Origin of the sequence: Hymenobacter metallicola, from assembly GCF_004745645.1 — a bacterium.
In the GTDB taxonomy this organism is placed as follows: Bacteria; Bacteroidota; Bacteroidia; order Cytophagales; family Hymenobacteraceae; genus Hymenobacter; species Hymenobacter metallicola.
Window position 1 is genome coordinate 1 of record NZ_SRMB01000007.1, and the last position, 177,331, is coordinate 177,331.

Sequence of the window (177,331 nt, forward strand, 5' to 3'; positions counted from 1 at the left end):
CCTGAACTGCTGCCCATGCACGTCTACTGGCCTAGTAAAGTAGTCCTACAGACCAGATTGAGTTCAAGAAACTCGTTCACCTTTCAACGTTCATTTAACTCAGGATGGTGATGAGTTTCCTGAACTCCTTGCTTTTCGGAAGTTTGGGTAAGGTCTCGTTCGTACGAGTGGAGCTTGGTCGTTTTAAAACAAAACCTAAGGGACGCAGGTACGCTACTTGCACCTTTCCTGGTTGAGCATGTCGACTTCCCGCCGCATTTTTCTCTGGACCCTTAGCGTGCTGGCCCTACTGGCCGCTGGTGGCTTTATCATTGGCTGCTCGATTTCGGCCCCGCGCTATGCAGGGCCCCGATCTGACCATTTCGATGGCAAGCAGTTTCAGAACGCGGGTGGGGTACATGCCCAGGAAGGTCTCAGGCCCATGCTGCGCTGGATGCTGCACCGCGAAAAAGGGCCGTTTCCGGAGCAGCCCGCCGCACCCTACGGTCCCAAGCCCCCGGCGCGCGTCAGCGGCGGGCAGCTGCGCGTGACCTTCGTCAACCACGGCACCTTTCTGCTACAAGTCGATGGCCTCAACATTCTGACCGACCCCATTTGGAGTGAGCGGACCAGCCCCTACCAGTGGATAGGCCCCAAACGGCTGCGCCCCCCGGGCCTTCGCTTCGAGGATTTGCCCAAAATCGACGTCGTTCTCATCAGCCACAACCACTACGACCACCTCGACGTGGGCACTCTGCGCCGCCTGGTGGCCCGCGACCAGCCCCGCATCTTTGCCGGGCTCGGCGTTGCGCAGTTTCTGACCGAGGAAAAGATACCCAATGCCACGGACCTGGAGTGGTGGCAGCAGGTGCCGCTCAGTGCCCAGGTCAAGCTCAACTGCGTTCCGGCCCAGCACTTCAGCGGCCGGGGCCTGCGCGACCGGGACGCGACGCTCTGGGCCGGCTACGTATTGCAAACCTCGGCCGGCAACCTGTATTATGCCGGCGACACTGGGTATGGGCAGTTTTTTGCCGAAATCGGGCGGCGCTTTGCTCCTATGCGCTTGGCCATCCTGCCCATTGGGGCTTACCGCCCGCAGTGGTTTATGGCTCCCATCCACATTTCGCCGGCCGAGGCCGTGCAGGCCCACCTGGATGTGCAAGCCCGGCAAAGCGTGGCCACGCACTTCGGCACTTTTCAACTTGCCGATGACGGCCTGACGGAGCCTGTCACCGATTTGCGCCGGGCTCTACAGGAAAAATCAGTGCCCGATTCAACTTTTTTGGTGCTGAAAGAAGGCGTGGGCTGGACAGCTCAACCGTAGGTCCGGCCCTTGTTCAAACAGCTTCCGGCCCCGGCTGCGGCTGGGCTCTAATTGGATAAAGCGACTAAGTAGCGAGCTATTAACACGCATGTATTAGAAGTACAATATACTTACAATCAAAATTTTACATCTTAGAAAGCACCCTCATTCCGAGCGGCAAGCTGGCCGTAAACTCCTCATTTATACGACAAAAGCTAGTCAGCCCTCCATCTAGCTCAACTGTAGCTGCGCCGGTAGTTGAGGTTGCCGTTCAGCTTTGGATAGGATACAACTTAGAACAGATAGTAGCCCAAAGAACAACCTTATCCGGCAGCCTCAGGTATATAGCGACACCACCATAGAGAGCATCTGCGCTTTCCTAACCACTGTTCTATATATGAGACTACACCTTACCTCCCCAAAAGCCTTGGTGCTGGGGTTGTCGTTGCTGGCTCTGGCGCCGCGCGACGGACACAGTCAGAACGCCGAGAAAAAAACCGGCCTCAGCCTGTACGGCTCTACCCTGCAATACCACGGTGACCATGGCTCCGAGTGGTTCAAGAACGACAAAATTGAGTTCGGCGCGGGCCTGAAACTAGGCCGCTACATCACGCCCGGCCTCGACCTGGGTCTGGACCTGAGCTACGGCGAAATGGCCTTTTCGGCCGACCCACCCAAGAACACGATTCAGCCTTTCAGCGGCTTCCGCGCCAACGTCGTGAACATCGGCATCCCGGTGACGCTGAAGCTAAACAACGGCTGGGCCTTCAAGGAAGACGCCTTCTTTGCCCCCTACCTAAGCCTGGCTCCTGGTATCTTCTTCGCCAGCACCGACCGGTTCCGCGCGACCAGCAACACCAACCCCGACAACCGCGACCTGTACGCGTTTGACATTCACGGCGCGGCTGGTATCCGCCTGAATTTCTCGTCGAGCGTATCGGCCTTCATCCAGACCGGCCAGCACTACATCCTGACCGACCAGATTGACGGCATTACGCTCAAAGGCAACATCAATGACCGCTACCTGCAGCACACGGCGGGCCTGACCTTCAACTTCGGCAAAACCATTGATACCGATGGGGACGGCGTAGGCGACAAGAAGGATAAGTGCCCCGGCACGCCCACCGGCGTAGCCGTAGACGCCAACGGCTGCCCCCTCGACGGCGACGGCGACGGTGTACCGGATTACCAAGATAAGTGCCCCACCGAAAAAGGTGTAGCTAACTTGGAAGGCTGCCCCGACCGTGACGGCGACGGTGTGCGCGACGGCGACGACGCCTGCCCCGACACCCCCGGCAAGGCCGAGCTGCGCGGCTGCCCCGATGCCGACAACGACGGTGTAATCGACTCGGCCGATAAGTGCCCCGATACTCCTGCCGGCGTGAAAGTTGACGCTACGGGTTGCCCCATTGATACCGACGGTGACGGTGTTCCGGACTACCTCGACCGCTGCCCACAACGTCCCGGCCCAGCTTCGAACAAAGGCTGCCCCGAAATGAAGGTGGAGGAGAAGAAAAAGCTCCAGGAAGCCACTAAGTACATCCAGTTCGAATTCGATAAGGCCACGCTGAAGCCGATTTCGTTCCCGACCCTGAATGGCCTGGTTGAAATCCTGAATGCTTACCCCGACTACTCGCTGGGCATCTCGGCCCACGCCGATAACAAGGGTGACGATGCCTACAACCTGCGTTTGTCGGATGCCCGCGCCGCCTCGGCCCGCACCTACATGCTCAGCAAAGGCATCCCCGCCGACCGCATCGTGTCGCATGGCTACGGCGAAACCAAGCCGATTGCCGATAACGCTACCGAAGCCGGCCGCGCCATCAACCGCCGCGTAGAGTTCGACGTGTACCTGCCCGGCGACCCGAACCCAGCGGAAACCAAGTACGGTCCGGCTCCCGAAATCCCGGCTGCGCCCGTAAAGGCAGCACCCGTGAAAAAGGCTCCGGTGAAAAAAGCCCCGGTTAAGAAAGCGGCCCCGCGCCGTAAGTAAGCTCCGGCATCTGCCTCGAGCAGATTGAGTACCTTCCTAAAAGTGGCCAGCTACGGTAGCTGGCCACTTTTTTTGTGCCTATTCGGTTTGTATCAATCAGTCGGAACGAAAAAAACGGAATTGCACTTTTCAGCCTGCTCAGCTTTTGGCTACTAATTCACCAATTGGTAAAATCCAGTTCTAAATAATGTGTAATTTTGTAGCATCGGTAAAAACTGGCCTGGTTAGCAGCTTGTCTTATCGTATCTTACCTAGCTTTTTTCAATTGCCCCCTGGAACCTCCTTCTAGTTCTCTATGAAAATATTGTACTTTTTTAGTGCCATCATGTTTTGTAGTCTGACTAGCTCGGCGCAAGACCAGATGTACCAGACGCCGCCCAAATCCATTGCGGCCCTCGCCGACGCCCCGAGCACGCCCCGCGTGAGCGTGTCGTCGAATGGGCAGTGGATGCTGCTGCTCGACAATCAGGACATGCCCAGCATTGCCGACCTCTCGCAGCCCGAACTGCGCATAGGCGGTTTGCGCATCAACCCTAAAACCAACGGCCCGAGCCGGGTGAGCTACATTTCCAAGCTCCGGCTCAAACACTTGCCCGACGGCAAGGAGCTGCTGGTGCAGGGTTTGCCGGCCAAAGCCCGCATCAGCGAAGTGACCTGGTCGCCCGATAACACCAAGGTTGCCTTCACGCACACCTCCGACCGGCACGTGGAGCTCTGGATTCTGGACGTGGCCTCGGCTTCGGCCCGCCTGATGCCCAACCTGTTTCTGAACAGCGTGTTCGGCAAGTCCTTCGAGTGGGTATCCGACAGCCAGACGCTACTGGCCCGCGCTATTGTGGGCGGCCGGGGCGAAACTCCCATTATTAGCCCCGTGCCGATGGGCCCCACGGTGCAGGAAAACAGCGGCAAGAAAGCCCCGGCCCGCACCTACCAGGATTTGCTGAAAAACCCGACCGACGAAAAGCTGTTCGAGTTTTACGCTACTTCTCAGGTGGTAAAAGTGACCGTAACGGGCCGCATGCAGCCGCTGGGCCAGCCCGGCATTGTGCAGCAGGCCTCGCCCTCGCCCAACGGCCGCTACGCCCTGATTAAAACCCGGCACCGCCCCTATTCCTATACATTGCCCTACAGCGACTTCCCGCTGCAGGTTGACATTATGAGCATGGAAGGCCTGCTGGTGAAAACCATGGCCGACCTGCCCCTGGCCGACAATGTACCCAGCAGCTTCGACGCGGTAGCCACGGGCCAGCGCAACCACGGCTGGCGCGCCGACGTGCCCTCGACCCTGTACTGGGTAGAAGCTCAGGATGGCGGCGACCCGAAGGCTACGGCTACGGTGCGTGAGAAAATCTTTACCCTGGCCGCGCCCTTCGAAACCGAACCCCAGGAACTGGCCTCTCTCCCCCTGCGCTTCCGCGACATTATTTGGGGCAATGCCAACCTGGCCCTGATTGAGGGCTACCGTTGGGCCGACCGCAAGGAAATGACCTGGACCCTGAACCCGACCACCAAAACGCAGCCCGTGGTGCTCTTCGACCGGTCGTCCCAGGATACGTACACGGCGCCCGGCACGCCCTATACCCAGCACAACCTCACGGGCAATGAGGTGTTGGCAACCGATGCCAAGGGCGAAACCCTGTATTTCATCGGCGCCGGAGCCTCACCCGAAGGCGACCGGCCTTTCGTGGATGAGCTGGACGTAGCCACCAAGAAAAGCACCCGCTGGTGGCGTTCCGAGGCCCCCTTCTACGAGGTGCCCGTCACGATTCTGGATCTGAACAAACGCCAGCTTATCACGCGGCGCGAGTCGCAGCAGGAAGCGCCCAATTATTACCTGCGGGAAGTAAAAAGCGCCAAGCTGACGCCCCTGACCAAGTTTGCCAACCCTTACGCGGCCGTGGGTAACCTGACCAAGCAAGTACTGAAGTATAAGCGGGCCGATGGCGTCGACTTGACAGCTAACCTGTACCTGCCCTACGGCTACAAGAAGGAAGACGGCCCCCTGCCTACGCTGATGGAGGCCTACCCCGTGGAGTTCAAGAACAAAGCCAATGCCGGCCAGGTAAAAGGCTCGCCGTATGCCTTTACCCGCCTAAGCTGGGGCTCGCCTATCTACTGGGTCACCCAGGGCTACGCCGTGCTGCAAGGCACCAGCATTCCGATTGTGGGCGAAGGCGCCAAAGAACCCAACGATACCTACGTAGACCAGCTGGTGGCCAGTGCCAAGGCGGCCATCGACGAAGGGGCCCGGCTGGGGGTAGTCGACCGGAAGCGGGTGGCGGTAATGGGCCACTCGTACGGGGCCTTCATGACGGCCAACCTGCTGGCCCACACCGACCTGTTTAAGGCCGGTATTGCCCGCAGCGGCGCTTACAACCGTACCCTGACGCCCTTTGGCTTCCAGGCCGAGGAGCGGACGTACTGGGAAGCGCCGGAGGTCTACACGAAAATGTCGCCCTTCACCTACGCCGATAAAATTAAGACGCCGCTGCTGCTCATTCACGGGGAAGCCGACAACAACTCGGGCACTTTCCCACTGCAGAGTGAGCGGTTTTACAACGCGCTGAAAGGCCACGGGGCCACGGTGCGCTACGTGGTGCTGCCTTTTGAGGCCCACGGCTACTCGGCCCGCGAATCGGTGATGCACACGCTGTGGGAAATGAACAGCTGGCTCGATAAGTACGTGAAGCAGCCCGCCGCCGCGGCCCCGGCCACTCCCGACCAGAGTGCGGTGGGAACCAAGACAGAAGGCAACTAACACACTTTTCCTGACCCATAAAAAAAGCCCCGATCTGCATAGGTCGGGGCTTTTTTTGTGAGGTAGAATTTATTGGCTCGGGGTAGCCCGGCAATAGTCGCGCAGTTGCAGTCCATTGCGGATAGCGGAGGTGTCAATGTCGTTGTTGAAATAAATATAGGCCTGCTTTATCACGGGTTCCTGCCGTATTCTTTCGGCCAGCTGAATCAACTCCTGCTCCGAATAGGGCGACTTATAGAGCTCCGGAATGCCGTGCAGCCGGTAGTATAGCGTGGGGGTGTTGGCAATGACAGCAGTAGGCAGGGCCGGATGGCTTTGCCCGCAGAAGCTGATGTTGCGGCGGGCCAGCTCCTGAAACACGTGCCCGTCCCACCAGCTCGGGTGCCGAAACTCGAGTACGTTGGCAAAGGCCGGATTCAGGCTTTCGACGATTTTGTGCAGGCGCTCCTCCGAATAGGCCGTGCGGGGCGGCAGCTGAAACAGCACTGGCCCCAGCTTTTCGCGCAGACCTTCGTGCATAGTCCCGTAGAAATCGGCCAGCAGCTGGGCACAGTCGTTGAACTGCTTGTAGTGGGTAATCAGCCGAGGGGCTTTGGTGGCAAAGACAAATTCCGGCGGGCTGATGTTGTACCAGTTTTCCACGAAAGAGAGCTGCGGAAACCGATAAAACGTCACGTTCAGCTCCAGCGTGTTGAAGTGCTGGCTGTAGAATTCGAACCAGCGGCGCTGGGGCAGTTTCTCGGGATAAAACGAGCCGCGCCAGTGCCGGTAGTGAAATCCCGAACAGCCAATAAACCAGGAATCCATAGGCAGGATATCGTAAGACAGATCAAGCGTTTATACGCTGAATATCTGGCGGCAGTCAACGGGTAACCTTGCACGGAGGAGCCACGTTTAAGCCCATAGTTCTATTACATCACCTTTAAATTCAAACGTCATGAAAACGTTCAAGATATATATGGTCATGTTGCTCGCCTTTTTTATGCTGAGCACTACGGTCAACACTGCCCAGGCGCAGGACGCTCCCAAGAAAGGTTGGAGCAAAAAGGCTAAAGGTGCCGCCATCGGTGGCGGGGCTGGCGTAGTAGGTGGTGCCGTGGTAGGTGGTACCAAGGGCGCCATCATTGGCGGGGTAGCCGGCGCTGCTGCCGGGGGCCTGATTGGTCGTAAGAAAGACAGAAAGAAAGACCCGGTTCGTCATGCCGAGTACACTAAAAAAGACTAAGTCCGAAGCTGCTTAACGCAAGTTTAGTGACAAGCAAGAGCCCGTAGCACCACGCTACGGGCTCTTTTTTTGTCCTTTTTTGATCCTTGTTGCAGAATTGGCCTGGGCCACGCGGCCTCTTATTCTCCCTAGGACCCCGCTTTATTTATAAAGATTTAAATATAGACTATAAAAATATCTCACGCGCGTTATATAAAAAATATTTTTCTTTTTACAAAACCTATTTTTTCAACCCGCCGTTAAAACCACCATAATTCAAATCAAACTTTGAACAATACAATAAATAGCCATGAAAAACGTTTCTTCGTTTCTGCCTTTTTTTGCCCTCTGCGCTACTGTTTCTTTCTCGAGCTGCTCGAAAGAAGCCGACGAAATCACCCCGGAGAACCTGACGGCCGAAACCGCCAGCAACTCGACTAAAGCCCGCCCCCTACCCTGCGACGACTTCGACTACCACATGGATACCAGCGGCAATGGTAATCGTTGTTGGCGGCAGGACATTGTCCGGAACGAGTACATGACCCGGACCCTGCTCAACCTCAATTACGAAGTGTACATGACGCAAACTAAATACACGATTACCCCTTCCGGCATCGAAACCTCGGTCTGGGAAGGTACAATTCCCAACAGCAACGACGTTCCCAAATCCAAAACCGTATTCAAAACCAACATTTGGAACGAGTGCGGCAAGTACTACGACTCGGAATGTGAGAAATTCGCCAACGGCAAAATGGTTCTTACCCTGGTGCACAAAGCCAGCGACAAAGGCAAGTAAACCGGTTGCCGCCTCGACTAAAAAAGCCGCTCTGTGCCTTACAGAGCGGCTTTTTCGGTTTTACTTGCGGTAGGCGAATCACCTGTTGAGGCGGAGCACTTATTGCTTTACAATGTGCTGGTACTGCACTTTGCCCTTCTGCTCTACCCCTACCAGATACAGGCCCGGCAGCCAAGCGTGAGTAGCTAGCCGCAAGCTGCCATCGGCGGCCACAGTGGTCGATACGGGCAGTAGGCGCCCCATATTGTCTCGGACACTGACCTGGGCCGCCGTTGCGGGCTGGGCCGCGCGAATAGTCAGCACATTTTCTACCGGATTAGGATAAAGCTGCAGCCGCTGACCAGAAGCCGCAGCGGCGGCGGCCAGTGGAGTACTGAGCTGGCTCAGGCGGTAGCGCCGCAGAAAGCGCCACACTTCCCGGCTGGCGTTGATGTCGCGGTTGGTGACGCCAATTGTGACGGCCGCCCCCGGCCAGGTGTGGCCCCCGTCGATGATTTTGTAGTGCTCAACCACGCTGCCGTTGCGGCCGCCGCTGTACACGTACCGCTCGGCCGTGCTGCCGTCGGTGGTGCTGGTATTGGGCACGTTGGTGACAGTAGGCGTGGGCGAGCAGCCATTAAAGCGCACCCAGTAATCGACAACGGTTGGAATGGGGGCAAACAGGATGTTGCCGTTGTAGGGGACGGTATTGTCGGCCGTGCCGTGAATTTCCATTACCGGCACCGGATGCTGGGGCGTGCAGGCGCTCAGGCGACTTTGCACAATGCTGCCCGTAACCGAGCCAATGGCGGCCACTCGGTTGCTGAGCTTGCAGGCCAGCTCATAGCTCATAAAGCCCCCGTTGCTCATGCCGGTGCTGTACACCCGGTCGGGGTCGATGGTGTAGCGGCTTTGCAGGGCAGTCAGCAGCTCGGACAGAAAGGCCACATCATCGACGCCGCCGGCGCCGGGGGCCACGAAGGTGTTCCAGAAGCGGCTGCCGGAGGCGTCAAGGGTGCCGTTGGGGTGCACGATGAGGAAATTGGCCGTATCGGCAATGGGCCGGAAGTCGCCGTAAAACTCCTGCTCCAGGTTGTTGGAACCATAGCCGTGCAGGTTAAAGAGCAGGGGCACGGCTTTGCCCGGGGAGTAGCCGGCCGGCACGTAGAGCCGATAGTCGCGCGTGATACCGCCGCTGACGATGGTGCCCGTCACGGTGCTTTGGGCCTGGCTGAAGCCGGGCAGTAGTAAGGCCAGCCCAAGGGCCGCCGGGAGTAGAGTTTTCATAGAGCAATAGTGGTAACGGGTTAAAACCAGTGCCTTAAAATGCAGCCCTGCGAAGGTACTACGCGGGAGTTGCCCACAAGGCCGATTTGGCGCTTACACAGCCTTCGTCAACTCCTGCATCTTTTTGGCGTCGCCCACGCCCACGCCGCCGATGCCGTTGTTGAAAAACAAGTAGACCTGCTCGAGCCGGGGAATGGCCGCAATTTGCTCGACAATATTCCGCAAAAACTCCCGGCTGTATTCCGACTTATACAACTCCGGCACACCGTGGAAGCGGTAATACACCATGCTGGTGGTAGCCACGGCCTCATCGGGCAGGGGCAGCGGGTGGCTTTGGCTCACGAAGGAAATCTTGTGCCGGCTCAGCTGCTGAAACACCTCCCCCTCCCACCAGCTCGGGTGCCGAAACTCCACCACGTTCTCAAACGCGGGGTCCAGCTGATCGACCAGGCGCTGAAACAACGCTTCGGTGTAGGCAGCCTTGGGCGGCAGCTGAAACAGTACCGGCCCGAGCTTGTCCTGCAGCCCCTCGCGAATAGTGGCGTAAAACTCGGCCAGAATCGGCTCGGCTTCGGCGTTGAATTTCTTGTAGTGCGTCACCTGCCGCGGCGCCTTCACGGCAAACCGGAACCCGGGCGGGCTTTGCTGGTAGAGCTTCTCGAAAAAGCTCAGCTCGGGCATGCGGTAGAAGGTCACGTTCAGCTCCAGGGTGTTGAAGTGGGTGCAGTAGTATTCAAACCACTTGCGCGGAGGCACCTCGGGCGGGTAAAACACGCCTTTCCAGTCACGGAACGAAAAGCCGGAACAGCCGATGTAGGTAGCGGGCATACGCAGAAAGCTGAGGTGAAACTGCCTTCTACGCAAGCCCGGGCCGTAGTGCTACCCAGACAGTTGTAAGGCGCTTTCTGATTGATGGTAATACATCACAGGCTCTCCGCTGACGTGGAGTAGCATTCTGTCAGCGCCCCGCCGACCGTTAGCAACCAAGTCGCCCCGTTCGGGTACCCGACAACCGAAGGGTTATTTCACCTACTATTGCCTATATTAGATATACTCCCTCGGGGGCAGGCTCCGGCTTCGTGGGAGTTGTGCCCGGTACCCGGCCCGCGCTTGGCCCCTGCGCCGAGCCGGGCAGTTTCTGACGCGGCCTGCTCAACCGCACGGCAGCCTTGTACTGCCGCTTCCGGCCCGCTATTTCCGCAACTGCTATGCCTATGAAACTTCTGCCCGCCGCGGCCTTGTGGGTGGTGTTGGGCGGCCTGCTCAGCCCAGCCTGCCGCCAAGCCACTTCCCAGGCCCCCTCCCAAGCCGAAATAAATGCCATTGGGCTAAAGCAGGGCAGCATTACCATGTGCGGGCCAGCTTCCGGCCAACAGCTGGGCACGGCCACCTTTGGCACGTCGTGCTCAGCAGCCGTGCAGCCCGATTTTAACTTGGCCCTGACGCTGCTCCACTCCTTTGAGTACGACGAGGCCGAGAAGGTTTTTGCCCGCGTTATTGCCCGGGAGCCAAGCTGCGCCATGGCCTACTGGGGGGTGGCCATGTGCAGCTACCACCCACTCTGGACCCCGCCCAGCCCGGCCGAGCTGACTAAGGGTGCCAAAGCTATTGAGCTGGCGCAGCGTCTACCGGGCAAAACGCCCCGGGAAACGGCCTACATTCAGGTCTTGCAGGCCTTCTACCAGGATTGGGAACACGTGGAGCACAAAGTCCGGGCGTTGCGGTTGGAGCAGGCCATGGCCCGCGTCCATGCCCAGTATCCCCAGGACCCGGAGGCTACCATCTTTTACGCCCTGGCCCTGGATGCCGCCGCGGACCCGACCGACAAAACCTTCGTTAAGCAGAAAAAGGCGGGGGCCCTGCTGCAAGCCCTCTACCCCGGGGAGCCCAACCACCCCGGCATTCTGCACTACCTCATCCACACCTACGACTACCCGGAACTGGCCCGCTTGGCCTTGCCGGCCACCCGCAAATATGCGTCGGTGGCACCTTCTTCGGCTCATGCCTTGCACATGCCCTCCCACATTTTCACCCGCCTGGGGCTCTGGGACGAATGCATAACCTCTAACCTAGCCGCTACGGAGTCGGCGCGGTGCTACGCGGCCAGCACGGGCCTACCCGGCCACTGGGACGAGGAGCTGCACGGCCTCGATTATCTGATGTATGCCTACCTGCAACAAGGCAAAACCGAGCTGGCCCGGGCCCAGTGGCAGTACCTGGCCACGATTCGGGAGGTGACGCCGGTGAACTTTAAGGTGGCCTACGCCTACGCCGCCATTCCGGCGCGCTACGTGCTCGAAAACCGACTTTGGCAGGAAGCGGCCCGCCTGCCCCTGCGGCCTGGCTCACTCGATTGGCAGCAATATCCCTGGCAGGCCGGTATCATTCACTTCACCCGGGCTCTGGGCCAGGCTCACCTTGGCCACCCCGATTCGGCCCGCCGGGAAGTAGAAGCACTGCGCGGGCTGCACCACGCGCTACTTGGGCAAAAAGATGCTTACAAGGCCACCCAAGTCCAGATTCAGCTGCTGGGGGCCGAAGCCTGGACTCTGCTGGCCGCAGGAGAAGCTGCCGCCGCCGAGCAGCGCATGCGCCAAGCCGCCGACCTGGAAGACCGCACTGAAAAGCACCCCGTAACGCCCAGCGAAGTGCTGCCGGCCCGGGAGCTGCTAGCCGACATGCTCCTGCAGCTCCAGCGCCCCCAGGAGGCGCTGGCCGCGTACGAGGCCAACTTACGAACGCACCCCAACCGTCGCAACGGGCTGCGGGGCGCGGCTACGGCAGCAGCGCAAAGTGGAGCCCCGGAAAAAGCCGCACGTTATGGGCAGCAGTTGCGGAAAGTGACTCTCCCCCTTACAACGGGTCGGGCCGATAAGGGGGCATGGCTTGCTTTGCCGTGAGTTCGTTTGAACCGGACTACCTGCTTGGTTGCTACTACCAACAACGCCCCGAAACCACTCAGGCTCCGGGGCGTTGTTTTAGCTACGCAAGCTACTACCTAGAGCAGCAGCTTATCAATGGAAACCGGCAGGTTGCGGATGCGCTTGCCGGTGGCGTGGAAGGCGGCGTTGGCCACGGCGGCCGCCACGCCCAGCAGGCCTACTTCGCCCAGGCCTTTGATGCCCAGCGGGTTTACCTTGTCGTCTTCCTCCTCCACGAAAATCACGTCGATGTCGTGGATGTCGGCGCTGACGGGAATGTGGTACTCGCTGTAGTTATGGTTCATGTAGCGGCCGAAGCCGTGGTCCATCACGCTTTCCTCCATCAAGGCCATGCTGATGCCCCACACCACCGAGCCCAGGACCTGGCTGCGGGCCGTTTTGGGATTCAGAATACGGCCGGCTGCCACGGCATTCACCACCCGCGTCACGTGCAGGGTGCCCAGCTCGGGGTCTACTTTCACCTCCACAAACACCGCGTTATGGGCGTGCAGGGAGTTTTTGAGCTGGTTGATGGGGTTGGGCAGCATCGTGTTTTCGGCCTCCAGCTTGTCCTTGCCGCTGGCGGGCAGAATGTCGCGGATGACGACGGCCTGGTTGATGTCGGCATTCAGGCGGATCTGGCCGTTGACAAACTCCACATCCTCGTATGCAGCGCCTTTCAGTGGGGAGCCTTCCATCTTCTGGGCCAGCTTGAGCAGCTGCTCGCCCAGCTTGTCGCACACCTGCTTCACGGCGTTGCCCACGGAAGCGGCCGTCCAGGAACCGCCCTGCAGCGGCGCCTCAGGCTGATTGGTGTCGCCGAGCTTGAAGGTCACGGCTTCCAGGGGCAAACCCAGCGTTTGGGCGGCAATCTGGGTCATGATGGTGTAGGTGCCGGTGCCGATGTCGTTGGTACCGCTGAGCACCGTCAGATGGCCGTCGGCGGTGAAGGTGGCACTGGCGGCGCACTTCTGGATGCTGGCATCCCAGACGCCGGTAGCCATGCCCCAGCCCACCAGCAGGTCGCCGTCGCGCATGGAGCGGGGCTCGGGGTTGCGCTTTTCCCAGCCAAATTTAGCCGCGCCTTCGTGGTAGCACTCGCGCAGCTTCTTGCTCGAAAACTCCCGCTTCAGGTTCTGGTCGCGCTCGGCGTAGTTGCGCAGGCGGAATTCCAGCGGGTCAATACCGGCTGCGTAGGCCATTTCGTCCATGGCGCATTCCAGGGCAAACGAGCCGGTGGCCGCGCCGGGGGCCCGCATGTCCTGGGGCGTGTACACGTCGATTTTAGCCAGCTGGTAAGTCAGCTTCACGTTGTCGCACTGGTAGAGCATGCCCGACCAGTTGACCACGTTTTCGGTGTAGTCCTCAAACTGCGAGGTTTCGTGCAGGGCGTGGTGGTGCAGGGCAGCCAGGGAGCCGTCGGGGTTGGTACCCAGCTCCACGTATTGCAGCGTGTGGGGCCGGTGGCCCATGCTGAACATCTGCTGCCGCGTCATCGACACGCGCACCGAGCGTTTGAGCTCCAGAGCGGCCAGTACGGCCATAAACAGCTGGTACTGGGGCCGCAGCCCCGAGCCGAAGCCGCCGCCGGTGTATTGCGACACGACGTGCGCCTCGTCCTTGCTGAGCCCGAACACCTTCATGACGTACTGCTGGGAGTTGAAGGCACCCTGGGTCTTGTCGTAAATATTGAGCTTTTTGTCGCCCAGAAACTCCACCGTGGAGGCAAACATCTCCATCGGGTTGTGGTGCTGGGCCAGGTGGATATACTCGCCCTCGACGCGGTGAGTGGCATTTTTCAGTTCCTTGTCGGGGTTGCCGCGGGGCTTGGGCGGGGGCACCCAGCCGGTTTTGCCTCGGCCGGGCTCGAAGCCGTCGTCGCGCTTGGTTTCCAGGTCGGTGTCGTGCTTGGTCACCTCGTACTCGATGCGCAGCAGGGCGGCGGCGTAGCGGGCTAGCTCGAAGGTTTCGGCCACCACCAGGGCCACGGGCTGCATGCTGTACTTTACTTCATTGCCCTGCAACGGCCGGAACGGCGAGCCCCCGGGGGCCACATCGTCCTTGTAGCTTCTATCAAACCAGGCCAGGGAAGGCACATTTTCGTGGGAGAAAACCTGCAGCACGCCCGGAATAGCCAGGATTTCGTCGGCGTAGATTTTCGTGATTTTACCCTTGGCAATAGAGCTGCTCACAATGTGACCGTAGGCCAGATGGGGCACGTTGAACTCGGCGGCGTACTTGGCCGCGCCCGTTACTTTGGCCGGCCCATCGACGCGGTTGACGGGCTTACCGATATAGGAGGTCGTGCTCATGGATTCGAGTTAGTAAAGATGTCGGACGCGTGCTGGGTGCCTTCGGCGGCCTGCTTGAGGGCCCGCACAATGGCGCGCTTGGCCAGCTCGATTTTAAAGGTGTTGTGTCCGTAGCCCCGGGCACTTGAAACCACGGCCGCCGCTGCCTTGCGAAACGTGTCCTCCGTAGCGGGCTGACCTTTGAGCAACTCTTCGGCCTGCTGGTCGCGCCAGGGTTTGTGGGCCACACCGCCCAGCGCCAGCCGGGCTTCCTTGATGGTGTTGCCGTCGAGCTGCAAGGCCGCCGCCACCGATACCAGAGCAAAAGCGTAGGATTGCCGGTCGCGCAGCTTGAGGTAGCTGAAGTGCTGACTGAAATCCTCGTTAGGCAGGTCGATGGCCGTCACAAGTTCGTCGGGGGCCAGGGTGTGGTCAAACTCGGGCGCGTCGCCGGGCAGGCGGTGGAAGTTCTCGAATTTCACGGTCCGCTCGCCGTTTTGGCCGCTCACGCGCACGGTGGCTTTCAGGGCGGCCAGGGCCACGCACATATCCGAGGGGTGGGTGGCAATGCACTGCTCACTGGTACCCAGAATGGCATGAATCCGGTTGTAGCCGCCGATGGCCGAGCAGCCCGAGCCCGGCTCCCGCTTGTTGCAGGGCGTGGCCGTATCGTAGAAATAGTAGCAGCGGGTGCGCTGAAACAGGTTGCCGCCGTTGGTGGCCATGTTGCGCAGCTGGGGCGAGGCCCCGGCCAGAATAGCCTGGTTTAGCAGCGGGTAGCGCTTCTGCACCTCGGGGTGCCAGGCGGTGTCGGCGTTGGTAGCCAGCGCGCCCAGGCGCAGGCCGCCGTCGGGCGCCGCTTCGATGGCTTTGAGGGGCAGATGGTTGAGGTCGAGTAGCCGGGAGGGCCGCTCAACGTTTTCCTTCATCAAATCCAGGATGTTGGTGCCCCCGGCAATGAATTTGACGGCATTGTCGGCCGCCTTTTCGCGGACGGCCGCCTCCACGCCACTGGCGCGGGTGTAGGTGAAACTGTTCATGTTGTAGAGCTCAGAGCTGAGATATTGGAACTTAGAATATGGTTAGTAGCAGAGGCTATTCGTCCCTGAGCTCTACCTTCTGAGTTCTGAATTCTTACTGTGCAATACCTCTTCAATAGCCGATACGATGTTGGTATAGGCCCCGCAGCGGCAGAGGTTGCCGCTCATCATTTCCCGGATTTCGGCGGTAGTTTTGGCTTTGCCCTCGGTGAGCAGGCCCACGGCCGAGCAGATCTGGCCGGGCGTACAGTAGCCGCACTGAAAGGCGTCGTGGTCGACGAAGGCTTGCTGCAGCGGGTGCAGGTTATCCTCGGTGCCCAGGCCTTCAACGGTCGTAATGTCGGCGCCTTCCTGCATGACGGCCAGCGTAAGGCAGGAGTTGATGCGCTTGCCGTCGACCAGCACGGTACAGGCCCCGCACTGCCCATGGTCGCAGCCTTTCTTGGTGCCGGTCAGGTCGAGGTATTCGCGCAGGGCGTCGAGCAAAGAGGTCCAGGGCGCAAGCTGCAGGTGCCGCTCTACCCCGTTGATTTTCAGCGTAACCGTACTTGTGGGCGGCGGCGGGGCAATAGCGGCCTGGCCCAAGGCGGCTTGGGTTGTGGGTGTATTCATAAACTGGCACGGATAAGTAGGTGAAAGAATAGAGCTGGGAAGGGGCGTTTGCCTGGCGGTCGAAAACGGTTGCTTTCGGCGGTTTGCAGCAGAGCCTCCCTACCCTGCTTACGCCCGGAGCTGAACCAGTGTTGGGGCCACCCGGCTTCTTTTTACAGGTTTCGTCTTATTCATACTGATTATAAGCAAGGCGGCCAGCACCAAGTCCTTCTGCCGCATCCTACTGGGCAGCAGCCCACACGCCCCCGCTTCCCGCCCCGGCAACGTTCCCGGCAACGTGTGCAGGAATATATATTCTACTATTCTTTACCAGAGCCCGGGCAAGCCCGACCTTACCCGCCGCTGTCCCACACCAATTCGCTGTTCGTCAGCTACCCTTCTATCCTGCCCTACCACTTCCCACAGTCTGATGAAGAAAACGTTACTAACCGCCCTGCTGGCCCTGGGCAGTGCCACGACGACCTGCTCTTTCGCCCAAACAGCCCCGTTCGGCGTGTTTGGCTTTGCTACTCAAACCACCGGCACGACCGGCGGCGCGGGCGGCACTTCCGTAACCGTCAGCACCGGCACTGCCCTGATGGCGGCCATTGTAGCCAATAAGAGCAATGCCCCGCTCACCATTTACATCAACGGGGTGATTACGCCGGCCAACACGCCCAGCACCTACGACAAGATTGAAATCAAGGACCGTAACAACATCTCCCTTATCGGGGTGGGTACGGGTGGCGAGTTCAACGGCATCGGGCTCTACGTGCGGCGGGCCGCCAATATCATCATTCAGAACATCAAGGTGCACCACGTACTGCTCGGGCCCAAGGATTGTATCGGCATCGAAGGGCCGGCCAACCACATCTGGGTAGACCACTGTGAGCTGTACAACCAGTACCAGGGCGTAGGCGTTGATGAGTACGACGGGCTGCTCGACATCAAGGACGACGCCGAGTACGTGACCTTCTCGTGGAATTACCTGCACGACGCCTGGAAAGCCAGCCTGAGCGGCTACACCGAAACCGACACGTACAACCGTAAAATCACCTACCACCACAACCGCTTCGAGAACATCAACTCCCGCCTGCCCCTGTTTCGGGGCGGCACGGGCCACGTGTTCAACAACTACTACCAGGACATTGCCGCCACGGCCATCAACTCGCGCGTGGGCGCCTGCGTCCGGATTGAGAACAACTACTTCCTCAACACCAAGAACCCCTACGTTTCGGCCTACAGCAGCGTAGTGGGCTACGGCGACATCACCGGCAACCTACTCGTCAACAGCCCTTTTCAGTATTCCAACGACACCTACCAACTCGGTGCCTGCACGCTGGCCGTTCCCTACTCCTACGCGGCGGTGCTCCATACCGCGGCCGACGTGCCGGCCGTGGTGGTAGCCGGGGCCGGCGTGGGCAAGCTGGGCAGCGTAACGGCCAACCGCCAGCCGGCGGCCGGCCAGTTCGACGTGTTTCCCAACCCCTTTAACGGCTCGGCCACGTTTGTGCTGAACCTGACCAGTCCCAGCCGGGTGGGCATTGCGCTCTACACCGCGGAAGGCCGTAAAGTGGCCGACGTAGCGACGCCCACGCAGGTGCTGAGTACCGGGCAACACCGCATTGCTTACCAGAATGCCGCCCTCACCCCGGGTCTGTATTTCTACGTGGCAACCACCGACCAGGGGAGCTTCTCCCAGAAGCTGGTGGTGCAGTAGGCCCGCTTGGCTAAACCCCACTACAACGCTGGGGCAGATACCAACTCAGTACCCGCCCCGGCGTCGGGTTCAGTGAAGCTTCTTGCGGCGCCTACGCAAAGCAATGATAAGAAGCGGCACGACGGCGCAGGCGTACAGAAGCCACACCGGACTGTGCTTTACCTGGCCGGCGGCCTGGTCAGCCGTAACCAGCACGCTCGATCTGCCCCGCCAGTGGCCGACCAGGCCGCTGACAACCAGAAACAGGCTGAGGGCCAGCAACAGCTTGTCGCCGTGTTGGCCGAGCCACTCCCGGGATTGTTGCATAGCGTAAATCTAGCAGCCGCAGGAAGCCGCTGCCTCGTTGCTACCGGCTGAGGTGCTGGCCGGGGCCGGACCGCAGGGAAACAAGCCAAAATGCCGCTCCTTGGTGCCATCCACGCGGAAGTACGCGCCGTAGCGGGTTTGGCTGACCATGTCGGCCGTGTTGCCGCAGACCAGCATGGGCCGGCCGGTTTCGAAGAAGTGGTGGTCGTCGAGGGTGAAGCCGTGGGGCTCGTCGGGGGCGGTGCCGAGGTACGTGGCCACCTGCCCGTAGTCTTCGCACTGGTCTTCCAGATCGAGCTTGAAGGCCCGCACCGTGAGCGAATAGAACTTGATGTTGCCCACCTTCCGCTCGATTTCGGCGTTGTTGATGGTCAGGCGGCGCTGGGCGGTCAGGCGGTAGTCCCGAATGCCTAAGTCGCGCAACAGGCGGCGGAAGTCCTCGGTGTACATGGCCCCGCCGAGGCACTCACCGTAGAGCACGGGGTCCTGGCGCAGGCTTTCGGGCAGGCGGCGGTCAGCAAATACGTCGGCAATGAACAGTTCGCCGCCGGGCTTGAGCACCCGGAAAATCTCGCGGTAAGTAGCGGCCTTGTCGGTGCTCAGGTTCAGCACGCAGTTGCTTACCACCAGGTCCACGCTATTGTCGGCAATGCCGGCCGACTGCAAGTCTTCGATAAAACCGTGGCGAAACTCCACGTTGGGCTGCCGGTAGCCAAACCGCTCGGTGTGGGCCGCCACGTGGCGCCGGGCCACGGCCAGCTGCTCCTCGGTCATGTCGACGCCGATGACGCGGCCCTCCTCTCCTACCAACTTAGAAAGCAGGTAGGCGTCGCGGCCCGAGCCCGAGCCCAGGTCCAGCACGGTGAGGCCTTCCACGGCGGACGGAATGCAGACGCCGCAGCCGTAATACTTCTCCAGCACCTCGGGCTCCAGCTGGGCCAGAATCCGCTTGTGGGCCGCCGGAATATCGTCGGTGCAGCAGGCGTTGGTTTTTAGATCGAGGTTGGTTTGCAGCTCGGTGCCATAGTATTCCTGCACCTGCTCCCGGATGTCGTTTGCCATGTTTTAAAGATAAGGGATGCGGCGCAGAACCGTGGCCGCAGGCAGAAAACCCGGCTGCCGCAGTTTGGTTATCCCGGACGAGCTTTGGCACCAGGGCACCTCGGAGCAGCGTCTATTTAGAAGATTTCCAAAAAAGCTCGACACTATTTGTATTGATTCCAAATAGCCCTTACCTTTGTCGCATTCTCTCCCATCAAACACTTCTGCTCTATGGCCTTTAAGTACGCTTCGCTTGCCCTTGCTGCTTTAGCTTTTGGTTTTACCTCCTGCGACAACACCGACAACGAAGACGCCATGGCCCCGGCCCTGCGCACCAAGATGGATGCCAGCACGCTGACTGCCTCGTCGAAGTACACCGAATCGTTTAAGGACGGCAACGGCCAGTCGACGGTCGACCTGACGACCTCGAACCAGCGCCTGGATATGTTTTCGGAGCTGAACACCTACATGGCAAAAGTGGCCGCCACCACGGCTCCTTCGAAAGTGGAAGCCAGCGTTTTGCGCAACTACTACACCAACACGGCGGCTCCCTTCTCGGCCGCCGCCCTGAATACGTCGGGGCTGCAGCTGCGCAACGCCACGGCCGCTTCGTTCTCGACGACCAATGCCGACGTGGTTCGGACGTATATTGATAACAACTTCGCCAAACTGGCCACGGCCAGCGAATCGGTTGATAAAACGGCTTCGGAAGGCAAAGCGGGTCGCCTGGGCCGCTACCTGGTCGACGAGAAAGGCTACGAAGTAAACCAGGTGATTCAGAAGGCTCTGATTGGGGCCCTGCTGCTCGACCAGATCGACAACGTGCTGCTGAGCGAGCAGGGGCTGAAGGCCAACAACAGCAAGGTAGTCGACGGCAAAGTGTACTCCGAGCTGGAGCACAACTGGGACCTGGCCTACGGTTACCTGACCAACAACGCCATCATGACCACGGACATCAACGCCACCCCACGGGAGCGTTTTCTGGCCAGCTACCTGAATGAGAAAAACGGTCCGGCTTCACCCGCCGTCTACATGGCCTTCCTGAAGGGTCGCGCGGCCATCGTCAACAACGACGCCGCCGGGGTGCAGGCCCAGGCCGATATCATTCGCACCGAGCTGGAGGAAACTATTGCTCTGGCGGCCGTATCCTACCTCACGAACTGGAAAGCGGCTTCGGCCCTGGACGTGAAGGCCCACGCGCTGGGCGAAGGGTTGGGCTTTATTTACTCCCTGCGCTTCTGCACCAAGTACGGGGCCGACGCCGCCTTCTCGGACAACGTGCTCAATGGCCTGATGGCCGGCAGCCAGGGTGCCTGGAGCCTGACCAACGCCCAAGCCGACGTAGCCATCAACGCCATCAAGACGAAGTTTAAGCTCCAGTAAATCATAGTCCACTTTTCGGTGGATTCCCCTGCAACGCACTGCCCCGGAAACCGGGCGGTGCGTTGGCCATTGCAACCTATGAGAAACTCGATGAAAAGAAGCGTTGTAACCGCCCTTGCTCTGCTGCTTTCGGCCTGGGTAATGCTGAGCTGCCAGAAAGATTCCAGCAGTGACTCGGCCAACCCCAGCACCGAGCCCGACCGCAAAGCGCTGCTCACCCAGTGGGCCGACAGCGTGGTGAAGCCCGGCTACAAGAATTTTAACGACAAGTTCAGCGTGCTGAAGGCCAAGACGACGGCTTTCACGGCTGCCCCTACCACGGCTACGCTGGTGGAAGCCCGCCAAGCCTGGCAGCAGGCCTACGTGGAATGGCAGAAGGTGGAAATGTTTGAGTTTGGCCCGGCCGAAACCGTGAGCCTGCGCAACCACTTCAACATCTACCCCACCGATGTGGCCGGCATTAACCGCAACATCGCCTCGGGCACCTATAACTTCGAGCTGGCCACGGCCATTCCCCAGCAGGGCTTCCCGGCCCTGGACTACCTGCTCAACGGCGTGGCTACCGACGACGCGGCCATTGCGCAGCAGTTTGCCTCTTCCGAGAAGCACCGCCGCTACCTGACCGACGTAGTGAATAAAATGAACGAGACCTTCGGCACGGTGTACTCGCAGTGGAACGGCTCGTACCGCGACACGTTTATCAACAACACCGGCACCGATGCCAGCAGCTCGTTGTCGCGGGTCATCAATGCGTATTCCCTGTACTTCGAGCGGTTTCTGCGGGCCGGCAAAATCGGCATTCCGGCCGGTACCATGACGGGCAACCCGCTGCCGGAAAAAATTGAGGCTTTCTACCACAAAGGTACTTTACCCCTGCAGCTGGCCACGACGGCCCACACGGCCGTGCAGCAGTTCTTTAATGGCCGCACCGGCCGGCCTTCCTTGCGGGCCTACCTCGACGCGGTGGGTGCCAAAGACAGCCGCACCAACCAGAACCTGAGCACGCTGATCAGTGACCAGCTCAAGGCTTCGTACCAGCAGCTCAGCACCCTGGGCCCCGACCTCTACACGACCATGCGCAGCCGCAACGCCGACGCCGTAGCTTCTTACAACGAGATGCAAAAGGCCGTGCGCATGATTAAGGTCGATATGACCTCGGCCCTGAGCATCACCGTGACCTACGTCGACAACGACGGCGACTAATGCAGGGCAGTCCGCTGCAACGCTATTTCCAGACGTTTACCCCAGCCGCCCCGCTGGCTACGTTCCGGTTGGCCTTTGGCCTGCTGGTCCTGGCCAGCGTGGTGCGTTTTTGGGCCAAGGGCTGGATTGCGGAACTGTATCTGCAGCCCAAGTTTTTCTTTTCCTACTACGGCTTCGAGTGGGTAAAGCCCCTGGGACCTTATACCTACGGGTTGTTCGTGGTGTGCGGGCTGTGCGCCTTGCTCGTGGCCCTGGGCTGGTGGTACCGTACGGCGGCTGTAGGGCTGTTTGTGAGCTTCACTTACATCGAGCTCATGGACAAAAGTACCTACCTGAACCACTATTACTTCGTAAGCCTGGTGGCGCTGCTGCTTATGGTATTACCAGCCGGCCGCTACTTTTCCCTCGATGCCCGCTTAAGTCCCGGCCGCTGGCGCAGCCAGGTGCCGCGCTGGACCGTGGACGCCCTGCGCCTGCTCATGGGCATTGTGTATTTCTACGCCGGCCTGGCCAAGCTCAACTCCGACTGGCTGCTGCAGGCCATGCCCCTGCGCATCTGGCTGCCGGCCAAAAACGACCTGCCAGTTATCGGCTTCCTGTTCAGCTACCCCTGGGTGGCCTACGCCTTCAGCTGGTTCGGCGCCTTTTACGACCTGACCGTCCCGTTTTTCCTGCTCAACGGCCGCACCCGGCCCTGGGCCTACGCCACCGTCGTGGTGTTTCACGTGCTGACGGCGGTGCTGTTTCCCATCGGCATGTTTCCGTACGTAATGATGGTGGCGGCCCTGATTTTCTTTCCGGCTGAGGCCCACGAGCGGTTTTTGCAGTGGCTGCGCCGCGGTTTCCGCTTGAGCTCCGGCGTGCCGCGCCCGGCTGAGGCCCTGGTGTACGGGCCGCGCACCCGCAAGCTGCTCCTGCTAGGCCTGGGCGCCTTTTTTCTGGTGCAGCTGCTGTTGCCGTTCCGCTACTTGCTCTACCCCCGGGAGCTGTTCTGGACCGAGGAAGGCTACCGGTTTTCGTGGCGCGTCATGCTGATGGAAAAGATGGGGCAGGTGCAGTTTAAGGTAGTGGACGGCGCCACCGGCCGGGCCCGGCTGGTGAATAACTACGAGCACCTGAGCGTGCTGCAGGAAAAGATGATGGCCACCCAGCCCGACATGATGGTGCAGTATGCCCACTACCTGCGCGACTACTACGCCCGGCGCGGCGTAACTTCGCCCCGCGTGTACGCCGACGCCTACGTCAGCCTAAATGGCCGCCTGGGCAAGGAGTTCATTGACCCCACCGTGGATTTGGCGCGCGAGTCGGATGACTTGCGCCCCAAGCCCTGGATTTTGCCCTTCGATGATGAAATTATTGGTTTATAGTGTGGTGCTGCTAGCGGGCCTGCTTTGCGGCTTTCCAGCTTTGGCCCAGCAGCTCGTGCTCCAGGGCCGGGTCCTGGAAGCCACTACGGCCCGGCCCGTGGCGGGCTGCGAGGTGTACGTGCGCGGCTCCCGCCAGATTGCCCGCACCGACAGCGCCGGCCAGTTTAGCCTGCCGCGCCTCCCGGCGGGCCGCCAGCAGCTGCAGTTTTCCTCCATCGGCCACGAGCCGCTTAAAGCCGAAATTGACCTCACGGCCGCCACCGCCGTGCTGGACTTTACCCTCACGCCCCGGCAGCGGACCCTGCGCGAGGTAGTGGTGGCCGGCCCCCAGGCCCGCTTTGGCCAAACCCGCCTGCGCGAGGTGGAGGGCACGGCCATTTTCGCGGCCAAGAAGTCGGACGTTATTGTGCCCGACAACCTGGTGGCCAACCTGGCCACCAACAATGCCCGCCAGGTGTACGCCCGGGTGGCGGGCCTCAACATCTGGGAAAACGACCAGGGCGGCCTGCAGCTCAGCATCGGCGGCCGGGGCCTGGACCCCAACCGCACGGCCAACTTCAACGTGCGCCAGAACGGCTACGACATTTCGGCCGATGCCCTGGGCTACCCCGAAAGCTACTACACCCCGCCCATTGAGGCCATCAAGCGGATTCAGTTGGTGCGCGGGGCGGCTTCGTTGCAGTACGGCACCCAGTTTGGCGGCCTGCTCAACTTCGAAATGCGCACCCCCGAGCCCGATAAAACCGTGTCGGTAACGTCGCGGCAAACGGTGGGCTCGTTCGGGTTCTTCAATTCCTTCAACAGCGTGAGCGGTACAGTCAAAAAGCTCAGCTACTACGCCTTTGCCCAGTACAAGCGCGGCGACGGGTGGCGGCCCAACTCCCACTTCGACAGCAAAACCGCCTACGCCGACGTGCGCTACCAGTTCACCGACAACTTTCGGGTGGGCGCCCAGGTGACCCATATGGACTACCTGGCCCAGCAGCCCGGCGGTTTGAGCGACGCGCAGTTTGCCCAGAACCCGCGCCAGTCGAACCGGGAGCGGAACTGGTTTGAGGTCGACTGGAATTTGTTCAACGTGTCGGCCGACTGGAAGCTCAACGCCCGCTCCAACGTGAACCTGACCACCTTCGGGCTCCTGGCTTCGCGCAAGTCCCTGGGCTTCCGGCCCAACAACGTGGGCCTGCCCGACGACGAATCCTACCTGCGGGACCTGATTACGGGCGACTTCCGCAACGTAGGTCTGGAAGCCCGCTACCTGAACCGCTACGAGCTGGCTGGCAAAAACGGCGTGCTGCTGCTGGGCACCCGCTACTACAACGGCTTCAACCACACCATTCAGGGGTACGGCCCCACCGGCAAGGGCGCCGACTTCCGCTTCGTGGGCCCCGAAGGCGTCACGTTCTCCAACGGTTTCTCCGACTTCCGCTTTCCCAACCACAACGTGGCCGTGTTTGCGGAAAATATCTTCTACCTCAGCGACAAGGTCTCCGTCACGCCCGGGGTGCGCTACGAGTACATCCGCACCCGTTCCGAAGGCTCCTACAGCAGCGTCGTGCGCGACAATGCCGGCAACATCGACGCTATTCTGACCAAGAATGAGGAACGCCTGAGCCCGCGGGGCTTCGTGCTGGGCGGCATCGGGGTGAGCTACAAGCCGGTGGAAAACCGGGAGCTGTACGGCAACATCTCCCAGAACTACCGCTCCATCACCTTTTCCGACATGCGCATTGCCAACCCCTCAGCCGTCATCGACCCGAATCTGCAGGACGAGCGGGGCTTTTCGGCCGACCTGGGGCTGCGCGGCGACCAAAACAACTGGCTAACCTACGACGTGAGCCTATTTGCTTTGCTCTACAACAACCGTATCGGGGAAGTCCTGGTGGAAGGACCCAACAACACCAGCCTGCGCCGCCGCGGCAACATCGGCCGGGCCCTGATTCTGGGCGTGGAATCGTACGCCGAAGCCGACGTACTGCGCGTGTTGCAGCCCACGGCCGAGCCGGGCCGCTGGAGCTGGTCGACATTTGGCAACGTGGCCCTGATCAACAGCCGCTACACCTACAGCGAAGTAAGTGCTGTGCAGGGCAAGGAAGTGGAATTTGTCCCGGCCCTGAACCTGAAAACCGGCACCCGGGCCGGCTTTGGTCCGGTCAAGGCCTCGTTACAGCTCACGTATCTTTCCCGGCAGTTTACGGACGCTACCAACGCCAAAAACAGCCCTGATGACACCCCGCCGGACCCCAACTCGGCCGTCATTGGCATTATTCCGGCCTACCAGATTCTGGACGCTTCCGTGTCGTGGGAGCGGCGCTGGCTGAAGCTGGAAGGCAGCGTGAACAACCTGGGCAATACGCGCTACTTTACTCGCCGCGCCACCGGCTACCCCGGCCCCGGCATTCTGCCCTCCGACGGCCGCAGCTTCTTTCTGACGGTAGCCGTGAAGTGGTAAGCGCAAGGCCAACCAGACCCGCCGCCAGCTAATCGGCAGCTCCCAGCTAGGGTAGCCCGGATGCAACCAAGCCGGCGGCTGGCAGTACACGGAAAGCAGGCCGGCCCATTCGAGGCGGGCCCCTCCACGCAACCCGGCCTTCCGATGTCTACCATTGTTACGCTTACCCTGAACCCTACCGTCGACAAGAGCACGACGGCCGACCAAATTATTCCCGACCAGAAACTGCGCTGTGCCCCGCCCAAATTTGAGCCCGGTGGTGGGGGCATCAACGTATCGAGGGCCCTGCGGCGCCTAGGGACCGACTCGGTGGCCGTGTTTCCGGTGGGTGGCCCCAGCGGCACCCTGCTGCGGGAGCTGCTGGCCCAGGAGCACATTCAGCAGCAGCCCGTCGAGACGGTGAGCCGTACCCGGGAAAACTTTATTGTGGTAGATGCCTCCACTGGCCAGCAGTACCGCTTTGGGATGCCCGGCACGCCTTTGTCGGCCGAGGAGCAGCAGCAGATTCTGACCACGCTGAAAAGCTTGCCCCAGGTGCCCGAGTTTCTGGTTATCAGCGGCAGCCTGCCACCCGGCGTCGAGCCCGAGTTTGTGGTGCGCATTGTGCGGGCTGCCAAGGGTCTGGGCATTAAGGTTGTCGTCGACACCTCGGGCCCGGCCTTGCACCAGGTGCTGGAGGAAGGCGTGTACTTGGCCAAGCCCAATGTGGGGGAACTCAGCAAGATGGCCGGGGTAGATGAACTCGACAACGAAGCCGTGGCGCAGGCGGCCCACAAGCTGGTACACGACGGCAAGTGCGACATCGTGGTAGTGTCGTTAGGTGCCCAGGGCGCCTGCGTCGTCACCCGCGACTTGGTGGACCATATCCCAGCCCCGGCCATGAAAAAGCGCAGCACGGTGGGCGCCGGCGACAGTATGGTAGCGGGCCTGGTGCATGGCTTGTCCCAGGGGCTCTCGGTGCGCGAAACGGTGCGGCTCGGCGTGGCCTGCGGCTCGGCTGCGACCATGAACCCGGGCACCGAGCTGTTTAAGCCCGCAGACGCCGACAAGCTGTACCGCTGGCTGCTGCAAAGCATGCCCGCGGCGGCCGCCTAGCCGGTGGGTAGCTCTGGGTAATTACCGGATTATCTCAAACCAGCCTTTGTAGCTGGTGCCATCCTGCAGCTGGCACAGATAATAGTACACTCCACTGCTGCTGCCGTCCCCGCTGTAAGCGTTCTGATAATCTTCAGTTTGGTACACGCGCCGGCCCCAGCGGTTAAAAATAGTCAGCTTGGTATTGGGGTGGCGGGCCAGATTATCAATCTGAAACACGTCGTTCTGTCCGTCCCCGTTGGGCGTAATGACGTTGTAGAACGCCAGGCACCGGTCGTCGGGCCCGATGCTGAGCGTGGTGCGGCAGGTGGGAGACGCGGCGCGGGCAACTTGCAAAGTTGCCGTGAGGCCTTTGGTAATGTCTACCTGCACCGAGTTGGTCCCCTGCCCGCTGGTAATACTGCCCCCGCTGATGCTCCACTGATACGCACCGGCCGGCCCCGCAACGGAGTAGCTCAGGCCGGTATTAGCCGCCAGACAGTAGGCGGCGGGCCCCGAAATGGCGGGCTCAGCCTGTACTTCCACGGGGTGGGCCACGGTGTCGGTCAGGCAGCTGGCCTCCAACACACCCCGCACCGCTACCGAGCCTTTGCCGGCAGCCGGCGGCCATAGCACCTGCACCGAGCGGCCCGTGGCGTCGCCCTGCACCTGCCCGCCGCGCACCGTCCAGCTGTAAGCCCCGAAGGTGGGGCCGTTGGCCGTGTACGTAACTGCCGTGCCCACGCAGAGCACGGAGTCGCCGCGGATGCGCAGGCCGGAGGCGGGCCGCACGATGCGCAGGCGAAACACGCCCACCACCATTTTGCTTTCACAGGCCGAGTCGGCTACGGTCACGATGATATCGTAGGGAGCCGGGCGGGCCATGCCGCAGCTGGGCGTGATTTGAAAAGTACCGGTTACGCTGCCCTGGCCCCGCACCCGTACGCCCATCAGGGGGCCAATGGGGCTACCCGGCCTACCGTTTACCGTGGCCTGAATCGGACCGGGCCCGTCGAGCAGCACACTGGTTACTTCCATTGTCAGGCGCCGGGCCTCGGGGTCGGTGGCCGTCAGCTCGAACGTAGCGGTTTGCCCCTCGGCCGCCAGCACTTCCCGGCGCGCCAGGGTGGCCGGCGCAAAGACGGGCGCCAGGTTGTTATCGGCGCATTCCCGCACGACGATCTGAATATCGCGCCGGAGCCGGCCGAGCAAGATTTCCCGGCCGTTCACCATGCGGTACTCGCGCACATCGATGGCCAGCAGAAAGGTGCCGAGCTCGGCGCTCCAGTACTTGGCCAGCCCGCTGCGGGCGTCAATGGCGGCATAGCCCCGGTTGCCGAAGGGCTGAGTGGGGTTGTAGCCGGGGGCATACGACACCGACGTGCCTCCCTGGGAATACGGCGTGCCGAAGCTGTAGCTGAGCCGGTCGCCGTCCGCATCGTAGGCATTATTGAGCACCAGGCCCGTATCGGCCCGGCAGATAACGACCAGGGCGTCGCTGGAAAAGGCCGGGGAGGAATTCGGCAGCATCGGCGGCGCCATTTCCACCGACAGCCCCATACGCTCATTCAGCGGGTCGCGCAGGTTGGTAATGCCCGCGTTGCGGTTGCCGAGGCTAAACTCGGCCAGGTAGCCCAGCGGCACGCCGGGCAGGCTAACGGTTGTCTGATACACGGCCAGCGTAACGCCCGGCGCATTGGTGGGGGCGCAGCTTGGGAGGCGAATGGGAGTAATTTCAGCGTAGCTGTTGCGCTGAATTACGGTCCGCACCAAGACGGCCTGGCCGGCCTCCAGGGTGCGCACATTGATGGTCAGGGTCGGATTGCCGGTCGGGCTGGTCGCGGTGTTGTAATAAATTCGGGTGGTTATCTCGTAGCGGAAAGGCGTTGACACGGGCCCGTTGCTGTCCAGATACTTATAGGTCATTTCGCCCCCCACCAAGTGGTTGGCCACCGCGGGCAGAAGCTTCAGGCCCAGCAAGCAGACCAAGACCCAAATACGTAAAGCTGTGCGCATAGAGAAGGAAAAACGGGCTGGATGTATCAAGATACATATTCGACAGAAAAGCCGGGGACGGTTGCCCGGCACAACTCGGAGTTCATCTTTTTTCCTGGCCCCTTTCACACCCTGCACAGGCTGCTAATTATCCCTTAGTGAGGAGCTTACTACTGTTGAGCCACCAAATTGTATACGGTCCAGATGTCCTTCCTTGCCGTACGCACAGGTGGCTAGATGCGGCCGGACTCACCGAACCGCCTACAGCCGGCCTGTTCATTAGGGCAGGTGCGCATTCATTCACCACTTTATTCTTACTCGTATGATTCTTCGCCTCGATGAATTGGCAATAGACCTGCCAAAGCCCAAAAACCCTTCGGCCAACGACGCCGCCGCTATTCAGGAGCTGCTCGGGGGTAAATTCGGCGAGATGAGCACGCTGATGAACTACACGTTCCAGTCGTTCAACTTCCGGGGGCGCAACCGGCTCCGGCCCTTTTACGCACTGACTTCCGCTATTGCCGCCGAAGAGTTTTCCCATATCGAGGCTGTAAGTTACGCCATCAACCTGCTGCTAACCGGAGTGAGTGAGCGGGGCACCGACCCCGTACCCGGCCCGCTGGCCGGGGCAGCCGATGCCCGCAACACCTACCACTTCCTTGCCAGCGGCCAGGCCGCCCTGCCCTTCGACTCGATGGGCAACCCCTGGACCGGCCAGTACGTGAATAGCTCGGGCAACCTGCGCCTGGATTTGTTGCACAACTTCTTCCTGGAGTGCGGGGCCCGGGCCAATAAGATTCGGGCCTACGAAATGGTAACCGACCCCTGCGCCCGGACCATGGTGGGCTATCTGCTGGTGCGCGGGGGCCTGCACGTGTATGCCTACGCCAAGGCCCTGGAGGTTATTACGGGCGTCGATGTGAAGAAAATTATGCCCGTGCCCCCGCTCTCGAATGCCAAGTTTCCCGAAGCCCGCAAGTTTATGGAGCACGGCCTGCACCGCCAGCTCTACACTTTCTCGCCCAATGCCTACCAGGAGGCCGGCCTGATCTGGAATGGCAAGCACCCCGAGGATGGCTCCCCGCTGGAAGTAGTGGAAGGCGCCATTAAAGGCGTACCCTACCCTGTGCTGGAGGAAGAACCCCAGCTCAACTCGCCCGGCGAAGACGATTTTGATCCGCAGATGTTCAAGGATATTGCCAAGAAGCTGGGCCTGTCGAACGAGTGGAAGCAGCGCCACGGCTAGTAGCTGCGGAGTCTTTTCCGACCGAGGCATGTTCTGTACAGCCGGGTTCCACTACCGTGGAGCCCGGCTTTTTCCTTTCTTCCGGTTAGCTAGGGCTTAGGCAGCCCACTTGATTTGCTGACTTACCCTTTCTATTTATAACTATTTACTTATTAGATAGATACTATCTAAGTCCAAGCATAAACCGAAGACATTATCTGCCGCTAATTCATTAGCCGTCAAGGAATTTACATTAGGTTTGCAGGATATATCAATTCGGAATTACTTCCAACCCTGCTCCCCACTGCCGTTTCTTGATGAAAACATCTTCTATCCTTACTACAGGCCTATTGCTGACGGCCCTGCTCAATGCACAAGTGCCCCAGGCGCGCACCCTGCCGGCCGGAACGAGTGCGGTCCGCCCCAGCATTGCCGCTCGCCGGGCCCAGCCGGCCGACGTAACCACCACCTTGTCTGGGCCCGCCACGCTGGGAGCCGGGGTGTCGTCGGGCACGTTCACGGTCGTATTTTCCAACAGTGGCCCCGCCGATGCTTTCGACGTAACGCAGGTGGTTACGCTGCCCGCCGGCTCGACCATGACGACAGCACAGCTGGCGGCTCTGCCCGGCACGGCTACGTACACCAACGCCACGCAGACCATTAACTTCGGCACCACGGTGCTGGCCCGCAACACCAACAAAACGTACACTTTCAGCTTCACGGCCCCTACTACCCAGGGCAGCTACTCGCTGAGAAGCCAGACCAGCACCAGCACCGACCAGCCCAATAACCAGGACCCGGATCAGGCAACGCTGAACGTGACGGTAACCGCCGCCAACTTCTTTGTCACCAACGACGACAGCAACGAAGTACCGGCCGGGGCTACCAAAACGGGCAACGTTATCCTCAACGACCCCAACCCTTCTAACCTAGCCAACAGCGCCTTCAGTGCGCAGCTAGTAACGGGTCCGGCGCACGGCTCGCTCACCCTAAATCCTGACGGCAGCTACAGCTACACCCCCGCGGCGGGCTACCTGGGCCCCGACAGCTTCACCTACCGCATCAACGTATCCAGTGCTACGCCCCCAAACTCCAACGTTTCGACCGTAGCCCTGAATGTGTACGATGCCAGCCTGGTGTGCCTGAGCGGCACGGGCACCAACCTGCTCGTCAACCCCAGCTTCACGGACGGCAACACGGGCTTTACGTCGGCCTACGGCTATGCCGGCACGGGCAGCACCAGCCTGGTGCCCGAAGGCAAATACATGGTGGGGGCTAATGCCGGCAACTACCACAACAACTTTGCGGGAACTGGCCGCACCGGCACCAACGACAATTTCCTGATTGTCAATGGCTCGGCTGACCTAAGCGCCGTGTACTCGCAAACGGTGACTGTGCAGCCCAACCGCTACTACACCTTTTCGGCTTATGCCTCGAGCGTGAATACGGGCAACCCGGCTCAGCTCGGGTTTGTCATCAATGGCAAGTCAACCTCGACGGTAACGACCCTTTCTACTGAGCTCAACACATATGTGCGCATTTCGGACCTCTGGTTTTCGGGCAGCAACACCTCGGCCGTAATTGAAATCCGGGACGTCAACAAGGTAGCCAGCGGCAACGACTTTGGCGTGGATGATGTGTACATGGGCACCTGCGCCGTGTCGTTGACGGCCAACAACGTGCGCAACGCCCGGATGAACAACAAGCTGGCAACTCAGGGCGTGTCGGCCCTGAGTGCGACGGTAACCAACGGCCCCGGCGTGGGCAGCTTCACCATCCAGACCCTACCTGATCCAGCCAGTGGTGTACTTTACCTGAATGGCGCGGCCGTGCTGCCGGGCCAGGTCATTCCGCTAAACCAGGCCAATCAGCTCAGCTTCGACCCCGCCGAGGGCTACGTGGGCGACGCCTTTTTCACGTACTCGGCCACCGATACCAGCGGCTCGGGCAGCAACAACACCGCCACGTTCACCATTCCGCTGGAAAGCGCGCCCCTGCCCGTGGAGCTGGCCGCTTTCGAGGTACGGGCCGTGGGCAACGTGGATGCCCAGCTAAGCTGGCGCACGATTCAGGAAGTGAACAACGACCATTTCGACGTGGAGCGTAGCTTCGACGGGGAGGTCTTCGCGCGCCTGACCACCCTGATGGGCCGCGGCACCACGAATAGCGCCGCTCAATACTCGTATACCGACGCGGGCGTGGGCCGTAGCCACAGCGGCTCGGTGTACTACCGTCTGCGTCAGGTCGACCACGACGGTACGACTACCTTCTCGCCCACCCGGGCCGTAACGTTTGCCGGCACCAGCAGCTTGTTTTTGCCTAACCCCACTACCGGGGCCGGCCTTCTGGACCTAAGTACCGTACCCGCCGGCTCGTACCAAGTTACCTTTATCGACGCGGCGGGCCGCCAGGTGCTCAGTACGGCCCTGGCCGGCGGCCAGAAGCACCCGCTGCAACTCAACCGCCTGGCCCGGGGCACCTACCAAGTAGTTGTGCGCGGCCAGGGCGTCAAGCTCAGCCAGCGCCTGATTCGCGACTGAGCCGGACTTGGCTTACGCCTTCAGCGCCCTTTCCACTGCGGGAAGGGCGCTTTTTTTATGTCCCCATCCGTGCGGCCTTTTTCAGAATAATTTGTCTGTTAATCAGTATCTTAGAAAGATAACCCCCACTCTTAACCCACGACAGCTATGAACAATCAAACTGCCCTGATTACCGGCGCCTCCAGCGGCATTGGCTTCGAGCTGGCCCGCTGCTTTGCCCGCGACGAATACCGCGTAGTACTGGTGGCCCGCCACCTCGATGAGCTACGGGAAGCGGCCCGCTTGCTGCAGCAGGAGTTCTGGGGCGTGGAGGTAGTGCTGCTGCCCTGCGACCTGAGTCACCCCGAAGCCGCCGAGCAGCTCTACGCCGAAACTACCCGCCGCGGCCTAGTAGTTGAGGCGCTGGTAAACGACGCGGGCTTTGGCGAAACGGGGTTCTTTACCGACACCGACATGCAGACGGAGCTGAACATAATTCAGGTGAATGCCGCGTCGTTGGTGCACCTGACCAAGCTCTACCTGCGCGACATGGTGGCCCGCAACGAGGGCCGGATTCTACAGGTGGGCTCGGTGGCATCTTTTGCGCCCAGCCCCTGCCAGGCCGTGTACGCGGCCACCAAGGCCTTCGTGCTCAGTTTCACCGAGGCCGTGCAGCACGAGTTGCGCCAGCAAAAGTCGGCCGTGACGATGACCATTCTCTGCCCCCCGCCCACCGATACTAACTTCTTCCATGTAGCCCACGCCGAGCATACCCGCGCGGCCAGCCACGCGGCCTCGGCCCGCGCCGTGGCCGAGGAAGGCTACGACGCCCTCATGGAAGGAGCGGCCCGCTCCCTGCCCACGCTGGGCGCCAAAGTCAACTTCTTCTCCAGCCTGCTGCTGCCCGACTCGGTATTGGCCACGCTGATGAACACGCAGGTGCACGCGGTAGCAAAGTAAGCCGGCTTCCCTCTGAGCCCCACGCCTGCCCGCCATCCGTGGTGAGCAGGCGTCTTTTTTTAAGCTAGGCGCTACCGTTGTGCGCGGCGGGCCGGGCCGGATATTTCTTACTAATCTTACGGCCATATATATAACCTGGCAGGAGCCGCAAGACCACCACGACCCGGTTATTGCCAGGGCGCTGGCCGTAATCCGCTAGAAACAGCGTAGTCTGATGGTTACTGAGTTTTTTAGGACCTTCCATTTTGCCTAAGCCGCTTTCAAGAGAACTGCGGCCGGAATTTGCGCGTTAGTGCCTAACTTACCCCTGCCCAAGCTTTTTTAGTTGAATCGAATGCCCGCTTTGTCCACTTCCGAAATCCAGATGCTGAGCCGCAAGGAAATAGAGGCCCGGGCCCAGGCTGTGCTTCAGCAGGCCAACGCGGGCATGCTGCCCATCGACCCGGTGAGCCTGGCCGCGGCCCAGGGCATTACGGTGCACAACGCCGAGTTTGCTCAGGACAACCTCTCGGGCATGATTACCAAGCAGGGCAATGGCACTATTATCCTGGTAAAAGGCTCGGACCCGGCCAGCCGCAAGCGGTTCACCATTGCCCACGAGCTGGCCCACCACTTTCTGCACCTGCAGGATGCCACGGGCTCGTTTGTCGACAACACCATCAACCTGTTTCGGGAACAGTTTCCCGATGCCACGCCCGACGCCGACCGGGCCCGCGAAACCGAGGCCAACCGCTTTGCGGCCGCCCTGCTGATGCCCGAGCCGCTGATGCGCCGCGAATTTGCCCACAACCCCGACATCGACTACCTGGCTTGGCGCTTTGGGGTGTCGGAGCAGGCCATGGGCTACCGCATTGCCGAACTAGGATTGCGCTAAGCATGCCGCAGGACCTTCTCAACGCCCTGCCTCCCGAGCTGCGCGACCAGGTAGCGGCCGTCGGTGAGCAAGTCAACCCCGGCGAGCTGGAGTCGTTTGAGCGCCTGACCCGGGCCCGCGACCAGAGCTACAAGCTGCAAACCCTGGTAACGGCCTGGAAGCTGCAGCATGAGGCCGAGCGTACCCTGCGCCAGAAAGTGGCCTGGTATATTCTCGGGGCCCTGGCCTTTCAGATTCTGCTGGTCAATACCTGCTTTTTCCTCATTGGCGTCAACGTGCTCCACGTCGATGCGGGCCTGTCGAAAATCTTCGTGCTGGCCGTCTTTACCGAAATCGTGTCGATGGTGCTCATCGTGCTGCGCTACCTGTTTCCGCAGGTCGGCAACGAGTTTTTGCAGCTCATCAAGGACTTGTAAAAGTACCGGGCGGGGTGGCCAAAGTTGGCCGCCGGCCGTTTCAGGAGTTGCTCCCTTTCTTCTGCCAGGCCATGATTGTTCGGGAAACGCCTACCAGCTTTATCTGCATCGACCAGCACGACCACGCCCAGATTTCCGGAACGCTGGCGGCGCACTGGCAGCCCAGGTACTTCGAAGGCACCACCTGGCGCCCCGCCGTAGAGCTGGCCGCTGCCCAGCACGACCGGGCCTGGATTCCCCTGGATGCGGCTCCTATCTGGAACGAGGCGGCCCAGGTGCCCCACTCCTTTCTCGACTACCCCCCGGCGCCCAAAGTGCAGCACTACCAGCAGGGCATCGACGAAGTGGCGCAGCTGGCTCCCTACGCGGCCCTGCTCTGCAGCCTGCACTACACGGCCTTCCCGGATTTGGCCAAGCATGCGGCGGGCCGGGCCTTTCTGGCGGCCGAAGCCCAGCGCCAGCAGCAGCTCAAGCGGGAGCTCCAGCTGACCACGCCCGCGCAGGAAGCCGACTTAGCCTTTCACCTGCAACTAGTCAAGTTCACGGATAATCTTTCGCTCTACGTTTGTTTGAACGAGCCCGGAGTCCGCAAAGAGCAGGAGTATCCCTGGTTTCGGCAGGGCATTCCTTCCTCCGACCAGTTTACTTTCGCCCGGCAGCAGCTTGTGCAAGCCGCCTGGCACGGGCCCGATACGGTGGAGCTGCGGCCGTCCCCGTTCCCTGAGGTTGTCCCCGTTCGGCTACGCTACCGCCAGGTGCTAAAGTCGCGCCTGGCGACGGTGGGCCTGCGGCACAGCTTGCAGGAAGCGCCGGTGCACGAGCAGGAATTCCAGTTTATCAGCGCCTGAGCCACACGACACCTTACTTCCGCTACCAGCTGAAGCCGGATAGGCAGCCCACCCGTTGGTACAACGCGCGAGCTGCCTATCCGGCTTCCTGCAAGCAGTTGAGCCTGTTGCTTACAGATTGTTTTTGGCGGCTATGGCCGTAGCGGTGTAATCCGTGAAGACGCCGTCGAGGCCCAGGGAATAGAAATTTTTGTACTCGGCCTGGGGGTCATTGTCGTAGTCCTTGAGCAGGTAGCGGCTTTCATCCCGAAACGTGTAGGCGTGCACGGCCAGCCCGCGCTGGTGGGCCCGCTCAATGAGGGTGGTAGCGGGCAGCTTCTTGTCGGTGGTGTAGGGCTGGATGTAGGGTTTCCAGGGCCCAATGCCCACGGCGTAGGTTTTGATAAAGTCCAGGCCCGCGTCGGTGGTCAAATCCAGGAAGGTGCGCGCGTCGCCGGCCACCACGAAGTCGTAGGGCTGGGCGTAGGGGGCTTTCATCACCAGGTTGCCGCTGGCGTCCACGTCGTCGGCGTCGAGGAGCTGAATCAGCTTCAGGGGCGACTTCAGGTGCAGGGCGCGCAGGTTGCCAACCTCAAACGACTGGACGTACACCGGGGCCTCCTTGCTGTTCCAGCCCGCCTGGGTCAGAATTTCCAGCAGCTTGTCAGTTATCGGCAGGCCCAGGGCTTCGTGAAACGTGGGGTGCTTGGTTTCGGGATACACCCCGATAACCCGTCCTTTGGCCGTGGTCTGGGCTTTGGCCAGGTCAATGACTTCCTGAAAGGTTGGTATCAGAAACTGCCCGTTGTACTGCTGGCTCCGGTCGGCCATGGCTTGCACGGCCCGCAGCGTCTTGATTTCGGCCAGGGTAAAGTCGCTCACAAACCAGTCGTTGTAGGCCACGCCATCCACCACTTTCGTGGTTTTGCGGCTGGCAAACTGGGGCAGCTGGGCCACGTTGGTGGTGCCCGAGAGCATGGGTTCGTGCCGGCACACCAGCACCTGGTCCTTGGTCAGCACCACATCCGACTCGATAAAGTCGGCGCCCTGGTCGATGGCCAGCTGGTAAGATTCCAGGGTGTGTTCGGGGCGCAGGCCGGAAGCGCCGCGGTGGGCAATAATCAGGGGCGCTTTGCCGTCGAGGGTGCGGTAGGTAGTAGGTGTCATAGGGTCGTCGTTATCCTGGCAGGCACTCAGGCCGGTCCAACCGATAACGGTCAGCAATAACAGCGCTTTTTTCATAGGGTGGCGTAAATGGTAGTACGCCGCAAAGCTGACGCCCCAATATCACCCCTGAATTACCGCGCGGTTATCAAATTGGCAGCCCCTTCCCAGCCCTAACCCAGATACTGATACAGCATGCCCGCGGCAGCCTGCAGCAAGGGCATGTCGGTGGTGCGCTCCTCGCAGCGCTGCATGTCGTAGTGGCACAGCGTCCCGAAGGCCTTGCCCTGGGTATCCCGAATCAGCACCCCGCAGTACGACACCACGGGCGTGGAAATAACGCCTTGTACGCGGGGGTCAACGGACGCATCGGTGATTTCCAGGGGCGCCTGCTGCTGGCCGACCAAGGAGCAGTATGTTTCGCCCATGGGCGCGTCGCCGCCTTTCTGCACGGTGGGCTGGAACCGGTCGAACAGGGCCACGTTGCGCAGCATGTCTGCGTCGAAGCGAAAAACCCCGGTATACTGGTGCGGCGTGCGGCCATTGAGGTAGCGCAGGGCGGCATGCACGCCCTGCTGCCGAAGCAAGGCGGCAAACTCCCCTATTTCACGCTGCATGAGGGCATCGGGGGCTTCGGAAGGACTGGTCATAATAACGTAGGTGTGGTAGCAGAGGCCCCGGCGGCTGGAGGGCGCGAGGGGTAGGTAATTCGAATGATACCCGCAAGATACGACACCGCGCGTTGTACATATCATCCGGGGGCTCTACTCCGGGCCTGCACTTTTCGCCGCCAGCCCCGGCCCTGACCAATCTCCGCGGCAGTACTGGCCCGCCGCCAATGCACTACCTTTACGTGGTGGGCCGGCTATGCTGGTTGCCCCGGGTATTGGTTCGGCTTCAACCTCTTCGTGCATGCGCATCTTGGCCCTTGTTCTCTGCCTGCTCACTTACGCCGGGTGTGCCCAGGCCCAGCAGGAAAGCACGGTTTACACCACCACGGAAGGCATTATCCAAACGGCGGCGGGGGCTTCGGTGGTCGTGAACGACTACAAGGGCACGGGCCTGAACTTTCGTCTCAACTTCGGCCAAGCCACTGCCGTAGCCACCGACCGGCCGCTGCTGTACCTGGTGAATGACCTGATGCTGCAAGCCATTGTAGTACCGGCCGAGCATTTCCAAGCCGCCACGCCCCAGCAAACCCTGCAGGGCTACATTGCCCACGAAGCCGAGTACCTGAACGAGGCCATTGGCCACCCCGTTGTGCCCAAGGTAGAAACGGTGCGGCTTTCCAAGACGCAAACCGCCGAGCTGTGGACCTACCCCATGCCCGCGGGCATGAACGAGGAAGTCACCCAGCAGATCTTTCTCAATTTCCTGCACGGGGAATTTATCATCGGCCTGGGCTCGGCTCAGTACAAAGGCCAGAGCCCGGCCGCCATTCGCACCCTGCTGCTGACGACGGCCCGCTCCATGGTGTTTTCACCCTCGCCCCTGCCCACCGATAAGTAAGCGGAGCGCGGGCTTCGACCGGCAGCTCGGTGCTGATGGCAATGCGGTAGCCTGCTGGTACACGGCATTCGACACCCCGCCCCAGCTGATGAGCGCCACTTCTTCGGCGAAGGCCAGCAGCGCCTTTTCCTCGGCCGTAAACAAGGCGGTGCTCGGTTTCGTCATCCTGGCTGGCTGTGCCTGTCGGATACAGTAGGCGCCGCTGGCTTTATTCTACGGCAGTTGCCGCACCCGGCCCGTATAAGCCCCGAATGCCCCGTTCGCGAAACCGCCATAACTTGCCGCCAAGTTGGGCCGAGCCAAAACGCGTAAGCCTTCAACAATCAACATCGAGTAACGAACAGAGACACTATGGCTTCAGGTTTTTTTGCCCTGTTAGATGACATTTCCGCTTTGGTGAAAGTAAGCGCGGCCAGCTTAGACGACGTGCCGGCCCAGGTTGCCAAAACCACCGGCAAGGTTTCGGGCATTGTTATCGACGACACGGCCGTTACGCCCAAGTACGTCGTCGGCCTCGACCCCTCCCGGGAGCTTTCCATCATCTACCGGATAGCCAAAAAGTCCCTGATCAACAAAATCCTGATTCTGAGCCCGGCAGCCCTGATACTGGGGTATTTTGCGCCCTGGGCCATCACGCCCATCCTCATGCTGGGCGGGGCCTATCTGTGCTTCGAGGGCTACGAAAAGGTCCACTCCATGTTTAGCCCCCACCACGACGTGGACGTGGAAAGTGAGCAGGTCAAAACCATTACGCCCGAGGAGCTGGAAGAAGAACGCGTGGCCAGTGCCGTGCGCACCGACATCATCCTGTCGGCCGAAATCATGGCCATTGCCTACAGCCAGGTCACCGGCCAGCCCATCATCAACCAGGTGGCCGTCATGCTGGCCGTGGCCGTATTTATCACCGTGGCCGTGTACGGCTTCGTGGGCCTGATTGTGAAAGCCGACGACATTGGCGTGCACCTGGCCCAGGAGAAATACGGCTCTACTACCCGAAAATTCGGCCGCGGCATGGTCAAGTTCATGCCCCACTTCCTGAGCATCCTCAGCTACGTGGGCACGGCCGCCATGCTCTGGGTCGGCGCCGAAATCATCCTCCACGGCATTCCCTACACCGCCCACCTGCTGCACGAGCTGGAACTGGCCCTGGCCAATATCCCCGCCCTGGGCTGGCTGGCCAAGGTGCTCATCTGCGCCGTAGCCGGCCTACTCATTGGCTTCGTGGTCGAAAAGCTGGTGCTGCTGGTCAAGAAGGTGCTCGGCAAGGATACGCAAGCGGCCCACTAGCCCTGGCCGGCCTCTGGGGCCCGACCTAACATCTACAGCCTGTAGAGACGCCTATTTGCGTCTCAATCGTTGCTGATGTTGTTTGCCCTGAATATGCAGGCGTTATCGTTCAACGCCGAGACGCAAGTATGCGTCTCTACATCGTTCCAGCCACGAACTCACGGACTAAGCCAGCCTCCCAAGCGGCCCCGTCCCAGCCCCACCAGTACCAGGCGCCGGTGGTGCTGCACGTGGCCCAGCGTGAAGTAGAGCATCTGCCGCAAGGTCAGCTTGCCCAGCGCCGGGTGGGGCATCAACAAGGTATCCAGCTGCTCTTCCGAATAGCCCGCCGCCCGCGTCGTCAGCCGCGCTACTTCCGCCCGCAGCTGCTGGGGCAGCTCCCGCTGCTGGGCGGCCCCTGCTTCCTCCGGCAAAAACGCCTCCGTGGCCTTAAATCCTCCCGCCAGCACCTGCTCGTAGCGCGCCACGAGCTCCTCGTAGGTCCCGGCCGGCTCGTTGGTCTTGCCAAATAGCTCGCCCTGGGCCATGCCCGGCAGCGCCAGCGCCCCGGCCACCCGACTCACGCTCCGGATGATATGGTCCAGGTGCTGGCCGGCATTCCATTTCCCCGGGGGCTTGCGCAAAAAGTCATCGGCTGCAAGGGCCTCTACGGTTTCGGCAAAATCCTCGTGAGCGGCGGTAAGCGCCTCTAGTAGCTGCGGGGTAGTCATGGTAGAGCGCGGAGAAGTAGTGGGCGCAATACTACGCCGTTTTCCGTAGTGCCAGCTTCCCGCGGGCAGGCGGCAAACCCCGACCTACGGTCTCCAAAACGCCGCGGTGTAGTTTTCAAAACGCCGACCGCCAGTCCAAACGATTCGCGGCCTGACTTCAAGCGTCCGGGGCGCGCCCCCCGTGCTTCGCGGTGTAGCTCCACTCGCCCCGGGCCTGGCTCCGGTCGTCCGCGGTATGATTTTCCGGCTCCGCGGCCTGGTTTCCGCGTTCCGCGGCGCGGTTTCAGTCGTGCGCGGCCCAGGCGCAGCGTTTCGCGGCACGGTCACACTTTTTCGCTTCTACGGTTGTGCTAATTCCTCGAAATTCCCCTATTCTTAACTACCTGTTATGCCCTGTTCTACCGCTACCTATTCCGACGCTCGGTATCCCTCTTTTTTATCCTTCTACCCCCGCTCAGTATGCTTACCACCAAACAAGACAACCGCCTCACCGCGGCCGAAAACGTAGCCGCAACCCTCCAGCAAGATCCCGCCTCCTACGCCGCCGACAAAGCCCTCCAGCAAATTACTCAGGAGCTGCACACCCTCCTCGCTGCCCTCCAGCCCCTGCGCCAAAAGGGCGTCCGTACCGCCAGCAAGGGCGCCGCCAAAACCAAGGGCCAGCGCCGCCAGCAGCTCGCCACCAGCGCCGCCGAAGTAGCCGGCGACCTGTACTCCTACGCCACCGACCAGCACAACCGCGCCCTGCAAACCAGCGCCGACTACAACTACTCCACCCTGCTGAAGATGCGCGCCACCGCCCTCACCGACCTCGTCCAGCACCTCTACACCGAAGCCGAAACCCACCAAACTGCCCTGCTCGACTACGGCCTCACCCCCGCCCGCCTCCAGGAGCTCAAAGACGCCCTGGCCGCCTTCACCACCACCAAAAACGACCCCCGCCAGCACATCACCGAAGGCAAAGCCGCCCGCCTCGCCATCAAGGAGCAGTTCAGCCAGCTCGCCACCCTGCTCGAAGACCGCCTCGACCGCAGCCTGCGCAAGTACGCCCGCTCCCACCCCGAGTTCTACCACCGCCTCACCGCCGCCCGCCAAGTAATAGACCGCCCCGGCAAACAGCAAGGCGGTGACAACGAAGAGCCCCCAACGAAACTACAGTAACCCTCCCCACCCTGTCATCCTGAGTGTAGCGAAGCGGAACGAAGGACCTCTTGCGCTTCGCTGCTTTTTTTCTTTGTTTTTCAATCTAATACATGATCTACTTATTACAAAAGTATTTATACAATGCATTTGCACATTACACTATTAAAAACAGAATAGAATATTTAAAATTGATACTAAGAATTCGAAAACCCACAAATATCAAAAAACAAACCGGCAATTACATAATATCCAATACATATATTATATCTTTACAAGACCACATAAATAGAAGAGAATCATTTCTAAAACATCTTATAGCAGAAAGAAAAAAATTTTCTTTTATCAAAGCCATAGAAGGCAAAACACCTTATTACAAAGATATTCCCATAAGCAGAAGATCTTACAACTATCTTAACAAAGGAAGTATAGGATACTGGCTAAGCCACTACAAAACATGGGCTATTGCGCTAAACCAACACAACAATTGCTCAATTATATTTGAAGATGACATTGTGTTAGTTGATAATTTTTATGAAAAACTTGACAAGGCAATAAAAATTATCCCTAATGATTTCGACATACTTTACCTCAATTCAGGGAATAAACAAATGAGAAATTATAGATACATAGTCAATAGCATATTCTTCATTCCATATCAGATAAGAAACGGAGCATATGCATATGTCATATCAAGGTCTGGTATTGACAAACTTATGCATTACGTTCCAGGAGTTAGAGTGACCCGCGGAGGGATAGACTCTGCAATAGGCGCATTAATCAGAAATAATATGATCAATGCATATCACCTCATTGATCCTTTGTGCTGGGTAAACTTTTCATATGTAAGTTCGACTAAATAGATGGAGCAACTTTTCACCACTGAATCATTAAGTTTTTTAACAGTAACTCTCTTAGCTTTAGGAGTAGCTAAATTTATCATTTACTATAAATCATTCAACATTGCCATTCTGAGATATATAGACCCTTCCGAGATAATAACATTGTTTGCAGACAACATACTAGCAGCAGCACCTATAATATTAGCAATAGCCTCCGCCTATATGTACAAAATATTACCGTTCATACAAAGCAGCGCAAGCGTTAATTGCTCAGCAAGCGAGAGAAAATCAATGTATATCGAAATGCTATCAACACATTTTATTACACTATCCATATTAGCATCCATTGCTATAGCATTCAGCTTTACAAGAAAAAAGGTTACTATATTCGAAAGTCTAACTTATATACCATTATCCATATTGCTTATATATGTATTACCGATAATGAGTCTCGAAACATCTCATAACTTCAAACAATTAAGCGCCATATTTTTAATAAATTCTTTTCTAATATTTAACTTCTTTTTTGTGATACTAATAGCAACAGTAAACGAGATAAGAAAAGTCAAGAAAAATTACTACTTCCAAAATACTTATGTAAGCTTTGATGGTTTTGACATCCAATCTAATAGAAACACTTATTACGTTGGGATGACGAAAAATTACATCTTTTTCTATACCGCAAGCGCAAAAGAATCAACAACTTATCCTGTCAGCAAGATTAAATGCATAAAACACAAGCCTGCATAGAGCCATTGTGTCACTCCAAGACGGCTCTGTTTTTACAAACCCCGCCAAAAAGTCAGTAAAACCACTTCTGCACCCCGTTTGCTAGTCCCCTCGTAGACCTTCCTAACCCGAAGCACCTACCAAGACTCTAGCAAGCCATGAACTTTAATAACTATACCATCAAGGCACAGGAGGCCGTGCAGAAGGCCACTGAAATTGCCGGGGGCAACCAGCAGCAGGCCATTGATACCGGCCACCTGCTCAAGGGCCTCTTCCAGAGCGACGAGAACGTCTTGTCGTTTCTGGCCAAAAAGCTGGGCGTCAACCTCAACATCCTCACGCCCCGCCTCGACGCCATTGTGGCCGCCTACCCCAAAGTAAGCGGGGGCGCGCCCTACCTCTCCAACGAAGCCGCCGCCGCTCTGCAGCGCGCCACCGGCTTCCTGAAGGAGTTCGACGACGAATACGTATCCGTCGAGCACCTGCTGCTGGGCTTGCTCGGCGGTAAAGACGCCACCGCTACCCTGCTCAAAGACACCGGCTTCAACGAGAAAGACCTCAAAGCCGCCATCAAGGAGCTGCGCGGGGGCCGCAAAGTCACCTCCCAGACCGCCGAAGACCAGTACCAGAGCCTCAACCGCTACGCCCGCAACCTCAACGAGCAGGTGCGCACCGGCAAGATGGACCCCGTCATCGGCCGCGACGAGGAAATCCGCCGCGTCCTGCAGATTCTGTCGCGCCGCACCAAGAACAACCCCGTGCTGCTGGGTGAGCCCGGCGTCGGTAAAACCGCCATTGTCGAGGGCCTGGCCCAGCGCATCGTGGCCGGCGACGTGCCCGAAAACCTCAAAGACAAAATCATCATGTCCCTCGACATGGGCCTGCTCATTGCCGGGGCCAAGTACAAGGGCGAGTTTGAGGAGCGCCTCAAGTCCGTCATCAAGGAAGTAACCGACTCCGAAGGCCAGATCATCCTGTTCATCGACGAGATGCACACCCTGATTGGGGCCGGCGGCGGCGGCGAAGGCGCCATGGACGCCGCCAACCTGCTCAAGCCCGCCCTGGCCCGCGGCGAGCTGCACTCCATCGGCGCTACCACCCTCAAGGAGTACCAGAAGTACATCGAGAAGGACAAGGCCCTGGAGCGCCGTTTCCAGGCCGTGATGGTCGATGAGCCGACTATCGAGGACGCCATCAGCATCATGCGCGGCATCAAGGAGAAGTACGAGCTGCACCACGGCGTCCGGATTACGGACGACGCCGTTATTGCCGCCGTCGAGCTCAGCAGCCGCTACATCACCGACCGGTTCCTACCTGACAAGGCCATCGACCTCATGGACGAAGCGGCAGCAAAACTGCGCATCGAGCTCAACTCCATGCCCGTGGAGCTCGACGAAGTGCAGCGCCGCATCATGCAGCTCGAAATTGAGCGCGAGGCCATCCGGCGGGAAGAAAACCACGACCGGGAAAACGTGCTCAACAAGGACCTGGCCGAGCTAACCGCCAAGCGCGACACACTCAAGGCTCAGTGGGAAAACGAGAAGTCGGTACTGACCAACATTCAGGAGCAGAAGGAAGCCATTGAGCGGTTCAAGGTAGAAGCCGAGCAGGCCGAGCGCCAGGGCGACTACGGCCGCGTAGCCGAGCTGCGCTACGGCAAAATTCAGGAGGCCGAAGCCAAGCTCAAAACCCTGCAGGACGAAGCCAACGCCAACAAGGACGGCGGCCACATGCTGCAGGAAGTGGTAACCTCGGAAGACATTGCCGAAGTAGTAGCCAAGTGGACCGGCATCCCCGTCAGCAAAATGCTGCAGTCGGACCGCGAGAAGCTCCTGAACCTGGAAGCCGAGCTGGGCAAGCGCGTAGCGGGCCAGACCGAGGCCATTGCCGCCATTTCGGATGCCGTGCGCCGCTCCCGCGCCGGCTTGCAGGACCCCAAGCGCCCCATCGGCTCGTTTATCTTCCTGGGCACCACCGGCGTGGGTAAAACCGAGCTGGCCAAGGCCCTGGCCGAGTACCTGTTCAACGACGAGAACAGCATGGTCCGCATCGACATGAGCGAGTACCAGGAGCGCCACGCCGTGTCCCGCCTCATCGGGGCGCCTCCCGGCTACGTGGGCTACGACGAGGGCGGGCAGCTGACCGAGGCCGTGCGCCGCAAGCCCTACTCGGTGATTCTGCTCGACGAAATCGAGAAGGCCCACCCCGACGTGTTCAACATCCTGCTGCAGGTGCTCGACGACGGCCGCCTCACCGACAACAAGGGTCGGGTGGCGAACTTCAAGAACACCATCATCATCATGACCTCGAACACGGGGGCCGACATCATTCAGAAGAACTTCAAGGAGCTCAATGAATACAACCACGACGAGGTGGTCGACCGCACCCGCGAGGAAGTCATTGAACGCCTGAAAGGCCACATGCGCCCCGAGTTCCTGAACCGCATCGACGAAATCGTGATGTTCCAGCCCCTCAAGCGCCGGGAGATTCGCAAGATTGTCGACATCCAGTTCAAGCAGATTCAGCAGCGCCTGGAAGAAGCCGGCATCCGCCTCGAAGCCACCGACGAGGTGCTCGACTACCTCGGCGAGCAGGGCTTCGACCCGCAGTTTGGGGCCCGCCCCCTGAAGCGCGTCTTGCAGCGTCTGGTGCTCAACGAGCTGTCGAAAGACATTCTCTCGGGCCGCGTATCGAAGGACGCCGTAGTGGAAGCCGTGCTGGAAGACGACCACATCCGCTTCGTCAACGTGGACGTGGAAATTCCCGGCGTGTAGGTGCCGCTTATCTAGACTAGTTAACCCCAAAAAGCCCCGCTGACCTAGTGCCGACGGGGCTTTTTTATTCCTGTTAGCCGTATGCAACGTCTCAAGCGCACCCTTCGCCTGCTGGGCCTGATAGCCATGCTGCTGCTGGCTGCGGCCGGTGTGGGCCTCACCGGCGCCGCCCCGATTCATCAGAAGCGGGAACGGTTCATCGATACCGATCCTAAAACCGAGCAGGTCGATAAGAAGGAAGAGCAGGAGGATAAGACACTAGGCCAGGAGTAAGTGCCAGAACCGCGCAGTAGTCAAAAAGCCCCACCGGACGATACAGGCGGGGCTTTTTTGCTTTCTGTCTGGCCTTCTGCTATTTGCCTGCTCGAAAGCCGCCAGCAATTTTACGAACCGACGCAACCATTACCTCTTTCGGCTGATCATGTACCGTACGGCCCGTTGGCTTCCTTCATCTACTTATTCCTGACGTTTTATGCGCCTTACCCTACCTTTCTATTGCGCAGCCTTGCTGCTGCAAGGCCTGTATCTACCGGCCGGCCTGGCCCAAACCAAGCTCCGGGATTATGCCTTCGGCGGCTCCGGTTCCGACTTCAGTACCGCGGCCTTACCAACGTCCAACGGCGGGCTGCTGCTGGCCGGCTCTACCTTCTCCCCGGCTGGTGGCGACGTAAGCCAGCCGCGCTTCTCCTCGGGCATAGAGGCCGACTTCTGGCTGGTGCAGACCGATGCCCAAGGCAATAAGCAGTGGGACAAACGCTTTGGCGGCACCGGTGATGACCGCCTGCTAACCATGCTCCCTACTGCCGATGGCGGCTACCTGCTCTGCGGCTCGTCTACTTCCGGCGCCAGCTACGACCATACTGCCCCCTCGCGCGGAGCCAATGATTACTGGGTGGTGAAAATTGACTCCCGGGGCACGAAGCTCTGGGATAAAAGCTACGGCACCAGCGGGGGTGATATGTTGACCACCGCCGTTGCCGCCCCCGACGGCGGCTTTCTGCTGGTTGGCTGGACTAGTTCGCCGGACGACCCGGCGCCTAACGGCGACCGGACGGAACCGCTGCTAGGTGACAGCGACGCGTGGCTGGTGAAGATAGATGCCGCCGGCACCAAACAGTGGGACAAGCGCCTCGGCGGCCTCGGCTACGACTACGTGTATGATGCCGTAAGCACTTCCGGCGGCTTTTTGATCGGGGCGCTACCATTCGTGCCCGGCGGGGATGTTTCGGGCGTGACCCACGGCGGCAACGATTTCTGGGTGGCCAAAGTAAGTGACCAGGGCGCCAAAGTGTGGGACCGGCTCTACGGTGGCTCCGGCAACGATGATCTGAGAACGATGCTAGCCACGCCCGATGGCGGGGTGCTGGTGGGCGGGTATTCTTCTTCCCCCGTCAGTGGCGATAAATCCGTGGCCGCACCGGCCAAAACCTCCTGGCTGCTCAAGCTCGACGCCCAGGGCACCAAGCAGTGGGACAACGTGTACAATACCGGCACCGCCTGGACCGAGGACGATTACTTGTCTACTCTGGCGCTCAACCCGCTCGGGGGATATTTGCTGGCGGGCATTACGGCGGCGGGGCCCACCTACGGCACGGCGGATACCGACATTTGGATGGCTGCCATCGGGATGGGGGGCGATTTGAGCTGGAGCCGGGTCTACAGTGGCCTGGACCACGATTCGCCGGCCAGCATCGTGCCGGCCCCTAACGGCAGCGTACGGCTGGCGTGCAGTACCCCCTCCGGAATTGGCCGCGATAAAACCGTCAGCAGCCGTGGCGGCAACGATTTCTGGGTGCTGGAAATTGGCAGCCCAGCTTTAGGAGTCCGCCCTACGCAGCAGGCATCGTTTTCGGCGGCATTGTTCCCAAATCCGGCCTCGGCTACCGATTACGTGACCCTGGAAGTAACGGGTTTGCCCGACTCTACACCCGTGCAGGTGACGGTCCTGAACAGCGTGGGCCAGGTGCTGCAAACGCTCACCCTGACGGAGCGGCCCACTGGCCGGCGGCCGCTCGATGTTTCCCGTCTGCCCGCTGGCGTGTATACCGTGCGCTTGCAAACCGCGCAGGGCACGGTAAACACGCAACTGCTGAAGCACTAGCACCGACCGTTGCGTAGCCGAAGCCAGAAAATGCTTTCGTCGGCCGCACTGCAATGCAACATGTCAGTAAGCAAGAGTCGCTAGACCCCGGGCGACTTCAGGAGCCCGGCCCGAGAAGCCAAGGCTACGTCGGCAACCTAGCGAGGCAGCTTTCAGCCGGGCCCGATGGGCACCCCGCAATTTCATTCCATCTCTTCTATATAAGGCACGTAAGAGCAGGTAACTGAACCGTTAACCTTTTATCTGCCTCGTATGCGCTACTCTTCACTTCTACCGTCGGCTGAGCGGTTTTATTTCTCCCGGTTTGTGCGGCTGGCCGCCCTGAGCGTGGCACTGGTAGGCCTGCTCCCCAGCTGCTCCGATGACGATGAAACCGAAGCCACCCCGGCCAGCCCGGCCAAGATAACCGTGCCCCAGGCCGCCCTGCACCCCGAAGGCATTCAGTACGACGAAGCCAACAAGCGTTTTCTGGTCAGTTCCCGCACCCGGGGGCAGATCGGCAGCGTGAAGGACGACAGCACCTACACCGTGTTTGCCGACGACCCGCGGCTGGTTTCGACCATCGGCCTGAACCTGGATGCTACCCGGCAGCGCCTGCTCGCGGCCGTGTCTGACAACGGGGCCAACACCAGCCGCTCGACCTCCGGCACCCTGCGGCAGCTGGCGGCCCTGGCTATTTTCAACGCCACCAACGGATCATTGACCAGCTTCGTGAACCTGGGTGCCCTGCGGCCCGGACAAAACCATTTTGCCAACGACATTGCCGTCGATGCCCAGGGCAACGCCTACATTACCGACAGCCTTTCGCCGCTGATTTACAAGGTCGATCCGCAGGGAGCCGCTTCGGTGTTTCTGGAAAACAATATGCTCAGCGGGGGCAGCGGTTTTGGCCTGAACGGCATTGTTTATCACCCCGACGGCTACCTGCTCGTAGCCAAGGCCAACGACGGCAGCCTGTTCAAAGTACCGCTCAGCAACCCCAGCAACTTCACCAAGGTAGCTACCAACCAAAACCTAAGTTTGACGGGGGCCGATGGGCTGGTGCTGACCGACCCGAAAACGCTGCTACTGGTATCGGGTAGTCAGAGCACGGTGTTCCGGCTGACGACCACGACGGATTGGGCATCGGCGACCGAAGCGGGCCGGTTTGCCACGGGTGCCGTTAGTCCTACCACCATCACCCGCCGCGCCGACGCGGCCTATGTCTTGTATCCTTACCAGGCCACGTCTCCGCGGTTTGCCATTGTTCGGGTCGGTTTCTAACCTGTACCTGGGCGCAGGCGCCCTGCTCCTGGCTCTACCTTTACAAAACCCCGTCGGGCACTGCCCGATGGGGTTTTTCGTGGCGGCGTATCCTGCGGTGCCGGCTTGGCAGGCAGCTTTCTACTTTAATAAAACCTGTTTTACGTAAGTCGGCTTCAGGCTTACAGTAACCCCTAACCAGTTCTGTCCGGCGGAGTTAGCGCACATTACTAAATTGACTTTAATAAGCAGGAAACACTATATTATATGTTTTGTCTCCTATCCGTACCCTCCTTCCAAGCTCCTCCTTCCCAACCGTAGAACTTAGGAACACAGCCGGAGAGGCAACTGCCCATTTTCGCACCCACTATAGCCCAACGCAGCATCTCAGGCAGCTTTTTGCCGATTGACCGGAATTCTTTGCCTTCCGTGTACCCTTTCCGCAGCGTTATCGTACTGGCATACGCTGGCAGACCCGGCGGGCTTACGGCCCCGATTCCTGAAAGAGGATTTTTTTTATACAATTCCCCACTAACTACTCTCCCATTCCCCACTCCTACTTCCGGTTCTCATGACTGCAACCTTACTTTCCCGCCGTCTGTCTGGCACAGGCGGCTCCACCCTTTCTGCGCGGCAGCCGCTGGGGCTGCTCAAGCTGGCCTGGGTGTTGTTCTTGCTGGTGACCTCCCTGCAAGCCAGCTTTGCCCAAACCACTACCAACGGCAACCTGCAGTGGCTGCCGCTGAAGGCCAACAACCAGGACAGTGCCGCCGTGCGGGCTCCGGGGGTGCTGCCCAGCACCATGACGCTGCGCAACTTCTACCTTTCCGACGTGACGCTGGGCACGGCTATTAAGCCCTACTCGTCGCAGTTTGGGGCCGCCTTTGGCTCCTCGCCCAGTGGCGACGGCTCGTTTGTACCCCTGCCGGGCAGCAACCTCAACCGGGTGTACTACGCCCAGTTTACTATTACGGCCGCTGCCAATGCCACGCTACGCGCCGACTCACTCGTGTTCTGGTCGGCCTTCAACAACACGGCCAGCAACCTGAAACTGGCTGTGGTGTACTCCAAAACCGGTTTCACGACCAACGACTCGACCGAAGTAGCCGGGGGCCGCGGGCCGATTGGGCCGCTGACGACCCGCACTGCCACCCCAGGTACCGGCACGGGCACCTTTGCCGACCCGATTTTTCTGCGCAACCAGAACACGGGTCCTAACCAGACCTACCGCCTAGCCCTCAACACCACGGGCGGCGTAACGCTGGCCGCCGGCCAGACCCTGACCGTGCGCCTCTACTACGCCAGCGGCAGCAGCAGCGCGGGCCGCTATGCCCTGCTGCGCGACTTCCGGGTGGTGGGCCAGGCCTCGACCACCTCGAACTGCAACGCCGCCTTTACCTACCCGGCCAACAGCTTCTGCACCAACGGCACTAACCCCACGCCGACTATTGCCGGCACCAGCGGGGGCACGTTCTCCTCGACCTCGGGCCTGAGCCTTAACGCCTCGACCGGCACTATCAACCTGGCGGCCTCCACGCCCGGCACCTACACCGTCACCTATAGCACCGGCAGCAACTGCTCGAGCACCGCTACCGTGACCGTAACGGCGGCTCCCACAGCCACCTTCAGCTACGCGAATCCGGCGTACTGCGCCGGCGACGGAGCTACGCCCACACCAACCCTGGCCGCCGGTGCGACTTCCGGTACGTTCAGCTCTACGTCGGGCCTGGTCATCAATGCCAACACCGGCGCTATCAATCTGGTAGCCAGCACGCCGGGCACCTACACGGTAACCAATACCGTAGCCGCTTCGGGCACCTGTGCTGCCGTCACGGCCACCACGACGGTGACCATTAGCCCTGCTACCACGGCGACGTTTGCTTACTCGGCTTCGGCTTTCTGCCAGAGCGCTGCGAATCCCACCCCGACCATCACTGGTACTGCGGGCGGTACGTTCAGCTCGACCTCGGGCCTGAGCCTCAACGCTTCGACTGGCGCCATCAACCTGGCGGCCTCTACGCCCGGCACTTACACCGTCACCTACCGCGTGGGCGGCAATTGCCCTTCGACCAGCACCCAGACGGTGACGATCAGCAGTGCTCCGCTGGCGACCTTCTCCTACGGCAATGCGGCCTACTGCGCCACGGGCACCAGCAACCCCGCGCCGGTATTTGCCTCGGGCGCCAGCGCTGGTACGTTCTCGTCGACGGCCGGCCTGAGTCTCAATGCCTCGACTGGGGTTATCAACTTGGCCGCCTCAACCCCGGGTACCTACACCGTCACGAATACCATTGCTGCTTCCGGCAGCTGCGCGGCTTCTTCGGCTACGACTCAGGTAACCATTCAGGCCACGCCGACGGCCACGCTGACGGCCGGTGGCCCAACGACGTTCTGCCAGGGCGGCTCGGTGGTGCTGACCGCTCCTAGCGGCGCGGGCAACACCTATCAGTTCCTGCTCAATGGTGCGGCCATCAGCGGGGCTACTTCGGCTACCTACACGGCTACCGCCAGCGGCAGCTACTCGGTGGTGGTAACCAGCTCGGCTGGGTGCACAGCTACTTCGGCCGCGGTTGCCGTTACCGTTACTCCAGCCACTTCGGCCACCTTTGCTTACTCGGCCTCAGCCTTCTGTCAGAGTGCTGCTAATCCGACCCCGACCATCACCGGCACCAGCGGGGGCACGTTCAGCTCGACCTCGGGCCTGAGCCTTAACGCCTCGACCGGCACTATCAACCTGACGGCCTCTACGCCCGGCACTTACACCGTGACCTATAGTGTAGGCGGCACCTGCCCCAGCAGCAGCACCCAGCAGGTGACGATTACCAACTCGTTGTCGGCGGCCTTTGCCTACGCTGCTGGTCCCTATTGCGCCGGCTCTACCGGCACCGTAGCACCTACGTTGGCCGCTGGCGCTTCTGCGGGCACGTTCAGCTCCACTGCGGGCCTGAGCCTCAATGCTTCAACCGGCGCCGTCAATCTGGCGGCTTCGACGCCGGGCACGTATACCGTAACCAACACCGTAGCCGCTTCGGGCAGCTGCGCCGGCACATCGGCTACCGCTACCATCACCATCTTGGCCACGCCGACAGCCACGCTGACGGCCGGTGGCCCAACGACGTTCTGCCAGGGCGGCTCGGTGGTGCTGACCGCTCCTAGCGGCGCGGGCAACACCTATCAGTTCCTGCTCAACGGCGCGGCCATCAGCGGGGCTACTTCGGCTACCTACACGGCTACGGCCAGCGGCAGCTACTCGGTGGTAGTAACCAACGCTGGCGGCTGCTCCACGACCTCGGCCGCTACTTCCGTAACGGTGAACCCGGCTACGACAGCGACGTTCAGCTACCCGGCTACTACGTTCTGCCAGAGCGGGGCCAACCCCGCGCCAACCATTACTGGTACTACGGGTGGCTCGTTCAGCTCCACTGCGGGCCTGAGCATCAATGCCAGCACCGGCGTTATCAACTTGGCTGCCTCCACGGCTGGTACCTACACCGTAACGTACAGCGTAGGCGGCACCTGCCCCTCGTCGGCGACAGCCACGGTCACGATTACTACTTCGCAATCGGCGGCCTTCTCCTACGCCAATGCCAGCTACTGCGCCGGTGCCACGGGTACGGTAACCCCAACCCTGGCCGCGGGTGCTACAGCCGGCACGTTCAGCTCGACTGCGGGTCTGGTTATCAACGCCAGCACGGGAGCCATCAATCTGGCCACCAGCACCCCGGGCACCTACACGGTGACCAACACCGTAGCCGCTTCGGGTAGCTGCGCCGCCGTTACGGCCACCACGACCGTAACCATCAATGCGCGTCCGGCCACGCCAACCCTGACGGTGCAGTACAACGGCACGACCACCACGCTCACGTCCAGCGCGGCCACTGGCAACCAGTTCTTCTTGAACGGGGTAGCCATTGCCGGCGCCACCGGTCAGACCTACGTTATCAACTCGGCCGCCCAATATGGTTCCTACACCGTGGTAACGACCAATGCCGCGGGCTGCGCTTCGGCTCCTTCGCCGGCCCTGGTGGTCAACTCGAGCGTGAAGCCGCTGGCGGGCTCGTCGCTGAGCGTATACCCCAACCCTACCCACGACGGCAAGCTGAGCGTGGAGCTGAATGGCTACCGCAAAGCCGTAGAGCTGACCATACTGAACGCCCTGGGCCAGACGGTCTTCACGACGACGGTGCTACCGGCAGCTAATACGACCACCCAGGCCGTAGACCTGAGCCAGCTGCCCGTCGGCGTGTACGTGTTGCGAGCTAAAACCGAAGGTGGACTTGACACCCGCCGCATTGTCAAAGAATAGCTGCATTAGTGTCTAGTTAAAAAGCCCTGCCAGCTTCTGGCGGGGCTTTTTTTGTGGCTTATCCACAGGTTGACGTACCTGCTCTGAGCAACAAGCTGCTTTCTGCTCCACGCGGCTGGCCCGGCCGCTGGCTTACATTCAGAACTTCGTAGCGTAACTTTGAGGTATGTCCGTGTTTCAGACCTACCTGCAGTTGGGTTTTTTCCACATTTTCAACCTGCAGGCCTACGACCATCTGGTGTTTCTGCTGGCCTTGTGCGCGCCCTATGTCGCGGCTGAGTGGCGCCGGGTGGTGGCCCTGGTAACCAGCTTCACCCTGGGCCACTCCATCACGCTGGCCCTGGCCACGCTGGGCTTTGTGCAGTACAATCCGCGGATAATTGAAATCCTGATTCCGATTACGATTCTGCTGACCTGCGGGCTCAACCTGCGCCGAGCCGGCCAGGACACGCGCCACCAGCCGCTGGTGTGGGCGGCTCCGAACCTGCTGGCGGCCGTGTTTGGCCTGGTGCACGGGCTGGGCTTTTCCAGCTACCTGCGCGAGCTGCTAGGCCAAAGCAGCCGCCCGGTACTGGAGCTGCTGGCCTTCAACGTGGGTGTGGAGCTGGGCCAGCTGCTGATTGTGACCCTGATTCTGCTGCTGGGCTTTGTGGTGCTGCGCGCGGCCCGGGCCGCCCGGCGCGACTGGGTGCTGGTCGTCAGTGGGGCGGCAGCCGGTATTGCGGCCGTGCTGCTGCTGCAAAATCTGACCAGCTAAGAAACTATGCCCGGCCGATGCAGCGTTTGACCTGCACCGGTGTCTTTGCTTTCTAAGTCGTGTGCGCGGTCGTGTACGGGGCTGATTTTCTTGATTTTTCGCCTCTCTATTTGCTGTTTCTATGTTCAGAAACTTACTGCTGGCCGCGGGCCTGGCGACGCTGACAGCCGGGCCGCTGCTGGCTCAGAATACCAATTCCGGCACCGATAAATTCAAGCAGCTCGACCAGGAGCTGCCCACGCCCAACAACTACCGCACGGCCTCCGGCGCCCCTGGCGTGGACTACTGGCAGCAGCGGGCTGATTACAACATCCGGGTGACCCTGGACGACAACAAGCAGTCCATTAAAGGCTCCGAGGACATTACCTACACCAACCTCTCGCCCGACGTGCTGACCTACCTCTGGGTGCAGCTCGACCAGAACATCCTCGACAAAAATTCCATTACCACGTCCACGCAGGTGGGCGAAGTGAAGGATAAGATGTCGTTTCAGGCCATGGAGTACCTGATGCGCTCCGACTTCGACGGCGGCTTCAAGATTGAGTCGGTGGCCATGAAGGGCGGCAAGGCGCTGAAGCATACCATCAACCACACCATGATGCGCGTGGACCTGCCTCAGCCCCTGCGGCCCAAGCAGGCCGTCACGTTTAGCATTGCCTGGCACTACAACATCAACGACCAGCTCAAAATCAGTGAGCGGAGCGGCTACGAGTTCTTCCCCGACGACAAGAACTACCTCTACGAAATTGCCCAGTTTTACCCCCGTATGGCCGTGTACAACGACGTGCGCGGCTGGCAGCACAAGCAGTTTCTGGGCAGCGGCGAATTTACCCTGCCCTTCGGCGACTACCGCGTAAGCATCACCGCCCCCGCCGACCACGTGGTGGGCGCTACCGGCGTACTCCAGAACCCCGACCAGGTGCTGACGGCCACCCAGCGCAAGCGCCTGGCCCAGGCCCGGGGTGCCAAAAAGCCGGTGCTGATTGTAACCCAGATGGAAGCCGAGCGGGCCGAGCAAAAGCGGGCCTCGGGCACCAAAACCTGGACCTACGCCGCCAAAAACGTGCGCGACTTTGCCTGGGCCTCGTCCCGCAAATTCATTTGGGACGCCATGGAAATTGAGCAGGCCGGCAACCCGGTGCTCTGCATGAGCTACTACCCCAAGGAAGGCAACCCGCTGTGGGGCAAGTATTCGACCGAAGTCGTGGCCCACACCATCAAGACCTACTCCAAGCATACCATCGACTACGAATACCCGGTGGCCATTTCGGTGCACGGCCCGGTGGGCGGCATGGAATATCCGATGATCTGCTTCAACGGCGGCCGGCCCGAGAAGGACGGCACGTACTCGGCCGACCGGAAATACGGGATGATTTCGGTGATTATCCACGAAGTGGGCCACAACTTCTTCCCCATGATTATCAACTCCGACGAGCGGCAGTGGTCGTGGATGGACGAGGGCCTGAACACCTTCGTGCAGTACCTCACCGAGCAGGAATGGGAACGGGGCTACCCCTCGCGCCGCGGCGAGCCCAAGAACATTGTGGAGTACATGCGCACCGATAAGAGCCTGCAGACCCCGATTATGACCAACTCGGAGTCGGTGCTGCAGTTCGGGCCCAACGCCTACGCCAAGCCCGCCACCGGCCTGAACATTCTGCGCGAGACGGTGATGGGCCGGGAGCTGTTCGACCACGCCTTCAAAACCTACGCCCAGCGCTGGGCCTACAAGCACCCCGAGCCAGCCGACTTCTTCCGCACCATGGAAGACGCCTCGGGCACCGACCTCGACTGGTTCTGGCGCGGCTGGTTCTACACCACCGACCACACCGACCTCAGCATCGAGGGCGTGAAGTGGTATACCGTAGATTCGAAAAACCCCGATATCGAGAATGCCAAGCGGCGCGAACTGCTCAACAGCTCGCCCCAGACCCTGAGCCAGCAACGCAACCTGCAGGACATCAAAAAGACGCTGGTCGACGAGAAGCCCGAGCTCAAGGATTTCTACAACAACTACGACCCCACGGCTACCACCGACGCCGATAAGGCCCGCTACCAGAAGTACGTCAACTCGCTAAGCCCTGAGCAGCAAAGCCGCCTCAACGCGGGCCTGCACTTCTACGAGGTCGATTTGCGCAACCTCGGCGGCCTGACCATGCCCATCATCGTGCAGATGACCTACGAGGATGGCAAGACGGAGCTGGTGAACATTCCGGCCGAAATCTGGCGCAAGAACAACGAGCACGTGACCAAGGTGTTTATCACGCCCAAGCCCGTGGTAAGCTTCAGCCTGGATCCTTACCTGGAAACGGCCGACACGGATTTGAGCAACAACAGCTTCCCGCGCAAGCTGGCCCCGTCGCGCTTCGAGCTGTATCAGCAGCAGCAGCAGGCGGCCCCCAACCCCATGCAGCTGCAGCAAACGTCGCAGCAAAACCCGCCCGCGGGCGGAGGTAGCAGCGGCGGCACCAACTAACGACGCGTAGCAACCACAAAAAAAGGGTCGGGCCAGTTTGCCCGACCCTTTTTTTGTGGCTTGCAACTATTCGCCCTGGCCAGGCCTCTTAGGTAAACACCCCTCATTCTTTATTCTTCCCTGCGTATGCGCCACCTTTTCCCTGCTTTTGTTCTTCTCAGCCTCATGGCCCTACCCGGCTGCACTGTGGAAGGCTGCACCGACGAAGAACCCGCCCCGGCCTGCTACTCCGGCAAAGTTGTAGGCGCCGCCTGCATGGATGGGCTATTGATTGAAGTCGACAGCCAGTATGCCATTGGCAAGCCCTACGCCGACCACAGCAACTTGGTAGCCGCCGTAAACCTGGCACAGCAGTCGACACCCGAGTATAAGATTGATGGTCAGGTGGTTCAGCCAGGCCAAACCATCTACTTCACTTATACACCCAGCAAGGGCGCCCGGGAGGCTATGTGTCCTCAGAACACGGTACCCTTGCCCGTTCCGCACCTAACGTTGAGCAACGTAAGCACAACCGGTTGCGGTGGCGCTACGAAAGCCCAGTAAGCCTGCCTTCGTTTTTTAGTGGTTACCTAGTTGTTTTTATAGCATTTCATATTCCTGCCTACAGGCCAGCCGCACGTGGGTGTGGCTGGCCTTTTTATTGACTCTTATCCGAAAAGCCGGCCGGCCTGGGCGCAGATAGCCCCACTTATACCAGTAAAATTCCGGTAGCTTTAGACGAACCATTATTTAGCCTTATAGCGCCAACTCTGCATGTCCGATTACCAGGAAATACGGGAGGAAAATGTTCTGTCCCAAATCTGGCTCAAGCCTACCCGCACCCTAGCCTACATTCTCCACAATCAGCCCGACAAATACGTACTACCGCTTTTGGTTCTAGGCGGTATCACCCGGGCCATCGACCGGGCTGGCCTGAAGGACATGGGTGACAAGATGCCCACGGCGACTATTTTGCTAATGGCCGTTATCGGGGGCGGGCTTTTCGGCTGGGTTAGCTACTTCATCTACGCCTGGCTGCTGAGTGCTACGGGCCGCTGGCTGCAGGGCAGTGCCTCGTCGGCCAACTTCCGAACGGTTATTGCCTGGGCCTTGGTCCCGTCGGTCGTTTCGCTGCTGCTCGTGATACCCGAAACTGTCATTTTCGGGGACGACTTATTTAAAAGTGAGCCGGTAAATGACTCCACGTTCAACAACGTCATGTGGCTTGTTTTCGGCTTGCTGCAAATGACCCTGGGTATCTGGACGCTTGTCATCCTAATCAAAGGCACGGCGCTGCTGCAGAATTTCACCATCGGGAAGTCCCTTCTGAATCTGCTCTTGCCTGCCCTAGTGATTTTTGTGCCCGTGTTAATAATTGCCTTGGTGGCCAAGGCCTTCAGCTAAGAATCTTACCCGCTATGCCCTTTCCTATTCCCTTCCAAGTCACCGATTGGTCGCTGATACCGGCTACCGAGCACCCCGGCGAAACCGGCGTGGCCTATTGGCGCACCCTGCAGCTGGGCAACCTGCGCCTGCGCTATGTGGAATATTCGGCCGGTTACAAAGCCGACCACTGGTGCCAAAAAGGCCATGTGCTGTTCGTGACGGAAGGGGAGCTGGTGACCGAACTGGTTGATGGACAGTCCTTCCGCATGACGACCGGCATGTCGTATGAAGTGTCGGATGAGTTGAGTTCCCACCGCTCTTCTACCGAGCACGGAGCCCGGCTCATTATTGTGGATGGCGATTTTTTAGCCAACAAGGCGTAGGTGCTGTTTAGCAACCCACCAACTCTTCGCATCTTCATTCCTCACCTAAAGATCTACTACGATGGGAATTCTTGACGGCCTGCTGGGCAATGCTTCCGAAAACGACGCGCAGGACCTGCAGCAGGAGCTTACGCAGCTACTGGCCTCCGGCGAGCGGGTGGAAAAAGCCTACGCCATCCTCCGCGACCAGATCATCTTTACTAATAAGCGCCTGATTCTGGTCGACAAGCAGGGCGTAACGGGCAAGAAGCGCGAAATCCTGAGCGTGCCCTACCGCAGCATCGAGCGGTTCTCGATGGAAACCGCCGGCCACTTCGACCTCGATGCCGAACTAAAAATCTGGATTCGCGGGCAGGCCGAGCCTATCAGCAAGAACTTCCGCGACGACAAGAGCATCCACGACATCAGCCGGGCCCTGGCCGAGTACGCCTTGTAATGGTGAAAGGGTGCGTTCTTCCTTGGCCAGGCGCACCTCACCATATCCTTGCGAGGCGCAGCCGTGGCAATCCGTCCTCCGCGGAGGTAGGCACGCCTTTTTACCAGAAAGCCCCTTACTCCACGCGGTAGTAAGGGGCTTTTCACGTTAGAGGGCTCTGCACAGTTCAGCGGACGGATGGCTTCGCTTTGCTCGCCATGAAGGGAAGAAACGTGCCGCTCGCGTCAGGCGAACGACAAACTCACTATCTCACCCTCCCACCCCTACGCAGCTGGTGTCTGAATAGCCGGGGGCGTGGGGTTGTACTGCGGGGTGCCGGTGGCGTGTTCGGCTTTCTTCTTGCCCTGGTCGTCTTTCACGTCGCGGCGGCTGAAGGGCCGGATAATCAGGCGCAGGGCCTGGTCGGAGCTGAAGTAGCTGAAGGCCCAGTCGACGAAGGCCACCACTTTGTTGCGGAAGCCCACGAGCGTCATCAGGTGCACAAACAGCCAGGTAAACCAGCCGAAGATGCCGCTGAAATGCACGTCTTTAGGCAGATCCACCACGGCTTTGTTACGGCTCACGATGGCCATTACGCCCTTGTTCTTGTAGACGAAGTTGACTGGCGCCTGACCTTTCATAATGCGCTGCAGGTTGTCGGCCAAGAGGTCGGCCTGCTGCTGGGCCACGGGCGCCAGCATGGGCAGGCCGCGGGGCATTTCCTCGGTTACCATGTTGGCCACGTCGCCGATGGCAAACACGTTGGACAGGCCCTGCACCTGGTTCCACTGGTTCACGTTGATGCGCTTGTTGCGGGCCACAATTTCGGCCGGAATACCCGGCACGGCGGCCCCGTTTACCCCGGCGGCCCAAATCAGGTTTTCGGTCGGAATAAACTCGGTATCGGAGTAGTAGGCCCGGCAGTTCTCGTAGCCTTTGATGTGGGTATTGAGCCGCACTTCCACGCCCAGCTCCTGCATGTAGCGCATCGCGTCCTGCTGCGACTTCACCGACATCGGGCCCAGCAGCTCGGCCCCGGCCTCGACGAGAATGATTTTCATCTTGCCCAAGTCCAGCTCGGGGTAGTCTTTGGGCAGCACGTGCTTGCGCATCTCGGCCAGGGAGCCGCTGATTTCCACGCCCGTCGGGCCGCCGCCGACCACCACAATGTTCATCAGGGCCTGCTTTTCCTCGGGATTTTCGGTGAGCAGAGCCTTTTCGAAGTTCTGGAAAATAAAGCTGCGCAGGTTCAGGGCATTTGGGATGCTCTTGATCTGCATGGCGTTTTTCTCCAGGCTCTCGATGCCGAAGAAGTTGGTGAGTGAGCCCGTAGCCAGCACCAGGTAGTCGTAGCGAATGTCGCCCACGCTGGTGTGCACCGTGTTGCTGGCCGTATCCACGCGCTGCACGTCGGCCATGCGGTAGAAGAAGTTTTTCTGGCCGGCGAAAATCTTGCGAATCGGGTAGGCAATGCTGTCGGCTTCCAGGGCGCCGGTGGCTACCTGATAGAGCAGGGGCTGGAAGTTATGGTAGTTGTTACGGTCGATAACAACTACCTGCACCGGCGCGTCGCGCAGGGATTTGGCCAAGCGTAGACCGCCAAAACCGCACCCCACAATCACCACGCGAGGCTGGGATGAAACCGGAAGATTCGTATCCATAGGAGTTTGCTGAAAGGAACGAGCCAAGGTAACCGCTTTTATATAGCGGCCAAGGCATCTTTGGCCTTTACCCCAAAAGCCCCGTTCTGGTTACCGTCCAGCTGCTGTATCTGCCCTGACTAACGGCCTAAAAACCAGAAAGCCCGCGTCTCGCGGGCTTTCTGGTTTTGCGGAGCGCGGTCGGTTAATAATCGACGCCTTCCTTTTTCTTGAATTCGCCCTGCTTGATCTGGTTGATGAGCTGCAGCCAGCTGAAGGGGTTCAGCAGCGGGTTGTTGGTTTGGGGGGTGGGCGCGGTGCCCATACGCCGGGCTTGGTCGTACTGCTGGTTGTCCATGGTCTGGCGGTAGTTGCCCATGCTGGTCACCGGCGCGTTGTTGAAGATGCGGCGCAACACCTGCTCGTTCAGGTTGTCGGCCATGGCCGAGCCCCGCTCCTTGGGCAGCTTCAGGGCCAGGAAAGCCCGCTTAAACTCCTTTTCGGTGGCGTAGGGAAAGATGCGCACCTCGGGCAGAATAGTAGCATCTTCCTTGAGCTGCACGATAACCGAGTAGCTCTGGCGCTGGTAGTCGGGCGGAATCACCACGGTCTGGTTGCGGTAGCCCAGGGAGCGAATCACGATACTGTCGCCGGTGAGTACGGGCAGCGAAAAGTACCCGTAGGCGTTGGTGGCCGTGCCGCGGCCGGCTTTGGGCACAAACACCGTGGCCCCGGGTACGCCCAGCAGACTATCACCCGTGGCAATAATGCCGGTGAACTGCACCACGCGGCGCTGCCCCTGAGCCTGAGCCCGCGACGGGCTCAACCCGACAAGGGCCATGATGACCAGCACCAGCACCAGCCACGAAAAACGAATTCGAACACTACCAGACATACAAGGCATTACAGACTACAATAATACGGCTCTTTGAGGGTGGAAGCCCGGGTTGGTGTAAATTTGTTCCCGGCCTGGCCCACTGGCCTGCTTCGCCTTTCAGACAAAAGATGCGCCTAAAACACTTCAGCGTTGCATTCGGTCAACAACTATTCAAAGCTTTTGGTGACGACTCGCGGGTGCGCATCCTGCATTTGCTGTGGCGCAACCAGGAAATGTGCATTTCTGACCTGGAACAGGTGCTCGACTTCACTCAAACCAAGACGTCCCGGCAATTATTGTATCTGAAAAATGCGGGTTTGGTGAATTTTCGGCGGCTCGACAACTGGGCCTTTTACTTTATCAAGGACGAAGTAATGGACTTAGTGGTGCAGATGCTGGCCTTTATGGAAAAGGACACCCAACTGGTGCACGATCAGCAGATTTACAAAACGCTATGGTCGAACCGGGAGCTGGCCGCGTACAAGCTCCAAAACCGCCGTTGGACGGGCATGTCCTAAACCCGGCGGGCCTGCGGCTTGTTACCTTAGCTACTCAGCTCCTCTATGACTCTGGCGTATCACCTGTTTGTGTGCAACAACCAAAAAGACGAAATCGGGAAGGACGTGGCCCGCGCCCTGAAGATTGAAATCAAGAAGCAGGGGCTCAAAAGCCTGCTGATTGGCGGCACCAAACGCAAAACCCGGGTGCAAACCTGCAACTGCCTGGACGTGTGCAAACACTGCAAAAAGGGCCCCGGCGCGGCCGTCATCATTTACCCCGAAGGCACGCTCTACGGCGACGTGAAGCCCAAAGATGCAGCCGACATCGTGCAGAATCATTTGCTCGACGGCCGGGTTGTAAAAAGACTATTGCTCGATTAATTCGTTGTGCCTGTGCCTACTCTTTCGTCCTCCAAGCAGTACCGCCACCTCTTCTTCGACCTCGACCACACCCTGTGGGACTTCGAGAAGAACGCCGACGAAACCCTGCGCACCCTGTTTGAGCTGCACGAGCTGGGCCGCTTCGGCACGTTCACCGTCGACGATTTTATTGACCGGTACCGCGACGTGAACCACGCCCTGTGGCGCATGTACCAGAACAACAAGATCAGCCAGCAGCAGCTGCGCAGCATCCGATTTGTGCGCACCTTGGCCAAGCTCGGCGTCGACGAGGTCGATGTGCCTTTTAATATTTCCCAGCAGTTTACTGATCTGCTGCCGCAAAAGTCGGCGGTATTTCCCTTCACCCACGAGGTGCTCGACTACCTGCGCCCCAAGTACACCTTGCACCTGATTACCAACGGCTTCAAGGACATTCAGCACATCAAGCTGACGTCTTCGAACCTGACCGACTACTTCCAGGAAGTTATTACCTCCGAGTGCAGCGGCTACTTGAAGCCCGACGCGCGCATGTTCCGGCACGCCCTGGAGCGTACCGGGGCTACGGCCGCCGAAAGTCTGATGATCGGCGACAATCTGGAGTGCGACGTGCTGGGCGCCTACAACGCCGGCATCGACCAGGTGTACTTCAACCCTGATAAGCGCCGGCACTTTGCCAGCACTACCTACGAAATCAGCTGCCTAAGCGAATTGCGCCAGATTCTATAAAACAGGCGCCCCCGGCAGAACCGTCTGTTCTACCGGGGTCACCCGCTGCCGGCGACTACTCGTTGGTCCTTGGCTTACAACACCAGCCGGTCCCAGCGCAGGTCCTGCTCACTGATGGCCGACAGCAGCACTAGCCCCACTCCTACCAGCCCGTGCAGCAGATTGCCTTCGTGCTGATGGTAGAAGTCGTTGGTGAGGTCGTGGGTCAGCCAGCTGCGGGTTTGGGTCAGCCAAAATGTGTAGCCTTTGCGGTACGCCTCGTGGCCGCTTAGTTGGTAAAGCGCCCGGTAGAGCTGAGCGACTCCGGCGGCCCCGGAGCTGAAACTAGAGTTAGTAATGCCCGTGGACCGCACATCAGTACGCAGCAAGGTATTGAGACCCACGAGTTCGGCTAAGCGCACCAGCTCGGCATCCTGCAACAATTGATGCCCTCTATAGAGGAGTAAGGCCTGGCCCATATCCCCATTACTCCAGCTCAGTTCGTTGCTGAAGATGGCCTCTTGCTGGCTGTGGGCCAGCAAGCTGGGGAAAATAGCGTACTTCTTTTCCGAAAAATCGACTTCCCGCTTTGCCGCGAGCAGGTACACAATGCCTTGCTGCACCCGCTGCTGAATTTGGGGTAGCTGCCCCCCGGCTTCCGTCAGGCGGATGAGCAGTAGTAGTTCCCCAGCCAGCCCGTCGGCTAGGCCCAGCCGGATAAGACCTTCCTCGTTGGTAACGACATCCTCGCCATGCGCGAAGGAAAACCAAAAACTCGGCGTTTGATCGGCCAGGGCTTTTTCCAGCAGTTCCAGTACCTGCCCCCAGTAGGCGGGGGCTAGTTGACCAGGGAGCCGCAGCTGAAAATAACGCACAATCCGCAAAAAGCCAGGCCGGCTCCCGGCTTGGCGCTGGCCTAGCAACACGCTGGCCTCGGTAAGCAACTGCCGGTCAAGCTCGGCTAGCGAGGCCGCCTTGTCGGGGCCGATAATGGCTTGCTCTACCAACTCAGCATGCAGCCAAGCCAGGGTCACGACTTCATCCAGCAGCCCCAGCGTCCAGGTGGAGGAAAGCTGCTGGGGCAGCAAGAGCAGCAGTTGCCCCAGCAGCTCTTGTGCCCGCAGGGCATCTTGCTCCTGGTGGAAGGCCCGGTAGAGAGCATAATAATAGATAGTATAACCGAGCAACTCGGCCACGGTGCTACTATTCCGGCTTGTGTTGGCTAGTATAAGGTGAATATCGCGCCAGCCGTTTACCAGACTGTCTTTATCCTTGTAAGTTGATAATAGATAAGGCTTTACCATTTTACTTTTCAGAAGAGGAGAGTAAAAGCCAAACCTTGCTATACTACTTATCTCCAGAGGTTAATTGCGTTCTATATGCATAAAGAGTGAGCCCTGCCAAAGGCTTACTGGCTCAGACTACCCGGAGAGTGAACTTCCGACCTAAGCCCTGGCAGGCTCAGGTCGGAAGCCTTGTGCTTCGCACGTGGAAGCGTAGCTTTACCCCAGTAAGGTTTCAATGATAGAAGACGTCCAAATCGAGGTCCACTGACAGTTTATAGAAGAAGCCGTCGGAAACGGGCTGTCTTCGTTTGGTCTTTCCCGTGATTCCGCCGACTTGTTGAACACAGTAACAGTCGTTTTCTTGAAGCTGAATTTGGGGTTCTCGTCAACGTTTTTCATAGTCTTCTTACTGGTAAAGCGTGTGGTTATGACCTAGGTTGTAACTGTTTGCTTGGGGTGAAACAAACGTAGAGTTTAGGTTTCAGAGCTGGTAGAAAATTACACCAACCTGGCGTTCGTCTACACCAAACCCGGAAATTTTGGGTACTATTTTGCCCCAGTCGAGTCTTTACCGGGTCGGCTACCCGGGTGCTCCCAGCCTGATATCAACTTTGCTCATGCCACTTCGCTCATTGCCTGCCAAGTCCATCCTAGTTCATTTCTGTATATGGGTATGCTATATCGCCTATGAAAACCTATTTCTAACTATTGTCAATGATGTACAAATTAACTATTGGGAAACGGGCCTGCACTTTTCACTTTTTGCCGCCCTGTTTTACACCAATAGCCTGGTGCTGCTGCCCAAGCTCTTTGCCCGCCGCCGTTACGTGCTCTATGGCCTGAGCCTGCTACTGGCTATGAGCGTGTTTGCCGTCGTGCGCTACATCATTACGGTCGATATTCTCCCCCTGCTCACAGATAACCTTTTGTATCCCTACTCCACCGTGCGCCTGTTCTGGGGAGTAGCAATTTATCGGGCGGTCTACTTTGTTCTGCTCAGCTTTGGCTACTGGTTTTCGCTCAATACGATTCACCTCGAGCAGCAGAAGCGCGTGCACGAACAGCAGCTCCGCGCCGCTGAGCGCAGCCTGATGGAAGCTGACTTAGCTTTTCTAAAAAGCCAAATCAACCCACACTTTCTTTTCAACGCCCTCAACTTTCTGTATGCGCAGGCCTACCCTCACTCCGAGGACACCGCCAAAGGCATCCTACTGCTGTCCGACATTATGCGCTACGCCCTGAAGGACGATGACGATAATGGCAAAGTAATGCTCGAAAAAGAAGTACAGCACCTGCGCAACTACATCGATATCAACCAGCTGCGCTTCAGCAACCGGCTTCAGATTCAGTTTGAGGTCATTGGTAGCCTGCAGTTCCTGATGATTCTGCCGCTGGTGCTCATCACCTTCGTGGAAAACTGCTTCAAGCACGGCGAATTGGCCGACCCCCAACATCCTCTGCTCATTCGGGTTAAGACCGAAAACAACCGGCTGCACTTTCTGACTTATAACAAGAAGCGCAATGGGCCCAAGGAGAAGACCACCGGAATCGGACTTGTAAATACTCAGAAAAGATTAGACCTTGTTTACCCGGACCGCTATACCCTGGTCGTAACCGACGAACCCGAGTACTATACTTGCCAACTCACCCTTGACCTGTAACTAGATGATTTCCTGCCTAATAGTGGATGACGAACAGGGTGCTATCGACATTCTGAAGACGTTTATTGAAAAAACCCCTTTTCTCACCCTGGCCGGCAGCACCACCAATCCTATCGAAGCGCTGAGCATGGTACAGGACCAGGTCATTGACCTGATTTTCCTGGACATTCACATGCCCCAAATTTCAGGATTAGACTTCATGCGCCTGCTCAAGGGCAAGAGCAAAGTCATTCTGACGACGGCCTACAGTGAGTTTGCCGTCGAAGGCTTCGAGCTGGAGGCCCTCGACTACCTGCTCAAGCCCATTGCCTTTGAGCGGTTTCTGAAAGCGGCCCAGAAAGCGCTGAACACCTCAATGGAAACCTCTCCCCGCTGGCAGGCCCCGGAAAAGGATGACGACTACATCTTCGTCAAGACCGAAAGCAAGGGCAAGATGACGCGGGTCAACTTCGACGAAATTGTGTTTGTTGAAGGCATGAAGAACTACGTCTCCATTAACACGGGCGAAGACCGTATTATCACGCTACTCAATATCAAGGACTTGGAAGACCGGCTGCCGCCCAAAAACTTTATGCGCGTCCACAAGTCGTATATTGTGTCTTTAAACAAAATCAAGGCCCTGGACGGCAACCAGATTCTGTTCAAAGACATGAAAGCCTACGTACCGCTGGGCGAAACGTACCGCACGGCCTTTTTCGAAGCCCTACAGGAAAAAGTAATGGGAGGCAAAAAGTAACGCCACCCCGTTGCCTATGGCTTATGCTTTCAGCATGGCCTGCTGCGACAGGTATTGGCGGTGCAGAAAGTCGTAGAGCACCATTTCGTGCAGGCGGGCATCTACCGGAATGAGGCGGTTGAGCAGCATATGGATGTAGCTACCCAGCAAGCTGATCCGGTCTACGTCTAGCTCCCCGCGTTGTTCAAGCCGGCTGATTTCAGTAGCAATACGCTGTACATCCGGGTTGAGGCTGCCCCCCGTCAGCTCCCGGGCGTGCAAGGCCCGTTGCAGGGCCGGCCGGAAGCTGCGGTATTTGGTATCGAGTTGCAGCTTTAGGCTTTTGTTCATGCCAAACTCCTGGGCAAAGCTGTCCTTCAGAGCTTGCAGCAAGGCCAGTTTTTCGGGCAGCGCAAGGCCAAAGGCATCCAGCAGTTCATCAATTTGGCATACCCCCCAAATCCAGGGTGTGGCACTATCGTCGCCAAGGGTTTCGGCCAGCGTGCCCAGCACAGTTCGACTGTTTTCGTAAAACCAGGATTCGGACAGCTCCATGCTGCGGGTGCCGTAGCGCTCCAGCTCCCGACGGTAGGTATCAATCTGGGTTTTCCAGATGTAGCCATTGCTCACGTACGGCTGCACGTACTCGTTGACCAGGTGCACAATGTCGCCGATGCGGTGCACGTCGGGCAGGTGCAGGCGCAGCCGAAGGTGGTTGTCGGGGTCGGCATAGCGGATGAAAAACCACCTATCAATCAGGCCCCGGCGTTGCAGCTCCTCCGTCAGGGGGCCAATAACCTCGACCAGCACCCGGTCAGCCACTTTCTGGCCGCAGTAGAGCTTATAATAGAGCCATTCAGACCCCATGGAAAACTCACGGGGCAGCGGAATGGAGCCCGAGGAAGAAGTTTTGTCCTGTGTCGTATAACAGGGCGAGTTGCGCACGAGCAAGGCCACCAGCTGGTGAGCATGGGGCCGGCCGGCCGCGTCGCGCACGGGGCTGGCCGGGCCGGCAAACAGGAATTCCTTGAGCCTGATAGAAGGCCGCGGGCGAATGGCCGCCAGCCAGACACTGACGCTGGTCAGGTTTTCGGCGTCGACCAAAAGCTCATTGTCGCCGTCGGCCAGGGTGAAAAAGCGGGGCAGCTGCCAGCGGTGGCGCAGCGCCAGCAGGGCCGCCGGCAGCTCGGCCGCCGACGCGGCCAGCACCTCGTGCAGGTCGGAGCGGTCGAGTTGCCAGGAAGCGGCCTGCAGGATGACCCTCTCAAAGGTAAGCCGGGGCATAAACTTGGCGTAGTGCGACACCGAGCCCCAGGAAAAGCCCAACTGGGGCTGCAAGCCCTGCACCTGCAAATCGCACAGAAACTCATAGACCGGCAGGGCCTGGTGCGTAAAATTGTGGGCTGAGCTAAGCCGGGGCACCACAATAGCATTGGTCAGGCGCGAGCGAAGCACCAGCTGCCGCCCCTGCAGCGCCAAGGTCAGGTCCTGGACTCGAATCTGGCCCTCGGCGGGCAGGCCCGACTGCGCCAGGTAGGGAATTTCAAAGTCGCGGAAAGACGGCCGCAGCAGGATGTTGCCGATCCGGCTAACGGGCAGGTGGCAGATTTCGGCAAACTTCACGGCTGGGTTCTGGGCCTGCTCCTGGCGCGTCACGTCCCGAATTACCTGCTCAATGCGGGCATCGGCGTGGGCAAAGCGCCCCAGGATATTCGCTGCGCTGGAGCCGCCCACGGTTTCGAGCAGCAAGTGGCCTTCCTCGAGCACCCGAAATAGCACCGGCACCGATGGGGGCAACGGATTGGCCGCCGGCGCGAACCCCTGCACTTCTTCCCGGGTAATGGCTACGCTGTACTGGCGGTTACGGTCAGCTTCGCGCAGCTTCTGGTACATGAAGTGCTGCACCTCGTTTTGCCGCAGGGCCCGGCCCTTGCCCGGTTGGCCCGCCACATTCAGGTCATGGACCAGGGGCGAATAGGTACTCTTGCCAAAGTTAGAGTAGCGCAGGCCGCTTTCATTGTCGAGCACCTCGAGCAAAGGCACTGCCTGGCCTTCGTAGCGCGCCTGAAACCGGTCCTTAAAATCTTCCAGCCGCTCGTTTTTGTGGGCCGGCGTCAGGTGAGTTAGCACCTCCAGGGCCCGCAGCAGCTGTTCCTGCATCTGTTGGTCGAGGGAGGCCCCGGCGACTAAGCCGCGGATAGAGTCGGTTTGAAACAGCTTGTTTTTCTGGATCGGGATGCCCAGCGGCAGCAGGTGCTCCACTATCTGCTCATACGCCTGGGCAGAATTCACCGCATTCTGGTCTAGCTGGCGCAGCAGGGTGCCTACTTGCTGCAGGGCCAGCTGCAAGGTGTGCAGGCCGGCATCGGGCACGGCCGCGTTCAGGCGGGCCAGCACCGTTTGCAGGTGCTCATAAAACTCGACTCCGGTGACGGTCGGCTCCAGCTCACTGACCAGTACCTGGGCCCCAATCAGCTCGTCGATATAAGCCAGGGCGGCGGGCACCTCTTCTTCATCTTCGGCCAGCAAATAGGCCAGGGCCGGCCGCGTCAGCCCTTTCTGGCTGGCTTCAATCACCTGGTGCAAATATTCCGACGCGGCGGCCGAGCTGATCTGGTGCACCCGCTCTTCCTGCACGAAGCGGTGCTCGATGTAGCGGATTTCCTCCCCAATCTGGTAGATACTGGTGTTGGGAAAGTAAAGGATGCGCTGCTTCACGGCCTCTACTTCCGAGAGCTGGTAAGCCAGCGCGCAGAGGTAGTGCATATCGAGGCGGGTATGGCGGGTGTTGGCGCCTTCGTCCAGCGTGATGCGGGTTTCCGGCCCCCAGCTTACCACCGAACAGCCGGCAAACAGGCCAAAGGGCGTGCAGCGGCTCATCATGCGGGCATAGTAGCGGGCCAGGGTACCCAGCAGCTTCTCTATTTTCTTGGCATCGGTCAGCTCCCCACGCTGCCACTTCTGACATTCCTGGCACAGATCAGGCGAAGCCAAGTACAGCGCTTCCAGAAAAGCAGGGTCTTGGAGGCAGCTTTCCAGCGTGGCCGTGTCGAAGGTACTGTCGAAGGGGCGGGCGGGCGTACGCAGAATCAGAGTGGGATGGAACTGGTAGTGCTGCTTCATGCTTTCGACTTGCTAAATGACAGGTAATAGGGGCAGAAATATCTTGGTAGCCAGGCCCTCCGGCAGCGGCCTGGTTTCGCGCAGCAACAAGTTGGGCAAATCGACGCACCCCGCCAAGTGTAAGCCGTGAAGTAAAGAAGACCCTATGGTTGGGAAAGCGCTTCTGCGGTGGAAGACAGCAGAAAAAGCGGGGCGGCATTGGAAGCCAGTAAAACCCGTCGGACCTTGCCGCTTTTTCCACTTTTGCCGGTGCCCCGCCGGCCTCCTCTTTATGGTTCAGCTCATTGGTCTTTCCGGCAAGCGCGGTAGTGGCAAAGACACCGTAGCCCGCCTCCTGCAGCAGCTTCAGCCCGAGCGCAACTGGCAGATTCTCTCTTTCGGCGACGCCATCAAGGCTGTGTGTGCTACCCTGGCCGGCGAAGAAACGGCTCCTTACTATGACCAGCGGGGCAAGGCGGAATTGCTGCCCGATTTTGGCCGGACCCGGGGCGAAATGCTGCAGCAGGTGGGTGGTGCCCTACGGGCCTGGGATTACGAAATCTGGGTAAAGGCCTTTTTTGCCCGCCTGCCGCCGGGCCAGTGCGTGCTCGTCCCCGATGTGCGCTTCCCCAACGAGGCCCAGCCCATTCTGGACCGGGGCGGCCTGATGCTGCGCGTGGAAGGCGACCCGCTCAAGCAGCAGGGCGACGGTACCCGCGACGACAACCACCCCAGCGAAACCGTGATGGACACCTACGCCCAGTTTACCGCCGTGCTGCACAACGTAGGCAGCCGCACCGACCTGCGCCACCAGGTAGAGCAACTGGTGTTGCCTTTGTTATAACCTCTCGTCTTTTGGTTTGCGACTGGCCGCGCCCAACACCAACAAGCCAGCCCACGGATGCAGGCTGGCTTGTATAGTAAGCGCTACCGGGGCTTAGCTCCGAACCTAGTGCAGCACCTGTACCCGCTTATGGTAGGTTTGCCCGTTCATCGAGCACGACAGGGAGTACACGCCGGCCGGCAACGCCTGCGTATCGATGTGCACCTTCGTATCGGGGCTGGTGCCGCGGGCAACGGTGCGGCCCAGGTTGTCGAGCAGGGTGTAGGAAAGGGGCGGCGTAGGCTTCGTGGCTGCTTTGCGCGGCACCGCGGCCGGGGCTACTAGCACGTCAAACCCGGTATTGCTGGGGTTGGGAAATACTTCCAGCGCATCGCCGCTGCTTACGGTCTTTAGCGAGTCGGCCCCGGCACTGAGCTTGCTGGGGCGCCAGCTTTGCCCGTCGCCACCGGTGTAGGGCGTTGTGCGGTAGCCGCGGTAAATGGTCGAGGAAAGTCCGCAGCTGTTGGTTATAGTGCAGGAAAGCTCAAACGGTACATCGTAGCCCAGGGGCGCGTTTACGTAGATAGAGGATGTGTTGCCCAGCACCCCGTTTGCGCCCGTCAGGGTCCATTGGTACGACACGTTGCCCTCCAGGTCGGGATGCATCACGCCAGCGGCCATTTCAAAGCCGTTGCCCTGCTGCACGTAATACTCGCCCGGCCCCCGCAGGAAAGTGGCATACGGCCCCCCGACCCACACCTGCCGGGTAAGGGTGACGGGAGAAGAAGTGCAGCCATACACGCTGTTGTACGTGGATTTCACGGTGATAAGACCATTATAGCCGGCCGTGGGGGTTACGCTATAACTCTCTCTCCGGCTGAAAAACCGGGTAGGCAGGACCGTACCGGTAGCAGCAAAGGCCGGCTCTATCTCCCAGGTGACGGGAGAGAAGATATCTGATTTGGTCACGCTGAAGGTCAGGCTGGAATTGTCACACAGCAGTTGGCCGTTGCTGGCAAGTTTCTCATTTTTCAGGGTTTCAATGATGCCCGCCTCAAACGCAAACCACTGAAACAGCGTAGCCACGGCCCGGATGGAGTAGTTGAAGGTTTCGTTGGCAATGGCTACGTGGTCAATGTCGCTGGGGGAACCGCCCAGGGCTGCAAACCGAGCCTGCAGAAAGGCATGGTTGGGTCCGTTGCCAAGGTTGGCGTCGCCCGGCTCCCGGTTCTGGCTGTTCAGCGCCGGCCCCGACGGGTCGTAGCGCTGCCAGGGGTTTACGCCGCTGGGAAAGAAGTCGGCCAGCTGGTTCAGGGTATAAAACAAGAACTTCATCCGGGCGCGGGCGTCCGGCTCGCAGTACATATCGGCGAGCAGGCCGCCTTGCTGCAGGGCAGTACCAGCGTTCCACTGCCGGGCGCGGTAGTCACCGCCGGGGTCGTTTTCGCAGTTGCCCGGCCCGCTGTTCGACCAGTACACGTTGCCCATGTTGTTTTCGTAGAAATCAGGCTTGCCCAGCGGGCAAGGGTGCGGGTGCGAGTGTGCATGGGCCGGCACGCTCATATCCCCGAGCAGGTGGGCCACCCGGCCCAGAATCTGCAGGGCCACGGGCTGCCCAAACGACTTATCGAAGCGGGGCGAGTGGTAGAAGTTGATACGGTTGCCGCCGTTCATGTCGGTTATGGCTTCCAGGTAGTAATTGCCCTTGTACAGCTCGGGTAAGGAGGTGTAGGTAATGACATACTTGCGCGTGGGCCCACCGTAGAGGGCGAAGGGAATGGTCAGGTCGTGGCTGCCGTTGCGGTCCTGGCAAAACAAGTACACGCGGGCCTTTTCCCAGGCGTTGGGCGCAAGCGAGGAGCCATTCACGTTCAGGTTCATCGACTCGTGGTCCTCATCCCAGTTGTCGGCGTCCCAGAAATGGGTGATGGAAGGCGTGCTGGTATTCACGCTCAACGTGTACCCGTACACCGGGTCTTCCAGATCTTCGCGCCAGGCTCCTACCCCAATGGGGCAGATGTTGTTGAAAGGCTGGGCGCTGTTGCCGGGCCCGTGGAAACTCAGGCCCACCGCGTCGCGCAGCACGTCGATGCGCCCAAGCTGCTGCTCCAAAAACAGGTAGGACTCCTTCACCATGTGCTGGTGCACCCATTCCTTGTGGGCAAAAGCCGGGAGCTGGCTAAGCCACAGGCAGAGTGTAACTCCGATAGATAGAGATTTTTTCATGGTAGAAATAGGTAGAATAAGGATGATCGATAAGCACACTAACGAAAGACCGGCAGCCTATGCCCGCTCAGCCACTTGCGGGGCAGCAATACGCTCGGGAAGCCCGGGAGCAGCCGTAGCTTTTCCTATGTAAGCGCTGCAAAGTGAGGAGCTTAAAACTCCGGGCAACTTTTATTACACCAACACCACGTTTGACAGGATAAAGACCGGCTGCCGCATTTACCCGCTTTTTCCCAGAACCGTAGTGTGCCTACCAGCTTGGCGGCTGGCTAATTTGCGGCCCCAAGCGCTGCCCTAGCTATGAATAGAATTCCCCTCAAGATCTGGAACCGCATCGATATGCTGCAGGCGCCCATTGCCGCCGAAGTGCCGGCTTCGGCCCCGGGCCGGCGTCGCTGGGTAGATATTCACTATGACCTGACCCGTAAGCACCTCACTTGTCCGCCGCACCGCTACTGCATTATCGACCGGGAATTCGATGCGGCGCTGCTGGCAGCGTACGCACCCGATGGCGACGAAGACCTGGCCATGCTCAGCATAAAGCAGTATTATGTGGCCGATGCGCCTCAGCTGTACGCGGTGCTGGCCGAGCTTGGGGCTGCTCCGGGTTTGTTTGAGGCTCCCTGGAACGTCGGGCATCCGCTGCTATAGCGCCCCGCATATCCTGCTTACCTTTGTCGCACCACCCCATCGAAAACATACCTCCAACTCCTCCCTCCGCTATGGCCAACGGCTTTTTCAACGTCCCGACCCCGATTAACGAACCCGTCAAAGGCTACGCGCCCGGCTCCAAGGAGCGGGCCGAGCTGCAACAGGCGCTCAAAGACCTCAAAAAGCAGCAGGTCGACATTCCGATGCACATCGGCGGTCAGGAAATCCGCACCGGCAACACCCAGCGCATCAGCCCGCCCCACGACCACCAGCACACGCTGGGTTACTTCCACGAGGGCGACGCCAGCCACGTACAGCAGGCCATTGATGCCGCTTTGGCTGCCCGTACCCAGTGGGCCGAGCTGCCCTGGGAGCACCGCGCTTCTATCTTCCTCAAGGCCGCTGAGCTGCTGGCTGGCCCCTACCGCGCCCGTATCAACGCGGCCACCATGCTGGGCCAGAGCAAGAATGCCTTCCAGGCGGAAATCGACGCGGCCTGCGAGCTGATCGACTTTTTCCGCTTCAACGTGTTCTTCATGCAGGAAATCTACAAGCAGCAGCCCGAGAGCCTGCCCGGCATGTGGAACCGCCTGGAGCAGCGCCCCCTCGAAGGCTTCGTGTTTGCCCTGACGCCCTTCAACTTCACTTCCATTGCCGGCAACCTGCCGACCTCGGTAGCCATGATGGGCAACGTGGTGGTGTGGAAGCCCGCCTACACCCAGATCTACTCGGCCCAGGTGCTAATGGAGCTGTTTAAAGAAGCCGGCGTGCCCGACGGGGTCATCAACCTGGTGTACGTGGACGGCCCCACCACCGGCGACGTTATCTTCAACCACCCCGACTTTGCCGGCATTCACTTCACCGGCTCCACGGGCGTGTTCCAGAACATCTGGAAGACCATCGGCCAGAACATTCACAAGTACAAGAGCTACCCCCGCATCGTGGGCGAAACCGGCGGTAAGGACTTTATCCTGGCCCACCACTCGGCTCACCCCCGGCAGGTCGCCACGGCCATTACCCGCGGCGCTTTCGAGTTTCAGGGGCAGAAATGCTCGGCCGCCTCGCGTGCCTACATCCCCAGCAACATTTGGGACGAGGTGAAAGGCTACGTGCAGGAAGACCTGAAGTCCATCAAAATGGGCGACGTGGAAGACTTCTCCAACTTCGTCAATGCCGTCATCACCGAGGCGTCCTTCGACAAGCTGGCCCGCTACATTGATGCCGCCAAAGCCGACGACTCGGTGGAAATTATTGCCGGCGGCGGCCACGACAAGAGCAAGGGTTACTTCATCGAGCCCACGGTGATTGTGACGAAGAACCCGCAGTACGTGACCATGTGCGAGGAGCTCTTCGGCCCCGTCCTGACCCTGCACGTCTACGATTCGCAGGACTTCGAAAAGACCCTGGACTTGGTGGATGGCACCTCGCCCTACGCCCTGACCGGCGCCATCTTCGCCCAGGACCGCTATGCCATCGACCTGGCCTCGAAGAAGCTGGTGCACGCGGCCGGCAACTTCTACATCAACGACAAGCCCACCGGCGCCGTGGTCGGTCAGCAGCCCTTCGGCGGCGCCCGCGCCTCCGGCACCAACGACAAGGCCGGCTCCATGCTGAACCTGCTGCGCTGGGTGTCGCCGCGCGCCATCAAGGAAACCTTCGTGACGCCCGTCGACTACCGCTACCCCTTCCTGGGCGTGGATACCGGCGAAAACCTGAACGTCACGGGGCAGGGCGGCTTCTAAGGCTGTTCTTGATTTGACACAAAAAGGCCGCTCCGGAATTTCGGAGCGGCCTTTTTTAATTATCCGGTGAAAGCCCTACTGCCTTCTTGCGCAGCCTGGGGATGAATACCCATCACGCCGTCGTGGTGCTCGGTGCAGTAAAAGCCCAGCTCCCGTCCGCTGCACGGGTCCCCATTCTCATGCACGTTCACGCAGGCTGGTAGCTGCGGTTGTAGCCGGGCCACTTCCAGTACGACCGGGAAGTACACCCACTCCCGGCAGTTGGCGCTCCAGGGGCGGCCGCGGAAGGTTTCGGTATAGCCCCGGGCTTGGAGAGCTTCTTCCAGAGGACGTAGGTGCTCACAAATCATGATGGTTCGGTTGGTGGCTGGGCTTGCATCGGCGTGAGGCTTGTTTCATCCTTGTATCCGGTGCGTGTAACGCAATAGCCCGCCCCAACAATTCCACGGTATGGCAGCTTTACCAGCTCCAGGCCCGGTATCCTGGGTAGCACAGCGCCCGGGGAACGACTGTATCGGGGGGCATATTAATAAAACCTAATTTGTCCAAATATACGTCAATCCGAACCCCACCTCCCAGAACCTTTGTTCCCAAGCCTCTAAGCCCTACCTTTGCCCTCCAACGCCCATTTCGATGGGCCTTTAACTGCTGAATCGTATGCTTCTCGCTGTAACCACTAATTACCAGCCGGTTGATTTTCTGCCCATTGTGGTACAATTCGGCCTGGCCATTGCCTTCGTGGCCTTCGCCATGATTGTGTCCCACCTGGTGGGCCCCAACCGCAAAAGCAAAGTCAAAAACGAAGCTTTCGAGTGCGGTATCGAGTCGGTGGGCAATGCCCGCACCCCGATTTCCATCAAATACTTCCTCACCGCCATCTTGTTCGTACTCTTCGACGTGGAGGTAATCTTCATGTACCCGTGGGCCGTGAACTTCCGCACGCTCGGTTGGGACGGCTTCGTCCAGATGATTGTGTTCCTGGCGCTGCTGATGGCCGGCTTTGCCTACGTTATCAAGAAGGGCATTCTGAAGTGGACCGGCACCCACGCCTAAGTCCAATTCAATCAAACTTTTGCCGGCTCGCTGGTGTTCGGATAAAGGGCAATTAGCCCCTCCAAACTGACAAATCTCATGAGCGATATTCGTGTTCCTGAAATAAAGATGGTCGAGGCCCCTGAGGGCGTAGAAGGCGCTGGCTTCTTCGCAACCTCCCTGGAATCGGTGGTGGGCATGGCCCGCGCCAACTCCCTGTGGCCCCTGCCCTTCGCTACTTCCTGCTGCGGCATCGAGTTTATGGCCACCATGGGCTCGCACTACGACATCTCCCGCTTCGGCTCGGAGCGCCCGTCGTTTTCGCCCCGGCAGGCCGACCTGCTGATGGTAATGGGTACCATTGCTAAGAAAATGGCCCCCATCGTGAAGCAGGTGTACGAGCAGATGGCCGAGCCCCGCTGGGTGCTGGCCATGGGCGCCTGCGCCTGCTCGGGCGGCATCTTCGACTCCTACTCCGTGCTGCAGGGCATCGACCGGATTATTCCCGTTGATGTGTACGTGCCCGGCTGCCCGCCCCGCCCCGAGCAGGTGCTCGACGGCCTGATGCGCGTCCAGGACTTGGCCCGTACCGAATCGATTCGCCGCCGCAATGCGCCCGAGTACCAGGCGCTGCTGGCTTCTTACAACATCAAGTAGATTGAAAACTGGCGCTGTAAGCTTTTTGCAGCGCCAGTTTTCGCCTCTTAGCTTCTCTTACAGGAATGGCTGAAAATACCCAAGAATCCGCGGCAGCACCCCAGGAAGCGGCGGCCCCGCAGGACCCGCAAGCGGCGAAAAACGCCCAGCTGCTGGCGCTGTTGCAGCGCCTGTTTGGTGCCGACACGTTTACCGACGTGGAGGAGCCCTACGGCCTGCTGACGGTGACGACTACGCGGGAGCGGATTCACGAAATCATGGCCGGCCTGCAGCAGGACCAGGAGTTGCAAATGAACTTCCTGACCACGATGTGCGGCATTCACTACCCCGAAAACGAGGGCAAGGAACTGGGCATGATTTACCATGTGCACAGCCTGGTGAACAACCTGCGCCTGCGCATCAAGATTTTCTTCCCCATTGCCGACCCGGTCGTGCCCACGCTGACTGACCTCTACGCTACGGCCAACTGGATGGAGCGCGAGGCTTACGACTTCTACGGCATCATCTTCACGGGCCACCCTAACCTGATCCGCATCCTGAATGTGGAAGACATGGACTACCACCCCATGCGCAAGGAATACGCGCTGGAAGACGGTACCCGCGAAGACAAAACAGACCTTTTCTTCGGCCGCTAGGCCCCTGATTCATACATCATGGCAGTAAACGACACGCTGGAAGGTACCCACAAGATCATCCAGGAAGCCAAGGAACAGCAGCAGAACAGCGGCCTGGTTCCCACGCTCAACGACTTTTCGCAGGAGTTGACGACCCTGAACCTGGGTCCGACGCACCCGGCTACGCACGGCATTTTCCAGAACATCCTGCAAATGGATGGGGAGCGGATTATTTCCGGCGTGCCCACCATTGGCTATATCCACCGGGCCTTCGAGAAGATTGCCGAGCGCCGGCCCTTCTACCAGATTACACCCCTCACCGACCGGATGAACTACTGTTCGTCGCCCATTAATAACATGGGCTGGCACATGACGGTAGAGAAGCTGCTCGGCGTGACGGTGCCCAAGCGCGCCCAGTACATGCGCGTCATTGCCATGGAGCTGGCCCGCATCACCGACCACTTGATCTGTAACTCGATTCTGGGCGTGGATACGGGTGCTTTCACTGGCTTCCTCTATGTGTTCCAAGAGCGCGAAAAGGTCTACGAGATTTACGAGGAAATCTGCGGCGCCCGCCTCACCACCAACATGGGCCGCGTGGGCGGCATGGAGCGCGACTTCTCGGATGTCGCCATCCAGAAGCTACGCGACTGGCTCAAGACCTTCCCCGCCGTGATGAAGGAGTTCGAGTCCATGTTCAACCGCAACCGCATTTTCATGGACCGCGTAGTAAACGTGGGTCCGATTACGGCGGAGCGGGCTTTGAACTACGGCTTCACCGGTCCCAACCTGCGTGCCGCCGGCGTCGACTACGATGTGCGGGTGATGAACCCTTACTCCAGCTACGAGGACTTCGACTTCGAAATCCCCGTGGGCACCAAGGGCGACACCTACGACCGGTTTATGGTCCGCAACGAGGAAATCTGGCAGAGCCTGCGCATCATCAATCAGGCCCTGGAAAACCTGCCCGAAGGCCCCTTCCACGCCGATGCCCCGCACTACTACCTGCCCCCCAAGCAGGCCGTGTACAAGAACATGGAGGCCCTGATCTACCACTTCAAAATCATCATGGGTGAGATTGAAGCGCCGGTAGGCGAGGTATATCACTCCGTGGAAGGCGGCAACGGCGAGTTGGGCTTCTACCTGATTTCCGACGGGGGCCGCACGCCCTACCGCCTGCATTTCCGCCGCCCCTGCTTTATTTACTACCAGGCTTACCCCGAAATGGTGGTGGGCAGCAGCCTCTCCGACGCCATCGTGACCTTGTCGTCGATGAACGTAATTGCCGGCGAGCTGGACGCGTAGTTTTTTGCTGAATTTAACTGTATGGAATCGACAACCGCGCCCGTGAAACCCCAGTTTTCGGAAGCTGCCAAGGCTGAAATAGACCGTATCTGCAAGCAATACCCCGAGGAGCGGCGCAAGTCGGCCATGCTGCCGGTGCTGCACATTGCCCAGGCCGAATTCGGTGGCTGGGTAGCCCCCGAGGTACAAGATCTGGTAGCCGAGGTACTGGGCGTGAAACCCATCGAGGTGTACGAGGTTTCGACCTTCTACACCATGTTCAACCTTAAGCCGGTGGGCAAGCACGTGCTGGAAATCTGCCGCACGGGCCCCTGCCAGCTGCGCGGCTCCGACGAGCTGACGGCTGAGCTGGAGCGTATCACCGGCGCTAAAGTTGGCGGTCCGCCCTCGGCCGACGGCCTGTTTACCTTGAAAGAGGTGGAGTGCCTGGCCGCCTGCGGCTTTGCCCCCGTGGTGCAGGTGCGCGAGAAATACTACGAGCAGCTGGATACCGAAGCTTCGGTGAATGCTATGCTCACCGAGTTGCGCAACATGGTGCACCGCCCGGCGCTTCCCTGGGAAGAAAAAGGCCTGCCCAACGCCGTAGCCAACAATTAACCTCTTTCAGCTAACCGCTCAGACACTATGGGACGCAAACTGCTGACCGAACATATCAACGTTGAAGGCATCGACACCTTTGAGGTATACCGCAAGCATGGCGGCTACCGCTCGGTGGAGAAGGCCCTCAAAACCATGACCCCCGACGAGGTGGTGGAAGAGGTGAAGAAGTCGGGCCTGCGCGGCCGCGGCGGCGCCGGCTTCCCCACCGGTATGAAGTGGAGCTTTCTGGCCAAGCCCGAGGGCGTGCCGCGCTACCTCGTTTGCAACGCCGACGAATCGGAGCCGGGTACCTTCAAGGACCGGCAGCTGATGTCGAAGCTGCCCCACCTGCTGGTGGAAGGCATGATTACGAGCTCCTACGCCCTGGGCGCCAACACCTCCTACATCTATATTCGTGGGGAGTTGTTGTACGTGCTGCGCATCCTGGAAAAAGCCATTGCCGAAGCTTACGCCAACGGCTTCCTGGGTAAGAACATCCTGGGCTCGGGCTACGACCTGGACTTGTACGTGCACCCCGGTGGGGGCGCCTACATCTGCGGGGAGGAAACGGCCCTGCTGGAATCGTTGGAAGGCAAACGGGGCAACCCGCGCAACAAGCCCCCATTCCCCGCCGTGCAGGGCCTCTACGCCCGTCCGACGGTAGTGAACAACGTGGAGTCTATTGCGGCGGTGCCGGTTATCGTCAACGACGGTGGCGACGAGTATGCCAAGATTGGCGTGGGCCGGAGCACCGGTACCAAGCTGATTTCGGCCTGCGGCCACCTCAACAAGCCCGGTATCTACGAAATCGAGCTGGGCGTGCCGGTCGAGGAATTCATCTACTCCGATGAGTATTGCGGCGGCATCTGGAAGGGCCGCGACCTGAAGGCCGTGGTAGCCGGCGGTTCGTCGGTGCCGATTCTGCCCAAGGAACTGATCCTGAAAACCGCCGCGGGTGAGCCCCGCCTGATGACCTACGAGTCGTTGTCGGATGGCGGGTTCGTGACGGGTACGATGCTGGGTTCGGGGGGCTTTATTGCCATGGACGAAACTACCTGCATCGTGCGCAACACCTGGAACTTCTCCCGCTTCTACCACCACGAGTCGTGCGGGCAATGCTCGCCCTGCCGCGAGGGGACGGGCTGGCTGGAGAAAATCCTGCACCGCCTCGAGCACGGCCACGGCAATGAGCGCGACATCGACGTGCTGGCCAGCGTGGCCAAGCAAATCGAAGGCAACACCATCTGCCCACTGGGTGAAGCGGCGGCTTGGCCGGTTTCGGCCGCCATTCGTCACTTCCGCGACGAATTTGAGTGGCACGTACGCTACCCCCAGGAAGCTACCCGCCCCGGCGCGGTGTTCCCTGGCAAAGCAGTACTGGCTTAATTTGTACTAACTGACATTTCACTTCCGCCCTTAGGAAGCTCTGAATAATGGCTAAAATAACTTTTGACGGCATCGAGGTTGACGTTCCGGACGGAACGACCATCCTCAACGCGGCCCGCACCATCGGCGGCGGCATCGTGCCCCCGGCCATGTGCTACTACACGCCGCTGAAAGGCTCGGGCGGCAAGTGCCGCGCCTGCCTCGTGCGCGTGGCGGCCGGCTCGGCCAAAGACCCGCGCCCCATGCCCAAGCTGGTAGCCTCGTGCGTGACGCCCGTGCAGGATGGCATGGTGGTCGAGAATACGACTTCCGAGCAGGTCCTGAACGTGCGCAAGGGCATCGTGGAAATGCTGCTCATCAATCACCCCCTGGACTGCCCCGTGTGCGACCAGGCCGGCGAGTGTGATTTGCAGAACTTCGCCTTCGAGCACGGCGTGAGCACCACCCGCTACGAAGAGGAGCGCCGCACCTTCGAAAAAATCGACATCGGGCCGCTGATTCAGCTGCACATGACGCGCTGCATCCTGTGCTACCGCTGCGTGTACACCGCCGACCAGCTCACTGAGAAGCGCGTGCACGGCGTCCTGGGCCGGGGCGACGCGGCCGAAATCGGCACCTACATCGAGAACATCATCGACAACGAGTTCAGCGGCAACGTCATCGACGTGTGCCCCGTGGGCGCCCTGACCGACAAGACCTTCCGCTTCAAGCAGCGGGTGTGGTTTACGAAACCCGTAAACGCCCACCGCCAGTGCGAAAACCCCAAGTGCTGCGGCAAAGTGGTGCTCTGGTACAAAGGCAAGGACGTGCTGCGCGTGACGGCCCGCAAGGACCAGTACGGCGAGGTGAAGGAGTGGATCTGCAACACCTGCCGCTTTGACAAGAAGGAAACTGCCGACTGGACCCTGGAGGGCCCGGCCCACATCGACCGTTCGTCGGTCATTTCGGCCAACCACTACGAGCTGCCCGTACTCAACGCCCAGGTTATTGCCGACTTGCCCGAAAGCTCGCTGCGCGACCTGGAACAGAATCCTCCCATGCGCCTGGGGAATTAGTTTTTAGTTAGTGGTTTTTGGTTTTTGGCCTTGTTCTGACATGGCCCAAGCCAGAGGCCAAAAACCAAAAACCAAAAGCCAAAAACCAACCATGATAGAACTACCAACCTTAGGCTGGCAATCCATTGTTATCCTCGTCGTGTTCGGCGTTTCGCTGCTGATTGCCACGTACTGCACCTACGCGGAGCGGGTAATTGCTGCCTTCTTGCAGGACCGCGTCGGTCCGGACCGCGCGGGACCTTTCGGCCTGCTGCAGCCCCTGGCCGACGCTGTAAAACTGTTCACCAAAGAGGAATTCTTCCCCGCTGGCGCCAACCGCGCCCTGTTCGTGCTCGGGCCCTGCCTGGCCATGATTACGGCCTTGATGTCGTCGGCGGTAATTCCGTTCGGCAACGTCATTCAGTTTGGCACCAACGTATTCAATCTGCAGGGCATCGAGGTCAACATTGGCATGCTATGGGTGTTTGGCATCGTGTCGTTGGGCGTGTACGGGGTGATGATTGGCGGCTGGGCTTCCAACAACAAATTCTCCCTGCTAGGCGCCATCCGGGCCGGGTCACAGAACATTAGCTACGAACTAGCCATGGGCATGTCGCTCATCGCCGTGCTGATGATTTCGGGCACCTTGTCGCTGCGGGAAATCACCTTGCAGCAGTCGGTGGCCGGCGAGTGGCACTTCTGGAACATCGTCAAGCAGCCCCTGGGCTTTATCATCTTCCTGGTGTGCGCCTTCGCTGAAACCAACCGCACGCCTTTCGATTTGCCCGAGTGCGAAACCGAGCTGGTAGGTGGCTACCACACCGAGTACAGCTCCATGAAAATGGGTTTGTACCTATTTGCCGAGTACGTCAACGTCTTCGTGGCCTCGGCCGTGATGAGCGTGCTCTACTTCGGCGGCTTCAACTTCCCCTTCCAATATGAGCTGCGCGACTGGTTGGTGTCGGCTCAGGGCTGGGAGCTGGTGTCGGCCCAAAACCTGATTTCAATTCTGGGCCTGCTGCTGCTGTTCGGGAAGATTTTCGCCTTCATTTTCTTCTTCATGTGGGTCCGCTGGACCCTGCCCCGCTTCCGTTACGACCAACTGATGCGCCTGGGCTGGACCATCCTGATTCCGCTGGCCATTTTCAACATCCTGCTCACCGGCGGCCTGATTCTGGGCGGTATCATTAAGTAATCGAACCTATGCAGTCCTTAAGCAATAGAGCCAAAAAGCTGGAGGCCAAGCCAATGACGCTGGCTGAGCGGGCTTACCTGCCGGCTATTTTCCAGGGCCTGAGCATCACCATGCGGCACTTTTTCCGGGCGGCTACTAAGAAGCAGGTCACGGTGCGCTATCCCGAGGAGAAGCGTCCCTTCTCCCCCATCTTCCGCGGCCTGCACGTACTCAAGCGCGACGAGCAGGGCCGGGAGCGGTGCACCGCCTGTGGCCTGTGTGCCGTAGCCTGCCCTGCCGAAGCCATTACGATGGTAGCCGGCGAGCGGAAAAAAGGCGAGGAAAACCTCTACCGCGAGGAGAAATACGCCGTCAGCTACGAGGTAAACATGCTGCGCTGCATTTTCTGCGGCCTCTGCGAAGAAGCTTGCCCGAAAGCCGCCGTGTACCTGCAGCCCGACAAGATGGCGCCGCCCCGCTTCGAGCGCGACGAGTTCATCTACGGCAAAGACCGGCTGGTGGAGCCCGTCGACCCCAGTGCCCGCAGCATTCGCGGCATTCAGTTGACACCCGAGCAGGCCCAGACTTTGAGCCAGCGCTTGGCCCACTAGTACCTCTCTAGTCTGTCGTCTTGAGTCAGTTCAGGACGACAGACGACTTTATACTCATTTCATTCGCGCTACTTCCCGCCAATGGCCTCTTCTTCCCTGTTTTTCTTCCTGTCGTTTGTGGCGCTGTTTGCGGCCCTGGGCGTAGTTCTGGCCAAAAACCCGGTGCACAGCGTGCTATTCCTGATTCTGACGTTCTTCTCGCTGTCGGGGCACTACCTGATTCTGAACGCCCAGTTCCTGGCCGCGGTGAACATCATCGTGTACGCCGGTGCCATCATGGTGCTGTTTCTGTTCGTGATTATGTTCCTGAACCTGAACGCCGACACGGAACCCCATAAATCGGCTTTATCAAAGGTAGCGGCGGCTGTAGCTGGGGGCTTGCTGCTAGTCGTGATGATAGCCGCCCTGCGTGACGTACAGACCGGCACTACTTTCACGGCGGCTACTTTCAATTCTCAAATCGGGATGGTGAGCCAGCTGGGCATGGTGCTCTACACCAAGTACCTGCTACCCTTCGAACTGGCCTCGGTGCTGTTCTTGGCTGCTATGGTTGGGGCCGTGATGCTGGGCAAGCGGGAAGCCGGGGAGCGGAACTTTTAAGCGGAAGTAGTTAATAAAACGAAAGCGGCGCCTGATACCCCGGGCGCCGCTTTTTTATGCCTTTTACTTTTTATGAAGGCCACAATATTCCCGCCAACCGGTACTGCTTGAGGAAAGCTACGAGTGCGAAGCTACCAGGAAAAGTTCATCTTCGTGCCCAGAATGACTAACCGACGCACCTTACCGATGAAGCTATTTGCCTCTCTGGCCTGGACCACCCTATTTCTTACGGCTTCGGCCTGCTCCCGCGAAAAGGTGCCGGTGCAGGAAGTAGAGGTCGGTGGCTTCAGCCAAAGCCCAAAATCTACCTCGGCCCAGGACGCCGTTAAAATGGTTTTAGGGGCAGTCAACGACCAGCAGGCTAAGCAGGCAGCGGGTCAGGAAGAGGTTAGCGGACTGGGCCTGGAGCAGGAAGATGGCTCGGTAGAAGTGCCTCACTTGGACAACACCGATTATATGGTCGTTACCAACGACTCCACTTACCGACGGGTGCTGGCATCTAAAGGCCCGGGTGAGGCCCCGGGCAGCATCGACTTTACACGCGAGTTTGTGGTGCTACTCGTGCATCCGCCCGTTGCCTTCACCGGTGCTACCTTCCTGGACAACGTAACGGCCGAAATAGAGGAGGATACCGTTGTGCGACTCACGCTGTCATCGACACCGATGCCGGCCGTGGACATGACCGGCGGACTGGGATACGGACAGTACGACTACAAGGTCAAAATGTATAAGCTGCCCCGCAAAAGCTTCCGAAAGGTCCGGATTGTGTTTGAGGACCAGGACGATACGCCGGCGGTGTACGTGCCGCTGTAGGAATTCAATCCTTCGGACTCAGTGGCTCACGCAACCGTAGGTTATTCCGCCTTCTTTTGCTGCTCTACTTTCTGCTGGTACTGCTCAATCGTATCAAGGACCCGCTCGGGGTGTACATCTTGGGCCAACTCGGGAATCTCGGGATGTTGAGCCTCCTGAATGTCCATTTTCTGGGCTATTGCCCGCACCAAGACTACCAGCCGGGTTATTTCGTGTTCACTGAGCAAGCTCACCTGCAGGTTCAGGTCGGCGCGCTTGTCGGCCAGGGCGGCCATGCGGTTTTGGCTGATGAGCACGAACGTGGACAGGAAAATGGCCTCTACGGAAGCTTCCATGGCCAGAATCACCAGCGACGGGTCGAAGGGCTTGAGGCCGAGCCAGCCCACGTTCCACAAGATCCAGCCGGCAAAGAGCACCAGGTGAATACAGACGAAGGCCATGCTGCCCGTGAACTTGGTCACGGCGTCGGCGGTGCGGTCTTGCCAGGTGCGCTGCTTGTCTTCGGCGTGCTGCCGCTGCAGCAAGGCTTCAATATTGCGCTCCACGACCTGGGCCATGCCGCCCTTGGCCGCGGGCTGGGAGTTGGAGGAAGAATTGGGAACTACCATCGGACTACAGAAGATGCTGCCCTGGTATACGGCCCGCCTGAAAAGGGCAGCTGCGCTGTAGCCGACATCTTTTTGTAAGTTTCGACGGGTCAATTTCTTGTACTTCTTCTACGCTTGAGCTGCAGCAAAGAAGCGGCATCCGCACAGTTCAGGTACCCCTTTTCTGATATTCGCTTAATGGAAGTCAAGCTCTACAAGTCCCCGTGGCGGGCAATCCTGCTGATGCTGGGGTGTTCGGTATTCGTGGCAGCCGGAATTTGGATGCTAAACCAAGACACCGCGCCGTCCTGGGTAGCGTGGATGAGTATTCTCTTTTTCGGCTTAGGCTACCCTGTCGGGCTGTTCAACTTGCTGGACCGTAGACCACAAATAATTATTAATACGGTTGGGATATTTGATAGAATGAGCCACCATGAGTTCATCAACTGGGAAATTATAGAGGGGGCGTACCTAGTCGAAGTTCATCATCAGAAGTTTATCTGTCTACTAGTAGCACCAGACTTTGAGCCATCAAGAAAAAAAGGGGCCGTCCACAAATCCCTCATCGGAATATCGAAAGCAATGGGCTTTCAAGAGCTAAACATTTCCTTGGGCCTTATCCAGATTGATGAGTTCCGCTTCACTGAGTTTATCATGGCTATGTCTAAAGCTGATTCCGGAAATCGTCGGAAGCTGCTTGATCAGTTTTCTTGTTAACGAAAAGCGGCTCCCAAAGAATCAGGAGCCGCTTTTCGTTTTATTGCTCCGCCGGGGTGTTGAAGGCGGTTTCGGCCGCCTGCCGCCGCATCCAGGGCGGGCCGCAGCTGGCGCGCATTTTCTGGCGGAATTTCTCCTGCTCCTCGGGCGTCATGCCGGCCATGCGGCTTTCCAATTTTTGTTTCCAGTCGTTTTTGTGCTGCTGCCACTTGCGGCTGAAGCCCGGGCGGCCCGCCCCCCCTTTAAAGCCAGTGAGCAGGCGGGTAAGCAGCAGCAAGCCCAGAGTTTGCCAGAAGTTGACAACTGGGCCGTGGAAGAGTTCGGGCACCAGCCAGTTCCAGAGGCTCATCGTGACATAGCCCATAGCGGCCACGAACAGAACACCCAGGAGAACAAATTTAAGGACGCGAAGCGGCCAGGGTTTAGGATTCATGTTAGTAATGAGCTGATGTGGGAAAGTGCTAAAATGTTAATGCATCCGAAAGTGCTCCGCTGTTTTTCGCCCGTTGCGGGCTTCTAGCAATTAGCACACGAGCACATTAATCATTGGCACATTGATTTTTAGTCGGTGAACAAGTTGGTGTAGAGCACCTGCAGGCGCTGACGCAAGTGCTGCACGGCGTAATGTTTGCGCGAAATCAGTGTTTTGAGGGGTACGCCGGTGTCCTCGGCCAGGTCCTTGAAGCTGCGGCCTTCCAGCTCGTGCCACACAAACACGTCGCGCTGGTTCTTGGGTAGTTCGTCTAGGGCTTCGGCCAGGGCCTCCATTAGCGTCTCGCGCAGCAGGCGGTTCTCGGGGGCATCATCGTCGGCGGGCAGCACGTCGGCCAGCAGCAGGGAGCCTTCCTCGTTGTCGTTGTCGTAGCGCAGCATTTCTTCTTCCAGCGACGCCGTTTTCTTTTTACGGTAGAGGTCGGTGATGCGGTTGCGGGCCACGCGAAACAGCCAGGAGGCTACTTTCTCGACGGGCTTGAGCATCCGGTAGCTTTCGACCAGCTCCCCAAAGACATCCTGCAGAATATCTTCGGCATCTTCCGGATCGGGCACCCGGCGGCGGATGAAGGCCAGCAGCCGGCCGCGCTGTTCCTGCACGGCCTCCTGAATCTGCCGGTCCTGTCCTCTCATTGTGCCTACGGGTAAGGCGTTTAGTGCTAGTGCGTCCATTCTGACTAAACAGACGCGGAAGGCGGAAAAATACTTTATCGGGATGAGAATATTTTGTGGAATATATCATGAAAAGAACGTCAGGTCGACTAACGGGTGACATCTGGCGGGCTGATGACTGAGTGGTAATCCAGCGTCAACACCCCTGGTGTTTCCCGTTGGTTGACATGATGGACGAATTAAATGATTCTAATTCTCTCCCCGTAGCCCCTTGGCTCTTATTGCAAACGGCCGCAACTGTACTTTTCCCTGTGGATTTACCGATTTTCAGGATACCTTTGCCAGCTAATTCACCCCAGCTGCGCTTTGGCTGGGCCTCTTTGCCTTGTCCGCTGACCCCACTGCATGGAACAGACCATCCCGGAAGTCATTCGCACCGTCCCGCTTGAGTATTATATATACTTCGCCACGGCGCTATTTGCCATCGGCGTAACGGGCGTGCTAACCCGGCGCAATGCCATTATCATCTTTATGTGCGTGGAGCTGATGCTCAACGCGGTAAACGTGCTGCTGACGGCCTTCTCCGCCTACCGCTCCGACCCCAACGGGCAAATCTTCGTGTTTTTCATCATGGCCGTGGCCGCCGCCGAAGTGTCGGTGGGCTTGGGCATCATTGTGATGATTTACCGCAACTTCCAGAATACCGACGTCAATCTGCTTAACCGTCTTAAGTGGTAATGATAACTCGTCTGTCATCCTGAGTCGGCGAAGAACCTTATCCCGCCAGAACAAGCTGTTCTACTGCCATAAGGTCTTCCGCCGACTCAGGACGACAACTGGTTTTCTTATAGCATACCTCCTATGCAAGAAACTGTAATACCCGCAGCTGTTGCTCCTTACCCCACGCTGCTGTACGTGTTAATTCCACTACTGCCGTTTCTGGGTTTTCTCATCAACGGTCTGCTGAACAAAAAGCTCTCGGGCACGGTAGCCGGCGCTATCGGCAGCCTCACGGTGCTGGGCTCCTTCGGCATTTCGCTGATGCTGTTTCTGAACTTCCAGTACCAGTACACCGTGAAGCTCTTCGACTGGATTACGGTCGGCTCGATGCAGATTCCCTTCACCTACCAGATCGACCAGCTCAGCCTGATTATGCTGATGCTCGTCACGGGCGTGGGCTTCCTGATTCACGTCTACAGCATCGGCTACATGCACCACGACGAAAACGTGGGCAAGTTTTTCGCCTTCCTGAACCTGTTCGTCTTCAGCATGCTGGTGCTGGTGCTGGGCGCCAACTTCGTAATTCTGTTCATCGGCTGGGAAGGCGTGGGCTTGTGCTCCTACCTGCTCATCGGCTTCTGGAACAAGGAAACGCCCAACAACAACGCCGCTAAGAAAGCCTTTATCATCAACCGCGTCGGGGACCTGGGCTTTCTGCTGGGCATCTTCCTGATTTACCTCACCTTCGACTCGGTACAGTACGCCGAGGTGTTCCAGAAAGCCTCCACGATGCAGATCGGCACGGGCGTCGTGACGGCCATTACCCTGCTGCTCTTCGTGGGCGCCATGGGTAAGTCGGCCCAGCTGCCGCTCTACACCTGGCTGCCCGACGCTATGGCTGGCCCCACCCCGGTTTCGGCCCTGATTCACGCCGCCACCATGGTTACGGCCGGTATCTACATGGTGCTGCGCTCGAACGTACTCTTCACCCTGGCTCCCGACACGCTCCACGTCGTGGCCTGGATTGGCGGCCTCACCGCCCTGTTTGCCGCTACGATTGGTCTGGCCCAGAACGACATCAAGAAAGTGCTGGCCTACTCCACGGTTTCCCAGCTCGGCTACATGTTCCTGGCCCTGGGCGTGATGGGCTACAGCACCTCGCTGTTTCACGTCCTGACCCACGCCTTCTTCAAGGCCCTGATGTTCCTGGGCGCCGGCTCCGTGATTCACGCCATGAGCAACGAGCAGGATATTCGCCGCATGGGCGGCCTGCGTAAAGCCCTGCCCATTACCTTTTTGACGTTCCTGATCGGCTGCCTCGCCATTTCGGGCATTCCGCCTTTCTCGGGCTTCTTCTCGAAAGATGAAATCCTGGAGCACGTTTATCAGCACAACAAGATTCTGTGGGGCATCGGCATGGTCACGGCCTTCCTGACGGCTTTCTACATGTTCCGTTTGCTGTTCCTGACCTTCTTCGGCGAGTTCCGTGGCACCGAAGAGCAGAAGCACCACCTGCACGAGTCGCCGGCTAGCATGACGCTGCCGCTGATTATTCTGGCTGTTCTGGCCGCCGTGGGTGGCTTCATGGGCGCCCCGATGTTTGTGGGCAAGCACTACCTGGCTGACTACCTGGCCCCGCTGTTCACCTACTCGCAGCGCCTCAACCCCGAGGCTTTTGCCGGCGAGCTGGACCACGGCACCGAGCTCATGCTCATTGGCTTGTCGGTAGCCGCCGGGGTATTGGGCATTCTGGTAGCCTATATTCAGTACGTGAGCCGCCGGGTGCGCCCGGCCGAGGACGACGCCCACCGCTCGGCGCCCGAAAGCCTGGTCTACCACAAGTACTACATCGACGAGCTGTATAATACCATCTTCGTGAAGCCGGTTATGGCGTTGTCAAATGGCCTGTACCGCTTCGTGGAGCAAGGCATCATCGACCCCATCGTGAATGGCTTCGGCCGCGTCACCCTGGGCGGCGGGCAGCTGCTGCGCTACGTGCAAACCGGCTACGTGGGCCTCTACCTGATTCTGATGGTCGTCGGCATTGTGCTGATTCTGGCTTTGAACGTCTTCCAATTCTAACGCTTCCCTGGACGGCCGGCGTGGAAGATTTCCCCGGCTTCATCTGCATCTGAATAAAGTATGCTGACTGCCTTTTTACTTTTCTTTCCCGTAGCGGCGGCGCTTCTGCTGCACTTTGCCAAGGGCAATGCGGCGCGGGTGCTGGCTCTGGGGGCTGCCCTGGTGGAATTTGCCGTAGCCGTGTTTGCTGCCGTATCGGCGTCGATGAACATGGCCCCCGGCAATAGCGCGGCGGCCTACACGCCATTTTCAATTAACATCCCCTGGATAGAGTCGGCCGGCATCAACTTCCACATCGGCCTCGACGGGTTAAGCCTACTGATGGTGCTGCTGACCACCTTTCTGGTGCCGCTCATCATCCTGGCTTCCTTCCGCCACAACTACCCCAACGCCTCGGCTTTCTACGCCCTGATTCTGTTCATGCAGACCGGCCTGATTGGGGTATTTGTGTCGCTCGATGCTTTCCTGTTCTACTTCTTCTGGGAAGTGGCTCTGATTCCGATTTACTTCATTGCCGGTGTCTGGGGCTCGGAGCGCCGCATTGCCGTCACCTTCAAGTTCTTTTTGTACACCATCATCGGCTCGCTCTTTATGCTGGCCGCCTTCGTGTACCTCTACTTCCAGACCGACGTCAACAACGCCGGCCTGACCTCCGACATCAGCGCCTTCTACAACCTGACGCTAACGGCTTCGCAGCAGGCCTGGGTGTTCTGGCTCATCTTCATTGCCTTCGCCGTGAAGATGCCGATTTTTCCCTTCCACACCTGGCAGCCCGATACCTACACCGAAAGCCCCGTGCCCGCCACGATGCTGCTTTCGGGCATCATGCTCAAAATGGGTATCTACGGCACCTTGCGCTGGTTGCTGCCCATCGTGCCGCTCGGCACCAGCCAGTGGGGTAAGCTGGTCATGATACTCTCGGTTATCGGCATCATATACGGCGCTATCATCGCCATCCGCCAGCGCGACATGAAGCGCCTGATTGCCTACTCGTCTCTGTCGCACGTGGGCTTGATGGCCGCCGGGGTGTTCTCGCTCACCTTTATGGGTTTGCAGGGCGCCGTGATTCAGATGCTGGCCCACGGGGTGAACGTAGTCGGCATGTTCTTTATCGGCGACATTATCCAGCGCCGCACCGGCACCCGCCAGATTTCCGAGCTGGGCGGCCTGACCAAGCACACGCCCCTGCTGTCGGTGTGCTTCCTGGTGCTGCTGCTCGGTACGGTGGCACTACCCCTGACCAACGGTTTCGTGGGAGAATTCCTGCTGCTGGCCGGCGTGTACCAGTACAACCCTTGGCTGGGCGCCGTCGCCGGCGTGACCATCATTCTGGCCGCCGTGTACTTGCTGCGCATGTTCCAGCGCGTGATGCTGGGCCCCGAAACCTCCTTCACTTCTACTATTCAGGACTTGACCGGCAGCGAGCTGGCCGTGCTGGTACCCCTGATTGTGCTGGTATTCTGGATCGGTTTGTTCCCCAATACCTTCCTGCGTATCTCGGAGCCGGCCGTGCTGCAGATTCTCGCCCTGGTTAACCGCTAAGCCCTGATCCTGACGACATGACTTCCATCATTCTGCTCTCCGTTCTCGGCATCGTTAACCTGTTCTTCGGGTTCCTGAAGTCCAACAAAATCCTGCTGCCCGCGGCCATGGTCATTCTGGCCCTGGTCTTCGGGGTCAACCTGATTGATTGGAACGCCGACCCTCGGTCGTATTTCAATGAAATGCTCACCATCGACCGGTACTCGGTGGCTTTCACCGGTATCGTGGTCCTGACGACGCTGCTGCTGATTCCCTTCTCCCAGAAATACGTGCGCGAAGGCCAAGAGAACCTGGCCGAGTACTACTCCCTGCTACTCTTTTCGCTCGTCGGCGCCATCATGATGGTTAGCTACGACAATCTGTTGATGCTCTTCGTGGGTATTGAGATTCTGAGCGTGTCGATGTACGTGGTAGCTGGTTCCGACAAGCGCAACGTGCGCTCCAACGAAGCGGCCCTGAAGTATTTCCTGATGGGCTCGTTTGCCACCGGCATTCTGCTTTTCGGCATTGCCCTGGTGTACGGTGCGACGGGCACCTTCCAGCTCACCCAGATTAATGCGGGCATCATTAACCCAGCCAATGCCTCGCTGCAGCCCATGCTTTATATCGGCATGCTGCTCATGTTCATTGGCATCAGCTTTAAAGTATCGGCCGCGCCCTTCCACTACTGGACGCCCGACGTGTACGAAGGAACCCCGACCTTCTTCACGGCTTTCATGAGCACGGTGGTGAAAACGGCGGGCTTTGCGGGTTTCTTCAAGCTGCTGATGGCAGCCTTTTTTGCCGCGCAGGGCTTCTGGGTACCCACCATCATGGCTATTACCGTCCTCACCTTGCTTATCGGCAACGTTGGGGCCGTAGCCCAGACCAGCATCAAGCGCATGCTGGCCTACTCCAGCATTTCGCACGCCGGCTACCTGTTCATTGGTCTGGTGGCCGTAAACGGCAAGCTGTCGGCCAACGCTATTTTCTTTTACTCTCTGGCGTATTCGGTAGCTACCGTAGCCTCTTTCGCCGTGCTCAAGCTCGTGTCGGACCAGCGCCAGCGCGAAGACTACGCCGGTTTCAACGGCCTCGCGAAAACCAACCCTCTGCTGGCCTTCGTGATGACCGTAGCCATGCTTTCCCTGGCCGGCATTCCGCTCACGGGCGGCTTCTTCGGCAAGTTCTTTACCTTCGGAGCAGCCATCGACCGGGGTTACATTGGCCTGGTCGTATTTGCCGTCATCATGTCGATGGTAAGCATCTATTACTACCTGCGGCCCATCATTGCCATGTACATGCAGCCGGCCGAAAACGAAACGGCCGAGCCCATTGCAGTTGGCAGCTTCCAGTCGGCGGTGCTCGTGCTGCTGGCCCTGCTGACGGTATTGCTGGGCGTACTACCCGGCTTGTTCAGCGAAGTATTTAAATAGCAGTAACCTGACTACAACAAAAAGAGCGGCCCAAAGTAGGCCGCTCTTTTTGCTTCTAATCGAATAATACGAGCCAGCCGGCTTATTTCTGCGTCACCCGAATGCTGATGCGCCGGTTCAGGGCCCGGCCGACGGGCGTGGCGTTGCTGGCAATACCATGCTTACCGCCGTAGCCTTTGGCTTCTACCCGACTCAGCGGAATCCCCATCGTTACCAGCTCGGCCATGGCTGCGTTGGCCCTATCCTGGCTTAGTTTCAGGTTCGCCAGCACGTTGCCAGTACTGTCGGTGTAGCCCCCTATTTTGATATGGGCGGCCGGGAAGCTTTTCAGAATGCTGGCCACGTTGCGCAGCTGCTGCCGCGACTCATCGGTCAGAAAGGCCTTCTTCGCGTCAAAGGTTACCCGGTCGAAGTTGATCCAGCCCTTCGTCCGGTTGACGGGGTCCACCTGCATCTTGGGGTCGGCCAGGAAGGTGTAGAGCCGGTTCTCGGTTGAGTTCACCCCTACAGTTTGGCTGGTCCCGTCGACCATGGTCAGGGTGATGGGCCGGCCGGGGTCGTAGATATAGGTATCAAGAGCGGCATCGTAGCGGCCTTCAGGAGCAGTTGGCGGCGAAGCTGGTACGGTGGAGGTAGCCGTACCAGTGGCCGTTCCTGCCGCCGTCAGCCCCAGAACAGACGGGGTAGTTGGGGCGACAGGAGTTTGGTTGTGCATGAAGAAATACTCGGCCAAAGCGCCCACTACCACGAGGGCCAAAACCCAAGCCCAACGGGAAGCCGATGCCGCCGGTGCCGCCACTGGAGCGGGTGGCGAACTGTAGGTGTGGCCGCCCCCTACGGCTGCCCAGGGCGTTGGGCCGGCTTCCGCCCGAACCCCGCCCACCGGTGGGGCCTCCCCAAGGCTGGCTGGCGTCAGGCTCGGATTAGCTACCCCGGCGGCACTACCGGGCAGCATCGCCTCCAGGACCTGGGCCCGCTGGCTCTTCAAAAAGTCAAACAGCTCTTCGGGAGTCATGTTGTGCAGGGCTGCATAGCTGGCTAGCCGGTGCAGCACAGCCTGGGCCACTATAGCCAGCAGTGTTTCTACGGAAGAAGATTTAACGGCCGTAGCGTTGGCAATCCGGGCTGCAGTTGCTTCGTAGGCCTCCCCTAGCAAAGCCCGCATCAGGTCGGAGCGGCGCTGCAGGGTATCGGCCGTGAGCAGGTTGGGTAGCACGCCCGATTCGGCGGCTTCGTGGGTCAAGGTCCAGAGGACTTCCGGACCACCGGGCCGCTCGGCGCGGCCTATGAAACTACTCAGAACAAGCGGGGTAATTTTAATCAAAGCCTTGCGTACCCCTTCCTCGCTCTCGCCCACCACTACGCTGGTCTGGCTTACGGTATTACCCGTAAAGTACGTTTCGACTTCTTCCAGTAGGTTCTGTTGCATCACTGTAGAGTTTAGACGTGTATGATAATTAATAGTACTAATTTTTATTCAAATACTTCTAAAATTTACTTGTCATAATATGTACTCCCTAGAAAGCTATTTTGCCAGTATAGTAGCCGCATAAAAAGCCAGCCCCGTTTCTGACGCAGAAACGGGGCTGGCTTTACCGCTTGAAACCCTGAATTTTACACGCGCTTCATCACGGTGCTTAGGCCGTCGGCGTAGATGACGGCGTCGTCGGAAAACGGCTCTTCACCCCGAAATCTTTGCAGAAGTCGCGCCGTGGTGATGATATCCTTCTGGCAGTAGTGCACGATGCGGGGCAGATCATTGTCGGTGTAGTACACACGGGCCACGTCGGCCCCAGTGATGTCGTCCTTGGGGGTGGGAATGTTGAACATGGCGGCCAGCAACGACAGGGACGTGAACGATTTCCGGTCCCCGAACTTCCAGAGCTCCATCGTGTCGAGGTGAGCAATTTCCCAGGGCTTTTTGCCGGCCACATCGAGCTGGGGCGGCAACGGTAGCCCGTTGATAAGTAGTCGGCGGCCCAGATACGGAAAATCAAACTCCTTACCGTTGTGGGCGCAGAGCAGGTAATTGGGCTTGCGGGCCAGCAAGGCCGAAAACTCCCGCAGCATCGTCACCTCGTCGTGGTCGGCGAAGCTTTTCACGCGGAAGCGCCACTGTTCTTCCTGCTTGTCGAAGGTGAAGCAGCCCACCGAAATGCACACCACCCGGCCAAACTCGGCGTAGATGCCGGCCTGCTCAAATAAGGAAGCCGCCTCCAGGTGGGAAGGCATTTCCTCGATATCAGCCCGGGAAGAACTCCAGCCTTTTTCGCGGCGCAGGGCGTGGCACTTATGTTCCCACAGCAGCCGCAGCATGTCGTTGAGTTCCTCGTGACAGCCTACGCAGGGTACTGTTTCGATGTCTAGCACGAACAGTTGCTCCAGGGAAGTATTGCGTAAAATCTGCATAATCGAGCTCTCCAACCGGTATTTGAATATCGAAGATAGCCCTTTCGAAGCCATGACCGCATGGTAGCCCAAAAGAATCTACCTAAAAAGGCATCCGGCAGCTTTTTGTTGAGCAGCTTTGCTAAGTATTGCTTTACGCACTCAACAGGCTGGTCACAAACCCAGTAGCAAGGCAAAACAAAGCCGCCCGACTTCCGGCGGTGTGTAAACCGGAAATCGGGCGGCGAATGTCGGAAGCCTAGCGCGCGGAGGGTACGCCAGTTGGGAGGTCAGGCTAGGGCCGGGCGGCCCGTAAGCCAAAGACCTAGCAAAACAATCAGCACTTGGCGACGTGGTTTTGGCATGGCTACCGACAAGTTAGGAATCCAACCCAGTGATTTCGCTTGCCCTCTGCATGACGGATTCGGCGGAGTCATTGGTCGTATGGAAGTTGCAACTTTTTACCGGGCCCGTCAATCACATGATTATGTGAGGCCGTTCGGCGGCCGGCCTAGGTCAGGCCCTGGCGCAGGGCTTTCGACACGGCTTCGGTCATGGAGCGCACGTGCAGCTTTTCGTAGATTTTCTTGATGTGGGAGCGTACCGTATCGATGCTGATGCCCCGGTCGGCGGCAATCATCTTGTAGCTGTAGCCTTCGACCAGCAGGCCCAGAATTTCCTGCTCCCGGGCGCTGAGGTTGGCCGGCGACTCGTCGGCCGTGGCTACCGGGGGCTTGGAACGCGGAAACAGTCGCAGCACCTGGCGGGCAATGGCGGGCGTCATGGGGGCGCCGCCGAGCCGTACTTCCCCAATGGCGTCGAGCAGCTTTACCGGCGGGGTTTTCTTAAGCAGATACCCGTCGGCCCCGGCGCAAATGGCCTCAAACACCCGGTCGTTATCCTCAAACACGGTTAGCATCACTACGTTTACCTGGGGCGCCGCTTTCTTGATGCGCTTCAGGCCTTCGATGCCCGTAATGCCCGGCATGTCGATATCCATCAGAATAACATCGGGCGTGAGGCGGGCCACGTCGGCCGTGGCCTGGGTGCAGTTGCCCAAGGCTCCTACCAGTTCCAAACCCTGAGTACCGGCCAGCAGCTGACTCAGGCTAGCCCGCAGGTCAGAGTTGTCTTCGTAGATAAGAACGCGGGTGGGAGTTTCCATGACGCAGGGCTAAAGGTGTTTTCCGGTAGTAAAGATACAAGGCACGGCAGCAAAGGTGGCCCTACATGATAATGTGACGGCCGACTAACCTTCTTGTAATCAGCTTTATTTTATTAGTCACCATTAGCTTTTCAACGGCACGCTTAGCTGGAGCATGGTGCCCTGACCGGGCGCGGTATTGATGGTGAGCTTGGCTTGCATGGCGGCGGCCCGGCTGTGCATGTTGGTCAGGCCATTGCCCCCACCCTGGGCCGGGGCAGCGGGGTCGAAGCCCACCCCGTCGTCTTTCACCGTCAGCAGCAGCCGGTGGTGCTCGTAGGTAAGAGAAATGGCAGCCTGCTCGCACTGAGCATATTTAGCCAGATTGTTTACGGCTTCCTTGAAGAGCAGAAAGAACTCCCGGCGGGCGCGCATATTGAGCCGCAGCCCCGTAATAGACGGGTCAGCGCGAAACGTGAAGTCGATGCCGCGGGCTTCGAGCACGTCGGAGGCAAAGCTGCGCATCCGGGCCACCACGTCCTCCATCGAGTCGTGGGCCGGGTTGATGGTCCACACGATGTCGTCCATGGCATCGAGCATCCGGCGCGAACTGTCGCCAATCTGGTCGAGCAGGGCGGTGGCTTGGTCGGTGCGCTGGTTGTGCTGATGGGTGCGGGCAATCTGGCTCAGAATGGAAATGCTGCTCAGGGTAGAGCCCATATCGTCGTGCAGGTCGCGGGCAATGTTGTGGCGCACCCGCTCCAGGGCCAGCAGCTGCCGCACCCGCATGCGGTAGGCCAGAAACAGCAATCCGAAAAACACCCAGCTGATCAGAATGCGGAACCACCAGGTGCTGTACCAGTGCGGCTGCACCACAATGGTGAGCGAGGTGCCCCGGGGGTTCCAGATGCCGTCATTGTTGGTGGCCCGCACCCGGAACGTGTAGGTGCCCGGGTCGAGGTTGGTATAGGTTGCTTCGCGCTTATTACCGGCCTGCACCCAGTCGGGGTCGAAGTTTTCGAGCATGTAGGCGTAGCGGTTTTTCTCGGGCAAGCGAAAATTCAGGGCAGCAAATTCCACCGAGAAGAAATAGTCGCTCGGGGCCAGCTCGATGCGGCGGCGCACCGTGATGCTCGTATCCAACTCCACTAGCTGGTTGAACTTGCGAAACCCGGTCAGCACGACGGGCGGGGGCAGGGCGTTGGTGCGCACGGCGGCCGGGTTGAAGCGCACCAGCCCCAGCATCCCGCCGAAGTAGAGCTGCCCCCGCCGCCCCCGGTAGTAGCCGCCGGCGTTGAACTCATCGAAGGGCAGGCCGTCGCGGGTGTCGAAGGTGTAAAACTGGTTGTTGGAAGGCGTAAAGCGGGCCAGGCCTTTGTTCGTGGAAAGCCAGAGGTGGTGGGCATTGTCCTCCAGAATCCCGTACACAACATCGTTGGGCAGCCCCTGGGGCTCCCGAAAGGTGGTGAACCGGCCCTTGCTCAGGTCGTCGAGGCGGCAGAGCCCCCCGCCTTCAGTGCCGATCCACAACTGGCCCGAGTGGTCTTCCAGAATGGAACGCACGAAGTTGCTACTGAGGCTGCGCGGATTCTGGTCGTCGGTTTTAAAGGCCACAAACTGCTTGGTGACCGGGTTGTAGCGGCACAGTCCGCCCCCGCCGGTACCGACCCAAATCAGGCCGGCGCGGTCTTGGTGCACCACGCGCACGAAGTTGTTGCTGAGGCTATGCGGATTGCTGGGGTCATGGCGAAAGACGGTGAAACGCTTGGTGCTGGCCTCGTAGAGGTTTAGCCCGCCTTCGGTGCCCACCCAGAGCTGGCCCTTGGGGTCTTCGTACACGGTCCGCACAAAGTCTTCGCTCAGGCTCGTTTTCACGGCCGGGTTGTGGCGGTAGTGCTCGAAGCGGGTACTGCCGGGCTCCAGACAGTCGAGGCCCTGGCTCTGGGTGCCCACCCACAGCCGGCCCCGCTTGTCGATGCACAGAGCCCGAACGAAATCCTCACTCAGGCTGCCCGCATCGGTGGGGTCGTGGCGAAACTGGCGGCGCTGGCCGGTGCTGGCATCGTAGCAAATCAGGCCCTGACTTTCGGTGCCCACCCACACCCGTCCGGCGCCATCTTCGCACACCGCCCACACCGGTCCTTTAGGCTCGGGGTACCCAGTAAACGCGCTGGCGCGGGCCTCGAAACTACTGATACCGCCCTCGGTGCCCGTCCAGAGCAGGCCCGAGCGGTCCTGAAACACGGACATGACCACGTCGTCGGGCAGCGACAAAGCCTGGCCGTTCTGGTGCTGGTAAGTGGTGAAGGTGTTGGTAGCCGGTTGGTAACGGACCAGCCCCTTGTTGGTGCCTATCCACAAGTGTTGCTGCTGATCCAGAAACAAGGCCCGAATGGCTTCGCCCGGCCCGCCCGCCTGCCGGCCCACCGCCCGGGCCGGGCCAACGGCCGGCAGGTACCAGAGTCCATCGGTTTCGGTGCCCACCCACAGGCCCCCGGCCGCATCGGGCTGCAGGGTGGTAATGGCACTGCTGGCCTGCCAGCGCCCGTCGGGCTCGAGGTGGCCGGTGCGGGTGTTTAAGGAGCTGATGTGGCCTTCCCCGGTGCCCACCCACAGCGTGCCATTGGAAGTTTGGGTAATGGCCCGCACCGAGTTGCGGCGCAGATTTTCCAGGGTTGAGGCGGCGTGTACAAAGCGCTGAAAATGGTTTTTGCTGGGCACGAAGCGGTGCAACCCGCCCTCAGTACCGGCCCACACCTGGTTTTGCTGGTCGCAGAACACCACCCGCACGAAGTTGTCGGCCAGGCCGTTGATATCGTTTTGCTCGTACTCGAAAGTTCTGAACCGGCCCGTCACCGGGTTGTAGCGGCAGAGTCCTCCCCCACCGGTACCCACCCACAGCTGCCCCTGCTGATCTTCGGCCAACGACAGGATGAAATTGCTGCTCAGGCTGCCCGCGCGCTGGGGGTCGTTGCGAAACACCCGGAACTCTACGCCGTCGTAGCGACTCAGCCCATCCTGAGTGCCAAACCACAAGAACCCCTGCTTGTCCTGCACGATGCTGTACACGCTGTTTTCCGACAAGCCCTGGGCCGCGGTAAGCGTGTGAAACGTGAGGGCAGCCGAAGGCTGGGCGGGCGCTACCACCGGCACTACTACACAGAACAGCACCCCGAGCAGCCGCAGCCAGGTGGCGAAAAAACAGGTCATAAGCAAGCACCTTACAGGCAATCAGCTGGTGGCCGGGCCCCAACCGATTTGGGCTGCAACCTAGGTATTTCCGGTCGTCTGCCCAATTCCTGGCTGGGCTCTTCTCAACCACGCCGCCCGCTGGCCAGGGAGCAGCCCCAGAAAAGCATAGTGGCCCTAGCAGGTAGAAGCCAGATGGTCATTACCGGGCTCATCAAGCACCTCACAGCGCTAGGCGGTGCTTGCGCTGGCGGCATTTGCCTATCTTGTTCGGCCAAACTATTCTCACATCTCCAATCGGCTTGGTACACAATCCAAACACATGAGCGCGCAAGCAGTAGAGGTCAGTTCAGCGGAAATAGGGCAGCTAGGAGTCCAGCACGTCAAGCGCTTTTGGACCCGGCTGCAGGCCGGACGTACTGGCCGCCGCGTAGAACCCACCGAACAGGATTGGCGCTTCGACAACCTGCTACTGAACGGGTTGGGGTTGCCGCTGGAGCCTACCATGCTCTACTTACTGCAGGAGGCCCCCACTTTCGAAGAATTTGAGAAGTGGATTCTGGCCAAAAATAATGGTCAGCTACCCCCGCAGCAGGTTGAGCGCCTGAACAGCATTTTCACCGGCCAGCCCTACGGGGAAGCATTGCGGGCCCACCTGCGCGCCATTGACGAGCACCCCGCCGTGCTCAGCGCCGAGGACCTGCACTTCTGGCAGGAAAACGGCTACGTCGTCGTGCGGGAGGCTATTCCCCGGGCGCAGGCCCAGGCCACCGAGCAGGCCGTGTGGGAGGCCCTGGGCATGCGCCCCGACGACCCGGCCTCGTGGTACGACAAGCCTATCGGCAAGGGCATCATGATGGAGTTTTACCACCACCCGACGCTGGCGGCCAACCGGCAAGTGCTGCGCATTCAGAAGGCCTTTGCCCAGCTCTGGCAGACGCCCGACCTGTGGACTACCACCGACCGGACCAGCTTCAACCCGCCCGAAACGGCGAGTTTCCCTTTTCAGGGCCCCCGCCTGCACTGGGACGTAAGCCTGCAGCCTCCTTTCCACTTCGGCACCCAGGGCCTGCTCTACCTCTGCGACACGCCCGCCGAGCAGGGCGCCTTCTGCTGCGTGCCCGGCTTCCACCGTCACCTCGACACCTGGCTGGCCCAGTTGCCCGCCGGCACCGACCCGCGCCAGGTAGACCTCGACGCCCAGGCCGTGCCCATTGCCGCCCAGGCCGGCGACCTGGTTATCTGGCACCACTTGCTGCCCCACGGCAGCAGCCCCAACCGCGGCACCTACCCGCGCATCGTGCAGTACCTGAATATGTACCCGGTGGAGTTTCGGGAGAATATGGGCTGGCGGTAAGCAGCAACTACTACCAACAACGGCGGCTGGCGGCCCAACCAATGACGCTCTGGCATAATTTAGAACTTAATGAACACCAGCCCATTTGCGTACGCCGAAGTAATAAACGTCTTAATCGAAGGACTGCGAATGGCTTTATTCAGCAAAGAGCAAATAACGCAGTGGGCCGACGGCTTCATTTTGCACGATGCCCAGCCGGATATTTTCTTTATCGATTTAGCCTTGAGCCGCACCCGAGAGGAGGCACTCACTATTTTAAGCGAAACGGCTAGAACTATGGCTGCCGAAACCAGCCCGCGGCCCCTGCTTTGTGCTATTTATGAGCGTTTGGTGACCAATGACAAAACCGCTCTTGAGTCAGCAGCCAGTTTAGGCGCTTTTATATGGAACAACGAGTTGCTTACCGTATCTGAAAGGAATTTCATTCAGTATCTACACTACGATGCCGATATGCTGGATCTACTCCCTCCCTCCGCACGCGAAAAGCTAGAACAGGATATAGGTGCTTTCTTGGCGCTATATAAGGAGTACACCATAGAGAATTACGCCGGCTGGGATTCCCTTGACCAGGAAATTGTGTTGAAATTAGATACGACACCGTTGTTTCATAATGATACATCACTCCGAAATCCGCAAGTAATGCCCGCCCCAAAGCCAATACTCCCGGTCCGAAAACCTCGGTGGCAGTTCTGGAAGTGATTTAATGCAAAAAGCGGCACCTGATGCATCAGGTGCCGCTTTTTCTATTAAGTCGATCCTTAAAACCCTACTTCTTCTCCACCGCCGTGGCAATGCTCAACTCCTTGAGCTGGGCGCCGGAAATGGGCGAGGGCGAGTCTATCATCACGTCGCGGCCGGAGTTGTTTTTGGGGAAGGCAATGAAGTCCCGAATCGAGTCGGCGCCGCCGAAGAGGCTGCAGAGCCGGTCGAAGCCGAAGGCAATGCCGCCGTGGGGCGGGGCGCCGTATTCGAAGGCGTCGAGCAGGAAGCCGAACTGGGCCTTGGCCTCTTCGTCCGAGAAGCCCAGCAGGCTGAACATGCGGGCCTGCACGGCGCGGTCGTGGATGCGGATAGAGCCGCCGCCCACTTCCACGCCGTTAATCACCATGTCGTAGGCATTGGCCCGCACCTCGCCGATGGTGGCGGGGTTGTCGAGCAGGGCCACGTCCTCGGGCTTGGGCGAGGTGAAGGGGTGGTGCATGGCGAAGTAGCGGCCCTCCTCCTCGATGTACTCGAGCAGCGGGAAGTCCACGACCCACAGGGGCGAGAATACGTCCTTGTCGCGCAGGCCCATGCGCTGGCCCATTTCCAGGCGCAGCTCGCTCAGGGCCTTGCGGGTTTTGTGGGGCTCCCCGGCCAGAATCAGCAGCAGGTCGCCGGGCTGGGCGTTGAAGGCCGCTTTCCACTTCTGGAGCTCGTCCTGGGAATAAAACTTATCCACCGACGACTTCACGTTGCCGTCGGCTTCCACGCGGGCGTACACCAGACCGGTGGCGCCCACCTGGGGCCGCTTCACAAACTCGGTCAGCTCGTCGAGCTGCTTGCGGGTGTACATGGCTGAGTTGTGGGCGTTGATGCCGACCACCAGACCGGCCGCGTCGAACACGGGGAAGCCCTGACCTTTGACTACGTCGTTGAGCTCCACGAACTTCATTTCAAAGCGGGTGTCGGGCTTGTCGTTGCCGTAGTAGCGCATGGCGTCGGCGTAGGTCATGCGGGGCAGCGTCCCGATTTCCAGGCCCTTCACTTCCTTGAACAGGTACTGTACCAGGCCCTCGAAGGTGTTCAGAATGTCTTCCTGCTCCACAAACGACATTTCGCAGTCGATCTGGGTGAACTCCGGCTGGCGGTCGGCGCGCAGGTCTTCGTCGCGGAAGCACTTCACGATCTGAAAGTAGCGGTCGAAGCCCGACACCATCAAGAGCTGCTTGAAGGTCTGGGGCGACTGGGGCAGGGCGTAAAACTCGCCCGGGTTCATGCGCGAAGGCACCACAAAGTCGCGGGCCCCTTCGGGCGTGCTCTTGATCAGCACCGGCGTCTCGACTTCGATAAACTGCTGGCCGTCGAGGAAGCGGCGCGTAGCCTGGGCCACGCGGTGGCGCAGCATCAGGTTGTTGCGCACCGTGTTGCGGCGCAGGTCGAGGTAGCGGTACTTCATCCGCAGGTCGTCGCCGCCGTCGGTTTCGTCCTCAATCAGGAAGGGTGGCAGCTTGGCCGGGTTCAGCACGGTAAGCGTCTCGACCCGTATTTCGATGGCGCCGGTGGGCATTTTGTCATTTTTGGAGTGCCGCTCGGCCACGCGGCCCGTCACGCTGAGCACGAACTCGCGGCCCAGCTCCCGGGCCTGGGCCCGCACTTCTTCGGTTTCGACGCCTTCTTCCAGAGCCAGCTGGGTGAGGCCGTACCGGTCGCGCAGGTCAATCCAGAGAATGCCGCCCTTGTCGCGGGTGCGCTGCACCCAGCCGGTCAGGGTTACGGTTTGGCCAATATGGTCGGGGCGAAGTTCGCCGCAAGTGTGCGTACGGAGCATAGTCGAAGGGTATTCTGGATGAAAGAAGCGCGCGGGCCGGCGCAAAGATAGGATTCGTGCGCGGGCGGGCCACATGTGGGCAGCAATGCCACCGAATTTGCGGGCCGGGCGCGGTAGTCAGCGGAATATGGGGAAGCTGGCACGCCCATTCCCTCCTTATTGGCCAGCGGGAGACATCCCGCGTGCTGCCGCTGATCAGTAATTCAGGGAACCCACGCAGGAACCCTTACGGCACTCGACTTGACGCCTTTAAGGCCTGGTCCAATTATTTAAAGGTCAGCCAGCATACAGTTTTCACTATATTTATCTAGCTTCCCGAACAACTGCCTGGTTCGGGCATCCTCCGCTTTACTTGTGTCCTTCTTCTCTATCCTCAACCGATGGAACTGATTATTGACCGCCTTTCCAAAACGTATCCCAATGGGACCAAGGCCCTCAACGACGTGTCGTTGCGCATTGCACCCGGCATGTTTGGCCTGCTAGGCCCCAACGGCGCGGGCAAATCCAGTTTGATGCGCACAATTTCCACCCTGCAGGAAGCCGACGCGGGTACTATTCAGCTCGGCGACATCAACGTGCTGGAGCAGCCCGAGCGGGTGCGCCAGGTACTGGGCTACCTGCCCCAGGAGTTTGGCGTGTATCCGAAGGTGACGGCCAGTGAGCTGCTGGAGCATTTTGCCGTGCTCAAGGGCGTGAGCAACAAGCAGGAGCGGCGGCAGGTGGTCGATGCGCTGTTGCACCAAACCAACCTGTGGGAAGCGCGCAACAAGAACCTGGGCGGCTACTCCGGCGGCATGAAGCAGCGCTTCGGCATTGCCCAGGCCCTGCTCGGCGACCCCAAGCTAATTATCGTGGATGAGCCCACCGCCGGCCTCGACCCGACCGAACGTAACCGCTTCCACAACCTGCTGGCCGAAATCGGGGAAGACCGCATCGTGATTCTGAGCACGCATATTGTAAGTGACGTGTCGGATTTGTGCCGGCAGTTTGCCATCATCAACAAGGGCCGGGTGCTGTATACCGGTGACCCGCTGGTGGCTATTGAGGAAATGCGGGGGCAGATCTGGCGGCGCAGCATCAGCAAGACCGAAGTAGCGCAGTACCAGCAGCAGTTTGCGGTAATTTCTTCCCGCCTGTTTGCTGGTCAGACCATCATTCACGTGCACAGCCTGGCCCAGCCCGGCCACGGGTTTGAAGCCGTGGAACCCACGCTGGAAGACGTGTACTTTGCCCGCATCCACGCCGCCGAGCAGCTGGCCGCGCAGGTCACGCAAGGGTAGCTCGGCCCGCCCATTCCTGACCGCCAAGATCCAGCCCCATGTTCCTCGAAATATTCCTTTTTGAACTTCGCTACCGCCTTAAGCGGCCCGCGACGTATATCTACTTCCTGCTACTGACTGCCATTGCGTTTATGCTGATGCTGGCCGTCGGCGGCGTATTTGGGGCCAACGTGACGGTGGGCAGCGGGGGCGGCCGGGTGCTGGCCAACTCGCCCTACCAGCTCTCGGCCATCCTGATGGTGCTGAGCTTGTTTGGCTCTTTCATCACCTCGTCGATGATGGGCACGCCGGTGTACCGCGACTTTGAGCACCGCACCCACTCGCTCTACTACACCAACCCCATCAGCAAGGCCGGCTACCTCGGCGGGCGTTTTTTGGGCTCGTTTGTCGTCACGGTGGGCATTTTTCTGGGCGGGGCCCTGGGCTTGTGGCTGGCTACCTTCTGGCCCACCATGCTGCCCGGTAAGCTGGGCCCCAACCACCTGGCCTCGTACCTGCAGCCCTACCTGCTCATTGTTATTCCCAACCTGTTTCTGACTGGGGCCATTTTCTTTACCGGGGCCACCCTTTCCCGCTCAGCCTTGGCTATTTACCTGGGCGGGGTACTATTCCTGGTGCTCTATACTATCAGCGCCGGCATCAAGCAGAACCTGGACAACGACACGCTCAAAAACTTGCTCGACCCACTGGGTGCCAGCGCCATCGACCTGACCCAGCGCTACTGGACCGTAGCCGAGCGCAACAGCCAACTGCTACCCTGGAACACCTACCTGGTGCAGAACCGCCTGCTCTGGACTGGCGTGGGCGTACTGACGCTGGTGGCCTGCTACGTCTTTTTCCGCTTTTCCTTTGCCAATAAATCGGACTCCGGCTCCCGGCCTAAAGCGGCGGGCCTGGCCACTGCGGCCGACGTGGCTCGCACCCTGTCGCTGCCGCGGGTGGCGCCGCGCTTCACGCCAGCGTTGGCCGGGGCCCAGCTGGGGCGCCTGGTGCGGCTGGAGTTTTTCAGTACCATCCGCAGCGTATACTTTATCGGGATTCTGGGCGCCGGTCTGCTGTTTCTGCTGATTGCCGGCCTACAGGTCGGCAAGATTTACGGCACCAACACTTACCCCGTAACGCCGGTGGTGGTGCAGATGATGGTGGGCTCCTTTACCCTGTTTCAGCTCATCATCATCACCTTCTACTCCGGGGAACTGGTGTGGCGCGAGCGGGACTCCAACATCCACCAGATTTACGACGCCATGCCCATGCCCAGCTGGGTACCCTTCGTGGCCAAGCTCGGCGCCCTGATGCTGATTCAGGTGGTGCTGCTGGCCCTGGTGATGCTCTGCGGCATCCTGCTGCAAACCGGCATGGGCTATTTCCGCTACGAGCTGGGCCTTTACGTGCAGGAGCTCTTTGGCTTCCAGCTAATCAGCCTGCTGTTGCTCTGCGTACTGGCCATGCTGGTGCAGGTGCTGGTGAACAACAAGTTCATGGGCCACTTCATCATGATTCTGTACTACGTCTTCAATATTTTCAAGAGTCAGCTGGGCCTGGAGCACAACCTCTACAGTTATAATTCTGACCCGGGCGTGCAATACTCGGCCATGAACGGCTATGGGCATTTTGTGCTGCCTTATTTCACCTTCAAACTCTACTGGGCGGCCTTTGCCGTGGTGCTGGCCCTAGCCAGCAGCCTGCTGTGGCCCCGGGGCACCGAAACGCGTTTTTCCTGGCGCTGGCAGCAGGTCCGCACCAGCTTCTCGCCTACCTTGCGCGTGGTAGCCGGCCTGGCGCTGCTGGTAGTTGCGGGATTGGGAGCGTATATTTTCTACAACACCAACGTGTTGAATACCTACCGCTCGACGGCCCAGCAGCAGGCCTTGCAGGCCCGCTACGAGAAAACCTACAAGTCTTACGCCCGGCGGCCCCAGCCGCGGGTGGTGGCCGTGCAGGTGGCGGTGGATATGTATCCGGCCCAGCGCGACATCCGCTTCCGTGGCTCCTATTGGCTCCTCAACCGCAGCGCCCAGCCCATCGACTCGGTGCAGCTCGTCAGCATTAGTCAGGCCGAGGTGAAGCAGTTGGCGCTAGCTCGGCCCAGCCGGGAGGTACTTCACGACCAGATTGGCGACCTGGATTTCCGCATCGTGCGCCTGACCCGGCCCCTGCTGCCCGGCGACTCGGTGCAGCTCCACTTCGACCTGAGTTACCCCAACACGGGCTTCGAGAACAACGGCTCCAACACCAGCGTGGTCTACAACGGTACGTTTGTCAACAACTCGACGCTGCTGCCCCACATCGGCTACCAGGAGGCCTTTGAGCTGGGTGATGATGACGTGCGCAAAGAGCAGGGCCTCCAGCCCCGGCCCCGCATGGCCCCGGTCGGCGACTCGCTGGCCCGCCTGAAGCCCTACATCAGCAACGACGGCGACTGGATTCGCTTTGAGGCCACGCTCAGCACCTCGCCCGACCAGGTAGCCATTGCCCCGGGCTATTTGCAGAAGGAATGGACCAAGGATGGGCGCCGCTACTTCCACTACAAGATGGACGCGCCGATTCTGAATTTTTACTCCTTCCTCTCGGCCCGCTACGCCGTGTACAAGGACCACTGGAAAGGGGTGCCCATCGAGATTTACTACCAGCCGGGCCACGAGTACAACCTCAAGCGCATGGCCACCGGGGTGAAAAAAGGCCTGGATTACTACACCACCCACTTCGGGCCCTACCAGCACCGGCAGGTGCGCATTCTGGAATTTCCGGGCTATAATACCTACGCCCAGAGCTTTCCTAACACAATTCCCTTCTCGGAAAGCATCGGCTTTGTGGCCCACGTCGACTCCACCGACCCCGACGATATTGATTACCCGCTTTACATTACCGCCCACGAGGTGGCCCACCAGTGGTTTGGCCACCAGATTGTGAGCGGCAACGTGCAAGGCGGCACCTTAATGTCGGAAACGCTGAGCCAGTACGCCGCCCTGATGGTGATGAAGCAGCTCTACGGCGAACAGAAAATGAAGCGGTTTTTGCGCTTCGAGCTCAACTCCTACCTGAGCGGCCGCACCACCGAGCGCAAAAAGGAAGTGCCGTTGTACCTGGTCGAAAACCAGCCCTACATTCACTACCGCAAGGGTTCGTTGGTGATGTATGCCCTGCAGGACTACCTGGGCGAACCAGCCGTGAATGCGGCCATCAAGGAATACCGCGACAACGTGGCCTACCAACGGCCACCGTTTACCAACTCGGTTGAATTTTTGGCCGTGCTGCGGCGCCACACCCCCGATTCGCTCCAGGGCTTGGTCACGGACCTGTTTGAGCGCATCACGCTGTACGAAAACAAGGTGGACTCGGCGGAGTACCGCAAGCTGCCCAACGGTCAGTACCGGGTGCGGTTTACCGTGGATACCAAGAAGCTCTACGCCGACTCTTTGGGCAACGAAACGGCCGCGGGCCGCGGGGCTACCCTGCTCGACGTGGGCGTGCTAGGCCGCAAAAAAGTGAACGGCGCTTGGCAGGATGTACCCCTGAAAGTGGAGAAACAGCGCCTGCTTCCGGGGCATCACCGCCTCGAATTCACAGTACCCGACCGGCCGGAACGCATCGGTATCGACCCTTACAACAAGCTTATTGACCGGAACCCCGACGATAATGTAAAGACGCCGGAGGAAAAAAAAGCGTAGCTGCAAACCGGTGTGGTACCAAAAGCTCGGCCCCAAGGCCGAGCTTTTTCATTCCCGAACGTAAGAGCGGCCGGCTTGCTACCTTTGTACCCCCGGTACCAGCTACCAGGCGCCGTAATTTTGGCCCGGATTCTGCAATGCGCCTTCCCGACACTGCTACACTGCTTTCTTCCCTTCATCTGCATATGAAACGTACCGTTCTTCTCGCCGCTGCCGCCCTGCTGACCTTCTCCGCAGCCCAGGCCCAGACCTCGCCGACCAAGATCAAAACCAAGTCGAAAACGGAGTCCGGCACTACGGTTAAAACCAAAACGGAAGCCGATGCCGAGCCCGTTACCCTGAACGGCCCCATCAAGCGGGTGGAAACCCTCTCGGGCATCGACGTATTCCCGGCTTCGGGTGGGCAGACGATTATGCTCAGCTTCACCCAGCAGTTTACCAAGCCCGGTACGCTGGTAATGACTGACTACAAGAACAAGCCGATTTATACCACCGAGCTGGACCCGGCCAACAACACCGGCGCGCCCGTGGACCTGGGCCGCATTCCGGCCGGTACTTATCTGATAGAAGCCAAAACCGGCAACTACGTGTACTGGAAGAAAGTACGCATTAAGTATCCGGCCCCGGCTGTATCGAAAAAGCGCCGCTAATCGTCTGAGAAGACCATTTTTCGCCTCCGAAATCGTTCTGGTTTCGGGGGCGTTTTATTTCGGTCGGCTGCCCGGAACAGGTTTCCCTCTTTTGTGCGTTTTACCCTGAGCCCTCGGCTGGACTAAAGCTATTTCCCTTCGTCCGGCTACCTTGCTGCTGTCTTATGAAAACATTCCTTTTTTCGGGGCGCTTCGCATCCCTGCTGCTGGTCGTTGCGCTGCTCACCGCCTTCGCCGGTCCCAAGCTGACTAAAACTCCCGTTGGCAAGAATATCACCATTGGCGTGCCGGCGGGCTTTACCCCCCTGCCCGACGACGGCATTGCGGCCAAATACCCCGCGGCCCGCCGCCCCCTGGCCGTATTTACCAACCCCAGTGGCCGCGTGGATTTAAGCGTGGCCCAGAAGCCGACCACCTTCACCGACCGGGACTACGGCCTGCTGCTGAAGATTTACAAATCCAGCATCCAGAACATGTACTCCAAGGTCGAGTTTCTTTCCGAGGACATTCGCACCATCAACAAGCGCGACTTTATTGCCCTGGAGTTCGTTTCGTCGGTAGCCGACAACAAGCGCGGCAGCAACCTGGCGCCTATTCGTCGCTACCAGTTTGTACAGTACGCCATCCAGGGCGACCAGCTGGTGGTCTTCACCTTCAACTGCCCGGCCGAGGAGCAGCCCCAGTGGCGCCCCACCGCCCAGGCCCTGATGCAGACGATTACGATGAAGTAATTCGCGGGTGTGGCTATCCGTCCGCTGAAATGTGCGGAGCCTTCTAACCTGAAAAGCCCTTTCCTGCTCGTGCGGGAAAGGGCTTTCTGGTAAAAGATCGTGCCTACCTTCGCAGACGACGGATTGCTTCGCGTTGCTCACAAGGACACAGACGAGCATTAGCACATTACTTACCTTCCAACCTATTCGCACAGTAGAAAACATGACTCTTTCCCTGTATTCCGACGAGCAGTATATGCGGGAGGCGCTGAAGCAGGCGCGTTACGCCCTGCAGGAGGAGGAAATTCCGATTGGGGCCGTGGTGGTAATGGACAAGCAGATTATTGCCCGCGCCTACAACCAGACTGAAAAGCTGCGCGACGTGACGGCCCACGCCGAAATGCTGGCCTTCACGGCCGCGGCCAATTACGTGGGCAACAAGTACCTGGCCGACTGCACCCTCTACGTAACCGTAGAGCCCTGCGTAATGTGCGCCGGAGCTTCGTTCTGGGCCCAGGTGAAACGCGTCGTGTATGGGGCCGCCGAGGAAAAACGGGGCTTCCGACGCCACGGCAACCTTTTGCACCCCCGTACCGAGTTGGTGGCAGGCATCTTAGGTCAGGAGGCAGCCGAACTCATGCGGGAGTTTTTCGCACAACGGCGTAAATAATCTACTTTTGGCCGCTTTGGTGTCGCCGCCCACAACCATATTCGGGGCATCCGAGTTAATACCTAACCTCTGCCACCAGCATACATTCATCCAACTCAACACCCTACCTTATGGCTTTCGAACTGCCCCAACTGCCCTACGCCTACGACGCGCTGGAACCCTATATCGACGCGCAGACGATGGAAATCCACCACACTAAGCACCATCAGGCCTACGTTACCAACCTCAACAACGCCATTGCCGGCACCGAGCTGGAAGGCAAGAGCCTGGAAGAGCTGATGCATAACATTGCCGCCGCTCCGGCTGCCGTGCGCAACAACGGCGGTGGCCACTGGAACCACTCCCTGTTCTGGACCATCCTGGGCCCCAACGGGGGCGGTGAGCCCACCGGCGCCATCGGCCAGGCCATTACTACCGCCTTCGGTAGCTACGACAAGTTCAAGGAAGAATTCACCAAAGCCGCTACCACCCGCTTCGGCTCGGGCTGGGCGTGGCTCTGCAAGCAGCCCGACGGCTCGGTGCAGATCTGCTCGACGCCCAACCAGGACAACCCGCTGATGCCCGACACCGGCTGCAAAGGCACTCCCGTGCTGGGTCTCGACGTGTGGGAACACGCCTACTACCTGAAATACCAGAACAAGCGCCCCGACTACATTGCGGCCTTCTACAACGCCATCAACTGGGACGAAGTAAACCGTCGTTTCAGCGAAGCCGGCTAAACCGGACTTCGGTAGTACAAAAAAGCCTCGCCGGTATTCCGGCGAGGCTTTTTTGTGGCGTTAAGGCAACTTTAGATGGAGCCCGGGGGCTTGAGGTAGCGCTGCAGGGCCTGCACGTAGGCCTCGAAGGCCGCTACACCCTGGGGCGTGATGGCACAGCGCGTAAGCGGATAACTCCCGCTGAATTCCTTGGTCATGGTCAGGTAGCCCGCCTCTTTGAGCTTGCCGATCTGGACGCTCAGGTTGCCGGCCGTGGCCCCGGTTTTTTCTTTTAAGAACGTAAACTCAGCCTCGCGCACACTCAGTAGCAGCGACATGACCGCCAATCGGAGCTGGGAGTGCAGCAGCGGGTCGAGTTCCTCAAACGGCGCGGCCACGGCGGTACTGATTTTTGAGCAAATGCCCCGGAATGATATATGCCACCAAAACCGCTGCCGATACCAGTAGCAGCTGGGTTTCGAAGGCTACCCGAAACGCCAGGGTAGCCAGCAGCCAGCAGGCGGCCCCTCCCCAAATCAGGGGCCGAAACCGAAGCGCCCCGCCGGTGGCAAACGTGCCCAGACCATAGAGGCCGATAATAAGCGGGTACGCTGTTTTCCACCCGTAGCTACCCCCTACTCCCAGCAGCATGAGCATCAGGACGCCAAAGCCAGTCCATAAGTACACCATAAAGTCGCCCTGGGCGGTGCGCACCCGCTCCCGGCGGCCCCGGCGCAGGCCGTGCACAAAAGCTACGACCGAGCCCAGACCCATCAGTATTGGCCACCCCAGCCAGGGCCGGGCGTAATCAGCTTGCAGTAAGCCGTAGTGCAGCAGCGTGGCCAGCAGCACCAGCCAGCCCCACAGCAACAGGTCGAAAGAATTGTCGCTCAGCTCCTGCTTGGCCTCGCGAATCATCTGCTGGATGATTAGTAAGCTTTCCGGGCCGGATAGCGGCTTGTCGGTGTCGGTGGTTTCCATGGTAAAGAGAAAAATCAGTTGAAAGCAGCTTAAACAGAGGACGACGACAGCAGCTCGAAGAAGGGGTTGCAGCGGATTTCTTCAGCCTGTTCCCGCTCGGCAACTGGCTTGGGCTTGGCCGTTAAGGAGTCGGCAGCAGCCCGTATCGGCTGGTCAGCACGGTTTTCTTGCAGCAAGCCCAGCACCCCCAGGGCACACACCACCGCCATGCTCCAGGGCAGCAGCACCAGGCTGTTGGCCGAGAAGAGCAGACTCCCCCCGTAGGCCACCCCTACGGTAGCAATGGTCAAGAACCAGTAGGTACGGCTGCTGTACAGCCAGGCACAGACCAAGAACTGGGTGCCAGCCACTACTCCCACTAGCAGGAGCAGTTGGGGAGTGTGCTTGAAGTACAACCCGATAAAGAGCGGAGCAAACAACAGCTGCCCTCCGGCGACCAGGCCGCTTAACGTTCCCAAGGGGTTAGCCTTGCTAAAAAAGTGGATACCCAGCACATGGTTCACCAGCAGGCCCAGCGGAAAAATCAGGCCCATACCACCCAATAGCACCAGTTCCGTTACCCGGGCGGGCAGCCACAAGCCCAAGGTGCCTGCCAAAGCTAGCACCACAGCCGCGGTAGCAATGCCGGTGACGCCCCGCCGGGAGGCCTGAATAGTTTCCAATTGGAGCTCAGCAAGAGTACGGGCGGGCATCATGGCAGGAAAAGCGTAAGCAGAAAAGGAAGTGCGTTGTAGTGGCGCCCATAACAATAGGGCGGGGGCCGAAGCCCAGGGCTCTAGCGGCGCGAAGCGCTACGCAATAGGGCCCCGGGGAGTAGCAAGGCAGCCGCGGCGCTGGCCAGCAGCAGAATCATCTGGTCGGCGGGTGCTTGAAACCGCAACGCCAGGGAGCCCAATACCCAGGCGGCCGCTCCTCCGAAAATTAGTACTCGGTGCTGCAGAATTCCGCCGGCCACAAAGGTGCGGGTACCCAGCGCAAACAGCATCAATGGCAGCACCGTCGCCCAGCCCAGGCGGGGCACCAGGGCCGGTAACACGGCCAACAGCACCCAGGTAGCCAGACGCAGCAACCGCACTGCTTCTCCCTGCGCAGAACGCTCGTGCTGCCGCCACCCCCGGTAAAAGTGCCACCCAAACGCGGCCACCCCGGCCCCGGCTATAGCCACCCGAAACGACAGCCCCGCCAGATGAGGAGCTGCTGCCTGCACAACCGCTGCTGCGCTCAGGGCCGTGCCCCACAGCAGGTAGTCGGCGGCATTGGTAGTTAGTTCCTGGGTAGTGATGCCCTGGGGCTGGCCCGCGGCTGGTAGCTGGGCGGCGGCGAAGGTAGTAGTGGTCGACATGGCGGTAAGATGTTAGGGGATAGATGAATAAGAGTACGATGCAAACATAAACTAGTTTAAGATATAAACTATATTATATCACAAACTTTTTTTTCTAGTCCTTCTCTCACCCCGCGGGCATCAGTGGCTTTCTGGCCCGGCTTTTTGCGAATTCCTGAATCGACACCTCACCCTGCTACCCTAACGCAGCTGCTGCCCTAGCCTGGCGGCCTCTAATTTCCTCGCCACGGCTCACGCTGTTCGCAGCCCAGTTGCGGCGCTATCGACCAACTTGACCAAACCAAGCCCGGCAATTTCCCGGGGAGGAATCTTGTATATTTAGGAGCAAAAATTCCTTCCCTCCCTTTTTCAATTGAATTGCATGAGTACGAAGTTGCGTCTCACTATCCTGAGCTTCTTACAGTTTTTTATTTGGGGTTCGTGGCTGATAACTATTGGCGCGTACTGGTTTCAAACCAAGCAGTGGTCAGGGGCTCAGTTTGGCGCCATCTTCTCGACCATGGGCATTGCTTCCATCTTCATGCCCTCCATTATGGGCATCATTGCCGATAAGTGGGTGAATGCCGAAAAGCTCTACGGGGCACTCCACATTCTCGGCGGCATTGTCCTCTGCACCGTCCCGCTGGTTACCGACCCCGGCACCATGTTCTGGGTGATGCTGCTGAATATGATATTCTACATGCCCACGCTGGCCTTGTCCATTGCCGTGTCGTACTCGGTGCTCAAGCGCCAGGGCCTGGATGTCGTAAAAGACTACCCGCCCATTCGGGTATGGGGCACCATTGGCTTTATCGTGGCCATGTGGACGGTAAGCCTGCTGGGCTTTGAGAAATCGGCCAACCAATTCTATGTAGCGGCCGGAGCAGCCATTCTGCTGGGTATGTACTCGTTCACCCTGCCCGCCTGCCCACCTCCTTCCAAAGACACTCCGAGCCGCTCCCTGGTCGATGCCCTGGGCCTCAAGTCCTTTGCCCTGCTGCGCGACACGAAGATGCTCACCTTCTTCTTGTTTGCCCTATTGCTGGGTGCCGCCCTACAGCTCACCAATGCCTACGGCGACACCTTCCTGCACGATTTCGACAAGAACCCGGCCTACCAGGACACATTTGCGGTAAAGTATCCGGCCATTATCATGTCCATCTCCCAGGTTTCCGAAACCCTGTTCATCCTGGCCATTCCCTTCTTTTTGCGCCGCTTCGGCATCAAGCAGGTCATGCTCTTCAGCATGATAGCCTGGGTGCTGCGCTTTGGCCTGCTGGCCTACAGCACCCCCGACAACCCCGGCATCTGGCTGATTGTCCTCTCCTGCATCGTCTACGGCATGGCCTTCGACTTCTTCAATATTTCGGGCTCCCTGTTTGTTGAAACCCAGACTACTTCCTCTATCCGGGCCAGCGCCCAGGGGCTGTTCATGATGATGACCAACGGCTTCGGCGCAGTGCTGGGCAGCTTGGTAAGCGGGGTCGTTATTGAGCGCTACTTTACCTATGCCGATCAGAGCAAGAACTGGCATGGCATCTGGTTGTCGTTTGCCGCTTATGCTCTGGTTATCGCCGTGCTGTTCGTGATTCTGTTCAAGCACAAGCATACCCCTCAGGAAAGCCTCGACGCCGCCCACACCGAACCGGTACTATCGGTAGAACAGGCTTAACTTCCTCGAGCAAGTCAACTTTCAAAAAGCTCCCGAGCCTAGCGCTCAGGAGCTTTTTCCTTTTTGTCTATTGCCATATGACCTGCTCACTCATTCCCTGCTGGGCGGTGTAGCTGCTGTACAGTACTAGAGTGCTTACTGCTGCCATGCCGTCAGAATCGAGGCATGCGAAGTTATTCATTCTAATTCAATATCTTACACTTCATACATTCTGGCGCACTTCCAATTTGGTTTTAAAAAAGCACACCCGTAGTATAAAAAAAGCATATCCTCAGCACACGAAAAAACCCACTCTGCGTTAAGCAAAGCGGGTTTTTTCGTGCTAAAAAGCGTCTGTCAGCTTAGAACTGCTCCTCGGCGCTGAAATAGAAGTCGCCTTCGATCTGGGCATTCTCGTCGGAATCGGAGCCGTGTACGGCGTTGGCTTCGATGCTCTTGGCGTATTTCTTCCGGATGGTGCCTTCGGCGGCCTGGGCGGGGTTGGTGGCACCAATCAGGGTGCGGAAGTCGGCTACGGCGTTGTCCTTCTCCAGGATAGCAGCCACGATGGGGCCCGACGACATGTACTTCACCAGGTCGCCGTAGAAGGGGCGCTCTTTGTGCACGGCGTAGAATTCACCGGCGCGCTCGGCCGTCAGCTGTACTTTTTTCAGGGATACGATGCGGAAGCCACCCTCTTCGATCATCTGCAGGATGCCACCAATGTGGTTGTCCTGCACCGCGTCGGGCTTAATCATCGTGAACGTGCGGTTAGTTGCCATTCGGGAGAAGTTTATAAAGTTGAAAGTTGAAATCGAGTCTTATATCTGCGGAAGCAGAATGTGGCCGCAAAAGTAGCCGAATCTGCGCAGTTCGGTACAATACTCCGCAAATAACGACCCCGCCAGTTCGACCGGACTACTTTTCTTTCGTGCCAGTAAAGCGCCTAAGTAGCGGTTTGCGCGGCCTATTCCGCCTTTCCGAAGCGCTACAGCGGGGACGTCCTACGGATTAGCGGCGTGTAGGTTACCTTTGTGCGAACCCAAAGACCGGCAAGCTTTGTTAGGGCCTCGGCGATTATCTGCGGAATATTTCCGACTTTTGCCGCCTTGCTTCCGGCCTAAACCACCGAATTTCAGCCACCTATCAGTAGGCAATGTCCACTATCAGCGAACTGAAGGAGCTGCTTGCGCAGCCCCGGCAGATTTTCATCACCACGCACCACAAGCCCGACGCCGACGCTCTTGGCTCCTCCCTGGGTTTGGCGGGCTATCTTCGCAAAAAGGGCCACCACGTCACCGTCGTCACGCCCTCCGACTACCCGAGCTTCCTGTCGTGGATGCCCGGCAACGACGAGGTAATCGTGTACGAAGCCCGGCAAAACGACGCGCAGGTCCGCGAGATTATCGGCACGGCCGAAGTCATTTTCTGCCTCGACTTTAGCTGCCTGGGCCGCATCAACGAGATGGGCGAGTACATCCGGACGGCCCCGGGCACCAAGGTGCTCATCGACCACCACCTGGAGCCCGAGCAGTTTGCCGACCTCGACTTCTCGAACCCTAAGGCGGCGGCCACGGCCGAGCTGGTGTTTGAGGTCATCCGGGACCTGGGCGACCAGGAGTTGATTGACGTCGGAATCGGCGAGAGCCTCTACGCCGGCATCATGACCGATACGGGCTCGTTTCGCCACCCCAGCACCTCGCGCAACGTCCACCTTATTATTGCCGAGCTGCTCAACGCCGGCATCGACCTCTCGTCGGTGCACCGCCGCATCTACGACTCGCACTCCGAAATGCGCCTGCGCTTCTTGGGCTTTGTGCTGAAAGACAAGCTCACGGTACTGCGCGAGTACAACACGGCCTATATTGCCATTACCCAGGACGAGCTGCGCCAGTACCAGTCCAAAACGGGCGACACGGAAGGTTTGGTCAACTTCGCGCTCAGCATCGAGGGCGTGGTGTTTGCCGCCGTGCTTATCGACCGGGGCCAGGCCGTCAAGATTTCCTTCCGCTCGGTGGGCGACTTCTCAGTGAACGAGTTTGCCCGCAAAAACTTCAACGGCGGCGGCCATCATAATGCGGCCGGCGGCATCAGCCACGAGGCGCTGGAGCCCACGGTGCAGCGTTTTCTGGAGCTCCTGCCCCAGTATCAGACCCAGCTCGTGACGGCGCCCTTGGCGGTTGCACCTCCTTCGGTGTAACTTGCCCTAACTTTAATTTTTCCAACCCTTCCCTTTTCATGTCTTTTCAACGCAATTTTTTGAGCCTGGCCCTCGCTGCCGGCGTTCTGGGCCTGGCCTCCTGCAACAAGGGCGGCGGTGATTTCACCAAAACCAAATCGGGCATCGAGTACAAGATCTTCAAGAACGAAGGCGGCAAGTACAGCGACAAGTCGGTAGCAGCCGAAGGCGACGCAACGTACAAAGACCGGCTGGGCAAGATTCTGGCGCTGAACGTGGAATACCGCACGGCCAAGGACTCGGTTCTGTTTAACTCCCGCAAGCAGCAAGGCATTCCGATGCGCATCAAGCTGCAGGAGGTGACCACCAAGGGCGGCATTGAGGAAGCCCTGGCCCTGCTGCAACCCGGCGATTCGGCCGTGTTCAAGTTCAACGTGGACACCATCTTCGCCAAGTCGTTTAAGCAGCCGGTGCCGCCGTTCATGAAGAAGGCCGGCAACACGATGACCATGTTCGTGAAGGCCGACAAGCTGCAGACCGAAGCCGAGGCTATGGCCGACCAGAAGGTGCAGATGGAAGAGCAGCAGAAGAAAATGATGGCCTACGCCGAGCAGCAGCTCAAGAAGGACGACGTGATTCTGCAGGACTACATCAAGAAAAACAACCTGACCGCGCAGAAAGACCCTTCGGGCGTATACTACGTGGTAACCAAGCCTGGCACCGGCGCTAAGCCGAATCCTGGCCAGACCGTGTCGGTACTCTACAAAGGGTCCCTGCTCGACGGCAAAGTGTTTGACTCATCGGAGAAGATGGGCAACAAGCCAATCGAATTCCCCCTGGGCGTAGGCCAGGTAATTCCGGGCTGGGACAAGGGCATTGCCCTGCTCAACAAAGGCAGCAAAGCTACCCTGCTAATTCCTTCGTCGCTGGCCTACGGTCAGCGCGGCGCCGGTGCCGACATTCCGGCCGATGCGCCCCTGCGCTTCGACGTGGAACTGGTGGATGTTAAGTAAGTAACTCCCTTCTTACACGAGCCGCCGCGCTTGCGCCCTGGGGCCGGGCGCGGCGGTTTTATATCCGGGCATCATGCTACAGGCTTCTTTTCGTCGTTTGTTCTCCAACCCGCTGCTGATCGTGCTGCTAAGTGCGGTTGGCTTCCTGACAGCCTGCGGAGCTGACGACGTAGAATACAAAGACTACGGTCCCATCGACGAGGCTATCATCAAGCAGTACATAACGGATCAGAAGCTGGTGGGGGCGCAGCGCCAGAACTCCGGGCTGTACTTGGTTCCCATCACGACCACCACCGGCATGCAACCTACGGCGGGCCAACTGGTATCCGTATTGTACACGGGCACGCTGCTCGACGGCACAGTGTTCGATGCTTCTTCCCGCAACGGCAACAAGCCCTTTAGCTTTACGCTGGGCCGGGGAGAAGTTATTCGGGGCTGGGACGAGGGCATCGGGCTGCTTAAAAAAGGGGAAAAAGCAACCCTGCTGATTCCTTCCCAACTGGCCTACGGCGCCCGCGGCGCCGGCGCCGCGGTGCCAGCCAATGCCGTGCTACGGTTCGACGTGGAACTCGTGGATATCAAGTAAAAGATCTGGCAGACAAGACGCGCTGCCGAGACAAGTTTTTTAGTACATCAGACCAAGGAAATGAAAGATTTACTCACCCGCTCGGTATTTATCCGCCTGGCTGCCCTGCTGCTGGCCCTGGCCCCAGTGCTGTCTGCCTGTGACACCGAACCCGCCGCGGTAAAGCAGGCCCGGGAACATGAGGAAGAGTACAAGAAAATCGACGACAAGTTGATTCAGGATTACTTTACCCGGAAAGGCATTACCAGCAGCAATTACCAGCGCACCGAATCGGGCCTGTACGTGGTGACGGTAAAAGAAGGCAGCGGCCAACTCATCCAGAAAGGCAACCGGGTGCAGGTTCAGTACATCGGCCGCTTCCTGAAGCAGGAGCGCGAGGATGTAGTGTTCGACAAGTCGTACGGCAACCGGACCCTGTGCGAGTGCACCGAGGTAGTAGTTGGGGCAAACTCCGTAATCCGGGGCTGGGAAGAGGCGTTGCTGCTGATGAAGCCCGGCGACGAGAAGCGCATCTTTGTGCCCTCCTACCTGGCCTACGGCCAATACAGCAGCAGCCCGTCTATTCCCAACGACGAGCCCCTGCAGTTTGAGATGGTCATCTCCAAGGTTAACCTTCAGTAGCCCAGATGCGCACGAGCGGGCTGCTTTGCCTAAGCTTGCTAGGGCTGGCCACGGGGGGCCTGAGCCTGCCAACCCAGGCCCAAACCCCCACCCGCCCAAGCGTAGCCGACACGGCCCTTACCCAGCGCACGGCCAGTGGCGTACGCTATACCATCCGGCAGCAAGGCACGGGCCCTATTGCCCAATCCGGCGACCGGATGCAGGTGCACTACACCGGCTTTCTACCCGATGGGCACATCTTTGACTCGTCGGTGGCCCAGGGCCGCCCGCTGCGCCTGCGCGTAGGACGAGGAGAAGTAATTCCGGGCTGGGATGAAATGCTGCTCCTACTCCCCATGGGCAGCCGGGCCCGCATCTGGATTCCGGCGGCGCTGGCTTATGGCAGTACCGGGGTGCTCAATCCCGACGATGATACCAAGTTCATGGTGCCACCCAATACCGACTTAATCTTTGAGGTCGAAATTGTAAAAGTGCGCTAGCCCAACAACAAAAAATCCTGCCCAGACCGGCAGGATTTTTTGTTGGGACGACGTCTTAAGTAGCATGCCGGCTACTCGGCCAGCACCTCCGACAGTACATCCAGGGAACGAATGTCGCCCAGCTTCTCAATATGGAGCTGGTAGTAGCGAATCAGCACATCGAGCAGCTCCCGCCGAACCCGGCCGTTGGGAATGGTCGAACGTTCGGGCGTTTGCAGCAGCTCGTTGAAGTACTGGTCAAACTCGCGGAAGCGCAGGACGGCCGGGCTGCTACCGGCCGAAGTAGCCGGGGCGGCCGAGGCAAAGGCCACCTGCGAGGTTATTTCTTCCCCCGACTCGATACCAAAGCCCAGGTAGCTGGCCAGGTGCAGCAAAAAGATGAGCGCAAAGTTTTCGAAGCCCTCCCGCTGCTGGTCGAAATCCAGAATGGAGTCGTGCAGAAAGTTGAACAGGGGCTCATTCTCCTCTTCCTCCAGCAGGGTCCGGCTCACGACTTCCGAGAGAAACAGCACGACGCTGCTCTTACGCACGTCGTAGGGCAGCGTGCTGAAGGGCACCGCGCATCGGTATTCCGACAACCGGGTGATGCCGCCCTGCCGCGAGGTATAGGCCACCAGATCGAGCAGGGTGAAGGGTTGAAAAAGCGCAATCCGGCCCGGGGGCTTGGCCTTGCGCACGCCGTTGATGATGTAGGTCTGCAACCCCAGCCGCTCGGTGTACACGCGGGCAATAATGGAGGTTTCGCGGTATTTCAGGTAGTTCAGGACGATGCCCCGGGTCTTGATCAGCATGGACAGTGGGAAGCTGGTAATGAAGCCGGCGCAGCCGATAACTCCGCCGTAACTGAAACACGCACCCGCCCGGGTTTATTCCCGACGACTGCCCGAATCAGCGCCTTATTTCTCTACAACGGCAATTTTGCTGATGCAGCCGTTTTTACCATCCGCATCCGCCGACAGGACCAGGTACACGCCCGATTGCACCTTGCGGCCGTTGTAGTCAGCCAGGTTCCACACGACCGTTCCACCATTGGCCTTGGTTTGGTACACCATCTTGCCCGTCACATCCGTGATTTTGACGACACCGTTGTTGGCCAAACCACTGATGCCAACCTGCCCCGTAAAGTCGGTGCGCACCGGATTGGGCGACACCTTGGCGCAATCGGGCTTGCCTTCGGTGATAGTGGCCGAGCCCCGGTAGGTGATGAGGCCGGCGTCCGTGACCACGAATACTTCCCCGGTGCGGTCATTCACTTCCACGTCCACAATATTGTTGGAGGGCAGCGGACTGTTTTCGGTGGTAAAGTGAAACAAACTCTCGCTCACTTCCTCGTTGAACAGCCACAGGCCCCGGTCGGTACCGAACCATTTGCGGTTACCCCCATCGACAGCCACCGTTCGTACGACTTCGTTGAGCAGCGCCCGGTAGCCATCCGTAATGCCACCCCGGATAATGGGCTGCTGAAAGTTGCCGGCCCCGGCCAGGAACACCGAGCTAGGATCCGCAAAAAAAGCTATGCCCTTGCTCGTCGCTACCCAGATGTCGCCCTTTCGGTCTTTGGTGATATCGTAGATTTCGTCGGAGGGCAGCTCACTGTTGCCCGTGTTGAAGTAGCGCACATTCTGCTCGGCCGGGTCATAGGCCACAATTCCGAGTCCTTCCTTGCGCGATTGGGAAGCCCACACAAAGTCGTTGCCGTCAATCACCAGCCGGTCTAGGTTCTCGAAGCCGGCAAAGTAAGGCATCGTCCGCCAGGTGTTGGTCGTGGGGTTGTATTCGTGCAGGCCCGAGGTGCTGCGCAGCTCCGGATGCCGATTAACGACCCACACATTGCCCTGGGTATTGAGCGCCAGATCGGTGATACGAGTGTAGTTAGGGTTGCTGGGAATAGCGCTTTTCAGCGGGTTGCCGGGTACTCCCTGGGTGAAGTGACGAAAGTCCCAGGGGCCTTTCCACTGCAGCACGCCATTGCCATAGGTGGCAATATACAGGGTGCCGTCTTTGGTGCGGACGCCCCGGGTAATGTCTTTAAACTCGGGCAAAGTGGCGGTGGGCCGGAAATCGTTGTTGGTAAAATTGGTCCAGCGCCCATCCTTGTATTCGAAAAAGCCGCCCCGCCAGTCCTGCTGCACATACCGGTCGAAATAGCCGCCGCTAAACACGTTGACGGTATTAGTGCGGGCATCGGCTAGCACGCTAAAGGCCCGGGCGTAGGCAGGAGCATTGGTAACGAAGCTTTCAACCTGCTTGCCATCAGTCGTCTTGAGCAGCCCGTTTTGCGCATCGGCCACATAGAAGGTTCCGTCCTGGGCCTGCAGCGCCGAGCTTGGAAAGGGGCTTTGGGCCGGAGTCAGAAGCTGACTGACCGAGCCATCCGACTTGCGCAGCATCACCTTCTGGTCGCCAATAATTAGCAGACCGGCCGCGGTTGGAATAAGTGCCCGATACGTGCCGGCGTAGAGGCTATTGAGCGCCTGCCAGGGCGTAGAGCCACAGTTATAGCACAAAACCCCGCCCCCGTCCCGGCCCGCATACACGTTGCGGCCCAGGGTCGCCAGGGTCTGGTACGCGGTAAAGTTGGTTCCGGCGGGCAGCTCCGTCGTCCAGCGGCGGTAATCCAGCAGATTGTCGGTGAGCTGCCCGCGCAGCACCCCGGCCGAAGTAGCGGCGAAAAGGGTGTTGTCGAGCACTGTGGTGCTATAGGCCCGCACCGGGGCACCGGCCGGACCGATATTGCTATACGTGTCGCGAATTTCGCGCTTCACCATGTCGACGACGACGACCCCGAAATTGGCGCTCAGATAGGCCCGCCCCTTGCTGAAGCTGATGTGGGTGATGGTTTTACCCCCGGAAATGGGTTTCCGCTCGATGTCGCCAATGTTGATGATGGAGCCATCGGCGCCCAGCACGTCCAGGTTCGCGTTGCGGTAGGCCACCAGCACCTGCTTGGTGGTGGGGTCGTAGCCCAGGGCACTGACGCCGACATCATGCAGGCCTTCGCGGCTTGAAAGCAGCTGCGTCGTGTTCAGCTCTTTATCGTAGAAGAAAAAGGCATCTTCCGTAGCCACGTAAATGCGGTTGCCGGCTTCGGCCAGGGCCAGGGCACGGTTGATGGGCAGCTGCAGTTGCCAGTCGCCGTAGCCGGCAGTGCTCTGCGCCGCTGCCACCTGAATGCCGACAGCAAAAAATAGCAGCGAAAAAAGACCGGACCACCGGCAGGTGCGTAGCAAACGATTCATTGGCAGGGGTTAAAGACCTACAAGATAGGGTCAGCTGGCATAACGCTCCGGCGGCCGGATTAGTGCTTAGCCGCCGCCGCCGTGGGCTCCGTGGTTTTTTCCTTCATTCCCTCCTGAAAGCAGGCCCGGCAGCGCGCTTCATAGGAGTCGGTTTCGCCGAGCAGGATCTTGTCGTCGGAGGCGGCAATGCGGAAGGAATACGTGGCCAGCTCCCCGCAGCAGACGCACACGGCGTGTACTTTCGTCACGAACTCGGCTATGGCCATCAGCGTGGGCATGGGTCCGAAAGGCTTGCCCATGAAGTCCATATCGAGGCCGGCCACAATGACGCGGGTGCCGCGGTTGGCCAACTGGGTGCACACTTCCACCAGTGACTCATCGAAGAACTGGGCCTCATCGACGCCGACCACGTCGCAGGCGCCGGCCAGCAGCAGCATTTCCTGGGCAATGGGCACGGGCGTCGAGCGGATGCTGTTGGCATTGTGCGACACAACGTTGTGGTCGTGGTAGCGGGTATCGAGGGCGGGCTTAAAGATTTCGACCCGCTGGCGGGCAATTTTAGCCCGGTTCAACCGCCGGATCAGCTCCTCGGTTTTACCCGAAAACATGGAGCCGCACACTACTTCAATCCAGCCCCGGCGGGGCGTATCACGGCTCGTGCCGACGCGAGGTTCTATAAACACGGTAGTATCAATTGACGATGGGCGGGAGCGGGCAAACAAGCTCCGATTGGAACCTCTAAAGTACGGCTTTCGGCGGCTAGCCCCAAAGCCGGCCCAGGCAGTTTGCCTCCGGCAGCACAAGCTCAGCGGGTTGCGTTGGCGCCGGGCAGTGGCCGAATGCTGACTAACTCATCCGAGGCTGAATACACCACTTCCACCGCGTCGCCAACCTCTAGCTTGGCAAAGAGGGCCGGTTCAACGGCAATACGGTGGGTTTCAGTCGGAGTCAGCGTCAGCCAGGCCGAGCCCAGCACGTTGGTTTTGCTCAGCACCACAAACTGCCCCACCTGCTGGTAGCCAAGCCGCCGCTGGCGGCGGGGCGTAATCAGATAATAATATATCCCGTAGCCGAACAGCAGCGGAGCCAGCACCACACTGGCCAGCAGCTTGGGCGCATAGTCTTCCAGGGTGGAGGGCAGCGTAACAGAGTGGCGGCAGGAAGGAATAAATGGGATGAGCAGCGCTGCCCCCAGCGCCCCCAGCGTAATAAACAGCAAGCGGCGGAACTGTTGACTCAGGCTCAGGCGGGGTCCCGGCCGCAGTACTTTCCGGTAGAACTTGCGGTGCTGCGGCGGGAGTTGGGCCCCTAGTTTAGCGGCCATCCTCGTAGCGCAGGTGGGGCAACTTGGTGGCTTCGGGCGTGCGGCCCAGCACCTGGCCTTCGGGCAGGCGCGCCTGGCAGGTCAGCCGCTCGTGGGGCAGCAAGCGGCCCGCGGCACGGTAGCGCAACTCGGCCTCGGTGGGCGGCGTTAGGTGTTCGAGCCCCTCAACGACTTCGAGGCGACACGTGGTACAGCGGCCCTTGGCCCCGCAGGCGTGCATCCAGTCGTGGCCGGCGGCTTGCAGGGCGGCGAGTAAGGTGGCGCCGGTGGGCACCGAAACTACGGCGCCAGGCAGGTTTTGCACGGTCAGAGTGGGCATCTTTACGTAAATTGCCCGTTGAACCAGGCTTTCGATGAAGGACAAATATAGCTCAGCAAAACGCGAACAATACGGCCAGCGGCTGGCCACCCAGCTTTGTGACCAGCACTTTAGCTCCGCTCCCACCGCTACCCTCGACGGCCCGGCCGTACTGCGCTTCACCCCGATCCGGCAGGTAAACCTATTTGTGGTGCAGCAGCTGCTCACGCAATGGACTGGCGAAATGGCCCGGCTGCGCAGCCCCTACTTTGACTTCGAGGCTCCCGACGTGCGGCAGGCGCTTACCCAATTTATGAACGTGCTGTCGCGCCGCATCAAGCTCAGCCGGGCCGCTTTCGAGCCCCTGCTGGCCCGTGCCATCAGCGACACGCTCGGGGTGGCTACCGACCCGGTACTTACCTTCGAGCAGAAGCTGCTGGGCGCTGCCCCGACGGTTACGGCCGAGCAACTGCGCGATGCCCTGCGCTACCTTGACTTGGATAAAGCTTTGTTCCAGGGCTTTATCGACACCCTGACGCCAGCCACCGCCCTGGAGCGGGACTCGGTGCTCAGCCGCTTCCGCCTGTATCAGGAAGCTAACTACAAAAGCCACACCCCGCTCGAAAAAGTCGCCGAGGAGTTTAGCCAGCTGCTGCCCCTTGCGGTTACTGACTTGCAGGAAGCTGGGGCTACGGCCCCTGAAGCAGCTTCGGTAATCCCAACCCCAGCGCCGGTACCAGCACCGGTTGAAACAACCGCGGCGCCGGTAGTGGAAGTGGCCCCGGTGACTCCCCCACCAACTTTTGTGGCCCCAGCCGAGCCAGAGCCCGTACGCCGCCCCTTGGGAGAAGCGGTGGCTCCGGCCGGAGTCCCGCTGTACGAAAAGCTCAAGGCAGAGCAGCCGGCCACGGCCCCACTAAGTGAAACGCTGCGTGGGGAACGGCCTAGTACCACGCTGGCCGAAAAGTCGGCGCCCAAGGTGGAGTCTTTGCGCGAAGCTATTTCCATCAACCAGCGCTTCAGCTTTATCAACGAGCTGTTCAATGGGGAGAACATGGAATACCACACCGCCATTCAGCACCTCGATACCCTGCCCAATGCGGACATAGCCAAACGCTACGTGACCGAAGATCTGGCGCAGAAATACGGCTGGGTCCGCAAGGAAGAGCACGTGAACAAGCTGCTCAAACTACTGGACCGCAAGTTCGCTTAACCGGTTAGCGGCGTGCGTTCTTCGGCGGCCACGAGGCTGACTTCGGCAACGGTAACCGGCTGGCGGCAGCTGCTGCTGGTATACGTGCTGGCCCTGGGCGTGCTGGCCGGCAGTGCCTACACCATGTACGTGCACTACGATTTCTCCCATTCCCTGGACACGCGCAGCTACCTGAGCATGGCCCGGGGGGAGTTTCGCGGGGTCAGTATTACCCGCCGCTACCGGGTAGTGGTGCCGGCCGTAGCGGCGGCCGTGGCCTGGCCCGTGGAGCAGGTGTACGCCCGCATCTGGCCCCAGCGCGCCGCCACCGACTGGCCATTGCGCCTGGCCTTTTACCTGGTCAATACCCTGGTGCTGGCCGGGGCCGGGCTGCTGATGTTCCGCAGTTGCCTGCTCTCCGGGGCGGCACCCGGGGCAGCAGTGCTAGCCATGCTCGCCGTGCTCACCAGCCGCTGGGCCGTGTACACGGCGGGCTTGCCTTTGGTCGACAGCCTGTATCTGCTCGTCTTTGCCCTGGCATTTTATGCGGCCGGCAGCGGCTCGAGCTTGGCGCTGGCAGCCTGTATTTTACTAGGGCCGCAGGCTAAGGAGTCCTTTGTATTCTTGGCCCCCTGGCTGCTGTGGTTTGCCCGGCGGGCCATGCCCTGGCCGCAGCAGCTGGCTTTGCTGGTCGTATCGGGGGCTTTAGCGTATGGCGTGCGGCACTGGATTGATACACAGGTAGGAGCCCCGCCCCAGGAAAGTCTGAACAATGCCCTGGACCACCTGCACAATGTAACCTATTCGCTGCGACGGCTGCTGTCGGTGAAAGGGCTGGGCGAAATCTTCAGCATCTTCGGCTTCTTCTGGCTGGTGCTGCTGGCCGGGCTGCGCGGTGGGCTGGGCCGGTGGCTACGCCCTTTGGGGCGAAGCGGGGCCGCGCTGCTAACCGTGGTAGTGGTGCACATGCTGCTTTCCGGCGACCTGGGCCGCATGGGGTATTTGGCCGCGCCGGTGTTTGCAGTGCTATTTGCCCGGCTGCTCACCTTCCATCCCGTCTTTCACTGGCTGGGCACCAAAACCGAAGCGGCACAACATCCGGATTCCTAGCGTATTTCCGTCAGGTACAACGGGCCGAAGGCAGTAGGAAACGAATCAACCTTTTCCGTGCGGAAACCACGCAGCAGCTCCGCATTCTGATTGCCATACACCACCTGCGCCCGATCCAGCAGCTGCGGACCGCCCAGGCCCGTGGTGAATACGCGGTGCCCGGCCTGTAGCTGCGTGTGCAGCCAGCCCCGCAGCCGCGCGGGCGACTGGCCCGCGCGCTTTACCAGCAAGGTGGGGGCGGGTAGCACATTACCGGGCGGCTGGGCCTGACCGGTTTCGTAATACAACTGGTTCAGCACCAGGTTATGATTATCGAGCAAAAACCAGCTGTGGGGCTCCTGCTGAATCAGAGTCAGCAGGCGGGCGTTGTCGGCAAAGCGGAGGCGGTTGGCCGGCACCAAGCCAAATGCCAGGTTCCAGGCCAGCAAAGCCAGGCCTGCCGCCCCCACGCCGCGCGTAGGCAGCCACTGCTCTGCCACCCCCAGCACCAAAGCCAGCAAAACCGGCAGCATGGCCATAAACTCGGCGTTGCCCGCGGCCGAAACGGCAAACAGAAAGTGCAGCCCCAGAATCAGCAAGTGGGTACGGAGAAAAGCGGCCCTGACCGGGGATGGCTGCTGCCCGGAAGCTGCTGCTGTGCGGTTTTTCCAGGCTCGCCACAGCGCCGTAGCAGCATAGCCCAGCAGGCCAATAACCAGCGCCACTGCCAGCAGCAGGCCGGGATAAAGCCGCAGCAAGGCCAGCGTGGAGCCGTGGACCTGCACAAACGTTCGGCCCAGATTAACCACCGAGAGCAGTAAGCCGTGCCCGGATATGCCATTGGCGGCGGTGCCCGCGTAGTAGTCGTGGAATACGAAACGCCACAAGGACTCCAGGCTCAAGGGCAAGTGCCAATACCCCAGCGCCGCCGCGTAGGCCCCCGGTACCAGCAAAGCAGGCAGGGCAAATAGTACCAGGCTGCGCAGCTTGGCCGAAGCGTACCAGCCCGTGCCCAGGAGCAAACCCAGCCACCAGAAAAAGTGAATTTGGTGAAACAGGCAGGCCAGGGCGGCCCAAAAACCCGCGCCGAATACGTACCAAAGCCGTTGGGGCTGCCCCTGAAACAATGCCCAGCTAGAGCTAGCCAGCAAGGACAGAGCTACCGGCGGCAGGTAGGCTTCGTTCTCGGTGGCGAAGCGCAGCATTCCAAAACTAGCTCCGGCCACGAGCAGCCACGGCCAGACGGGCTTCTGAGGCAGCAACAGACGAAACAGCTGCCGTAGCAGCAGCAGGCAGGCCCCGGCGGCCAGGGTATTCAGGGCCTTCAGGGCGGTCAGCGTATCGGCCAGTATTCCTATTGCTTTTAGTGCTTCTACCCAAAGCCAGCCCGCGGCATTGTAGAGCAAATGATGCGGCAGCAGCAGCTCGTGCCCATACCGCACGCAGGCGGCGTAGTACCAGGCGTCCAACGTCGAGTTCTGCGTGGGCAGCAGCAGGCACAGCAACGTCAGGGCGGCAATGGTGGCGGTGGCCGCCCACCGGTCATTCCGGGCCATGCTGTTGGGGTCGAGCATCAGAAACGTTAGCGTACCAGATCCTGCTTCCGGTAGGCGTCGATGGCCAGCAAGATAAATAGCAAGGTGGTGAAGGACCAGAGCGAAGAGCCGCCGTAGCTAAAGAGCGGCAGCGGAATCCCGACCACCGGCGCCAGGCCGATGGTCATGCCGATGTTGATGGCAAAGTGAAAAAAGATGATGCTGGCCACGCAGTAGCCGTACGTGCGCCCAAACACGGATTTCTGACGCTCCGCCACAAAAAGCACCCGGGCCAGCAAGGCCATAAACAGGACCACGACCACCATAGTGCCTACCCAGCCCCACTCCTCACCCACGGTGCAGAAAATGAAGTCGGTGCTTTGCTCGGGCACAAAGTCGAATTTGGTTTGGGTGCCCTGCAGAAAGCCCTTGCCCACTAGTCCGCCCGAGCCAATGGCAATTTTAGACTGGGTGACGTTCCAGCCCACGCCCAGCGGGTCGGCCGAGGGATTAATCAATACCTCGATGCGCTTGCGCTGGTGGTCCTGCAGCACGTTGTTGAAAAAGAAATCCACCCCGAACACCATTCCAACGACTACTGCCCACACCGATAGTGACAGGGGTAGATGGTGGCGCAACACTTTGGGGTTGGCCGCAAAAACCAGGGCCAGAATAGTCGTAAACGCGCCCACCAACCACAGCTTAGGTACCAGCAGGGCTAAAATCAGGATGGCGCCGGCGGCGGCGAGAATAATCAGGATCAGTGGGGACATACCCTCGCGGAAGTACGCCAGCAGAAAGGCCCCGAACACCAGCGCCTGCCCGGTTTCGTTGGCGGCCACAATCAGCAGCGGCGGCAGGAGCGTCAGCCCAGCCAGCACCATCTGGTCCCGAAAGTTCTGCTGACGCAGGTTGATGCTGGCCATGTAGCGCGACACGGCCAGGGCGGTGATGAACTTAGCAAATTCCGCCGGCTGCAACCGCACGGGCCCCAGCTCCAGCCAGGAGCGCGACCCGGCAATGGGCCGGGCAATAAAGGGGGTAATAAGTAGCAGCGCTATCATAGTGCCGTAGAGCACAAAGGCAAACGTGTCGTAGGCCTTGTAGTCGATGACGACCAGAATCACGATGAGCACCACGGCCGTGGCTATCCACAGAATCTGCTTAAACCAGTTGAAGGCCATCAGCTCCTGAAAGCTCAGGCCACTGAACAGCCCGCCGGCCGGGGCCTCGGGCGAGTAGCTGGCGGCGTATACATTCAGCCAACCCAGGCCCACCATCAGGGCATAGATGCCGACGGTAACCCAATCAATACTGCGACTATAACGCGCGGGTAAAGCCATGACTAGCGGCGTTTTACAAATTTATCGGCGCTGCCCTGCAGCCAGTACTCCCACTTTTTGCGCACCACCTTGCCCCGCAGGTATTTCTCAATCATGAGCGAGGCCAGCGGAGCCGCAGAAGTGCCCCCAAAACCGGCATTTTCGATGAACACGGCAATGGCAATCTTGGGGTCTTCGGCCGGAGCAAAGGCGGCAAACGTGGCGTGGTCGTCGCCGTGGGGGTTTTGCACGGTGCCGGTTTTGCCCGCCACCGAAATGCCAAACTGGGCCAGGCTGGCAAAGTTGCCGGTGCCCCCGCGCCCGTCTACCACGGCCTGCATGCCCGGAATAACGGTTTCAAAATACTTGGGGTCGACGGTTGTGACGTGGCGCTGGGTGTATTCGGGCAAAGGTCCGCCCTGGCCGATGCCGCGCACGAAGTGGGGCGTGTAGTAGTACCCCCGGTTGGCAATAGTAGCCATGATGTTGGCCATTTGCAGGCCGGTAATACCAATTTCGCCCTGCCCGATGCTGAGCGAATACACCGTTTTGTAACCCCAGCGGTGGTAGCCGTAGGCCTTGTCGTAGAACTCGGGCGAGGGAATCATGCCCTTTTTCTCACTGGCCATATCCACGCCCAGCTTGCTGCCCAGTCCAAACGACATCACCTGCCGCCGCCACTCGGCCAGGCCCAGGCGGGCATCCTCGAAGCGGTTGGTGGAGCGCCCGCGCAGCACGCTGGCCCGCATGACCTGGTAGAAGTAGGGGTTGCAGCTGTTCTTGATGGCAATGGTCACGTTGCGGGGCGCTTCGTGGCGGTGGGTGCAGCGCACCAGCTTCCAATTACAGTCGAACGGCGTTTCGGGCGTTACCACTCCCATTTGCAGGGCCACCAGTTCGTTTACCATCTTGAATACGGAGCCCGGCGGATACGTGGCCATCAGCGGGCGGTTGAACAGGGGCCGTTCGGGGTTGTTGAGCAGTTCCATGTAGCGGTTGCCCATGCCCTTGCCCGTCAGAATCGAGGGCTCATACATCGGGGCCGACACCATGGCCAGAATCTCGCCGGTCTTGGGGTCGAGGGCCACGATGGAGCCCCGTTTGCCCTGCATCAGCATCTCGCCGTACTTCTGCAGCTCAATGTCGATGCTGGTGTGCAGGTCCTGGCCCGCTACGGAAAGCGTATCAAACTCGCCGTTGCGGAAGGCGCCCTTCTCAATGCCCCGCACGTTGACCATGCGGTACTGCACCCCGCGCCGGCCCATCAGCACCGATTCGTAGAACGACTCCAGGCCGGTGATACCCAGGTTGTCGCCGGGCAGGTACTTGGCGTACTTGGGCTTTTCCAGAAACGCCGGGGTAATGGCTCCGACGTAGCCCAGGGCGTGGGCCATGTTTTCGGTTTTGTAAGACCGCGCCATTCGGGCTTTGATGCTGAAGCCGGGAAAGTCAATCAGGTTGTCTTGAATGGCGGCCAGTTCGGGGGTGCTCAGGTTCTGAACCAGCGGGGAGGCTTTGACCCGGGAGTATTTGCGGGCCGCCTTCAGGTTTTCGCGCACCTCCTCCAGCGGCAATTGCAACAGCTGGCAGAAGCGGGCCGTGTCGAGCTGCTTCACCTCGCGAGGTACCACCATCAGGTCGTACACGGGAGTATTCTGCACCAACAACTGCCCGTTTCGGTCGTAGATCAGGCCGCGGTAGGGCACCTGCACGATGCGCTGCAGCGTGTTGCGGTCGGCGGCCAGCTTGTAGCTACCGTCGAGCACCTGGATGTAGAAGAGTCGGGCCCCAAATACCAGCGCCACGACCAGGAACAAGGCCTGAACGACGTATTTGCGGCCTTCGAGGTATTGCAAAGCAAAAGAAACTGAGGGTAAACATCTTCCAGCCCACCGGCCGGATTCACAAAGATACGACGGTGAAATGGGGATTCCGTGAAATGCCAAAATGAGCTTTAAGGTTCAGTTATAGTCTGCCGGTTCCTGTTTTCCGGCAGGCAGGCAGCGCGCGCACACGCAGCGTTGCAGCATATTTTTCAACTAGAGTTTAGCGCCCTTCACATAGCGGAAGAATACTTTCAACGAGCAATTATGCTATTTGATATTATTTAAGTTAAACCTTATGAACCTTTTCCGAGTTAGCCCCGCATAGTCTGCTACCGGCCTCAAGCATTCGCTACTGCTCCTGCATCAGCCTACACGCTGTAGTGGACCTCTAGCCAGCCCGGAAGCTGGTTGCGCTGCCTTTACCCATTTTCCTGCCCGAGCCTGTTTCGGGTGCCCCCGGCCCGCTGCAAAGCTGCCGGTCTGATAGTGCCCACCGATCTGTCCATTCCACCCTAGTACCAGTGCATATGCGAAATTTCTGCTCTCTACTCACCCTTGGTCTTTTCTGCAGCTTTCAGGCCCTTGCGCAATCCTCGGATTCTCAGCAACGCATAGCGTTGGTTGAAGATGAAGCCAGCCGGGCCGCCACGCCGGTGAATGCCGTGCGCCTGTCCTGCGCCCCCCTACAGGGCCAGGTACTCGATGCGGAAGGCCAGCCCCTGACCGGGGCCACGTTGCTCCTTAAGGGAACCCAAAAGGTATTCATTACGGATAATGAAGGCCGATTTCAGCTTACCGGCCCGCTTTATCAGAAACAGATTCTGTCGGTAGAAGCCGCCGGCCACACCACCCGCTTGCTCCCGCTCAATGATTGTCAGCTCCCCATCGTAAAGCTCGAGCGGGACCCCAACGCCAAAATCAAGCGCAGTGGCAAGCGGGCCGGACAGGTTACGCGGCATGGCAACGCCTATCTGCAATAAACGCCCGACAACGGCTGGTTTGGCTCCCAAGTGGCGGCGGATTCCGGACCGCCAGCAACCGTATTGCATTTTGTTACTGTTGAGCTTAGCTCCCGCCGGTATAATTATTCTGCTTTCTCTAGACGCATTATTATAAGAGTGCAATTTGCTCTAAAATTTTTCTACGATGATGATATGCCATAATTCTTTGAGCTTCCTACAGAGAGCTAAGCGACCTTGACCGAGTGATTTCGGAGTTTTAACGAATATCAATATTGTTAGCCCGAATTTCACTCTAACTTTTTGCCCTCAAAGAGATTATTCGTCCGGTTATACCACCGCAACGTCACTTCTCTTTTTTGGTACTTTCCTCTACCTAATGCACAATTTTCTACGCTACCTCCCGACTCGGGCTTTCGCCGGAGCCGTAGCATCCTTGCTGGCTTTTACCACGGCGTGCACTTACTCGCAAGGGCCCGAGCCCAGCCCTTGCAACGACCCTGGCCCGGCGACCTACGCTGCGGTTATCTCGCCCATTTTCGATGCCAACTGCCGGGCCTGTCACGGCGCCGGCGTCTACCAGACCCTGGGCGGCGGCAATGATTACAGCAATTACGAAGGCATCAAGCGGCAGTCGTCGCGCCTGATTCTGGGCTGTATTCAGCACGAGGCCGGTTATAACCCCATGCCGAAAGGCGGCGCCAAAATCTCGGCCTGCGACATAGCCCGCATCAAAGCCTGGATTGAAGCCGGGCAGCCCAACAACTAAGCGCCCGGCTTGCTCTGCGCCCCTCGCTTCGGCTGCGCCCCTCGCTTCGGCTGCGCCAAAGTACCGTCCTTCCTCCACCTCACGCACCCCTTTCATGAAGAGGCTGTTGTCCTTATTGCTTATTCCCTTGCTTTTGGCGGCTTCTCAGTCGGGCCAGGCGCAGGGAAAATTCATGACCAAAACGGGTCGCGTCACCTTCTTCTCCACCAGTATCATCGAAGACATTGAAGCCCGCAATACGGCGGCGGCGGCGGTCCTCGATCTAGCCACTGCCCAGTTGGCTTTCAGCGTGCCCATCAAGGAGTTCCTGTTCAAGCGCACCCTGATGCAGGAGCACTTCAATGAGAACTACATGGAATCCAACAAATTTCCCAAAGCCACCTTCACGGGGCACTTTGTGGGCCTGAACGCGGCCGAGCTTCAGGAGGCCGGTACGCACAATGTGAAGGTGGAAGGCGAGCTGACCGTACATGGCGTGACCCACCACGTGTCGGTGCCCGGCACGCTGGAGCTGAAAAACAACCAACTGCTGGCCTTTGCCTTGTTCAGCGTGGCCCCGGCCGATTATGGAATTGAAATTCCGCTTTTGGTCCGGGAAAACATTGCCAAAATCGTGAGTATCCGCGTGGGGCTGACCTGCGACCCAGTGGGCGGCGCTGCTTCGCCCACGCCCGTAACCCGCTCGGCCTCCCCCAACTAAGTTTCCAGAAGAGTTTCCTATATGCAAACACGTCGACACGCCATTCCCTTTCTTCTCAGCCTAGCCCTGGCCCTGCTCGCGCTAACGCCAGCGGCCCAAGCCCAGGATGACCTGCTGGGCCAGCTCGAAAAAGCCACCGATGACCCCGGTAAGCGGGAAGTTGTGCAGGCCACCTTCAAGGGCACCCACATTATCAACTCACAGTCGGTCGAGACGCCGGGCAAAGGCACCATGGCCTTTCTGATTCAGCACCGCTTCGGCACGCTGAACAGCGGCGCCTACAACCTGTTTGGGCTCGACCAGGCCGTACTGCGTCTGAGCTTCGAGTATGGCCTGACCAGCCGCCTGGCTATCGGGGTAGGCCGTAGCTCCCAGGAAAAGACGTACGACGGCTTTATAAAATACCGCGCCATCCGGCAAACCACCGGGGCCCGGCCCATGCCGATTTCCGTAACGCTGTTTGCCTCGTCGGCTATTACTACGCTTAAGTTCAACACGCCGGAGGTACGCACCACTGCCTCACGCATGACCTACGCCTACCAGGCCCTGATTGCCCGCAAGTTCAGCCCGGCCCTGTCGATTCAGCTCATGCCCACGCTGATTCACCGCAACTACGTGGCCACGCCCGAACAGGAAAACGACGTGTATGCCCTGGGTGGGGCCCTGCGCCAGAAAATCACTAAGCGCACGGTCCTCACGGCCGACTACTACTATATGTTCCCGGGTAATACGGCCAGCAACTTCCGCAATGCCCTGGGCCTGGGCGTCGACATCGAAACCGGCGGGCACGTGTTTCAGCTGCACGTAACCAACTCCCTGGGCATGACCGAGAAGTTCTTCGTGGCCGAGACTACCGGCAAGTTCTTCGAAGGCGACCTGTACTTCGGCTTCACGGTGGCCCGCAATTTCACCCTTAAGCCTCAAATTTAAGCTTTCCGCGTAGTGCGTACTCGAATATCTTTCCGCTTCCGCCCGTGGCAGGCGGTCCTGGGCCTGTTGCTGGTGGCGGTGTTGGTATGGAGCAGCTGGGAAGAACCCAGCCTGCATGACTATGCCCCGCCCACCGAATTTCTCACACTGGCAGCTCCTACGCTACAGCCGGGCCCGGCCGCTAAGCAGTTGCAGGCCCGGGCGGCAGCCCTGCCGGGGGTTACGGCCTGTGCGCTGCGCGCCGATAAGCAGTTGCTCACTCTGGCCTTCAATCCGGAGCAGCTGACGGCCGAAGAAGTCTGCCGGCGCCTGGCCCTAAAGCCCCTGCCCCTGGCCGCTCCCGCCCCTAATGCCAGGCAGTGCCCGGTACCGGCAGGGTATATAGTAGCCCTGGAGCGCCTGCGCTTCGCGCTGAATCTGCGGCGGCTGTTTGTCATTGTATAGCAGCCTGCCCTCTCTCGTTTTCACCTCACTTTACTTGCTACTCTATGAAAAACACCTTACTACTTGCGGCTCTGGTAGCCGGCAGTCTGTTTATTACCTCCTGCGGAAAAACCGAGGCCGAAGAAGCTCCGGCTCCTACCCTCTACGACCGGCTGGGCAAAACCGAAGGCATTGCGAAGATTGTGGATGGCCTGATTGCCAACGTGGGGGCCGAAACGGCTACTCCCAACTCCTTGATGCTACGCTCCCACAAGCCCATGCTCGACGCGGTAAACGGGGTGAATGGACAGCCACCCACGGACCCAACCCGGCTGCAGCGCCTGCGCAACCACTTTGTGGATCAGGTAGGGGAAGCCACCGGAGGCCCGCTTACTTACAAGGGCAAAAGCATGCTGGTAGCCCATACGGGCATGGCCATTACGCACCAGGAATTTAGCATCTGGCGCCAGCAGCTCGAAAAGTCGCTCAACGACAACAAGGTTGCGGAGGCCGACAAGGCCGCTCTCTACGCCATTATCGACAAGATGCACGACGACGTGGTAAACCACTAATCCCCCATTTTGGGCCGTCCGCCCCGTTCCGCCGGTAGCTGCATTGGTACCCTCTATACTAAGAGAGGCCAGGCAGCCACCGGCGGTTTTGTTTCCAGGCCCCGGCTTACCGGCTCCGGCGGCGCGTGGGGAAGAACACCAGCTGAGTAATGAGCAGCGTCAGGCTGGTGTAGAGGGTGCTGATCAGGATTTTGGCCAGCGTGAGGCCAAAGAAATGGAAGCTGCCCAACTCCAGCAGAAAAAAGGCCGCGTGGTGAATCAGCACCAGCAAGCCCAGGTACACGACAAACCACTGCCAGCCCATCTGGTGGATGCTGGCCGTATCGGCCGCGTCGTAGCCGTCGCGCGGGGTGAGCAGGCGCAGCACCCAGGGCCGCACGTAAGCCAGCAGCACGGCCGCCGCCGCGTGCAGGCCACCGGTATCGAAGAAGAGGTCGACGACAAAGCCGGTGATAAACCCTAGCACCAGTTGCACCACAATGGGCGTGCTGATGGGCAAAAACAACAGAAAGCCGATATAAAGAATGCACCAGCCCAAATCGAACAGCACAAAGTCGGTGCCGCTGATCAGGAACACGTAGAGCGCTACGTAGAGCACGAAGCGCAGCAGTTGAATGATGATGTCGCCTACTCCCCTCACGGCTTTTCCTCCTCTTCCGGTTTGATGCCCGCACGCACCTCCACCGTGTCGCGCTCGGCTTTGGGGCGGCTGCTTACCACGTACACGTAGGTGAGCTTGGAAAAATCGATGGCCAGGCGCACCCGCACCGTCCAGAAGTTTTTATCGGGCTCCTTCACAAACGACTCGACCCGCCCGATCATGACGCCTTCGGGGAAAATGGCATTGTAGCCCGAGGTAACGACCGTGTCGCCGCGCACCAGCTTGTTCTGGCGCGGAATGTAGTCGAGTAAGGCCGTCGTGGGGTCGTCGCCGAGCCACTTGATGCTGCCAAACGTGCCGTCGCGCTTGATTTTAGCCGAAATCGACGTTTTGGAGTGCAGCACCGACGTTACGGTGGCATAGTGCTCACTGGTTACTTTTACCCGGCCCACCACCCCGCTGGCGGCCAGCACGCCCATGCCTGGCTTTACCCCGTCGATGGTCCCGACATTCAAGGTTAAGTAGTTATCCACTTTTCGAAGCGAATTGTTGATAACTCGGGCCGGTATCAGTGGATAATCCGGGTCGCGGGCCGGAATTTGGCGTAACCCCAGCAGCAGCGAATCGGGACGGCCCAGGCGCTGCAGGCGCACCTGCGTCAGACTGTCCTTCGCTACGGGCAGCGTATCGGCCTCCCGGCCGGCCACGTCGGGGCGGTAGAGCTGCTGGCGCAACCGGGCATTTTCCGCGACCAGCCCCTGATTTACTTCCGCCAGTCGGAAGTAGTCGTACACCCGCGTGCGGGCCGCCAGCACCTGGCCCGTATACGCGTTGGCCGAGTTGAAGAAGGCGGCTTTCTGGTAGGAACTGTTGCGCACGTACAGGTACAGGCTCACGACTTCCAATAAACCGAATACCAGGATACCCCGGTAGCGGAACAGGAAGTTGAGCAGATTATTCATGCGTCAGTCAGAAAACAGAGAATGCAGAAGGAGGAATGAAGAGGCCGGACTGGGTCCCATCTTCATTCCTCCTTCTGTAGCCCGCCTTGAATTAGGTTAGCAGCACGCCCCGGAAGGCCTGGATGTCTTTAATGGCTTTGCCGGTGCCACGCACTACGGCGCGCAGCGGGTCTTCGGCAATGTGAATCGGCAGCTTGGTTTTCACGGCCAGGCGCTTGTCGAGGCCGCGCAGCAGAGCCCCGCCGCCGGTGAGGTGAATGCCGTTTTCGTAGATATCGGCCGAAAGTTCGGGCGGCGAAATCTCCAGGGCCTTGAGCACGGCTTCCTCAATTTTGGCTACCGACTTATCCAACGCAATGGCAATTTCGGACGAAGTCACCTTGATAACCTTCGGAATGCCGGTCATCAGGTCGCGGCCGCGCACCTCGAAATCGGGCGGGGTTACGTCGAGCTCGGTCAGGGCCGCTCCTACTTCGATTTTGATCCGCTCGGCACTCCGCTCGCCAATGAGCAGGTTGTGCTGCCGGCGCATGTAGTCCAGAATATCCTGGTTGAACACGTCCCCGGCCGTTTTGATGGACTGGTCGCAGACGATACCCGACAGGGCGATAACCGCAATTTCGGTGGTACCGCCCCCGATGTCGATAATCATCGAGCCGATGGGCTGCTCCACGTCGATACCGATACCGATGGCGGCGGCCATGGGCTCCTGAATCATCCACACTTCCTTGGCCCCGGCGTGCTCGGCGGAGTCGCGCACGGCGCGTTTCTCTACTTCAGTGATGCCCGAAGGGATGCAGATAACCATGCGGTGGGAGGGCTGGAACAGACGCCGACGGGTGTCGATCATCTTAATCATGCCCTTAATCATTTCCTCGGCGGCGTGGAAGTCGGCAATTACGCCGTCTTTCAGGGGCCGGATGGTTTTGATGTTGTCGTGGGTCTTTTCGTGCATTTGCTGCGCTTGCCGGCCCACGGCAATTACTTTATTGGTTGTACGGTCTTTGGCGATGATGCTCGGCTCGTCCACCACGATAATATCGTTGTGAATAATGAGCGTATTGGCCGTCCCCAGGTCAATGGCGATGTCGCTGGTAAGGAAGTTGAAGAAACCCATTGAGTAGCGGCAATTAGAAGAGAATGCACAGTTTAGCTTCGTGCAAAGTGGGCGCAAAAGTACACAAGTTTCAGCGAAGCACCACTGGTATAATCATGGCATCGGTCGAGGCTGCGAGGCCGGCACGAAGGCAGTGGCCCAGCTTACCGTTGAGCAACCGAATTGCTGAAACGCACCAAACGTTGGATTGGCTACAGCATTGCCCACCCGGCTTCATTTTCGAGAGAAAGTGGTGTCATGGCGAGCGAAGCGCGGCCATCCGTCCTCTGAAATGTACTGAGTACTCTTAATTGAAAAGCCCTAACGCCTGAGCAGACATTAGGGCTTTCTGGTAGGAGTTTGTCACCAATAGAGGACGGATGGCCGCCGCTTGAGGCGCGGAATGTCATGCTTCCTCGCAAGGACACGAGGAACACTGCACATCAGCACATTCTCCCACATTAACACAGTAAAAATCTAGTGCTTGAAGTGGCGCACGCCGGTCATGACCATGGCCATGCCGAGCTGGTCGCAGGCGGCGATGCTATCGGCGTCCTTGATGGAGCCACCGGGCTGCACCACGGCGCGGATACCGGTGGCCCCGGCAATTTCGACGCAGTCGGGGAAGGGGAAAAAGGCATCGGAGGCCATCACGGCGCCCTGTAGGTCAAAGCCGAAGGACTTGGCTTTCTCAATGGCCTGGCGCAGGGCATCCACGCGGGAGGTCTGGCCCACGCCCGAGGCCAGCAACTGCCCGGCACGAGCCAGCACAATGGTGTTGCTCTTGGTATGCTTGCACACCTTGGCGGCGAAGACCAGCGCCTCGGTTTCCTCCGCTGTCGGGGCCGACTGGGTTACCACTTTGAAGTCGGCAGCCGTTTCGGTCTGGCGGTCAAAGTCCTGCTCGATGACGCCGTTGAGCAGGGTTTTGATTTGCTTCTTGGGAAACTCCACCGGCTTCTGGCGCAGCAGGATGCGGTTTTTCTTGCTTTGCAGAATCGGCAGGGCTTCGGCCTCAAACTCCGGGGCAATCAGCACTTCGAAAAACAGCTTGTTGAGCTCTTCGGCCGTGGCCGCGTCCACGGGCTTGTTGACAATAATCACCCCGCCGAAGGCCGATACCGGGTCACAGGCCAGGGCATTGCCGTAAGCCGCGTGCAGGGTTTCGGCCTGGGCCACGCCGCAGGCGTTGGTGTGCTTGAGAATGGCGCAAGCGGGCCGCCCGTCCTGGAATTCCTGCATCAGCAGCACGGCCGCGTCCACATCAACCAAGTTATTATAGCTGAGTTGCTTGCCGTGGAGCTGGTCGAACAGGGCCGACAGGTCGCCGTAGAAGGTGCCGGCCTGGTGGGGGTTTTCGCCGTAGCGCAGGCTGGTGGCGGGCTTCTGGCTGACTTTCAGGGCGGTGCCGTCCACGGCCGTGCCCTGGCTGAGGTAGTTGAAAATGTGGGTATCGTAGTGGGAAGTGGCTTCAAAGGCGGCGGCGGCGTAGTGGCGACGATCCTCCAAATCGGTGGTTCCGTTCTTGGCGCGCAGCAGCTCGGTTACAGCCTCGTACTGGCTCCGGCTGCTGACGACCAGCACGTCGCGGTAATTTTTGGCCGCGGCCCGCAGCAGGGAAATACCCCCGATGTCAATTTTCTCGATGACGTCGGCTTCGTCGGCGCCCGAGGCTACGGTTTCCTCGAAGGGGTACAAGTCCACAATCACCAGGTCGATAGGCGGAATGTCGTGCTGCTCGGCTTGCGCCAGGTCACTGGCCTCGTGGCGGCGGTGCAGAATACCGCCGAATACTTTAGGATGCAGGGTTTTGACGCGGCCGCCGAATACTTCCGGAAAGCCCGTCAGGCTTTCCACGGCCGTCACGTCAGCGCCCAGTTCCTGGATGAATTTCAGGGTACCGCCCGTAGAGTACAGCTTCACCCCGTGCTCTTTCAAAAGCGCTACCAGCGGCTCCAGACGGTCTTTGTAATAGACGGAAACAAGGGCGGAGCGAATGGGCTGCGACATAGCAAGAAAGGTTTTTTGGTCTGAACGATTGACGGCACGAAGGTAACCTGCCCGCCCACGCCGAGCCAACCAGCTATGTTACCGAATTGTTATCCTGATCCATTTCCCTACTTGAGCCGTACGTACTACAGTTGAGCTACTGCCCTTTGGTGGCTGGTGGTCCAACAAAGTTCTTCCCGACGCTATCCGGTGCTTTATGTCTACTGCTGTCTTTATCCCTACTACCGAAACCGGCCTGGCCCAGGTTCTTACGGAGGCGCCCGAGGCCGCGGCGGCCCGTTTGGCGGGCCGCCTCGCCGAAGCGGCTGCCACCACCGACCAGGAAGGCAGCTTTCCGGCCGAGGAGTTTCAGTGGCTGCGAGCGGTGGGGCTGCTGGCGGCCCCCTTGGCCCGCCACCTGGGCGGAGCCGATTTGATGCAGCCAGCCCACACCTTGGATCTGCTGCGCACGCTCAAGCACATCGGACGGGGCAACCTGGCCGTGGGACGGGTGTACGAGGGGCATGCCAACGCTCTACTGCTGCTGCAGCAATTTGGAGAGAAAGAACAGCTTCAGCGGTGGGCCGCCGAGGCCCGGGCAGGTCACCTGTTCGGCGTCTGGAACACTGAGGGCCAGGACGGAGTGCAGCTCGAACCTCAGCCGAATGGACGCTACCGGCTGCACGGCAGCAAAACGTTCGGCTCGGGCGCGGGCCACCTCACCCGCCCGCTGATTACGGGGAAGCTCCCCAACGGGGGCTGGCAAATGTTTATTCTGCCCACCGACACCCAACCTACCACCCTGGACACCAGCTTTTGGCGGCCCTTGGGCATGCGGGCCACGGCCAGCTTTAAGGTTGACCTTACAGGTGCCGAAATCGGCTCCGAGGATTTGCTGGGCCAGCCCGGCGACTATTACCAGCAGCCCGGTTTCAGCGGCGGAGCCATTCGGTTTGCGGCCGTGCAGCTAGGCGCCGCCGAAGCCGTGTTCGACGAAACCCGCCGCTTCCTGCGCACCCTGGGGCGTACCGACGACCCGTATCAACGCATGCGCCTGGGCGAGCTGGCGGCTCTGATTGAAGGCGGCAACTTGTGGCTGCGCGGGGCGGCCGACCATGCGGCCCGCCCCGGGGCGGCTGCGGCGGCCGAGGCTACGGTAGCCTATGCCAACCTCACGCGCACGGCCATCGAAGACATCTGCCTGAAAGTACTCCAACTGGCGGAGCGCTGCGTAGGAGCCCGGGGCCTGCTCCGCCCCGAGCCCTTCGAACGCCTGCACCGCGACCTAACCCACTACCTGCGCCAGCCCGCCCCGGATGCGGCCGTAGCCGACGCCGGCCGATTTGTGCTAGGGCAGACTACGCCGGCCTTCTCTTTGTGGCAGCATGACTGAACCCGGCTTTGCTTTTGCTGAGCTGCCGCTACGTCCAGCCAGCTACGCCGCGGGCCTGGGCTCCACGCTGGTGGTCATTCCGCACCCGGACGATGAGTCGCTAGGATGCGGCGGGCTGCTGGCGTTGCTGCGGCAAAGTGGGCAGCCGGTCCGGGCCGTATTGATAAGCGACGGGACAATGTCGCACCCAAACTCCCGAAAGTTTCCGCCCGCCGCCCGGCAGGCGCTGCGGGAAGCCGAGCTGCGGCAAGCCCTGACCATTCTGGGAGCCGACGCGGCGGAACTGCGCTGCCTAGGCCTGCCCGATGGCGCGGTGCCGCCCCAGGGTGCAGCTGGTTTTACGGCGGCAGTGCGGCAACTGCGTGCCTGGGTTGAAGAAGCGCGGCCCGCAACCGTGCTGCTGCCCTGGCGGCGCGACCCCCACCCCGACCACCGGGCCACTCATCAGCTGGTGCAGGCTGCTTTACAAGGCTTGCCGGTAGTCCGCCAATTGGAGTACGTAGTCTGGGCCTGGGAGCGGGCGGCCCCAGCCGATTTACCCCAACCGGGAGAAGCGGCTGGCTGGCGCCTGGACATTGCCCCGGTGCTAGCCCAGAAGCAACAAGCCATTGCGGCGCACCGCTCCCAGCTAACGAACCTGATTGACGACCCTGCGGGCTTCCGGCTTTCCGACTCTATGCTGGCCCATTTTGCCCAGCCCTCCGAAGTGTATCTGGAAGCGCCGGGCTTACCTGGCCGAGCTTGAGTAGCCGCCCAGAATCAGCCTTCCCCAGCCCTAGACTACATGAATACCAACCAGCCCCATACCCTGCCGCCCAGCTATTTCGACGACGTATATCGGGCCAACGAAGACCCGTGGAACTTTGAAACCAGCGTCTATGAGCAGGAAAAATATGCGGCTTCGGTGGCCGCCCTCCCCCGCCCCCGCTATGCCCGAGCCCTGGAAATCGGCTGTTCGCTCGGGGTTCTGACCCAGCAACTGGCGGCCCGCTGCAACTACTTGCTGGCCGTGGATGTGGCCGCTGCTCCGTTGGTCCGAGCCCGACGGCGGTGCGCCCAGCTTGCCCAGGTGGAGTTCCGCCAGATGCGGCTTCCCGATGACCCACTTTCCGACGCCAACTTTGATTTGGTCGTGTTGTCCGAAGTGGGCTATTATTGGGCCGCCCCCGACCTGACCCGCGTGGCGGCGCAGCTGGAACAGGTCCTGGCGCCCGGCGGGCAGCTGCTACTGGTGCACTGGACGCCCCCGGTGCACGACTACCCGCTTACGGGCGACGAAGTGCACGACTTTTTTCTGGCTAAAACCCAGCCCGGCGGCGCTTGGCGCCATCTGCACGGCTTTCGCCATGCTACTTACCGCCTCGATGTACTGGAAAAAGTTAAGCAGCCCGGGTAGCAAAAAGCCGCAGGCGTAGCTCTTGCAGGCCCTGGCTGAGCGGCACCGGCTGCCAGCGCCGGGCCCAGGCTGGGCCGGGCAGCACGTCCTGCTCTATCCACTCCCATAGTTGCCCGAAGGTTGTTGCCTGTCGCAAGCGCAGCAGCAGCGCCACGCGCGACACCCCCAGCTCTTCGGCTACCGGCGCAATCCCGTAGTGCTGGTTCCAGAGCATAATTTCTGGTAGGATAACTGCCTGGGTTTCGAGCCAAAGGTGCCGCAGGTGCCGCCGTAGCAGCAGGGTAGCTACCACATGGGGCATGCCGGCTACCACCGGCTGAGTCTGACCAGCCAGCAGCTCCCATTCCCGCAGTTGCCACGAAAGGCCCACAGCCACCCGGCCCTGCTGACGGTCGGAGGTAAGCACGCGCACGGCTGGGCTGTGGCGCACCGACAAGTCGTGGCGGCGCAGGGCCCGATAAAGTGCTTCATCCTCCAGATACGGCACCACGGGCAGGCCCCCTACCTGGCGGTAAGCGGCGGCGGTAATAGCGAAGCTAGCCCCAAAGTGTTGGTGGTGCCGGGGCCACGGGTCATTGGGGTTGGGGTCTAATTCGGCTTCCAGACGGGCCTGCAGCAGGCGGTAGGCGGCATCGCGCAGGTGGTAGCGGCGCACCAGGCTACTGCGGGGCCGCGTGGGTGTCAGGATACGGCCACACACGGCAGCCACGGCAAACTGCCGCAACTCGCGCTGGGTAGCCGCCAACCAGGTAGAAGCCACGCAGGTGTCGCCGTCGGTACTGGCAATGAAACCAGCCGGGTGGCCGACCAGCTCCAGGCGGCGGCAGGCTTCATCCATCAGCAGGCGGCGGGCCCGGCCAATGTGCGCTTCGGCCGGCGGCAAGCTTATTTCTGCTACGTGCAGACACATATGCGGGTGGTCGGCAGCAAACCGCCGCGCTTCGGCCGCGCTGCTATCCTGACAATTATTAGCCAGCACCAGCACTTCAAACCAACCCGGCGGTAACGGCCGGCCTTCCAGATCCACTTGCGCGCTCAGGGCGGCTAAAGCAGCCGGCAACTGTTCTGCTTCATCCTTTACCGGAATAATAACTACTGCCTGCAGGTGGGCCGCGGGCTGGGCTGGGATGTGGAGGCAGGGAATTATTGCCTCCGGGGTCTTTTGCGAAGGAAGCAACTGGGCGGAAGAAATACTTTTCATCCAAAAGATGTACGGAGTAGCTCAACCGTTAGGATTAGTACTGTCGAGCTAAATTTTTCTCCCGCCCCAAGCGCCACTTCTCCGCCGGGGCAGTGCGACACCCCACAAAAAAGCCCTGCCCTTTTATCAGGGCAGGGCTTTTTGGGGCACCAAGGTGGCTAGTCAGCGTTGCTTAGCTCTGGGCTTGCTTTACTTTCAGCTTGCCATTTTTGGCTTTCAGCTTACCCGCTTTGTCGATGCCATCGTGGCCATGGCCGCGGCCATTTTTCTGCAACTGGGTGTACTTAGTGTACTGGTCAGCCGTCAGCACCTCTTTGAACTGGGCGTCGTACTTGGCACGATTGGCTTTCATCTGAGCACCAAACTGCTCACGGCTAGCTCCTTCGGCTGGCTTGCCCTGGGTGCGCAGGGCTTGCATTTCCTGGTCGCGGGTGAGGAGAATTTGTTTGATCCGGCTGCTCTGATCAGCCGAGAGGCCTAATTCCTGGGTCAGTTTCTGGCTTCGACGGGTAGCCCGCTCCTCAGGAGTACCCTGGCGGTGCTCACGGCCACCAACAGGAGGCGTCGAGGGTTGAGTTTGGGCGGCAGCGGCGCCAATGGTGAGAGCAAAAGCAGCTAGCAGGGAAAACAGAGAACGTTTCATGGGAGACAAAAGAAAATTAGAGACTGTTATTTTGATTTGATTGAAAGAGCAGGCCAGCGTTTAATGGCCTAGCGGCGGCCATCGTACCGGTCGTTGCGGTGGGCGGCTTCCCAGCGGGCTTTTTCGGCGGCAGTTACGCGGTGGCTCCGGTCGTAGCCGTAGTTGAAGTCCTTATCGTTGCGGTCGTTCCAGCGGCGCTCATCCTGCTGGCGGCGCTGGGCTTCGAGCCGCTCGAGACGGGCCCGCTCGGCCGAGCTTCTTTTGTCGTACCGGTCGTTGCGGCTATTGTTATCATTGCGGTGGGCGGCTTCCCAACGAGCTTTTTCAGCGGGCGTCACGCGGTGGTTGCGGTCATAGCCGTAGTTAAAATCTTTATCGTTGCGGTCATCCCGCCGACGTTCGGCTTCGCGACGGGCATCTTTCCAATCAGAGTCGCCGAGCGGGGCGGCAAACGAAGCGGAGGACGAGAGCAGCACAACAGCAGCGGCGAGGGAAAGCAGGGAGGTCTTCATAACAGGAGGCAGTGGAAAGTGAGAAGAAGGCTGCCGCGCCGCAAACGGTGGAAGGCAAGCCGGTGAAAAGTTGTTTTCAAGCGCTTGATTCCTTCCTTGCAAGCCAGGTGCCACGTCCGGCCCCAACCGCATCCGGTCCCGCTTTCATCGGCAGAAGGCGTCGTTCTATCGGCCGCCGCCCCGATTCTCCCGACTGCAACCAGCCTTGCCGCACTGCCACTCCTCCTACAAGCCACCTACCCGGGCCATAACACAAAAAAAGCCCGGCCGCATGGATACAGGACCTGGCTTTTCAGAAGGGTAAGAACTCCGGACGAAATCAGCTCCAGCGGCTGAGGAACTGCATAAAGGCTTCCTTGTACTGGTCGCTGACGGCCAGCGTGGCACTGCCGATCTGCACCGTATTGCGACGCACGGCCTCAATCTTGTCCAGGGCCACAATATAGGAGCGGTGAATGCGCAAAAACCGGCGCGCGGGCAGCTTCTCTTCCATGGCCTTCAGGCTCATCAACGACAGTAGCGGCCGGGTGGCACTGCGCAGATGCACTTTCACGTAGTCTTTAAGGCCTTCCACGTACAGAATATCGTCCAGCGCCACCCGTACCAGCTCGTATTCCACCTTCAGAAACAGGAATTCCTCTTCCGCAGCCACCGGTGGCGGGCTGGCGGCGGGGACCTGCGTTCTTTCGGCGTACATCTTGGCCTTGGTAGCGGCTCGCAGAAACTCCTCGTAGCTGAAGGGCTTCACCAAATAGTCGAGGGCATCGACGCGGTAGCCTTCTAGGGCGTACTGATTGAAGGCCGTGGTAAAGATAATGCGGGGTCCGGCGCCGGGTTGGCCCCGGTCGAGCACCCGGGCCAGTTCCAGGCCAGTCAGCTCCGGCATCTGAATATCGAGGAAGAGCAGGTCCAGGTCGGGGTGCTCGTGCAGGCTGCGTAGGGCCTCTACCCCACTCGAGTACTTCCCGATCAGCTCCAGAAAGGGAGTTTGCTCGATAAAGGCCACGACCATGCCCAGGGCCAGGGGTTCATCGTCGACGGCAATGCATTTTAGGGTGGTCATACGACGTGCAAGGTTAGAAAAACGCGGAATTCGCCCTCCGGTGTGGCCTCTTCTACCCGGAGCGAGTAGCGGCCGGGGTACAGCAGCTCGAGGCGGCGCTGGGTATTGGCGAGCCCAATGCCGCTGCCTTCGTCGAGGCTGGTGGCCGAGGCCGGGAAACGGGTATTACGCACTTCCAGCTCCAGGGTAGCGGAATCAGGCTGCCGCACGGCTACCAGAATACGGCTGGGCAAGGTGGCGCTGACCCCGTGCTTAAAGGCATTTTCGACGTAGGGCAACAGCAGCATGGGCGCAATAGGCACGTCGCGCACGGGTTCGGGCCACTCCAGCTCCACCCGCACCCGCTCGGTGAGGCGCAGCTTCATCAGCGTGACGTAGTCCTGCACAAAGGCCAGTTCCTTGGAAAGCAGCGTGGTATCGGCCGTGGTTTCGTAGAGCACGTAGCGCATCATGCGCGAGAGGGTATGAATGGCCTGCCGGGCGGCGGCGGCATCCACCACCGTCAGGGCGTAGATGTTGTTGAGCGTGTTGAAGAAGAAGTGCGGATTGATTTGCGCTTTGAGCAAGGACAGCTCCGAGTGAATTTTCTGCTGCTCCAGCTCCTGCCGCCGCTGGGTGTCGGTCTGCCATTTCTGCACGGCCGCAATGCTGGTACTGATACCCAGCACGAGCAGCGTGGTGAGCAGCCCAATCATATCGAAACGCCGGGGCCGCAAGCTGCCTCTGCCCGCTCGGAAACCGCCCCCCCGAAACTGCTGGTCCATCAGCTGCTGCAGGTTCAGCCACGACTCGGTCAGCTGCGCGAGAAGCATCACAGCGGCGGTAGTCAGCAGAATGGTAGCCACAAACCAGCCCACGTGCCCGCGTAACAGGAGCCGCGGCACGCTTACGTAGGCCGTCAGGTAGAAGGCCGCTACCCACAGCCCAAACACCAGGGCCTGCTTGATCCAGAACTGGGGCGGAATGGAAAACCGGCCCAGAACGGGGTTGAGCAGCACCAGGCTGAGCGCAAACAGCCCCCAGACCAGCACATGAATCAGGGGCGTCAGGTAGCGCCGAATCGGAAAGGGAGGCATAAACTGCAGGATCAGAAATTTAAACTTAGTGCATCCGCCGGCCATGGTGCCGGCCAATGGACCACTGTCGGCATTGCCTCGACTGCTCCCTTGCTTTCATCGACCAGTGCAACGCCCGCGCCGCAGCCAGGAGTTACTGTTAGTTTACTGGAGTCCTTAAAAAGCCTCGCCGATACTGAAGTAGAAGCCGTTGGAGCCGTCGCGGCCAAAGCCGTAGTCAAAGCGAATATTGAGCCGGTCGCGCCGGTTGTATTTGAAGCGGATGCCGGCCCCGCCGCTGGCTTTGAGCTCATTTCTGCTTAAATCCGCCAGGGCATTGCCAACCTGGCCTAGGCTGCCGAATACCACGCCGTTGAGCCGCCAGAACAGCGGCCGCCGCAATTCGGCCTGCAGGGCCAGCAGTTGCCGGTCGCGGTAGCGCCCTTCGTAGTAGCCCCGCAGAATTTTTTCGCCGCCCAGGTTAGCCAGCTCCCGAAACGGGACGTTGCCGGTGTGAAACTGCCCGAGCAGCTGCGTGGCCAGAATGGTTTTGCTGGTCGGGCGCAGGGGCTGAAAGTGGCGGGCATCCACCACAAACCGGTTGAAGTGGTAGCCACTGCCCAGGGCGGAGCCGTTGAACAAGGCGGAGAACTCCAGGTAATTGCCCCGGAAGGTACTCAGGATATTGTCGCGTCCATCATACAGAAACGACGGCCCCAGCCCCGATACGAGGCTATTCTGCCGGTATTCCCGCTCGGGCCGGGCCAGCAGCAGACTGGGCCGCTCGGTGGGCAGGCCCGGGTCGATATGCTTATTGACCTGCACATCGCGCAGGTTGGTCAGCCGATACTGCAACCCGGCAAACACGTTACGCTTCACCTGCCGCAGCACCCGCTGATTGATAATGAAGAGCTTGTACTCAATCACCGACTTATCGGCGCGGCTGGTTGTGGTGCCGAAGCCGTAGTAATTGATGGGAAATTTATAATAGTAGCTCAGCTCCCCTGTCACCAGAAACTGCTCGCCCGGCGTGAATACGTTGTGCGTGAGCTGCACCAGGCTCTGGCTGTTCTGAGTGCGCCAGGCCAGCAGGCGGGCGTTGGACTTCCGCACCATCGTATCTGGCCCGAACCGCCACACCGGCAACACGACCAAGCCGTAGCCAAAGCCGGTTTCGGGCTGCGAAAACACAATTGGGAACGGTAGAAAACTGGGCTTAGCGGCTTTGGTCTGGGCCGGGACGGATAGCGCTAGCCGGGCAGAATCGGGAGCGGAAGATTGAGCATAGGCGCACGGGGCAAGCAAGCTTGCGAGCAGCATTGCAAACAAGAAACGCATGAGGCGAAACAGAGCGGTGGGGAGTATTGCCAAATAAGCAATAAAATATCCTATTTTCCCCATCCGAAGTCCGACTCGTTCCTGCCGGGCTGTTCGGCCCTTAGGCAAGCTGCTCCCTGGTTAAAAACAACAGCCCGACTGAGGAAAAGCAGTCGGGCTGGCCGTATGCGAAATTAGGTAGGCAGTGGCTAGAAAGCCTCGCCCACGGCAAAATAGATGCTGGGGGCCGTATCGGTGCCGCCGGCGTAGTCGAGGCGAATGTTGAGCCGGTCGCGCCGGTTGAAGCGAAACCGCAACCCGGCCCCGCCGGCCAGCTTGGTGTCGCCCAGGCTGTACTCGCCCACCTTGTCGCCGACCTGCCCCGCCCCGATGAAGGCTGCCCCGTCGATGCGCCAGAACAGGCGCTGCCGCACTTCGGCCTGGGCCGTCATCATCTGCCGGCCCCGGAAGCGGGATTCATACAGCCCGCGCATCAGGCCGGCATTGTTGTAGAGCGACCCACCGATGTTGGCCCCAATACCGGCCAGCTCCCGGAAGGGCACACTGCCCGCGTGAAACTGCCCCAAATACTGCAAAGCCAGAATCGTGTTGGTAGAGCCGAGCAGCGGGCGGAAATAGCGCAGATCCAACTGGTAACGCTGAAACTTATAGTCGCTGCCCAAGCCTTTGCCCATAAATAGCGCGTGGGCATCCAGATATACCCCGCGGTAGGTGGCCAGCACGTTGTCGCGGCCTTCGTAGAGCACCGAGGGCCCCACACCCGACACAATGCCGCCCCGCTGCTCCTGCTCGGGCAGCTGGCGAAACAGGCTGGGCCGCGATTCGCTAATGTCTTCAATCACCCGCACCTTGCTCGTATTGGTCAGGCGGTAACGCACCCCGGCGTAGAGGTTGTGCGCCGTAATACGGGGCATGACCTTTTCATCGAACACAAACAGCTTGTAGCCGATAGTCGACTCGTCACTGGATCTGGTGTGGTTGCCCAGCCCGTAGTAGAAAAAGGAGAGGTCGTACTGGCTCAGCTCCCCGGCCAGATAGAACTTCTCATCGGGCGTGAAGATGGTGTGCGTCAGCTGAATAGTGCTCTGCTTTTTCTGCGTGTACCAAGCAATCAGGCGGGCGTTGGATTTGCGCACCGTCGTGTCTTGCCCGAAGCGCCACACCGGCAGAATAGCCCCACCGTAGCCAAAGCCGGTTTCCTGCTGATAAAACAACACCGGCACCGGAATGAAATTGGGCTTGTCTTCCTTGCTGGTAACTAAGGGCGCAACGGCCGCTCCCGTGGCCAGCGGAGTTTCGGGCAGGGCAATGTCGGGAATGATAGGAGCCGTTTGGGCGTAGGTGGCTGCGGCAAGCAGATTGAGTGCCAGCAACGGGTAGAGAAAACGCATACTAAAGAATTGGGACGAAGAGAAATACAAGCCAAGCTCAACACTTACGGTTCAGCTGCTCTCCTTTCCCTAACGCAAGCGCCCCGGCTAGGTTTTAGTCGATGGCCACCAGCAGCATCGACAGCACCCCGGCCAGCATAATCCATTTACACCAGGCACTCAGGCGGGCAAAGTCGCGGCGCCGGTCGGCCCGGGCCAGGTAGCGTCCCAGCAGCAGGCAAGGACCCAGCACGGTAAGCAGCAACCATAAGCCCAAGGGCCACTGCTGCAGTTGCAGGCTTCGCAAGGCCCCCCCGGCTACGAGCACTACTAGGTTTAGCAGGAAAAACCCCACGGCCCATTTTGTGCGGGCCACGCCCCACACAATGGGTAGCGTACGGCAGTCGTGCTCCGCGTCGCCGCGCATGTCTTCCACATCCTTTACAATTTCACGGACTACCGTCAGCAGAAAGGACGCCAGCGCGTACACCCACACGATAGTCTGTCCGGTACGCATCTGCAGCTCGGGCAAGAGTACCAGCGCAGCCGTCAGCAGGGCAATGCTCAGGTTGCCCACCAACGCCAGCCGCTTGAAGCGGGCCGAGTAGCCCCACAGCAGCAGGGCTGAGCCCAGATTGACCATACCCAGAACAGGCGAAAGTAAGCCCGCTACCACCACTCCGAAGCCCGACAGCAGTACATGAGCCAGCATGGCGTGGCGCCGGTTGATGACCCGCCCGACCACCAGCCGCTCGGGCCGGTTGATGACGTCAATCTTGACGTCGTAGTAGTCATTGATAATGTACCCCGCGGCCGCAATGCTAAGCGCGGCGGCCGTCAGCAGCAGAAACCGCCCCGACAGCAGCGAGGCCCAGGGCTGCTCGGGGTGCAGCAGGCAACTTTGCACCAGGGCCAGGCACAGGGCCATGATAAGCAGATTGGGAAAGCGAATCAGGCGTAGCAGCGACTGCCACCCACCCGCCCCGGCCGGAGCGCCGGCACTCTGCTGCCTGGAAGAGGAATGCGCCATAGATACACCAACGAAAAGCTGCGACAAAGATGCACCCGATACGGGCCGAATACTGCCGGGGCAAAAAAGAAAGCCTCTCCTACTGGAGAGGCTTTCTGAAAAGCAAAAAACCTAATCAGGCTAACAGCCTACAGTTTCTTTACGTTAACCGCATTAACACCCTTGCGGCCTTCCTGCGTGTCAAACTCCACGCGGTCATTTTGTTGGATCTGGCCCCCGTTAAGGCCGGTTACATGGACGAAGAAGTCTTCCTTCGTGCCATCTTCTGTAATGAAGCCGTAGCCCTTCGACTCATTATAGAATTTTACGGTTCCTGTTTTCATGAAATAAAAAAGAAAATGGATGAATGGATGATTGGGTAAATATAAAGGGAATTTGGAAAACCACAATCAGGGTTTGGCCCCTTCTCAGCCAGATGTTGTTCAGCAGTAAGGCGGTGCGAAAACCGGTTAGTACCAGGTTTTCTGAGCTTTCATGACGGCCTCCACCAGTTCGCGCACGGCCCCGTGGCCTCCGGGCAGCCCGGCTTTGTAGTTGCTGATTTGCTGTACGTCACTGGCCGCGTCGAGCGGGCAGGCCGCTATAGCACAGCGGCGCATCACCTCGATATCGGGCATGTCGTCGCCCATGTAGGCGATGTGCGCCGGGTCGAGGCGGTAGGTATTAATGTAGTTATTGAAGATTTTCATCTTATCGGCCACGCCCAGAAAAATGTCGTGCACATCCAGAGACTCGAGGCGGCGGCGGACGCCCTCCTCTTCCCGGCCGGAAATGATGATAACCCGGTAGCCCCGCGCCAGCGCGTGCCGAATGGCGTACCCGTCGCGGATGTGGAAAGCGCGGGCCTGCTCGCCGGAGTTAAGCGCCAGCAGCGTACCGTCGGTCAAGACGCCATCAACATCGAAGATAAAGGCCTTAATAGCGGATAAGTCGGGACTGATACTGTCTGCACGCATAGTAAGCGGGAAAGGAAGAAGCGAAGTGGCCGATGCCTAGTTCTGGTTGTCGCGCCACTCGTAGACCCACTTGGCCTGAATCTGCTCCAAGTGGCCTTCCGTCGACTGTTCGCGGGTGCCCACGAAGTTGGGCAGGCTCAGCACCCATTCCAGCAGATCGGTGAAACGGATGCGGTAGATTTTGGCCTCATCAAATTCATCCCCGAACTTTTCGTACAGCGCCATGGCGATGTCTTCGTGGTCGTTCCAGTGAATAGGGAGTTCAAAGTGAGTCATTTTCAGGGGGTGTTGAGAGTGGAATGGTACCTATCGAACTCTGGCTGAGTAGCTGCACTGAACAGGCGTAGCCGTTGCTGCTGCCGCAAACCATCCTCCGCATTCGACCTTTTACGAGTTAGTGGCCCAGGAATTCCTGGCGGGGAATCAGCACGACAATGTCTTCGTTGCCCTGCATCACGCACTGGCAGCCCAGGCGGGAGTTGATGCGCGGGTTTACGGCGCGGTCGATGAAGTCTTCTTCTTTGTCGCTGATTTCGGGCAGATCATTCTCCCCCTTAAGAATATAGACGTGGCAGGTGCTGCAGCCGCAGACGCCGCCGCAGTTGTGCTGCAGGTGAATGCCATTATTCAGGGCCACATCCAGCACCGATTCGCCTTCCGCTGCTACGTGCGTCTGGTCGGGCTGGCCGTCTTGAAACTGGAAGGTAATATTAACGGCTTTCACGGAGTAGAAACTTGAGCAGAGCAGAATTTGGGGCAAAGGTACGCACCCCGGCCCGTAATTAAAGCGAAAGGCGGCCGTGGTTGTTTGGGGCACCCACAGTTTGTTGCTCTTGGATACTGGCAGTTAGCTGATTATAAATTGCCAGCCAGGTAGGGTGCTGGTGCAGCAGGGCCTGGTGCCGCTCCAGCGTAGCGGTATCGTGGCGCGCGGCCGGACCAGTCTGTACCGTAAACGGAGGCTGCGCCAGGGCTTTTTGAACTGTTTCGCGAATCAGGGGCTCGAGCAACGTAAAAGGCAGTCCGGCTTGTTGCATCAGCGCGTACCCGACCCCGAACAGGTGGTTGGTAAAATTACAGGCAAACACGGCCGCTACGTGCAAGGCTTGCCGTTGCGGGGTCGCCACCGTCTCCACCAGCTGGCTTAGGCTCTGGGCTACCTCGAGCAGCAGGGTCTGGTCGGCGGGCTGGGCCGCTTCTACGCACAGCGGCACCGTGCTCCAGTCGATGAGGCGGCCGGCACTGAAGGTTTGGAGCGGATACAGCACGCCCCCGCGCACCGCTGGCCAAGCCTCAAATACAGCCAGCGGCAGGGCCCCGGCCGTGTGGACTACCAGGGCCCGAGGTGGCAGCGTGGCCGCTGCCAGTACCTGCGCCACGGCTCCGTCGGGCACGCTGAGTATGTAGAGGTCGGGCGTCGGCAGGCTGTGCAGCGCCAGGCTGGTAGTGGGCACCGCCCCGGGCACTGCATCGGCCAGGGCCTGAGCCGCTTCGGCCGTCCGACTCCAAATATGAGTAACGCGGTGACCAGCACGCCATAAAGCCGGCCCCAAATGTTGAGCCACGCGCCCGGCTCCGAGCAAGATAATCTGCCGGCAAACAGGAGTCTGGTGCATCATACTGAACTGGTAGATAGATTGGGGCCGGAAAGTACGCAGTACCCGTCTTTCTTTTCTGGGCTATCCATTTTTCAGGGATTTTTTAGCACCTTGTAGACGCGAACCTGTCTGATTGCGCTGGCTATCCTGACCCTCGTCTTAAATGTTCATTTCTTTTCTTTCTTTCCTTACCAACCCATTACCTTATGACAAACTGGTACAAAACGAGTCCTTCAGCTCAACGCTGGCGGCAGCTAGCCCTGGCGGCCCTGCTGACGAGCGGAGCTACGGCGGCTCAGGCCCAAGGACTCGACTATGCAGCGTCCAACGCTCAAAACTTGGCTGGAACGTATACTGACCTAGGTACAACCGGCACCGTAATTACAACGGCTAACAACGATGACGCCAACTCGGCCGCTACTCCGATTGGCTTCACCTTTACCTTTAATGGTACTGCCTACACGGATTTCGTACTGAATACGAACGGCTTTATTAAGATGGGCACCACTGCTCCATCGGCGGCCAATATTACCAACTTCGTTGCGGCAACTGACCTCAACATCATTGCCCCGCTCGGCGGCGTGGACTTGGCCGGCGCCCTAAACCAGACTGCCTCGCCAACCGAATTCCGGGTGGCTACCACGGGTACTGCTCCTAACCGGGTGTGCACCATTCAGTGGGAAAACCTGGCCGACAAGACCGCGCAGTTTGCGACAATTCAATTCCAGGCGAAACTATACGAAGGCACCAGCCGCATCGAGTTTGTGTACGGTAGCTGGACGGCCGGCACGGCCGCTCCAATTGGCGTCGGCTTCATCGTAGGCCTGAAGGGCTCTAGCTCCCAGACCACCGACCGGCTGTTTGCCCAGAAAGCCTCCAGTGCCACGGCCTGGACGACGACCGTATTCGCCTCCGAATCCGGGGGGCTGATTCCTTCGCACTTCGTGCGCAACACCTTCCTGCCCGACCCAGGTCGCACGTACCGCTTCAACCAAGCCACGATTGTGCCGCTGAGCGACGCCGGCGTGTCTGCGGTTTATAGCCTGGGCAAGCTGCCGATTCCGTTTGCCGTTCCCCACACCCCCCGGGCTGTGGTTCGCAACACCGGCAATCAGCCCCTGACCAATGTTAGCGTAACGGCTACCGCCCCGGCGCCAAACACGTATTCCAGCGCCAAGACTATTGCTTCGCTGGCCGTAGGCGCCGAGGTTGTGGTGAGCTTCGACCCCTACACGCCTTCGACAGTGGCTACGCAGGCCCTGACGGTTACGCTGGGCAATGATGGTAATGCCGCCAACAACGTCAGCACCTACCAGCAGAGCATCAATACGACCACCTATGGCGTGGCTGAGCCCGGTGTTGCTTCCACCAGCAGCGTAGGCCTGACCGCCAATGCCGGCGCCAGTGCTGGTACCGGTATCCTGGCGGTACGGTATTCTACCAACGCTCCCCGGACGGTTACGGCCGTAACGGTTCGCCTGGAAGGCGCTACGTCGGTTGGCCGCACTATATATACAGTCGTAATGGACGCTACGGGTAATATCATTGGCCGTACGCCCGACTACGTCATCCAGACCGCTGACCTTGCCACGTACAAGACGTTTGCGCTGACGGTTCCGGCCGAAGTTCAACCCGGCAACTTCCACGTGGGCTTGGCTCAGGCAGCTTCGCCAACGGGCACGGCTCCGTACTATCCTCTGGGCCTGCAAGCTGAACTCCCAACCCGTACGGGCACTTTCTTCTCGTCTTCACTTGCGGGTGGTACGCTAAACGATGCTGCCGCGTCTGGCCTGGGCCGCTTCATGATTGAAGCTGTTACTGCAGGTCCTGCTACTTGCCCTACTCCTACCGCAATCAGCGTTTCGAGCAGCAACTCCAATTCGGCTACGGTTACCTTCACCGGCCCGAGCAACGGCACGGGGTATACCATCATCTATGGTCCGACTGGCTTTAACCCCGCAACCGGCGGCACCAGCGTAACGGCAACGACTTCGCCCTTCACCATCACGGGTCTGACTGCCTCGACTACCTACCAGATCTACATTCGCTCGAGCTGCGGTACTACCGATCAGAGCACGCTGGCCGGCCCCTTCTCGGTTACGACTCTTTGCACGCCGCCTATCATCACGGCCTTCCCCTACACGGAGAACTTCGACAACGTAGCTACCGGCACCACGCTGCCTTGCGGCATTACGGTGACGGATGCCAACGGCGACGGCTACACCTGGGAAACGATTGCCTACAGCCCTGCTTCGGCTCCCAACTCGATGACCTACTTCTACAACGACGACGACGTAACTATCGGCGGTGACGACTGGTTCTTCACCCCGGCTCTGTTCCTGCGCGCTGGCTCCAGCTACCAGCTGTCGTTCAAATACAAGGCAGGTATTTTCCCCGGCTTTACGGCCCGCGAAAGCATGGAAGTGAAATACGGTAACGCTGCTACCCCTGCTGCTCAGGCCAACCTGCTGTGGAGCAACAACAACATTACCAACACGACCTTCGCAACTGCTACCGCTGGCGCGGGTGCTACGCAGGTAATGCCTATCACGCCGGCTTCCAACGGCAACGTATTCGTTGGTTTCCACGTGAACAGCACGCCTGACCAGTTGGCGCTTATCGTTGACGACATTGCCATCAACTCGGTGGTGACGGGTGTTTCCGATGCGCTGCTGCGCGCGGTTAGCGTATATCCCAACCCTTCGGCCGGTGAGTTCACCGTAGAAGTACGCGGTGCTAACGCCAAAGGCGCTCTGCAGGTAGAAGTAACCAACCTGTTGGGCCAGCGCGTACACACGGCCACTATTCGCGACAACTTCGAGAACAAGCTGAACCTGTCGGCTTTGTCGAACGGTATGTACACGCTGAAAGTGAAGTCGGGTAACGAATACATGATCCGCAACATCGTAGTGCAGAAGTAATTCGGCCTACTAGTTTCAAAAAGGGCAGCCACTTGGCTGCCCTTTTTTGTTGTCTGCTACCGCCCTGGTGTGCATTATCCCAACCACTACTGATTGCAAGTGGTAGTGGCCAGAGGTATTATGGGTTGTGGGACGTCTAGGTAGTAGATCGGTCGACTTGCAGCCGAATTCATAACCTTTTCCTTATACCACCCTTCGGCTGGTCCTCCTGCTCTGGCGCGCTCCGGCTTGTTGACAATTGACAGGACTGAGTACGTAAAAAAGCCCCCGCTAGGTAATAGCGGGGGCTTTTCAGTTATTTACTTAAGCAGCTTTCTAGGCGGCCTGGGGTTTAGCCCGCCGAACTTTTACTTCGGGAGCAGCTGGTGTTTTCACCTCGGCTACCCGTGCTTCGCGCCGCCGCTTTACCAAGGCCATACCGAAGCCCAGCGCCATCAGCAACGTTCCGCTCCAGAGCAGGTTGATGAAGGGCTTTTCCATGGCTTTCAGAATGATATAGTCCTTTTGGGTGGTGCTCACACCGAAGGTAAACTTCTGCTTGGTCGGGTCGACGTTGATAAAGATCAGACGCAGGCCCAGGTCTTCTACCTCATCCGAAACGCGGCCCACCTGGTTGTTGCGCACCACAAACATGGGGTGTACATGGTACTGCTTTTTCTCACCGTACACCAGGAAGTCGCCCTGAATGGCCAAGTCGCCTTTCTGCAGCCCCAGGCCAGCCGTTTCGTGAGCCGGCTCTACGCCCCGGAACACGGCGAAATAGTCGTTCAGATAAATCGTGTCGCCGACGGCCAGCACGTGCTCTTTCACCTCGCTCCAGTCTTTTTCTTTGCTGGGGTCGGGCACGGAGCTGATGTGAGAGTAGATGTCGTGGCTGGCGAAACGCTTGATATCCGGCGAGGCCAGCAGGCCACCCATTTCCTCATTTACCTGCGCCCGGGGGTAGAGCGTGAACGTATTCCCCGACTTTTTCTCTTTGTAGTCGACGCGGTAATAGGTGTTTTCGGGTAGAATTTCTACCGTGTCGCCAGCCTTGTAGTATACCTTGCCTTCCGCCTTAATGTCGGCGCGGGCTAGGGCTTTGTACTCATCGTCGGTGCGGAAGAGCAGCTCCTTGTTCACGTAGCCGGGCACGCCGGGCACGTCGTAGAACTGACCGGTGTAGCTGATGTCGTAGCCACCCATCGGGGCCGACTCGTTGCGCCACAGCAGGACGTTGTCACGGTTCAGGTCTTCGGGAAACTCCTTGGAGTACACCATACCCGACACGTTTTTCGAAATAATATTGGAATAACCCGCCGACGCGAGGATACCGAGCAGCATCAGCGAAATACCGATGTGGGCAACCCCGCCCCCCGACAAGGACACCCGGCGCTTCAGCAGCGTGAAGACCACGCCTAGGTTGGCCAGCACGCCAAACAAAGCCGTAGTGAGCAGCACGATATAGGCCGGGCTCATCTGGGGCAGTTGATTGTAGCGCACCAGCAGAATTACCAGCGCCGCGCTGAGCAGCGTGATGATGCCGGGTACCGCTAGGGAGTTAACCAGCGTCTCTTTGTCGTTTTTCTGCCACCACATGATTTGGGCCAAGCCCGTCAGGAAGGCAACCAGCACCCCCATCCAGAGCTGAATCTTGGTGTAGTGCGCAATCTGGTCGGCGGGCAGCGCCAGGTTCGACTTGATGCCCAGGAAACCCAGGAAGGCGTTATACACCGGAATGCTAGTGGTAAACAGCACCTGGAAAGCACCCAGGCACAGCACCGTAGCGCCCACAAACACCCACAGTTCGGGGTTGTAAGTGGTCAGCTCCTTCTCCGAAACCGGAATCGACTTCCAGCGCCACACCAGCAGGCTAATAGCCAGCACCACGAAGGCTAACAGGTAGATCAGCAGCTGGCCCGACAGGCCCAGGTCGGTGAAGGAGTGCACCGAGGCATTGCCCAGCACGCCGCTGCGCGTCAGGAAGGTGGCGTAGAGAATCAGTAGGAAGGAGGCAATAACCAGCACGAAGGACGTACGCAGGGCCGTGCGGCTACGCTGCCACAGCACCATGCCGTGAATAGCGGCCACCAGCACCAGCCAGGGAATATAGACGGCGTTTTCTACCGGGTCCCAGTTCCAGTAGCCCCCGAAGTTCAGCGTTTCGTAGGCCCAGTAGGCGCCCATCATCGTGCCCACGCCCAGCACCAGGCCACCGAGCAGCGCCCAGGGCAAGGAAGGCTTAACCCACTTGATCAACTCACCCTTCCAAAGGCCGGCAATGGCAAAGGCAAACGGCACCAGCGTCAGGGCAAAGCCCAGGAACAGCGTGGGCGGGTGAATCACCATCCAGTAGTTCTGCAGCAAGGGGTTGAGGCCCGTACCATCCTTGGGAATAAAGTTGGGGTTCATCTTAAACACCGGCAGATCCACCAGGAAGTCGCGCAGCAGAATAAAAGGCGAAGAACCCAGCTTCATGTCCAGCACGACTACTCCCAGGATCATCGAGGTCAGAAAAAGCTGCACGAAGGCAAATACGGCCATTACCGGCGCTTCCCACTTGCGGTGGAAGCGCATAATGGCCAGGCCCAGGCACACGTGCCAGAAAATCCAGAGCAGGAAAGACCCCTCCTGCCCTTCCCAGAAGCAGGAAATCATGTAATACACCGGCAAGTGGTTGCTGGAGTGGCTCCAAGCGTAGTAGTACTCGTACCGGTGGGTGTAAATGATGGTAAACAGGCAGGAAATGATAGACACCACCGCCACGCTATGCAGCAAGAACGAGCCCCGCGCAATGCGCAGCCACGACGCATCGGTTTCCCCGAGCGGCTGGTTGCGGGCCGCCATAAAGTAGGAGTACGCCGCTACCGTGGCGGCCACAAACGCCACGATAACACTCAGATGCCCCAGGTCGCCGATGAAGGTATTAAGCATGAGCTTGGTATTAGGTAAGGGTATGGCAGATGGTGAGAAACCAGCAAGGCCAGGAAACGTTCCCAGGCCCTCCCGCTCAGCTTCCGCTTAGCGCGACGCCGTAGCGCCTTTGATGTCCTTCTCCACGTACTTGGAAGGGCATTTCAGCAAAATCTTGTCGGCCACAAACACGTCGTTGCGCATGGCCCCAGTAATAACCACCTGCTCCGACTTATCGAAGTCCTGGGGTTTGGGATTGAAGTAAATCACCCGCTGGGCAATCCGGTTGGTATCGACCAGCGTGAAGGCGAAGTAGTTCGGATCCAGGGTCGGGTTGTATTCCAGGCCCAGAATATTCTTCTGGCCGTCGCGCGGCAGGCGCCCCACTACGTGTACCTTGGTTAGGTTACCATCCGCGGCCCGCTCCCGGGCCTCGCGGAAGGACACGTACACGCTGGCGTCGCCCACAGTGCTCATGATGATGCCGATAGCCACGGCAATAACCGCAATAGCGAGAATATGAGATTTTTTCATGATGCTTCAACAGCGCCGGACTGGTGAGCCGGCTTTACTGAACAACCAAAGGTCCCCGAAAAATCCGTCGGGCCGGAATTCATTTATCAATTAATACCCTGCTTAACATCAGGCTACCAAATTGGCTTTTTCTTTTACTGGTCTTTGAGCTCCCGCTCCAGGCGCCCTACTTTACGGTCGAGCGACACGAGGAAAGCCAGCAGACCGGCCAGCACTACCGTAATGACGGCTACCACCACATAGATTTTGCCGTTCTGGCGCAGCGTATCCGCCATTTCGGGCGAGTCGGCGGCCGCCTGGGCGGTGGCGTGGAGCACGGGCAGCAGCAGGGCCGCCAGCAGCAACAAGGCGGCGCGGAGCTTAGGCAAGCTGTTTTTCATATACTTTTTGTTTGAGCAGAGCAATGCGGCTAGCCACCTGGGCCAGCCAGAAAGCCAGCAGGGTCCAGCCAATGACGGCAGGGTAAAAAACCAGACGCATGTTGTCGTCGAGGTCGTACTTGGCAAAGGCCGGGTTGCCGCCCGCACCGGGGTGGAGCGAGTCCGTCAGGCGGGGCAGAATGTAGAACAGCGGCATGGCCGTGGCAAAGGCAAAAATGTTGTAGATGGCCGAAATGCGGGCCCGCTGCTGCTCGTCGGTAAAGGAGGAGCGCAATACCAGATACGCCCCGTAAATCAGCATGGCAATGGCCGCGCCGTTGAGCTTGGGGTCGTTGGTCCACCAAGTGCCCCAGGTATATTTGGCCCAGATGCTGCCCGTGGCCAGCCCCACCACTCCCATCAGAATACCGGTACGGGCCGCTTCGTGGGAGCGAATGTCCAGCTCGGTCGAGGGGTTGCGCAGGTAGCGCACCGAGTAGATAACCGAGGCAATCAGGATGAAGGTCATGCCGAACCACATCGGCACGTGGAAGTACAGGTTGCGGATGGTTTCGTTTAGAATAGCCAGGCGCGGCACCGGCACCAGCAGGCCGGCCACGGCGGTATAGAGCAGCAGCACCGCTGCCAGGGCTTTCCACCAGTTGTTTTTCATGAGCAGCAAGAAGTAAGCGGCGCCAGACGTGCCGGCGCAACGCAGGAGAATAACAGCCGAGCCAGCTGGTTTGTCACATTCCGCTCCGGAAGTTTTGCCTGGTGCATTAGCTCCGCCATAAGAAGGGAAACAACAGGTAAGACACGGCTCCGACAATCAGATTGAGCGCCACCAGCGTCAGTAGGGAACTGCGGCTGGCGTCAAACTCCAGCCCGTCGAGGGCATTCTTCGACACTTTGATGAGCAGCAGCAGCATAGGTACCATCAGCGGAAAGCCCAGTACGGCCATCAGGGTGCTACTATTGGTAGCCTTGGCCGCTATGCCCGATACCAGGGTCAGCGTTGAAGCAAACCCCATGGCGCCCAGCACCACATTGGCCAAAAACAGCGGCATGTTTTGCACCGGGTTGCCGAGCACTACCGCGTAGAGGCCAAAGCCCGCCAGCGCCAGCCCCAGCAGCAGCAGGGCGTTGTAGAGAATTTTGGCCATGATGACGGCCTGGGGCTGTACCAGGGTGTAGTAGTAGAGCAGCCGCCCCCGGCTTTCCTGCAAAAATCCTTTTGCCACGGCATTCACGGCCGTAAACAGCAGGATAATCCAAAACAAGGCATTCCAGGCGGGTACGGGCAGCTCCCCACCGCGCAGGGCAAAACTCAGATAGCATACAAAGACGGTGCTGCCCACGTAGAGCAGCATGCCGCTCAGGGCTGCGCGCTGCCGCCATTCCAAGCGGAAGTCCTTCTGAATCAAATACCAAATCTCGCGGAGGAGCAACACGGTACAGCGGCTGGTGAACGGGGCCGCAAAGATACAACCCAAGCTTGGGATAGGCCTCACCTAAGTTCATTATTCGGGACCGGGCACTCAGTTAGGCCTGCTGCTAGCGCACAAAAAAGCCTTCTACGCGGGGCAGAAGGCTTTTTTGTGGCAGCCTAGGATCTTACTTGGCTACTACAAACTTACCGGTAGCCGTAGCACTTTCCTGGGTCAGGCGGTAGGTATAGAGGCCATTGGGCAAGCTCTGGATAGCGCATACCAGCCGGCCATTTACGGGCTTGCTCTGGTACTTGGCCACTTCCCGGCCCGTCAGGTCCAGTACGCGCAACTCGACCGGGGCCTGGGAGTTGCCCAGCTCGACGGTGAGCGAGGTAGTAGCCGGATTTGGGTACAGGACCGCTTGCAGCACTGGCTGCGCCGGCCGGGCGGCCAATATCATACCGAGAAAGGGTGAGTAAGTCACCGAGCCCAGGGCCGCATTGTCCGGCTTGTGGAAAATATGGGCTTCGATTTCACTCACGCTGAACGCCTCCCAGTTATTGTTTTGGGCAGAGAAGCTCTCGGGCGTATTGTTGTAGAAGTCGTACACCTGGCCCGTATTACCATTACCAGCCAGCACGTTGCGGCCCACATCGGTAGAGTCGGCGCTGCTTAGGTTGCCAAAGCTTATACGCGGCGCTGGGGTGTTGGCCGCCGACCGTTGCATCGTCACGCCGTAGAGGTTGCCCCGCACGATATTGCGCGATACAACGCCGGTCTGGGTTTGGGTACCGTTGAAGTTCAGCCCGCTCCCTCCGGTCAGGGCGTTGGGGTTGATGTTGTTGTCCGTAACGACGTTTTGGGTGATGTAGCTGTTGATATTGCTGCCCACAATGGCAATGCCGTAGCGGTTGCTGCGCACAATATTGCGCCGAATCTGCACCTGGGTCAGGGCACTGGCGCCGAGCAGGTTGGAAACGCTGATACCGCCCGCCATCGGGTAGCGGCCCACCACCAAGTTGCCCTGAATAAGTGTGGGCGTCGCCCCGCCCACGCCCAGGTTGATTTGGGGCCAGTTGCCATTCTCGATACTGTTGGCCACCAGGACGTTGTTGCGGATAATAACTGTCGTAGGTCGGTTAGAAGGGCTCAGGATGCCGGAGCGGGCATTGCCGTAAATGCGGCAGTTGGTAATGCGCGACTCACCGCCCGAAATATTGATGGCCCCGCTGTTGGTAGCCCGGTTGCCAATAGCCGCCACCTGATAGCGCACCACGCAGCTGTCCAGCAGCAGGCTCATATCCACGGTCTTGATGCCGCCACCGTATTCAATCACCGTTTTGCGCAACTCCGAGCCGGTACTGGTACTGGAAAACGAGATGCTGTGAAACGGTGCAGCCGGATTCACCGCCGTAATCTTCACGGAATCCCGGGGGTTGATGAGCAGTACCCCGTCCACGTAGAGCAACGCCAGGGAGGCCATGCGGATAGTGGCGTTGGTGCGAATTTCCAGCGTATCGCGGGCCGACAGCCGGATGGTGTCGTTTATCTGCACTGCCCCGCCCACGCTGGTTACGTAGCTGCCGGCCGCAGCCTGCAGTTGGGTCAGAGTCCAGCGCACCCCGGTGCCGGGCGTGCGGTACTGGGCTGCTGCTTGCAGCCAACTGGCCAGTACCAGGAAGAATACGAGTAAGGTTTTTTGCATAGAAATGCGTAGTAAAACAGTGGTCAATAGCGGGTATGCCCGGGCAGGAAGATAGCGCTAAAACAGCAAGAGAGCCACCGGGCGGCCCCGATGACTCTCGTACGCTGATTCGTATTACTTACGCACCTAGGCCCGGCGACTAGAAGTCGTAGCCCAGCGTAAAGTAGAATTTAGGTCCTTTCTGCACGTAGTCTTCCTGGCCCCAGGCCATGTCGGCCTTGCCATAGAAGCCCAGCAGGGTTGTGCGCATACCGAAACCGTAGCCCACCAGCAGCGGGTTGCGGAAGTTGACGACAGTAGCCGTAAACGAGTTGCCCGCCCCGCCCTTGATCTGAGTGTTAAAGGAGTTGTTCTCGTTGAAAGGGTTGGACCCTGAGTAGGCCGAGCCCGCGTCGCCGAAGGCCGTCAGCTGCAGGTTGCGGAAGAAGCCCGAGTAAATCGGCTTGCGCGACAAGTACTGTACAATGGGCACGCGCAGCTCGGAGTTGAAGAGCACGTAGCGCGGACCGTTCCGTTTGCTATAGTTAAAGCCGCGCAGGTTGGTCACAAACTGTTGGTAGAATACCTGCGTGGGGTCACTCAGCGTCGGCGTTTGCGGAGTCAGGCGGGCATCATCGTAGCGGGCATTCAGCAGCCAGTTGTCCATTCCCCCCAGGCGGAACGTCTGGACGGCGGGGCCAAAGAAGGAGCCGAAGCTGGCCCGGTTGGCCCAGACAATCTGCCGGTGGATTTTCTGGTAGTGCCGCAGATCAACATAGATTTTTCCGAAATCCTGTTTTCCATCTTCTACCCCGTTTAGCTTGAGCAGACCAACCTTCATGCGGGTGCCCTCTCTCATATTCACGCCGGTGGTAATGGAGTTATCAAACACCAGTTCCCCGCTAAACCCAATGTAGTTGCGGCTCAGGTCGTCGTCGGTAGTAAACTGGGTGATGACCGTCCGGCTTACGTTCACGAACCGGGGGCCGCCCCGCACGCTCAGGTTATTGGTAAGCGGATAGGCAATGGTGGGCGACACCTCGTGGCGCCCGAAGCGCATGCGCTGGTTTTCTGAATCGAAGAAGTACGCCTGCTTCTGGTAGCCGATGCTCCAGTCGTAGCGCTTGCGCAAGTTGGTGTACTCAGCCGAGATGTTGCTGGTACGCAGGTCCGTCAGGGCGAAGATGCCCGCCCGGATGCGGTGATCCTCAAACAGGTCCGACATGTTGGCCTGCCCAATCAAGCCCAGGCCCAGCAGCGGATCGGCATAGAGCGACGACACCACGTTGTCGATGCTGAAGCGCTTGTCGTACTTATAGGGCCCCACAACGGCAAAAGCATCGGCCGGCGGAGCCGTGGGCAGCGCGGCTACATCCGTCCGCTTGCGGCGCGGCGCATTGGCCCGGCTGGGCACGTCTTCCTCGAACTGATAGTCGCTGGTATTGATCTGCTCGTCCGTCTTGCGGGGTGCGCCTTCCTGCGCGGGGGCCGCGTCCGGGGTTTCTACAGCCACGGATTTAGCCGGTTGGGTGGCCGCCCGCTGCGGCACGCGCGAACGGTCCTCCAGGGTTTCCTGGCGTGCCGTCTTGGCAAGAACCAGGTTTTCCGGCAGGGCGTACGAAGGATACAGGTAGACAAAGTCGCGGGCCTTGTCGGCAGCAATAAAGCCTAACGCTCCGGTGGCGGGGTTGTAGTCGAAGTTTTCCAGATCGGCCTGGAAGCTGCTGACGGGAACGTGCTGCTTGGTTTTGAACGAGTAGCGGTAGATGCTGCTCACCCCGCTTTCTTCGCCCAGGAAGAAGATTTCGTCGTCGGAAACAGCCCGGGGGCGGCCTTCGTTGGAAATGGTGCTAACCAGGGTTTCTACTGGCTGGGCGCGCCCGTCGAGGTGGTAGAGAAACAGGTCGTAGTTATTCACCACGTTGCCAAAGGAGCCTTTGGCCGTGCCGGCCGAATCCAGCCAGCGGTTCGAGCTGAAGACGATGCCGCTACCATTGGGCAAAAACACGGGCTGCACGTCATCAAATACGTCATTAGTCAGCTTTTCCGGAGTTTTGCTGCCGGCCCGGAGTACGTACAGGTCGTTCTGACCGTTGCGTACCCCGCTAAACACCAACGATTTGCCATCGGGCGAATAGCTCAAATCCAGCACCTGGGAGAAAGGTCTGAAAATGGACGAGGAGTTGCGGCCAAAAACGGCATCCACGAAGCGGAACACGAAGTTGGTCGGGCCGGCATCGGCCGACACCAAGCTTAGGTTCATGTTGCCCTTGGCTTCGCCCGCCACGGCTATCTGGCCGTTGTTGCGCCAGGCCAGTACCGGTAGGCGGGTTTCGACCTGTTGGTCCGGGGTTTTGTAGCCGCCGCGGTAAATGGCATGGCGGCCCGAGCCGTCCTTATTCACCACCATTACCCGGTAGCGGCCCCGTTCGTTGGACACGTAAGCCAGGCGCTGCCCGTTGGGGCTCAGTACCGATTGGGAGTACAGGATTCCCTTGCGGTTGTTGCTGTTCAGCTGCCGGGCTTCTTCGGGCAATACAAAAGCCGTTTGCGGCTGGGCGTTCAGCTGCCGGTAATAGGCCAGCCAGTCCTTCAGGAATACTTTATAAGGAACGTTCAGCGAGCTACTGATGCCCACTTCCACGTCGCGGGTGATGCGCGTCAGGTTCAGAATGTTCTGAATCGTGGTGTAGCCGTAGCGTTCGGCAATGTAGTTCCAGATGCTTTGACCGGCCAGCTCGGGGTTGCGCACGAAGAACTGGGCCGGCTTGTTGGACTCCACCTTCTGCGTCATGTCGCGCATGTAGTCGTCCATGCTCACACTCCAGCCTTCGGAGGCATAGGCCGCCGCCCCCGCCACAAACCAGTCGGGCAGCTGCAGCAGGTAGCTGCTCTGAATTACTTCCTTCAGGCTGCCCCCATACATCATGTCGTTGAGCAGCACCCGGGTAATCTGGTAGCTCAAGTCGCGCTTGAACAGGGTCTGCTGGCCCTGAAAGGCGAGCTGCACCTTGCTCATGCGCAGCAAGGAGGTTTCGCCCCCCGTCTGGTACTTGTCCGTGTCGAGGCCCACGTTGCTCTGCCGCAGGTCGCCCACGGAGTTGTAGAGCATAATAGTGGTTTTGGAGTACGGATAATACCCCACCAGCGAGGTAATGCGCTGCAATTCTTTCTCGGCATACTCCGCCGCGCGCCGGGCCGCTACTTCCCCACCCGCGTAAAAATAGATATTAAAGTTTTGGGTGCTGAGCTGCTGCCAGTTAAAGTCCTTATACTGAATACGGACCCGCCCAAAGGGTTCCTGCGCCGTCTGGGCCTGGGCTGCACCTCCCGCCGACAACACCAAGGCTGCCGATAACGCCATGAGTAAGGATACGTGCTTCATAGAGAAGGCGAAAAGCGGAGAAATCAAGAAGAAAAGCCAGCCTCGGAAAGGCTAGCTAAGTATAACGCAGAATACCGCTCGATATTGACTTCGGGCCATAATTCCGCTGTGCCTTCCAGCACATCGGCAAAATGGGCGGCCAGCCGCGGAGCAATCATTACTCCTTTGGAGCCGAAGCCGTTACATATACTCACAACCGGCAGGGCCGGATGCGTACCGACGAGTGGTTTTCGGTCGAGCACTGCCGGCCGCAGCCCCATGCGCTGGCCCTGAACCACAAACGGCTGATCCGTCATGCCGCTCAGCTTGTGGCTAAGCTCCTGCCGGGCCTGCTCGGTAATAGAATCCGTAAAAGGCGGCCGCCGATACGTGGCGCCCACCCGAAACCGTTGCTGCCCCAGCGGCACCACGTAGGCCCCTTTGTTGAGCACCTGCGCCTCCGACAGGCCGGGGCACTCTACATCGAGCACCTCGCCCTGGTTGGGCCGCAGCGGCAGCCAGTTAAAATACGGATTTTGCGTGGCACTGCTGCCCTCGCAAAAGACCAGGTGCGTGGCGCGCACCTGCTCCCCGTACGCAACGCCACTTGGGCCGACAACAAGGAGGCCTGGGTCAAAAGTTTCGCGCCGCAGCCACCCATTTTGCAGTCCATCCTCGGCTAGGGCCGTTAACAGCTCGCGCAGGGCCACGTAGCCGCCGCGGCGAATGGTAATACCGCCAAACTCCTGCTTCAGACCCGCTTTTGCCGCGGGAGCCAGGTCAATGCTTTCCACAAAATCTCCCCAAGGGTTATCGGCACTACGGGCCAGCAGGGCGTTTTGCTCGGCCACCGACGACAACAGCTTTAGGATGGGAACCTCAAAAAAGAACTGCTGGCCAAAGCGGGCCTCTAGTTCTTGGTAGAAAGCCCCAGCCGCCGTTAGCAGCTCGTCGGCCCGCCAGGTGAGGGCAAAGCGCTGCCCGGCCACGGGGTTCATCAGGCCCGCCGCTACGTTCGAAGCCGAGTCGGGCTTGTAAGCATCCAGTACCAGCACGGCTTTGCCGCGACGACGCAACTCATAAGACAAGGTGGCCCCGGCAATGCCGTGGCCGATAATCAGGTAATCGTAAGCTGTCATGACCGACAAGGTAAGCGGAAAACACTAGGGCCCGGGTAGGCCAGGTAAAACAACGAACCCAGCGCCGCCGGGCCACTGGCTGGCCCAGGCTGTGCATGTTCACGGTAAGACTCGTAACTTACCTCCCCAATCCATCTGGCCCGTGGCCAGCCTTATTCTATAAGCTGCATGACCGTTTCTGGTTTTACGTTTAACGCTTTTTCCGAAAACACCTACCTGCTTCACGATGCCACCGGGCAATGCGTAGTCGTCGACCCGGGCTGCTACGACAAGGCCGAGCAGCAGGCCTTGCGGGCCTTTATCGAAGCGCAGGGCTTGCAGGTAGTGCTACTACTCAACACGCACTGCCATATCGACCATGTTTTCGGCAATAAGTTTATTCAGGACACCTATCAGGTACCGTTCCTAATCCACGAAGCTGACCTGGCCACGCTGCGGGCCGTGCCCACCTACGCCCCGAGCTACGGTTTTGCCCAGTACCACCCCGCCGAGCCTACCGGCTTTCTGACCCCGGGCACCCCTCTTACGTTTGGTGACACCGAGCTGGAAGTGCGTTTCGCCCCCGGCCACGCCCCGGGCCACGTGGTCTTTTACCATGCCCCGACGGAGGTAGTCATCGGGGGCGACGTGCTGTTCCAGGGCAGTATCGGCCGTACCGACCTGCCGGGCGGCGACTACAATACCCTGCTTTCCAGTATCCGCACGCAGCTTCTGACGCTGCCTGACACGGTGACCGTGTACCCCGGCCACGGCCCGGCTACTACCATTGGCGCTGAGCGACAGTCCAATCCGTTTTTGCGCTAAGTTCGTTTGTCTTTTTCCTTCATGAAAAACCACCTTCCCAACGCGGTTACCTGCCTCAATCTGTTTGCGGGCTGCCTGGCGCTGTGTAATATTTTTGCCGGCCACCTCGAAACCGCCGCTTACCTGGTAGGCCTGGCCGCGGCCTTTGATTTTGCGGATGGCCTGTTGGCCCGGGCCCTGCATGCCTCCTCCCCTATCGGCAAAGACCTGGATTCTCTGGCTGATATGGTTTCGTTCGGGGTAGTGCCCGGGGCTATGCTGTTTCACCTGCTCAGCAAGAGCGGCGGCCTACCCGAGTGGCTACCCTACGCGGGTTTTATCGTCACGGTATTCTCTGCGCTACGCCTGGCTAAGTTCAACAATGATACCCGGCAGACGTCCTCCTTTATCGGCCTACCCACCCCAGCTTGTACGCTGGTTGTGGCCTCCCTGCCCCTGATTCTGGCTCACGACACCTTCGGCCTGACTTCTATCATTCTCAACCCTTGGGTCCTGCTGGGTCTTACCGTTCTACTGTCGGGCTTGCTGGTGGCTGAAATACCGCTGTTTGCCCTGAAGTTCAAGAACCTCACTTGGCAGGATAACTCCTTGCGTTTCATCTTCTTACTTCTGGCGCTACCCCTGTTAATTTTGCTGCAGGCAACAGCCATTCCGCTGGTTGTTTTGTTGTATGTACTCTTGTCTGTAATACGCCCGGCCTACGGCTAATATTTTGGATAGCGCCCCCACAATATTTGTCTTTTTGAGCAGTTTAAGTAGCTGATAGTGCTATGAACTGCTTTTGAGACGAGCGTGTTGCAAGCTCATCCCTGATTCTGCCCTACCTGTTGTCCTGGACCGACTTCTATGCGCTATTTTACTTTTCTGGTTGCCTTCTTGTTCACTCTGCTTGGCGTGGTTTCTCCGACCAGGGCGCAGAATGCCGAGCGGGTAGTTCGGGGGCAACTCACGTGGCAGGGATATGCCCAGGCGGCCAATCAAACCGGCCAGCTGCGGAAAGTACCCATCTTTGGAGGGGGCACGTTTCGCCTCGGCGAGCAAAACCCCAACTATCAGGTGCGTATTATGGGCCGGGTCAGTGACGGACAGGTCCGCAATGCAGTATACGCTCCCTTTTCTGCTGCCGACGCCAACCTGTTTGACGCCAGCAAGCTGCCCACCACCGCGGATGTCCGCCTCACAACCGGTATTGAGCGGCGCCAGCCGGTTACCATTGCCCTGATTCAGGCGGTTCGTCGCAATGCTCAGACGGGCCAGGCAGAAAAGCTGCTCTCATTTGAGTACGTATACTCTTTGAGCAACGAGCAAAACCGAACCCAAGCCCGCACCTACGCCAAAGCCTCGGTATTAAGCCAGGGCAAATGGTCGAAAATCGGAGTAGCGACCAGTGGTATTTACAAGCTTGATAAGCAGGCTTTGCAGAAGCTTGGTATCGACATGCAGGGCATCGACCCGCGTCGGCTTAAGATTTATGGCAATGCCATGGGCACCCTGCCCCAGGCCAATAGAAGCTACCGTCCCGACGACTTAGCAGAAAACGCCATTTTCGTGGCCGGTGAAAGCGACAACAGCTTCGACGATGCCGACTACGTTCTTTTTTATGCCCGTGGTCCTCATACCTGGGAGTTTGACCCCAACAGCCCCACGCCCCGCTTTCGGCACACGCTTAATGTGTATGCCGACACTGCTTATTACTTCGTGACGGTAGGCTCCACGCCGGGCATGCGGGTTGGGGCTCCGCGCACGGTAAGCGGCACGCCCTCGGCTACGGTTAGCCAGTTTCTGGACCGGCAATTTCATGAGCGGGAGCTTATCAATCTGGGCAAATCAGGCCGGCAGTGGCTGGGTGAGGGCTTTAGCAATAATACGGCCTCGCGTGAGGTGTCCTTCTCGGTTCCGGATATGGTGCCGGGCGCTACGCTGCAGCTCACCTCGCAGGTAGTAGGAGCCTCCGCTTATGGCACTAACACCCGCTTTCAGCTAGCCCTAAACGGCGCGGCACTGGGCACCGGTCAAACTATTCGGGGCTTCAGCAACTCGCCCGAGTGGTATCCGGAAATTGCCAACTCCGACCTCCAAACCTTTACGTACCCTATTCCGGCCACTCCGGCGGCCGATCTGCGCGTTCGACTGACGTTCAATAGCACCTCCGACCCGGCTGGCCAAGGCTACCTGGACTACCTGGAAATAAACGCACCCCGCCGCCTGCGCCTGAATGGCAACCTGCTGCAGTTTAACTCGCTGCCGGGAGCTCCCGTTAGCGAGTTTTTGCTGGGAGCGAGTTCGGCTACTGCCGTGTGGGATGTTACCAATCCCCGCCGCCCCCGCCCCCTGAGCCTGAACAGTAGCGGCAACTTTGTAGCACTCACCGATAGTGTTCGGGAGTATGTGGCCTTCACTGGCAGCGACTTTCCTACGCCACCGCGCTTATTCGACAAAGTAGGCAACCAAAACCTGCACGCCCGCCTGAACCTGGACGGCATGCTGGATATGGTTATTGTCACTCACCCATTCTTCAAAGCCCAGGCCGACCGGCTAGCCAGCCACCGCCGCAGCCACGACAACCTGAAGGTGGAAGTAGTAACGACTACTGAAGTCTATAATGAGTTCAGCTCGGGCGGACAGGATGTAACGGCTATCCGGGACATGATGAAGATGGTCTACGACCGAAACACCACCGGTAAGCGCAACTACCTGCTCCTGTTCGGCGACGGCTCCTACGACTTTAAATCCGACCAGGCCAACGACACCAACTTTCTACCAGACTGGTGGAAAGAACGTTCCCCACTCAATGCCGACAAGATTGCGCAGAACTTCGTACCCACCTACGAGTCGCGCGAGTCGTTTGCCCTAACCTATCCGCGTGGTTCTTCCTTCCCAGCGGGCAAAGGGGTGACTTTCTGCTCTGATGACTACTTCGGGCTGCTGGATGACGACGAAGGCGAGTGGGACGAGAACAACAGCAACGAGCTCATGGATATTGCCATTGGCCGCCTGCCCATCAGAACACCCCGCGACCAGCCCCGCTCCGATGCGCAAGCCGAATTGGTAGTCAATAAACTGATCCGTTACGATGCCCCGATTAGCTTCGGCAACTGGCGCAACCGCATGACTTTTGTTGCCGACGATGGCAACGGCTCCATTCATATCAGCGACTCGGCCGATCCGCAGGCGGACAGCATTGCGGTATACCATCCTGAGTACAATGTGCACAAGGTGTACCTCGACTTATACCCCCAGCTAATCGCTTCTGGAGGCCAACGGTCGCCTGAATGCAACAAAGCTATTGACGAATCCATTGAGCAGGGCTCGTTGCTGGTACACTACAGTGGCCACGGGGGGCCCAAAGCATGGGCCGACGAGCAGATCCTGACCAAACAGTCGGTTTTGGCTCTGCAAAACGAGAACCGTCTGACCTTCATGGTTACTGGCACCTGTGACTTTGGCACGTACGACAACCCCGAGGAAGATTCCGGCGGTGAGCTGGTCTTGACTGATGTTAAGGGGGGCGCCATCGGCTTGCTGACCACCACCCGCCTAGCTTTCTCCCACCTGAGCTTTGCTTTGTCTAGCAGGTTCTACAGCCACGTTTTCAAGCCTGTGGATGACCAGTTGCCCCGACTCGGAGAATCGGTGATGTTCGCTAAGAATAGCAGCGTATTCGGCAGCGGCAATCGCAACTACGTGCTACTCGGCGACCCAACCACCCGTCTTTCCGCAGCGAAGCAAGTAGCAGCCCTCGACTCTATCAATGGCAAGCTTATTCAAGCTACTTCCAATGACACGCTGAAAGCCCTGTCTAGAGTCAGGCTTTCGGGAGTCGTAAAAGTTAACCAGGCAGTTAATACAAATTTCACGGGGCAGGCCCACGTAACCGTGTATGAAAAGCCAGCAGTGGTTAACACGCTCAAGAATGAGTACGATGATGTTGTCTTACCCGTCACGGTCCAGGAAAACATCATTTATGATGGGCAGGCATCGGTTCGCAATGGCCGTTTTAACCTCAGCTTCGTAGTCCCTAAAGACATCAACTACAGCGTTGGATTGGGCAAGATTCAACTCTACGCGAAGGATTCCATTCATGTAGTTGATGCCAAAGGCTACCGCACCAACTCAGTTGGTGGCGCCGACTCCAAAGCGCCCCTCGATACCATTCCACCGGTCATCAAGCTCTTCATGGACCGCGAATCGTTTGTGTTTGGGGGCTTAACCAATACCACCACGACCCTGCTGGCTCACCTCTCCGATAACAGCGGCATTAATACGGCTGGCTCCGGCATTGGGCACGAGATTACGGCAACGCTCGACAACGACCCGGCAAAACTGACGGTACTCAATGACTTTTACTCAGCCGACGTTGATAACTTTCAGTCGGGAAAAGTTCGGTACCTGTTCAAAGACCTAACGACGGGCCCGCACGTGTTACATCTGAAGGCCTGGGACACTTTTAACAACTCGGCTCAGCAGGAAATTGAGTTTATTGCAGCCAACCAGGAAAAGCTGGCTCTGGACCATGTTCTAAACTACCCTAACCCCTTCTCAACCAAGACAACCTTCCAGTTCGACCACAACCATGGCAATGACGATTTGGATGTGCAGGTACAGATCTTCACCGTTTCGGGGCGCTTAGTTCGTACGTTGCGCACGACCATCGTAGGTAGCAGTCCGCACGTAGGCCGTGAATCAGAAGGTCTAACCTGGAACGGCCGCGACGAGTACGAAGACCAACTAGCCCGTGGTGTGTACGTTTATCGGGTAAGTGTCCGTTGCGCGCTTCATCAAAACAACGCCTCCAAGTTCGAGAAACTGGTTATTCTCAATTAAACTTTCCGCATCCTTCGCCTTTTTTAGTTTCTCTTTCGCTTTTCTTGTTCTCCTTTATGACATTGTTGAAGCTGCCTTTGCGATTCGCACTCCTTCCTGGCTTGGTAGGTCTGTCAGTTGCAGCTCAGGCTCAGAGTTCACCGAATACGATTACCACGGCCGTTCCTATCCTGACTCTGAGTCCGGATGCTCGCTCGGCAGCTCTTGGAGAAGCTGGAGTCGCTATTTCGCCAGATGCCAACACATCGTATCATAACGCCGGTAAACTCGGCTTTGTGAACAACAAATACGGGGTGTCACCTTCTTATTCTCCTTGGCTCCGCAATGTCACCGACGATATGGGCTTAGCCTATCTGTCGGGCTATAGCAAAATTGGTCAGCGCTCCGCAATTTCGGCTTCGCTGATGTACTTCGATTTGGGTAACATTTCGTTCCGTGACAAAGACAACCGGTCACTGGGTGATTTCAACCCCAAGGAATACGCCATCAGCATTGCGTATGGTCAGCGTCTGAGTGAAAACTTTGGTGTGGGCATTGCAGCTCGTTACATCCGGTCCAACCTGACGGGCGAATCGGCTAGCGGCCGTCCGGGTAATGCCGCCGCTGTCGATTTGGGCGCCTACTACACCAAGGACCTCACCATTGGCCCTAGCGATTACAATCTGGCTTTGGGTGCCACCATTACCAATATTGGTAATAAGATGACCTATACCAACGCGCTGCAGGCCGATTTCCTACCGACTACGTTGAAGCTGGGCACGGCTATCACGCGCGAATTAGATGCTTACAACAAGCTCACCTTAACGGTGGATGCTGGCAAACTGCTAGTACCGACTCCTTACTACATGGAAGGAGATACAACCGGATTTGGCAAAGCCATTCAAACCAAAAACGAAGAGATTCGTGCTAAAGGCATCGTTGGCGGGATTGTTGGCTCCTTCAGCGACGCGCCCGGTGGCTTTAGCGAAGAGTTAAAAGAAATCAATATCTCGGCCGGCCTGGAGTATTGGTATAATGACCTGTTGGCTGCCCGCGTAGGCTACTTTTACGAAAACCCCGTCAAAGGAGACCGGCAGTACCTAAGCTTTGGTCTAGGCGTGCGTTACCAGGTTTTTGGCGTCGACGGTACGTACTTAGTACCAAATGAGCGTGCAAACCCGCTGGCCCAAACTATTCGCATATCATTGCACTTCAATTTTAATAAGTCTGAAGAGGCCTTCGGAACCGATGATGGTTCCGCTCCCATCAACTAACTCCTTTCCATGCTCGACCGTCAAGTCGCTCCTCCTGTTCAGCCGCTGGCCAGCGTAACGCTACCAGCGGCTGACGTGTTTTCGCTACCTAATGGTGCGCGGGTGCACGTTATCCATAATGCTACTCAACCCGTCATTCGCCTGCAGCTGGTTTTCCCCGCTGGCAAATGGTATGAGCAAGCCTCCGGAATTTCTCTGCTTACTGCCCGCATGCTGCTGGAAGGCACTACAACTCGTACTGCCCGTCAGATAGCCGATGAAGTGGCTTTTTATGGAGCCTCCCTGGAGTGTGAACAAGGGTTCGACCAAGCAACACTGACTCTGTATTGCCTTTCCCGACACTTAGAAAAGCTCCTGCCTTTAGTAACCGATGTAACTGTGAATCCTACTTTCCCAGGTATAGAGCTAGCACAGCTTAAAGCCCGGACTGTGCAGAACATCCGGGTCGAACGGCAAAAGACCAGCTATTTGGCCTCAGAAAAATTCTCTCAAACTTTGTATGGAGCTAGGTATCCGTATGGACGAATGTTTGATGAAACGGAATTCCAGTCGATAAGCCAGGAGGCAGTTCAAGCTTTTCATCAATCATCCTACCAATTATCTGCCGCCGAAATTTTCTTATGTGGTGATGTAAGTGAAGAGCAGATCCAACTTCTGACGCAGCACCTGGGTCATGTCGTTAGTGAGGTTCCAAATACCCCATATGCAGTAGTAACTGAGGCTGTCTTACCCGAAGCTGCTAAGAACTACACCACAGTAACGGATGCTATGCAGTCTTCGCTACGGATTGGACGGCTTTGGCCCAACCTTAGCCATGCGGATACGCATAAGCTCCAAGTGCTTGTCAAAGTTCTGGGCGGATATTTTGGCTCGCGCCTGATGAGGAATATTCGCGAGGATAAGGGCTTTACTTATGGCATATATGCTAGCGTTGGCTCACGCGGACATGCTAACAATTTTGTAATTGGTACAGATGTTAACGCTGCCTCAACTTCAACTGCTGTCCAAGAAATATATAAGGAACTGACATGTCTCCAGAACACCCCAGTTCCTACTGACGAACTCCAAACAGTCAAGAATTACATGACTGGCAAGTTTGCCAATGAGCTCAGTACTGTATTTGAGCAATGCGACAAATACAAGAATATTATCTTTCTTAACCTCTCACCATCCTATTACTCTGACTTCTTAACCCAAATTAATGAAGTCACCTCAGAGGAGATTCTTCGTCTTGCACAAAGCTACTTATCTCCCGAATCTATGACGGAAGTTATTGCAGGCCCTTAGTTCTGTTTTTGCATAAAAAACCTCGCTTCGAATGAAGCGAGGTTTTTTATGCAAAAACATCTGGTATTAGCTGTATCCGAACTAGTCTGCTTTTGTTCTTCATCATCTCCAAATCGAACACAAAAGAAGCTTTTTCTACGACACCACCCGGGCTGGACTCGTTCACACGGACCCACGTCCGCGTCCGGCCGTCGGGGTGCCCGGGCCGGCAAGCAGGGCAAGGGCCCGGCCGTCGGGGCATCCGGGCGCGGGGGGGCTGGAAACGACGACGCCCCCTCGCAGCACAAGGTCGCGAGGGGGCGTGGTAGAAAAAGGTTGGCGGCGACCGACTCTCCCACCGGTGAAGGTAGTACCATAGG

153 protein-coding genes are annotated in these 177,331 nt (G+C 59.2%); 88 read left to right on the forward strand and 65 right to left on the reverse strand.

Translation table 11 applies throughout. From position 1 onward, the window contains the following. Positions 1 to 238 precede the first annotated feature (238 nt). The 3 genes from E5K02_RS23735 to E5K02_RS23745 all read left to right on the forward strand — a co-directional run bounded on the left by E5K02_RS23735 (position 239) and on the right by E5K02_RS23745 (position 6,033). Positions 239 to 1,303, forward strand: coding sequence for an MBL fold metallo-hydrolase (locus tag E5K02_RS23735; RefSeq protein ID WP_135398720.1), 1,065 nt, complete (start codon positions 239 to 241; stop codon positions 1,301 to 1,303). Between the two features lie 376 nt (positions 1,304 to 1,679). Beyond that, positions 1,680 to 3,275: an OmpA family protein gene (locus E5K02_RS26200; RefSeq protein ID WP_135398722.1), complete on the forward strand. Its 1,596-nt coding sequence runs from the start codon at positions 1,680 to 1,682 to the stop codon at positions 3,273 to 3,275. A 295-nt stretch (positions 3,276 to 3,570) separates the two neighbouring features. Further along, the gene (locus tag E5K02_RS23745) at positions 3,571 to 6,033 is read left to right on the forward strand and encodes an alpha/beta hydrolase family protein (protein ID WP_135398724.1); all 2,463 of its coding nucleotides are present in this window, start codon (positions 3,571 to 3,573) and stop codon (positions 6,031 to 6,033) included. 69 nt (positions 6,034 to 6,102) lie between these two features. Here the strand turns inward: E5K02_RS23745 and E5K02_RS23750 are convergent, their stop codons facing one another. Next, entirely contained in the window at positions 6,103 to 6,840 is a 738-nt protein-coding gene (locus E5K02_RS23750) for a DUF72 domain-containing protein (RefSeq protein ID WP_135398726.1), read from the reverse strand. A gap of 130 nt (positions 6,841 to 6,970) precedes the next feature. Between E5K02_RS23750 and E5K02_RS23755 the strand changes: the two genes are divergently transcribed. Beyond that, positions 6,971 to 7,258: a YMGG-like glycine zipper-containing protein gene (locus E5K02_RS23755; RefSeq protein ID WP_135398728.1), complete on the forward strand. Its 288-nt coding sequence runs from the start codon at positions 6,971 to 6,973 to the stop codon at positions 7,256 to 7,258. Positions 7,259 to 7,547: 289 nt separating this feature from the next. After that, positions 7,548 to 8,033, forward strand: a complete 486-nt coding sequence (locus E5K02_RS23760; protein WP_135398730.1) for a hypothetical protein — start codon at positions 7,548 to 7,550, stop codon at positions 8,031 to 8,033. Between the two features lie 99 nt (positions 8,034 to 8,132). Here E5K02_RS23760 and E5K02_RS23765 read toward each other — a convergent pair whose 3' ends face one another. After that, a complete protein-coding gene (locus E5K02_RS23765; protein WP_135398732.1) occupies positions 8,133 to 9,299 on the reverse strand; it encodes an extracellular catalytic domain type 1 short-chain-length polyhydroxyalkanoate depolymerase in 1,167 nt (388 codons plus the stop codon). Positions 9,300 to 9,392: 93 nt separating this feature from the next. After that, positions 9,393 to 10,127 carry a DUF72 domain-containing protein gene (locus E5K02_RS23770; RefSeq protein ID WP_135398734.1) on the reverse strand — a complete coding sequence of 245 codons (735 nt, stop codon included), beginning with the start codon at positions 10,125 to 10,127 and terminating at the stop codon, positions 9,393 to 9,395. A gap of 386 nt (positions 10,128 to 10,513) precedes the next feature. Between E5K02_RS23770 and E5K02_RS23775 the strand changes: the two genes are divergently transcribed. Then, the gene (locus tag E5K02_RS23775) at positions 10,514 to 12,199 is read left to right on the forward strand and encodes a hypothetical protein (RefSeq protein WP_135398775.1); all 1,686 of its coding nucleotides are present in this window, start codon (positions 10,514 to 10,516) and stop codon (positions 12,197 to 12,199) included. Between the two features lie 98 nt (positions 12,200 to 12,297). Here the strand turns inward: E5K02_RS23775 and E5K02_RS23780 are convergent, their stop codons facing one another. The 3 genes from E5K02_RS23780 to E5K02_RS23790 all read right to left on the reverse strand — a co-directional run bounded on the left by E5K02_RS23780 (position 12,298) and on the right by E5K02_RS23790 (position 16,163). After that, positions 12,298 to 14,532, reverse strand: coding sequence for a xanthine dehydrogenase family protein molybdopterin-binding subunit (locus tag E5K02_RS23780; RefSeq protein WP_135398777.1), 2,235 nt, complete (start codon positions 14,530 to 14,532; stop codon positions 12,298 to 12,300). Then, positions 14,529 to 15,551: an FAD binding domain-containing protein gene (locus E5K02_RS23785; RefSeq protein ID WP_135398779.1), complete on the reverse strand. Its 1,023-nt coding sequence runs from the start codon at positions 15,549 to 15,551 to the stop codon at positions 14,529 to 14,531. The genes E5K02_RS23780 and E5K02_RS23785 overlap by 4 nt, the downstream gene beginning before the upstream one ends. 72 nt (positions 15,552 to 15,623) lie before the next feature. Next, entirely contained in the window at positions 15,624 to 16,163 is a 540-nt protein-coding gene (locus E5K02_RS23790; RefSeq protein ID WP_135398780.1) for a (2Fe-2S)-binding protein, read from the reverse strand. A gap of 409 nt (positions 16,164 to 16,572) precedes the next feature. Here E5K02_RS23790 and E5K02_RS23795 point away from each other — a divergent pair, with 409 nt between their 5' ends. Next, positions 16,573 to 17,862 carry a pectate lyase family protein gene (locus tag E5K02_RS23795; RefSeq protein ID WP_167856572.1) on the forward strand — a complete coding sequence of 430 codons (1,290 nt, stop codon included), beginning with the start codon at positions 16,573 to 16,575 and terminating at the stop codon, positions 17,860 to 17,862. 69 nt (positions 17,863 to 17,931) lie between these two features. On the opposite strand, the gene E5K02_RS23800 is transcribed toward E5K02_RS23795, so the two are convergent. Further along, positions 17,932 to 18,168 (reverse strand): hypothetical protein, encoded by a 237-nt coding sequence (locus E5K02_RS23800; protein ID WP_135398782.1) that lies wholly within the window; start codon positions 18,166 to 18,168, stop codon positions 17,932 to 17,934. A 9-nt stretch (positions 18,169 to 18,177) separates the two neighbouring features. After that, positions 18,178 to 19,230, reverse strand: coding sequence for a methyltransferase domain-containing protein (locus E5K02_RS23805; protein ID WP_135398784.1), 1,053 nt, complete (start codon positions 19,228 to 19,230; stop codon positions 18,178 to 18,180). A 210-nt stretch (positions 19,231 to 19,440) separates the two neighbouring features. On the opposite strand from E5K02_RS23805, the gene E5K02_RS23810 reads away from it, so the two are divergent. The 5 genes from E5K02_RS23810 to E5K02_RS23830 all read left to right on the forward strand — a co-directional run bounded on the left by E5K02_RS23810 (position 19,441) and on the right by E5K02_RS23830 (position 26,709). Continuing rightward, positions 19,441 to 20,592, forward strand: a complete 1,152-nt coding sequence (locus E5K02_RS23810; protein ID WP_135398786.1) for a DUF4856 domain-containing protein — start codon at positions 19,441 to 19,443, stop codon at positions 20,590 to 20,592. 90 nt (positions 20,593 to 20,682) lie between these two features. Next, the gene (locus tag E5K02_RS23815) at positions 20,683 to 21,795 is read left to right on the forward strand and encodes an imelysin family protein (RefSeq protein WP_167856573.1); all 1,113 of its coding nucleotides are present in this window, start codon (positions 20,683 to 20,685) and stop codon (positions 21,793 to 21,795) included. Then, a complete protein-coding gene (locus E5K02_RS23820) occupies positions 21,795 to 23,162 on the forward strand; it encodes an HTTM domain-containing protein (protein WP_135398790.1) in 1,368 nt (455 codons plus the stop codon). The genes E5K02_RS23815 and E5K02_RS23820 overlap by 1 nt, the downstream gene beginning before the upstream one ends. After that, on the forward strand, positions 23,140 to 25,614 hold the full coding sequence (locus tag E5K02_RS23825; RefSeq protein ID WP_135398792.1) for a TonB-dependent receptor: 2,475 nt from the start codon (positions 23,140 to 23,142) through the stop codon (positions 25,612 to 25,614). The genes E5K02_RS23820 and E5K02_RS23825 overlap by 23 nt, the downstream gene beginning before the upstream one ends. Before the next feature lie 144 nt (positions 25,615 to 25,758). Beyond that, the gene (locus tag E5K02_RS23830) at positions 25,759 to 26,709 is read left to right on the forward strand and encodes a 1-phosphofructokinase family hexose kinase (RefSeq protein ID WP_135398794.1); all 951 of its coding nucleotides are present in this window, start codon (positions 25,759 to 25,761) and stop codon (positions 26,707 to 26,709) included. 21 nt (positions 26,710 to 26,730) lie between these two features. Here the strand turns inward: E5K02_RS23830 and E5K02_RS23835 are convergent, their stop codons facing one another. After that, positions 26,731 to 28,704, reverse strand: a complete 1,974-nt coding sequence (locus E5K02_RS23835; RefSeq protein ID WP_135398796.1) for a T9SS type B sorting domain-containing protein — start codon at positions 28,702 to 28,704, stop codon at positions 26,731 to 26,733. A gap of 301 nt (positions 28,705 to 29,005) precedes the next feature. Here E5K02_RS23835 and E5K02_RS23840 point away from each other — a divergent pair, with 301 nt between their 5' ends. From E5K02_RS23840 to E5K02_RS23865, 6 genes are all read left to right on the forward strand, one after another. Continuing rightward, positions 29,006 to 29,929, forward strand: coding sequence for a manganese catalase family protein (locus tag E5K02_RS23840; RefSeq protein ID WP_135398798.1), 924 nt, complete (start codon positions 29,006 to 29,008; stop codon positions 29,927 to 29,929). A 296-nt stretch (positions 29,930 to 30,225) separates the two neighbouring features. Continuing rightward, positions 30,226 to 32,448 (forward strand): Ig-like domain-containing protein, encoded by a 2,223-nt coding sequence (locus tag E5K02_RS23845; RefSeq protein WP_135398800.1) that lies wholly within the window; start codon positions 30,226 to 30,228, stop codon positions 32,446 to 32,448. A gap of 147 nt (positions 32,449 to 32,595) precedes the next feature. After that, the gene (locus tag E5K02_RS23850; RefSeq protein ID WP_135398802.1) at positions 32,596 to 33,387 is read left to right on the forward strand and encodes an SDR family NAD(P)-dependent oxidoreductase; all 792 of its coding nucleotides are present in this window, start codon (positions 32,596 to 32,598) and stop codon (positions 33,385 to 33,387) included. A gap of 334 nt (positions 33,388 to 33,721) precedes the next feature. Further along, a complete protein-coding gene (locus E5K02_RS23855) occupies positions 33,722 to 34,261 on the forward strand; it encodes an ImmA/IrrE family metallo-endopeptidase (RefSeq protein WP_135398804.1) in 540 nt (179 codons plus the stop codon). A gap of 2 nt (positions 34,262 to 34,263) precedes the next feature. Next, a complete protein-coding gene (locus tag E5K02_RS23860; RefSeq protein WP_135398806.1) occupies positions 34,264 to 34,677 on the forward strand; it encodes a hypothetical protein in 414 nt (137 codons plus the stop codon). Between the two features lie 71 nt (positions 34,678 to 34,748). After that, positions 34,749 to 35,525 (forward strand): DUF3891 family protein, encoded by a 777-nt coding sequence (locus E5K02_RS23865; RefSeq protein WP_135398808.1) that lies wholly within the window; start codon positions 34,749 to 34,751, stop codon positions 35,523 to 35,525. 111 nt (positions 35,526 to 35,636) lie between these two features. Here E5K02_RS23865 and E5K02_RS23870 read toward each other — a convergent pair whose 3' ends face one another. Beyond that, entirely contained in the window at positions 35,637 to 36,746 is a 1,110-nt protein-coding gene (locus E5K02_RS23870) for a glycerophosphodiester phosphodiesterase (protein WP_135398810.1), read from the reverse strand. Positions 36,747 to 36,841: 95 nt separating this feature from the next. Further along, on the reverse strand, positions 36,842 to 37,318 hold the full coding sequence (locus E5K02_RS23875; RefSeq protein WP_135398812.1) for a hypothetical protein: 477 nt from the start codon (positions 37,316 to 37,318) through the stop codon (positions 36,842 to 36,844). 262 nt (positions 37,319 to 37,580) lie between these two features. On the opposite strand from E5K02_RS23875, the gene E5K02_RS23880 reads away from it, so the two are divergent. Continuing rightward, on the forward strand, positions 37,581 to 38,177 hold the full coding sequence (locus tag E5K02_RS23880) for a hypothetical protein (protein ID WP_135398814.1): 597 nt from the start codon (positions 37,581 to 37,583) through the stop codon (positions 38,175 to 38,177). Here E5K02_RS23880 and E5K02_RS23885 read toward each other — a convergent pair. Further along, a complete protein-coding gene (locus E5K02_RS23885) occupies positions 38,148 to 38,342 on the reverse strand; it encodes a carboxymuconolactone decarboxylase family protein (RefSeq protein WP_135398816.1) in 195 nt (64 codons plus the stop codon). The two genes, E5K02_RS23880 and E5K02_RS23885, sit on opposite strands and share 30 nt — an antisense overlap. A 186-nt stretch (positions 38,343 to 38,528) precedes the next feature. Here E5K02_RS23885 and E5K02_RS23890 point away from each other — a divergent pair, with 186 nt between their 5' ends. Next, a complete protein-coding gene (locus tag E5K02_RS23890; RefSeq protein ID WP_135398818.1) occupies positions 38,529 to 39,464 on the forward strand; it encodes a DUF808 domain-containing protein in 936 nt (311 codons plus the stop codon). Between the two features lie 158 nt (positions 39,465 to 39,622). On the opposite strand, the gene E5K02_RS23895 is transcribed toward E5K02_RS23890, so the two are convergent. Continuing rightward, positions 39,623 to 40,174 (reverse strand): DinB family protein, encoded by a 552-nt coding sequence (locus E5K02_RS23895; RefSeq protein ID WP_135398820.1) that lies wholly within the window; start codon positions 40,172 to 40,174, stop codon positions 39,623 to 39,625. Positions 40,175 to 40,633: 459 nt separating this feature from the next. Between E5K02_RS23895 and E5K02_RS23900 the strand changes: the two genes are divergently transcribed. The 13 genes from E5K02_RS23900 to E5K02_RS23960 all read left to right on the forward strand — a co-directional run bounded on the left by E5K02_RS23900 (position 40,634) and on the right by E5K02_RS23960 (position 58,725). Further along, on the forward strand, positions 40,634 to 41,335 hold the full coding sequence (locus tag E5K02_RS23900; RefSeq protein WP_135398822.1) for a hypothetical protein: 702 nt from the start codon (positions 40,634 to 40,636) through the stop codon (positions 41,333 to 41,335). Positions 41,336 to 41,427: 92 nt separating this feature from the next. Further along, positions 41,428 to 42,177 carry a glycosyltransferase family 25 protein gene (locus E5K02_RS23905; RefSeq protein ID WP_135398824.1) on the forward strand — a complete coding sequence of 250 codons (750 nt, stop codon included), beginning with the start codon at positions 41,428 to 41,430 and terminating at the stop codon, positions 42,175 to 42,177. Between the two features lie 866 nt (positions 42,178 to 43,043). Further along, positions 43,044 to 45,659: an ATP-dependent chaperone ClpB gene (gene clpB, locus E5K02_RS23910; protein WP_135398825.1), complete on the forward strand. Its 2,616-nt coding sequence runs from the start codon at positions 43,044 to 43,046 to the stop codon at positions 45,657 to 45,659. Between the two features lie 81 nt (positions 45,660 to 45,740). Next, positions 45,741 to 45,932 (forward strand): hypothetical protein, encoded by a 192-nt coding sequence (locus E5K02_RS23915; RefSeq protein ID WP_135398826.1) that lies wholly within the window; start codon positions 45,741 to 45,743, stop codon positions 45,930 to 45,932. A gap of 199 nt (positions 45,933 to 46,131) precedes the next feature. Beyond that, entirely contained in the window at positions 46,132 to 47,760 is a 1,629-nt protein-coding gene (locus E5K02_RS23920; protein WP_135398827.1) for a T9SS type A sorting domain-containing protein, read from the forward strand. 252 nt (positions 47,761 to 48,012) lie between these two features. Then, the gene (locus E5K02_RS23925; protein ID WP_135398828.1) at positions 48,013 to 49,023 is read left to right on the forward strand and encodes an SMP-30/gluconolactonase/LRE family protein; all 1,011 of its coding nucleotides are present in this window, start codon (positions 48,013 to 48,015) and stop codon (positions 49,021 to 49,023) included. Between the two features lie 550 nt (positions 49,024 to 49,573). Beyond that, positions 49,574 to 53,308, forward strand: a complete 3,735-nt coding sequence (locus E5K02_RS23930) for a T9SS type A sorting domain-containing protein (protein WP_135398829.1) — start codon at positions 49,574 to 49,576, stop codon at positions 53,306 to 53,308. A 166-nt stretch (positions 53,309 to 53,474) separates the two neighbouring features. Next, positions 53,475 to 54,065 carry a HupE/UreJ family protein gene (locus E5K02_RS23935; RefSeq protein WP_135398830.1) on the forward strand — a complete coding sequence of 197 codons (591 nt, stop codon included), beginning with the start codon at positions 53,475 to 53,477 and terminating at the stop codon, positions 54,063 to 54,065. 121 nt (positions 54,066 to 54,186) lie between these two features. Beyond that, positions 54,187 to 56,541: a M1 family metallopeptidase gene (locus E5K02_RS23940; protein WP_135398831.1), complete on the forward strand. Its 2,355-nt coding sequence runs from the start codon at positions 54,187 to 54,189 to the stop codon at positions 56,539 to 56,541. 126 nt (positions 56,542 to 56,667) lie between these two features. Continuing rightward, the gene (locus E5K02_RS23945; RefSeq protein ID WP_135398832.1) at positions 56,668 to 57,084 is read left to right on the forward strand and encodes a hypothetical protein; all 417 of its coding nucleotides are present in this window, start codon (positions 56,668 to 56,670) and stop codon (positions 57,082 to 57,084) included. Positions 57,085 to 57,294: 210 nt separating this feature from the next. After that, the gene (locus tag E5K02_RS23950; RefSeq protein WP_135398834.1) at positions 57,295 to 57,924 is read left to right on the forward strand and encodes a Yip1 family protein; all 630 of its coding nucleotides are present in this window, start codon (positions 57,295 to 57,297) and stop codon (positions 57,922 to 57,924) included. Positions 57,925 to 57,938: 14 nt separating this feature from the next. After that, positions 57,939 to 58,289, forward strand: a complete 351-nt coding sequence (locus tag E5K02_RS23955; RefSeq protein WP_135398836.1) for a DHCW motif cupin fold protein — start codon at positions 57,939 to 57,941, stop codon at positions 58,287 to 58,289. A gap of 61 nt (positions 58,290 to 58,350) precedes the next feature. After that, positions 58,351 to 58,725, forward strand: coding sequence for a PH domain-containing protein (locus tag E5K02_RS23960; RefSeq protein ID WP_135398838.1), 375 nt, complete (start codon positions 58,351 to 58,353; stop codon positions 58,723 to 58,725). A 263-nt stretch (positions 58,726 to 58,988) separates the two neighbouring features. Here E5K02_RS23960 and E5K02_RS23965 read toward each other — a convergent pair whose 3' ends face one another. Further along, positions 58,989 to 60,365 carry an NAD(P)/FAD-dependent oxidoreductase gene (locus tag E5K02_RS23965; RefSeq protein WP_135398840.1) on the reverse strand — a complete coding sequence of 459 codons (1,377 nt, stop codon included), beginning with the start codon at positions 60,363 to 60,365 and terminating at the stop codon, positions 58,989 to 58,991. 184 nt (positions 60,366 to 60,549) lie between these two features. Next, the gene (locus E5K02_RS23970; RefSeq protein WP_167856574.1) at positions 60,550 to 61,239 is read right to left on the reverse strand and encodes a carboxypeptidase-like regulatory domain-containing protein; all 690 of its coding nucleotides are present in this window, start codon (positions 61,237 to 61,239) and stop codon (positions 60,550 to 60,552) included. A 110-nt stretch (positions 61,240 to 61,349) separates the two neighbouring features. On the opposite strand from E5K02_RS23970, the gene E5K02_RS23975 reads away from it, so the two are divergent. From E5K02_RS23975 to E5K02_RS23985, 3 genes are read left to right on the forward strand one after another with little or no spacing between them, the layout of a single operon-like run. Further along, positions 61,350 to 61,739 carry an ArsR/SmtB family transcription factor gene (locus tag E5K02_RS23975; protein ID WP_135398844.1) on the forward strand — a complete coding sequence of 130 codons (390 nt, stop codon included), beginning with the start codon at positions 61,350 to 61,352 and terminating at the stop codon, positions 61,737 to 61,739. 45 nt (positions 61,740 to 61,784) lie between these two features. Next, positions 61,785 to 62,102 (forward strand): (2Fe-2S) ferredoxin domain-containing protein, encoded by a 318-nt coding sequence (locus E5K02_RS23980; protein ID WP_135398846.1) that lies wholly within the window; start codon positions 61,785 to 61,787, stop codon positions 62,100 to 62,102. A gap of 12 nt (positions 62,103 to 62,114) precedes the next feature. Then, positions 62,115 to 62,828 (forward strand): YjjG family noncanonical pyrimidine nucleotidase, encoded by a 714-nt coding sequence (locus E5K02_RS23985; protein WP_135398848.1) that lies wholly within the window; start codon positions 62,115 to 62,117, stop codon positions 62,826 to 62,828. Positions 62,829 to 62,902: 74 nt separating this feature from the next. Here the strand turns inward: E5K02_RS23985 and E5K02_RS23990 are convergent, their stop codons facing one another. Beyond that, on the reverse strand, positions 62,903 to 64,111 hold the full coding sequence (locus E5K02_RS23990; RefSeq protein ID WP_135398850.1) for a lanthionine synthetase LanC family protein: 1,209 nt from the start codon (positions 64,109 to 64,111) through the stop codon (positions 62,903 to 62,905). A gap of 599 nt (positions 64,112 to 64,710) precedes the next feature. On the opposite strand from E5K02_RS23990, the gene E5K02_RS23995 reads away from it, so the two are divergent. Further along, entirely contained in the window at positions 64,711 to 65,754 is a 1,044-nt protein-coding gene (locus E5K02_RS23995; RefSeq protein WP_135398852.1) for a sensor histidine kinase, read from the forward strand. A 4-nt stretch (positions 65,755 to 65,758) separates the two neighbouring features. After that, positions 65,759 to 66,490 carry a LytR/AlgR family response regulator transcription factor gene (locus tag E5K02_RS24000; protein ID WP_135398854.1) on the forward strand — a complete coding sequence of 244 codons (732 nt, stop codon included), beginning with the start codon at positions 65,759 to 65,761 and terminating at the stop codon, positions 66,488 to 66,490. Between the two features lie 21 nt (positions 66,491 to 66,511). On the opposite strand, the gene E5K02_RS24005 is transcribed toward E5K02_RS24000, so the two are convergent. Then, positions 66,512 to 69,592: a lantibiotic dehydratase gene (locus E5K02_RS24005; protein WP_135398856.1), complete on the reverse strand. Its 3,081-nt coding sequence runs from the start codon at positions 69,590 to 69,592 to the stop codon at positions 66,512 to 66,514. Positions 69,593 to 69,863: 271 nt separating this feature from the next. On the opposite strand from E5K02_RS24005, the gene E5K02_RS24010 reads away from it, so the two are divergent. Further along, complete coding sequence (locus tag E5K02_RS24010; protein ID WP_135398858.1) at positions 69,864 to 70,415, forward strand: hypothetical protein; 552 nt, start codon at positions 69,864 to 69,866, stop codon at positions 70,413 to 70,415. A gap of 105 nt (positions 70,416 to 70,520) precedes the next feature. Here E5K02_RS24010 and E5K02_RS24015 read toward each other — a convergent pair whose 3' ends face one another. Further along, on the reverse strand, positions 70,521 to 72,620 hold the full coding sequence (locus tag E5K02_RS24015; RefSeq protein ID WP_135398860.1) for a T9SS type A sorting domain-containing protein: 2,100 nt from the start codon (positions 72,618 to 72,620) through the stop codon (positions 70,521 to 70,523). Between the two features lie 300 nt (positions 72,621 to 72,920). Between E5K02_RS24015 and E5K02_RS24020 the strand changes: the two genes are divergently transcribed. Both E5K02_RS24020 and pruA read left to right on the forward strand, forming a co-directional pair. After that, a complete protein-coding gene (locus E5K02_RS24020; RefSeq protein ID WP_135398862.1) occupies positions 72,921 to 73,271 on the forward strand; it encodes a hypothetical protein in 351 nt (116 codons plus the stop codon). Between the two features lie 71 nt (positions 73,272 to 73,342). Further along, positions 73,343 to 75,013 carry an L-glutamate gamma-semialdehyde dehydrogenase gene (pruA, locus tag E5K02_RS24025; RefSeq protein WP_135398864.1) on the forward strand — a complete coding sequence of 557 codons (1,671 nt, stop codon included), beginning with the start codon at positions 73,343 to 73,345 and terminating at the stop codon, positions 75,011 to 75,013. A 59-nt stretch (positions 75,014 to 75,072) separates the two neighbouring features. Here the strand turns inward: pruA and E5K02_RS24030 are convergent, their stop codons facing one another. After that, a complete protein-coding gene (locus E5K02_RS24030; protein ID WP_135398866.1) occupies positions 75,073 to 75,363 on the reverse strand; it encodes a hypothetical protein in 291 nt (96 codons plus the stop codon). A gap of 307 nt (positions 75,364 to 75,670) precedes the next feature. Between E5K02_RS24030 and E5K02_RS24035 the strand changes: the two genes are divergently transcribed. The 11 genes from E5K02_RS24035 to E5K02_RS24085 all read left to right on the forward strand — a co-directional run bounded on the left by E5K02_RS24035 (position 75,671) and on the right by E5K02_RS24085 (position 84,818). Then, positions 75,671 to 76,066 carry an NADH-quinone oxidoreductase subunit A gene (locus E5K02_RS24035; RefSeq protein WP_135398868.1) on the forward strand — a complete coding sequence of 132 codons (396 nt, stop codon included), beginning with the start codon at positions 75,671 to 75,673 and terminating at the stop codon, positions 76,064 to 76,066. Positions 76,067 to 76,144: 78 nt separating this feature from the next. Beyond that, positions 76,145 to 76,702, forward strand: coding sequence for an NADH-quinone oxidoreductase subunit B (locus E5K02_RS24040; RefSeq protein WP_100339094.1), 558 nt, complete (start codon positions 76,145 to 76,147; stop codon positions 76,700 to 76,702). 65 nt (positions 76,703 to 76,767) lie between these two features. After that, positions 76,768 to 77,337 (forward strand): NADH-quinone oxidoreductase subunit C, encoded by a 570-nt coding sequence (locus tag E5K02_RS24045; protein WP_135398870.1) that lies wholly within the window; start codon positions 76,768 to 76,770, stop codon positions 77,335 to 77,337. Between the two features lie 18 nt (positions 77,338 to 77,355). Continuing rightward, a complete protein-coding gene (gene nuoD / locus E5K02_RS24050; RefSeq protein WP_135398872.1) occupies positions 77,356 to 78,621 on the forward strand; it encodes an NADH dehydrogenase (quinone) subunit D in 1,266 nt (421 codons plus the stop codon). A 21-nt stretch (positions 78,622 to 78,642) separates the two neighbouring features. Further along, positions 78,643 to 79,218, forward strand: coding sequence for an NADH-quinone oxidoreductase subunit NuoE family protein (locus E5K02_RS24055; protein ID WP_135398874.1), 576 nt, complete (start codon positions 78,643 to 78,645; stop codon positions 79,216 to 79,218). Positions 79,219 to 79,245: 27 nt separating this feature from the next. Beyond that, on the forward strand, positions 79,246 to 80,586 hold the full coding sequence (gene nuoF / locus E5K02_RS24060) for an NADH-quinone oxidoreductase subunit NuoF (RefSeq protein ID WP_135398876.1): 1,341 nt from the start codon (positions 79,246 to 79,248) through the stop codon (positions 80,584 to 80,586). Positions 80,587 to 80,633: 47 nt separating this feature from the next. Continuing rightward, positions 80,634 to 81,641, forward strand: coding sequence for a 2Fe-2S iron-sulfur cluster-binding protein (locus E5K02_RS24065; RefSeq protein WP_135398878.1), 1,008 nt, complete (start codon positions 80,634 to 80,636; stop codon positions 81,639 to 81,641). A 91-nt stretch (positions 81,642 to 81,732) separates the two neighbouring features. Next, on the forward strand, positions 81,733 to 82,815 hold the full coding sequence (nuoH, locus tag E5K02_RS24070; RefSeq protein ID WP_135398880.1) for an NADH-quinone oxidoreductase subunit NuoH: 1,083 nt from the start codon (positions 81,733 to 81,735) through the stop codon (positions 82,813 to 82,815). Between the two features lie 8 nt (positions 82,816 to 82,823). Continuing rightward, the gene (locus E5K02_RS24075) at positions 82,824 to 83,405 is read left to right on the forward strand and encodes a NuoI/complex I 23 kDa subunit family protein (RefSeq protein ID WP_135398882.1); all 582 of its coding nucleotides are present in this window, start codon (positions 82,824 to 82,826) and stop codon (positions 83,403 to 83,405) included. Between the two features lie 81 nt (positions 83,406 to 83,486). Beyond that, on the forward strand, positions 83,487 to 84,005 hold the full coding sequence (locus E5K02_RS24080; protein ID WP_135398884.1) for an NADH-quinone oxidoreductase subunit J family protein: 519 nt from the start codon (positions 83,487 to 83,489) through the stop codon (positions 84,003 to 84,005). A 162-nt stretch (positions 84,006 to 84,167) separates the two neighbouring features. Beyond that, on the forward strand, positions 84,168 to 84,818 hold the full coding sequence (locus tag E5K02_RS24085; RefSeq protein WP_167856575.1) for a hypothetical protein: 651 nt from the start codon (positions 84,168 to 84,170) through the stop codon (positions 84,816 to 84,818). Between the two features lie 41 nt (positions 84,819 to 84,859). On the opposite strand, the gene E5K02_RS24090 is transcribed toward E5K02_RS24085, so the two are convergent. Further along, positions 84,860 to 85,426, reverse strand: a complete 567-nt coding sequence (locus E5K02_RS24090; protein ID WP_135398889.1) for a DUF1003 domain-containing protein — start codon at positions 85,424 to 85,426, stop codon at positions 84,860 to 84,862. Between the two features lie 177 nt (positions 85,427 to 85,603). Between E5K02_RS24090 and E5K02_RS24095 the strand changes: the two genes are divergently transcribed. Next, entirely contained in the window at positions 85,604 to 86,122 is a 519-nt protein-coding gene (locus E5K02_RS24095; RefSeq protein WP_135398891.1) for an STM3941 family protein, read from the forward strand. 40 nt (positions 86,123 to 86,162) lie between these two features. Here the strand turns inward: E5K02_RS24095 and E5K02_RS24100 are convergent, their stop codons facing one another. After that, on the reverse strand, positions 86,163 to 86,555 hold the full coding sequence (locus tag E5K02_RS24100; protein WP_135398893.1) for a hypothetical protein: 393 nt from the start codon (positions 86,553 to 86,555) through the stop codon (positions 86,163 to 86,165). A gap of 128 nt (positions 86,556 to 86,683) precedes the next feature. Then, a complete protein-coding gene (locus tag E5K02_RS24105; protein WP_135398895.1) occupies positions 86,684 to 87,247 on the reverse strand; it encodes an RNA polymerase sigma factor in 564 nt (187 codons plus the stop codon). Between the two features lie 384 nt (positions 87,248 to 87,631). On the opposite strand from E5K02_RS24105, the gene nuoK reads away from it, so the two are divergent. From nuoK to E5K02_RS24125, 4 genes are all read left to right on the forward strand, one after another. Beyond that, complete coding sequence (gene nuoK / locus E5K02_RS24110; protein ID WP_100339108.1) at positions 87,632 to 87,964, forward strand: NADH-quinone oxidoreductase subunit NuoK; 333 nt, start codon at positions 87,632 to 87,634, stop codon at positions 87,962 to 87,964. A 123-nt stretch (positions 87,965 to 88,087) separates the two neighbouring features. Beyond that, positions 88,088 to 90,028: an NADH-quinone oxidoreductase subunit L gene (nuoL, locus tag E5K02_RS24115; protein WP_135398897.1), complete on the forward strand. Its 1,941-nt coding sequence runs from the start codon at positions 88,088 to 88,090 to the stop codon at positions 90,026 to 90,028. Between the two features lie 60 nt (positions 90,029 to 90,088). After that, complete coding sequence (locus tag E5K02_RS24120; protein WP_135398899.1) at positions 90,089 to 91,570, forward strand: complex I subunit 4 family protein; 1,482 nt, start codon at positions 90,089 to 90,091, stop codon at positions 91,568 to 91,570. A 17-nt stretch (positions 91,571 to 91,587) separates the two neighbouring features. Beyond that, positions 91,588 to 92,985, forward strand: coding sequence for an NADH-quinone oxidoreductase subunit N (locus E5K02_RS24125; RefSeq protein ID WP_135398901.1), 1,398 nt, complete (start codon positions 91,588 to 91,590; stop codon positions 92,983 to 92,985). A gap of 82 nt (positions 92,986 to 93,067) precedes the next feature. Here E5K02_RS24125 and E5K02_RS24130 read toward each other — a convergent pair whose 3' ends face one another. The 4 genes from E5K02_RS24130 to E5K02_RS24145 all read right to left on the reverse strand — a co-directional run bounded on the left by E5K02_RS24130 (position 93,068) and on the right by E5K02_RS24145 (position 99,727). Beyond that, positions 93,068 to 94,414 carry an OmpA family protein gene (locus E5K02_RS24130; protein WP_135398903.1) on the reverse strand — a complete coding sequence of 449 codons (1,347 nt, stop codon included), beginning with the start codon at positions 94,412 to 94,414 and terminating at the stop codon, positions 93,068 to 93,070. Between the two features lie 185 nt (positions 94,415 to 94,599). Continuing rightward, positions 94,600 to 95,394: a 3'-5' exonuclease gene (locus E5K02_RS24135; RefSeq protein ID WP_240737433.1), complete on the reverse strand. Its 795-nt coding sequence runs from the start codon at positions 95,392 to 95,394 to the stop codon at positions 94,600 to 94,602. 490 nt (positions 95,395 to 95,884) lie between these two features. After that, positions 95,885 to 96,538, reverse strand: coding sequence for a response regulator (locus E5K02_RS24140; RefSeq protein WP_135398905.1), 654 nt, complete (start codon positions 96,536 to 96,538; stop codon positions 95,885 to 95,887). A 123-nt stretch (positions 96,539 to 96,661) separates the two neighbouring features. Continuing rightward, entirely contained in the window at positions 96,662 to 99,727 is a 3,066-nt protein-coding gene (locus tag E5K02_RS24145; protein WP_135398907.1) for a sensor histidine kinase, read from the reverse strand. 301 nt (positions 99,728 to 100,028) lie between these two features. On the opposite strand from E5K02_RS24145, the gene E5K02_RS24150 reads away from it, so the two are divergent. Together E5K02_RS24150 and E5K02_RS24155 are read left to right on the forward strand one after the other, a co-directional pair. Continuing rightward, on the forward strand, positions 100,029 to 101,063 hold the full coding sequence (locus E5K02_RS24150) for a phytanoyl-CoA dioxygenase family protein (RefSeq protein WP_135398909.1): 1,035 nt from the start codon (positions 100,029 to 100,031) through the stop codon (positions 101,061 to 101,063). 69 nt (positions 101,064 to 101,132) lie between these two features. Further along, positions 101,133 to 101,762, forward strand: coding sequence for a hypothetical protein (locus tag E5K02_RS24155; protein WP_135398911.1), 630 nt, complete (start codon positions 101,133 to 101,135; stop codon positions 101,760 to 101,762). A gap of 67 nt (positions 101,763 to 101,829) precedes the next feature. Here E5K02_RS24155 and aspS read toward each other — a convergent pair whose 3' ends face one another. Continuing rightward, positions 101,830 to 103,593: an aspartate--tRNA ligase gene (gene aspS / locus E5K02_RS24160; protein ID WP_135398913.1), complete on the reverse strand. Its 1,764-nt coding sequence runs from the start codon at positions 103,591 to 103,593 to the stop codon at positions 101,830 to 101,832. 380 nt (positions 103,594 to 103,973) lie between these two features. Between aspS and E5K02_RS24165 the strand changes: the two genes are divergently transcribed. The 6 genes from E5K02_RS24165 (at position 103,974) to E5K02_RS24190 (ending at position 111,290) form a co-directional block, all read left to right on the forward strand. Next, positions 103,974 to 104,873: an ABC transporter ATP-binding protein gene (locus E5K02_RS24165; protein WP_135398915.1), complete on the forward strand. Its 900-nt coding sequence runs from the start codon at positions 103,974 to 103,976 to the stop codon at positions 104,871 to 104,873. Positions 104,874 to 104,911: 38 nt separating this feature from the next. Next, complete coding sequence (locus E5K02_RS24170) at positions 104,912 to 108,541, forward strand: ABC transporter permease/M1 family aminopeptidase (protein ID WP_135398917.1); 3,630 nt, start codon at positions 104,912 to 104,914, stop codon at positions 108,539 to 108,541. Between the two features lie 185 nt (positions 108,542 to 108,726). Then, positions 108,727 to 109,191: a hypothetical protein gene (locus tag E5K02_RS24175; protein WP_135398919.1), complete on the forward strand. Its 465-nt coding sequence runs from the start codon at positions 108,727 to 108,729 to the stop codon at positions 109,189 to 109,191. A 164-nt stretch (positions 109,192 to 109,355) separates the two neighbouring features. Continuing rightward, a complete protein-coding gene (locus E5K02_RS24180) occupies positions 109,356 to 109,922 on the forward strand; it encodes a hypothetical protein (RefSeq protein ID WP_135398921.1) in 567 nt (188 codons plus the stop codon). A 202-nt stretch (positions 109,923 to 110,124) separates the two neighbouring features. Beyond that, the gene (locus tag E5K02_RS24185) at positions 110,125 to 110,571 is read left to right on the forward strand and encodes a nucleoside deaminase (protein ID WP_135398923.1); all 447 of its coding nucleotides are present in this window, start codon (positions 110,125 to 110,127) and stop codon (positions 110,569 to 110,571) included. A 110-nt stretch (positions 110,572 to 110,681) separates the two neighbouring features. Further along, positions 110,682 to 111,290 carry a superoxide dismutase gene (locus E5K02_RS24190; protein WP_135398925.1) on the forward strand — a complete coding sequence of 203 codons (609 nt, stop codon included), beginning with the start codon at positions 110,682 to 110,684 and terminating at the stop codon, positions 111,288 to 111,290. A 71-nt stretch (positions 111,291 to 111,361) separates the two neighbouring features. On the opposite strand, the gene E5K02_RS24195 is transcribed toward E5K02_RS24190, so the two are convergent. The 4 genes from E5K02_RS24195 to E5K02_RS24210 all read right to left on the reverse strand — a co-directional run bounded on the left by E5K02_RS24195 (position 111,362) and on the right by E5K02_RS24210 (position 113,592). Beyond that, positions 111,362 to 111,667, reverse strand: a complete 306-nt coding sequence (locus tag E5K02_RS24195; protein WP_240737434.1) for a winged helix-turn-helix domain-containing protein — start codon at positions 111,665 to 111,667, stop codon at positions 111,362 to 111,364. Then, positions 111,651 to 112,250, reverse strand: coding sequence for a hypothetical protein (locus tag E5K02_RS24200; RefSeq protein WP_135398927.1), 600 nt, complete (start codon positions 112,248 to 112,250; stop codon positions 111,651 to 111,653). The genes E5K02_RS24195 and E5K02_RS24200 overlap by 17 nt, the downstream gene beginning before the upstream one ends. A gap of 29 nt (positions 112,251 to 112,279) precedes the next feature. Further along, entirely contained in the window at positions 112,280 to 112,945 is a 666-nt protein-coding gene (locus E5K02_RS24205; RefSeq protein ID WP_394346428.1) for a DUF7010 family protein, read from the reverse strand. An 80-nt stretch (positions 112,946 to 113,025) separates the two neighbouring features. Continuing rightward, positions 113,026 to 113,592 (reverse strand): hypothetical protein, encoded by a 567-nt coding sequence (locus E5K02_RS24210; RefSeq protein ID WP_135398931.1) that lies wholly within the window; start codon positions 113,590 to 113,592, stop codon positions 113,026 to 113,028. Between the two features lie 361 nt (positions 113,593 to 113,953). Here E5K02_RS24210 and E5K02_RS24215 point away from each other — a divergent pair, with 361 nt between their 5' ends. Continuing rightward, the gene (locus E5K02_RS24215; protein ID WP_135398933.1) at positions 113,954 to 115,243 is read left to right on the forward strand and encodes a nucleoside permease; all 1,290 of its coding nucleotides are present in this window, start codon (positions 113,954 to 113,956) and stop codon (positions 115,241 to 115,243) included. A gap of 341 nt (positions 115,244 to 115,584) precedes the next feature. Here E5K02_RS24215 and E5K02_RS24220 read toward each other — a convergent pair whose 3' ends face one another. Then, positions 115,585 to 116,004 (reverse strand): nucleoside-diphosphate kinase, encoded by a 420-nt coding sequence (locus E5K02_RS24220; protein ID WP_135398935.1) that lies wholly within the window; start codon positions 116,002 to 116,004, stop codon positions 115,585 to 115,587. Between the two features lie 374 nt (positions 116,005 to 116,378). On the opposite strand from E5K02_RS24220, the gene E5K02_RS24225 reads away from it, so the two are divergent. The 5 genes from E5K02_RS24225 (at position 116,379) to E5K02_RS24245 (ending at position 120,100) form a co-directional block, all read left to right on the forward strand. After that, positions 116,379 to 117,422 carry a DHH family phosphoesterase gene (locus tag E5K02_RS24225; protein ID WP_135398937.1) on the forward strand — a complete coding sequence of 348 codons (1,044 nt, stop codon included), beginning with the start codon at positions 116,379 to 116,381 and terminating at the stop codon, positions 117,420 to 117,422. A 38-nt stretch (positions 117,423 to 117,460) separates the two neighbouring features. Continuing rightward, positions 117,461 to 118,414 (forward strand): FKBP-type peptidyl-prolyl cis-trans isomerase, encoded by a 954-nt coding sequence (locus E5K02_RS24230; RefSeq protein ID WP_135398939.1) that lies wholly within the window; start codon positions 117,461 to 117,463, stop codon positions 118,412 to 118,414. 73 nt (positions 118,415 to 118,487) lie between these two features. Next, the gene (locus tag E5K02_RS24235) at positions 118,488 to 119,000 is read left to right on the forward strand and encodes an FKBP-type peptidyl-prolyl cis-trans isomerase (protein ID WP_135398941.1); all 513 of its coding nucleotides are present in this window, start codon (positions 118,488 to 118,490) and stop codon (positions 118,998 to 119,000) included. 60 nt (positions 119,001 to 119,060) lie between these two features. Then, complete coding sequence (locus E5K02_RS24240) at positions 119,061 to 119,621, forward strand: FKBP-type peptidyl-prolyl cis-trans isomerase (RefSeq protein ID WP_135398943.1); 561 nt, start codon at positions 119,061 to 119,063, stop codon at positions 119,619 to 119,621. Positions 119,622 to 119,626: 5 nt separating this feature from the next. Continuing rightward, the gene (locus E5K02_RS24245) at positions 119,627 to 120,100 is read left to right on the forward strand and encodes an FKBP-type peptidyl-prolyl cis-trans isomerase (protein ID WP_135398945.1); all 474 of its coding nucleotides are present in this window, start codon (positions 119,627 to 119,629) and stop codon (positions 120,098 to 120,100) included. Positions 120,101 to 120,171: 71 nt separating this feature from the next. Here the strand turns inward: E5K02_RS24245 and recO are convergent, their stop codons facing one another. The 5 genes from recO to E5K02_RS24270 form a co-directional block, all read right to left on the reverse strand. Continuing rightward, positions 120,172 to 120,891 carry a DNA repair protein RecO gene (gene recO, locus E5K02_RS24250; protein ID WP_135398947.1) on the reverse strand — a complete coding sequence of 240 codons (720 nt, stop codon included), beginning with the start codon at positions 120,889 to 120,891 and terminating at the stop codon, positions 120,172 to 120,174. Positions 120,892 to 120,996: 105 nt separating this feature from the next. Beyond that, on the reverse strand, positions 120,997 to 123,339 hold the full coding sequence (porZ, locus tag E5K02_RS24255) for a type IX secretion system anionic LPS delivery protein PorZ (RefSeq protein ID WP_135398949.1): 2,343 nt from the start codon (positions 123,337 to 123,339) through the stop codon (positions 120,997 to 120,999). A gap of 59 nt (positions 123,340 to 123,398) precedes the next feature. After that, a complete protein-coding gene (locus E5K02_RS24260) occupies positions 123,399 to 124,022 on the reverse strand; it encodes a thymidine kinase (RefSeq protein ID WP_135398951.1) in 624 nt (207 codons plus the stop codon). Between the two features lie 122 nt (positions 124,023 to 124,144). Beyond that, positions 124,145 to 124,663, reverse strand: coding sequence for a hypothetical protein (locus E5K02_RS24265; protein WP_135398953.1), 519 nt, complete (start codon positions 124,661 to 124,663; stop codon positions 124,145 to 124,147). Further along, complete coding sequence (locus tag E5K02_RS24270; protein WP_135398955.1) at positions 124,653 to 124,982, reverse strand: 2Fe-2S iron-sulfur cluster-binding protein; 330 nt, start codon at positions 124,980 to 124,982, stop codon at positions 124,653 to 124,655. The genes E5K02_RS24265 and E5K02_RS24270 overlap by 11 nt, the downstream gene beginning before the upstream one ends. A gap of 34 nt (positions 124,983 to 125,016) precedes the next feature. Between E5K02_RS24270 and E5K02_RS24275 the strand changes: the two genes are divergently transcribed. Further along, positions 125,017 to 126,174: a hypothetical protein gene (locus tag E5K02_RS24275; protein ID WP_135398957.1), complete on the forward strand. Its 1,158-nt coding sequence runs from the start codon at positions 125,017 to 125,019 to the stop codon at positions 126,172 to 126,174. A 12-nt stretch (positions 126,175 to 126,186) separates the two neighbouring features. Further along, the gene (locus tag E5K02_RS24280) at positions 126,187 to 127,263 is read left to right on the forward strand and encodes a hypothetical protein (protein ID WP_135398959.1); all 1,077 of its coding nucleotides are present in this window, start codon (positions 126,187 to 126,189) and stop codon (positions 127,261 to 127,263) included. On the opposite strand, the gene E5K02_RS24285 is transcribed toward E5K02_RS24280, so the two are convergent. The 3 genes from E5K02_RS24285 to mrdA are packed head-to-tail and all read right to left on the reverse strand — an operon-like array spanning position 127,260 to position 131,955. Then, positions 127,260 to 128,816 carry a hypothetical protein gene (locus E5K02_RS24285; RefSeq protein ID WP_135398961.1) on the reverse strand — a complete coding sequence of 519 codons (1,557 nt, stop codon included), beginning with the start codon at positions 128,814 to 128,816 and terminating at the stop codon, positions 127,260 to 127,262. The two genes, E5K02_RS24280 and E5K02_RS24285, sit on opposite strands and share 4 nt — an antisense overlap. 8 nt (positions 128,817 to 128,824) lie before the next feature. Then, positions 128,825 to 130,120, reverse strand: coding sequence for a rod shape-determining protein RodA (gene rodA / locus E5K02_RS24290; RefSeq protein ID WP_135398963.1), 1,296 nt, complete (start codon positions 130,118 to 130,120; stop codon positions 128,825 to 128,827). Between the two features lie 2 nt (positions 130,121 to 130,122). Next, positions 130,123 to 131,955 carry a penicillin-binding protein 2 gene (gene mrdA, locus E5K02_RS24295; RefSeq protein ID WP_135398965.1) on the reverse strand — a complete coding sequence of 611 codons (1,833 nt, stop codon included), beginning with the start codon at positions 131,953 to 131,955 and terminating at the stop codon, positions 130,123 to 130,125. A gap of 587 nt (positions 131,956 to 132,542) precedes the next feature. Here mrdA and E5K02_RS24300 point away from each other — a divergent pair. The 6 genes from E5K02_RS24300 (at position 132,543) to E5K02_RS24325 (ending at position 136,278) form a co-directional block, all read left to right on the forward strand. Continuing rightward, complete coding sequence (locus E5K02_RS24300) at positions 132,543 to 132,905, forward strand: carboxypeptidase-like regulatory domain-containing protein (RefSeq protein ID WP_167856576.1); 363 nt, start codon at positions 132,543 to 132,545, stop codon at positions 132,903 to 132,905. 358 nt (positions 132,906 to 133,263) lie between these two features. Next, on the forward strand, positions 133,264 to 133,653 hold the full coding sequence (locus tag E5K02_RS24305) for a c-type cytochrome (RefSeq protein WP_135398969.1): 390 nt from the start codon (positions 133,264 to 133,266) through the stop codon (positions 133,651 to 133,653). Positions 133,654 to 133,747: 94 nt separating this feature from the next. Then, positions 133,748 to 134,353, forward strand: coding sequence for a YceI family protein (locus E5K02_RS24310; protein ID WP_135398971.1), 606 nt, complete (start codon positions 133,748 to 133,750; stop codon positions 134,351 to 134,353). 21 nt (positions 134,354 to 134,374) lie between these two features. Further along, positions 134,375 to 135,283, forward strand: a complete 909-nt coding sequence (locus E5K02_RS24315; protein ID WP_135398973.1) for a DUF5777 family beta-barrel protein — start codon at positions 134,375 to 134,377, stop codon at positions 135,281 to 135,283. A gap of 12 nt (positions 135,284 to 135,295) precedes the next feature. Then, complete coding sequence (locus E5K02_RS24320) at positions 135,296 to 135,727, forward strand: hypothetical protein (protein WP_135398975.1); 432 nt, start codon at positions 135,296 to 135,298, stop codon at positions 135,725 to 135,727. 44 nt (positions 135,728 to 135,771) lie between these two features. After that, a complete protein-coding gene (locus E5K02_RS24325) occupies positions 135,772 to 136,278 on the forward strand; it encodes a truncated hemoglobin (protein ID WP_135398977.1) in 507 nt (168 codons plus the stop codon). Positions 136,279 to 136,384: 106 nt separating this feature from the next. Here E5K02_RS24325 and E5K02_RS24330 read toward each other — a convergent pair whose 3' ends face one another. The 4 genes from E5K02_RS24330 to purH all read right to left on the reverse strand — a co-directional run bounded on the left by E5K02_RS24330 (position 136,385) and on the right by purH (position 140,947). Further along, positions 136,385 to 136,918: a hypothetical protein gene (locus tag E5K02_RS24330; protein WP_240737436.1), complete on the reverse strand. Its 534-nt coding sequence runs from the start codon at positions 136,916 to 136,918 to the stop codon at positions 136,385 to 136,387. Next, positions 136,915 to 137,841, reverse strand: a complete 927-nt coding sequence (mreC, locus tag E5K02_RS24335) for a rod shape-determining protein MreC (RefSeq protein ID WP_135398979.1) — start codon at positions 137,839 to 137,841, stop codon at positions 136,915 to 136,917. Before mreC ends, E5K02_RS24330 begins: the two co-directional genes overlap by 4 nt. A gap of 91 nt (positions 137,842 to 137,932) precedes the next feature. Next, a complete protein-coding gene (locus E5K02_RS24340; protein ID WP_135398981.1) occupies positions 137,933 to 138,958 on the reverse strand; it encodes a rod shape-determining protein in 1,026 nt (341 codons plus the stop codon). 456 nt (positions 138,959 to 139,414) lie between these two features. After that, a complete protein-coding gene (purH, locus tag E5K02_RS24345; protein ID WP_135398983.1) occupies positions 139,415 to 140,947 on the reverse strand; it encodes a bifunctional phosphoribosylaminoimidazolecarboxamide formyltransferase/IMP cyclohydrolase in 1,533 nt (510 codons plus the stop codon). Between the two features lie 196 nt (positions 140,948 to 141,143). Here purH and E5K02_RS24350 point away from each other — a divergent pair, with 196 nt between their 5' ends. From E5K02_RS24350 to E5K02_RS24360, 3 genes are read left to right on the forward strand one after another with little or no spacing between them, the layout of a single operon-like run. Continuing rightward, the gene (locus tag E5K02_RS24350; protein ID WP_135398985.1) at positions 141,144 to 142,319 is read left to right on the forward strand and encodes an acyl-CoA dehydrogenase family protein; all 1,176 of its coding nucleotides are present in this window, start codon (positions 141,144 to 141,146) and stop codon (positions 142,317 to 142,319) included. Beyond that, positions 142,312 to 143,064 carry a PIG-L deacetylase family protein gene (locus E5K02_RS24355; RefSeq protein WP_135398987.1) on the forward strand — a complete coding sequence of 251 codons (753 nt, stop codon included), beginning with the start codon at positions 142,312 to 142,314 and terminating at the stop codon, positions 143,062 to 143,064. The genes E5K02_RS24350 and E5K02_RS24355 overlap by 8 nt, the downstream gene beginning before the upstream one ends. A 39-nt stretch (positions 143,065 to 143,103) precedes the next feature. Beyond that, the gene (locus tag E5K02_RS24360; RefSeq protein ID WP_135398989.1) at positions 143,104 to 143,715 is read left to right on the forward strand and encodes a class I SAM-dependent methyltransferase; all 612 of its coding nucleotides are present in this window, start codon (positions 143,104 to 143,106) and stop codon (positions 143,713 to 143,715) included. Here the strand turns inward: E5K02_RS24360 and E5K02_RS24365 are convergent. The 13 genes from E5K02_RS24365 to E5K02_RS24425 all read right to left on the reverse strand — a co-directional run bounded on the left by E5K02_RS24365 (position 143,699) and on the right by E5K02_RS24425 (position 154,502). Further along, on the reverse strand, positions 143,699 to 144,916 hold the full coding sequence (locus E5K02_RS24365; protein WP_135398991.1) for a glycosyltransferase: 1,218 nt from the start codon (positions 144,914 to 144,916) through the stop codon (positions 143,699 to 143,701). The genes E5K02_RS24360 and E5K02_RS24365 overlap by 17 nt on opposite strands. Positions 144,917 to 145,088: 172 nt before the next feature. Further along, the gene (locus tag E5K02_RS24370; RefSeq protein ID WP_135398993.1) at positions 145,089 to 145,559 is read right to left on the reverse strand and encodes a Spy/CpxP family protein refolding chaperone; all 471 of its coding nucleotides are present in this window, start codon (positions 145,557 to 145,559) and stop codon (positions 145,089 to 145,091) included. A gap of 68 nt (positions 145,560 to 145,627) precedes the next feature. Then, positions 145,628 to 146,071 carry a hypothetical protein gene (locus tag E5K02_RS24375; protein ID WP_135398995.1) on the reverse strand — a complete coding sequence of 148 codons (444 nt, stop codon included), beginning with the start codon at positions 146,069 to 146,071 and terminating at the stop codon, positions 145,628 to 145,630. Positions 146,072 to 146,390: 319 nt separating this feature from the next. Beyond that, positions 146,391 to 147,134, reverse strand: coding sequence for a LytR/AlgR family response regulator transcription factor (locus tag E5K02_RS24380; protein WP_135398996.1), 744 nt, complete (start codon positions 147,132 to 147,134; stop codon positions 146,391 to 146,393). After that, positions 147,131 to 148,210, reverse strand: coding sequence for a sensor histidine kinase (locus E5K02_RS24385; RefSeq protein ID WP_135398998.1), 1,080 nt, complete (start codon positions 148,208 to 148,210; stop codon positions 147,131 to 147,133). The genes E5K02_RS24380 and E5K02_RS24385 overlap by 4 nt, the downstream gene beginning before the upstream one ends. A gap of 156 nt (positions 148,211 to 148,366) precedes the next feature. Continuing rightward, positions 148,367 to 149,380: a BamA/TamA family outer membrane protein gene (locus tag E5K02_RS24390; protein WP_167856577.1), complete on the reverse strand. Its 1,014-nt coding sequence runs from the start codon at positions 149,378 to 149,380 to the stop codon at positions 148,367 to 148,369. Between the two features lie 335 nt (positions 149,381 to 149,715). After that, positions 149,716 to 150,918: a BamA/TamA family outer membrane protein gene (locus E5K02_RS24395; RefSeq protein ID WP_135399002.1), complete on the reverse strand. Its 1,203-nt coding sequence runs from the start codon at positions 150,916 to 150,918 to the stop codon at positions 149,716 to 149,718. 94 nt (positions 150,919 to 151,012) lie between these two features. After that, positions 151,013 to 151,927, reverse strand: coding sequence for a geranylgeranylglycerol-phosphate geranylgeranyltransferase (locus tag E5K02_RS24400; protein ID WP_135399004.1), 915 nt, complete (start codon positions 151,925 to 151,927; stop codon positions 151,013 to 151,015). Between the two features lie 128 nt (positions 151,928 to 152,055). After that, the gene (locus E5K02_RS24405; protein ID WP_044511773.1) at positions 152,056 to 152,250 is read right to left on the reverse strand and encodes a cold-shock protein; all 195 of its coding nucleotides are present in this window, start codon (positions 152,248 to 152,250) and stop codon (positions 152,056 to 152,058) included. 126 nt (positions 152,251 to 152,376) lie between these two features. Further along, positions 152,377 to 152,883, reverse strand: a complete 507-nt coding sequence (locus E5K02_RS24410; protein ID WP_135399006.1) for a KdsC family phosphatase — start codon at positions 152,881 to 152,883, stop codon at positions 152,377 to 152,379. A 36-nt stretch (positions 152,884 to 152,919) separates the two neighbouring features. Then, a complete protein-coding gene (gene iscX, locus E5K02_RS24415; RefSeq protein WP_135399008.1) occupies positions 152,920 to 153,159 on the reverse strand; it encodes a Fe-S cluster assembly protein IscX in 240 nt (79 codons plus the stop codon). Between the two features lie 118 nt (positions 153,160 to 153,277). After that, positions 153,278 to 153,607, reverse strand: a complete 330-nt coding sequence (locus E5K02_RS24420) for a 2Fe-2S iron-sulfur cluster-binding protein (protein ID WP_135399010.1) — start codon at positions 153,605 to 153,607, stop codon at positions 153,278 to 153,280. A gap of 58 nt (positions 153,608 to 153,665) precedes the next feature. Next, positions 153,666 to 154,502, reverse strand: coding sequence for a Rossmann-like and DUF2520 domain-containing protein (locus E5K02_RS24425; protein ID WP_135399012.1), 837 nt, complete (start codon positions 154,500 to 154,502; stop codon positions 153,666 to 153,668). A 185-nt stretch (positions 154,503 to 154,687) separates the two neighbouring features. Here E5K02_RS24425 and E5K02_RS24430 point away from each other — a divergent pair, with 185 nt between their 5' ends. Further along, on the forward strand, positions 154,688 to 157,402 hold the full coding sequence (locus E5K02_RS24430) for a T9SS type A sorting domain-containing protein (RefSeq protein WP_135399014.1): 2,715 nt from the start codon (positions 154,688 to 154,690) through the stop codon (positions 157,400 to 157,402). A 315-nt stretch (positions 157,403 to 157,717) separates the two neighbouring features. On the opposite strand, the gene ccsA is transcribed toward E5K02_RS24430, so the two are convergent. From ccsA to E5K02_RS24470, 8 genes are all read right to left on the reverse strand, one after another. Next, positions 157,718 to 160,315, reverse strand: a complete 2,598-nt coding sequence (gene ccsA, locus E5K02_RS24435; RefSeq protein ID WP_135399016.1) for a cytochrome c biogenesis protein CcsA — start codon at positions 160,313 to 160,315, stop codon at positions 157,718 to 157,720. A gap of 87 nt (positions 160,316 to 160,402) precedes the next feature. Beyond that, positions 160,403 to 160,828, reverse strand: coding sequence for a cytochrome c maturation protein CcmE domain-containing protein (locus tag E5K02_RS24440; RefSeq protein WP_135399018.1), 426 nt, complete (start codon positions 160,826 to 160,828; stop codon positions 160,403 to 160,405). A gap of 134 nt (positions 160,829 to 160,962) precedes the next feature. Then, positions 160,963 to 161,208: a CcmD family protein gene (locus tag E5K02_RS24445; RefSeq protein ID WP_206026013.1), complete on the reverse strand. Its 246-nt coding sequence runs from the start codon at positions 161,206 to 161,208 to the stop codon at positions 160,963 to 160,965. After that, entirely contained in the window at positions 161,189 to 161,860 is a 672-nt protein-coding gene (locus E5K02_RS24450; protein ID WP_135399020.1) for a cytochrome c biogenesis protein, read from the reverse strand. The genes E5K02_RS24445 and E5K02_RS24450 overlap by 20 nt, the downstream gene beginning before the upstream one ends. A gap of 106 nt (positions 161,861 to 161,966) precedes the next feature. Further along, positions 161,967 to 162,635: a heme exporter protein CcmB gene (locus E5K02_RS24455; protein ID WP_394346429.1), complete on the reverse strand. Its 669-nt coding sequence runs from the start codon at positions 162,633 to 162,635 to the stop codon at positions 161,967 to 161,969. Between the two features lie 166 nt (positions 162,636 to 162,801). Next, complete coding sequence (locus tag E5K02_RS24460; protein WP_135399022.1) at positions 162,802 to 164,322, reverse strand: T9SS type A sorting domain-containing protein; 1,521 nt, start codon at positions 164,320 to 164,322, stop codon at positions 162,802 to 162,804. Between the two features lie 139 nt (positions 164,323 to 164,461). Continuing rightward, a complete protein-coding gene (locus tag E5K02_RS24465; RefSeq protein WP_240737438.1) occupies positions 164,462 to 167,686 on the reverse strand; it encodes a hypothetical protein in 3,225 nt (1,074 codons plus the stop codon). A 23-nt stretch (positions 167,687 to 167,709) separates the two neighbouring features. Further along, entirely contained in the window at positions 167,710 to 168,804 is a 1,095-nt protein-coding gene (locus E5K02_RS24470) for an NAD(P)/FAD-dependent oxidoreductase (protein ID WP_135399024.1), read from the reverse strand. Between the two features lie 168 nt (positions 168,805 to 168,972). Between E5K02_RS24470 and E5K02_RS24475 the strand changes: the two genes are divergently transcribed. The 5 genes from E5K02_RS24475 to E5K02_RS24495 all read left to right on the forward strand — a co-directional run bounded on the left by E5K02_RS24475 (position 168,973) and on the right by E5K02_RS24495 (position 176,972). Beyond that, positions 168,973 to 169,608 (forward strand): MBL fold metallo-hydrolase, encoded by a 636-nt coding sequence (locus E5K02_RS24475; protein ID WP_135399026.1) that lies wholly within the window; start codon positions 168,973 to 168,975, stop codon positions 169,606 to 169,608. Positions 169,609 to 169,629: 21 nt separating this feature from the next. Continuing rightward, positions 169,630 to 170,316 carry a CDP-alcohol phosphatidyltransferase family protein gene (locus tag E5K02_RS24480; RefSeq protein WP_135399027.1) on the forward strand — a complete coding sequence of 229 codons (687 nt, stop codon included), beginning with the start codon at positions 169,630 to 169,632 and terminating at the stop codon, positions 170,314 to 170,316. Between the two features lie 138 nt (positions 170,317 to 170,454). Then, on the forward strand, positions 170,455 to 174,432 hold the full coding sequence (gene porU / locus E5K02_RS24485; protein WP_135399029.1) for a type IX secretion system sortase PorU: 3,978 nt from the start codon (positions 170,455 to 170,457) through the stop codon (positions 174,430 to 174,432). Positions 174,433 to 174,488: 56 nt separating this feature from the next. Further along, positions 174,489 to 175,685, forward strand: coding sequence for a type IX secretion system outer membrane channel protein PorV (gene porV / locus E5K02_RS24490; RefSeq protein ID WP_135399031.1), 1,197 nt, complete (start codon positions 174,489 to 174,491; stop codon positions 175,683 to 175,685). Positions 175,686 to 175,694: 9 nt separating this feature from the next. Beyond that, the gene (locus E5K02_RS24495) at positions 175,695 to 176,972 is read left to right on the forward strand and encodes a M16 family metallopeptidase (protein ID WP_135399033.1); all 1,278 of its coding nucleotides are present in this window, start codon (positions 175,695 to 175,697) and stop codon (positions 176,970 to 176,972) included. Positions 176,973 to 177,331 lie beyond the last annotated feature (359 nt).

Bases quoted from the DNA above. Each gene is read 5' to 3' on its own strand.
- E5K02_RS23735 (WP_135398720.1), top strand. From the start codon at position 239: ATGTCGACTTCCCGCCGCATTTTTCTCTGGACCCTTAGCGTGCTGGCC.
- E5K02_RS26200 (WP_135398722.1), top strand. From the start codon at position 1,680: ATGAGACTACACCTTACCTCCCCAAAAGCCTTGGTGCTGGGGTTGTCG.
- E5K02_RS23745 (WP_135398724.1), top strand. From the start codon at position 3,571: ATGAAAATATTGTACTTTTTTAGTGCCATCATGTTTTGTAGTCTGACT.
- E5K02_RS23750 (WP_135398726.1), bottom strand. From the start codon at position 6,840: ATGGATTCCTGGTTTATTGGCTGTTCGGGATTTCACTACCGGCACTGG.
- E5K02_RS23755 (WP_135398728.1), top strand. From the start codon at position 6,971: ATGAAAACGTTCAAGATATATATGGTCATGTTGCTCGCCTTTTTTATG.
- E5K02_RS23760 (WP_135398730.1), top strand. From the start codon at position 7,548: ATGAAAAACGTTTCTTCGTTTCTGCCTTTTTTTGCCCTCTGCGCTACT.
- E5K02_RS23765 (WP_135398732.1), bottom strand. From the start codon at position 9,299: ATGAAAACTCTACTCCCGGCGGCCCTTGGGCTGGCCTTACTACTGCCC.
- E5K02_RS23770 (WP_135398734.1), bottom strand. From the start codon at position 10,127: ATGCCCGCTACCTACATCGGCTGTTCCGGCTTTTCGTTCCGTGACTGG.
- E5K02_RS23775 (WP_135398775.1), top strand. From the start codon at position 10,514: ATGAAACTTCTGCCCGCCGCGGCCTTGTGGGTGGTGTTGGGCGGCCTG.
- E5K02_RS23780 (WP_135398777.1), bottom strand. From the start codon at position 14,532: ATGAGCACGACCTCCTATATCGGTAAGCCCGTCAACCGCGTCGATGGG.
- E5K02_RS23785 (WP_135398779.1), bottom strand. From the start codon at position 15,551: ATGAACAGTTTCACCTACACCCGCGCCAGTGGCGTGGAGGCGGCCGTC.
- E5K02_RS23790 (WP_135398780.1), bottom strand. From the start codon at position 16,163: ATGAATACACCCACAACCCAAGCCGCCTTGGGCCAGGCCGCTATTGCC.
- E5K02_RS23795 (WP_167856572.1), top strand. From the start codon at position 16,573: ATGAAGAAAACGTTACTAACCGCCCTGCTGGCCCTGGGCAGTGCCACG.
- E5K02_RS23800 (WP_135398782.1), bottom strand. From the start codon at position 18,168: ATGCAACAATCCCGGGAGTGGCTCGGCCAACACGGCGACAAGCTGTTG.
- E5K02_RS23805 (WP_135398784.1), bottom strand. From the start codon at position 19,230: ATGGCAAACGACATCCGGGAGCAGGTGCAGGAATACTATGGCACCGAG.
- E5K02_RS23810 (WP_135398786.1), top strand. From the start codon at position 19,441: ATGGCCTTTAAGTACGCTTCGCTTGCCCTTGCTGCTTTAGCTTTTGGT.
- E5K02_RS23815 (WP_167856573.1), top strand. From the start codon at position 20,683: ATGAAAAGAAGCGTTGTAACCGCCCTTGCTCTGCTGCTTTCGGCCTGG.
- E5K02_RS23820 (WP_135398790.1), top strand. From the start codon at position 21,795: ATGCAGGGCAGTCCGCTGCAACGCTATTTCCAGACGTTTACCCCAGCC.
- E5K02_RS23825 (WP_135398792.1), top strand. From the start codon at position 23,140: ATGATGAAATTATTGGTTTATAGTGTGGTGCTGCTAGCGGGCCTGCTT.
- E5K02_RS23830 (WP_135398794.1), top strand. From the start codon at position 25,759: ATGTCTACCATTGTTACGCTTACCCTGAACCCTACCGTCGACAAGAGC.
- E5K02_RS23835 (WP_135398796.1), bottom strand. From the start codon at position 28,704: ATGCGCACAGCTTTACGTATTTGGGTCTTGGTCTGCTTGCTGGGCCTG.
- E5K02_RS23840 (WP_135398798.1), top strand. From the start codon at position 29,006: ATGATTCTTCGCCTCGATGAATTGGCAATAGACCTGCCAAAGCCCAAA.
- E5K02_RS23845 (WP_135398800.1), top strand. From the start codon at position 30,226: ATGAAAACATCTTCTATCCTTACTACAGGCCTATTGCTGACGGCCCTG.
- E5K02_RS23850 (WP_135398802.1), top strand. From the start codon at position 32,596: ATGAACAATCAAACTGCCCTGATTACCGGCGCCTCCAGCGGCATTGGC.
- E5K02_RS23855 (WP_135398804.1), top strand. From the start codon at position 33,722: ATGCCCGCTTTGTCCACTTCCGAAATCCAGATGCTGAGCCGCAAGGAA.
- E5K02_RS23860 (WP_135398806.1), top strand. From the start codon at position 34,264: ATGCCGCAGGACCTTCTCAACGCCCTGCCTCCCGAGCTGCGCGACCAG.
- E5K02_RS23865 (WP_135398808.1), top strand. From the start codon at position 34,749: ATGATTGTTCGGGAAACGCCTACCAGCTTTATCTGCATCGACCAGCAC.
- E5K02_RS23870 (WP_135398810.1), bottom strand. From the start codon at position 36,746: ATGAAAAAAGCGCTGTTATTGCTGACCGTTATCGGTTGGACCGGCCTG.
- E5K02_RS23875 (WP_135398812.1), bottom strand. From the start codon at position 37,318: ATGACCAGTCCTTCCGAAGCCCCCGATGCCCTCATGCAGCGTGAAATA.
- E5K02_RS23880 (WP_135398814.1), top strand. From the start codon at position 37,581: ATGCGCATCTTGGCCCTTGTTCTCTGCCTGCTCACTTACGCCGGGTGT.
- E5K02_RS23885 (WP_135398816.1), bottom strand. From the start codon at position 38,342: ATGACGAAACCGAGCACCGCCTTGTTTACGGCCGAGGAAAAGGCGCTG.
- E5K02_RS23890 (WP_135398818.1), top strand. From the start codon at position 38,529: ATGGCTTCAGGTTTTTTTGCCCTGTTAGATGACATTTCCGCTTTGGTG.
- E5K02_RS23895 (WP_135398820.1), bottom strand. From the start codon at position 40,174: ATGACTACCCCGCAGCTACTAGAGGCGCTTACCGCCGCTCACGAGGAT.
- E5K02_RS23900 (WP_135398822.1), top strand. From the start codon at position 40,634: ATGCTTACCACCAAACAAGACAACCGCCTCACCGCGGCCGAAAACGTA.
- E5K02_RS23905 (WP_135398824.1), top strand. From the start codon at position 41,428: ATGATCTACTTATTACAAAAGTATTTATACAATGCATTTGCACATTAC.
- clpB (WP_135398825.1), top strand. From the start codon at position 43,044: ATGAACTTTAATAACTATACCATCAAGGCACAGGAGGCCGTGCAGAAG.
- E5K02_RS23915 (WP_135398826.1), top strand. From the start codon at position 45,741: ATGCAACGTCTCAAGCGCACCCTTCGCCTGCTGGGCCTGATAGCCATG.
- E5K02_RS23920 (WP_135398827.1), top strand. From the start codon at position 46,132: ATGCGCCTTACCCTACCTTTCTATTGCGCAGCCTTGCTGCTGCAAGGC.
- E5K02_RS23925 (WP_135398828.1), top strand. From the start codon at position 48,013: ATGCGCTACTCTTCACTTCTACCGTCGGCTGAGCGGTTTTATTTCTCC.
- E5K02_RS23930 (WP_135398829.1), top strand. From the start codon at position 49,574: ATGACTGCAACCTTACTTTCCCGCCGTCTGTCTGGCACAGGCGGCTCC.
- E5K02_RS23935 (WP_135398830.1), top strand. From the start codon at position 53,475: ATGTCCGTGTTTCAGACCTACCTGCAGTTGGGTTTTTTCCACATTTTC.
- E5K02_RS23940 (WP_135398831.1), top strand. From the start codon at position 54,187: ATGTTCAGAAACTTACTGCTGGCCGCGGGCCTGGCGACGCTGACAGCC.
- E5K02_RS23945 (WP_135398832.1), top strand. From the start codon at position 56,668: ATGCGCCACCTTTTCCCTGCTTTTGTTCTTCTCAGCCTCATGGCCCTA.
- E5K02_RS23950 (WP_135398834.1), top strand. From the start codon at position 57,295: ATGTCCGATTACCAGGAAATACGGGAGGAAAATGTTCTGTCCCAAATC.
- E5K02_RS23955 (WP_135398836.1), top strand. From the start codon at position 57,939: ATGCCCTTTCCTATTCCCTTCCAAGTCACCGATTGGTCGCTGATACCG.
- E5K02_RS23960 (WP_135398838.1), top strand. From the start codon at position 58,351: ATGGGAATTCTTGACGGCCTGCTGGGCAATGCTTCCGAAAACGACGCG.
- E5K02_RS23965 (WP_135398840.1), bottom strand. From the start codon at position 60,365: ATGGATACGAATCTTCCGGTTTCATCCCAGCCTCGCGTGGTGATTGTG.
- E5K02_RS23970 (WP_167856574.1), bottom strand. From the start codon at position 61,239: ATGTCTGGTAGTGTTCGAATTCGTTTTTCGTGGCTGGTGCTGGTGCTG.
- E5K02_RS23975 (WP_135398844.1), top strand. From the start codon at position 61,350: ATGCGCCTAAAACACTTCAGCGTTGCATTCGGTCAACAACTATTCAAA.
- E5K02_RS23980 (WP_135398846.1), top strand. From the start codon at position 61,785: ATGACTCTGGCGTATCACCTGTTTGTGTGCAACAACCAAAAAGACGAA.
- E5K02_RS23990 (WP_135398850.1), bottom strand. From the start codon at position 64,111: ATGGTAAAGCCTTATCTATTATCAACTTACAAGGATAAAGACAGTCTG.
- E5K02_RS23995 (WP_135398852.1), top strand. From the start codon at position 64,711: ATGCCACTTCGCTCATTGCCTGCCAAGTCCATCCTAGTTCATTTCTGT.
- E5K02_RS24000 (WP_135398854.1), top strand. From the start codon at position 65,759: ATGATTTCCTGCCTAATAGTGGATGACGAACAGGGTGCTATCGACATT.
- E5K02_RS24005 (WP_135398856.1), bottom strand. From the start codon at position 69,592: ATGAAGCAGCACTACCAGTTCCATCCCACTCTGATTCTGCGTACGCCC.
- E5K02_RS24010 (WP_135398858.1), top strand. From the start codon at position 69,864: ATGGTTCAGCTCATTGGTCTTTCCGGCAAGCGCGGTAGTGGCAAAGAC.
- E5K02_RS24015 (WP_135398860.1), bottom strand. From the start codon at position 72,620: ATGAAAAAATCTCTATCTATCGGAGTTACACTCTGCCTGTGGCTTAGC.
- E5K02_RS24020 (WP_135398862.1), top strand. From the start codon at position 72,921: ATGAATAGAATTCCCCTCAAGATCTGGAACCGCATCGATATGCTGCAG.
- pruA (WP_135398864.1), top strand. From the start codon at position 73,343: ATGGCCAACGGCTTTTTCAACGTCCCGACCCCGATTAACGAACCCGTC.
- E5K02_RS24030 (WP_135398866.1), bottom strand. From the start codon at position 75,363: ATGATTTGTGAGCACCTACGTCCTCTGGAAGAAGCTCTCCAAGCCCGG.
- E5K02_RS24035 (WP_135398868.1), top strand. From the start codon at position 75,671: ATGCTTCTCGCTGTAACCACTAATTACCAGCCGGTTGATTTTCTGCCC.
- E5K02_RS24040 (WP_100339094.1), top strand. From the start codon at position 76,145: ATGAGCGATATTCGTGTTCCTGAAATAAAGATGGTCGAGGCCCCTGAG.
- E5K02_RS24045 (WP_135398870.1), top strand. From the start codon at position 76,768: ATGGCTGAAAATACCCAAGAATCCGCGGCAGCACCCCAGGAAGCGGCG.
- nuoD (WP_135398872.1), top strand. From the start codon at position 77,356: ATGGCAGTAAACGACACGCTGGAAGGTACCCACAAGATCATCCAGGAA.
- E5K02_RS24055 (WP_135398874.1), top strand. From the start codon at position 78,643: ATGGAATCGACAACCGCGCCCGTGAAACCCCAGTTTTCGGAAGCTGCC.
- nuoF (WP_135398876.1), top strand. From the start codon at position 79,246: ATGGGACGCAAACTGCTGACCGAACATATCAACGTTGAAGGCATCGAC.
- E5K02_RS24065 (WP_135398878.1), top strand. From the start codon at position 80,634: ATGGCTAAAATAACTTTTGACGGCATCGAGGTTGACGTTCCGGACGGA.
- nuoH (WP_135398880.1), top strand. From the start codon at position 81,733: ATGATAGAACTACCAACCTTAGGCTGGCAATCCATTGTTATCCTCGTC.
- E5K02_RS24075 (WP_135398882.1), top strand. From the start codon at position 82,824: ATGCAGTCCTTAAGCAATAGAGCCAAAAAGCTGGAGGCCAAGCCAATG.
- E5K02_RS24080 (WP_135398884.1), top strand. From the start codon at position 83,487: ATGGCCTCTTCTTCCCTGTTTTTCTTCCTGTCGTTTGTGGCGCTGTTT.
- E5K02_RS24085 (WP_167856575.1), top strand. From the start codon at position 84,168: ATGACTAACCGACGCACCTTACCGATGAAGCTATTTGCCTCTCTGGCC.
- E5K02_RS24090 (WP_135398889.1), bottom strand. From the start codon at position 85,426: ATGGTAGTTCCCAATTCTTCCTCCAACTCCCAGCCCGCGGCCAAGGGC.
- E5K02_RS24095 (WP_135398891.1), top strand. From the start codon at position 85,604: ATGGAAGTCAAGCTCTACAAGTCCCCGTGGCGGGCAATCCTGCTGATG.
- E5K02_RS24100 (WP_135398893.1), bottom strand. From the start codon at position 86,555: ATGAATCCTAAACCCTGGCCGCTTCGCGTCCTTAAATTTGTTCTCCTG.
- E5K02_RS24105 (WP_135398895.1), bottom strand. From the start codon at position 87,247: ATGAGAGGACAGGACCGGCAGATTCAGGAGGCCGTGCAGGAACAGCGC.
- nuoK (WP_100339108.1), top strand. From the start codon at position 87,632: ATGGAACAGACCATCCCGGAAGTCATTCGCACCGTCCCGCTTGAGTAT.
- nuoL (WP_135398897.1), top strand. From the start codon at position 88,088: ATGCAAGAAACTGTAATACCCGCAGCTGTTGCTCCTTACCCCACGCTG.
- E5K02_RS24120 (WP_135398899.1), top strand. From the start codon at position 90,089: ATGCTGACTGCCTTTTTACTTTTCTTTCCCGTAGCGGCGGCGCTTCTG.
- E5K02_RS24125 (WP_135398901.1), top strand. From the start codon at position 91,588: ATGACTTCCATCATTCTGCTCTCCGTTCTCGGCATCGTTAACCTGTTC.
- E5K02_RS24130 (WP_135398903.1), bottom strand. From the start codon at position 94,414: ATGCAACAGAACCTACTGGAAGAAGTCGAAACGTACTTTACGGGTAAT.
- E5K02_RS24135 (WP_240737433.1), bottom strand. From the start codon at position 95,394: ATGCAGATTTTACGCAATACTTCCCTGGAGCAACTGTTCGTGCTAGAC.
- E5K02_RS24140 (WP_135398905.1), bottom strand. From the start codon at position 96,538: ATGGAAACTCCCACCCGCGTTCTTATCTACGAAGACAACTCTGACCTG.
- E5K02_RS24145 (WP_135398907.1), bottom strand. From the start codon at position 99,727: ATGACCTGTTTTTTCGCCACCTGGCTGCGGCTGCTCGGGGTGCTGTTC.
- E5K02_RS24150 (WP_135398909.1), top strand. From the start codon at position 100,029: ATGAGCGCGCAAGCAGTAGAGGTCAGTTCAGCGGAAATAGGGCAGCTA.
- E5K02_RS24155 (WP_135398911.1), top strand. From the start codon at position 101,133: ATGAACACCAGCCCATTTGCGTACGCCGAAGTAATAAACGTCTTAATC.
- aspS (WP_135398913.1), bottom strand. From the start codon at position 103,593: ATGCTCCGTACGCACACTTGCGGCGAACTTCGCCCCGACCATATTGGC.
- E5K02_RS24165 (WP_135398915.1), top strand. From the start codon at position 103,974: ATGGAACTGATTATTGACCGCCTTTCCAAAACGTATCCCAATGGGACC.
- E5K02_RS24170 (WP_135398917.1), top strand. From the start codon at position 104,912: ATGTTCCTCGAAATATTCCTTTTTGAACTTCGCTACCGCCTTAAGCGG.
- E5K02_RS24175 (WP_135398919.1), top strand. From the start codon at position 108,727: ATGAAACGTACCGTTCTTCTCGCCGCTGCCGCCCTGCTGACCTTCTCC.
- E5K02_RS24180 (WP_135398921.1), top strand. From the start codon at position 109,356: ATGAAAACATTCCTTTTTTCGGGGCGCTTCGCATCCCTGCTGCTGGTC.
- E5K02_RS24185 (WP_135398923.1), top strand. From the start codon at position 110,125: ATGACTCTTTCCCTGTATTCCGACGAGCAGTATATGCGGGAGGCGCTG.
- E5K02_RS24190 (WP_135398925.1), top strand. From the start codon at position 110,682: ATGGCTTTCGAACTGCCCCAACTGCCCTACGCCTACGACGCGCTGGAA.
- E5K02_RS24200 (WP_135398927.1), bottom strand. From the start codon at position 112,250: ATGGAAACCACCGACACCGACAAGCCGCTATCCGGCCCGGAAAGCTTA.
- E5K02_RS24205 (WP_394346428.1), bottom strand. From the start codon at position 112,945: ATGATGCCCGCCCGTACTCTTGCTGAGCTCCAATTGGAAACTATTCAG.
- E5K02_RS24210 (WP_135398931.1), bottom strand. From the start codon at position 113,592: ATGTCGACCACTACTACCTTCGCCGCCGCCCAGCTACCAGCCGCGGGC.
- E5K02_RS24215 (WP_135398933.1), top strand. From the start codon at position 113,954: ATGAGTACGAAGTTGCGTCTCACTATCCTGAGCTTCTTACAGTTTTTT.
- E5K02_RS24220 (WP_135398935.1), bottom strand. From the start codon at position 116,004: ATGGCAACTAACCGCACGTTCACGATGATTAAGCCCGACGCGGTGCAG.
- E5K02_RS24225 (WP_135398937.1), top strand. From the start codon at position 116,379: ATGTCCACTATCAGCGAACTGAAGGAGCTGCTTGCGCAGCCCCGGCAG.
- E5K02_RS24230 (WP_135398939.1), top strand. From the start codon at position 117,461: ATGTCTTTTCAACGCAATTTTTTGAGCCTGGCCCTCGCTGCCGGCGTT.
- E5K02_RS24235 (WP_135398941.1), top strand. From the start codon at position 118,488: ATGCTACAGGCTTCTTTTCGTCGTTTGTTCTCCAACCCGCTGCTGATC.
- E5K02_RS24240 (WP_135398943.1), top strand. From the start codon at position 119,061: ATGAAAGATTTACTCACCCGCTCGGTATTTATCCGCCTGGCTGCCCTG.
- E5K02_RS24245 (WP_135398945.1), top strand. From the start codon at position 119,627: ATGCGCACGAGCGGGCTGCTTTGCCTAAGCTTGCTAGGGCTGGCCACG.
- recO (WP_135398947.1), bottom strand. From the start codon at position 120,891: ATGCTGATCAAGACCCGGGGCATCGTCCTGAACTACCTGAAATACCGC.
- porZ (WP_135398949.1), bottom strand. From the start codon at position 123,339: ATGAATCGTTTGCTACGCACCTGCCGGTGGTCCGGTCTTTTTTCGCTG.
- E5K02_RS24265 (WP_135398953.1), bottom strand. From the start codon at position 124,663: ATGGCCGCTAAACTAGGGGCCCAACTCCCGCCGCAGCACCGCAAGTTC.
- E5K02_RS24270 (WP_135398955.1), bottom strand. From the start codon at position 124,982: ATGCCCACTCTGACCGTGCAAAACCTGCCTGGCGCCGTAGTTTCGGTG.
- E5K02_RS24275 (WP_135398957.1), top strand. From the start codon at position 125,017: ATGAAGGACAAATATAGCTCAGCAAAACGCGAACAATACGGCCAGCGG.
- E5K02_RS24285 (WP_135398961.1), bottom strand. From the start codon at position 128,816: ATGCTCGACCCCAACAGCATGGCCCGGAATGACCGGTGGGCGGCCACC.
- rodA (WP_135398963.1), bottom strand. From the start codon at position 130,120: ATGGCTTTACCCGCGCGTTATAGTCGCAGTATTGATTGGGTTACCGTC.
- E5K02_RS24305 (WP_135398969.1), top strand. From the start codon at position 133,264: ATGCACAATTTTCTACGCTACCTCCCGACTCGGGCTTTCGCCGGAGCC.
- E5K02_RS24310 (WP_135398971.1), top strand. From the start codon at position 133,748: ATGAAGAGGCTGTTGTCCTTATTGCTTATTCCCTTGCTTTTGGCGGCT.
- E5K02_RS24315 (WP_135398973.1), top strand. From the start codon at position 134,375: ATGCAAACACGTCGACACGCCATTCCCTTTCTTCTCAGCCTAGCCCTG.
- E5K02_RS24325 (WP_135398977.1), top strand. From the start codon at position 135,772: ATGAAAAACACCTTACTACTTGCGGCTCTGGTAGCCGGCAGTCTGTTT.
- mreC (WP_135398979.1), bottom strand. From the start codon at position 137,841: ATGAATAATCTGCTCAACTTCCTGTTCCGCTACCGGGGTATCCTGGTA.
- E5K02_RS24340 (WP_135398981.1), bottom strand. From the start codon at position 138,958: ATGGGTTTCTTCAACTTCCTTACCAGCGACATCGCCATTGACCTGGGG.
- purH (WP_135398983.1), bottom strand. From the start codon at position 140,947: ATGTCGCAGCCCATTCGCTCCGCCCTTGTTTCCGTCTATTACAAAGAC.
- E5K02_RS24350 (WP_135398985.1), top strand. From the start codon at position 141,144: ATGTCTACTGCTGTCTTTATCCCTACTACCGAAACCGGCCTGGCCCAG.
- E5K02_RS24355 (WP_135398987.1), top strand. From the start codon at position 142,312: ATGACTGAACCCGGCTTTGCTTTTGCTGAGCTGCCGCTACGTCCAGCC.
- E5K02_RS24360 (WP_135398989.1), top strand. From the start codon at position 143,104: ATGAATACCAACCAGCCCCATACCCTGCCGCCCAGCTATTTCGACGAC.
- E5K02_RS24365 (WP_135398991.1), bottom strand. From the start codon at position 144,916: ATGAAAAGTATTTCTTCCGCCCAGTTGCTTCCTTCGCAAAAGACCCCG.
- E5K02_RS24370 (WP_135398993.1), bottom strand. From the start codon at position 145,559: ATGAAACGTTCTCTGTTTTCCCTGCTAGCTGCTTTTGCTCTCACCATT.
- E5K02_RS24375 (WP_135398995.1), bottom strand. From the start codon at position 146,071: ATGAAGACCTCCCTGCTTTCCCTCGCCGCTGCTGTTGTGCTGCTCTCG.
- E5K02_RS24380 (WP_135398996.1), bottom strand. From the start codon at position 147,134: ATGACCACCCTAAAATGCATTGCCGTCGACGATGAACCCCTGGCCCTG.
- E5K02_RS24385 (WP_135398998.1), bottom strand. From the start codon at position 148,210: ATGCCTCCCTTTCCGATTCGGCGCTACCTGACGCCCCTGATTCATGTG.
- E5K02_RS24395 (WP_135399002.1), bottom strand. From the start codon at position 150,918: ATGCGTTTTCTCTACCCGTTGCTGGCACTCAATCTGCTTGCCGCAGCC.
- E5K02_RS24400 (WP_135399004.1), bottom strand. From the start codon at position 151,927: ATGGCGCATTCCTCTTCCAGGCAGCAGAGTGCCGGCGCTCCGGCCGGG.
- E5K02_RS24405 (WP_044511773.1), bottom strand. From the start codon at position 152,250: ATGAAAACAGGAACCGTAAAATTCTATAATGAGTCGAAGGGCTACGGC.
- E5K02_RS24410 (WP_135399006.1), bottom strand. From the start codon at position 152,883: ATGCGTGCAGACAGTATCAGTCCCGACTTATCCGCTATTAAGGCCTTT.
- iscX (WP_135399008.1), bottom strand. From the start codon at position 153,159: ATGACTCACTTTGAACTCCCTATTCACTGGAACGACCACGAAGACATC.
- E5K02_RS24425 (WP_135399012.1), bottom strand. From the start codon at position 154,502: ATGATGCACCAGACTCCTGTTTGCCGGCAGATTATCTTGCTCGGAGCC.
- E5K02_RS24430 (WP_135399014.1), top strand. From the start codon at position 154,688: ATGACAAACTGGTACAAAACGAGTCCTTCAGCTCAACGCTGGCGGCAG.
- ccsA (WP_135399016.1), bottom strand. From the start codon at position 160,315: ATGCTTAATACCTTCATCGGCGACCTGGGGCATCTGAGTGTTATCGTG.
- E5K02_RS24440 (WP_135399018.1), bottom strand. From the start codon at position 160,828: ATGAAAAAATCTCATATTCTCGCTATTGCGGTTATTGCCGTGGCTATC.
- E5K02_RS24445 (WP_206026013.1), bottom strand. From the start codon at position 161,208: ATGAAAAACAGCTTGCCTAAGCTCCGCGCCGCCTTGTTGCTGCTGGCG.
- E5K02_RS24450 (WP_135399020.1), bottom strand. From the start codon at position 161,860: ATGAAAAACAACTGGTGGAAAGCCCTGGCAGCGGTGCTGCTGCTCTAT.
- E5K02_RS24460 (WP_135399022.1), bottom strand. From the start codon at position 164,322: ATGCAAAAAACCTTACTCGTATTCTTCCTGGTACTGGCCAGTTGGCTG.
- E5K02_RS24465 (WP_240737438.1), bottom strand. From the start codon at position 167,686: ATGAAGCACGTATCCTTACTCATGGCGTTATCGGCAGCCTTGGTGTTG.
- E5K02_RS24470 (WP_135399024.1), bottom strand. From the start codon at position 168,804: ATGACAGCTTACGATTACCTGATTATCGGCCACGGCATTGCCGGGGCC.
- E5K02_RS24475 (WP_135399026.1), top strand. From the start codon at position 168,973: ATGACCGTTTCTGGTTTTACGTTTAACGCTTTTTCCGAAAACACCTAC.
- E5K02_RS24480 (WP_135399027.1), top strand. From the start codon at position 169,630: ATGAAAAACCACCTTCCCAACGCGGTTACCTGCCTCAATCTGTTTGCG.
- porU (WP_135399029.1), top strand. From the start codon at position 170,455: ATGCGCTATTTTACTTTTCTGGTTGCCTTCTTGTTCACTCTGCTTGGC.
- porV (WP_135399031.1), top strand. From the start codon at position 174,489: ATGACATTGTTGAAGCTGCCTTTGCGATTCGCACTCCTTCCTGGCTTG.
- E5K02_RS24495 (WP_135399033.1), top strand. From the start codon at position 175,695: ATGCTCGACCGTCAAGTCGCTCCTCCTGTTCAGCCGCTGGCCAGCGTA.